At 64.6% G+C, this 170462-nt stretch carries 186 protein-coding genes and 1 pseudogene (1 of these 187 running past the window's edge); 111 read left to right on the forward strand and 76 right to left on the reverse strand.

The window, feature by feature from the left end; genetic code table 11:
* The 5 genes in view from flgE to AC1RQP_RS29335 are tightly spaced (at most 19 nt apart) and all read left to right on the forward strand, a layout consistent with a single transcriptional unit that may run on beyond the window.
* Positions 1-477, forward strand: the 3' portion of a protein-coding gene (gene flgE, locus AC1RQP_RS29315) for a flagellar hook protein FlgE (RefSeq protein WP_239625846.1). The gene continues 789 nt to the left of window position 1, outside the view; the window shows 477 of its 1266 coding nt (coding positions 790-1266); its start codon lies beyond the left edge, outside the window; its stop codon occupies positions 475-477.
* Between the two features lie 3 nt (positions 478-480).
* On the forward strand, positions 481-741 hold the full coding sequence (locus AC1RQP_RS29320) for a hypothetical protein (protein WP_239625844.1): 261 nt from the start codon (positions 481-483) through the stop codon (positions 739-741).
* Between the two features lie 9 nt (positions 742-750).
* Positions 751-1227, forward strand: coding sequence for a flagellar protein FlgN (locus AC1RQP_RS29325; RefSeq protein ID WP_239625842.1), 477 nt, complete (start codon positions 751-753; stop codon positions 1225-1227).
* Between the two features lie 19 nt (positions 1228-1246).
* Positions 1247-3022, forward strand: coding sequence for a flagellar hook-associated protein FlgK (gene flgK / locus AC1RQP_RS29330; protein WP_492940132.1), 1776 nt, complete (start codon positions 1247-1249; stop codon positions 3020-3022).
* 13 nt (positions 3023-3035) lie between these two features.
* A complete protein-coding gene (locus tag AC1RQP_RS29335) occupies positions 3036-3947 on the forward strand; it encodes a flagellin (protein ID WP_492940134.1) in 912 nt (303 codons plus the stop codon).
* A gap of 151 nt (positions 3948-4098) precedes the next feature.
* On the opposite strand, the gene AC1RQP_RS29340 is transcribed toward AC1RQP_RS29335, so the two are convergent.
* A complete protein-coding gene (locus AC1RQP_RS29340; protein WP_239625836.1) occupies positions 4099-5037 on the reverse strand; it encodes a LysR family transcriptional regulator in 939 nt (312 codons plus the stop codon).
* A gap of 210 nt (positions 5038-5247) precedes the next feature.
* Here AC1RQP_RS29340 and AC1RQP_RS29345 point away from each other — a divergent pair, with 210 nt between their 5' ends.
* The 7 genes from AC1RQP_RS29345 (at position 5248) to AC1RQP_RS29375 (ending at position 12024) form a co-directional block, all read left to right on the forward strand.
* Positions 5248-6327, forward strand: a complete 1080-nt coding sequence (locus tag AC1RQP_RS29345) for an ABC transporter ATP-binding protein (RefSeq protein ID WP_492940136.1) — start codon at positions 5248-5250, stop codon at positions 6325-6327.
* A 34-nt stretch (positions 6328-6361) separates the two neighbouring features.
* Positions 6362-7078: an HAD family hydrolase gene (locus AC1RQP_RS29350; RefSeq protein ID WP_239625833.1), complete on the forward strand. Its 717-nt coding sequence runs from the start codon at positions 6362-6364 to the stop codon at positions 7076-7078.
* A gap of 16 nt (positions 7079-7094) precedes the next feature.
* Positions 7095-8402: an NAD(P)/FAD-dependent oxidoreductase gene (locus AC1RQP_RS29355; protein WP_492940138.1), complete on the forward strand. Its 1308-nt coding sequence runs from the start codon at positions 7095-7097 to the stop codon at positions 8400-8402.
* Positions 8403-8430: 28 nt separating this feature from the next.
* Positions 8431-9480 (forward strand): ABC transporter substrate-binding protein, encoded by a 1050-nt coding sequence (locus AC1RQP_RS29360; protein WP_492940140.1) that lies wholly within the window; start codon positions 8431-8433, stop codon positions 9478-9480.
* 156 nt (positions 9481-9636) lie between these two features.
* Complete coding sequence (locus AC1RQP_RS29365; RefSeq protein WP_492940387.1) at positions 9637-10449, forward strand: ABC transporter permease; 813 nt, start codon at positions 9637-9639, stop codon at positions 10447-10449.
* Positions 10446-11231, forward strand: coding sequence for an ABC transporter permease (locus AC1RQP_RS29370; RefSeq protein WP_492940142.1), 786 nt, complete (start codon positions 10446-10448; stop codon positions 11229-11231). Before AC1RQP_RS29365 ends, AC1RQP_RS29370 begins: the two co-directional genes overlap by 4 nt.
* Positions 11232-11652: 421 nt before the next feature.
* Positions 11653-12024 (forward strand): hypothetical protein, encoded by a 372-nt coding sequence (locus AC1RQP_RS29375; RefSeq protein ID WP_492940144.1) that lies wholly within the window; start codon positions 11653-11655, stop codon positions 12022-12024.
* A gap of 235 nt (positions 12025-12259) precedes the next feature.
* On the opposite strand, the gene AC1RQP_RS29380 is transcribed toward AC1RQP_RS29375, so the two are convergent.
* Together AC1RQP_RS29380 and AC1RQP_RS29385 are read right to left on the reverse strand one after the other, a co-directional pair.
* Entirely contained in the window at positions 12260-12622 is a 363-nt protein-coding gene (locus AC1RQP_RS29380) for a (2Fe-2S)-binding protein (protein ID WP_492940146.1), read from the reverse strand.
* Positions 12520-13356, reverse strand: a complete 837-nt coding sequence (locus tag AC1RQP_RS29385; RefSeq protein WP_492940148.1) for a xanthine dehydrogenase — start codon at positions 13354-13356, stop codon at positions 12520-12522. The genes AC1RQP_RS29380 and AC1RQP_RS29385 overlap by 103 nt, the downstream gene beginning before the upstream one ends.
* A 317-nt stretch (positions 13357-13673) precedes the next feature.
* Here AC1RQP_RS29385 and AC1RQP_RS29390 point away from each other — a divergent pair, with 317 nt between their 5' ends.
* Positions 13674-14513, forward strand: coding sequence for an SDR family NAD(P)-dependent oxidoreductase (locus AC1RQP_RS29390; protein ID WP_492940149.1), 840 nt, complete (start codon positions 13674-13676; stop codon positions 14511-14513).
* Here AC1RQP_RS29390 and AC1RQP_RS29395 read toward each other — a convergent pair whose 3' ends face one another.
* A complete protein-coding gene (locus tag AC1RQP_RS29395; RefSeq protein ID WP_156505563.1) occupies positions 14514-14675 on the reverse strand; it encodes a hypothetical protein in 162 nt (53 codons plus the stop codon). It abuts the gene before it with no gap.
* Between the two features lie 93 nt (positions 14676-14768).
* Between AC1RQP_RS29395 and nifA the strand changes: the two genes are divergently transcribed.
* From nifA to AC1RQP_RS29430, 7 genes are all read left to right on the forward strand, one after another.
* Positions 14769-16508 (forward strand): nif-specific transcriptional activator NifA, encoded by a 1740-nt coding sequence (gene nifA, locus AC1RQP_RS29400; RefSeq protein ID WP_492940152.1) that lies wholly within the window; start codon positions 14769-14771, stop codon positions 16506-16508.
* 99 nt (positions 16509-16607) lie between these two features.
* On the forward strand, positions 16608-16850 hold the full coding sequence (locus tag AC1RQP_RS29405; RefSeq protein WP_492940389.1) for a 4Fe-4S dicluster domain-containing protein: 243 nt from the start codon (positions 16608-16610) through the stop codon (positions 16848-16850).
* 63 nt (positions 16851-16913) lie between these two features.
* The gene (gene sufB, locus AC1RQP_RS29410; RefSeq protein ID WP_492940153.1) at positions 16914-18410 is read left to right on the forward strand and encodes a Fe-S cluster assembly protein SufB; all 1497 of its coding nucleotides are present in this window, start codon (positions 16914-16916) and stop codon (positions 18408-18410) included.
* 34 nt (positions 18411-18444) lie between these two features.
* Positions 18445-19203: a Fe-S cluster assembly ATPase SufC gene (sufC, locus tag AC1RQP_RS29415; RefSeq protein ID WP_492940155.1), complete on the forward strand. Its 759-nt coding sequence runs from the start codon at positions 18445-18447 to the stop codon at positions 19201-19203.
* Positions 19204-19207: 4 nt separating this feature from the next.
* A complete protein-coding gene (sufD, locus tag AC1RQP_RS29420; protein ID WP_492940157.1) occupies positions 19208-20527 on the forward strand; it encodes a Fe-S cluster assembly protein SufD in 1320 nt (439 codons plus the stop codon).
* Between the two features lie 4 nt (positions 20528-20531).
* Positions 20532-21773 (forward strand): cysteine desulfurase, encoded by a 1242-nt coding sequence (locus tag AC1RQP_RS29425; RefSeq protein WP_492940159.1) that lies wholly within the window; start codon positions 20532-20534, stop codon positions 21771-21773.
* Entirely contained in the window at positions 21770-22123 is a 354-nt protein-coding gene (locus AC1RQP_RS29430) for a nitrogen fixation protein NifZ (protein WP_492940161.1), read from the forward strand. Before AC1RQP_RS29425 ends, AC1RQP_RS29430 begins: the two co-directional genes overlap by 4 nt.
* Before the next feature lie 13 nt (positions 22124-22136).
* Here AC1RQP_RS29430 and AC1RQP_RS29435 read toward each other — a convergent pair whose 3' ends face one another.
* Positions 22137-22589 (reverse strand): SufE family protein, encoded by a 453-nt coding sequence (locus AC1RQP_RS29435; RefSeq protein WP_239625807.1) that lies wholly within the window; start codon positions 22587-22589, stop codon positions 22137-22139.
* Between the two features lie 354 nt (positions 22590-22943).
* Here AC1RQP_RS29435 and nifD point away from each other — a divergent pair, with 354 nt between their 5' ends.
* The 9 genes from nifD to hspQ all read left to right on the forward strand — a co-directional run bounded on the left by nifD (position 22944) and on the right by hspQ (position 31016).
* Positions 22944-24446, forward strand: a complete 1503-nt coding sequence (gene nifD, locus AC1RQP_RS29440; protein ID WP_492940163.1) for a nitrogenase molybdenum-iron protein alpha chain — start codon at positions 22944-22946, stop codon at positions 24444-24446.
* 82 nt (positions 24447-24528) lie between these two features.
* On the forward strand, positions 24529-26088 hold the full coding sequence (gene nifK, locus AC1RQP_RS29445; protein WP_492940165.1) for a nitrogenase molybdenum-iron protein subunit beta: 1560 nt from the start codon (positions 24529-24531) through the stop codon (positions 26086-26088).
* Positions 26089-26204: 116 nt separating this feature from the next.
* A complete protein-coding gene (gene nifE, locus AC1RQP_RS29450) occupies positions 26205-27872 on the forward strand; it encodes a nitrogenase iron-molybdenum cofactor biosynthesis protein NifE (protein WP_492940167.1) in 1668 nt (555 codons plus the stop codon).
* A 10-nt stretch (positions 27873-27882) separates the two neighbouring features.
* Entirely contained in the window at positions 27883-29265 is a 1383-nt protein-coding gene (gene nifN, locus AC1RQP_RS29455) for a nitrogenase iron-molybdenum cofactor biosynthesis protein NifN (RefSeq protein WP_492940169.1), read from the forward strand.
* Positions 29266-29287: 22 nt separating this feature from the next.
* Entirely contained in the window at positions 29288-29683 is a 396-nt protein-coding gene (nifX, locus tag AC1RQP_RS29460) for a nitrogen fixation protein NifX (protein WP_239625797.1), read from the forward strand.
* 11 nt (positions 29684-29694) lie between these two features.
* Positions 29695-30165: a NifX-associated nitrogen fixation protein gene (locus AC1RQP_RS29465; RefSeq protein ID WP_492940171.1), complete on the forward strand. Its 471-nt coding sequence runs from the start codon at positions 29695-29697 to the stop codon at positions 30163-30165.
* Between the two features lie 9 nt (positions 30166-30174).
* A complete protein-coding gene (locus AC1RQP_RS29470) occupies positions 30175-30375 on the forward strand; it encodes a CCE_0567 family metalloprotein (protein WP_454644997.1) in 201 nt (66 codons plus the stop codon).
* A 15-nt stretch (positions 30376-30390) separates the two neighbouring features.
* Positions 30391-30678, forward strand: coding sequence for a ferredoxin III, nif-specific (gene fdxB / locus AC1RQP_RS29475; RefSeq protein ID WP_188096640.1), 288 nt, complete (start codon positions 30391-30393; stop codon positions 30676-30678).
* Between the two features lie 20 nt (positions 30679-30698).
* A complete protein-coding gene (gene hspQ, locus AC1RQP_RS29480) occupies positions 30699-31016 on the forward strand; it encodes a heat shock protein HspQ (protein WP_492940174.1) in 318 nt (105 codons plus the stop codon).
* A 25-nt stretch (positions 31017-31041) separates the two neighbouring features.
* Here the strand turns inward: hspQ and AC1RQP_RS29485 are convergent, their stop codons facing one another.
* Both AC1RQP_RS29485 and AC1RQP_RS29490 read right to left on the reverse strand, forming a co-directional pair.
* Positions 31042-31356, reverse strand: a complete 315-nt coding sequence (locus tag AC1RQP_RS29485; protein WP_492940176.1) for a hypothetical protein — start codon at positions 31354-31356, stop codon at positions 31042-31044.
* Complete coding sequence (locus AC1RQP_RS29490) at positions 31356-31802, reverse strand: hypothetical protein (protein WP_492940178.1); 447 nt, start codon at positions 31800-31802, stop codon at positions 31356-31358. Before AC1RQP_RS29490 ends, AC1RQP_RS29485 begins: the two co-directional genes overlap by 1 nt.
* 235 nt (positions 31803-32037) lie before the next feature.
* Between AC1RQP_RS29490 and AC1RQP_RS29495 the strand changes: the two genes are divergently transcribed.
* Complete coding sequence (locus AC1RQP_RS29495) at positions 32038-32442, forward strand: Rieske (2Fe-2S) protein (protein ID WP_492940180.1); 405 nt, start codon at positions 32038-32040, stop codon at positions 32440-32442.
* A 10-nt stretch (positions 32443-32452) separates the two neighbouring features.
* On the opposite strand, the gene AC1RQP_RS29500 is transcribed toward AC1RQP_RS29495, so the two are convergent.
* Positions 32453-33043, reverse strand: coding sequence for a hypothetical protein (locus AC1RQP_RS29500; RefSeq protein ID WP_492940182.1), 591 nt, complete (start codon positions 33041-33043; stop codon positions 32453-32455).
* Positions 33044-33379: 336 nt separating this feature from the next.
* Here AC1RQP_RS29500 and AC1RQP_RS29505 point away from each other — a divergent pair, with 336 nt between their 5' ends.
* The 20 genes from AC1RQP_RS29505 (at position 33380) to AC1RQP_RS29600 (ending at position 44135) form a co-directional block, all read left to right on the forward strand.
* Entirely contained in the window at positions 33380-33700 is a 321-nt protein-coding gene (locus AC1RQP_RS29505) for an iron-sulfur cluster assembly accessory protein (protein WP_194392707.1), read from the forward strand.
* Positions 33701-33739: 39 nt separating this feature from the next.
* Positions 33740-34033 carry a NifU family protein gene (locus tag AC1RQP_RS29510; RefSeq protein WP_239625779.1) on the forward strand — a complete coding sequence of 98 codons (294 nt, stop codon included), beginning with the start codon at positions 33740-33742 and terminating at the stop codon, positions 34031-34033.
* Between the two features lie 13 nt (positions 34034-34046).
* Positions 34047-35243: a cysteine desulfurase NifS gene (nifS, locus tag AC1RQP_RS29515; RefSeq protein WP_492940185.1), complete on the forward strand. Its 1197-nt coding sequence runs from the start codon at positions 34047-34049 to the stop codon at positions 35241-35243.
* Positions 35240-35461 carry a putative nitrogen fixation protein NifT gene (nifT, locus tag AC1RQP_RS29520; protein ID WP_061026926.1) on the forward strand — a complete coding sequence of 74 codons (222 nt, stop codon included), beginning with the start codon at positions 35240-35242 and terminating at the stop codon, positions 35459-35461. The genes nifS and nifT overlap by 4 nt, the downstream gene beginning before the upstream one ends.
* On the forward strand, positions 35461-36327 hold the full coding sequence (locus AC1RQP_RS29525; protein ID WP_492940187.1) for an SIR2 family NAD-dependent protein deacylase: 867 nt from the start codon (positions 35461-35463) through the stop codon (positions 36325-36327). The genes nifT and AC1RQP_RS29525 overlap by 1 nt, the downstream gene beginning before the upstream one ends.
* A 289-nt stretch (positions 36328-36616) precedes the next feature.
* The gene (nifB, locus tag AC1RQP_RS29530; RefSeq protein WP_239625774.1) at positions 36617-38179 is read left to right on the forward strand and encodes a nitrogenase cofactor biosynthesis protein NifB; all 1563 of its coding nucleotides are present in this window, start codon (positions 36617-36619) and stop codon (positions 38177-38179) included.
* 10 nt (positions 38180-38189) lie between these two features.
* Positions 38190-38414 carry a 4Fe-4S binding protein gene (locus AC1RQP_RS29535; RefSeq protein WP_092184534.1) on the forward strand — a complete coding sequence of 75 codons (225 nt, stop codon included), beginning with the start codon at positions 38190-38192 and terminating at the stop codon, positions 38412-38414.
* A 14-nt stretch (positions 38415-38428) separates the two neighbouring features.
* Positions 38429-38737, forward strand: coding sequence for a HesB/IscA family protein (locus AC1RQP_RS29540; protein ID WP_061026928.1), 309 nt, complete (start codon positions 38429-38431; stop codon positions 38735-38737).
* Positions 38738-38747: 10 nt separating this feature from the next.
* Positions 38748-39281 carry a hypothetical protein gene (locus tag AC1RQP_RS29545; RefSeq protein WP_492940190.1) on the forward strand — a complete coding sequence of 178 codons (534 nt, stop codon included), beginning with the start codon at positions 38748-38750 and terminating at the stop codon, positions 39279-39281.
* On the forward strand, positions 39274-40047 hold the full coding sequence (locus AC1RQP_RS29550) for a 4Fe4S-binding leucine-rich repeat protein (protein ID WP_492940192.1): 774 nt from the start codon (positions 39274-39276) through the stop codon (positions 40045-40047). Before AC1RQP_RS29545 ends, AC1RQP_RS29550 begins: the two co-directional genes overlap by 8 nt.
* Entirely contained in the window at positions 40044-40361 is a 318-nt protein-coding gene (locus AC1RQP_RS29555) for a nitrogen fixation protein NifZ (RefSeq protein ID WP_131870840.1), read from the forward strand. The genes AC1RQP_RS29550 and AC1RQP_RS29555 overlap by 4 nt, the downstream gene beginning before the upstream one ends.
* Positions 40361-40600, forward strand: a complete 240-nt coding sequence (locus AC1RQP_RS29560; protein ID WP_061026964.1) for a nitrogen fixation protein NifZ — start codon at positions 40361-40363, stop codon at positions 40598-40600. The genes AC1RQP_RS29555 and AC1RQP_RS29560 overlap by 1 nt, the downstream gene beginning before the upstream one ends.
* 10 nt (positions 40601-40610) lie before the next feature.
* Positions 40611-40970 carry a DUF3024 domain-containing protein gene (locus tag AC1RQP_RS29565; RefSeq protein ID WP_492940194.1) on the forward strand — a complete coding sequence of 120 codons (360 nt, stop codon included), beginning with the start codon at positions 40611-40613 and terminating at the stop codon, positions 40968-40970.
* 14 nt (positions 40971-40984) lie between these two features.
* Positions 40985-41254: a DUF6129 family protein gene (locus AC1RQP_RS29570; RefSeq protein ID WP_131870842.1), complete on the forward strand. Its 270-nt coding sequence runs from the start codon at positions 40985-40987 to the stop codon at positions 41252-41254.
* Complete coding sequence (locus AC1RQP_RS29575) at positions 41251-42459, forward strand: DegT/DnrJ/EryC1/StrS family aminotransferase (protein WP_492940196.1); 1209 nt, start codon at positions 41251-41253, stop codon at positions 42457-42459. Before AC1RQP_RS29570 ends, AC1RQP_RS29575 begins: the two co-directional genes overlap by 4 nt.
* A gap of 33 nt (positions 42460-42492) precedes the next feature.
* Positions 42493-42801: a 2Fe-2S iron-sulfur cluster-binding protein gene (locus AC1RQP_RS29580; protein ID WP_492940198.1), complete on the forward strand. Its 309-nt coding sequence runs from the start codon at positions 42493-42495 to the stop codon at positions 42799-42801.
* A 16-nt stretch (positions 42802-42817) separates the two neighbouring features.
* Positions 42818-43039: a hypothetical protein gene (locus AC1RQP_RS29585; protein WP_061026935.1), complete on the forward strand. Its 222-nt coding sequence runs from the start codon at positions 42818-42820 to the stop codon at positions 43037-43039.
* An 18-nt stretch (positions 43040-43057) separates the two neighbouring features.
* Entirely contained in the window at positions 43058-43507 is a 450-nt protein-coding gene (locus tag AC1RQP_RS29590) for a Rieske (2Fe-2S) protein (protein WP_492940200.1), read from the forward strand.
* An 11-nt stretch (positions 43508-43518) separates the two neighbouring features.
* Complete coding sequence (locus AC1RQP_RS29595) at positions 43519-43686, forward strand: hypothetical protein (protein WP_197433667.1); 168 nt, start codon at positions 43519-43521, stop codon at positions 43684-43686.
* 20 nt (positions 43687-43706) lie between these two features.
* Positions 43707-44135: a group II truncated hemoglobin gene (locus AC1RQP_RS29600; RefSeq protein ID WP_492940202.1), complete on the forward strand. Its 429-nt coding sequence runs from the start codon at positions 43707-43709 to the stop codon at positions 44133-44135.
* Between the two features lie 12 nt (positions 44136-44147).
* On the opposite strand, the gene AC1RQP_RS29605 is transcribed toward AC1RQP_RS29600, so the two are convergent.
* The 4 genes from AC1RQP_RS29605 to AC1RQP_RS29620 are packed head-to-tail and all read right to left on the reverse strand — an operon-like array spanning position 44148 to position 46024.
* Positions 44148-44393: a hypothetical protein gene (locus tag AC1RQP_RS29605; protein WP_061026966.1), complete on the reverse strand. Its 246-nt coding sequence runs from the start codon at positions 44391-44393 to the stop codon at positions 44148-44150.
* Positions 44394-44407: 14 nt separating this feature from the next.
* On the reverse strand, positions 44408-45175 hold the full coding sequence (locus AC1RQP_RS29610; protein WP_492940204.1) for a dienelactone hydrolase family protein: 768 nt from the start codon (positions 45173-45175) through the stop codon (positions 44408-44410).
* Between the two features lie 32 nt (positions 45176-45207).
* Positions 45208-45537, reverse strand: a complete 330-nt coding sequence (locus AC1RQP_RS29615) for an iron-sulfur cluster assembly protein (protein WP_492940206.1) — start codon at positions 45535-45537, stop codon at positions 45208-45210.
* 7 nt (positions 45538-45544) lie between these two features.
* The gene (locus AC1RQP_RS29620) at positions 45545-46024 is read right to left on the reverse strand and encodes a hypothetical protein (protein ID WP_131871022.1); all 480 of its coding nucleotides are present in this window, start codon (positions 46022-46024) and stop codon (positions 45545-45547) included.
* A gap of 356 nt (positions 46025-46380) precedes the next feature.
* Here AC1RQP_RS29620 and AC1RQP_RS29625 point away from each other — a divergent pair, with 356 nt between their 5' ends.
* The 3 genes from AC1RQP_RS29625 to AC1RQP_RS29635 are packed head-to-tail and all read left to right on the forward strand — an operon-like array spanning position 46381 to position 47318.
* The gene (locus AC1RQP_RS29625; RefSeq protein ID WP_061026939.1) at positions 46381-46614 is read left to right on the forward strand and encodes a BolA family protein; all 234 of its coding nucleotides are present in this window, start codon (positions 46381-46383) and stop codon (positions 46612-46614) included.
* Positions 46615-46632: 18 nt separating this feature from the next.
* Positions 46633-46968: a Grx4 family monothiol glutaredoxin gene (gene grxD, locus AC1RQP_RS29630; RefSeq protein ID WP_492940208.1), complete on the forward strand. Its 336-nt coding sequence runs from the start codon at positions 46633-46635 to the stop codon at positions 46966-46968.
* Positions 46965-47318: a (2Fe-2S) ferredoxin domain-containing protein gene (locus AC1RQP_RS29635; protein WP_492940210.1), complete on the forward strand. Its 354-nt coding sequence runs from the start codon at positions 46965-46967 to the stop codon at positions 47316-47318. The genes grxD and AC1RQP_RS29635 overlap by 4 nt, the downstream gene beginning before the upstream one ends.
* A gap of 3 nt (positions 47319-47321) precedes the next feature.
* On the opposite strand, the gene AC1RQP_RS29640 is transcribed toward AC1RQP_RS29635, so the two are convergent.
* Together AC1RQP_RS29640 and AC1RQP_RS29645 are read right to left on the reverse strand one after the other, a co-directional pair.
* On the reverse strand, positions 47322-47732 hold the full coding sequence (locus AC1RQP_RS29640) for an ArsC/Spx/MgsR family protein (RefSeq protein WP_239625752.1): 411 nt from the start codon (positions 47730-47732) through the stop codon (positions 47322-47324).
* 10 nt (positions 47733-47742) lie between these two features.
* Positions 47743-48177: a response regulator gene (locus tag AC1RQP_RS29645; protein ID WP_492940213.1), complete on the reverse strand. Its 435-nt coding sequence runs from the start codon at positions 48175-48177 to the stop codon at positions 47743-47745.
* A gap of 392 nt (positions 48178-48569) precedes the next feature.
* Between AC1RQP_RS29645 and nifH the strand changes: the two genes are divergently transcribed.
* From nifH to AC1RQP_RS29700, 11 genes are all read left to right on the forward strand, one after another.
* Positions 48570-49460, forward strand: a complete 891-nt coding sequence (gene nifH / locus AC1RQP_RS29650; protein WP_092186110.1) for a nitrogenase iron protein — start codon at positions 48570-48572, stop codon at positions 49458-49460.
* Between the two features lie 65 nt (positions 49461-49525).
* Positions 49526-50239 (forward strand): nitrogen fixation protein NifQ, encoded by a 714-nt coding sequence (locus AC1RQP_RS29655; protein ID WP_492940215.1) that lies wholly within the window; start codon positions 49526-49528, stop codon positions 50237-50239.
* Between the two features lie 7 nt (positions 50240-50246).
* Positions 50247-50732 (forward strand): Fur family transcriptional regulator Irr, encoded by a 486-nt coding sequence (gene irr / locus AC1RQP_RS29660; RefSeq protein WP_492940217.1) that lies wholly within the window; start codon positions 50247-50249, stop codon positions 50730-50732.
* 141 nt (positions 50733-50873) lie between these two features.
* Complete coding sequence (gene nifV, locus AC1RQP_RS29665) at positions 50874-52055, forward strand: homocitrate synthase (RefSeq protein WP_492940219.1); 1182 nt, start codon at positions 50874-50876, stop codon at positions 52053-52055.
* A 7-nt stretch (positions 52056-52062) separates the two neighbouring features.
* Entirely contained in the window at positions 52063-52830 is a 768-nt protein-coding gene (cysE, locus tag AC1RQP_RS29670; RefSeq protein WP_492940221.1) for a serine O-acetyltransferase, read from the forward strand.
* The gene (gene nifW, locus AC1RQP_RS29675; RefSeq protein ID WP_492940223.1) at positions 52823-53152 is read left to right on the forward strand and encodes a nitrogenase stabilizing/protective protein NifW; all 330 of its coding nucleotides are present in this window, start codon (positions 52823-52825) and stop codon (positions 53150-53152) included. The genes cysE and nifW overlap by 8 nt, the downstream gene beginning before the upstream one ends.
* 196 nt (positions 53153-53348) lie before the next feature.
* Entirely contained in the window at positions 53349-54191 is an 843-nt protein-coding gene (locus AC1RQP_RS29680) for an electron transfer flavoprotein subunit beta/FixA family protein (RefSeq protein ID WP_492940225.1), read from the forward strand.
* 19 nt (positions 54192-54210) lie between these two features.
* The gene (locus tag AC1RQP_RS29685; RefSeq protein ID WP_492940227.1) at positions 54211-55317 is read left to right on the forward strand and encodes an electron transfer flavoprotein subunit alpha/FixB family protein; all 1107 of its coding nucleotides are present in this window, start codon (positions 54211-54213) and stop codon (positions 55315-55317) included.
* A 14-nt stretch (positions 55318-55331) separates the two neighbouring features.
* Positions 55332-56639 (forward strand): FAD-dependent oxidoreductase, encoded by a 1308-nt coding sequence (locus AC1RQP_RS29690; RefSeq protein ID WP_492940229.1) that lies wholly within the window; start codon positions 55332-55334, stop codon positions 56637-56639.
* Between the two features lie 38 nt (positions 56640-56677).
* Complete coding sequence (locus AC1RQP_RS29695; RefSeq protein WP_492940231.1) at positions 56678-56974, forward strand: ferredoxin family protein; 297 nt, start codon at positions 56678-56680, stop codon at positions 56972-56974.
* 3 nt (positions 56975-56977) lie between these two features.
* Positions 56978-57184, forward strand: coding sequence for a TOBE domain-containing protein (locus AC1RQP_RS29700; RefSeq protein ID WP_492940233.1), 207 nt, complete (start codon positions 56978-56980; stop codon positions 57182-57184).
* On the opposite strand, the gene AC1RQP_RS29705 is transcribed toward AC1RQP_RS29700, so the two are convergent.
* From AC1RQP_RS29705 to modA, 4 genes and pseudogenes are all read right to left on the reverse strand, one after another.
* Positions 57158-57775 (reverse strand): DUF2478 domain-containing protein, encoded by a 618-nt coding sequence (locus AC1RQP_RS29705; RefSeq protein WP_492940392.1) that lies wholly within the window; start codon positions 57773-57775, stop codon positions 57158-57160. The genes AC1RQP_RS29700 and AC1RQP_RS29705 overlap by 27 nt on opposite strands.
* A 51-nt stretch (positions 57776-57826) precedes the next feature.
* Positions 57827-58525 (reverse strand): annotated as a pseudogene (gene modC / locus AC1RQP_RS29710) (molybdenum ABC transporter ATP-binding protein); the annotation flags it as partial.
* Positions 58522-59208 (reverse strand): molybdate ABC transporter permease subunit, encoded by a 687-nt coding sequence (gene modB / locus AC1RQP_RS29715; RefSeq protein WP_492940235.1) that lies wholly within the window; start codon positions 59206-59208, stop codon positions 58522-58524. The pseudogene modC and the gene modB, both read right to left, overlap by 4 nt.
* A 5-nt stretch (positions 59209-59213) precedes the next feature.
* Positions 59214-59966 carry a molybdate ABC transporter substrate-binding protein gene (modA, locus tag AC1RQP_RS29720; protein ID WP_492940237.1) on the reverse strand — a complete coding sequence of 251 codons (753 nt, stop codon included), beginning with the start codon at positions 59964-59966 and terminating at the stop codon, positions 59214-59216.
* 234 nt (positions 59967-60200) lie between these two features.
* Here modA and modD point away from each other — a divergent pair, with 234 nt between their 5' ends.
* Entirely contained in the window at positions 60201-61118 is a 918-nt protein-coding gene (gene modD, locus AC1RQP_RS29725) for a ModD protein (RefSeq protein WP_492940239.1), read from the forward strand.
* A gap of 30 nt (positions 61119-61148) precedes the next feature.
* Here modD and AC1RQP_RS29730 read toward each other — a convergent pair whose 3' ends face one another.
* Positions 61149-62060, reverse strand: coding sequence for a DMT family transporter (locus AC1RQP_RS29730; RefSeq protein WP_492940241.1), 912 nt, complete (start codon positions 62058-62060; stop codon positions 61149-61151).
* Positions 62061-62559: 499 nt separating this feature from the next.
* Between AC1RQP_RS29730 and AC1RQP_RS29735 the strand changes: the two genes are divergently transcribed.
* On the forward strand, positions 62560-63417 hold the full coding sequence (locus AC1RQP_RS29735; RefSeq protein WP_492940243.1) for an SDR family oxidoreductase: 858 nt from the start codon (positions 62560-62562) through the stop codon (positions 63415-63417).
* 88 nt (positions 63418-63505) lie between these two features.
* On the opposite strand, the gene AC1RQP_RS29740 is transcribed toward AC1RQP_RS29735, so the two are convergent.
* Positions 63506-64021: a YciE/YciF ferroxidase family protein gene (locus AC1RQP_RS29740; RefSeq protein ID WP_492940245.1), complete on the reverse strand. Its 516-nt coding sequence runs from the start codon at positions 64019-64021 to the stop codon at positions 63506-63508.
* Between the two features lie 86 nt (positions 64022-64107).
* On the opposite strand from AC1RQP_RS29740, the gene AC1RQP_RS29745 reads away from it, so the two are divergent.
* The 3 genes from AC1RQP_RS29745 to AC1RQP_RS29755 all read left to right on the forward strand — a co-directional run bounded on the left by AC1RQP_RS29745 (position 64108) and on the right by AC1RQP_RS29755 (position 67254).
* Positions 64108-64302 (forward strand): hypothetical protein, encoded by a 195-nt coding sequence (locus AC1RQP_RS29745; RefSeq protein ID WP_061883519.1) that lies wholly within the window; start codon positions 64108-64110, stop codon positions 64300-64302.
* 48 nt (positions 64303-64350) lie between these two features.
* Complete coding sequence (locus AC1RQP_RS29750) at positions 64351-64620, forward strand: hypothetical protein (RefSeq protein WP_239625723.1); 270 nt, start codon at positions 64351-64353, stop codon at positions 64618-64620.
* A 312-nt stretch (positions 64621-64932) separates the two neighbouring features.
* Entirely contained in the window at positions 64933-67254 is a 2322-nt protein-coding gene (locus AC1RQP_RS29755) for a molybdopterin guanine dinucleotide-containing S/N-oxide reductase (protein ID WP_492940247.1), read from the forward strand.
* A gap of 291 nt (positions 67255-67545) precedes the next feature.
* Here AC1RQP_RS29755 and AC1RQP_RS29760 read toward each other — a convergent pair whose 3' ends face one another.
* The 4 genes from AC1RQP_RS29760 to AC1RQP_RS29775 all read right to left on the reverse strand — a co-directional run bounded on the left by AC1RQP_RS29760 (position 67546) and on the right by AC1RQP_RS29775 (position 73620).
* On the reverse strand, positions 67546-68523 hold the full coding sequence (locus tag AC1RQP_RS29760) for a helix-turn-helix domain-containing protein (RefSeq protein ID WP_492940249.1): 978 nt from the start codon (positions 68521-68523) through the stop codon (positions 67546-67548).
* 339 nt (positions 68524-68862) lie between these two features.
* Positions 68863-69819, reverse strand: coding sequence for an alpha/beta fold hydrolase (locus AC1RQP_RS29765; RefSeq protein ID WP_492940251.1), 957 nt, complete (start codon positions 69817-69819; stop codon positions 68863-68865).
* A 131-nt stretch (positions 69820-69950) separates the two neighbouring features.
* The gene (locus tag AC1RQP_RS29770; RefSeq protein ID WP_492940253.1) at positions 69951-70658 is read right to left on the reverse strand and encodes a hypothetical protein; all 708 of its coding nucleotides are present in this window, start codon (positions 70656-70658) and stop codon (positions 69951-69953) included.
* 118 nt (positions 70659-70776) lie between these two features.
* Positions 70777-73620, reverse strand: a complete 2844-nt coding sequence (locus tag AC1RQP_RS29775) for an ATP-binding protein (protein WP_492940255.1) — start codon at positions 73618-73620, stop codon at positions 70777-70779.
* 326 nt (positions 73621-73946) lie between these two features.
* Between AC1RQP_RS29775 and AC1RQP_RS29780 the strand changes: the two genes are divergently transcribed.
* The 4 genes from AC1RQP_RS29780 to msrA all read left to right on the forward strand — a co-directional run bounded on the left by AC1RQP_RS29780 (position 73947) and on the right by msrA (position 76667).
* The gene (locus AC1RQP_RS29780) at positions 73947-74615 is read left to right on the forward strand and encodes a sensor histidine kinase (RefSeq protein ID WP_492940257.1); all 669 of its coding nucleotides are present in this window, start codon (positions 73947-73949) and stop codon (positions 74613-74615) included.
* A gap of 45 nt (positions 74616-74660) precedes the next feature.
* Positions 74661-75350: a VOC family protein gene (locus tag AC1RQP_RS29785; RefSeq protein ID WP_239625710.1), complete on the forward strand. Its 690-nt coding sequence runs from the start codon at positions 74661-74663 to the stop codon at positions 75348-75350.
* 216 nt (positions 75351-75566) lie between these two features.
* Positions 75567-75989 (forward strand): OsmC family protein, encoded by a 423-nt coding sequence (locus AC1RQP_RS29790; protein WP_492940259.1) that lies wholly within the window; start codon positions 75567-75569, stop codon positions 75987-75989.
* A 162-nt stretch (positions 75990-76151) separates the two neighbouring features.
* Positions 76152-76667 (forward strand): peptide-methionine (S)-S-oxide reductase MsrA, encoded by a 516-nt coding sequence (msrA, locus tag AC1RQP_RS29795; RefSeq protein WP_492940261.1) that lies wholly within the window; start codon positions 76152-76154, stop codon positions 76665-76667.
* Between the two features lie 118 nt (positions 76668-76785).
* Here msrA and AC1RQP_RS29800 read toward each other — a convergent pair whose 3' ends face one another.
* From AC1RQP_RS29800 to AC1RQP_RS29835, 8 genes are all read right to left on the reverse strand, one after another.
* Positions 76786-79629, reverse strand: a complete 2844-nt coding sequence (locus AC1RQP_RS29800; RefSeq protein WP_492940263.1) for an ATP-binding protein — start codon at positions 79627-79629, stop codon at positions 76786-76788.
* Positions 79630-79891: 262 nt separating this feature from the next.
* Positions 79892-81052, reverse strand: a complete 1161-nt coding sequence (locus AC1RQP_RS29805) for an MFS transporter (protein WP_492940265.1) — start codon at positions 81050-81052, stop codon at positions 79892-79894.
* A 1129-nt stretch (positions 81053-82181) separates the two neighbouring features.
* Complete coding sequence (locus AC1RQP_RS29810) at positions 82182-83414, reverse strand: Zn-dependent hydrolase (RefSeq protein WP_492940267.1); 1233 nt, start codon at positions 83412-83414, stop codon at positions 82182-82184.
* Positions 83407-84192 (reverse strand): ABC transporter ATP-binding protein, encoded by a 786-nt coding sequence (locus tag AC1RQP_RS29815; RefSeq protein ID WP_239625698.1) that lies wholly within the window; start codon positions 84190-84192, stop codon positions 83407-83409. Before AC1RQP_RS29815 ends, AC1RQP_RS29810 begins: the two co-directional genes overlap by 8 nt.
* Positions 84189-84962 (reverse strand): ABC transporter permease, encoded by a 774-nt coding sequence (locus tag AC1RQP_RS29820; RefSeq protein ID WP_492940269.1) that lies wholly within the window; start codon positions 84960-84962, stop codon positions 84189-84191. Before AC1RQP_RS29820 ends, AC1RQP_RS29815 begins: the two co-directional genes overlap by 4 nt.
* 71 nt (positions 84963-85033) lie before the next feature.
* Positions 85034-85978 (reverse strand): ABC transporter substrate-binding protein, encoded by a 945-nt coding sequence (locus AC1RQP_RS29825; protein ID WP_492940271.1) that lies wholly within the window; start codon positions 85976-85978, stop codon positions 85034-85036.
* A 105-nt stretch (positions 85979-86083) separates the two neighbouring features.
* On the reverse strand, positions 86084-86812 hold the full coding sequence (gene hutC, locus AC1RQP_RS29830) for a histidine utilization transcriptional repressor HutC (RefSeq protein ID WP_239625693.1): 729 nt from the start codon (positions 86810-86812) through the stop codon (positions 86084-86086).
* Positions 86809-88167: a formimidoylglutamate deiminase gene (locus tag AC1RQP_RS29835; protein ID WP_492940273.1), complete on the reverse strand. Its 1359-nt coding sequence runs from the start codon at positions 88165-88167 to the stop codon at positions 86809-86811. Before AC1RQP_RS29835 ends, hutC begins: the two co-directional genes overlap by 4 nt.
* 82 nt (positions 88168-88249) lie before the next feature.
* Here AC1RQP_RS29835 and hutI point away from each other — a divergent pair, with 82 nt between their 5' ends.
* From hutI to hutU, 3 genes are read left to right on the forward strand one after another with little or no spacing between them, the layout of a single operon-like run.
* Positions 88250-89464 (forward strand): imidazolonepropionase, encoded by a 1215-nt coding sequence (gene hutI, locus AC1RQP_RS29840; protein WP_492940275.1) that lies wholly within the window; start codon positions 88250-88252, stop codon positions 89462-89464.
* Complete coding sequence (gene hutH / locus AC1RQP_RS29845) at positions 89461-91020, forward strand: histidine ammonia-lyase (protein WP_492940277.1); 1560 nt, start codon at positions 89461-89463, stop codon at positions 91018-91020. The genes hutI and hutH overlap by 4 nt, the downstream gene beginning before the upstream one ends.
* Before the next feature lie 10 nt (positions 91021-91030).
* The gene (gene hutU, locus AC1RQP_RS29850) at positions 91031-92698 is read left to right on the forward strand and encodes a urocanate hydratase (protein WP_492940279.1); all 1668 of its coding nucleotides are present in this window, start codon (positions 91031-91033) and stop codon (positions 92696-92698) included.
* Positions 92699-92737: 39 nt separating this feature from the next.
* On the opposite strand, the gene AC1RQP_RS29855 is transcribed toward hutU, so the two are convergent.
* The gene (locus AC1RQP_RS29855) at positions 92738-93370 is read right to left on the reverse strand and encodes a TetR/AcrR family transcriptional regulator (protein WP_492940281.1); all 633 of its coding nucleotides are present in this window, start codon (positions 93368-93370) and stop codon (positions 92738-92740) included.
* Positions 93371-93621: 251 nt separating this feature from the next.
* Here AC1RQP_RS29855 and AC1RQP_RS29860 point away from each other — a divergent pair, with 251 nt between their 5' ends.
* Genes AC1RQP_RS29860 through AC1RQP_RS29895 form a run of 8 tightly spaced genes read left to right on the forward strand, consistent with a single transcriptional unit; the run spans position 93622 to position 101982 of the window.
* The gene (locus tag AC1RQP_RS29860) at positions 93622-94482 is read left to right on the forward strand and encodes an FAD binding domain-containing protein (protein ID WP_492940283.1); all 861 of its coding nucleotides are present in this window, start codon (positions 93622-93624) and stop codon (positions 94480-94482) included.
* A complete protein-coding gene (locus tag AC1RQP_RS29865) occupies positions 94479-95000 on the forward strand; it encodes a (2Fe-2S)-binding protein (protein WP_492940285.1) in 522 nt (173 codons plus the stop codon). Before AC1RQP_RS29860 ends, AC1RQP_RS29865 begins: the two co-directional genes overlap by 4 nt.
* Positions 94997-97372 carry a xanthine dehydrogenase family protein molybdopterin-binding subunit gene (locus AC1RQP_RS29870; protein ID WP_492940287.1) on the forward strand — a complete coding sequence of 792 codons (2376 nt, stop codon included), beginning with the start codon at positions 94997-94999 and terminating at the stop codon, positions 97370-97372. The genes AC1RQP_RS29865 and AC1RQP_RS29870 overlap by 4 nt, the downstream gene beginning before the upstream one ends.
* A gap of 23 nt (positions 97373-97395) precedes the next feature.
* Positions 97396-98637, forward strand: a complete 1242-nt coding sequence (locus AC1RQP_RS29875) for an ABC transporter substrate-binding protein (RefSeq protein WP_239625676.1) — start codon at positions 97396-97398, stop codon at positions 98635-98637.
* Between the two features lie 10 nt (positions 98638-98647).
* Positions 98648-99523: a branched-chain amino acid ABC transporter permease gene (locus tag AC1RQP_RS29880; protein ID WP_239625674.1), complete on the forward strand. Its 876-nt coding sequence runs from the start codon at positions 98648-98650 to the stop codon at positions 99521-99523.
* Entirely contained in the window at positions 99520-100518 is a 999-nt protein-coding gene (locus tag AC1RQP_RS29885; protein ID WP_492940290.1) for a branched-chain amino acid ABC transporter permease, read from the forward strand. The genes AC1RQP_RS29880 and AC1RQP_RS29885 overlap by 4 nt, the downstream gene beginning before the upstream one ends.
* Positions 100515-101270, forward strand: coding sequence for an ABC transporter ATP-binding protein (locus AC1RQP_RS29890; protein ID WP_131870898.1), 756 nt, complete (start codon positions 100515-100517; stop codon positions 101268-101270). Before AC1RQP_RS29885 ends, AC1RQP_RS29890 begins: the two co-directional genes overlap by 4 nt.
* Positions 101263-101982, forward strand: coding sequence for an ABC transporter ATP-binding protein (locus AC1RQP_RS29895; protein ID WP_239625673.1), 720 nt, complete (start codon positions 101263-101265; stop codon positions 101980-101982). The genes AC1RQP_RS29890 and AC1RQP_RS29895 overlap by 8 nt, the downstream gene beginning before the upstream one ends.
* Positions 101983-101984: 2 nt before the next feature.
* On the opposite strand, the gene AC1RQP_RS29900 is transcribed toward AC1RQP_RS29895, so the two are convergent.
* The 4 genes from AC1RQP_RS29900 to AC1RQP_RS29915 all read right to left on the reverse strand — a co-directional run bounded on the left by AC1RQP_RS29900 (position 101985) and on the right by AC1RQP_RS29915 (position 106378).
* Positions 101985-103994, reverse strand: a complete 2010-nt coding sequence (locus AC1RQP_RS29900; protein WP_492940292.1) for a putative bifunctional diguanylate cyclase/phosphodiesterase — start codon at positions 103992-103994, stop codon at positions 101985-101987.
* A gap of 359 nt (positions 103995-104353) precedes the next feature.
* On the reverse strand, positions 104354-104632 hold the full coding sequence (locus tag AC1RQP_RS29905) for a TonB-dependent receptor plug domain-containing protein (RefSeq protein ID WP_492940294.1): 279 nt from the start codon (positions 104630-104632) through the stop codon (positions 104354-104356).
* Positions 104633-104694: 62 nt separating this feature from the next.
* Positions 104695-105825, reverse strand: a complete 1131-nt coding sequence (locus AC1RQP_RS29910) for a hypothetical protein (protein WP_492940296.1) — start codon at positions 105823-105825, stop codon at positions 104695-104697.
* A gap of 265 nt (positions 105826-106090) precedes the next feature.
* Complete coding sequence (locus AC1RQP_RS29915; protein ID WP_492940298.1) at positions 106091-106378, reverse strand: hypothetical protein; 288 nt, start codon at positions 106376-106378, stop codon at positions 106091-106093.
* A gap of 167 nt (positions 106379-106545) precedes the next feature.
* Between AC1RQP_RS29915 and AC1RQP_RS29920 the strand changes: the two genes are divergently transcribed.
* Positions 106546-107355, forward strand: a complete 810-nt coding sequence (locus tag AC1RQP_RS29920) for an ABC transporter substrate-binding protein (protein ID WP_492940300.1) — start codon at positions 106546-106548, stop codon at positions 107353-107355.
* Here AC1RQP_RS29920 and AC1RQP_RS29925 read toward each other — a convergent pair.
* On the reverse strand, positions 107329-108027 hold the full coding sequence (locus tag AC1RQP_RS29925) for an ABC transporter permease (RefSeq protein ID WP_492940302.1): 699 nt from the start codon (positions 108025-108027) through the stop codon (positions 107329-107331). The two genes, AC1RQP_RS29920 and AC1RQP_RS29925, sit on opposite strands and share 27 nt — an antisense overlap.
* A 455-nt stretch (positions 108028-108482) precedes the next feature.
* On the opposite strand from AC1RQP_RS29925, the gene AC1RQP_RS29930 reads away from it, so the two are divergent.
* The 4 genes from AC1RQP_RS29930 to AC1RQP_RS29945 all read left to right on the forward strand — a co-directional run bounded on the left by AC1RQP_RS29930 (position 108483) and on the right by AC1RQP_RS29945 (position 112681).
* Positions 108483-109334 carry a 3-hydroxybutyryl-CoA dehydrogenase gene (locus tag AC1RQP_RS29930; protein WP_239625661.1) on the forward strand — a complete coding sequence of 284 codons (852 nt, stop codon included), beginning with the start codon at positions 108483-108485 and terminating at the stop codon, positions 109332-109334.
* A 136-nt stretch (positions 109335-109470) separates the two neighbouring features.
* Complete coding sequence (locus tag AC1RQP_RS29935; RefSeq protein WP_492940304.1) at positions 109471-109935, forward strand: group III truncated hemoglobin; 465 nt, start codon at positions 109471-109473, stop codon at positions 109933-109935.
* Between the two features lie 238 nt (positions 109936-110173).
* Positions 110174-110827 carry a QcrA and Rieske domain-containing protein gene (locus tag AC1RQP_RS29940; RefSeq protein WP_239625657.1) on the forward strand — a complete coding sequence of 218 codons (654 nt, stop codon included), beginning with the start codon at positions 110174-110176 and terminating at the stop codon, positions 110825-110827.
* Between the two features lie 129 nt (positions 110828-110956).
* Complete coding sequence (locus AC1RQP_RS29945; RefSeq protein WP_239625655.1) at positions 110957-112681, forward strand: methanol/ethanol family PQQ-dependent dehydrogenase; 1725 nt, start codon at positions 110957-110959, stop codon at positions 112679-112681.
* Between the two features lie 163 nt (positions 112682-112844).
* On the opposite strand, the gene AC1RQP_RS29950 is transcribed toward AC1RQP_RS29945, so the two are convergent.
* The 7 genes from AC1RQP_RS29950 to xoxF5 all read right to left on the reverse strand — a co-directional run bounded on the left by AC1RQP_RS29950 (position 112845) and on the right by xoxF5 (position 120738).
* On the reverse strand, positions 112845-113105 hold the full coding sequence (locus AC1RQP_RS29950) for a hypothetical protein (RefSeq protein ID WP_492940307.1): 261 nt from the start codon (positions 113103-113105) through the stop codon (positions 112845-112847).
* 54 nt (positions 113106-113159) lie between these two features.
* The gene (locus AC1RQP_RS29955) at positions 113160-115472 is read right to left on the reverse strand and encodes a xanthine dehydrogenase family protein molybdopterin-binding subunit (RefSeq protein WP_492940309.1); all 2313 of its coding nucleotides are present in this window, start codon (positions 115470-115472) and stop codon (positions 113160-113162) included.
* A 1-nt stretch (position 115473) separates the two neighbouring features.
* Complete coding sequence (locus AC1RQP_RS29960; protein WP_492940394.1) at positions 115474-115926, reverse strand: (2Fe-2S)-binding protein; 453 nt, start codon at positions 115924-115926, stop codon at positions 115474-115476.
* Between the two features lie 625 nt (positions 115927-116551).
* On the reverse strand, positions 116552-117115 hold the full coding sequence (gfa, locus tag AC1RQP_RS29965) for an S-(hydroxymethyl)glutathione synthase (RefSeq protein WP_239625650.1): 564 nt from the start codon (positions 117113-117115) through the stop codon (positions 116552-116554).
* Between the two features lie 32 nt (positions 117116-117147).
* Complete coding sequence (locus AC1RQP_RS29970) at positions 117148-118257, reverse strand: S-(hydroxymethyl)glutathione dehydrogenase/class III alcohol dehydrogenase (RefSeq protein ID WP_239625648.1); 1110 nt, start codon at positions 118255-118257, stop codon at positions 117148-117150.
* A gap of 61 nt (positions 118258-118318) precedes the next feature.
* The gene (locus AC1RQP_RS29975) at positions 118319-118810 is read right to left on the reverse strand and encodes a c-type cytochrome, methanol metabolism-related (protein WP_492940396.1); all 492 of its coding nucleotides are present in this window, start codon (positions 118808-118810) and stop codon (positions 118319-118321) included.
* 122 nt (positions 118811-118932) lie between these two features.
* Complete coding sequence (xoxF5, locus tag AC1RQP_RS29980; RefSeq protein ID WP_239629342.1) at positions 118933-120738, reverse strand: lanthanide-dependent methanol dehydrogenase XoxF5; 1806 nt, start codon at positions 120736-120738, stop codon at positions 118933-118935.
* Positions 120739-121251: 513 nt separating this feature from the next.
* Here xoxF5 and AC1RQP_RS29985 point away from each other — a divergent pair.
* The gene (locus tag AC1RQP_RS29985; protein WP_239625646.1) at positions 121252-122220 is read left to right on the forward strand and encodes a helix-turn-helix domain-containing protein; all 969 of its coding nucleotides are present in this window, start codon (positions 121252-121254) and stop codon (positions 122218-122220) included.
* Positions 122221-122327: 107 nt separating this feature from the next.
* On the opposite strand, the gene AC1RQP_RS29990 is transcribed toward AC1RQP_RS29985, so the two are convergent.
* The 4 genes from AC1RQP_RS29990 to AC1RQP_RS30005 form a co-directional block, all read right to left on the reverse strand.
* Positions 122328-123317, reverse strand: a complete 990-nt coding sequence (locus AC1RQP_RS29990) for a Bug family tripartite tricarboxylate transporter substrate binding protein (RefSeq protein ID WP_492940312.1) — start codon at positions 123315-123317, stop codon at positions 122328-122330.
* 171 nt (positions 123318-123488) lie between these two features.
* Positions 123489-124424: a substrate-binding periplasmic protein gene (locus AC1RQP_RS29995; RefSeq protein ID WP_492940314.1), complete on the reverse strand. Its 936-nt coding sequence runs from the start codon at positions 124422-124424 to the stop codon at positions 123489-123491.
* On the reverse strand, positions 124421-124777 hold the full coding sequence (locus AC1RQP_RS30000; RefSeq protein ID WP_239625641.1) for a c-type cytochrome: 357 nt from the start codon (positions 124775-124777) through the stop codon (positions 124421-124423). The genes AC1RQP_RS29995 and AC1RQP_RS30000 overlap by 4 nt, the downstream gene beginning before the upstream one ends.
* Positions 124778-124788: 11 nt before the next feature.
* On the reverse strand, positions 124789-126453 hold the full coding sequence (locus AC1RQP_RS30005; protein WP_239625639.1) for a methanol/ethanol family PQQ-dependent dehydrogenase: 1665 nt from the start codon (positions 126451-126453) through the stop codon (positions 124789-124791).
* Between the two features lie 348 nt (positions 126454-126801).
* Between AC1RQP_RS30005 and lanM (AC1RQP_RS30010) the strand changes: the two genes are divergently transcribed.
* The 5 genes from lanM (AC1RQP_RS30010) to AC1RQP_RS30030 all read left to right on the forward strand — a co-directional run bounded on the left by lanM (AC1RQP_RS30010) (position 126802) and on the right by AC1RQP_RS30030 (position 129457).
* Positions 126802-127200, forward strand: a complete 399-nt coding sequence (lanM, locus tag AC1RQP_RS30010; protein ID WP_492940317.1) for a lanmodulin LanM — start codon at positions 126802-126804, stop codon at positions 127198-127200.
* 139 nt (positions 127201-127339) lie between these two features.
* Positions 127340-127675, forward strand: a complete 336-nt coding sequence (locus AC1RQP_RS30015; protein ID WP_492940319.1) for a hypothetical protein — start codon at positions 127340-127342, stop codon at positions 127673-127675.
* A gap of 219 nt (positions 127676-127894) precedes the next feature.
* On the forward strand, positions 127895-127975 hold the full coding sequence (gene pqqA, locus AC1RQP_RS30020; RefSeq protein WP_008562446.1) for a pyrroloquinoline quinone precursor peptide PqqA: 81 nt from the start codon (positions 127895-127897) through the stop codon (positions 127973-127975).
* 221 nt (positions 127976-128196) lie between these two features.
* Entirely contained in the window at positions 128197-129066 is an 870-nt protein-coding gene (locus tag AC1RQP_RS30025) for a DUF6662 family protein (RefSeq protein WP_239625633.1), read from the forward strand.
* Positions 129067-129247: 181 nt separating this feature from the next.
* On the forward strand, positions 129248-129457 hold the full coding sequence (locus AC1RQP_RS30030; protein ID WP_239625632.1) for a hypothetical protein: 210 nt from the start codon (positions 129248-129250) through the stop codon (positions 129455-129457).
* Between the two features lie 11 nt (positions 129458-129468).
* On the opposite strand, the gene AC1RQP_RS30035 is transcribed toward AC1RQP_RS30030, so the two are convergent.
* The 5 genes from AC1RQP_RS30035 to AC1RQP_RS30055 are packed head-to-tail and all read right to left on the reverse strand — an operon-like array spanning position 129469 to position 133102.
* On the reverse strand, positions 129469-129816 hold the full coding sequence (locus AC1RQP_RS30035) for a hypothetical protein (protein WP_492940322.1): 348 nt from the start codon (positions 129814-129816) through the stop codon (positions 129469-129471).
* A 26-nt stretch (positions 129817-129842) separates the two neighbouring features.
* Complete coding sequence (locus AC1RQP_RS30040; RefSeq protein WP_492940324.1) at positions 129843-130637, reverse strand: pentapeptide repeat-containing protein; 795 nt, start codon at positions 130635-130637, stop codon at positions 129843-129845.
* Between the two features lie 48 nt (positions 130638-130685).
* On the reverse strand, positions 130686-131426 hold the full coding sequence (locus tag AC1RQP_RS30045; RefSeq protein WP_239625628.1) for an ABC transporter ATP-binding protein: 741 nt from the start codon (positions 131424-131426) through the stop codon (positions 130686-130688).
* Positions 131416-132153 carry an ABC transporter permease gene (locus AC1RQP_RS30050; protein WP_492940326.1) on the reverse strand — a complete coding sequence of 246 codons (738 nt, stop codon included), beginning with the start codon at positions 132151-132153 and terminating at the stop codon, positions 131416-131418. Before AC1RQP_RS30050 ends, AC1RQP_RS30045 begins: the two co-directional genes overlap by 11 nt.
* 1 nt (position 132154) lies before the next feature.
* On the reverse strand, positions 132155-133102 hold the full coding sequence (locus AC1RQP_RS30055; RefSeq protein ID WP_492940328.1) for an ABC transporter substrate-binding protein: 948 nt from the start codon (positions 133100-133102) through the stop codon (positions 132155-132157).
* Positions 133103-133240: 138 nt separating this feature from the next.
* On the opposite strand from AC1RQP_RS30055, the gene AC1RQP_RS30060 reads away from it, so the two are divergent.
* Positions 133241-133600 carry a hypothetical protein gene (locus tag AC1RQP_RS30060; RefSeq protein WP_492940330.1) on the forward strand — a complete coding sequence of 120 codons (360 nt, stop codon included), beginning with the start codon at positions 133241-133243 and terminating at the stop codon, positions 133598-133600.
* Positions 133601-133717: 117 nt separating this feature from the next.
* Here the strand turns inward: AC1RQP_RS30060 and AC1RQP_RS30065 are convergent, their stop codons facing one another.
* Positions 133718-134536 carry a quinoprotein dehydrogenase-associated SoxYZ-like carrier gene (locus tag AC1RQP_RS30065; protein ID WP_239625622.1) on the reverse strand — a complete coding sequence of 273 codons (819 nt, stop codon included), beginning with the start codon at positions 134534-134536 and terminating at the stop codon, positions 133718-133720.
* 53 nt (positions 134537-134589) lie between these two features.
* A complete protein-coding gene (locus tag AC1RQP_RS30070) occupies positions 134590-135513 on the reverse strand; it encodes a quinoprotein relay system zinc metallohydrolase 2 (RefSeq protein WP_492940332.1) in 924 nt (307 codons plus the stop codon).
* Between the two features lie 124 nt (positions 135514-135637).
* On the opposite strand from AC1RQP_RS30070, the gene AC1RQP_RS30075 reads away from it, so the two are divergent.
* Both AC1RQP_RS30075 and AC1RQP_RS30080 read left to right on the forward strand, forming a co-directional pair.
* Entirely contained in the window at positions 135638-136522 is an 885-nt protein-coding gene (locus AC1RQP_RS30075; RefSeq protein WP_239625618.1) for a substrate-binding domain-containing protein, read from the forward strand.
* Complete coding sequence (locus AC1RQP_RS30080; RefSeq protein ID WP_492940334.1) at positions 136519-137079, forward strand: PQQ-dependent catabolism-associated CXXCW motif protein; 561 nt, start codon at positions 136519-136521, stop codon at positions 137077-137079. The genes AC1RQP_RS30075 and AC1RQP_RS30080 overlap by 4 nt, the downstream gene beginning before the upstream one ends.
* A 56-nt stretch (positions 137080-137135) precedes the next feature.
* On the opposite strand, the gene AC1RQP_RS30085 is transcribed toward AC1RQP_RS30080, so the two are convergent.
* From AC1RQP_RS30085 to AC1RQP_RS30110, 6 genes are all read right to left on the reverse strand, one after another.
* Positions 137136-137438, reverse strand: coding sequence for a copper-binding protein (locus AC1RQP_RS30085; RefSeq protein WP_061883464.1), 303 nt, complete (start codon positions 137436-137438; stop codon positions 137136-137138).
* 125 nt (positions 137439-137563) lie between these two features.
* On the reverse strand, positions 137564-138172 hold the full coding sequence (locus AC1RQP_RS30090; RefSeq protein WP_239625614.1) for a hypothetical protein: 609 nt from the start codon (positions 138170-138172) through the stop codon (positions 137564-137566).
* A complete protein-coding gene (locus AC1RQP_RS30095) occupies positions 138169-139017 on the reverse strand; it encodes an ABC transporter permease (protein WP_239625612.1) in 849 nt (282 codons plus the stop codon). The genes AC1RQP_RS30090 and AC1RQP_RS30095 overlap by 4 nt, the downstream gene beginning before the upstream one ends.
* On the reverse strand, positions 139014-139823 hold the full coding sequence (locus tag AC1RQP_RS30100; RefSeq protein ID WP_492940337.1) for an ABC transporter ATP-binding protein: 810 nt from the start codon (positions 139821-139823) through the stop codon (positions 139014-139016). The genes AC1RQP_RS30095 and AC1RQP_RS30100 overlap by 4 nt, the downstream gene beginning before the upstream one ends.
* Positions 139820-140758, reverse strand: coding sequence for a YVTN family beta-propeller repeat protein (locus tag AC1RQP_RS30105; RefSeq protein WP_492940339.1), 939 nt, complete (start codon positions 140756-140758; stop codon positions 139820-139822). Before AC1RQP_RS30105 ends, AC1RQP_RS30100 begins: the two co-directional genes overlap by 4 nt.
* Positions 140759-140976: 218 nt before the next feature.
* Entirely contained in the window at positions 140977-142158 is a 1182-nt protein-coding gene (locus tag AC1RQP_RS30110) for an ABC transporter substrate-binding protein (protein ID WP_492940341.1), read from the reverse strand.
* A 60-nt stretch (positions 142159-142218) separates the two neighbouring features.
* On the opposite strand from AC1RQP_RS30110, the gene AC1RQP_RS30115 reads away from it, so the two are divergent.
* Positions 142219-142791 carry a DUF3280 domain-containing protein gene (locus AC1RQP_RS30115; protein WP_492940343.1) on the forward strand — a complete coding sequence of 191 codons (573 nt, stop codon included), beginning with the start codon at positions 142219-142221 and terminating at the stop codon, positions 142789-142791.
* Positions 142792-142938: 147 nt separating this feature from the next.
* On the opposite strand, the gene fghA is transcribed toward AC1RQP_RS30115, so the two are convergent.
* Both fghA and AC1RQP_RS30125 read right to left on the reverse strand, forming a co-directional pair.
* Positions 142939-143784: an S-formylglutathione hydrolase gene (gene fghA, locus AC1RQP_RS30120; RefSeq protein WP_492940345.1), complete on the reverse strand. Its 846-nt coding sequence runs from the start codon at positions 143782-143784 to the stop codon at positions 142939-142941.
* A gap of 69 nt (positions 143785-143853) precedes the next feature.
* Entirely contained in the window at positions 143854-144474 is a 621-nt protein-coding gene (locus AC1RQP_RS30125; RefSeq protein WP_239625600.1) for a response regulator, read from the reverse strand.
* A 207-nt stretch (positions 144475-144681) separates the two neighbouring features.
* Here AC1RQP_RS30125 and AC1RQP_RS30130 point away from each other — a divergent pair, with 207 nt between their 5' ends.
* Together AC1RQP_RS30130 and lanM (AC1RQP_RS30135) are read left to right on the forward strand one after the other, a co-directional pair.
* The gene (locus AC1RQP_RS30130) at positions 144682-146040 is read left to right on the forward strand and encodes a histidine kinase (RefSeq protein ID WP_492940347.1); all 1359 of its coding nucleotides are present in this window, start codon (positions 144682-144684) and stop codon (positions 146038-146040) included.
* 38 nt (positions 146041-146078) lie between these two features.
* Complete coding sequence (lanM, locus tag AC1RQP_RS30135; RefSeq protein WP_492940349.1) at positions 146079-146477, forward strand: lanmodulin LanM; 399 nt, start codon at positions 146079-146081, stop codon at positions 146475-146477.
* Between the two features lie 16 nt (positions 146478-146493).
* Here lanM (AC1RQP_RS30135) and AC1RQP_RS30140 read toward each other — a convergent pair whose 3' ends face one another.
* Both AC1RQP_RS30140 and AC1RQP_RS30145 read right to left on the reverse strand, forming a co-directional pair.
* Positions 146494-147132: a response regulator transcription factor gene (locus tag AC1RQP_RS30140; RefSeq protein WP_492940351.1), complete on the reverse strand. Its 639-nt coding sequence runs from the start codon at positions 147130-147132 to the stop codon at positions 146494-146496.
* A gap of 100 nt (positions 147133-147232) precedes the next feature.
* Complete coding sequence (locus AC1RQP_RS30145) at positions 147233-149398, reverse strand: PQQ-dependent dehydrogenase, methanol/ethanol family (protein WP_492940353.1); 2166 nt, start codon at positions 149396-149398, stop codon at positions 147233-147235.
* A gap of 355 nt (positions 149399-149753) precedes the next feature.
* Here AC1RQP_RS30145 and AC1RQP_RS30150 point away from each other — a divergent pair, with 355 nt between their 5' ends.
* Complete coding sequence (locus AC1RQP_RS30150; RefSeq protein WP_492940355.1) at positions 149754-152189, forward strand: TonB-dependent receptor; 2436 nt, start codon at positions 149754-149756, stop codon at positions 152187-152189.
* Between the two features lie 66 nt (positions 152190-152255).
* Here the strand turns inward: AC1RQP_RS30150 and AC1RQP_RS30155 are convergent, their stop codons facing one another.
* The 4 genes from AC1RQP_RS30155 to AC1RQP_RS30170 all read right to left on the reverse strand — a co-directional run bounded on the left by AC1RQP_RS30155 (position 152256) and on the right by AC1RQP_RS30170 (position 155912).
* Positions 152256-153173: an MBL fold metallo-hydrolase gene (locus AC1RQP_RS30155; protein WP_492940357.1), complete on the reverse strand. Its 918-nt coding sequence runs from the start codon at positions 153171-153173 to the stop codon at positions 152256-152258.
* A gap of 85 nt (positions 153174-153258) precedes the next feature.
* Positions 153259-154464, reverse strand: a complete 1206-nt coding sequence (locus AC1RQP_RS30160; protein WP_492940359.1) for an NAD(P)/FAD-dependent oxidoreductase — start codon at positions 154462-154464, stop codon at positions 153259-153261.
* Between the two features lie 121 nt (positions 154465-154585).
* Positions 154586-154855, reverse strand: coding sequence for a hypothetical protein (locus AC1RQP_RS30165; RefSeq protein WP_492940361.1), 270 nt, complete (start codon positions 154853-154855; stop codon positions 154586-154588).
* A gap of 97 nt (positions 154856-154952) precedes the next feature.
* Complete coding sequence (locus AC1RQP_RS30170; protein ID WP_492940363.1) at positions 154953-155912, reverse strand: helix-turn-helix domain-containing protein; 960 nt, start codon at positions 155910-155912, stop codon at positions 154953-154955.
* Between the two features lie 297 nt (positions 155913-156209).
* Here AC1RQP_RS30170 and AC1RQP_RS30175 point away from each other — a divergent pair, with 297 nt between their 5' ends.
* The 6 genes from AC1RQP_RS30175 (at position 156210) to AC1RQP_RS30200 (ending at position 162438) form a co-directional block, all read left to right on the forward strand.
* On the forward strand, positions 156210-156377 hold the full coding sequence (locus AC1RQP_RS30175; protein WP_162832023.1) for a hypothetical protein: 168 nt from the start codon (positions 156210-156212) through the stop codon (positions 156375-156377).
* Positions 156378-156439: 62 nt separating this feature from the next.
* Positions 156440-156847, forward strand: a complete 408-nt coding sequence (locus AC1RQP_RS30180) for a hypothetical protein (RefSeq protein ID WP_492940365.1) — start codon at positions 156440-156442, stop codon at positions 156845-156847.
* Positions 156848-157118: 271 nt separating this feature from the next.
* Positions 157119-158690: a hypothetical protein gene (locus AC1RQP_RS30185; protein ID WP_492940367.1), complete on the forward strand. Its 1572-nt coding sequence runs from the start codon at positions 157119-157121 to the stop codon at positions 158688-158690.
* A 171-nt stretch (positions 158691-158861) separates the two neighbouring features.
* Complete coding sequence (locus AC1RQP_RS30190; protein WP_492940369.1) at positions 158862-160325, forward strand: GH1 family beta-glucosidase; 1464 nt, start codon at positions 158862-158864, stop codon at positions 160323-160325.
* Positions 160326-160559: 234 nt separating this feature from the next.
* The gene (locus AC1RQP_RS30195; RefSeq protein WP_492940371.1) at positions 160560-161792 is read left to right on the forward strand and encodes an acetyl-CoA C-acetyltransferase; all 1233 of its coding nucleotides are present in this window, start codon (positions 160560-160562) and stop codon (positions 161790-161792) included.
* A 343-nt stretch (positions 161793-162135) separates the two neighbouring features.
* Positions 162136-162438, forward strand: a complete 303-nt coding sequence (locus tag AC1RQP_RS30200; protein ID WP_035705209.1) for an HU family DNA-binding protein — start codon at positions 162136-162138, stop codon at positions 162436-162438.
* A 70-nt stretch (positions 162439-162508) separates the two neighbouring features.
* On the opposite strand, the gene AC1RQP_RS30205 is transcribed toward AC1RQP_RS30200, so the two are convergent.
* The 5 genes from AC1RQP_RS30205 to AC1RQP_RS30225 form a co-directional block, all read right to left on the reverse strand.
* Positions 162509-162664 carry a hypothetical protein gene (locus tag AC1RQP_RS30205; RefSeq protein ID WP_162832024.1) on the reverse strand — a complete coding sequence of 52 codons (156 nt, stop codon included), beginning with the start codon at positions 162662-162664 and terminating at the stop codon, positions 162509-162511.
* 5 nt (positions 162665-162669) lie between these two features.
* Complete coding sequence (gene lon, locus AC1RQP_RS30210) at positions 162670-165051, reverse strand: endopeptidase La (RefSeq protein WP_492940373.1); 2382 nt, start codon at positions 165049-165051, stop codon at positions 162670-162672.
* Between the two features lie 8 nt (positions 165052-165059).
* On the reverse strand, positions 165060-165443 hold the full coding sequence (locus AC1RQP_RS30215; protein ID WP_492940375.1) for an Hsp20/alpha crystallin family protein: 384 nt from the start codon (positions 165441-165443) through the stop codon (positions 165060-165062).
* A 164-nt stretch (positions 165444-165607) separates the two neighbouring features.
* Complete coding sequence (locus tag AC1RQP_RS30220; protein WP_492940377.1) at positions 165608-166174, reverse strand: YciE/YciF ferroxidase family protein; 567 nt, start codon at positions 166172-166174, stop codon at positions 165608-165610.
* Positions 166175-166284: 110 nt separating this feature from the next.
* Entirely contained in the window at positions 166285-166491 is a 207-nt protein-coding gene (locus tag AC1RQP_RS30225; RefSeq protein ID WP_131870947.1) for a hypothetical protein, read from the reverse strand.
* A 281-nt stretch (positions 166492-166772) separates the two neighbouring features.
* On the opposite strand from AC1RQP_RS30225, the gene AC1RQP_RS30230 reads away from it, so the two are divergent.
* Positions 166773-167426 (forward strand): L-fuculose-phosphate aldolase, encoded by a 654-nt coding sequence (locus AC1RQP_RS30230; RefSeq protein WP_492940379.1) that lies wholly within the window; start codon positions 166773-166775, stop codon positions 167424-167426.
* A gap of 12 nt (positions 167427-167438) precedes the next feature.
* Positions 167439-169226 (forward strand): chloride channel protein, encoded by a 1788-nt coding sequence (locus AC1RQP_RS30235; RefSeq protein WP_239625571.1) that lies wholly within the window; start codon positions 167439-167441, stop codon positions 169224-169226.
* A gap of 7 nt (positions 169227-169233) precedes the next feature.
* Here the strand turns inward: AC1RQP_RS30235 and AC1RQP_RS30240 are convergent, their stop codons facing one another.
* Positions 169234-169485 carry a DUF2798 domain-containing protein gene (locus AC1RQP_RS30240; RefSeq protein ID WP_008565736.1) on the reverse strand — a complete coding sequence of 84 codons (252 nt, stop codon included), beginning with the start codon at positions 169483-169485 and terminating at the stop codon, positions 169234-169236.
* 289 nt (positions 169486-169774) lie between these two features.
* Here AC1RQP_RS30240 and AC1RQP_RS30245 point away from each other — a divergent pair, with 289 nt between their 5' ends.
* Positions 169775-170191: a hypothetical protein gene (locus tag AC1RQP_RS30245; protein ID WP_239625569.1), complete on the forward strand. Its 417-nt coding sequence runs from the start codon at positions 169775-169777 to the stop codon at positions 170189-170191.
* Positions 170192-170462 lie beyond the last annotated feature (271 nt).

Genomic DNA, 170462 nt, shown 5'->3' on the forward strand with positions numbered 1-170462 from the left:
AGCACCATCACCATGAATCTCGGAACCGCCGGCAAGACCGACGGCCTCACGCAATATGCCTCGGGTGAAACCACGCCGTCAGTCAACGTCACCAGCATCGATTCGGATGGCCTGTCCTACGGCAAGCTGTCGAGCATCTCGATCGGTGACGACGGCATCGTCAACGCGACCTATTCCAACGGCCAGACCATCGCGATCTACAAGATCGCGGTGGCGACCTTCGCCGATCCCAACGGGCTCGCCGCCTCCAGCAACGGCATCTATTCAGCGACGGTGACGTCGGGCAACGCCGCGCTGCAGGGTTCCGGGGAGAACGGCGCGGGCACGATCTACGGCAGCGAGCTGGAGTCCTCGACCACCGACACCTCCAGCCAGTTCTCGAGCATGATCTCGGCGCAACAGGCGTACTCCGCCGCGTCCCAGGTCGTCTCCACCGTCAACAAGATGTACGACACCCTGATCTCGGCGATGAGGTGAGCGATGCCAGGCGAAAAGGCAAACGCCGTCGGCGAGGCTCTGCTGCTCCGGCTACGGCGGCTCCTGGCGCGGACCGCGACGGTCAAGAGCAGCGACCGCAGGCAATTGCTCGCGCTGCTCGACGATCTGGAGACGACGCGGCGCGGTCTCCTGCGGCAGGCCGCGGAGATCGAGAGCGAAATGAGGCAGGCAACCGTCAGGACGACCGCGATCGGCGCGTATTTGCGCAGCTCGCAGGCCGACCGCGGCAAACGGCACAACTAGAAGAAGGCGATGACCATGAGTGTAGCCCAAGCCAACAGGCAAGCCACCAGCACGAACGCCGCGAGCGGCGATAGCAGCATCAAGTCGCTGATCGCGCTGATCGACACGCTGACCGCGCTGGTTGCCGAGGAGAACGCCGAGCTCGCCAAAGGCCTGCCGGCCTCCCGCCTGAAGCAGGTCGACGAGAAGAACAAGCTCGCGGAGATTTTCGAGCGGACCGTCGCCGAGTGCGCGGCGGGAACGACGAGCCTGACCGTCACGGATCGCATCCTGCGCGAGCAGCTTCTGGACAAGATCCTGAAGCTGCGTGCGGCGATGGACGAGAATCTGGTGCGCCTGCGCGCGGCGATCGAGGCCAGCAACCGCCGGATCGAGGCCGTCATGCAGGCGATCCGCGAGCAGATCGCGGCGGTGTCGCCCTATGGCGCATCCGGTCGCGTTGCCGCCGCCCGCACGGTCTCCAGCGGCACCAGCCGCAGCGTCTGACGGAACGAGGGAAGCCGCCGTGTCGCTCGACATCGCACGATCGATCGCCTTCAGCGGATTGTCCGCGACGTCCGTGCAGATCAGCGTGACGTCGTCGAATATTTCGAACGCCGATACGACCGGCTATACCAAGAAGTCCGCGACCCAGTCGAGCAGCGTCACCAACGGCGTCGGTACCGGCGTCACGGTGACGGGTATCACCTCGACGGTGGACAAGCTGCTGTTGAAGTCGCTGGTTAGCGCGGATTCCGATCTCGGCGCGGCCGACACCACCAGTACCTATCTGACGTCGCTCCAGAAGCTCTACGGCTCGATCAGCAGCAGCGGCGATTCGTCGTCGGGGACCTCACTCGCCAACAGCATCGCCTCGCTGGAGTCGGCGCTGTCGTCGCTGGCGAGCACGCCGAGCAGCGCCTCGCTGCAATCCAACGTCGTCAGTGCGCTGGATGACGTTGCCAGCCAGCTGCGTGAGACCTCGAGCGGGATCCAGAAGCTCCGGTCGGATGCCGACCAGGACATCTCCTCGTCGATCGACGACGTCAACGCGGACCTGGAGCAGATCGCGGACCTCAATGCTCAGATCAAGCAGACGGCGGCGACCGGCCAGTCGACCTCTGATCTCGAGGACCAGCGCAATACCGCGCTCCAGGACCTCGCCTCGAAGATGAACATCAGCTATTTCACGGCGTCGAACGGCGATCTCCAGATCTACACCACGTCAGGCCAGGCGCTGGTGGACTCTTCCGCGCATACGATCAGCTATACGGCGGCCGCCAATGTGACGGCGTCGACGACCTACACCGCCGGCTCCTCGTCGAGCGGCTTCAGCGCGATCACCGTGAACGGAGTGGACATCACCTCCCAGATCACCGGTGGGGACATCGGCGCACTCATCACGCTCCGTGACGACACTTTGCCGGACGCGCAGTCCCAGCTCGACCAGCTGGCGCAGCAGCTTGCGTCCGTGATGAACAGCGTCTCGAACAGCGCCTCTTCGGTGCCGGCGCCGACCAGCCTGACGGGGACGACGGCCGTCACGAGCAGTTCTGCCCTGTCCGCCTCTGGCTCGGTGCGTATCGCGGCCACCGACCAGAGCGGCAACCTGGTCTCCTACGCCGATCTCGACCTGTCGTCCTACGCCACGGTCGGCGATCTCGTCACCGCCATCAACGGCATTTCCGGCTTGTCCGCCTCGGTCGATTCGGACGGCCATCTCTCGATCACGGCGACCGGCTCCGGCAACGGCGTCGCCATCAACGAGATGACGAGCTCGGTCGGAAGCTCCAGCGAGGGATTCTCCGAATATTTCGGCCTCAATGATCTCGTGACCGGAACGAGTGCCTCGGACATCGCGGTCAACAGCAAGATCCTGTCCGGGACGAACGAACTGCAGCTCGCGACGCTGGATTCGTCTTCGAGCCTGACGGTCGGCAGCTCGGTGCTGTCGTCGGGCTCGGCCACCGTGGTCAATGCCTTGTACGATGCGCTGACGGACTCGCGGACTTTCGCGTCGACCGGCGGGCTTGCCGCCACCACAGGTTCGCTGGCCGACTACGCCTCGGCCATCGTGTCCGACGTCTCCAGCAAGGCCTCGCAGGCGTCCACCGACTACACGGCCAAGGAAACCGCTCAGTCGACCTACGCGAACTCGCTGGCGTCGCAGTCCGGCGTCAACCTCGACGAAGAGTCAGCCAATCTGAGCACGCTTCAGAACAAATATTCGGCGGCGTCAGCCCTGATCCAGGCCATCAACTCCATGTACTCGGCGTTGCTCACCGCCGTGCAGTCGACGTAACGGGGGCGCGCTGATGGTCGCGATGCGGGTTGCCACCTTCGCCCAGTCGAACCGGATGATCGCCGACGCGATGCGCGTGGAATCGGTCATGGCCAACATGCAGATCCAGGAATCCTCTGGCGTCGTCTCGACCGATTTCGGCGGCTACGGCTCGGATGCGCAGCACGTCGTCAACCTCCAGGTTTCGGTGACGCGCGCGCAATCCTATATCGATGCCGCCACGCTCGCCGACAGCAAGGTCCAGGTGATGTATTCGGCGGTCGGCTCGGTGACGGACATCCTCACCCAGCTCCGGTCCCAGCTCACCGCCGCCTCGACGGGAAGTTCGACCGAGGTGAATTCGGTGATCAGCTCCGCTCAGCAGATGCTGGAGCAGATGGGCTCGCTGATGAACACGCAATATGACGGCCAGTACGTCTTCGCTGGCGGCAAGACGGACACCGCACCGGTCGATCTCACGAGCTTTTCGTCCGGCACTGGTTCGACCACGACTGCGGACACCAGCTATTACAATGGCGACAACGAAATCGCTTCGGTGCGGGTCGCCGCCGATGAAACCGTGTCTTACGGCGTCACCGCGGACAATTCGGCGTTCGAGGAAGTGATGCGCGTGTTGAAGTTCGTCGCCAACAGCACCACGCTGTCGTCTTCGGACATCACCAGCGCGCTCGACCTCGCCAGCACGGCGCTCGACGACACCGCCGCCGTGCAGGCAAAGCTGTCGAGCTCGTCGTCCTCGATCGGGACCGCGAGCGCTCGCCAGGCCGAGTACAAGAGCTATGCGGAGACCTTGTCGAATGACCTGACCAGCGTCGACGTCGCCGCCATCACGGCGCAGCTTTCGACTTACCAGACGCAACTCACGGCGTCCTATTCGGCTCTCGGGAAGATCTTGAGCCTGAATCTTGCGAGCTATCTGAAGTGAAGCAAGGCTTTGCGGGCGCCCCGATCATTTGCCGTGCTCCACCCGCACCTCTCGGAGCGTCAGGTCAATGCCGGACTCCGTTCGGCTCGGTCTGCGATGCGAGGATCAAAACCAGAGCCAGCCGAGCGGCAGTACGATCCGCGCGATCGCATCAGTAGCACGCAGCCATCGCGCCGAGCTTCGGATAAAGCCGATCGATCGCGGCGATCTCGCTTTTCATCTGCGCGGTGATCCAGTCGCGGATCTCGGCGGCGATCGGGCGCATCGGCCGGTTGCGCGGCGGCAGGAATTCGCAGATGCGGCGCGTGGTGGTGAGCGTGTCGGAGGCCGGCACCAGCGCGCCGGTGAGCAGCCAATGCGAGGTGACCGTCAGCCAGCCGAGCGCAATGCCCTGGCCGAGCAGCGCAGCCTGCACCACGACGGCATAGTCGGTGAAGCTCAGCGCTTTGGCCGCGCCGCGGCGCCCGGTGAGCAGCGAGGCGTAATCCGCGGCCCAGTCGCCCGGCGTCTCGGCGAGACGAATGATGGTGTTGCCCTCCGTTGGATCGGTCTCGCCGAGATAGCCCGGGCTGCACATGGGCAGCATGACTTCCTTCATCACCAAGGTGCCGCCGGATGACGGCTCGTCGCGATCGCGGAAGCGCATGCCGAGATCGACGTTCTCCACCGGTCCGCGTAGCGCACCGGAGATGAGCTGAAAGCGCAGATCGGCTTGCGGGAACTGCTTCTGCAGCTTGTCGATGCGCGGCATCAGCCAGTGTGTGGTGAAGGCGGACGAGACCGACAGCGTCACCGTCTCGGTGCCCTTGCGGCGCCGCTCGATCTCGACGAGCCCGCTCTCGATGCTGCGAAAGCCCTCGAGCACGCGGCGATAGAGCAGCTCGCCGTCCTCGGTGAGCACCGCGCGTCCCGCTGTGCGGTCGAACAGGCGCACGCCGAGATGCTCCTCGAGCTGACCGAGCATGCGGCTCACCGCCGGTTGCGTGACGTTCAATTCGGCGGCCGCCGCGGTGAAGCTGCCATTGCGCGCCGCTGCGTCGAAGACGAACAGGGCGTTACTGGACGGCAGCATCCGGCGCAACTCAGGCATAACGTCATGTTATGAGGCCCGTAATAATTTGGCAATTGCCGGGTTTTGCCAAGTCTGTTGTCATTGGCATCACAGCCTAAAGACAGGGCTCGCGAGAGAAGGTTAGGTGCACTGCACGCTTCAGCCGCGAGTGCTCAGAATCCCTGTCTATAAAGCAGGCTTATGGCGCGCAGTGAGGCACGCCGTTGCAGGGATGGGTGAGGTCGGTCGTTGGACAAGCGAGCGGAAAGCGTCGAGATCAGGTCCGCGAGCAAGGCGTATGGCGCCGTTCGCGCTCTGGACGACGTGTCCCTCGATGTCGGCGCCGGTGAGTTCGTCTCGCTGCTCGGTCCCTCAGGTTCCGGCAAGACCACGCTGCTCGGCATTCTCGGCGGCTTCATCCTGCCATCGTCGGGCTCGATCCATTTCGGCGGCCGCGACGTCACCTACATGCCGCCGCACAAGCGCGACATCGGGGTCGTGTTCCAGAACTACGCGCTGTTCCCGCATATGAGCGTCGGCGAGAACGTCGCCTTTCCGTTGCGCGCGCGGCGGCTGCCCAAGGCGACCTGGCCGGAGAAGGTGCGTGCGTCGCTCGCGATGGTGGGGCTCGCCGGGTATGAGGAGCGCGGCATCGCGCAGCTCTCGGGCGGCCAGCGCCAGCGCGTGGCCCTGGCGCGCGCGATGATCTTCGAGCCGCGCCTGATCCTGATGGACGAGCCGCTGTCGGCGCTCGACAAGCAGCTGCGCGAATCCATGCAGATCGAGCTGCGGGCGCTGCACAAGCGCATCGGTGCCACCATCATCTATGTCACGCATGACCAGCGCGAGGCGCTGACCATGAGCGACCGCGTCGCCGTGATGAAGGACGGCCGGCTGATCCAGATCGACACGCCCGAGCGGCTGCACGACCATCCCGCCGATTCCTTCGTGGCCAGCTTCATCGGCGAGGCGACCATGCTCCCGGTCCGTCGCGTCGACACCTCCAGTGTCGCACTCGGCAATGTGCTGCTGCGCAGTGCGCGCGCGCTTCCCGATGGCGACGCCCTGATGCTGGCGGTGCACAGCGAGAAGCTGCTGATCGACGACGGCGCGCAGGATCCCGCCTGCAACCGGCTGACCGGGACGGTCACCGACATCGTCTATCAGGGCGAGAGCCTGCGCATCTTCCTGGCGCTGGAAGGCGGTATCGAGCTCAGCCTGCGCCAGCCGGCCTATCACCAGGCCTACGGCCGGATTCCGCCGCTCGGCGGCGGCCTCACCGTCACCCTCCACCCCGAAGACACCATCGTCGTGCCCCGGGTGGACTGAACCCACGCCCGTTCAACCGAGAGAAGAAACGACCATGTCCACCCCAGCCGCATTCAGCCATTTCAAGGTCCTCACCTTCGACGTCGTCGGCACCTTGATCGATTTCGAGAGTGGCGTCCTCGCCGCGGTGCGCCGGATTTCGGGCAAGACCCCGGCCGAACTCAGCGACGACCGGATATTCGAGCCGTACAAGCGCGGCCGCGACAAGCATTATGGGCGCTCGAGCGAGGCGATGTTCCACGTCTATCGCCATCTCGCCCAGGAGCTTGGTCTGCCGGCCGATGATGCCGCCTGCGATGCGTTCCAGCTCTCGGTGCTGCGCTGGGGCCCCTTCGCCGATTCCGTCGAGGCCCTGAAGCGCCTGCGCACCAGATTCCGCCTGGTCGCGATGACCAACGCCGACCGCGTCGCGCTGTCCGCCTACGCCCATGCACTCGGCGATCCCTTCGACGACACCGTATGCGCCGACGATACCGGCGTTGCCAAGCCGAACCCCGAGTTCTTCGCCTACAACAAGGGGCGGCAGTCCGCCTTCGGCTACAAGCAGTCCGACATATTGCACGTCGCGCAGAGCCAGTATCACGACATCGGAATCGCCCGGAAGCTCGGCTACAAGGTGTGCTGGATCGAGCGCCGCCAGGGCATCGCCGGTTTCGGCGGCACGCCGGCCGTGGAGACGTTGACCCGGCCGGACTTCCATTTCCCGACCTTGAAGGCGCTGGCCGATGCGGCCATCGGGCCGGCGGCGTAAGGACGTGAGCGCGGGCATGACAGGGGAGTGGAGCGCGCTGCCATCGGCCAACTCGCTGTGGGCCGCCACGGCGGAGCCGGCGCGCGACTTTCCGGTGCTCGCGGGCGAGCATCAGGCGGACGTGGTGATCATCGGCGCGGGCTATACCGGCCTGTCCGCTGCGCACCACATCGCCCAAAGCGGCCTGTCACCGGTCGTGCTGGAAGCCAACCGTCCCGGCTGGGGCGCGAGCGGGCGCAATGGTGGGGTGATCACCGCGAAATTCCGGCTGTCGTTCCGGCAGATCGACGCCGTGCATGGCCGCGACATGGCGCGGCGCATGTACGAGATCGCGCATGAATCGACCGACATCGTCGAGGAACTGGTCTCCGAATTCGGCATCACCAGCGCGAACCTGACGCGCACCGGCCAGGTCAAGGCCGCGCACAACGAGACGACGCTGCGGGCCGCGATCGACGAGGCCAACTGGATGACGCGCGAGATGGGCTCGGCCGAGGTCCGCATCCTCGACAGGGGCGGCGTGCGCGAGGAGACCGGCTCCGACGTCTTCGTCGGCGGCGTGCTCAACCCAGGCTCGGGCGGCATTCATCCGCTGAACTATCTGCGCGGCCTCGCCGACGGCCTGGCGCGCAGCGGCGTTCCGATCTTTCAGGAATCGCCCGTGATGAAGCTCCGGCGGGACACCGACGGCATCGTCGCCGAAACGCCGCGAGGCGCCGTGCGGGCCAGGCAGGCGATCATCGCCACCAACAGCTATTCCGACCTCACCGGTGCGACGGCGCATCTGCAGCGCACGCTGATCCCGTTCCGCAGCGCCATCATCGCAACCGACAAGCTGCCGCGTAACCTCGCCGGAAAGTTGATGCCGACGGGCCGCACCTACACCGAAACCAAGCGCATGATGCGCTGGTTCCGCATGGTCGACAACCGCGTGATCTTCGGCGGCCGCGGCGCTTTCGGCAAGCAGGACTCGCAAGCCGCATTCGACGCGCTGCGCAAGGCCATGGTCGGCATCTTCCCCGATCTCGCCGACGTTCCGCTCGCCTACACATGGTCCGGACTCGTCGGCATGACGCTGGATTCGGTGCCGCATATCGGCCGGCTCGACGACCGCACGCTGTTCTCGGTCGGCTACAACGGCGCCGGCGTCGCGATGTCGAGCCTGATGGGCCGCTATCTCGCCGCCCTCGTGCGCGGCGAGACGCCCGAGCTGGCGCTGCTCGACGCGCGGCGCATGAAAGCGATCCCGTTCTATCCGCTGCGCGAGCCGGCCGTCCGCATGGTCGCCGGCTGGTATCAGTTTCTCGACGCGATCGGTCAGTGACATTGTTTTGGCGATGGAGGAGGCGAGGATGACGACGACACGGACTTTTGGACTGGGCTGTGCCTTAGCGGGCGCAATTGCCCTCGGCGGCACGGCGGCGGCTGCCGCCGAGCAGATCACCTTCGTCTCGCAGGGCGGCGCCTATCAGCAGGCGCAGACGGTGGCGATCCTCGATCCCTCCGCCAAGAAGCTCGGCATCACCATCAACCAGGATTCCATTCCCGATGCCTGGCCTGCGATCAAGACCCAGGTCGGTAGCGGCAAGCCGATCTGGGACGTGGTCGACACGCCAACCGGCTATTGCCTGCGCGGTGGCGAGCAGGGGCTGATCGAGAAGCTCGACTTCTCCAGGATCCCGAACGCGGCGGCGATGCCGGAGGCCTATCGTAGCCCCTATTCGATCTCCTACGAATTCTATTCGAGCGTGCTGGCCTACAGCCAGAAGGCCTTCCCGAAGGACGCGCCGAACAGCTGGGCCGATTTCTGGGACGTCAAGAAATTCCCCGGCCGCCGGGCACTGCGCAACCACCCGATCGCCACGCTCGAGGCGGCGCTGATGGCCGACGGCGTCGCGCCGGACAAGCTCTATCCGCTCGACGTCGACCGTGCCTTCAAGAAGCTCGAGGAGATCAAGCCGCACATCACGGTGTGGTGGACCTCGGGCGCGCAGTCGGCGCAGCTGCTCAACGACGGCGAGGTCGATATCGAGATGGCTTGGAACGGCCGCGTCAGCGCGCTCGCCAAGGAAGGCGCCAAGGTCGCCTTCACCTACAATCAGGGCATTTTGCAGAGCACCTCGCTCTGCATCCTCAAGGGCGCACCGAACCTCGACACGGCTGTGAAATTCCTCAACGAGGCCGTCGATCCCGTGCACCAGGCCAATCTTCCGCTCCACATCGACTACGGCCCGGGCAATCCCAAGGCGTTCGAAACCGGCGTGATCAAGCCGGAGCGCGCCGCACAATTGCCGAGCGAGCCGGCGAATGCAGCCAAGCAGGCGCTGATGTCCTACGCCTGGTGGTCCTCGCCGGCCGGCGAAGCGGCCGAGAAGCGCTGGGCGTCGTTCCTGCAGAAGTAGGACGAGCGGAGAGATGAGCCGGAGGAGCATCGGCATCGATTCTCCTCTCCCTCTCCCGCCTGTGGGAGAGGTGCAGCAACCGAGAGCAGCGAGGCAGCGTTGAAGAGATCAGTGTCCGATCCATCGGAGCAGCATCGGCGCCGCGAGAACGGGCTGATGTTGGCGCTGGTGTCGCCGGCGCTGCTCGTGATCCTGCTCCTGATCGTGCTGCCGGTCGGCTGGCTGGCCTGGCAATCGGTCTATCAGGACGGCTTAACGCTGGAACATTACCGCCGCGTCTTCACCGAGGCCATCTACTGGCGCAGCTTCGCGCTGACCTTCGAGATCAGCCTCGCGGTGACCGTCATCGCGCTGCTGCTCGGCTATCCCGTGGCGTATCTCGCCAACTCCGTGCCGAAGGGATGGAGCATCCTGATCCTGTCGCTGGTCGTGCTGCCGTTCTGGACCAGCGTGCTGGTCCGCGCCTATGCCTGGCTGGCACTGCTGCAGCGGTCCGGCGTGATCAACCAGTTTCTGCGCTATCTCGACGTCATCAGCGAACCGCTCGCGCTGGTCCACAACACGTTCGGCACGGTCGTCGCAACCGTGCACATTCTGCTGCCGTTCATGGTGCTGCCGCTCTACGCCACCATGCAGAAGATCCCCGGCGATCTGATGCAGGCCGGCGCCAGCCTCGGTGCCAGCCCGTCGCTGACCTTCGTGCGGGTCTTCCTGCCGCTGTCGCTGCCAGGTGTGCTTGCGGGCTGCACCATGGTGTTCGTGCTCTGCCTCGGCTTCTACATCACGCCGGAGTTGCTCGGCGGCGGCCGAACGGTGATGGTGTCGATGCTGGTCAGCCGAAATGTCGAGCTCTACAACCAGTTCGGCGCCGCAAGCGCCGTGGCCGTGGTGCTGCTTCTGAGCGTGCTCTTGATCTTCGTGGTCGTCAGCCGCTTCGTCGCGCTCGATCGCATCCTGGGGCAGAAATGACGCGCCTCTCGCCCGTACGGATCGCGCTTTATGTGGTCAGCGCCCTGGTGCTGGTCTATCTGATCCTGCCGGTCCTGATCATCGCGCCGATCTCGTTCTCCAGCGCGCGGTTCCTGACCTTCCCGCCACCCTCGTTCTCGCTGCGCTGGTATCAGCAATATTTCGCCAATCCGGCCTGGATGCAGGCGACGCGGGTGACGCTCACGCTCGCACTTCTGACGGTGCTGATTGCAACGCCGCTCGGCGTCGCCGCCGCCTATGCCATCAGCCAGTCGAAGCTGCGCATCATGCGCATCATCCATCTGGCGCTGCTGCTGCCGCTGGTGGTGCCGATCATCATCATCGCGGTTGGAATCTTCTTCGTATACGCCAGGGTCGGCCTCGTGGCGACCATGCCGGGCCTGGTGCTGGCGAACGTGATGCTGGGCCTGCCCTACGTCGTCATCTCGGTCCTGGCTGGCCTGCAGAGCTTCGATCCGGCGCAGGAGATGGTGGCGCGCAGCCTCGGTATGAACCGGCTGCGCAGCTTCTTCGCGGTGACCTTGCCGCAGATCAAGTCCAGCGTGATCACCGGTGGCATCTTCGCCTTCATTTCGGCGATGGACGAGACCATCGTCGCCTTGTTCATCTCGGGTGGCCAGTACCAGCCGCTGACCAAGCGCATGTTCACCGCGCTGCGCGACGAGATCGACCCGACCATTGCAGCGATCTCGACGCTGATGACGGTGGCGTCCTTCATGCTGGTGCTGCTGGCGAGCGCGCGGCAGCGGGGGAATTCCTAAGGCGCCCGGCGTTCGAGGGCGCAGCGATTGATCGCGGCGATGGAAACAACATCCTGCTACTGAACGAGAATCGCCCCACCCAATTGATGGAGCGCGCGGCGCCGCAATCTCTGGGCACACGCTTGCGTTGATCTGGATCAACGCAAGCTCCCGACCGGCGTGGCTTCCTTGCGAACGGACGTACCGAACGTGCCGGAGAACCTTGCATGTACCAGATTGCGTCGCGCGTCTCTGCTCTTGCTGCCACCGGCTTCGCGACACAGGTCACGGCGACCGCCCAAACCGCACCGCCGCGGCACTTTCCGCTGCAAGAGACTGTCGTGCTGCGACAGGACCTATTCGATCGTGCCGATCCGAGCAGTATGTTCGACTGGCCGAGCCCGCCCGCGCAGCCAGGGCGGCATTGGGAGCGGAGACAGACATGAATTCGACCATATTTTCGCTTGCGCTGCTGGCGAGCTCGTCCTTGGTAGAGGTTTCGGATAAAGTTCCGGAGCTGAAAGTCGAGGCTCTGTGCAAGGCGACGTCCGAGACGGACAAGGCGATGGGATTGGCACTGCCGCAGAGCTTTTCCGACTGCATGCGCGACGAGACCACGGCGCAGCAGCAGCTCGGCGAGGTCTGGGCAGCGACGAAGCTCACCGTCCGCGACGTATGCGAGGGCGAAGCGACAAGCGGCGGGAGCCAAAGCTACGTCGATCTACTCACCTGCATCCAGATGACGGGCGTTGCACCTGCGACAACGACGACGCCCGCGCTCCGAGGCGCGAGCAAGAACCGAAGCAGGCAATAGGAAGCCATGCCTCGCGCGCGTGGCCGGATTGGTTCTGTCCAGCCAATCGGCTCTGGATCGATGCTTTCCACCTTGGTGCCGTTCACCAGACGGCTTGGTGATTCAGTTCGACAACGGGACGAGCTGGCAGTGCGACATTCCGCCGGCCCCGCCGCCTCCACGCCGGCGGTGAGGGGATAGATTCATCCGCATCGCATCGCGCCTTGGCGGTCAGGCGCCTCTTGCGCGCACCTGATCATGGGGCCGGGTGGCTGCTCAGCGAACGCAGCCGGACTTCCGCAAGACCAGGAGCGGAATCGCCCGTCAGTGCGTTCCCGTGTACGCAGCGCGGCGGCTGTTCCTCAAGGATCCGGCGCACGGATTGGGAGCATCGTCCGCACCTGACGGTGCACCCCAGGCAGTCATAGACCTGCGCAGCCGAAAAGAGTTCGTCGTCGGTCGAGCCGACCGCACCCCTGATGTCGTGATCGCTGATGATGTTGCAGGAGCAGACGATCATGCCGGATTCCGTTGCGTGATGCGATGCGCGGTGTGGAGCTTGACGGCGGCGGTTGTTGCATTGGCGATGGCGCGCCCGCGCTGATCCGTTCCGGTCCATTGGGCGTGCCGTCCGCGCGGATCGATCTCCAGCAGCTTGACGCCGGCCGGAACTTCGCCGCCGTCGCGGGCGATGCCGCGCAGGATTCCGTCGCGCGGCGCGAGCACGGGAATGCCGGAGAGATGGCCGAGCACGAGATCCCGGTAGACGCGGGTGCCGATCTCGACCGGCGTGTGCCAGCGTCCCGCGAACGGCGAATAGACGAAGCGTTCCGCGCCGACATCACCCAGTGAACTCGCAACGCCATCGGCAGCGTCGGTCCAGCGAGCGTCGGTGACAGGCCCGATCTTGCCGGGCCGGGTCTCCACCGCGACGTCGCAATTGGAGTTCGATGAGAAGCCGGGACCTAGCCCGATGGCGAGCCGGGCGAGCCGCCTGAGGTCGGGCGTGATCCGGCGCTTCTGCAGACGCGCATCGATCAGAAGGTCAATGTGGCGGACCGGAAGCAGATCGAGCAGGCCGAGCCATGTGACCAGGATTTGTGCCGGCCGACGGAGCGCCTGATGGACCTGCACGCCGTCGTCGACGCGCTCGGCGATAATGTCCTCGAGCTGCACGGTGTCCGTGAAGAGCGCGTCATGAAAGGCCATCTTGCGCCGGATCACCGGCGGATCCGGATCGTGTGACATCACGACGCAATATCCGGCGCGCACGAGTTGGATGCCGATCGCGGATGCGATCTCATTGGTGCCGAGGATGACGGCAAAGAGTCGATGGTGGTTCGGCTGGGGCATTTGAAACCACGTTTGCGGAGTAAGCGCAGCAAGATGTGATCAGGTTTGGAACAAGGAGAGCAAGAGCCGGGCCATTTGGAATGATTGAAAAACAGCTCTCAACCGCTGGCCAGCACTCGGGAAGGAGGTTCGCGCCGTGACGGCGCCACTTGGTTCGAAAGCGCACGCGTGCATGTCGCAAATCCGGCAGCGTGTCGCGAAGCCGACATTCGGCCGCGAAAATCGCAACGATCCAGCGGCGGAGCGTGGCCCAAATCCTGCAAAGTTGCTTCCGTTGTCATTGTCTGGCGTCCGTCCGGACGCCGTGAGGAGTTGACATGACGCTCGGTCTTTTGGATCGCGATGGTGCCCCTTCGGGTACATCGGCACCCGATGTCGCACTGTGTCCGTTTCACGGCGACAAGTCGCGGGCGCAACATGGCGAGCGCAAAACACTGGTTCTGACCGGCGCGTCCCGCGGCATCGGCCATGCGACGGGAAAGCTGTTTTCGGAGGCCGGCTGGCGGATCATCACCTGCTCCCGGCAACCGTTCGACGGTGAACGGTGCCCCTGGGATTCAGGGGCGGACAACCATGTGCAGGTGGAACTGAGCGACCATCGCGCGCTGCCGCGGGCGGTCGCCGGGATCAAGGAGCGGCTCAACGGAGGGCCGCTGCATGCACTGATCAACAATGCCGGTATTTCGCCCAAGGCGGATGATGGCACCCGGCTGAACTCGTTGACGACGCCGGTCGAGACCTGGATGAGCGTGTTCCACGTCAATCTGCTCGCGCCGGTCCTGTTCGCGCAGGGCCTCGTTGACGAGCTGAAGCTGGCTGCCGGCGCGATCGTCAATGTCACCTCGATCGTCGGCTCCCGGGTGCATCCGTTTGCCGGCACCGCCTATGCGACGTCGAAGGCTGCGCTTGCGTGCCTGACCCGCGAGATGGCGCACGACTATGCGCCGTTCGGAATTCGCGTGAACGCGATCGCTCCCGGCGAAATCAAGACCGATATCCTGTCGCCGGAGACCGAGGCCCAACTTGCGCCGATCATTCCGATGCATCGCGTCGGCACGCCGGACGAGGTCGCGAAGGTGATCTTCTTTCTCTGCTCGGAGGCGGCAAGCTACGTCACAGGTGCGGAAGTACCGATCAACGGAGGGCAGCACGTGTAATCAGGCGGCAGCGGCCCGCCACGGAAAAAGTTTCGCGGATTTGCGCTGGATCAATGCGGAGATCTCGATCTTGAGCGTGTCGCGCATCGCGATAGTAAATTCCGTGAAACGGATGACAAAGCGTGCAAGTGCGACGGAATCTTTTTGCAGCAATGCCGACAAGTTGAGCGCGACTCTCGACACGACATGAATGAGAATAAGACAAATTCCAGAGAACGCGGCCGGGAGGATCTAACAGGCAACGGAGATTCCGTCATGCTGAATGCTGCACCCTCGCTTGAACGACACCGGGCCGATCAGACGGCACCGATCGTACCGATCAGTGAGATCGCGCTGACCGGCATCTTCGAGATCTCAAAGATACTGACGGCACCGACGCGGCTGGAGACGACGCTTGCGAACGTCGTCAATCTCCTGCAATCCTTCCTCCAGATGCGCCATGGAGTGGTCGCGCTGCTCGCGGACGACGGCATTCCCGATCTCACGGTCGGGGCCGGATGGAGCGAAGGCAGTGACGAACGCTATCGCGGGCGGTTGCCGCAGAAGGCCGTTGATCAGATCGTAGCGACCGCGATGCCGCTGGTCGCAGAAAACATTGCCACCCATCCCGCCTTCAGCCCGGCGGACGTGAAGACCCTCGGCGCCTCGGAGACGATCCGCGTATCGTTCATCGGCGTCCCGATCCGCAGCGATGCCAAGGTCGTGGGCACCCTGACGGTCGACAGGGTCTGGGACGAGCGATCGATGTACCGGCTCGATTCCGACGTGCGTCTGCTGACGATGGTCGCCAATCTCGTCGGCCAGACCGTGAAGCTGCATCGGATCGTCGCGCAGGATCGCGAACGGCTGATGCATGAGAGCTACCGCCTCCAGAAGGAACTATCCGAGCTCAAGCCGGCGCGCGATCGCCGCAAGGTTCACGTCGAAGGTATCATCGGCGACAGTCCGGCGCTGCGCGGGCTGCTGGAGAAGATCGCGGTCGTGGCCAAATCGAACTCGACCGTCCTGCTGCGGGGTGAGTCCGGCACCGGCAAGGAGCTGATCGCGAAGGCCATTCACGAGCTCTCGCCGCGGGCCAAGCGTCCGTTCATCAAGATCAACTGCGCGGCGCTGCCGGAATCGGTGCTGGAGTCCGAGCTGTTCGGCCATGAGAAAGGCGCCTTCACCGGCGCGCTCAATTCACGGAAGGGCAGGTTCGAGCTGGCCGACAAGGGCACCCTGTTCCTTGACGAGATCGGCGAGATATCCGCCTCGTTCCAGGCCAAGCTCCTGCGCGTGCTCCAGGAGCAGGAGTTCGAGCGCGTCGGCGGCAACCAGACGCTCAAGGTCGATGTTCGCGTCATCGCAGCGACCAACCGCAACCTGGAAGAAGCCGTCGCGCGCAACGAATTTCGCGCCGACCTCTATTACCGCATCAGCGTGGTCCCGATGATGCTGCCGCCCCTGCGCGAGCGACGCAGCGATATTCCGTTGCTGGCCAACGAATTCCTGAAGAACTTCAACACCGAGAATGGCCGCGCGCTGTCCTTCGATCGGCATGCGATCGAGGTTCTGATGAGCTGCGGCTTTCCGGGCAACGTGCGAGAGCTGGAGAATTGCGTGCAGCGTACGGCGACGCTGGCTCCAGGCCCGGAGATCGTCAGGAACGATTTCGCGTGCTGTCACAGCCAGTGCCTGTCGGCGATGTTGTGGAACGGTGCATCCGAGGGCGTGCCGCAGCGCTCGTTGCCCATCGTGCCGCTCTCGGTCCTTCCGGCCTCCGCTGCGCGCGAGAGGGGCGCCGGCACCCCTCCGTCGGCCGTTGAGCCGCTTGCGCCGGCGGCGGGCGCTTCAAGCCTGTCGCCGACCGGGAGTGTGGCGGAGCGTGAGAGCGTCATCGCGGCCATGGAGAAGTCGGGTTGGGTCCAGGCCAAGGCCGCGCGCCTGCTCGGCCTGACGCCGCGGCAGATCGGCTACGCGCTGAAGAAGCACGGCATCGAGGTCAAGCGGCTCTGACGGCGACTGTCGCAGATGCGACATGCTGTCGGGGCCACGACAACCGGCTTCGCGCAAGATTACGCTTGAATTTCAGACCCTTCAGGGTTGGCACGGCGCTTGAAAGAAGGTGTCCGACGGCATCGTCTGCTCAAGGAGTCGGAACACATGTCTTACAAGATTGTCGCCTCGCAATGCACGGTTTGCGGCGCATGTGAGTTCGAATGCCCGAACGCGGCGATCAGCCTCAAGCGCGACATGTATGTCATCGATCCCAAGAAGTGCACGGAGTGCGAAGGGAGTTTCGATACGCCGCAATGCGCGGCCGTCTGTCCGGTGCCCGACACCTGTATTCCGGCCTGAGGCACCTCCATGACGCGGTCGAGGCTGGCGGACTGGAAATCTCATTTGCGGACGGAGCGGTAGATGGCGGCGGTTCAGGAAACCATCGAACAGGTTCGCGGCATCGACGTCGACCAGTATCGTTATGGGTTTGAGACCCTGATCGAGTCCGACAAGGCCCCCAAGGGTCTGTCGGAAGAAACCGTCAAGTTCATCTCCGAGAAGAAGAACGAGCCCGCCTGGATGCTCCAGTGGCGGCTGGAAGCCTATCGGCGCTGGCTGACCATGCAGGAGCCGACCTGGGCCCGCGTCGACTATCCCAAGATCGACTTCCAGGACCTCTATTATTACGCGGCGCCGAAGCCGAAGAAGACGGTCTCCTCGCTCGACGAGATCGATCCGGAGATCCTCAAGACCTACGAGAAGCTCGGCATCCCCTTGCGGGAAGTCGCCATGCTCGAGGGCGTCGAGCCCAAGCCCGGCGAAGAGGATCCGGCCCGCCGCAAGATCGCGGTCGACGCGGTGTTCGATTCGGTCTCGGTCGCGACCACGTTCAAGGCCGAGCTGAAGAAGGCCGGCGTGATCTTCATGCCGATCTCGGAGGCGATCCGCGAGCACCCTGAACTGGTGCAGAAATATCTGGGATCGGTGGTTCCGACCTCGGACAATTTCTACGCGACGCTGAACTCGGCGGTGTTCTCCGACGGCTCGTTCGTCTACGTGCCGCCGGGCGTGCGCTGCCCGATGGAGCTGTCGACCTATTTCCGCATCAACGAGCGCAACACCGGCCAGTTCGAGCGCACGCTGATCATCGCCGACAAGGGCGCCTACGTCTCCTATCTCGAAGGCTGCACCGCGCCGCAGCGCGACGAGAACCAGCTGCACGCGGCGGTGGTCGAGCTGGTCGCCCATGACGATGCCGAGATCAAATATTCGACGGTGCAGAACTGGTATCCGGGCAATTCGGAAGGCAAGGGCGGCATCTACAATTTCGTCACCAAGCGTGGCGACTGCCGCGGCAACAATTCCAAGATCTCCTGGACCCAGGTCGAGACCGGGTCTGCGATCACCTGGAAATATCCGAGCTGCATCCTGCGCGGCGACAATTCGCGCGGCGAGTTCTACTCGATCGCGATCTCGAACGGCTATCAGCAGGTCGATAGCGGCACCAAGATGATCCATCTCGGCAAGAACACGACGAGCCGGATCATCTCCAAGGGCATCGCCGCCGGCAAGTCGCAGAACACCTATCGCGGCCTCGTCACGGCGCACCGCAAGGCGACCGGCGCGCGCAACTTCACGGCCTGCGATTCGCTGCTGATCGGCGACAAATGCGGCGCGCACACCGTGCCGTACATCGAAGCCAAGAACTCGTCGGCGACGTTCGAGCACGAGGCGACGACGTCCAAGATCTCCGAGGACGTGCTGTTCTACTGCATCCAGCGCGGGCTCAGCCAGGAGGAGGCGGTCGGCCTCGTCGTCAACGGCTTCGTCAAGGACGTGCTGCAGCAACTGCCGATGGAGTTCGCGGTGGAAGCGCAGAAGCTGATCTCGATCTCGCTCGAAGGGAGCGTCGGATGACTGTCTTTGGACCTACCAGGCAAGGAGAAGTGTGATGACGGCGCTCCTCGATATCCGCGGGCTCAAGGCCGAGATCGACGGCCGCCAGATTCTCAACGGGCTCGACCTCGCCGTGAACAAGGGCGAGATCCACGCCATCATGGGCCCCAATGGGGCGGGCAAGTCGACGCTGTCCTATGTGCTGTCGGGCAAGCCGGGCTACGAGATCACCGGCGGCGAGGTGTTCTTCAACGACGAGGATCTCCTTGCCATGGACCCGGACGAGCGGGCTGCAAAAGGGCTGTTCCTGGCCTTCCAATACCCGCTCGAAATTCCCGGTGTCGCAACACTGACGTTCCTGCGGACGGCGCTCAATGCCCAGCGCAAGAAGCGTGGCGAAGAGGAATTGTCTTCGCCCGATGTGCTGAAGCGGGTGCGCGAGCTCGCCAAGCAGCTCAGCATCGACCCTGATATGCTGAAGCGGCCGCTCAATGTCGGCTTCTCCGGCGGCGAGAAGAAGCGCAACGAGACGCTTCAGATGGCGCTGCTGGAGCCCAAACTGTGCGTGCTGGACGAGACCGATTCCGGCCTCGACATCGACGCGCTACGCATCGTCGCCGACGGTGTCAATCGCCTGCGTGCGGCCGATCGCGGCATGATCGTGATCACGCACTATCAGCGGCTGCTCGACTACATCGTGCCCGACGTCGTGCATGTGCTGGCTGCGGGCCGCATCGTCAAGACCGGCGGCAAGGATCTCGCGCTCGAACTGGAGGCGACGGGCTACGCGCAGTATCAGAGCGAGGCGGCGTGATCCCATGAATGCCGAGGTCCGTTCCGTCAAGACCGCTGCCGAGATTGGATTCGCCGATCTGTTTGCGGCCGTGCGCGAGAGTCTGCCCGGCGGGGACAAGATCGGGGCGGTCCGGCGCGATGCCTTCGACCGCTTCGCGGCGCAAGGCTTGCCGCATTCCCGCACCGAGGCCTGGAGGTATACCGACCTGCGGCGCCTGCTGCGTGATGCCAAGCCACTGGCTCCGCGCTCCGATGCGGCAGCCAGGAGTGTCGCTCGCGAGGCGGGTGCGGTTTTCGCGGGCCTCGGCCTCCGGCGGCTGCTGATCGTCGACGGCGCCTTCGCGCCCGAACTCTCCGATCTCGCCGGGCTCGAACCCGGCGTCGTCGTTCGCGCGACGGTCGAGGCGCTGGGAGCGGATGAAATGGTTCTGCCGCTCGAGATGGCCGGAAGCGATCCGGTCGCCGCGCTCAACACCGCACTCGCCGCCGACGGTGTCGTGATCACGGTCGCTCCGGGTGTCGTCGTGGAGCGGCCGATCCATCTCGTCTTCGTGACCACGGGCGGTGCGCCCGCCGCGACGTTCACGCGGTCGCGGCTGGAGCTCGGCAGCGGTGCGGTCCTCACGCTCGTCGAGACCCATGAGGGTCCGGACCAGTCAGACTACCAGGTCAATGTCGCCTTGCAGGTGGATGTCGGAGACAGGGCCCGTCTGGACCACGTCAAGATCACCGGCGAAGGTGAAGCTGCGCTGCATATTTCAACGCTCGAGGCCTCGACCGGGGCGGGCGCGAGCTATCGCGATTTCGGCTTCACCATCGGTGGTGCCGTGGTGCGCAATCAGCTCTTTGTGAAGCTGGCGGGCGAGGGTGCCATCGCCGATGTGCATCAGGGAAGCCTTCTGGCCGGCCGCCAACATGCAGACACCACGCTCGTCGTCGACCATGTCGCCGCTGGCTCGCAGAGCCGGGAGGTCTTCAAGGCGGTCGTGGACGATGAGGCTCGGGCCGTGTTCCAGGGCAGGATCACGGTGCAGCCCGGCGCGCAGCAGACCGATGCCAGGATGATGGCGAGGGCGCTCCTCCTGTCCGACGAGGCCGTCGCCAATTGCAAGCCGGAGCTCGAGATTTTCGCCGACGACGTTCAGTGCGGACACGGCACCACCACCGGCGCGCTGGACGATCAGTTGAAGTTCTATCTGATGGCGCGCGGCATTCCAGAAAAGGAAGCCGAGGCGCTGCTGATCCAGGCCTTCGTCGGCGAGGTGATCGACGTCGTCGCGCGCGACGATCTGCGTGAGGCATTGACGCAGGTGATGCTCAACTGGCTCAAGGAACGGGATTAGTTCCATGCATCCGGCGGTCGCCAACGGAAGTTACGACGTCAACCGCGTCCGCCAGGACTTTCCAATCCTGTCGACGCAGGTGCATGGCAAGAGGCTGGTCTATCTGGACAATGCCGCCTCGGCCCAGAAGCCGAATGCCGTGCTTGACCGGCTGACGCAGGCCTACACCAGCGAATACGCCAACGTGCACCGTGGCCTGCATTACCTCGCCAATGCCGCCACCGAAGCTTATGAAGGCGCGCGCGATAGGATTGCCCGTTTTCTCAATGCAGAGCGGCGCGAGGAGATCATCTTCACCCGCGGGGCCACGGAGGCGATCAACCTGGTGGCCCAGACGTTCGGTCGCGAAAGGATCGGCGAAGGCGACGAGATCGTACTCTCGATCATGGAGCACCACGCCAACATCGTGCCGTGGCACTTCCTCAGGGAACGGCAGGGTGCCGTGATCAGATGGGCGCCGGTCGACGACGAGGGCAATTTCCTGATCGACGAGTTCGAGAAGCTCTTGAACGCGAAGACCAAGCTGGTTGCAATCACCCAGATGTCGAACGTGCTGGGCAGTGTCGTTCCGGTCAAGGAGGTCGTGCGGCTGGCGCATGCCCGCGGGATTCCCGTCCTGGTCGACGGTTCGCAAGGCGCGGTCCACATGGATGTCGATGTGCGCGACATCGGCTGCGACTTCTACGTCATCACCGGGCACAAGCTGTACGGGCCGACCGGCATCGGCGCGCTCTACGGCAAGTACGAGCATCTGGCGGCCATGCCACCCTTCAACGGCGGCGGCGAGATGATCCGCGAAGTCTCGTGCGATGCCGTCACCTATGGCGAGCCGCCGCATCGCTTCGAGGCCGGCACGCCGCCGATCGTGCAGGCCATCGGCCTCGGCGCCGCCATCGACTATGTCGAATCGATCGGCAAGGAGCGGATCCGCAGGCACGAGAGGAGCCTGCTGGCCTATGCCGAGGAACGTCTGCGTGGGATCAATTCGCTGCGCATCATCGGAACCGCCGCCGACAAGGGCGCGATCGTGTCGTTCGAGATGAAGAGCGCCCACGCTCACGACCTTGCGACCGTGATCGATCGCTCCGGTGTGGCGGTTCGCGCCGGAACCCATTGCGCGATGCCGCTGCTCGACCGCTTCGGCGTGACCGCCACCTGCCGCGCTTCGTTCGCGCTCTACAACACGTTGGAGGAGGTCGATGCGCTGGCCGCGGCCCTGACCAGGGCCCAGGAGCTGCTCTCATGAGCGAACGGATCGCCACCAGGCCACGTCCCGTCAAGCCGCGGCCAGTTGCCCGCATCGTCTGCGACGCCCATCGTCGCCGAACGGTGCGGAACATGGAGCGGCGCTTCACCGGCGAGTACTCGGTCGGTGAACCGATCCGCGCCGCGGCGCTGATCCGGAACGACGGCATGTATCCGCACAAGGATGTCGGCGAGCCGCTCGTGCACCCCGGCGATGCCGGCATTGTGCGCGAGAGCTGGCGCTTTCTCGGCGAGGTCTACTACACGGTCGAATTCACGGCCCGGTCGGTGTTCGTCATCATGGCGGACCACGAGATGATGCGGATGGGAACCGCGTTCGACGTCGCCTGACGTTCTCCAGGCGTCATACGGCTTCCGCGAGTGCGGCCGTCGCATCTGCACGCGTCCGCGCTACCATCGACCGGAACCCGTTCGAGCGCTGTGGAGTCAGGTGCTCGCCGAGCCCGAGCCGCTCGAACAAGGCGAGGGGATTCTCGCCTGAGATCTCCGCGGCCGGTCGTCCCGACAGAAGCGCGATCAGGATCGCGACCAGGCCGCGGACGATGTGAGCGTCGCTGTCGCCGGCAAAGGTGAGGAACGGCCGCCCGTCGCGGTGCTCGATCGTGGTCGCAAGCCAGACCTGGCTGACGCAGCCCTGCACCTTGTTGGCGTCGGTCCGCTGCTCCTCCGGAAAGGGCGTCAGCATGCGGCCCAGTTCGATGACGTAGCGGTAGCGGTCGTCCCACTCTTCAAGGAGCGAGAAGTTCTCGATGATGTCGCCGATCGGCGTTGGCCGAGAGTTCGTTTCAAGCTGCATGATCGCCTCGATGCATTGGTGAGACGCATCAAGCAAGCCCCATACCGCAGCGCGGATCGACGATTCCCTGCAGGAAAATGCATCGACGAATGCCATCTGGCGACGACACGCATTGTTTTGTTTCGAACAGCCCTTCGCGCACGCACATGTCGACATGATGCGATGTCGGGTTTGCAACAAACGCGAGCGTCGAAGCTATCTGTCTCCAATCGCTTCACTTTTTGTCTTCGGCATGCGCTGGCACACTCGTTGCAAAAGTCCTTGTGCAAGGCGACCTCGCGGAAGAGATCGCGAGAGCGGCGCGCCGGTTGAGGCGTCCGATCGTTCACACAGGGATAACCGAGGGATATTCGCATGAGCCTAGCAACCACAGAGAGCGTCGCCGAGATCAAGGCCCGCAACAAGCAACTGATCGACGAAGTCTTGAAGGTCTATCCGGAGAAGACTGCAAAGCGCCGCGCCAAGCACCTCAATGTGCACGAAGCCGGCAAGTCCGATTGCGGCGTCAAGTCGAACCTGAAGTCCATCCCCGGCGTGATGACCATTCGCGGCTGCGCTTATGCCGGCTCCAAGGGCGTTGTGTGGGGTCCGATCAAGGACATGATCCACATCAGCCACGGCCCGGTCGGCTGCGGGCAGTATTCCTGGGCGGCGCGGCGCAACTATTACATCGGAACGACCGGCATCGACACTTTCGTCACCATGCAGTTCACCTCCGATTTCCAGGAGAAGGACATCGTGTTCGGTGGCGACAAGAAGCTCGCCAAGATCATCGACGAGATCCAGGAGCTGTTTCCGCTCAACCACGGCATCACCATCCAGTCGGAATGCCCGATCGGCCTGATCGGCGACGATATCGAGGCCGTCTCGAAGGTGAAGTCCAAGGAGTATGACGGCAAGACCATCGTGCCGGTGCGCTGCGAAGGCTTCCGCGGCGTCTCGCAATCGCTCGGCCACCACATCGCCAACGACGCGGTGCGGGACTGGATCTTCGACAAGATCTCCCCGGACGCGAAGCCGGCCTTCGAGCCGACGCCCTATGACGTTGCGATCATCGGCGACTACAACATCGGCGGCGACGCCTGGTCCTCGCGCATCCTGCTCGAGGAGATGGGCCTGCGCGTGATCGCGCAATGGTCCGGCGACGGCAGCCTCGCCGAGCTGGAGGCGACGCCCAAGGCGAAGCTCAACGTCCTGCACTGCTACCGCTCGATGAACTACATCTCCCGCCACATGGAGGAGAAGTTCGGCATCCCCTGGTGCGAGTACAACTTCTTCGGTCCCTCCAAGATCGCGGAGTCGCTGCGCAAGATCGCAAGCTTCTTCGACGACAAGATCAAGGAGGGCGCCGAGCGCGTCATCGCAAAGTACCAGCCGCTGATGGACGCGGTGATCGCCAAGTATCGCCCGCGCCTCGAAGGCAAGACGGTGATGCTGTTCGTCGGAGGCCTGCGTCCCCGCCACGTGATCGGTGCCTATGAGGACCTCGGCATGGAGGTGGTCGGCACCGGTTACGAGTTCGGTCACAATGACGACTACCAGCGCACGGCCCAGCACTACGTCAAGGACGGCACGCTGATCTACGACGACGTCACCGGCTACGAGTTCGAGCGCTTCGTCGAGAAGATCCAGCCGGATCTGGTCGGCTCGGGCATCAAGGAGAAGTACGTCTTCCAGAAGATGGGCGTGCCGTTCCGGCAGATGCACTCCTGGGACTATTCCGGTCCCTATCACGGCTATGACGGCTTCGCGATCTTCGCGCGCGACATGGACATGGCCATCAACTCTCCGATCTGGAAGAAGACCAAGGCACCCTGGAAGGATGCCCCGCGGCCGAGCCTGATGGCGGCGGAATGACAGAGGCTGAGGTCCGGCTCTTCTTCATTCGGGGAAGAGCCGGAGACAGGCGATCGAACACGAATCCAACAAGGGTGCCACGATGACACAGAATGCCGAACACGTGCTCGATCACTTCGAGCTGTTCCGGGGACCGGAATACCAGCAGATGCTGGCCAACAAGAAAGCCCTGTTCGAGAATCCGCACGATCCCGCGGAGGTCGAGCGAATCCGGGAGTGGGCCAAGACGCCAGAATACCGCGAGAAGAACTTCGCCCGTGAAGCGCTGACCGTGAACCCGGCCAAGGCCTGCCAGCCGCTGGGTGCCGTGTTCGTCGCCGTCGGGTTCGAAGGCACGCTGCCCTTCGTGCACGGCTCGCAGGGCTGCGTCGCCTATTACCGCAGCCATCTGTCGCGGCACTTCAAGGAACCGAGCTCCTGCGTTTCCTCGTCGATGACGGAGGATGCGGCTGTGTTCGGCGGCCTGAACAACATGATCGACGGGCTCGCCAACACGTACAACATGTACAAGCCGAAGATGATCGCCGTCTCAACCACCTGCATGGCGGAGGTGATCGGCGACGACCTCAATGCCTTCATCAAGACGGCGAAGGAAAAGGGCTCCGTTCCCAACGAGTACGACGTTCCCTTCGCTCATACGCCTGCCTTCGTCGGCAGCCATGTGACCGGCTACGACAACGCCCTCAAGGGCATCCTGGAGCACTTCTGGGACGGCAAGGCCGGCACCGCGCCGAAGCTGGAGCGCAAGGAGAATGGCAAGATCAACTTCATCGGCGGTTTCGACGGCTACACCGTCGGCAACATCCGCGAGATCAAGCGCATCTTCGAACTGATGGGGATCGAATACACGATACTCGCTGATAACAGCGACGTGTTCGACACGCCGACCGACGGCGAGTTCCGCATGTATGACGGCGGTACCACGCTGGAGGACGCCGCGAACGCCATCCACGCCAAGGCGACTATCTCCATGCAGCAATACTGCACCGAGAAGACGCTCCCCTTCATCGAGGGACATGGCCACGAAGTCGCGGCCTTCAACCATCCCGTCGGCGTCAGTGCCACCGACGACTTCCTGATGACGCTGTCGCGCATCACCGGCAAGCCGATTGCGAAGGCGCTGGAACAGGAGCGCGGCCGTCTCGTCGATGCCATGGCCGATTCGAGCGCTCATATCCACGGCAAGAAGTTCGCGATCTACGGCGATCCGGACCTCTGCTACGGGCTGGCGGCCTTCCTGCTCGAGCTCGGCGCCGAGCCCACCCACGTGCTCTCGACCAACGGCAACAAGGCTTGGGCGGAAAAGATGCAGGCGCTGTTCGCCAGCTCGCCGTTCGGCAAGAACTGCCATGCCTATCCGGGCAAGGATCTCTGGCATATGCGCTCGCTGCTGTTCACCGAGCCGGTCGATTTCCTGATCGGCAACACTTACGGCAAGTATCTGGAGCGCGACACCGGCACGCCGCTGATCCGCATCGGCTTCCCGGTGTTCGATCGTCACCATCACCATCGCTATCCGGTGTGGGGCTATCAGGGCGGCATGAACGTGCTGGTGAAGATCCTCGACAAGATCTTCGACGAGATCGACAAGAACACCAACGTTCCCGCCAAGACCGACTACAGCTTCGACATCATCCGCTGACGTCTATGAGATCTGCCGCCGCCCGACGGGACGGCGGCAGACCACCAGTCTAGCCAGAGCGATCGAGACTGCGGGGCGTGACGCTCGCGCAGCGGGTCAGGGAATAGGAGAGACGCATGAGCTCGCTGTCGGCCACCATCCAGGACGTCTTCAACGAGCCGGGCTGCGGCAAGAACGCCAACAAGACGGAGGCCGAGCGCAAGAAGGGCTGCACCAAGCAATTGCAGCCGGGAGGGGCCGCCGGCGGCTGCGCCTTCGATGGCGCCAAGATTGCGCTGCAGCCGTTCACTGACGTTGCCCATCTCGTCCACGGCCCCATCGCCTGCGAGGGCAATTCCTGGGACAATCGCGGCAGCGCCTCGTCTGGCTCCGATCTCTGGCGGCGCAGCTTTACCACCGACATCAACGAGACCGACATCGTGTTCGGCGGCGAGAAGCGGCTCTACAAGGCGATCAGGGAGATCATCGAGAAATACGACCCGCCGGCGATCTTCGTCTACCAGACCTGCGTGCCGGCCATGATCGGCGACGACATCAACGCGGTCTGCAAGGCTGCGGCCACGAAGTTCGGCAAGCCGGTCATCCCCGTCAATTCGCCCGGCTTCGTCGGCCCGAAGAACCTCGGCAACAAGCTGGCCGGCGAGGCGCTGCTCGAGCACGTGATCGGTACCGCTGAGCCCGACTATACCACGCCCTACGACATCAACATGATCGGCGAGTACAACCTGTCTGGCGAATTCTGGCAGGTCAAGCCGCTGCTGGACGAACTCGGCATTCGGATCCTCTCCTGCATCTCCGGTGACGGGAAATACCGCGAGCTGGCTTACTCGCATCGGGCCAGGGCCGCGATGATGGTGTGCTCCAAGGCGATGATCAACGTCGCCCGCAAGATGGAGGAACGCTACGGCATCCCCTACTTCGAGGGCTCCTTCTACGGCATCCAGGACTCCAGCGATTCGCTGCGCGAGATCGCCCGCCTGCTGATCGAGCGCGGCGCGCCGGCAGAGCTGATGGAGCGCACCGAAGCGGTGATCGCGCGGGAGGAAGCCAAGGCCTGGGCCGCGATCGAGCGCTTCAAGCCGCGCTTCAAGGACAAGAAGGTGCTGCTGATCACCGGCGGCGTGAAGTCCTGGTCCGTGGTCGCCGCGCTCCAGGAGGCGGGTCTCGAGATCGTCGGCACCTCCGTGAAGAAGTCCACCAAGGAGGACAAGGAGCGGATCAAGGAGCTGATGGGGCAGGACGCCCACATGATCGAGGACATGACGCCGCGCGAGATGTACAAGATGCTGAAGGACGCGCGCGCCGACATCATGCTCTCCGGCGGCAAGTCGCAGTTCGTTGCGCTGAAAGCGGCGATGCCCTGGCTCGACATCAATCAGGAGCGCTGCCACGCCTATATGGGCTACATCGGCATGGTCAAGCTGATGGAGGAGATCGAGAAGGCGCTCTACAACCCGATGTGGGCCCAGCTCCGCCGTCGCGCGCCGTGGGACGATGCGGGCGTGAACTGGCAGGCCAAGGCGATCGCGCAGATGGATGCGCAGGCCGCCGAGATCGCCGCCGATCCGGCGCTTGCGGAGGCGACCCGCCGCGCCAGGAAGATCTGCCACTGCAAGACCGTCGACCTCGGCAGTATCGAGGATGCCATCGCTGCGCACGGCCTTTCCACCGTCGACGCGGTCAAGGAGCACACCAACGCCTCGGGCGGTTGCGGCGCCTGCAAGGGACGGATCGAGGACATCCTCGCCGCTCGGCCGACGCCGATCCTCCAGGCGGCGGAGTAGGGCGCAGCCGATGGCCATCGTCACCACCTCGAAGAAAGCCTGCTCGGTCAATCCGCTCAAGATGAGCCAGCCGATCGGCGGCTCGTTCGCCTTCATGGGGCTGCGCGGAGCGATGCCCCTGCTGCACGGCTCGCAGGGCTGCACCTCGTTCGGACTGACCCTGTTCGTGCGGCATTTCAAGGAAGCCGTGCCGATGCAGACCACCGCGATGAGCGAGGTCGCGACCGTGCTCGGCGGCTATGAGAACGTCGAGCAGGCGATCCTCAACATCTACAATCGCACCAAGCCGGAGATCATCGGCATCAATTCGACCGGCGTCACCGAGACCAAGGGCGACGACGTCGAGGGCTTCATCCGCCTGATCCGGCAAAAGCACCCGCAGCTCGAAAAGTTCCCGCTGGTCTATGTCTCGACGCCCGATTTCAAGGACGCTTTCCAGGACGGCTGGGAGAAGACCGTCGCGCGCATGGTCGAAGTGCTCGTCGACCCCGCTGAGGCGGGTGCCGTGCGCGATCCGGCGCGCGTGAACGTCCTGCCGGGCTGTCACCTCACGCCGGGAGATCTCGACGAGCTGCGCACGATCATCGAGGATTTCGGACTCAAGCCGTCCTTCCTGCCGGACCTTGCCGGCTCGCTCGACGGGCACATCCCGGACGAGTTCACGCCGACCACGATCGGCGGCATCGGGGTCGACGAGATCGCGACCATGGGGCAGGCGGCCTGGACCATCGCGATCGGCGCGCAGATGCAGCGTGCGGCGGAAGCGATGCAGCAGAGGGCGGGCGTGCCGTTCCGCCTGTTCGAGCGGCTCTGCGGCCTCGCCCCGAACGACGAATTCATCGCATTCCTCAGCGAGATCAGCGGCCGGCCGGTGCCGGCGAAGTACCGCCGGCAGCGCGGCCAGCTCGCGGACGCAATGCTGGATACGCATTTTCACATCGGCGGTCGCAAGCTCGCGATCGGCGCCGAGCCCGATCTGCTGTTCGATCTCTCCAGCATGCTGCACGAGATGGGTGCGGAGGTCGCGGTCGCCGTGACCACGACGGCATCGCCCGTGCTGGAACGCGTCAAGACGCAGGAGGTCCTGATCGGCGATCTCGAAGACCTGGAAGAGCTTGCCAAGACGCGCGACTGCGATCTGCTCATTACCCATTCCCACGGCCGCCAGGCGGCCTCGCGCCTGAGGATCCCGTTCTACCGCGCGGGCTTTCCGATGTTCGACCGTCTCGGTGCAGGGCACCAGCTGTCGGTCGGCTATCGCGGCACACGCGATCTCATCTTCGATCTTGCCAATCTCGTCATCGCCGATCGCGAGGCGAACCACCAGCCGACGCCTGATACCTGGCGGACCACGGACAGCGGCCTCGAGGTCGTCCCGCCGCAACTGCACTGACGTAACAAGAGGGACCAGATCGATGAAAGTCGCCTTTGCCACCCAGGACCTGAAGCGCGTCGACGCGCATTTCGGCTGGGCCAAGAATATCGCCATCTACGACGTCAATCCGGACGGCCATCATTTTGTCGAGGCCATCCAGTTCGACGGCGACCTCAAGGAGGACGGTAACGAGGACAAGCTGGCGCCGAAGATCGAGGCGATCAAGGATTGTACGATCCTCTACGTCGCGGCGATCGGCGGCTCGGGCGCGGCGCGGGTCGTCGCCAACAACATCCACCCCATGAAGGTGACGCAGCCCGAGGCGATCGACGATCTCTGCGTCAAACTCGAGGGCGTGTTGAAGGGCTCGCCGCCGCCGTGGCTGCGCAAGGTGCTCGCCAAGGGACAGGAACGCAGCTTTGATTTCGAGGACTGAAGGGAACCGCCATGACTGAAGCGGCTGAACTGATCCAACCCGACAATGCGGCCGAGGCGCCGTTCGTCAAGGAGCTCGTCAAGATCTGGCGGGCCCAGGACACCCATGGCGCCTGGGAAGGGAAGAAGGATCTCGACCTGCTCGAGCCCTACATCCTCGATAAGGAGAAGCGCCGTGCGCTGCCGATCGTCGGCGATCCCGACCCGGACACGATCTGGCGCATGGAGCTGTTCTTCAACGCTGTCGCGCTGTCGATCGAGAAAGCGACCGGCGTGATGATCTCGCCGATGCTGAAGATGCACCATGAGGGCTTCGGCCGCATGGTCCTGATCGGCGGCCGGCTCATCGTCGTCAACAAGCAGCTGCGCGACGTGCATCGGTTCGGTTTCGACAATCTGTCCAAGCTTGCGGCCGAAGGTGACAAGCATGTCGCAGGCGCGGTCGAGATGATCCGCAAATTTCCCGATGTGGCAAACTACTGAGGCTTGAGCATGAGCGATCTCGAAACCCTGAAGGCCGAAATCAAGAAGCTCTCGGCCAAGGCGACGCAGGCCAAGATGGACCTCCACGATCTCTCGGAGGAGCTTCCGATCAACTGGACCTCGATCCTGAGCGTGGCCCAGAAGGCCCACGACGCTTTCGCCGAGCTCGAGCGCAAGCGCGAGGACCTCAAGGCGCTGGAAAAGGCCTGAGGCGGGATTCCGACCATGTCCTACGCAACCCGCGACGGCCGCGACTGGAAGCCGGACTATCTGGTGTCGATCGATGCCCAGAAGTGCATCGGCTGTGGGCGCTGCTACAAGGTCTGCGGCCGCGAGGTCATGACGCTGAAAGGCATCAACGAGGACGGCGAGATGATCGACCTCGATGACGACGACGACGAGGTCGAGAAGAAGGTGATGGTGATGAACGACGACGGCGCCTGCATCGGCTGCGGCGCCTGCGCGCGAGTCTGTCCGACCAACTGCCAGACCCACGCCCCCGCGGCGGCTTGAACGCCGTGCCGGACCCAGCGATGAGCAAGACGAGGTTCGCCAGGTACAATATCGGCCAGGTGATCCGTCATCGTCTCTACGCAATGCGGGGCGTCATCTTCGATGTCGACACATCGCTCGCCGGCACGGATGGCGAACCGGAGCCCGACGGGGCGACGACGGGTCTGGTCTACCGGCTGTTCGCCGAGGACGGTGAAATCCCCTACGTGGCCTGTATCGCGGAACGCGACCTCGAGCCCGATGATTCCGGCGAGCCGGTCAGCCATCCCGGGATCGGGGCCATGTTCGAGGTCGGCGAAGCCGGCGGCTATCGCCGGCGCCGGCACGCGTTGAACTGACGCGCGAGCGACGCCGCGATCCGCCTTACTCTATCCCCTGTTCGCGCGACTTCATCATCGCGGCGATGCGGAAACGCTCGTAGATGGCGACGGGATTGGCAAGCATGTCGGCTTCCGCCTGCCTGAACGCGGCGAGCACGATCTCGGCTTCCTCGCGCGTCAGGGGCACGCGGCCAGCCATGTGGGTCGCCTCCGGCGCGGCGGCACGGATCGCGCGGCGATAGGGGTGATCCTTCACCTCGATCAGCTCGTTCGCTTCGAGCTTGCCGCCGAGCGTGATCGCGAGTCCGACGACCTCGAGCTTGCGGCCGTCCTGCGTGATCTTGACCAGGATCGCCATCACGGCACCAGCGGCATGGCAAAGCCGGGGCGGGGATGGGCGTCATAATAGTCCGGGCGTTCCGGCCAGCCGCCTTCGGCGATGAACTTGAACGCGATGATCTTCACGGGCGCACCTTGCGAGCAGGAGACCTCGACGAACTTGATCTCGCGCGGGCCGGGGCCGGCGGAAAAGTCCGCCACGACGGTCCCGTCGGCCTTGCATGCTCGCGCAAAGCCCGGTGTGCCGACGCTGTTTGCCGGCACCGGATTGGCCGCGAGGTTCACGCCGGCGTCGCCGCTGAAAGCCGGGGTCGCGAACTTGAACGTGGCGAGGACGGCGCTGCGATCCACCGGCCGATCGGCGGTGATCGGGCGCGCGACCGAATAGACGGTCAGCGTGCCGCCATCGAGCAACGCCTTGATCTCGTCTTTCGAGCAGGCGGCGAATTCAGACGCGACGTTCATGTCATTCTCCATGCCAAGGGGGCCTGACTGAACAGCATCAATTTCCATGCCACCTCGCGTGGGCGTCCCGAGAGCGACGACGTCGCCAAAACCGGGAGAATCGGCTTGGAACTGGGCTCGCATGAGGAATCAGGGAGCGACAACGCTGTCGCGTGTCGGATTCCTGACCTGACGTCCCCCTAGCCTAGCGCGATTCTTGCACCAGTCGAACGATCCGACCGCGAACGAGGACAGCATGGACCAAAATACCGCCTATGCGATCTGCGCCTTCAACGACATCCCGAGCCAGCGGGCGATCGGCTTTCATCTCGTGATCGTTGGCGAAGACGGGACGCCGCGGCCCTGGCCGATCGTGATCGTGCGCTGGGGCAAGCAGGTGTTCGGCTATCTCAACCGCTGCCCGCACAATGGGGTGAACCTGGACTGGGAGCGCCACCAATTCCTGGACGGGAAAGGCACCAGGCTGATGTGCGGCAAGCACGGTGCGACCTTCGAACTCGGAACCGGCACTTGCGTGGACGGGCCCTGCAAGGGCGAGAGCCTGACGCCGATCGCGCTCGCCGTGCTCGATGGTGATATCTGCGTGACCGGTGTGACGCTGGTGGAGGACGACGAGACGGCCTGCGAGGAAGAGGTCTGACGACGATGGGTCAGACCGGGCGGTTCTCGTTGCGGTTCTTCACCGGCTCCATCTTCGCAACGCCGTCCTCGAAGGAGATCTCGGTATAGGAGCCGTCGAGCTTCCTCGCGGCATCGAGCAGATAGTCGAGCTTGCCCGCGGTATCGAGCTTCTTGATGTCGTTCTTGTCCACGCCGGCGAGGTCCATCATCTCCTTCCACACCGTCGATTCGTCGCACGGCAGGATGCGGAATTCGATGTCCCCGATCCTGGTACGGTACTTGGCCAGCAGGTCGATGTTGTTGCAGAACATGAAGTAGCTGCCTTTCGGGCTCAACGCGCCGTCCAGCACCTTGGCGACGTCGGCGAGATAGGCGTAGGAATGCAGGTAACCGGCGAGCACCGGAATGGTCTCTTCGCCCTCCTGCGCCACGGTCAGCACCTGCTCGATCGAATAATCCGGCGGACGCTTCTCGTCGGCGACCTGGGCCTGGAATTTCAGCGCGATGTCGCCGCGAAAGCCGAAGCGGCCGGGCTTGGTCGTGTCGCCCTTCAGCACCGCGTTCAGGAGCCGGCCTTCCTTGTCCAGGCGGCCAAGGGCGGTGTTGTCGATCGACGTCATGAATGTCTCCTTGTCTGATCTGCCGCGCGGCCGTCTGGCCGGCGCGAAGGTCTCGATTGCCCTTATGCAAGGAGTTTGCCGCCTGCCTGCGTATCCGCCGAAAGTTCGAATGCGGCGGGAATCCGGACGGCTCGGCGCGCGGCTGCACATCGCCCGGTATGGCGTTGCCGTTCCACGTGTCCAAGCGCCGCGAACGCCCCCTGTCGCAAACCCGACAAGCGTCGCAAAGGCAACAGCCGGGTGGCGGAACGAAAATGCAGCAATTTCAGACCTATGCGCTCTGGCACGAGACTTGCGATCCCTCATCGCAACAGACCCAGATAGCGAGGGCGAGCGATGATCAACCTGACGGACAGCGCGGTGAATGCGGTGAAGACCGCGATCTCCTCGGCGGCGCAGCCGGCGAGTGGCTTGCGCATCATGGTCGAAACCGGCGGCTGCGCCGGCTTCAAATACATGATGGGCCTCGCTGAAGAAGCCAAGCCCGACGACACCGTGATCGAGCGCGGCGGCGTGAAGGTGTTCGTGGACAACCAGAGCCACGAGCATCTCAACGGCACCACGATCGACTTCGTCGTGGCGCTGGAGGGCTCCGGCTTCACCTTCGACAATCCAAACGCCAAGTCGAGCTGCTCTTGCGGCAAGTCGTTCAGCTGAGCGGCGCTCGTCGCCGATCCGCAAGAAGGAGAATGTGAAATGCTCGTCGAATCCGAACACCACAAGCAGTTGCCGGCCGCCGAACCCAATGAACGCGAACGCATCGTCCGCGCCGTGCTCGACGAGATACGGCCCAATCTGAAGCGCGACGGCGGCGATTGCGAGCTGCTCGAGATCGATGGCAACAAGATCATGGTCAGGCTCACCGGAGCCTGCGTGTTCTGCAAGCTGGCGAGCGCGACACTCGAGGGTATTCAGGCCCGGCTGATCGAACGGCTCGGCGAGTTCGTTCGCCTGATTCCTGTCGCCGGAGCGGCCAAAGCGCGCCATTGAGGAGAGGGGTTCCGTGCGGCCGATCTACCTCGACAACAACGCGACGACCCGCACGGATTCCTCAGTCGTCGCGGCGATGATGCCGTTCTTCTCCGACCAGTTCGGCAACGCGTCTTCAATGCACGCCTTCGGTAGCGACGTTGCCGGGGCGGTGAAGGAGGCGCGGCGCAACGTGCAGGCGCTGATCGGCGCCGCCTTCGACCACGAGATCGTCTTCACCTCGGGTGGCACCGAGTCGGACAATGCGGCGATCCTGTCGGCGCTCGCCACGCAGGAAGGACGGGACGAGATCGTCACCACCGCCGTGGAACATCCCGCCGTGCTGTCGCTGGTCGAAGAGCTGGGCAGCCGCGGCATCAAGAGCCATCTCATCCCCGTGGATACACGTGGCCGCCTGGACATCGAGGCCTTTCGGCGCGCGCTGGGACCACGCACCGCGATCGCGTCCGTGATGTGGGCCAACAACGAGACCGGCACGGTCTTCCCGGTCGAGTTCCTCGCCAAGATGGCTCGTTCGGCCGGTGCGCTGTTTCATACCGATGCGGTGCAAGCGGTCGGACGACTTCCGATCGATCTCACGACCAGCGAGATCGACATGCTCTCGCTCTCCGGCCACAAGCTGCACGGTCCCAAGGGCATCGGCGCGCTCTATGTGCGCAAGGGAACGAAATTCAAACCGCTGCTTCTGGGTGGTCCTCAGGAACGCCGCCGCCGCGCCGGCACCGAAAACACTCCGGGGATCGTCGGTCTCGGCAAGGCAGCCGAGCTTGCAGCGGTGACATTCGAGCAGGAGTGGGCGCAGATCGCCGCGTTGCGCGACCGGATGGAGCAGGGCATCCTGCGGCTCGACCATTGCATGGTGCTGGGCGACATCAAGAGCCGGCTGCCGAATACCTCGAACATCGCCTTCGAGCATGTCGAGGGCGAAGCCATCATCCATCATCTGAACCGTGCCGGCATTGCCGCCTCGCTGGGATCGGCCTGCGCCTCCGGATCTATGGAGCCCTCGCATGTGCTGCGTGCGATGAACGTGCCGGCCGCGTCGTTGCGCGGCGCGATCCGCTTTTCCTTGTCGCGCGAAACCACCGGCGACGAGATCGACCGCGTCCTGCACGCATTGCCGGACATCCTATCGAAACTGAGAGCATTGTCTCCGTCCTGGCAAGGGCGCGCGAGCGACACCTCTCGTCCTGCGGAGATGAGCCTATGAAAGTCATGATTCGCCGTTCGCCGGAGACCGGCCTGTCGATCTACGTGCCGAAGAAGGATCTCGAGGAGCCGATCGTGGAAGCCGAGCACGAGACGCTGTGGGGCGGCTGGATCCGGATCGCGAACGGTTGGGTGCTCGATCTGCCGCAGATGGCTGCCGATACCAACCTGCCGATCACGATCAACGCCAAGAAGCGTGGCGGTGAGGGAGACGAGTGATGAACGCGCCGGTCCCCCAGATCGAGTTCGCCAATCCGGCCGATGCCGAGGCGATTTTCCGCGAGGTTGTCGGGCGGCTTCGCAGTGGCAGCGTCATTCCCTATCTTGGAACTGGCGTGACCGAGCTGTCCGCGCCAAGCGTGCCGATGAACCCGGAAGGTCTCGCGGCATTTCTCGGTAGCAAGGTTGCGCTGCCGCGGCGGGCCAGGGGCAACGCCTGGGCCGCGGCGCAGCACATCGAGAGCACGCGGCATCGCGCCACCGTGACGGCCCTGATGTCGGAGGCCTTTGCGACGCCGGTCGCGCCGACATCGTTGCATCGGTATCTCGCCACGCTGCCGCTCCCCCTGATCGTCGATAGCTGGTACGATGGCGCGATGCGCACGGCGCTGGCCGGTCGGGACGACTGGGGCGAGATCCAGGGCATCACCCGCGCCGGCATCGGCGAGGATCGCTGGTATCGGTTTTACGATGCCACCGGCCAGGAGGTCGACCGCGCCCGGGCCAGGGACTGGACCACGATCCTCTACAAGCCCCACGGCAGCGTCGCGCCGGCGAAGAACTTTCTGATCTCCGACGCCGACTATGTCGAGGTCTTGACCGAGATCGACATCCAAACCCCGATTCCGGACGAGGTGAAGGGGCGGCGCACGGGCCGGAGCTTCCTATTCCTCGGCTGTCGCTTCAACGATCAGCTCCTGCGTACCTATGCGCGACAGGTGTCGAAGCGCTCCGCGGACACGCACTATGCAGTGGTCGAGCCGGACGCGCTGTCGAAGAACGAGCTGCGCTTCCTGGTGAGCCAGGGTCTGACCCCGCTCGCCATCCCGCTTCCGCGCGCCATAGAGATCGTGCTGGCAGGCTGACCCTCCATCGAGTTGCTGATCTGGTGATCTCCGCGCGAGAAGTCTTCGCGCGGAGATCGCGCGTCCATCGACGCGTCTCGTCGACCATGTCGCGTCTGTCACCTTTCCAACATGCGTTGGCAACCCGACATTCTTTCGCACGAGCTCTAACTCCTTGAAGCAAGCCAAGAAAGTCGTCGGCGCGACGGTGGCATGCGGGTTGCTAATACCTTTCTAGAACCACTCTTAGGACGTTTCTCGAAATCCGGGTCCCGCAAAATCCGTTCGGCCTGCAAGGAGAACTGAGCACATGGACGTTTCAGCGCAACACGACGCGAGCAGCAATGGCAACGGTGCCGATGTCGGTGAGATCATGCAGGCCATCGCCGAGCACAAGGGCTGCGGCACCAGCGGCGGTAGCGGCAAGGCGAGCTGCGGATCGCAGGCCGGGCAGGGCGATCTGCCGACCGAGATCTGGGAGAAGGTAAAGAACCATCCATGCTACAGCGAAGAGGCGCATCATCACTACGCGCGAATGCATGTCGCGGTCGCGCCAGCCTGCAACATCCAGTGCAACTACTGCAATCGCAAGTACGATTGCGCCAATGAATCGCGCCCCGGCGTCGTCAGCGAGAAGCTGACGCCCGAGCAGGCCGCCAAGAAGGTGCTGGCCGTCGCCTCCACCATTCCGCAGATGACCGTGCTCGGCATTGCCGGCCCGGGCGATCCCCTCGCCAATCCGGAAAAGACTTTCAAGACCTTCGAGCTGATCTACAACACGGCGCCGGACATCAAGCTCTGCCTGTCGACCAACGGCCTGATGCTGCCCGATCATGTCGACACCATCGCGAAATACAATGTCGACCACGTCACCATCACCATCAACATGGTCGATCCCGAGATCGGCGCGAAGATCTATCCCTGGATCTTCTACAAGCACAAGCGCTACACCGGCTATGAAGCCGCCAAGATCTTGACAGACCGGCAGCTCCAGGGCCTCGAGATGCTCACCGAGCGCGGCATCCTCTGCAAGGTCAACTCGGTGATGATCCCCGGCATCAACGACCAGCACCTGGTCGAGGTCAACAAGGCCGTGAAGTCACGCGGCGCCTTCCTGCACAACATCATGCCGCTGATCTCCGCGCCGGAGCACGGCACCGTATTCGGCCTGAACGGCCAGCGCGGCCCGAGCGCGCAGGAGTTGAAGGCGCTGCAGGATTCCTGCGAGGGCGAGATGAACATGATGCGGCATTGCCGCCAGTGTCGGGCCGACGCCGTCGGTCTGCTCGGCGAGGACCGCAGCGCCGAGTTCACCACCGAGAAGATCATGGCGATGGAGGTCAAATACGACGCCGAGACCCGCAAGGCGTATCAGGAGAAGGTCGAGGAGGAGCGTGTCGCCAAGGTCGCGGCCAAGCAGGAGGAGCTTGCAGAGCTCGCCGGTGCATCCAGCGACATCAAGGTGCTGGCTGCGGTCGCGACCAAGGGCTCCGGCTTGATCAACGAGCATTTCGGCCACGCCAAGGAGTTCCAGGTCTACGAACTCTCGACGGCGGGCGCGAAATTCGTCGGCCATCGCCGCGTCGACCTCTACTGCCAGGGCGGCTATGGCGAGGAGGACAGCCTCGAGACCATCATCCGCGCCATCAACGATTGCCACGCGGTGTTCGTGGCCAAGATCGGCGGCTGCCCGAAAGGCGACCTGATCAAGGCCGGCATCGAGCCGGTCGATCAGTACGCCCACGAATATATCGAGAAGTCCGCGATCGCCTGGTTCAAGGCCTATCTCGACAAGGTCAACAGCGGCGAGATCGAGCACGTGGAGCGCGGCGATGCCGCCATCCGCCAGGGCGCGCTGATCTCGGCGGCTTGAGGAGGAATCGATGCCGTTCAAGATCATCGCCTCGCAGTGCACGAGCTGCTCGGCCTGCGAGCCGGAATGCCCGAATGTCGCGATCCGCGAAAAGGGCGGGACGTTCGTGATCGACCCGAAGAAGTGTACGGAGTGCCTGGGTCATTTCGACGAACCCCAATGTGTGGCGGTCTGCCCGGTCGACAACACCTGCGTCGTCGATACGTCGCTGCCGCGCTACCAGGCGCCTGCTTGAGGGAGGAGAAGGAGATGAATTTCACGATCACACCGGCGGCGCAGAAATTCATGCGCATGATGCTCCGCGTCGACGGCGGCGCGGGCAGCGGCTTCCGTCTTGCGGTCAGCCCCGGCGGCTGCTCCGGCCTTGCCGCCGACATCAGCGTGCGTACTGAACCGCAGGCCGGCGACGCAGTGGTCGAGCGTGACGGCGTCAAGCTGTTCCTCCCCGCCGAAAGCCGCCTGCTGCTCGACGGCGTCACCATCGATTTCGCGGATACGGCGACGCAGACCGGGCTCGTGTTCCACGATCCGAAGCAGGTTTCCTGCGGACATCACTGAACAGGCGACAATGATGCCCGACACGTTTGTCAGCCCGCAGGTCGAGATCAACGAGGCGCTCGTTACCGGCGCCTTGCTCGGGCGTGGGCTGCCGAGCGAGGCGGAACATCATTTGTGGGAAGCTGGCCTTTCCTATCACCTGGACGACATCGCGGAACGTCATCTGCGTGAAGCCGAGGCGCTCGCGCCCGACCATGCCGCTGTGCTGATCGGCCTCTATCGATTCTATTTCTACAAGGGCCGTCTCGCCGAGGCGCTCGCTGTCGCCCGTCGCTGCCTGCTCAAGGCGGCGCAGGAGAACAATCTTCCCGCCGATTGGCGCTCCGTGCGGGCTGGCGATGCCGAGTTCGGCCGCTACGAGAACATTCTGCCGCGCTTCTTTCTGTTCTCGCTGAAGGGCTACGCCTATCTGCAGATGCGCCTCGGCGAGACCGACGAGGGACGGCTCGCGGTCCAGAAGCTGCTGGAGCTCGATCCCACCGACAAGATCGGCGCCAGGGTGCTGCTGGGCGTGCTCGAGCGGATGGGGCACGACGATGAGTGACGACATCGACGAGGCCCTCGACTGGCAGGGCCAGCAGATCGATTGCACGGCCTGCGCCCATCTGGCGCTCAACCATGCCGGCGGCTGTCGGATCAAGCATGCCTGTGTCAACGATCGCTACGCGCGCCGCATCGATCGCTTCTTCAACTGGAATACGGGCCTCGCCGACGCCTATCTCGGCCATCCGCATTTCGAGGTTCGCGCGATCGCCGCAAAGTCTGCGAATCTGTTCCTGCTTCCGCCGTTGCTCGGCGACGTCGACGAGACGGTACGCTGGAACGCCGTTCGCCGCCTGCCCAGGCGCTATGCGCTGCAATTGCGCAAGGACCCGCACCGCGAGGTCCGGATGCGGGTCGCAACGCTGATCGACGGCGATGATCTGCTGCCGATGGCCTCCGACGATGACTATTACGTCCGTCTCGTCGTTGCGCGCAGGCTCGCGCCGCTGCTGCTCGGCCGGATGATCGGCGACGAGGAGGCGGAGGTTCGCCGCGTCGTGGCCCGGCGCATTCCGGACGAATGGCTGCTCGGCATGATCAACGACCGCGACGCCGCCGTGCGGCTCGACGTCGCGCAGCGCCTGTCGCCGGAGCCGCTGGCACTGATGCGCCGCGATCCGGATTGGCGCATCCGCTACGAGGTTGCGAGCCGTGCTGCGGCCGGCGAGATCATGGGGCTCGTCGAGGACCAGGACGGCCTGGTGCGCGAAATCGCGCGGTCGCGGGTCGCGGTACGGCTGGAACGAGGAACGGGAGCCTCCCTATGAGCAATATCGTCCGCGACAGCGACGTGGTCGAGCTGACGGCGCCTCCTTTCTTCAGCTTCGGCGAGAAGGTGCGCGCCAAGCGCACCATCCGCAACGACGGCACCTATGCCGGCAAGGAGATCGGCGACATCCTCGCGAAGAAGGGCGAGATCGGCTACGTGGTCTCGATCGGCACCTTCCTTCAGCAGTTCTACATCTATGGCGTCGAATTCCTCGAAAGCGGCAACCGCGTCGGGATGAAGCGCAAGGAGCTCGACCCCGTCACCCCGCGCGACGCGGTCGAGGACATTCCACTGCCGGAGACCGTGTCATGATGATCGAACCCAGATTGCCGAAGTATCAATGGGGCCAGCGCGTGAAGGCGGCGGTGGACCTGCACAATGACGGCTCGTTTCCGGATGCGCCGGCCGAAGGTCTCCTCGTCCGCGTCGGCGGTACCGGGGAAATCGTCCAGGTCGGCAGGCATACCGATGCCAACCTGCCGATCTACCTCGTCGAGTTCGGCGAGCGGCTGGTGGTCGGCTGCCTCGAGGAAGAAATCAGTCCGCTCTAGGGATGTCACGATGAACGCCGCGGTGCTCAGACAGCCGGACATGCACTTGCCCCCGCATCCCAACGAGCTCGATCGCAGGCGGATCGAGCGTGCACTCGGATCGCGCAAGCGCTATCGCTATGTCTCGCCGGTGGTGAAGGGCGTGACCGGCGGGTATCTCGTGGAGAGTCCGTGCTGCTCGCGGAACATCGATGCCGCGGGCGGGGTCATCGACGTCGCGCTCCTGCATTACGATGCGGCGGGCGCGAGCTGGAAGCTGTTCCGGAAGGATCACGAGACCGGATCCTGGAAGCTGCACGGCGTGCATCAGCGGCTCTTGTCGGCGACGGAGGTCCTGAATGCCGATCCCGAGCGCGTGTTCTGGCAATAGCGGGAGTTGGAAAGATGTCGCTGGCAGCAATCGAACTGGCTGAAATCGAGCAGGTGCTGGCATCCTCGGATGCGGCGCCACAGGCTTATGTCGAGTTGCGGCAAAGATTCCCCCATCTTGCCTGTATCCGTTGCGACGCCTCCGACGTGACGGAGACGCCATACCGCAGCTTTGGGGCGTTCGACCTGCATCTGCTCGACAGCGCCGATCATTGCGCCGCGATCACCGACGATCCGGCACGCGCGACCGGCATCGTGCTGGCGAAGCGGGCAGTCGTGTCATGACGGAGCCTGCTCTCGCCTATGACGGCGTTGCGGAGACGGACGAGCTCGCGGTCGAAGCTGGCCATGACTTCATTCCGCTCTCCGACCCCGACGTTACGCTGGCGGAGATCGCGGCGGTGGACGCCGTCCTGCGCTCGCCGCGGCTGTCCAGCGGTCCGCTCGCGGAAGAGTTCGAGGCCGCATTTGCGAGCTATGTCGGTCGTGCCTATGCGATCGCGGTGCCGAGCGGCACCATTGGCCTCATGCTTGCGCTGAAGGCTTACGGCATCGGCGCAGGCGATGAGGTCATCGCCTCGTCCTATTCCTTCCGCGAGACCGCGCATGCGATCAGCCTCGCCGGCGCACGGCCCGTGTTCGCCGACATCGACTATTGGTCGGGGACGCTGGCGCCGCAGAAGGTGGAAGAGCGCATCGCGCCCGCGACAAGGGCCATTCTCGCAGCCAACACCAACGGCCATCCGGCGCCGTGGTCGGAGCTCCGCGACATTGCGGGCCGGCGCGGCATTCTCCTGCTGGAGGATTCCACCGAGGCGATCGGCTCGCGCTACAACGGCAGGTTGGTCGGCAGCTTCGGCGACGTCGCCGTGTTCGATTTCGCACAGCCCTCGCTGCTGACCTGCGGCGAGGGCGGCATGATCGTCACCGACGACATCGATCTTGCCGTGACGTTGCGACGTCACCGCTCACATCGGCTGAACGAGCGATCCTCCGTTGTCGTGAGCTCGACGGCGGCCCATCAGGCCGGGATCAGCGATCTCGCGGCAGCGCTTGGGCTGGCCCAGCTCAGGCGCATCGACGAGATCATCGAGCGTCGCCGGCTGGTCGAGCAGCTCTATGCGACGCATGTCCAATCATTCGAAGGCATCAAGCCGCCCTATGTCGGTCCCGATGTGACCGAGGTGAACTGGTTCCTCTATCTCGTGCATCTCGGCACCCGTTTCACCCGCTCCAGCCGGGATGCCATTGCCGAGGATCTCCGGGTCGAGCAGGTCGAGGCTGCCGCCTACAGCCATCCGCTGCATTTGCAGCGGCACTATTTCGATCTCGGCTACCGGCGCGGCGACCTGCTGGTGACCGAGAAGATCGCGGATCGCGCTCTCGCGCTGCCGTTCCATACCCATCTGACGGATAGCCAGATCGAATTCATCGTCGAGACCATGAAGGACGCCTCGATCAATGTGGGCGCAGGCGCGGCGATCTACTGAAGAGCCGATCACCAACGAAAGAGGATGACGACCATGACCACACTGACCGTTCTACCCGCAGGCAAGACCATCGAGGTTTCCGAGGGAACGACTCTTCTGGCTGCGCTGCTCGGCGCCGAAATCGCGATCCCTCACAAATGCGAGGGGCAGGCGAAATGTGGTTCCTGCCACATCGTCGTGCAGGAGGGGCGCAAGGGGCTGTCGAAGATCGCGCGGCTCGAAAACGAGAAGCTCGACGCCATTGTCGGCGTCGGGTCGAAGTCGCGCCTCGCCTGTCAGGCCACCGTGCTCGGCACGGAGGACGTCAAGATCGAGCTGCTCGGCTTCTCGTCGGGCATCTGAGCGCGGGAGCAGGATGATGGATACGCAGAAGCTCATTCTTCACACGCGCTTTGCGCCGAACGGCACCGTGGTCGAGATCAGCGAGCGGCCCGAGGGCCTCACGCCGCAGGCCTGGTTCAACTTTCTCAGCGACAAGGCCGGCGACGTCTATCAGACGCTTGCCGGCGGCCGGGGTGTGTTCCGGCTGACACGGGAAGAGCTGACGGCGCTGAGGCAGGCGGCCACGCCGGCGGCCTGACCAGCTGGAGGAGTGACGATGGGAGCGAGAGAGATCGACGTCTTCGTCATCTGCGCCAGCGACGAGATCGAACGCGGCGGCGCGAGGGCGTTCAGCCTGTCGCGTTTCGACGCGTCCGGCGAAAGCCGACCGTTCCCGATCGTCGTGATCCGGACCCACGGCAACGACTATGTCGGGTACGTCAATGCCTGTCCGCATGACGGTGTCTGGCTCAACATCGGCAGTGGCGACTTCTTCACGCAGGACCGCGCGTTCCTGAAATGCGGTCGCCACGGCGCCACGTTCGAGATCGACAGTGGGCTCTGCATCGACGGCCCCTGCAACGGCAAGAGCCTCCAGCCCATCGCGCTTGCCGTGGTCGACGGCGAGGTCTGCTTGTGCGGCGAGCGGCTGGTCGAGGACGACCGTCCGTTCGGCGCCTTCGACGACCATGACGAGACCATGGACATCATGATCCATCCGGATTAGGAGGGCAGGGCGTGACCGTCGCGCAATTGCTCGATCGCCTCAAGGATCTCCCGGGGGACGCCGTGGTGCTGATGGACAGCGGCGACGGACTGTCGCGCGTCTCCACGCTGGAATTTGTCGCCGATCAAGGCCCCGGCGCGCCGGCGGAGGTTATCCTGTCGCCGAGCATGGACGAGTAGGTACAACAGAAGGCATCGGCATGAGCGATACGGTGGTCACGGTTTCAATGTTCGAACGGATCGGCGGCCCGGTCGTCATCGACCGCCTGGTGGAAAGCTTCTATCGCCGGATGGACGAGGCTCCCGAAGCCGCCGGCATCCGCGCCATGCATGCGGACGACCTGACGTCGACCAAGCAGGTGCTGAAGCGATACCTCACCGAATGGACCGGCGGGCCAAAGCTCTATTCGCCGGAGAAGGGCCACCCGCGGCTGCGTCAGCGTCACATGGGTTTCCCGATCGGTAGCGCCGAGCGCGACGCCTGGCTGCTGTGCATGCGCGGCGCGCTGGGGGAGACGGTCGCCGACGAAGCGGCGCGGGCAGAGCTCGATGCCGCGCTCACCAAGCTCGCCGACTGGATGCGCAACCAGGCCGGCAATCCGCATGATGCGCGCGGCGGGCACGGCTGAGGGGACGCAGCGTCAGTCCGACAGCGGCAGTCCAAAGAACTCCTCCTCGGCGCCGCCCCACGCCTTGTGCAGGGCAAGGCCGCTCTGCCACTTGCCGATCTCGATATCATTTGCCAGGCGGTGTGTGATCTTGCCCTCCGGTTTCTCGGCCAGCAGGAAGGTCTTGCCGTTGCGGATGAAACGATTGAGGTCCTTGGTATCGGTCGGCCGCACGACGCAGCGCGGCGCATCGTCAATGAGAATCGTCGTCGGCATCATCGCGCTGGACTCCTTCAATCCATCGGCGGTCCGAGATCGTCGTTTTCCTTCTTCTTTTTCTTCTTCTCGGTCTTGGCCTGGGCGTAGGCGCCGGCATTCTTCAACAGGATCGGCTTCTGTCCCTCGACATATTGCGAGATCCAGAACATGGTCCGTTCCAGCGCCTTCGCCGCCGCGTCCTCGCGAAAACTGCCGCGCTCCTCGCAGCCGAAGCCCTGGGCTGCCTCCGGATAGGTGAAGGTGCTGACGTCGGGGCGCCAGGCGCGGAATTGGGTGATGGCCTCCAGCGGCAGCTCAGGATCGCTTTCGCAGAAGTGCAGGAGGGTCGGCACCCTGCGCTTTTCGCGATGGTCGGCGACCGTGTTGCTGCCATCATAGCCGATCACGCAGGCGATACCGTTGACCTTGTTCGCCGCGGAATAGGCGAGGTCGCCGCCCCAGCAATAGCCAACGAGCGCAACCTTGCCGGTGTCCTTCACAGCGTCGACCGTCGCCTGGATATCCGAGATCGCCTGCTCCTTGGCGATCTGCGCGCTGATCGCGGCTCCCTCGGCCTTGCCGTCCTGGTCGTGACCGAGGCTGACGCCCGGCTTCACCCGGTCGAACAGGGACGGCGCGATCGCTACGTAGCCCTTGGCGGCGAATGCATCGGCAATCTTCTGGATCTCGGGCGTGACACCGAAGACGTCCTGAAGGACGACCACGGCGCCCTTGGGCGCTTCGGCGGGATCGGCACGGTAGGCGGAGAAGCTCGCTCCGTCGCTGGCGGTCAGTTCGATCATTGTATCCTCCTGATGGGTCTCTGGTTGTTCCGCTAGAGCAGGCCGAGCTCGAGCTTGACGTCGTCGGTCATCCGCGATGAGTCCCAGGGTGGGTCGAACACCAGCTGCACCGCGACTTTCTCGACGCCGCCGACCTCGATGACGGCCTTCTCCACCCACGACAGCATTTCGCCCGCGACCGGACAGCCCGGCGCGGTCAGCGTCATGTCGATCTCGACCACGCCGTCGTGCTTCGGCTCGATCCGGTAGATCAGGCCGAGGTCATAGATGTTCACGGGGATTTCGGGATCGTGAACCGTCCGCAGCGCGGCGACGATGCCCGCGATCAGCGTCTCGTTGTCGGCAAGCTCTGTGGTCGTCATCGCCACCTCACTGGAGTCCCTCGGCGAGTGCCGCAACGACCGACCAGCCGACCGTTCCCGTCGGGTCGAGCCGGCGCAGCGCAGCCAGCAGTTCGTGGGCCTGCTGTCGTTCGTCCTTGCGAAGATGGATGAAGGCGAGCGCCTTCAACGTGTAGAGCGCGAAGCGGCCGGCGCCGTCCGGCAGCTCGGCCTGCGGCTGCCAGCGACGCCAATCGGGACTCCAGCCGGCTTGGTGAGCGGCCTCCCGCAGCCCGCGCTCGGCGATGCTCTGGGCCTCGTCGAGCCGCCCACGATAGGTGTGGGTTTTGTAGAGGCAAAAATAGACTGCGAGCTCGGTCGGGGCCGCATCCAGGGCCTTGCGGAAGATCCGGTCGGCCTCGACAGGGTCGTGCCGGTAGCTCACCACGCCCTGCTGGAGAAGCGAGTCGATCTCGGGCGCGAGCTCGCCGAAATTGATGCCGTCGGAGTCGACGAGCACGTTCGCCATCATTGGGATTGGCCGCCGATCGCCCAATCTGCTGGAGCCCAATCTGCTGGAGTCTGTGCGAGACAATTCGAGTTCCTCTTCTGGCGTATCGGAATACGGATGCAACCTTGCAAAGCAAAAGCCGGGCCGAATGAGAAACGCCGCGAAAGCGCGTCCGTTTGGAGGCGCTGCGAGCCATCGTCGCAGCGTCCGGAGCGAGGCCGTCGGCGTTCGTCACGTCATCGACATGCACGCAGGCGGCGTTGTCGCAAGTCGGACATCGCGGCGGCGCCGGGCATGCAAGTCCCTCTGAACACACATGTTCCGAAACTGGTTTGGCGCTTGCATGGACCAGACCCGGAGCAGGAGTGTGCAACATGGCGATGGCAGGACCGGAGATCGAGCAATTGATCAGGGAGGCGTTTCCGGACGCTCATGTGATCGTGACCGATCTCGCCGGCGACGGCGATCACTACGGCGCGCGCGTCGTCTCGCAGGCGTTTGCCGGCAAGAGTCGGATCCAGCAGCACCAGATGGTCTACGCCGCCTTGAAGGGACAGATGGGCGAGGCGCTGCATGCGCTCGCGCTCGAAACGGCGGTGCCGACGTGAATATGGAAGGATAGAAGCATGAGCGAACCGACCGAACAACGCATCCAGGACATCATTGCGGGCAGCGACGTCGTGCTGTTCATGAAGGGTGTTCCAGCTGCGCCGCAATGCGGCTTCTCAGGTGCCGTCGTGCAGATCCTGAACGGCCTCGGCGTGCCCTTCACCGGCGTCAACGTGCTCGCCGATCCCGACATCCGCGAGGGCATCAAATCGTTCTCGAACTGGCCGACCATTCCCCAGCTCTACGTCAAGGGCGAGTTTCTCGGCGGCTGCGACATCGTGCGCGAGATGTTCAAGCTGGGTGAGCTGGCCGCAGTGCTGAACGACAAGGGCGTTGCGGTGGCGGCGTCATGAGCGACGGAATGACCGAGGAGTTCGAGCTGCCGCAGCTCTATCGTCATCACGTCTTCGCCTGCCACACCCAGCGGCCTCCCGGCCATCCGCGCGGAAGCTGCGGAGCGTCCGGCGGCGGGCCGCTGTGGGAGCGGCTCGGCAAGGCCATTGAAGCGAAGGGGTTGACTGACGTCGGCTTCACCGCATCGGGCTGTCTCGGCTTCTGCGCCGCCGGTCCACTGATGGTCGTGTACCCCGGCGGCGTCTGGTATCGGCCGACAACGCCGGAGGACATCGACGAGATTGTCGAGCAGCACCTCGCGCAGGGCCGGCGCGTCGATCGCCTGGTGATGGTGCTGGCGCGGAGCTGAGCCTCACGGCTCCGCGCAATGCGGCATTGCCTCCGGCCGTGTGCAGCCCTCGAGGCCGCTTCGCTCGCCGCCGAGCAGGGATGGGACCGGTTCGCGATCGAAGCCGGCGCATCTGGCGCCGCCAACGTCGATCAGCGGACGCCGGATCAGCAGGGGATCGTCCAGCATCAAGGCGATTGCATCTGCTGCGTCGATCTCTGCCGGCTTCAATTCACCGGATTTGATCCGCGGCGCCGCCGGGTTGAACCAGGACGTGACGGGCGTCGCACCGAAGAAGGCGAGCAGACGCTCTGCCGTCCACGGCTCGGTGAGCAGGCTCTTCGCGATCACCTGATGACCCGCCGCCTCCAGCGCGCGGATCTGCCGAGCGTTGGTCCCGCAACCGGGCTTCTGATAGAACAGGATGGTCGCCACGCGGACGTTCCTATTTCATCATGCTGAGCTGGACCAGGGGCGCAGCACCGCCACGCCCGAGGATGGTGTCTACCTTCTTGCGGACGCCTTCCAAGGTCAGCGGTTTCACCACGGCGCCATGGGCACCGGCCTTCATCGCCTCGACCGCGGTGGTCTCGTCGGATTTGTCGGTGACGATGAGAATGCGCACGCCCGGGAACTTCGCGCCGAGCTCGCCGATCAGAGCAGGGCCGCGAGCCTTCAGGAAGGAGACGCCGAGCAGCACGACGTCGGGCTTCAGCCAGTCCACGCCCTTCTCATAGGCCTCCTCCGGAGTGGCGAGCTCATGCGTCTCGATCTCGTCGTGCAGCATGAACTGGAGCGCCGCGCGGGTGATCTCGTCCTCGTCGACCACGAACACGCGCCGCTGGTCGACTGCCTTGGCCGTCTCGACACCGATCTGCATCCGTCATTCTCCTCGAATTGTTTCGCCTCGTGGATTAGCAATTTCCGTTCCGCGTGCAGGCCGCGGAAATCGCGGTGCGTTTGCACCGCAATCGCCGCGAGTCTTGTCCGGTTTCTGACAGAGGCCCTACCTCTGTAGGGTTCGACACAGCTTCTGTCGGCTGCCTGGGTCGAAATATTTCGCGAGCGCGATCAGCGTCTTAGTGAGCGCGCCGCGAATGGCACGCCAGTTGCTATTTGGATGCAGCAACAACGAGTGAGGGCTGAGAACACGCCGACGCCGCTGGCGAGCGATGTTCTCCTTCCCGAACCCCGCGGGCCCACGCTTCTGAGAGAGAAGCAATCTCGCGCGAGTAGCGCGGAGTCATTGGCAATCGGTTGATGGAGAGCAACATGTCTTCACTGAGACAAATCGCGTTTTACGGCAAGGGTGGTATCGGCAAATCGACGACGTCGCAGAACACGCTCGCGGCGCTTGCCGAGATGGGTCACAGGATCCTGATCGTCGGCTGCGATCCCAAGGCGGACTCGACCCGCCTGATCCTGCACGCCAAGGCGCAGGACACCATTCTGAGCCTCGCGGCCAACGCCGGCAGTGTCGAGGACCTCGAGATCGAGGACGTCATGAAGGTCGGCTACAGGGACATTCGCTGCGTCGAGTCCGGCGGGCCGGAGCCGGGCGTCGGCTGCGCCGGCCGCGGCGTCATCACCTCGATCAACTTCCTGGAAGAGAACGGCGCCTATGAGGACATCGACTACGTGTCCTACGACGTGCTCGGCGACGTCGTCTGCGGCGGCTTCGCGATGCCGATCCGCGAGAACAAGGCGCAGGAGATCTACATCGTGATGTCCGGCGAGATGATGGCGATGTACGCCGCCAACAACATCTCCAAGGGCATTCTGAAATACGCCAATTCCGGCGGCGTTCGTCTCGGCGGCCTGGTCTGCAATGAACGGCAGACCGACAAGGAGCTGGAGCTGGCGGAAGCCATGGCCAAGAAGCTCGGCACCCAGCTGATCTACTTCGTGCCGCGCGACAACATCGTCCAGCACGCGGAACTGCGCCGCATGACGGTGCTGGAATATGCGCCGGAATCTCAGCAGGCCGAGCACTATCGCAAGCTTGCGCACAAGATCCACAACAACGCGGGCAAGGGTATCATCCCGACCCCGATCACGATGGACGAGCTCGAGGACATGCTGATGGAGCACGGCATCATGAAGCCGGTCGACGAGACCGTCGTCGGCAAGACCGCTGCCGAGCTCGCGGCAATGTCGGCCTGACCATCGTGCCGGCCTTCCTGAACGGGGAGGCCGGCACGTTTCGGCATCACCGGCGGAGCCCCTCCATGATTGAAGCGCAAGTGATGATCGCAACGACATCGCCGGCGGGCCCCATCGCCGATGGCACGCATGCCGGAATAGAAGTCTATCGCGTCTTGACCGGCAGCGATCCGGCCGAAGCCGACATTGGTGACGACGACGATTTCGATCGACACGTGCTCGCTTCGGTGCTGGCGGCAGCTGTCATGGACGGCGGTCCGATCGCGGAGCGGGTCGGCCTGCCCGAACGGGACCTCGATGCGCTCCTGGCGCAATGTTTCCCATCCGTGCCGGCCCGGGCGTTTGCCTGGACAGGCGAGGGTGACGCGAGCGTCGACGACGAGACGGCCATGGTGCGCGATCTCCTGCTCACTCAGCGTTCGACCGACGGCGATGTCGGTCGCTGGCTCGCGGCGATGGTGGCGCGGCGTGCGATGGAGCCGAACCACCTCTGGGAAGATCTCGGGCTGCGCGAACGCCCCGAGCTGTCGCGCCTCCTGACGCGTCATTTCGCACCGCTGGCGACCCGCAACACCAGGAATATGCGCTGGAAGCGCTTCTTCTATCGCATGCTCTGCGAGGACGACGGCTTCGTGATGTGCACGACGCCGGTCTGCACGCAGTGCAACGATTTCGACCTCTGTTTTGGCGAGGAGAACGGCGAGAGCCGCATGGCCGAGCGCCGGCGGGACTATTTGCGGGGCGACAGCGATCGGGTCGATGCCGCCCGAACGGCGTGAGGTGATCATGGACGCGTATTCCGAAGGGTCTTTTATCGACGTGGCGGACGAAGGGCCATCTGCGTGCCACGTGCTCCGGGACGGTGGATGCTCCACGTTCCAGCGGTTGCGCGACGCTGGCCTGCGGCCGACACGCCAGCGCCTGTTATTGGCAGATTTGTTGTTCGGCCAGGGACACCGTCATGTCACAGCGGAAATGCTCTTTGCCGAGTCGGCGGAGACCAATATCCAGCTGTCGCTGGCGACCGTCTACAACACGCTGAACCAGTTCACCCAGGCCGGGCTGTTGCGCCGGATCGGGCCGGATGGCTCGCGGTCGTTCTTCGACACCAACACGTCGGTGCATCCGCATTTCTACCTTCACGGCGAGGATGTCCTGATCGACGTGCCGGAGACGCTCGTCCTTGCGCAGATGCCCGAGCCCTTGCCGGGCCACGAGATCTCGCGGCTCGACATCATCATCCACGTCCGCCGCAAGTCCGCCGACACCTGACAGGCCTGTCTGAGCCTGTCGCATTTGCGACAAAGCGGGCGGTGCCGAGAAGTCAAGTAATCTCAATTGCTTGGCGATTATTCCGACAATGGCACGCAGGTTGCTGAACTCCTGATCGGAATGAATGACTGGAGTGCGCGGATGGTGTTTTCCAACACGACGAAACGACTGGATGGCGGTCAGCTCCCACTCGTCGTCCTCAACGACACCACGCTGCGGGACGGCGAACAGGCGCCGGGCGTCGCGTTCACCACTGCGGAAAAAGTCTCGATTGCGCGCGCACTGGCCTCGGCCGGCGTCACCGAGATCGAAGCCGGCACGCCCGCCATGGGCCATGACGAGGTGAGCGCGATCCGGGCGATCGTCGAGGCCGACCTGCCTGCGACCGCGATCGGCTGGTGCCGGATGCGGACGTCTGACGTCGATGCCGCGATCGAGGCCGGCGTCTCCATGGTGAATGTGTCGATCCCTGCCTCCGACGTGCAGATCGCCGCCAAGCTCGGCGGCGGACGGCCGGCGGCGCTGGAGCAGGTGAGGCGGGTGGTCGGCTATGCCCGCGACAGGGACCTCGACGTCGCGGTCGGCGGCGAGGATTCCTCGCGTGCCGATGTCGATTTCCTGGTCGAGCTGATCGCCACCGCAAAGGCCGCGGGCGCGCGGCGCTTCCGCATAGCGGATACCTTGAGCGTGCTCGATCCTGACGCGGCCTTTGCGTTGCTGGCAGCGCTTCGGTCGACCACCGATCTCGAGCTCGAATTCCACGGTCACGACGACCTGGGCCTGGCGACCGCCAACACGCTTGCCGCAATCAAGGCCGGCGCGACCCATGCCTCCGTCACGGTAATCGGTCTCGGCGAACGGGCGGGCAACGCGCCGCTGGAGGAGGTCGCCGTCGCGCTCAGGCAGCTCTATGGCCGCGAGACCGGCGTGGTGCTGTCCGAGCTGGAGCATGTTGCAGCCGTAGTCGCGGCCGCGGCCGCGCGCGCCATCCCTCTGAACAAGGCGATCGTCGGCGAGCACGTCTTCACCCACGAGTCCGGCATTCACGTCGACGGCCTGTTGAAGGATCAGCGTACCTATCAGGCGCTGGATCCACGGCTGCTCGGCCGCTCCAACCGCATCGTGATCGGCAAGCATTCAGGGCTCGCGGCGATCACCGCGCTGCTGGCCGAACTCCAGCTGTCCGTCAGCCCGGAGGAAGCAAAGTCCGTTCTCGCCCGCGTCCGCCAGCATGCCGTCGAGCACAAGGGCGCCGTTGCGCGCGAGACGGTGATGGCGATCTGGCGCGAGGTGCGCGAGCGCTCGCTCCTGAATTGCGCGTGAGGGTGCCATGGCCTGTGCCGTCGATATTCCGCTCGCCGAACCGTCCGCTCCCGGACCGGTCAAGCTCTCCCTGCTGAAGTTGATCCGCGAGGACGTCGGCTGCGTGCGCCAGCGCGATCCCGCCGCGCGCAGCCAGATCGAGACGCTCCTGACCTACCCCGGCGTCCATGCCGTCATCTGGTATCGGATCGCGAACCGGCTGTGGACCGGCGGCTGGCGCTTTCCGGCGCGGCTGTTGTCCTGGTTCGGGCGCTTCGCCAGCAATGTCGACATCCATCCTGGCGCGCGCATCGGCCGGCGTTTCTTCATCGATCACGGCGCCTGCGTCGTCATCGGCGAGACCGCCGAGATCGGCGACGACGTCACGCTCTATCATGGCGTCACCCTCGGCGGCACGTCGTGGTTTCCCGGCAAGCGCCATCCGACGCTGGAAGATCGGGTCGTGGTCGGAGCCGGCGCCAAGATCCTCGGGCCGATCACGGTCGGCGCCGGCTCGCGCGTCGGAGCCAATTCGGTGGTGATCGACAGCACGCCACCCGACGTCACCGTGGTCGGCATTCCCGCGCGCGTCGTGCGTCCGCAACTTGGTCATCGCCGCGTCGTCGGGCGGATCGATCTCGACCATCATTTGATGCCGGATCCCGTCGGCGACGCCATCGCCGTGTTGCTCGACCGCGTCGAGTTCCTGGAGGCGCGGCTGGGCCACATGCAGAGGCGCGCCCGGGATGCCGGCGCACCCGCGCCACAGAGCCTGATGGAGACCGACAATGGCTGATGGAATCCTCGCGCGACTCAACGAGGCCTCGGCGGCCGAGGAGTTCTTCACGCTGCTTGGCGTCGACTACGATCCGAAAGTCGTCAACGTGGCGCGGCTGCACATCCTCAGGCGCATGGGCCAGTATCTTGCCGGGGAGGATTTTTCCGGCGTGGCGGACGAGACCGTGGCGGAACGGTGCAAGATGGTGCTGGAGCGGGCCTATGCGGACTTCGTCGCATCCTCGCCGATCGACCAGCGCGTGTTCAAGGTCCTGAAGGATGCCGTCGCGCCGCAACCGAAGCAGGCGCCGACATTGGTGCAGATCGGCTCGCTGAAGTGAGCCCGTGCTCTGTCGCATTTGCGACGCGTGTCGCAGCAGCGTTGTCGGCCCTACAGCCCGAAGCGGATGCAACCGATACCGTCACTCTTCTAAGTCGCTGTGTCCGCATCTGAATTTCGTCGTTCGCGCAGTTGGTACGACACTTGCTGTTCCTGCTCTGAACGAGGTTGTCCGAAGACGAGTCCTGGAGAAGCGCATGCACATCGTCGTCTGCATCAAGCAGGTCCCCGACTCCGCACAGATTCGCGTGCATCCCGTGACCAACACCATCATGCGTCAGGGCGTGCCGACCATCATCAACCCCTACGACCTCTTCGCGCTGGAAGCGGCACTCGAGCTGCGCGATCAGTTCGGCGGCGAGGTCACGGTGCTGACCATGGGTCCGCCGTCGGCCGAGGATTCCCTGCGCAAGGCGCTGACCTTCGGCGCCGATCGCGCGGTGCTGCTGACCGACCGCTTCTTTGCCGGTGCAGATACACTGGCCACCACCTATGCGCTCGCAACCGCGATCCGCAAGATCTCGACCGAGTTCGGCGCGCCCGATCTCGTCTTCACCGGCAAGCAGACCATCGACGGCGATACCGCGCAGGTCGGCCCCGGCATCGCCAAGCGGCTTGGCCTGTTGCAGCTCACCTATGTCGCGAGGATCAGCGCGCTGGACCTGCAGGCCCGCACCATCGACGCGGAACGGCGCTCCGAGGGCGGCGTGCAGCTCCTGCGCACCAGGCTGCCGTGCCTCGTCACCATGCTGGAGGCGACCAATCAGATCCGGCGCGGTGCGATGGCCGACGCCTTGCGTGCGGCGCGCGCGCCGATCGTGAAATGGAGCGCGCAGGAGGCCGGTGTCGAGGACATCTCGAAATGCGGACTGCGCGGCTCGCCCACCATCGTCAAGCGGGTGTTTGCGCCCGCGGCGCGCAGCGAGAAGGCGGCGCTGATCGAGGCCGGCGAGCAGCAGGCGGAGGCGCTGATCGACGCCATCTTCAAGCGCCAGCCGACGCTGGAGACCGAGCTCGCCGCGCTGGCGCGCGGCTATTGAGGCGAGGGGAACGAGCAACATGAGCACCGCACCGAAAGCCGCCGCACCCGCTGCGGGCCGCGCCGCGACCAAGAAGGAGCTGCCCGAGCACTTCAAGGCCTACAAGCACGTTTGGGTCTTCATCGAGCAGGAGCGTGGCCAGGTTCACCCCGTCTCCTGGGAATTGATGGGCGCCGGTCGCAAGCTCGCCGACAAGCTCAAGGTCGATCTCGCCGCGGTCGTGATCGGACCCGAAGGCGAGGCGACGCAGAGCGCCGCCGCGGAGTCGTTTTGCTACGGCGCCGATCTCGTCTACATGGTCGCCGACGATCTGCTCGCCGACTATCGCAACGAGTCCTACACCAAGGCGCTGACCGACGTCGTCAATACCTACAAGCCCGAGATCCTGCTGCTTGGCGCCACCACGCTCGGCCGCGACCTCGCAGGTTCGGTGGCGACGACGCTGCTTACAGGGCTGACGGCAGACTGCACCGAGCTCGACGTCGATGCCGACGGCTCGCTCGCCGCGACGCGGCCGACCTTCGGCGGCTCGCTGCTCTGCACGATCTACACGCTGAATTACCGGCCGCAGATGGCGACGGTACGTCCGCGCGTGATGCCGATGCCGGATCGCGTCGTGCGTCCCCTCGGCCGCATCGTCAGCCACCCGCTCGGCCTCGTCGAGGACGACATCGTGACGAAGGTGCTGTCGTTCCTGCCCGATCGCGATTCCGCGAAATCCAATCTCGCCTATGCCGACGTCGTCGTCGCCGGCGGCCTTGGGCTGGGGTCACCGGAGAATTTTCAGCTGGTGCGCCAGCTCGCTACGGTGCTGGGCGCCGAATATGGCTGCTCTCGGCCGCTGGTGCAGAAAGGCTGGGTCACATCCGACCGGCAGATCGGCCAGACCGGCAAGACGATCCGGCCGAAGCTCTATATCGCCGCCGGCATTTCCGGCGCGATCCAGCACCGCGTCGGCGTCGAAGGCGCCGACCTGATCGTCGCCATCAACACCGACAGGAACGCGCCGATCTTCGATTTCGCGCATATGGGCATCGTCACCGACGCCATCAGGTTGCTTCCGGCCTTGACCGCCGCGTTCCGGGCCCGGCTGTCGCCGCATTCACGCGACCGGATCGCCAGCTGAGACAGGAGCACGCCATGATCGAGGAGAAGTTCGATGCGATCGTCGTCGGGGCCGGCATGGCCGGCAATGCCGCGGCACTCACGCTCGCCCAGCGCGGCCTGAAGGTGCTTCAGCTCGAGCGCGGCGAGTACTCCGGCTCGAAGAACGTGCAGGGCGCGATCCTCTATGCCGACATGCTGGAGAAGCTGATCCCCGACTTCCGCGAGGACGCGCCGCTGGAGCGGCACCTTGTCGAGCAGCGCTTCTGGATGATGGACGACCGCTCGCACACCGGCCTGCACTACCGCTCCGATGATTTCAACGAGGAGAAGCCGAACCGCTACACCATCATCCGCGCGCAGTTCGACAAATGGTTCTCGCAGAAGGTCCGCGAGGCCGGCGCCATCGTGCTGTGCGAGACGACGGTGACTGAGCTCGCGCAGGACGCCTATGGCAAGGTGATCGGCGTTCGCACCGACCGCGCCGATGGCGAGATCCATGCCGATGTCGTCGTGCTGGCCGAAGGCGTCAATGGCCTGCTCGGCACCCGCGCCGGCCTGCGCGAACGGCCCAAGCCCGACAAGGTCGCGCTCGCCGTCAAGGAGATGCATTTCCTGCCGCGCGAGACCATCGAGGCCCGCTTCAATCTCAGGGGCGACGAAGGCATGGTGATCGAGGCCGCCGGCACCATCTCCCGCGGCATGACCGGCATGGGCTTCATCTACGCCAACAAGGAGTGCATCTCGCTCGGCATCGGCTGCCTCGTCGCCGATTTCCAGCGCACCGGCGAGACGCCGTACGGGCTGCTCGACCGTTTCAAGCGGCATCCCTCGGTCGCCCCGCTGATCGAAGGCTCCGAGGTGAAGGAATATGCCGCGCACCTCATTCCCGAAGGCGGCTTCAATGCGATCCCGCAGCTCTATGGCGAGGGCTGGGTCGTCGTCGGCGACGCTGCCCAGCTCAACAATGCCATTCATCGCGAAGGATCGAACCTCGCAATGACCTCGGGCCGGATCGCGGCTGAGGCGATCTTCCAGGTCAAGTCGCGCAAGGATCCGATGACGGCGGCGAACCTGTCGCTCTACAAGACGATGCTGGATCAGTCCTTCGTCATCAAGGACCTGAAGAAGTACAAGGACATGCCTGCGCTGATGCACACCCAGTCGCAGAATTTCTTCCTGACCTATCCGGAGCTCGTCTCCAAGGCGATGCAGAACTTCCTGCGCGTCGACGGTACGCCGAAGGTCGAGAAGGAAAAGACGACGTTCAAATCGTTCATCAAGGCGCGGTCGTGGAGCGGGCTGTTTGGCGATGCCTTCCGCCTCGCGCGCGCCTGGCGGTGACCTCAAGGAAGCGCAAAACTGGCGATGGAGATTAGGCCATGTCGATCGAAGCATCCGTGCGTGTCGAGGACAAGCTGTTCTACAACCGTTATCTGGTCGATGCCGGCCGGGCCCACATCAAGGTGCGCCCGCACACCACGCCGTCGCCGGAACTCCTGACGATGCTGAAGGCCTGCCCGGCGCGCTGCTACGAGCTCAATGACAAGGGCCAGGTCGAGATCACAGTCGACGGCTGCATCGAATGCGGGACATGCCGTGTGATCTGTGAGGGGAGCGGCGACATCGAGTGGAGCTATCCGCGCGGTGGTTACGGCGTTCTGTTCAAGTTCGGCTGACCCATGAAGCTCAGTGCACGCAACATTCTTCCCGGAAAGATCATCGCCGTCACCAAGGGCACGACGACGGCCCATGTGAAGATCGAGCTCGCGCCGGACCTCGTGGTGTTTTCCGCAATCACCAACGAGGCCGTGGACGATCTCGCGCTGATGGTCGGGGATACCGTCTCCGCCGTGATCAAGTCATCCGACGTGATGATCGGCAAGTAGCGCCGCAGGCGCATCGGCGGGCCGGCGCGCTGCGCAGGCCCGCTTTATTCGTGACGACAGATCCTGCCACCAGCCCTCGATCGCTCCTCGCTCGCACAACAGGCTGGTGCCGATCCCGCCGGTAAAGTCATTCCAGGCGTCCAGGCATTTTTCCGGCACCGCCGTGAGCACGGGGATGCCGGCGCCGATGGCGCAGGCCAGCTCGTCGCGCAGGCCGTCGCCGGCAGCTTCCTGCTTGGAGAATTTGTTGATCACGACGAGATCGACATTGGCCGCGATCGCGCGGGTGACGGCGACCGCCGCTTCGGCAAGGCCCGCAGCGTCGAGCTTGCACGCCATGGCGCCCGAGCCGAGCGGCTGGCAGATCGAGATCTCCGCGCCGGTCATGAGGTCGATCGCCTGCATGCCGATCTGGCAGTCCGCGCCATCCTTGACGTTGCGCTGGACCACGCCGCCGATCCGCTCGCCTGACCGGACGAGATCCTGAGCAAAGTCGGCGAGCAGGCCGTCGACGTCGTCCTGCGGACGGTACATGATCGCGGCGACGCGGTTCGGGTCGATGTCGTGAAAGTCGATCGGCATGGAAGTCATCCTCGTCGGGTTTCCTACGCTCTTCCGTCGTCGCGAGCAATCTCCAAGCCGATCGCGGCTCCCGGCCAGCGGTATCGGGCGGAGGCTGTGCAGCGGGCCGGAGCCGACGACACGGCCTTGCTCCATCAGCACCAGGTGATCGGCAAAGCGCTCGATCTCCGCCATGTCGTGGCTGATATAGAGGACCGGCAGCGACAGTGTCTCGTGCAGCCGCTCGAGGAACGGGAAGATCTCGTCCTTGGTGGTGCGGTCGAGCGCGGACAGCGGCTCGTCCATCAGAAGGAGTTTTGGCTGTGACAGCAGGGCACGGCCGATCGCGACGCGCTGCCGCTCGCCGCCGGAGAGGCGGTAGGGCGAGCGGTCGAGCAGTGCGGCAAGGCCGAGCAGCTCCACGACCTCGCTGAATGCGATCTGCGCGCGCGCCGCCTTCGGAGCGCCGAACAGCAGATTGCGTCGCACCGAAAGATGCGGAAACAGGCTGGCTTCCTGGAAGACGTAGCCGATCGGTCGCAGGTGCACGGGCCGAAACGACGAGCCGTCCTGCCAGACTTCACCATCCACCGCGCAGAAGCCGTCGGCCATGCGCTGCAGGCCGGCGATACAGCGCGCGACACTGGTCTTGCCGCAACCCGACGGACCGCAGATCGCAGTGACGCCGGTGGCGGGCAGGCTGAGTTCGGCGTCGAGCGTGAAACTGCCGAGCCTGCCGCGGAAGGCCGCGTTGATGCGAGCGGGTTCGGCCGTTCTCACGCCGCAGCCCTCGCGGCGCGCTTGTCGACGAGCGTCATGGTGAGGATCACGGCGAAGGCGAAGGCCACCATGCCGCCGGCGAGCATGCTCGCCTCGCGCCAACGCGAGGTCTCGACATAGTCGAAGAGCGCGACCGACAACACCTTGGTGCGGCCGGGAATGTTGCCGCCGATCATCAGCACGAGGCCGAACTCGCCGACGGTGTGCGCGAAGCCGAGCACCGCACCGGTCAGGAAACCAGGCCGCGCCAGCGGCACCGCGACGGTCCAGAAGGTCCGAAGGGGCGAAGCGCGCAAGGTGGCGGCAACTTCGAGCGGACGCTCGCCCATCGCGGCGAAGGCGTTCCGGATCGGCTGCACCACGAACGGCATCGAATACACCACCGAGCCGATGACAAGGCCTTCGAAAGTGAAGGCAAGCGTGCGCGCGCCCCAGAGGCGCGCGAGCCACCCACCCGGCCCGTCCGGGCCGAGCAGCACTAGCAGATAGAAGCCGAGCACGGTCGGCGGCAGCACCAGCGGCAGCGCAACCACGCTCGCGATGATTTCGGTCCACCAGCCTCTGGCGCGCGCCAGCCACCAGGCGAGCGGCGTGGCCAGCACCAGCAGGATCGCGGTCGAGATCGCGGCCAGTTCGACCGTCAGCACAACCGACTGGCGAATCTCCGCCGACCAGATCTCCATGCGCGTCAGCTCTGCCCGTCCAGCACGTAGCCGTATCGCTCGATGACGGCGCGCGCCTCGGATCCCCTGAGGAAGCTGATGAACGCGCCGGCGGCCTCGTTGCCGGCGCCCGCCTTCAGCAGGACCGCGTCCTGGCGGATCGGATTATAGAGCGCCTGCGGCACCACCCAGCGCGAACCGGCCTCGCTGCCGGTCAGTTGCGACAGCGCCACGAAGCCGACCTCGGCATTCCCCGTCTCGACGAACTGATAGGCCTGGGTGATGGTCGCGCCCTCCACCAGCTTCGGCTTCAGGGCGTCGTATAGGTTCAGCGACTTCATGGTCTCCACGGCAGCAAGACCGTAGGGCGCGGCGGCCGGATTGCAGATCGAGAGCTTTGCAAAGGAGGCGGCCTTCAGCGTCTCCTCGCCCGTCACGACGCCCGGCGACTTGCTCCACAGCACGAGCTTTCCGATCGCGTAGGTGAAGCTGCTGCCCGCGACAGCGAGACCTTCCTCGACGAGCTGCTTCGGCCGTGAATCGTCGGCTGACAGGAACACCTGGAACGGCGCCCCTTGCGTGATCTGGGTGTAAAATTGCCCGCTCGCGCCGAAGCTGAGCACCGCCTCGTGCCCGGTCTTCTGCTTGAAGAGGGCGGCGATCTCCTTGGCAGCATCGGTGAAGTTGGCGGCCACGGCGACGTTGGTCTGCGCGGCCTGCGCCGATGCGCATGCGAGCAGCAATCCCGCGACGATGGTGATCGAGCGAAGCAGCTTCATGATGAACTCCAGCGGCCGGCAATTGCTTCAGCGCAGCCCGATTGCTGCAAGGCGCCGGCCGGAAGCATCCCAGCAATCGGCGTGCCGGATATGCGGTCGCAGTCTGGTGTGCGCCTTGCAGGAATGGCGTCAAAAGAGGGGGCTTCCCGCCTCTTGCGACGGCGGGACCGATGATCCGTGTCGGATTCCCGACAAGGCCGTCGGCAAGCCGACACCAATGAAGGGAAGCACGACATGGCAACCGCTGCATCGCGCGCCGAACTCGAACGCCTGCTGGAGGACGATGTCCCCTATGGCGATCTCACCACCGAGGCGCTCGGGATCGGCGGGGCCATCGGCGTGATGCAGTTCGCCGCGCGCGCGCAGATGGTGCTGGCGCTCGCCGAGGATGCCGCCGCAATCATCGCGCTCGCCGGCTGCGAGGTGGAGCTGTTCGCCGCATCCGGCGCGGCGCTGGAGCAGGGCGCCCCGATCCTTCAGGCGCGCGGTCCGGCCGCGGGCCTGCTGCGGAGCTGGAAGGTGGCGCAAACCCTGATCGAGATCTGGTCGGGCGTGGCCAGCGAGACCCGCGCCATCGTCGATGCGGCGAGGGCGGTCGCACCTCGTATCCCGGTCGCCTGCACGCGCAAGAACGTGCCGGGCACCAAGCGCTTTGCGGTCGCGGCCATCAAGGCGGGCGGCGCCGTGATGCACCGGCTCGGCCTGTCCGAGACGGTGCTGGTGTTTCCAGAACACCGCGTCTTTCTCGGCGACCTGCCGCTGTTTCAAGCCGTCGAGCGATTGCGCCGGGCGGCGCCGGAGAAGAAGCTCGTGATCGAGGTGAAGACCGCCGATGCCGCACTAGCCGCGGCGGTCGCCGGTTTCGACGTGATTCAAGCCGAGAAGTTCTCGCCAGCCGAGATAGCTGCATTGGTCAAGCGCATGGCATCTATGGCCTATACACGAAATCGTCCGCTCGTCGCCGCCGCCGGTGGCGTCAATGCGGCAAATGCCGCGGCCTATGCGGAAGCTGGCGCCGATGTCCTGGTCACGTCCTCGCCCTATCTGGCGAAGTCGAGAGACGTGCAGGTGGAGATTGCGTCAGCCGACGACGGCACACGCAGTGCGCGGCTTAGTCTCAGGAGGGATGCAGCCGTTCCGGCATCGACATAGCAGGAGCCGCCTCTCTCCACGTCGCCACCGCTATTTGGACAGGCTCCTGGTTTCGGGTTGGCCTCCTCCGAGGAGCAGAACGAGCCCGGCAGTGACAATCGCGATGCCGATCCACTCGATGGTTGTTGGAATCTCCGAAAGTATCGGAATCGCCAACAGCGTCGCACTTGCCGGTACCGCCGCAGCCAGACCGGCCGAGGGCGTCGGCCCGAGAATCCTCGCGGAAATGGAGAACAGGATGACCGCCAGGAAACCGGGGCCCAAGCCCTGGAAGGCAGCCTGAAGCAGTACCGTCGACCACGGCGCATCGTGGATGGTGGAGGGAAGAAAGAGAAACCAGACTGGCAGGAAAAGCAGCGCGTTCGGCACACTGACCAGGACCAGCGCCTGACGCGCCTCGACCTGCCAGTGCTTCACGCCCATAAAGTAGATCGAGAGCACAGCTGACGCCGCGAGGAAGAACGCAATGGCCGATGCCACGCTATTGCCGCCGGCGCGCATGCCCGGAACGCCAATGAGCACGGCGCCGACGAGCAGGACGAGAACTGCAATGAGTTGCCGCCAGGACGGCAGGCGCCGTGCGAAAAACAAACCCAGCAGAATGGTGAAGATCGGTAACGAGCCGTTGGCGAATGCTCCCCCGTATGCTGCCGACGAACCCTTCAACCCGAAGTACATCAAGATATTGTACAGCGCGCCGGGGCCAAAAATCGACATCGACAGGATTGCGTGCAGCGGCAGGTGGCGCGGCCACCAGGCCTTGGCGAACGGAAGAACCAGGGCACCGGCGACCATGAACCGAAGCGCCGTCAAATCGAAGGGTGTCAGGCCGGATTGCATGCCGGCCCTCGAGAAGACGAGAAAGCCAGACCAGATGCAGAATACACCGGCTGCGCTCAGGAGTCCGAGAATCCGCTCGTTCGATTGGGCTGCTGGAGTCAAGCCGGTGTCCGATTGCTTGAGATACCTTAACTTAAAGCACCTGTGAGTTTCAAAATGCTCTCCGCAACATGGTCATTAAAAGATGACGCTATGGCGATCGGCCCTCGGGAGACTTTCTAAAGCATGATCCGGAAGAGTGCGCAGCGGTTCTCCGAAAAGATCATGTTTGAACAACAACCTAAAGCGCCATGATGATTCATCCTGATCTCACCGCGCTTCGCGACGTCTTGGATGGTCGCGACGACGTCGATGGCGGCAACCGCCGCCTCGCTGCGGCCTATCCGGCTGTGCCTTTCTCGAACGGGTTCCTGTGGGCGGAGCCCGGCCACATGTATCGTCGTGCCCGATCGGCGGATGCGCAAATAGGAACCTCGGCAGCGCCGTAACGGCGCGCGAATCCAGGCGGCGGCGCTAGCCTCGCGGCGATGGCGTGGCTCTGACAATACCAGGAACACTTCCGGCGCCGCCCCGTTAGCGCAGCAAACGCCGGGAGTTGTCCATGACCGACTATCCAAAGCCGCCTTATCCCTCGCAGCAGCAGCCGATGCCCGGTTCGACGCGGGCGATGCAGCCGCGACCGGATCATGGCGAGGAGACTTACAAGGGCTCCGGACGCCTGGCCGGAAAGAAGGCCATCATCACGGGCGGTGACAGCGGCATCGGCCGCGCGGTCGCACTCGCCTACGCACGTGAAGGCGCGGATATCGTCGTCTCCTATTTGAACGAGGACGAGGATGCGGCCGAGGTCAAGGCGCTGGTGGAACGGGAGGGACGCAAGGTCGTCCTGATCCCCGGCGATATCAGAAATCCCGATCACTGCCGCGCCATCGTGCGTCGCACCGTCGAAGAGCTCGGCGGAATCGACATCCTCATCAACAACGCGGCGCATCAGGCCACGTTCAAGGACATCGGGGATATCAGCGACGAAGAGTGGCAGCGGACGTTCGAGACCAACATCCACGCCATGTTCTATCTGACCAAGGCTGCGGTCCCCCACATGCGGCCGGGAGCCGCGATCATCAACACGGCCTCGGTGAACTCCGACATGCCGAACCCGAGCCTGCTGGCTTACGCCACGACCAAGGGGGCCATCCAGAATTTCACGGGTGGGCTCGCGCAGATGCTGGCCGAGAAAGGCATTCGGGTCAACGCCGTCGCCCCGGGGCCGATCTGGACGCCGCTGATCCCATCGACCATGCCGGAGGACTCCGTCAAGAACTTTGGCAAGCAGGTGCCGATGCAGCGCGCCGGCCAGCCGGCCGAGCTCGCAACGGCCTATGTCATGCTGGCCGATCCGCTCTCGAGCTATACCTCGGGGGCGACGCTGGCCGTCACCGGCGGGAAGCCGTTCATCTGATCGAATATGCCCGCGGGCGCCGAGGGGGTCGCAAGGACCGAGGCGGCGCCGCGAGCGGGGCCGCCTCGTCCCGGTCAGCCGACATCAATCACGCGGCGCTGGAGGCCTTGGCGTTGACGCCTTTGCGCAGCGCCACCGTGTTCAGCTTGGTGTTGGCGGCCTTCTCTTCGTTCAAATTGGTCGTGAGGAAGCGCACGATGTCGTCGTGGCCGAGCTCTTCGGCCCACGCGATCAGCGTGCCGTAGCGGCACATTTCGTAGTGCTCCACGGCCTGTGCGTTCGCGACGATCGCGGCGTCGAGCACGGACTTGTCCTCGATCTCCCCGGCGGTCTCGTCGGCTTCCTTGATGAGGCCGTCGATGGCCGGACAATGAGTGCCGCTCGGCTCCTTGCCGAGTTTCGCGAACACCTTGTCGAGGCGTTCGACCTGCTTGTTGGTCTCTTCCAGGTGGGCTTTCAGCCCGGCGGCGAGGTCCCTGTTGGTCGCCTTGTCGATCATCTTCGGCAGCGCCTTCAGGATCTGCTGTTCCGCGTAATAGATGTCCTGCAGCCCGTGCAGCAGCAGGTCTTCCATCGATTTGATGTCCTTGGTGAAGAATCCCATAAAGACGTCTCCTTTTCACAATGATGGCAGTGGAACGCCGTGCGGCCGTGGCTGTTCCATTCCCGTGGGTAGACCGGGAGAGCCGAATGAACGACGGACAGGATCATCTTGCAGGCCTGCTCGGACGCGCGGCGATGGACGTGTGGGGCGACATGCCTCGCGACATCCAGGAAGCGCTGTTCGAGACCGCCATGAAGGGACGCCCGACGGAGCGTGAGGAGCTCGCGCGGTTGCTACACGAGCGGCACCCGCGCACGCTTCATCCAGCCCGGCCAGGCTGAAGCGGCGGGTCGGGTCGGGAACGATCGCGCCAGCTCCTGATTGGTGAAATGGGTGGCGCGCAGCCGAACGGCTTGATGCAAGCCGCGGGAGGCGCATCGCTCAAACACCTGGACCAGATTTGCGAGCCGATCGACGTGACTGAGATGAATATCGGAAAATGGTACGACCCGATTTCGGAGCGGTGGATCGCGCCGCGCGAAACACGCACCATCGCAGCGAATGATCGGTCGAGCACGAAGCAGGCGCCGGAGGCTCACAAGCGGGAAGAGGCGCAGCGGATCTGGAATCTGCTGGTCGATTGCTGCGCGCGCGGATGATGCCTGCCTCGCCAGCATGACGGATTCGCTCCCTGCGGGCTCCGGTGCCCGGCGGATGCCGCGGCAGACGAATCGCCCCCGCAACGAATTCTCCCTGCCGACGCGGCGACACGAATCGGCAGTTCGTGCAAATCCCTGGGCCCTCGACCGGTGCGGGTCACTGCTGACATCGCAGGCGCCTTGGCGACGCCCTCGGCTGGCATTGCGCGGGGCAGGCCAGCGTTTCCGTCAACGCTGAACTCGACGACGTCCAGAGCGGATCGGTATATTACCACCCCGATTGCAGGCCCGTACCGGAACAAGGATCAGACGATGGACGATACGATTGGCTTTCCCGACCCCGGTCTCGACCTGTCGGACGGCTTCAAGCCGCATACCTCGCATTGGGGCGTCTTCTCCGCGCGTCAGGGCGCGGCCGGGCTGGAGGTCAGGGCCTATGCGGGCGATCCCGATCCGAACGGCATCATCGACAATTTTCCCGGCGCGCTCCGCCACCAGGCGCGCATTGCCCAGCCAGCGATCCGCCGCGGCTGGCTGGAGCGCGGGCCGGGCCCTGACGATCGCCGCGGCCGCGACGAGTTCGTCTCCGTCAGCTGGGAGAAGGCGCTTGATCTCCTGGGGGACGAACTCGCACGCATCCGCGACACGCGCGGGCCGGGCGCCGTGTTCGGCGGCTCCTATGGCTGGTCGAGCGCCGGCCGCTTCCATCACGCCCAGAGCCAGGTGCATCGCTTCCTCAACATCGCGATGGGCGGCTATGTGCGCTCGGTCAACTCCTATTCATCGGGTGCGTCCTCGGTGCTGCTGCCGCAGATCCTGGCCGGCTACGAGGACATCACCAAGCGCAACGTCACCTGGGAGCAGATCGCGGATCACACCGAGGTCGTGCTGGCATTCGGCGGCATGGCGTTGAAGAACTCCATGGTGGCCGGCGGCTCGATCAGCAAGCATGTCGAGCGCGGCGCGATGGCGGCTGCGCGGCGGCGCGGCTGCGAGTTCATCCTGGTCAGCCCGCTCCGCGATGATCTGCCGGTCGAGGCCGGCGCCGAATGGATCACCTGCGTGCCCGGCACCGACACTGCGCTGATGCTCGGCATCGTCCACACGCTCGTGAGCGAAAGCCTGCACGACCAGGCCTTCCTCGATCGCTACACCGAGGGCTGGCCGGTCTTCCTGCGCTATCTCACCGGCGAGAGCGATGGGCAAGCAAAGCATGCCGAATGGGCCGCCGCCATCTGCGGTGTCGAGGCGGATACGATCCGCAAGCTGGCGCGGCGTCTTGCCCGCAAGCGCGCGCTCATCACCGTCTCCCATTCGCTGCAGCGCGCCGAGCATGGCGAGCAGCCGGTGTGGATGGGCATGGTGCTGGCGGCGGCGCTCGGGCAGATCGGCCTTCCCGGCGGCGGCTACGCCTATTCGCTGGGTGCGATCGGCTATTACGGCCGCCGCGTCAACGACGTGCCGGGGCCGACGCTGGGCCAGGGCCGTAACGGTGTTGCCGATTTCATCCCGGTGGCGCGCATCGCCGACATGCTGCTCAATCCCGGCAGCACGTATCGCTACAACGGCGAGACGCGCACCTATCCGGACATTCGTCTGGTTTACTGGGCGGGCGGCAATCCCTTCCATCACCACCAGGACATCAACCGCTTGCGCAAGGCGTTCGCGCAAGTGGACACATTCGTCGTGCACGAGCTCGCATGGACCGCCACAGCCCGTCACGCCGACATCGTGCTGCCCTCGACGATGACGCTGGAGCGCGAGGACATCGGCTATTCCAGCAACGATCCCCTGATGGTCGCGATGCACCGGATCGCCGAGCCGTTCGGGCTCGCGCGCGACGACTACGAGATTTTTGCCGATCTCGCCGACCGTCTCGGAGCGCGCGAACCCTTCACCGAAGGACGCACGTCGCGGCAGTGGCTAAGACATCTCTACGAGCCGACTCGCGCATCGCTGGCCAAGCGCGGCCTCGAAGCTCCTGATTTCGACGAGTTCTGGGCGCGCGGCAGCCTGGTCGTGCCCCAGCAGCCCGATGACGGTGGCCGGCTGCGCCGCTTCCGCGACGATCCGGTCAATCACGCCCTGCCGACGCCGAGCGGGCGGATCGAGATCTTCTCGGCCAAGATCGCAGGTCATGGCGATGCGGATTGTCCCGGCCATCCGGTCTGGCTCGACAAGACCGATACGCCCAAGCCCGGGGCGCCGTGCTTCCTCGTCGCCAACCAGCCGGCGACGCGCCTGCACAGCCAGCTCGATTTCGGCGGACATTCGCTTGCCGCAAAGCATCGCGGCCGCGAGGTCGCGCGCATGAACCCGGTTGATGCGGACGCGCGTGGCATCAAGGACGGCGACATCATTCGCCTGTTCAACGAGCGCGGCGCATGCCTTGCTGCCGTCCACGTCACCGACGGCATCGCGCCCGGCGTGGTCCAGCTTCCGACCGGCGCCTGGTACGATCCGATGGATCCCGAAGACGAGGCGCCGCTCTGCGTCCACGGCAATCCGAACGTGCTCACCCGCGACATCGGCACCTCCGCCCTGGCGCAAGGTTGCACCGGCCAGTTGACGACCGTCGAGGTGGAGAAATTCACCGGCAATCTGCCGCCGATCCGAGCGTTCGATCCGGTGTAGCGGTGGCTCAAGGCTGGATTCCCCCGTTTTCGCGGGGATGACGATGCGGGGCAGACTGCGCGCTCGATCCTCGATTGCGTGCCCTGGACGTCGCGCAGCGTCTCTTCAACTCTGCGCTGCAAAGCATCTCACTGCGCGCAACCGTATAGACTTGTGGGTTCGCGCCGCGAGCTCTCGTGTTGCAGCTTGTCCGGGAGACCAGGACCTGCAGCGGTGAGATCAACGCGGGAGCATCAAACGACAAAAAGGGGCATACGCCTGAATCCCTGCGGTCTGCCGTCTGCCGATCAGCTATGCAGCGGCGCTGGCGATCCAATCCCGGTCCGGAGACGCGTGCCGCCTCGGCCGCGCTTCGACCTCGAGCTGTCCGTCCACGTTGGCAAGGCGCCAGCGCGCCGGAGATTGACCGCTGATGCGCTTGAAGACGGTCGAAAAATGCGCCTGCGTGCTGAAGCCCACGGAAAGGGCGATCTCCGCCAATGGCCGCTCGGTGGTCGCGAGCAGCGTCTTGGCATGCTCGACCCGCTGCGTCAGCAGATATTCGCGGGGACGATAACCGGTCGCGGCACGGAATTGCGCCGCAAAGTGCATCCTTGATAGGCCGGCGACATTGGCGAGCTCGGACAGGCTGATGCAGCGGTCGAAATGATCGGCGACGTGCTGCTCGACCCGCCGCAACCGCCATTTCGGCAAGGCATTGACCTTGACGCGCGGCAGCTCCATCCGGGTGAGATGCATCGCCAGGGTCTGGCCGATGCAGTGCGTAAATTGCCGATCCGCGGCATCGCCATGTTCGACCAGCGCCCTGGCGAGCTCGGCAGCAAGCGGATCGCGCAACAGCACGAGGTCGTTCAGCCCGTCCGCGTATGCTGGAAGATGGTCCGTGGAGATGTGGACGTGCAGGAAGGCGCACGGCGACTGGAATTGTGCGCCGAGCGGCTTCGACGGGGCGGCGACGTAGAGCGACCCCGCCGGCATGGCGCCTTCGAAGACGATCCGGCCGCCGCGTGTCAGCTTCGCACGCGTGGCCTTCAGGGCAATGCCGACGAAGTAGCGATCGTCCGGCGTCGTCGCTTCGTGCGACGAGGTGCTCCGCGGGTCATCCCATCGCGAGATCGTAATGTCCTCGATCATGCCCCCCGGAGTGCGATCGATCTGACGCCACTGGCTCTCCCGGGCGATCGCCTGTGTGGGGCGAAGACTCTCATGATCCCGCGGGGCGGCCGGACAATCAGTCCAGTCATGCGCCACGTGCAAGTTGCTCGACATCGTTCGTCCTCTCCTGGTTTTGCCGTTGCTTGCAACGGCCGGCAGGCGCGCAAACCAATGCTTTCCATGCTGAGAGGATAAACGTGAGCTGGCCAGGACGCCCGTTAGGGGTGATTAGGAACTGTTAGATTCTGTGGGTGTGCATCAGGTGTGACAGCTCGTCGCAGAGGGTCTGGTTAGGACCAATTTGTCACGCATTTGCGCAGACCGGAGGGCCTGATGAGAGCGACGAGAGCATCGCGTGGACCGACGCGCCGGTGTGAGACCGGTGCAATGTCGTCACTGGACCCCGAAGCCTCTCCGTCGAGGAGATCAGCTTGCGGGTCCACAATCCCAGGCCTAGCCCTTGTCCTTGTCCAGGCGCGCAAGGAAGTCGCGAGCGAGCGCGGCGATTTCGTCGGTGGCTTCATCCAGCGCGAAGTGGCCTGCCTCCAGGATGTGAACCTCGGCATCCGGCACATCGTCGCGATAGGCTGTGGCGCCGGCGACGGTGAAAGACGGATCATACTTGCCCCAGACCACCAGCGTCGGCGGCCGCATCTTGCGCAACCAGTCCTGCCATTTGGGATAGGAGGCGACATTGGTCCGGTAATCCAGGAACAGCGTGGCCTGGATCTCGGCCTGGCCGGGACGCGTCAGGAACGCGTATTCGTCGCCCCAGGTGTCGGGGTCGTAGCGTTCGGGGTGCGGGCTTGAGCCGAGATGTCGCTGACGCGTCGCCGCCAGCGAGGTGAAATTGGCCTTGAGCGCCTCGAGCTCGTGTGCCGGGTCGGCCCAGTACCTGCGACGCGCTTCCCAGAGCGGGCTCAAGCCCTGCTCGTGCGACACCGCATTCTGGATGATGATTCCGCGGACACGTTCGGAATGCGCCAGCGCCATGCGGAAGCCGACAGGACTGCCGTAGTCCTGCATGAACAGAACATATTTGCCGAGACCGAGCTTCGTCGTGAGCTCTCCGATCACGCCGGCGATGTTGTCGAACGTATAGGTGAAAGCGGACGGCGGCGGCGCGCTGCTGTTGCCGAAGCCGGGATAATCAGGTGCGATCACGTGATATCTGTCGGCGAGCAGCGGCAGCAGAGGTTCCCACATCCGCGACGAGGAAGGGAAGCCGTGCAGGAGCAGCACGGTCGGTGCGTCGGCGGGGCCGGCCTCGCGGTAGAAGATCTCGAGGCCCTGGATATTGACGGTGTGATAGCTGATCGAACGCCGGCTCGATCGCAGGTCTTGTGCCGAGGCGTGCGCAGTCGCGCAGGTCAGGGCGGCCGAGAGTGCAAGGGTAGCGGGAACCTTCATGTCATTGCTCCGATGGCACACGCCGTTGGTTGCTCGCGCGTACAATCTGCACCCGAGGCCGTCTGTTGGCTCGTTATGTATTGTTAGGCGTTGAGAGGCAGAGTGGTCGCCGCTCCCGCAGGTGCTCGTCTTTACTCGAAGACGGCGTCGAAGATCTCGACGTCCATCAGCACGGGCCTGGCGATGACCGTTCCGTCAGGCTGCAGCGTCTGCACGCGTCGAAGTGTCGGCACGACGATGCCGCAGAAGCTGTCATGAGCCCAGGAGAAATGTGCAACCTTGTTTCCGAAGAGATCGTGGTCCGTCCGCCGTTGCAGGGCGCTCTCGTCGAAATAGAAGATCTGTTCAGGCGCGAGCGTGATGAGGTGCGGGGGAAATTGTGCCCGGAGCCGCCGCCACGTCTCGGCGCCCTCGCACCAGGGCGGCAGCTCCTCCACGATGACATCGGGATGGGCGAGCAGGAACGGGCTGGTCAGATAGTTCCAGATCGCGACGCCGCAGAAGAAGACCAGATGCATTTCGTCCGCAAGCGCAGGCGAGCCGGCCTCGGTCAACGCGACGCTCGGGTTGTGCCAGGTCCGCAGAACTTCACCATCCAGGCTCTCGATCGTGATCGCGTCGGGTTGAAAGGAGCCGGAGTGTTCGCCTCCGGTGATGCCGGTGAACCGGAGCGATTGCGCGCGGGTCGAGCCTTCCGCGGTCACGTCCTTGAATTCCTGGGCATGCCCGGCGCTGGAGAACAGCGATCCGCCGACGGAAAGGTGGAGCGTAAACCGGTTCAAGCTGTTCCAGTGGGTCAAGCCGCCGCTGGCATCCATTACGTCGTCAAGAAGCGCCATGTCCCGCCATATCCACCATGAAGTGTCGCCACCATGGCGGGGCGCAGGCGGCTTGGCGTGTTAGAAGTTGTTAGGAGTTGCGAGCAGGCAGTTTGGCGGTATGCCGTTGAAGATGCTGTCAATTCAGCGTGCCTAGCAACTCTCTTGCGGCGACCAGATCGCGGGTCTGGAGCCCCTCTTGGTAGCGTCCGACGAGCGGGGCGAGCAAGTCGCGTGCCTCGCCTGTCTTTCCGGCCTGGCGCCAGATGCGGCCGAGGCTGATCGCGCCGCGGAGCTCCCAGCCGACTGCGCATTGGCGCTGCGACAGATCGAGCGATTTGCGCAAGCAGATCTCGGCCTCCACCGCGCTGCCCGACCGGGCGAGGATGTCGCCCTTGACCCTGAGCATCTCCGGCATGTCGAAGGACTCCCCATGATCGGGAATCTGGGCGATCGCCTCGTTGATCGTCCGCAAGGCTTCGTCGGGCTGATTCTGGGACGCGAGACCCTCCGCGAGCGCCGTCGCAAACACGGTCGTCATGATCCGGTGCCGGGCCGCGTGCAACGTGGCCTGACCGCGGCGAAGGTGCTCGATGCCCGCGGCAACGTCGCCGCGACGCAGCAGCAGCTCGCCCCTCTGGCCGATGCCGACCGCGTGATAAGGCCCGAGGAAGTGCCGCGCCGAATGGTCGATCAGCCGCTCGATCAGGATTTCGGCGTTGTCCCAGTCGCCGACCCAGAGGAACACGTAAATCGTCCAGATCAGGGAGATGCCGAGGGTCAGCGGCTGTTCGAGCAGCTCGGCCTCGCGAACCGTGTATCTGGCGGCCTCGATCGCACGCTCGGGCCGGCCGGTGAGCCAGAGTCCGCGCGCCAGCGCCACCAGCGCGACGATGCGGTCGTCATAGCCGAGATGGCCGATGTTCAGCCGTTGCGAGCCGGGATTGTGCACCATCGCGCTCTCGCAGAACCGAACCGCCTTGTCCTGGCTGCCGATCAGATGATGCGCCACGCCCAGCATCCATTCGACGTTCAGCGTGGCGGTGGGATCGTTCAGCTTTCGCGCGACGCTCTCGCCCTGTTCGCCGATTCCGAGCGCGCCGTGAAAATCTCCGACCCTGGTCAGGTAGATGTGCAATCCGCGCAGCAGCCAGAGCTGCCAGTGCAGGTCCTCGAGTTCCCGGGCAAGCTGGAGACTGCGCGTGAATGCCGACCGGACCCCTTCGGTATTGCCCTGCGTGAACATCACGGAGACGCCGAGCGCGGCCTGCAAGGTCATCTCCTTCCGGCTGTCCGCGGCGCGCGCATCCGGCGACGCCAGCGCCTGCCGGGTCCAGCGGTAGCATTCCGTCAGCAAGGTCAGTTCGAGGAAGAACTGCGCGGCCGAGGCCGCCAGATCCACGCCGATCGTCCGATCGCCGCTCTCCGAAAAGCTGAAGGACAGCGCGGCCCTCACATTCGGCAAATGGTCGGCATAGGGAAGGAAGCCGCCCGCGCTCTGCATGCTCGTGGATTTGAGGGAAATGTCGTGCAGCAAGTCGCGGATATATTCGGCGTGGGCGCGCGCGACGCGGTCCGCTTCCCCGTTCTCGACGAGCTTGTCCGCGACGAAGGCGCGGGTGGTGTCGAGCAGGCGATAGCGCAGCCGCCGCTCCGCGGGCGAGGTCGCGATCAGGGATTTGGACAGCAGGTTCGAAATCGCCTCGACGGCTTCGGGCTCGCTGATCCCCTGGCAGGACGCGACGGCAAGCGCGGCCTCCGGCGTGAACGGCCCGACGAACACCGACAAGCCGCGCAGCGTCGCGCTTTCGGCCGCCGGCAGCAGGTCGTAGCTCCAGGCCAGCGCCGCGCTCAAGGTTTGATGCCGCGGAATTGCGGTACGCCGTCCGCGCCACAGCAGCGAGAAGCGGCTGTCCAGCAGCGAGGCGGTCCCGGCAATGCCGTAGGCGTTCACACGTCCGGCCGCGAGCTCGATCGCGAGCGCAATGCCGTCCAATCGCCGGCAGATCTCGGCGACCAGCGGCGCATCCTCATCGCGGAGTTCGAATTCGCTCAAGCTCTCGGCAATGCGTTCCACGAAGAGCTGACTTGCGGGATAGGCAAGGATGTCGGCGATGCCGAGGCCGTCGCGTTCCGGCGGGCAGTCCAGCGGAAACAACCGATGGATGCGTTCCCCGTCGGCGCGAAAGGATTCCCGACTGGTGGCCAGGATATGCAGCTGCGGCGCCTCGCGGATGAGGCGCTCGGCCAAAGGGGCGAGTTCGTCGAGGATGTGCTCGCAACTGTCGAACACCAGCAGGATCCGCCGGTTGCGCAGGACCGCCAGCAGGCCCGGTATCGGGTCCTCGGAACTGACGGTCAGGCCCAGCGCGGCCGCGATGGTTCCGGGGACGAGCCGGGTATCGGTCAGCGCGCCGAAGTCGACGAAGCACGCCTGGCCGTCGAAGGCCGCGAGCTCGCCCTGCGCGACGGCGAGTGCGACCGACGTCTTGCCGATCCCGCCCGGGCCGACGATCGTGACGAAGCGATGCTGGGCAAGCTCGGCGGAGATTCTCTCGACCGCATCGTCCCGGCCGATCATCTTCGCGAGCGGCGAGGGCAGCGAGGAGGGCGAAGCGGCGGGCGGGCTCGTCCGGCCCTCCGATGCTGCGGGCCGGAGCAGCGGAGCCGTGAAACAATAGCCGCGTCCCGGGACGTTGACGACGTAGCGGGAGGCCTCGCCTGCATCGCCCAAAGCCTTGCGCAGCGTCGTGATGTGGAAGCGCAGGCTGCCTTCGTCCACGTTCACGTCGGCCCAGATGCGCTTGATCAGCTCTCGCTTGTCAATGACCTCTCCGGCGCGCTCGGCGAGAAAAATGAGGATGTCGAGCGCACGGCCGCCGAGGGGAAGCGGGGCGCCGTCCTTTTCCAGCAGCCGCGATTTCACGAACAGGCGGAATGGCCCGAAGGCTATGACCGAATCCTGCTCGCTAGTGTCCGGCACGGGCCAACAATTCCAGTCAATGAGCTGACGTGTGCAATTTGATTACCAGATAGAGACGTCCAGTAAACCGGCCGAAAGTGGCGAAATCGCGTGGCCTACCGCCGATCGCACTGGGACGTGTGTTGCAAATTTTGCTTAAACGCGAGCGGCTTACGACGCGGCTGCGACAATTCGTCAGCGCGCCTGACCTTCGAGGCGCGTGTGTCCGCCGCGAGATTGCGGGCCCCGCCGATCATAACAGAATCTTGCAACGTCTAACGGGCAAAACGCGCGCGACGCATCCACTATAGCCTTCGAGTGAGATCCGTTTCAACGGGGAGGCTATGATGTCCGGTATCGGCGCTGGGACGAACGACCACGTGGTTCGACCTCAATTCGTCGCCAGTCTCGATGATCAGTCGCGTGACTGGGAGCTCGTGCTGCGGGAGTCCCACCATCGCATGAAGAACACGCTGACGCTGCTCGGTGCGTCAGTCCGCCGCGACTTCACGCGCGCGAGCAAGAGGGATGTGTCGCTGGCGGTGGACCGCCTCGAGCGGCGCATCGTCGCCTTCGGCCGGCTCTATCAGCTCCTGTCCGACAACGACGATCCATCGGCCATTGCCGTGGAGCCGTTCTTCGAAAAGCTGTGCGGAGCCCTCTCCGAAGCGGTGCTGGAGCCGGCAGGCATCCGCTGCGAAGCCGCGATCGAGAGCGGCAGACTGCCGGCTGCTCAATGTCATCGGCTCGCGCTGATGCTCACCGAACTGGTCACGAACGCGGCAAAGCACGCTTTCCCGGACCGAAGCGGTGCGTTGATCCGGATCGAATTGGCGAGCGGCGACGGCGCCTGGCTCTGCACGGTGGCCGACAACGGCATCGGTGCGACCGGTCCGCTTCAGGGCACCGGCAGCCGGATCCTCGAAGGGCTCGCGCGCAGCATCCACGCGCGGTTGCATGGCGAGGCGGGGCAGGGCGGCACGCGGGTGACGATCATGATGCCGACTGTCGCATGAAGCCCTTCCATGCATGCAACCGCGTCTCACATCAGGGAGTTCGACATGACCACCATCGAAATCGATCGCGACACCGGAACCGGGCCCTCGACATCGCGCAGCGTTGACCTGAAGCTCGAGGTCGTCGTGATCCCCGTGTCCGACGTCGACCGTGCCAAGGCGTTCTACGCCCGCCTCGGCTGGCGACTGGACGCCGATTTTTCGTCAGGCGAGGACTGGCGCGTGATCCAGTTCACGCCGCCGGGCTCGGCCTGCTCGGTGATCTTCGGCAGGAACGTGACGGCCGCAGCGCCCGGTTCGGCGCGAGGCCTGTACCTGATCGTCTCCGATCTGGAGGCCGCCCGGCAGGACCTGCTCGACCGCGGCGTCGAGGTCAGCGAGCCATTCCACGGTGCCGGCGACGTTCATGCCGGGCCCGACGAGCCGTATCTCTTCGGCAGCGTACGGGTCGGCGGTGCCGACCCGAAGCGCGGCAGCTACAGTTCGTTCGCATCGTTCAGCGACCCCGACGGCAATGGCTGGCTGTTTCAGGAGGTCACGACGCGACTGCCCGGGCGCATCGCGGGCAGCGCCACGACATTCGCATCGACGGCCGATCTGGCGGCGGCGCTACGCCGTGCGGCGATCGCGCATGGCGAGCACGAGAGGCGGACCGGCGGACACGACGAGAACTGGGCGGACTGGTACGCCGACTATGTCGTCCGCGAGCAGGCCGGCCAGCCGCTGCCGTCGTGAATTGCAAATCGGACCTGCCCGCGCCAAAGTCTGAACGGAACGGACCGACGTGTCGTTCTCGAACCCGATCGACTGCACCGATCGAACGAGGAGATCTTGGAGACCAAGGAACCGCTTCGGCGCTCGATCGGTTGGAATGGCGGACGGGCGGTCACGCCGATGTCGCCTTTCGCCGCTACCGAGCGCCGATGCTGAAATCAAACAAGGAGAACTGAAATGATCCGCAAGGCAACGGCAGTCTGGAAGGGCACCGGTCGCGATGGGGCCGGTCATCTCTCGAGCGAATCCGGCGTGCTCGCGCAGACGCCCTATTCGTTCAAGACCCGCTTCGAGAACGAGAAGGGGACCAATCCCGAGGAGTTGATCGCGGCGGCCCATGCAGGCTGTTTTACGATGGCCCTGGCCTTTGGCCTTCAGATGGCAGGTTTCACGCCGGACGAACTGTCGACGGAAGCCGCGGTGACACTCGAGCCCGAAGGCAAGGGCTTCAAGATCAGTAAGTCCGCGCTGACCTTGCGTGCAAAAGTGCCGAACCTCGACGAGGCCGGCTTTGCGAAGTTCGCCGGCGAGGCCGAGAAGAACTGCCCGGTGTCGAAGGTGCTCAACGCCACGATCACGCTCGACGCCAAGCTGGGCTAGAGGCAAGCGTTTGCTTTGGGTCCATCCGGCTCCAGGAGCCGGGTGGACACCGCGTGCAATGCATGGCTTTTGCCCGGCGGCCGAAAGCATATATATCGGGCGAAAGCATATATATGATGTGCAGATGCAGAGCGGACAGAGCGATCAATTGGGAGCGGACAGATGACGACAGAACGCGCAGTTTTGGCCGGGGGCTGCTTTTGGGGCATGCAGGATCTCATCCGCAAGCAGCCGGGCGTGATCTCCACCCGCGTCGGCTACACGGGTGGGCACGTGAAGAACGCCACCTACCGCAATCACGAAGGTCATGCCGAAGCGATCGAGATCATCTTCGATCCCGCCAGGACCAGCTTCCGCACGATGCTGGAGTTCTTTTTTCAGATCCACGATCCCACCACGCTCAATCGCCAAGGCAATGATCTGGGCACCAGCTATCGCTCCGCGATCTTCTACACGAGCGACGCGCAGAAGCGCATCGCCGAAGACACCATTGCCGACGTCGAGGCGTCCGGTCTATGGCCCGGCAAGGTGGTGACCGAGGTCGCGCCCGCTCGCGAGTTCTGGGAGGCCGAGTCGGAGCATCAGGATTATCTCGAACGTTATCCTGACGGCTACACCTGCCACTTCATCCGGCCCGATTGGAAGCTGCCGCGGCGTGCGGCTGCGGTGGGAGGTTAAAGCATGATCCGGAAAAGTGCGCAGCGGTTTTCCGAAAAGATCATGCTCAAACAATAACCTGAAGCGCGATGACGATTCGTCCTCATCTCGTCGCGCTTTAGCGCGCATCAGTGCGCGGTCAGTTCCGGAGTTGCGCCATCAGTTCGCGTGCGGTGCGCATGTCGGCGATCTCGGCGCCCTCCGTGAACGATCCGGAGACATTCTTCAGAACGGCCAGCGCTTCCGCACTCCGGCCGGCCTCCATCCTGAGCCGCGCGAGGCTGATCGCGCAGCGCAGCTCCCAGAAGCGCGCGCCCTGCTGGAGGGCAATCCCCATGGCCTCGCGAAAGCGTGCCTCGGCGTCCGCTGAATGCCGCGCGCTCCTGAGCATCAACTCTCCCTTGATGCGCATCAACTCAGGCAGATACCAGAGCTCCTGCCGGTCGTTGCAACGGGTCAGGACGTCCTCGATGACGTCGAGGCCGCGATCGACCTGGTCGGCTTCGCCAAAGCACGCCGCAAGCTCGCCAAGCAGGGGAAGAAAGCGCGGCAGGAAACGTGCATCGCCGGCGCGGTTGAGTTCTTCGCGCAGCAGCGGCAGGCCGATCGCGACGTCGCCGCGCCTGGCGACGACTGCCGCATTGAAGGCTCTTGCCCACAGGCCCCACAGCCGGATCGCGTGCCGATCGGTGTGATCGAGCAGCTCGTTGCCGTGGCGTTCCGCGGCGTCGAGATCGCCGGCCCAGAAGGCGATCGGGCAGGCGGCCTGGCCCAGCACGCTGCAGAAGGTCAGGGCGTGGCCATTGGCTCGGCCTTCCTCGATGTTTCTTGCCGCCAGCGCCTGCGCCTGGTCGGCGAGACCCTGCAGCCACAGGATGCGGGCCCGGAAATACTGCGTCGAGATCCTGAGATCGAGCGGGAAGATCTTGGGCTTCTCCGCCAGAAAGTGCAGCGATGCATTGACCCGGTCGATACGCTGCCGCGCCTCGTTCTGGTCGCCGAGATAGTGCAGCGCGACAGCCATTAGCCGGTCGCCCAGCATGACGTCGGTCTTGTCGGGAGAGTTCGCTGCCGCGCTCGCAAAACGATCGGCGAACGCACGGGCCTTGCCGAACTGTCCGTTGTTGAACTGGTCGATGCACAGGCCCCAGAGCGCGCGCAGCCGGAAATCCTTGTCGTCGAGCCTGTCCGCCAGCTCGAGAGTCGTCTCCAGGATCGGGCGCGCCTCGCGTGCGCGACCCTCGCCATACATCAGCGACCAGCCGAGTGCCGACAGCAGCTGCATGCGGATGCGGTCGTTGTCCCTGCCGTCTCCGAGCGCCGCCAGTGCCGTTCTGCTGCGCTCTCGGCACTCGGCGAACAGCGAAAGCCGCACCCAGAGGGTGATCGCGGCCGCCGTCAGCGCGATGCCGAGCCTTGCGTCGCCATCAGGTGAGAAAGCCCAATCCAGCGCGGCGCGCACATTGTCCAGCTCCCCCGCATAGATGCTCAGCCATTCGGGCAGCGATGTCGATGTATCGGCCTCCGCGTGCTCGAAGAAATCGCGAAAATGCTCGGCGTGGCGCCGCGCGAACGTCCGCGCTTCTCCGAGCTCGTTCAGCTTCCCGAGCGCGTAGGTGCGCGTGGTGTCGAGCAGGCGATAGCGCAGCGTCCGCGAACCGAATGGCGAGATCAGCGATTTGGTGACCAGGCTGTCGATCGCCTCCAACGTCTCCGAGGTGCTGAGGCCGTCGCCGGATGCGACCGCGGCGGCCGCCTCCGGCGCGAATGGCCCGGCGAATACCGACAGTCGCCGCAGGGTGGCGCTTTCCGCCGGAGGCAGGAGGTCGTAGCTCCAGTCGAGGGCAGCGGCGAGCGTCTGGTGCCGCGGCACGGCCGTGCGCCGCCCCCGCCATTGCAGCGAAAAGCGGCTGTCGAGCAGGGAGGCCGTTCCGGCGATGCCGTACGCGTTGACACGGCCCGCCGCGAGCTCGATCGCCAGCGCAATGCCGTCGAGGCGCCGGCAGATGCTCGCCACCAGCGGCGCTTCTTCAGCGCTGAGCTGGAACGGACCCGAGCTCTGCGCGATGCGCTCGACGAAGAGCTGAGCCGCGGGATAGGCGAGGATCTCGGCGACCTCGAGACCCCCACGCTCCGGCGGACAATCCAGCGGGAACAGACGAAAGATCCGCTCGCCTTCGCTCCGGAACGACTCGCGGCTGGTTGCGAGAACGCGAAGCTGCGGCGCTTCGCGAACGATACGCTCCGCGAGAGGAGCCAGCGTATCCAGCACATGCTCGCAACTGTCGAAGATCAGCAGGGCTGGGCCGGTCTTCAGGAATGTCAGGAGGGCCGGTGTCGGGTCCTCCGAGCTCACGGTCAGTCCGAGGATCGAGGCGACGGTGGTCGTGACATGGCTGGCGTCCCGCAGCGGACCGAAGTCGACGAAGAAGACGCGTCCGCCGAAATCTGCCGAGCGGCGATGCCCGACCGTGACGGCGACGGCGGTCTTGCCGATGCCGCCCGGGCCGACCACCGTCATGAAGCGATGCAGGGTCAATCCGTTCGAGATCTTCTCGATGACCTCTTCTCGCCCGATCATCTTTGCAAGCTGAGCAGGCAGGGAGCGAGGAGGGGAGATCTCGGCTGCGACTGAGGAGACCGGCGGAGCTGCTTGAACGAACGGTGCGACAAAGCAATAGCCGCGGCCGGGCACGTTGAGGACATAGCGCGTCGACTTGCCGGTATCGCCGAGCGCCTTGCGCAGTGCTGCGACATGGAAGCGCAGGCTGCCCTCGTCGACATTCACGTCGGCCCAGATGCGCTTGACCAACTCCCTCTTGTCGATGACTTCACCGGGGCGCTCGGCAAGCAAGATCAGAATATCGAGCGCGCGGCCGCCGATGTGAAGCGGCGCCCCCTCCTTCTCCAGGAGCCGCGACTTTGGAAACAGCCGAAATGGCCCAAAAGAAATGTGCGAGTCGTGATTACTATGAGCCTGCACGTGCCATTGCCCCCTCCACGGGAGTCAAAAGGTATTCGGCTGTGATCTAGCAGAACGACGCGTCCAGTAAACTGGCCGAAAGCCGCATGGCAGACAGACCGGCGCAGATGGCTTGGGCTTTCTTCGGTCTGCCAAAATAGTGCCTGCGAAATAAGGGCTTAGGCTGGCATGCCAAGATGATGGCGTGGACCGCGCGTGCATGGGACCATTGCGGACGGTGGCAATCCCGCCTCTCCCATTGATAAATTCGACGCAAGGCCGCTCACGCATCGACGCGCGACATCTTGCGCTGCTCCGCCGTGACGATCCGCGCCGACAGCGTGACGAGGCCCATCAATCCGGCCAGCAACCAGAACGCCATAGGCAATCCGCCAAGACGTGCGACGAAGCCGACGCCGGCGGGGCCGATCAGGACCCCTGCGTATCCCGCAGTCGTGATCGCCGCGACCGCAAGCCCGGTAGGCATCACCGTTTGCCGCGCGGCCCGCCGGAACAGCACCGGCACGAGGTTTGACGCACCGAGCCCGATCAGCAGGAATCCGCCGAGGGCGACCGCCGCGACAGGCGCTGTCAGCAGGACCACAAAGCCCGCGATCGCGATGAGGCTGCCCCAGAGCAAGGTCGTGCGGTCCCTGATGCGCGCAACGACCGCGTCGCCGCCGAGCCGGCCTAGCGTCATGGCGATCGAGAACACGATGTAGCCGGCTCCGCCCTGCGCCTCGGTGACGAGCCCCGCGCCGATGACGAGGAGCGCGCCCCAATCGAGCATTGCACCTTCGACGAGGAAGGTGATGGCGCCGAGCAGCGCAAGCAGCAGCACCGATCCGTGTGGCAGCACGAACAGCGGGCCCTCCTGCACCTGCACTGAGCGAAGCAGGCGCGGCCAGGTCACAAACATCGCGAGCAGCATCAGGACGGAGCAGATCAATGTGCAGGCCAGCGCACCGAGTTGCAACGAGAGCAGCACTGTCATCAGCGCGGATCCGGCGAAGCCGCCGATGCTGAACAAGGCGTGGAAGCCGGACATCAGCGGGCGTCCCGCGGCGCGCTCCACCTCCACGGCGTGGATGTTCATGGCGACATCGATCGAGCCGAGCGCGGCGCCGAACGCAAAGAGCGCCAGCGCCAGAGACATGGACGAGCTTGCGATCGCGAGCAGCGGCAGGACCAGCGCGAGCATGAACCCGCTTGCGACGATGATCGGTCTGCTGCCGTAGCGCGCGCTGAGAACGCCGGTCAGCAGCATCGCGACGACCGAGCCGATGCCGAGGCTGAGCAGGAGCAGCCCGAGGACCCCGTCGTCGACGCCGAGCCGCGCCTTCGCGAACGGCACCAGCGGCGCCCAGCACGCGATGCCGAAGCCTGCGACGAAGAAGGCAAGTCTGGTCGCAAGGCGGGTCGCCGGCCGGTCGGCTGAAGACATGAGAACTCCCGGGGAAGCAGAGGTGGGACGGAGCACAAACCCGAGAAATGCCGCGGCTTTATGGCCGAACCGACGCCGTGGTGGGCATGCTCTTGTAGCCCGGGTGAGCGAAGCGATACCCGGGAATTCACGCGTAAAGATCCCGGATGTCGCTTCGCTCATCCGGGCTACGCACCTTGCTGTGCCGCCCCTTGTCAATCCACCATCGTGAAAATATTCCACTTTACCGAAATTCGGATTTGTCGTATGTGTCGCCCATCCCGGCTCATTCTTGAGGGGCGATCGTGTGGTCGTCATTGTCGCGAGCCGGGCTTGCGGTGGACGCGGCAGCGTCGTGCACGAGAGGTGAAGGGCCGGGCGGATTGCTCTCCGTGAGCCCGAAGCTGCGTGTGGACGAGCGGCGCTGCTAGGCTTCGTCGTGCCAGCATTTCGGCGGCAAAGTGCACAACGCCGTCGAACCCTGTGGCGCCAACGAACCGCGCGTACGGCAAAACCGTGTGGTCCTGGCCGTCGTTGCTACGGTCAAGCTCTTGCGGAGGCGGCAGTCGCGTCAACCGGCGCGGCGCCGGTGGATTTCGCGAGAGTGAGGGAGGCCAGAACGAACTCGGCTCCCGGGAGAGCGCGGCATAAGCCGTCCGACCATCGCGCAGGGAAGGCCGTGTGTTGGGCTTCACCTGTATGCTGCTGTGCGGTTCTCTGCGTGTGCTCTATGCGCAGCAGACCGCGGGTGCGAGCCGGCACCCGGCCTTCCCTGCGCCCTCTTGGCTCAAGAGGGTGGAACGACGAAGCAAAGCTCGGGCGAATTCAGCCGCGAGAACGCGACGGCGTGTCTGCAGCCACATCCACCGTCATTGCGAGGAGCGTAGCGACGAAGCAATCCAGAATCCCTCCGCGGAAAGACTCTGGATTGCTTCGCTTCGCTCGCAATGACGAAGAGGAGGAGAGAGCCTGCGCGAGACTCCACTCTCGTGCCCCGGACGCAGCGCAGCGTCCCTTCGACGGTGCGCTGCAGAGCCGGGGCCCATATCGTTGTTGTCGCCGCGTGGCTCTGGGTCCCGGCTCTGCGCCGCAACGCTGTCGCGTTGCAGCTTGTCCGGGACACAAGCGCTTGCGCGGGTCTCGACCGCCATCAACTCTGGAGGATCCGCCGGCAAGCGTCGACGAAGACCTGTGCGCCGGTGACGATATCGGCGTCGGCGGTGTTCTCGGTCCAGTGATGGCTGATGCCGCCGATCGAAGGCACGAACAGCATGCCCGCGGGCATGACGGTCGCGAGCATCTGCGCGTCATGCCCGGCGCCGCTGGGCATGCGGAGGGACCGGCCGCCGGCCAGGGCCTTGCTCGCGGCCTCGATTGCGTCCTGGAAGCCGGAATTCATCATGGCGGGCGCACCAGTGCGCAATTTCTCGACGGTGACGGTGCACGGACCGTTCGCACTGGCCTCCTCCGCCATGATCCGCAGCAATTGCTCCAGCCGCGCGATCACGGCCGGATCATCGTCGCGGATCTGGAACAGCATCTCTGCGCCACCCGGAATGATGCTCGGCGCGCCCGGATCGAGCGTGATGCGCCCGGTGGTCCAGACCGTGCGCGGGCCGCAGGCAGACGGAAAGCGTTCGTCGATCGCGACGCAGAATTTTGCCAGCGCGAGGCCGGCATCCTTCCGCACCGCCATCCGCGTGGTGCCGGCGTGGTTCTGCTCGCCAGAAAAATTGATCTGATACTGCCAGATGCCGACGATGGAGGTCACGACGCCGATCGCAAGGCGGCCGCTTTCGAGCGTGTCGCCCTGCTCGATATGCGCCTCCAGATAGCCAACGTGCCGCCCCGGCTCGACGGTGATGCGCGGGCGTCCGGCGAGACCCATGTCGGCAAGCGCATCGCGCATGGTGCGGCCGCTGGTACGGTCGCGCGCGGCGTCGATGTCGGCCTCTGTCACCTGTCCGACATAGGAGCGCGAGCCGAGGAAATGGCCGAAATGTCCCTCCTCGTCGCACCAGGCGGCGACTTCGACCGCGCCTTTGAACGAGGGATCGGTATTGAGCACGCGCGCGGCTTCGAGCGCGTAGACAACGCCGAGCGGACCATCGAGCCAGCCGGCATAGTTCTGGCTCTCCAGATGCGAGCCCGCCAGCAGCTTCGGCCCGGGCTTCGCGCTGGTGCCGAACACGTTGCCGATACCGTCAATCGTCGCAGAGAGGTTGGCCTCGGGCAGCTTCTGAACGAGCCACTCCAGCGAAAGCTTGTGCGGCTCGGAGAAGGTCGGCTTGTGCACGCCGGTCTTGTAGGCGCCCATGGCGCGCAGCGCATGGAGGTCGGCAAGAACGCGATTTCCGTCGGCGCGGGGCTGGGTGTCAGGCATGTTCGGCAACCTTCAGCGCCTCGGTGCGGATCTCCTCGACCAGCCGCTCCTTGAGCTGGACGAATTCCGGCGTGGTCTTGATCTTGTAGGAGCGCGGATGAGGCAGGTCCACATTGATCTCGGCCTTGATGCGGCCGGGACGCGCGCTCATGACGATGACGCGGCTGCCGAGGAAGATCGCTTCCTCGATGTCGTGGGTCACGAACAGCACCGTCTTCTGGTCGCGCTCCCAGATCCCCAGCAGCATTTCCTGCATCAGGGCGCGGGTCTGGTTGTCCAGTGCGCCGAAGGGCTCGTCGAGCAAGAGGATCTTCGGATCATTGGCGAGCGCCCGTGCGATCGCCGTGCGCTGCTGCATGCCGCCGGAGAGCTGCTTTGGCCAATGGTTCTCGAAGCCCGACAATCCGACCTGACGGATGAAGGCATCGGCGATCTTGTTCCGCTCGTCCTGCGCCACGCCGCGCTCGCGCAGGCCAAAGGCAATGTTCTCGCGCACCGTGAGCCACGGGAACAGCGTGTAGGACTGGAACACCATGCCGCGATCGGCGCCCGGGCCGGTCACCTCGCGTCCGTCGAGCGTGACGCGTCCGCTGGTCGGGCGATCGAGGCCGGCGACGATGCGCAGCAGCGTGGACTTGCCGCAGCCGGAGGGACCGAGGATGGTGACGAAGTCGTTGTTGCCGATGACGAGGTCGGTCGGTTCCAGCGCCCTGGTCGGTGCGTTGCCGTGGCGCGCGGGGAAGGTGCGCGAGACCTGCTCGATCTTGAGAATCGTCATGCGAGCTTCCAGGGAAACAGCCAGGCGTTGAACGCCTTGAACAGGAAGTCCGAGATCAGGCCGATCAATCCGATCACGATGATGCCGAAGATGATCTGGCCGGTGTTGAGCAGCGCCTGGCTGTCGGTGATCATGTGACCGATGCCGGAGGACGATCCGATCAGCTCGGCGACGATGACGTAGGTCCAGGCCCAGCCAAGCACCAGCCGCAGGATCTCGGCGATCTCGGGTGCCGAGGAAGGCAGCAGAACTCGGCGGATGATGCCGCGGTCGCCGGCGCCCAGCGTATAGGCGGCTTCGACCAGATCGCGCCGCGTGGCGCCGACGGTCACCGCGACCATCAGGATGACCTGGAATACCGAGCCGATGAAGATCACGAGCAGCTTCTGCAGTTCGCCGATGCCCGCCCACAGGATCAGGAGCGGAATGAAGGCGGAGGCAGGAAGATAGCGTGCGAAGGAGACGAACGGCTCGAGGAACGCCTCGACCGGCTTGTAGGCTCCCATCAGCACGCCGAGCGGCACCGCGATGATTGCCGCGAGGGCGAAGCCGCCGACGACGCGCCAGATCGTCATGCCGATGTCGAACAGGAAGCCATGCTTGGTAAGCAGCTCAACGCCCTCCTGCACCATGGTCAGCGGATTGGCGAGGAACGTCTTCGACACATGGCCGCCGAACGTCGCCCAGGACCAGAGGGCGACGAACAGCACGAAGAATGCAAGGCCATACGCCGCGCGCTGCCTCGATGTAACAGGGTCCAGGGGACGCATCAAACTGTCTATCCGAGAAGTCGATCATGTGCCGGTTCCGCCTCGTGGCGGAACCGGCGGCTTGCAGAAGCTTACTTGATGAAGCTCGCGTCGTAGAGGTCCTCGACCTTCGGCGCGACCTTGATGATGCCGATCTCGAGCAGGAGGTCGGCGGCCTCCTTGTTGAAGGTCAGGAAGTCGCCGGCGAAGAATTTCTGGTTCGCAGCCTTGTCCTGCCAGCGCAGATATTTCGCCGAGTTGCCGAACTGCTCGGCGGTCTGCTTCACGTCCGCGCCCATGATCTCGTAGGACTTGGCCTGGTCCTTGGCGATCATCTCGAGGGCCTCGAAATAGCTGTCGGCGAGCGCCTTGGCGGCCTTGGGATTCTCCGTCAGGAACTTCGGCGTGCAGCCGAAAGTGTCCATGACCATCGGGTAGTCGAGCGTGGTGGCGATGATCTTGCCCTTGTCGGGCGCGGCCCGTACGGTCGACAGGTACGGCTCATAGGTCATCGCGGCATCGTTCTGGCCGGAGACGAAAGCCTGCGCGGCCGCGGCCGGCTCGAGGTTCACGACGGTGACATCCTTCACCGAAAGCCCGTTCTTCTTGAGCATCCAGGCCAGCGCGAAATAGGGCGAGGTACCGGGCGCGGAGGCGGCGACGGTCTTGCCCTTCAGGTCCTTGATCGCGGCGACGTCGTTGCGCACGGCCATGCCGTCGGCACCATAGCTCTTGTCGAGCTGGAAGATCTGCTTGGTCGCAACACCATTGGCGTTCCAGGAGATCCAGGTCTCGACCGTGGTCGCCGCGCACTGGATGTCGCCGGAGGCGATCGCGAGATGACGGTCCTTCTGCGGGATCTTCTTGATGGTGACGTCGAGGCCGTTCTTCTTGAAGATGCCCGCCTCCCTCGCCAGTGTCAGCGGTGCGAAGCCGGTCCATCCGGAGATGCCGACGCCGACCTTGACGTCGTCGGCGAGAGCGGGAGTGGCGGCCGCGAGAGCAATGATTGTCGCAAATACCTTTGAATTACGCATGATTGTCGTCCTCTTGCCGATCGATGGATTGACGTCCTGTTGATCACTGTCGGCCCATCTGGACCGTTGCCCGAAGCGTTGCACGATTTGTGCCGACATATCCTCTCAGCCTCCCTTGAATCGGGCGACAAGGCGGTGAGAGTCACCGGGATAGAGCAGGCGCACCGCGGTGATGGTGCGCGCGCTGCGCCAGGTGTAGCGGTCGATCACGAGGCAGGGCGCGCCGACGGCGATGTCGAGCGCCTCCGCGGTGCGATCGTCCGCAACGATGGCGCTGATCGTGTGCTCGGCTTCGGTCCATGGGACATGGTGAAGCAGCCACGAGCCGGGAGGCTCGCGCGAGAAGTCCGCGGTCGCGGCATCCGGCACGGACGACAGGTCGATCAGCCTGTCCTCGGCGGCGAAGGGCACGTTGTCGGCGCTGTGGCGGCAGGTGATCGCGACCACCTTGCCCGCCTTTTTGACGCCGAGGCGATCGCGGTCGGCAGCGGTCGCCGCGCGCAGCTTGCGGCCGATCAGCTCGTAGCCGTAAGCGCGGCCGAGGGCGGTGATCTCGGCGCGAATGTCGGCGATCTTGAGCACCGCCGACTGATGCTGCGGCCGGCGCACGAACGAGCCGGCACGGCGCCGCCGCTCGATCAGATCGGCTTGCGCCAGCTCCGACAGCGCCTTGTTCACGGTCATGCGCGAGCAGCCGTAGCGAGCGACCAGTTCATGCTCGAACGGAATGCGATGACCGGGCGGCCACTCGCCGGTCAGGATGCGCTTCTCGATGTCGGCACGGATGCGCTTGTAGAGCGTCGGCTTGTCGGCTGTGTCAGTGGCAAGGCTCATGCGACGAGCCTCCGCACCGACGCATTGAAGCGCTCGCGCGCTGACTGACGCAGCCTGTGCCGGCCGCCTTCGACCACCTTGGCGCCGCCGGCCCAAACGCAATCGATCGCACCGCTGCCGGCCGCAAAGATCCAGCCGTCGATAGCCGCATCGCCCTGACGTCCGGCCAGCGATGGATGCGCAGTGTCGAGGGTGACGATGTCAGCGCGCGCACCGGGCGTGAGGCCGACTGTCGCCTGCGCCAGCGCCCGGGCTCCGCCCGCGAGCGCATGATCGAACAGCGTGCGTCCCGTCGAACGGCCAGCGCCACTGGAGAGCACGTTGCGCTGGCGATGCTTCAGGCGCTGGCCGTACTCGAGCTGACGGAGCTCGTCCGCGACGCCGATCAGCACGTTGGAATCGGTGCCCACGCCGAACGCACCGCCGGCGGCAAGAAATTCGCGCGCGGGGAAGATGCCATCGCCGAGGCTCGCTTCGGTGACGGGACAGAGGCCGGCGACCGCACCCGTCCTTGCAATTGCGCTGACCTCTTCGTCTGTCGTGTGCGTTGCGTGAATGAGGCACCAGCGTCGATCGACTGGCGCGTGCTCCAGCAGCCATTGCACCGGGCGCTGTCCCGACCAGGCGAGGCAGTCCTCGACTTCCTTCACCTGCTCGGCCGCGTGAATGTGCACCGGCCCGCCGTCGGCCAGCGGAACGATCGCCGTGAGCTCGTTCGGCGTCACCGCGCGCAGGCTGTGCGGGGCGATGCCGATGTTGGCGCCAGGCAATGCGCTGATCGCCTTGTGCGAAGCAGCCATCAATGCGGCGAACTGATCGACCGAGCAGATGAAGCGACGCTGGCCGGCATGCGGCGCTGTTCCTCCAAACGAGCCATGCGCATAGAAACTCGGCAGCAGCGTGAGGGCGATGCCTGATGCTTCGGCAGCCAGCGCAATGCGCGAGGCCATTTCGGCAGGATCCGCATAGCGCGAGCCGTCGCGATCATGATGCAGGTAATGAAATTCGCCAACGCGGGTGAAGCCCTGCTCGAGCATTTCGACATAGAGCAGCGTCGCAACGGCCGCGACGTCGTCCGGCGTCATGGCCAGCGCAAAGCGATACATCGTCTCGCGCCAGGTCCAGAAGGTGTCGGTGCTGTCTCCGCGTAGCTCCGCAAGTCCCGCCATGCCGCGCTGGAACGCGTGGCTGTGCAGGCTCGCCAAGCCCGGCAGCGCGATTGCGTGGCGTTCATCGCCGGAAACGGGCGCGACATTCGGCGTCACCTCGGCGATCGCGCCGGCGGTGATCACCACCTGCACGTCATTGGCCCAGCCCGAGGGCAGGAGCGCGGAGGCGAAATGCAGTCGTGTCATGTTTCCATGCCGGCTGGACAGAACTCTCGCACGATTATATGTCTAGACATATAAGTCAAGCATCCCACGAAGGGGCCGTTGCATGGCAGAGCGCTTCGACCGGATCTGGCACAATGCCCGGCTCGCCACGCTACGGGCCGACCGCCCCGACCTCGGCGAGATCGAGCACGGCGTGATCGCCGCGCGCGGCGGCCGTATCGTCTATGCCGGCGCGCAGGCCGATTTTCCGGCGGACGCCGATGCCGCCGAACGGGTCGACTGCGAAGGGCGCTGGATCACGCCCGGCCTCGTCGACTGCCACACCCATCTCATCTATGGCGGCAATCGCGCGCACGAATTCGAGTTGCGCCTGAAGGGCGCAAGCTATGAAGAGATTGCGCGCGCCGGCGGCGGCATCGTGTCGACGGTGGCCGCGACGCGCAAGGCGAGCGAGGCCGATCTCGTCGCAAGTGCGCTGCCGCGGCTCGATGCGTTGATCGGCGAGGGCGCAACCACGATCGAGATCAAGTCGGGCTACGGCCTCGACACTGCGACCGAGATGCGGCAGCTCGCAGCCGCACGCAGCCTCGGACGCCGGCGACCGGTTGCGGTCCGCACATCCTTTCTCGGCGCACATGCGCTGCCGGTGGAAGCTGATGGCGACAAGGACCGTTACATCGATCTCGTCTGTCAGGAGATGTTGCCGGCGGTTGCAAAGGCGGGCCTCGCCGATGCGGTCGACGCCTTCATGGAAGGCATTGCGTTCTCGGCTGCGCAAACCGCACGGGTGTTCGAGACGGCGAGGGAGCTCGGCCTGCCGGTCAAGTTGCATGCCGATCAGCTCTCGAACCTCGGCGGTGCTGCGCTTGCCGCGAAATTTTCGGCGCTGTCAGCCGATCATTTGGAGCACGCCGACGAGGCCGGCGCCGCCGCAATGGCGAAGGCCGGGACGGTAGCGGTGCTGCTGCCCGGCGCCTTCTACTTCATTCGCGAGACTCAAAAGCCGCCGGTCGAGGCGTTCCGCACGCATGGGGTTGCCATGGCGCTCGCAACCGACTGCAATCCCGGCAGCTCGCCACTGACCTCGCTTCTGCTCACGATGAATATGGGCGCGACACTGTTCCGGATGAATGTGGCCGAATGCATCGCGGGCGTCACCCGTGAGGGTGCTCGTGCGCTCGGCATCCTCAGCGAAGCCGGCACGCTGGAGATCGGCAAATGGTGCGATCTCGCGATCTGGGACATCGAGCGGCCCGCTGAGCTGGTCTACCGCATCGGCTTCAATCCGCTGCACCGCCGGGTGTGGAGGGGACAATGACGAACGAGGGCGCAGCGATCGTCGTCAAGCCGGGAACGGTCAGTCTCGATGACCTCGCGTGCGTGCTCGATGGTGCGCCCGTCGTGCTCGATCCCTCGTTCTGGCCGCGCATCGAAGCGGCGGCGGAGATCGTCGCAAGAGCTGCGCGCGCGGATGTCCCCGTCTACGGCATCAACACCGGCTTCGGGAAGCTGGCGTCGAAGCGCATTCCGCCTGATCAGACCGCGCTGCTCCAGCGCAACCTGATCGTTTCACATTGCTGCGGCGTCGGCGCGGCGACGCCAGAGCCGATCGTCCGCCTGATGATGGCGCTGAAGATCATCTCGCTCGGCCGTGGCGCCTCCGGCGTGCGTCGCGAGTTGATCGAGCAGCTGCAGGACATGCTGGCGCGGAGTGTCACTCCGCTGGTGCCACAGCAGGGCTCCGTGGGCGCCTCCGGCGATCTCGCGCCGCTTGCGCATATGACCGCGGTGATGATCGGCGAAGGGCAGGCGATCGTTGACGGGAAAACCGTGTCCGGCGCTGAAGCGCTGGCAGCGGCCGGCCTCGCGCCGCTGACGCTCGGTCCCAAGGAGGGGTTAGCGCTGATCAATGGCACGCAATTTTCGACCGCCTACGCCATATCGGGCGTGCTGCGTGCATTCCGCCTGGCGCGGGCCGCCCTCGTCACCGGCGCATTGTCGGTGGACGCGGCGATGGCCTCGACCGCGCCGTTCCGGCCCGAGATCCAGGCGTTGCGCGGCCATGCCGGGCAGATCGCCGCGGCGGCGACGCTGACGGCGCTGCTCGATGGCAGCGACATCCGCCTCTCGCATCTCGAAGGCGACGAGCGTGTGCAGGATCCCTATTGCCTGCGCTGCCAGCCACAGGTCGCGGGCGCCGCGCTCGACCTGATCACGCAGGCCGCGCGCACGCTGATCGTCGAGGCCAATGCCGTCACCGACAATCCGCTGGTGCTGGTCGATACCGGGGAGATCGTCTCCGGCGGCAATTTCCATGCCGAGCCGGTCGCCTTTGCTGCCGACGCTATCGCGCTGTCTCTGTCGGAGATCGGCGCGATCAGCGAGCGGCGCATTGCGACATTGGTCGATCCCGCGCTGAATTTCGGCCTGCCGCCGTTCCTCACCCCCGATCCCGGCATCAATTCCGGCTTCATGATCGCCGAGGTCACGGCCGCCGCGCTCTATGCCGAGAACAAGCAGCGCGCGCTCGCCTGCTCGATCGATTCGACGCCGACAAGTGCAAATCAGGAAGATCATGTCTCGATGGCAGCGCACGCCGCGCGGCGGCTGTCCGACATGGCCGACAATCTCGCCGCCATTCTCGGCATCGAGCTCCTCGTCGCCGCGCAAGGCATCACGCTGCGCGCGCCGCATGCGACCAGCAGGCCGCTTGCTGCCGTCATGGCCGCATTGCGCGAGCAGGTGCCGGCGCTCGCTGCCGACCGCTATATGGCTGGCGATCTCGCCAAGGCGGCTGCGTTGATCGAGGCCGACATGCTGACGGGCGTCGCGACGGCCGCGCTTTCATCCGATCCATTTCCGAGACTTAGCTGAAGAGGTCCGCATGAACCGCCGACTGGACAACGACCGCACCATCCGCGCGCCCCGCGGTAGCGACATCAGCGCCAGGAGCTGGTTGACGGAAGCGCCCTTGCGCATGCTGATGAACAATCTCGATCCTGATGTCGCGGAACGCCCGAGCGAGCTCGTCGTCTATGGCGGCATCGGCCGCGCCGCGCGTGACTGGGAGAGCTTCGACCGGATCGTTGCGGCCTTGCGCAAACTCGAAGCCGACCAGACGTTGCTGGTTCAGTCCGGCAAGCCGGTCGGCGTGTTCCGGACCCACGCCGACGCCCCACGGGTGCTGATCGCGAACTCCAACATCGTGCCGCATTGGGCAACGCTCGACCATTTCAACGAGCTCGATCGCAAGGGCCTGATGATGTACGGCCAGATGACGGCGGGCTCCTGGATCTATATCGGCAGCCAGGGCATCGTGCAGGGCACCTACGAGACCTTTGTCGAGGTCGGTCGGCGCCATTATGGCGGCAGCCTGGCCGGCAAATGGATCCTCACCGCCGGCCTTGGCGGCATGGGCGGCGCGCAGCCGCTGGCCGCGACCATGGCCGGCGCTTCGATGCTCGCGATCGAATGCCAGCCCAGCCGCATCGAGATGCGCCTGCGCACCGGCTATCTCGATCGCCAAGCCGCAACGCTCGACGAGGCGCTCGCGATCTTGGCAGAGGCCGCGAAGACGAAGAAGGCGGTCTCGGTCGGCCTGCTCGGCAATGCCGCTGAAATCTTCCCGGAGCTGGTTCGCCGTGGTGTCAAGCCTGACGTCGTCACCGACCAGACCAGCGCGCACGATCCGATCAACGGATACTTGCCGAAAGGCTGGACGCTGGCCGATTGGGAGGCGAAACGCGCTTCCGATCCAAAGGCAGTCGAGCGCGCGTCGAAGACCTCGATGGTCGACCATGTCCAGGCCATGCTGGATTTCCACGCGCAGGGCATTCCGACGCTCGACTACGGCAACAACATCCGCCAGATGGCGCAGGACATGGGCCTGAAGAATGCCTTCGATTTCCCCGGCTTCGTCCCTGCCTATATCCGCCCCTTGTTCTGCCGCGGCATCGGACCGTTCCGCTGGGCTGCGCTCTCGGGCGATCCCGAGGACATCTTCAGGACGGATGCCAAGGTGAAAGAGCTGATGCCCGACGACAGGCATCTGCACAATTGGCTCGACATGGCCAAGGAACGCATCAAGTTCCAGGGCCTGCCGGCGCGGATCTGCTGGGTCGGACTCGGTGATCGCCATCGCCTCGGCCTCGCCTTCAACGAGATGGTGGCGCGGGGCGAACTGAAAGCCCCCATCGTGATCGGCCGCGATCATCTCGACAGCGGTTCGGTCGCCAGCCCCAACCGCGAGACCGAGGCGATGAAGGATGGCTCGGACGCCGTGTCCGACTGGCCCTTGCTCAATGCGCTGCTCAATTGCGCCAGCGGCGCGACCTGGGTGTCGCTGCATCATGGCGGCGGCGTCGGCATCGGCTATTCCCAGCACGCCGGCATGGTGATCGTCGCCGACGGCACGCCGGAAGCTGCCAGGCGCATCGAGCGCGTGCTCTGGAACGACCCGGCCAGCGGCGTCATGCGCCACGCCGACGCGGGCTACGAGATCGCGATCGACTGCGCCCGTGACAAGGGGCTCGATCTGCCGAGCTTGGTATAATAGCTGCAATTCTAGCTCTCCCCTCTGGCAGGGGTGAAGTCAAACGCGCCGGGGCGTATTGCTTACCAGTCTTGGCATCGTCGTCTTCGCGCCGTCCATGAAAGTCTGGACGGCGTCGCGGACGATGGCGCCGAGATCGGCCGGGATCGGCGTCGCGTAAATGAACTTGCGGATCGCGAGATAGAAGATGCGGCCGTGCAGGCCCCAGAACAGCTCGGTCTCGCGTTCACTCAATGGGTGAGCTCTTGCGTCGGGCAACATCAGCTCATGACGCAGCTCGGCGGCCGCCGGCTCGATGATCTCGCGGCGGACGATGTCGAGATAGCGGCTGGTGATGTCGAACGACTTCATGCCGGAGAACACGAAGATCCTCACCCAATTGTACTCGAACACGCGTTCGACATAGTCGAGATAGAAGCGGGTGAGCCGCGCCTCCAGCGGCAAGGCCCGGTCGCGGATCATCGGTCCCCAATCGGGTGACCAGCGGCTGAGATAGACTTCCTGGTAGACCCGCTCGATCAGCGCCTCCTTGCTGGGGAAGTGGCGGTAGATCGCCGAATGCGTGATGCCCATGCGCTTGGCGAGCTCGCGGGTCTGGCCCTCGAAGCCGCGCTCCGCAAAGAACCGGATCGCCTCGTCCACGATCGCGCGCTCCCGATCCGCCGCGCGCATGTTGCGGCGCTTTGGCGCGGACTTGCCTGTCTCGGTCCGCTTTCGGACCAGTCGCTTCGCCGTTTTCTGCGCTTTCCGGGCCATTTCGTCGCTGAATCGTGCGTCTCGGTGCCTTCATAGCCCAAGGCGCATTTGTGACCAAATGGTCATTTCCTGTTGACCGCCTCCCGGCGGCGTGTCAGGATTTTGAGACCAGATGGTTACAAATCTGGCATCCCGGCTGATGAGCCGATGGATTTCGGGGAAACGCAGTGAAGGCGAGGGCTTTCAGCTATTTTCGTGCTGCGACGATCGACCAGGCGCTGGACGCTCATGCGCGCGCCGGGGACGATGCGCGTTTCATCGCCGGCGGCCAGAGCCTCGTGCCGGCGCTGTCGTTGCGGCTCCAGGCGCCGCGGCTGCTGATCGACATTACGCACATTGCCGAGCTGCGCGGCATCGGGCGCGAGGGCGCCTATTTGCGCATCGGCGCACTGACGCGCCACTGCGAGATGCTGACCGAGCCGCTGATCGCGGAGTTTGCGCCGCTGCTGCATGCCGCGGCACCCTTCGTCGCCCATCCCGCGATCCGCAACCGAGGCACGTTCGGCGGCAGCGTCGCACTGGCCGACCCGGCTTCCGAATTTCCCGCGATGACCTTGGCGCTGGATGCCGAGATCGAGATCGCCGGTGCCTCGGGCCGGCGGCGCGTGAAGGCCGATGAGTTCTTCATCGACCTGTTCGAGACGGCATTGCAGCCCGGCGAACTGATCACGGCCATCTACGTTCCGCTGTTCAAGGCCGATCAGCGCTATGCGTTCGACGAACTGGCGCGGCGGCGCGGGGATTATGCGCTGGTCGGTTGCGGCATGCTCGCGACTTTCACGAGTGACCGGATCGACGACATCCGCATCTCATTCTTCTCCGTCGGCAATAGGCCGACGCGGGCGAAGGCCGCTGAGGCGGCTTTGATCGGCTTCGGCCTCGATGCGAAACATATCGTTGCCGCGCAGGCGGCGCTCGAGGGTGATCTCGCGCCGCCCGAGAACGACGAGGTGCCGCCTGCGATGCGCCTGCACCTCGCCCGCGTGTTGCTTGGCCGCCTGCTTGGACGTCTCGGTGAGGGCGCATGAGAGGCTTCGACGAAACCCTGCTGGACGAGGCCGACGAGACTGTGCGGGTCCGCTTCGTCGTCAACGGCCGCAAGGTCGCCTGCGAGGTTGCTCCGCGCGAGACGCTGGTTGATTGCCTGCGCGACAAGCTCGAGCTGACGGGCACGCATGCCGGTTGCGAGATGGGCGCCTGCGGCGCCTGCCTGGTCCAGATCGACGGTCGCGCCGTGCACTCCTGCCTGATGTTCGCGGTGCAGGCCGACGGTGCCAGGATCGATACGATCGAGGGGCTCACCGAGAGCGGGGCGATCGCCGACCTCCAGGCCGAATTCCATCGCCGCAACGCGCTGCAATGCGGCTTCTGCACGCCGGGCATGCTGGTCAACGCCTACGAGCTGCTCTTGCAGGTGGCACAACCGAGCCGCGAGCAGATCCGCGACGCGCTGTCGGGCAATTATTGCCGCTGCACCGGCTATGAAGCCATCGTCGACGCCATCGACGCCGTCGCCAAAGCACGCAGCGCCGGAGGCGCGAGATGACTGCGCCGCTGACCTCGCTCGACCGCCCGAACTCCTACATCGGCCGCTCCGTGCCGCGGCCGAATGCCAAGCGCCTGCTCGCCGGGCGCGGGCGCTATGTCAGCGACCTCCGTCTGCCGCGCATGCTCTATGCTGCGTTCCTGCGCAGTCCGCATGCCCACGCCAAGATCGTCTCGATCAGGACCGGCGAGGCGCGCGCGCTGGAAGGCGTGCATCTCGTCGCGACGGGGACGGACCTCGCAAAGATCTGCACGCCCTGGACCGGCACGCTCGATCATTTCAAGGGCATGACCTCCGCGCCGCAATTGCCGCTGCCGCTGGATCGCGTGGTCTGGGCCGGACAGGCAGTGGTCGCCGTCGTCGCTGAGAACCGTGCGACCGCCGAGGATGCGCTGGAGCTGATCGAGGTCGACTACGAGGACCTTCCTATCGTCGTCGAGATCGACGGCGCGCGTGAGGCCGGCAGCCCGCTGGTGAATCCCGGCAGCGTGAGCAATGTGTGCTTCCGCAGCCAGCTCGACAGTGGGGCCGTTGATGACGCCTTCGCGCATGCAGCCCATGTGGTGGAGGAGGAATTTTCCTTCGGCCGCCATACCGCGGTGACGCTGGAGCCTCGCGCCATCGTTGCCGACTACGATCCCGCCGCCGGGATGCTCACCGTGCATCATGGCACCCAGACTCCCTACCAGTTCCAGGACCTCTATTCGCGCCACTATGGCATCCCGGAAGCCCGTGTTCGCGTGATCGCGACCGACATCGGCGGCTCATTCGGCATGAAGTTGCATGTCTATCACGAGGACATGGCGGTGGTCGGCCTCTCGATCCTGCTCGGCCGTCCCGTGAAGTACGTCGCCGACCGCATTGAATCGTTCGTCTCCGACATCCACGCCCGCGACCACCGCGTGCGGGCCCGCATGGCGCTGGACGCCAAGGGCGAGATTCTCGCAATGGACGTGCTGGATCTGACCGCGATCGGCGCATTCTCGACCTATCCACGCACCAGCGTGGTCGAGGGCAACCAGGTGATCCGCCTGATCGGCGCGCCCTACCGCTTCAGGAACTACCGCGCCACGCTGGAGGTGATCTTCCAGAACAAGGTGCAGACCAGCCAATATCGTGCCGTCGGCCATCCCATCGCCTGCGCCGTCACCGAGCGGATGGTCGACATGGCGGCGGCGAAGCTCGGCCTCGATCCTTTCGCCATCCGCGCGCAGAACGTGATCGCCGATGACGCCTATCCGCAGACCTCGCCGACCGGCTACCGCTTCGAGGCGCTGTCGCATCAGGCGTGCCTCGAGCGCCTGCACGAGATGATGGGCTATGACGGCTTGCGTGCCGAGCAGGCGGAGTTGCGCAAGCGCGGCATCTACCGCGGCATCGGCATTGCCACCTTTGTCGAGATCACCAACCCGAGCCCGGCATTCTATGGCGTCGGCGGCGCACGCATCTCCTCGCAGGACGGGGCGATCGTCAGCCTGACGCCGTCGGGCGAGGTGCGCTGCCTGATCTCGGTCACCGAGCAGGGGCAGGGCACCGAGGCGATCATCAGCCAGATCGTGGCCGATCAGCTCGGCCTTGCGCAGGAGCACGTCAAGGTCATCACCGGCGATACCGAGGTGACGCCGCATGGCGGCGCCACCTGGGCCTGCCGCGGCGCCGGCATCGGCGGCGAGACCGCGCTCCAGGCCGCGCGCGCGCTCAAGCGCAACATTCTGGAGATCGCCGCGCTCATCCTTCAGGAGCAGCCGTCGGCCCTCGACATCGTCGATGGCGACGTCGTGGACGCAGGCACGCGGAACCAGCGCATGCCGATCTCGGAGATCGCGCGCATTGCCTATTTCCGCTCCGATACCCTGCCGCCGGGCACGCAGGCGCAGCTCACCGTCAGCCATCATTTCGCCCCGCAAGGCTATCCCTTCGCCTTCACCAACGGCATTCAGGGCTGCTCGCTGGAGGTCGATGTCGACACCGGTTTCATCAAGCTCCTGAAGCATTTCATCGTCGAGGATTGCGGCCGGGTCATCAACCCGATGCTGGTGGACGAGCAGCTTCGCGGCGGCATCGTGCAGGGACTGGGCGCGGCGCTGTTCGAGGAGTGCCGCTACAGCGAGACCGGACAGCTCGTGAACGGCTCGCTCGCCGACTACCTCGTCCCGATGCCGATGGAGATGCCTGACATCGTCATCGCCCATGTCGAGACGCCGACCGCCGACACCGAGCTCGGTGCGAAGGGGGTTGGGGAGGCCGGCACCGCAGCGGCGTCCGCCTGCGTGCTCAACGCGGTCAATGATGCACTCGCGCCGTTCGGCGCCGCCGTCAATTCGATTCCGATCACGCCTGCAAGAGTCCTGAAAGCCCTGAAGCGTTTCTAGAAAAAAGACAGTTGGAGGAAATCATGCCCAAATCCGGTTCGACCCCGAAGATAACCCGCCGCACCGCGCTCGCCGGCCTCTCGGCCAGCGCGGCCCTGCTCGCCATGCCGCGGCTCGGCCGCGCCGCCGACGAGACGATCCGCATCGGCTTCCCGACACCGCTGACCGGGCCGTTCGCCGCTGAAGCGCGCGATCAGGTCAAATGCGCCGAGCTCGCGGTGAAGCTCGTCAATGACAAGGGTGGCATTGCCGGCCGCAAGGTCGAGCTGCTGGTCCGCGACGACAAGCTCAACGCCGGCGAGGCCGCGACCCGCACGCTCGAGCTGATCGAGAAGGACAAAGTCCATGCCGTGGTCGGCGCGCTCTCCAGCGCGGTGCAGCTGGCGGTCAACGAGGTCACCCGCGCTCGCGGCGTGATCTACGTCTCGATCAGCCAGTCCGACACCATCAATGAGGCCAAGGATTTCAGCAAATACACCTTCCACGAGGCGCTGAACCCGCACATGACGACGGCCGCCGTGGCACGGCAGACCCTGAAGAAGGGCATGAAGGTCGCCCATCTCGTCGCCGACTATGCCTATGGTCACGAGATGCTGCGCGGCTTCAAGCGCGCGCAGGCCGCGATCGGTGCGGACAGTGTCGGCGAGATCCTGCATCCGTTCGGCGCCGCCGACTATTCCACCTTCATGCCGCGCCTGATGTCGATGCGACCCGACGTGCTCTGCATCTCGAATTTCGGTCGCGACCAGGCCAATGCGATCAAGCAGGCCGTGGACTTCGGCGTCAAGCAGCAGATGAAGATCGTCGTCCCGGTCATCCTGCACAATCAGCGCCTCGCCGTCGGCCCCGACGTGTTCGAGGGCGTGGTCGGCGGCGCCAATTACTATTGGGGGCTGGAGACGCAGAGCAAGTCGGCCGCCAGCTTCAACACGGCGTTCAAGGCCGCCAATGGCGGCGCGATTCCGACCGACTATGGCGCCTACGGGTATTCCGGCGTCGGGTCGTTGCTGGCCGCCATGCAGACCGCCGGCGGCACCGATACGGACAAGGTCGTCGATGCCCTGGAGAAGCTGCAATACGATCTGACCAAGGGCCCGCAGCACTACCGCAAATGCGACCATCAGTCGGTTCAGTCGGTGCTGGTGCTGGAGTCCAAGAAGAAGTCGGCCATGGCCAACGAGAACGATCTGTTCGCGATCCTGGCCAACGACGCGGGGGCCGACGACATGCTGCGCAGCTGCAGCGAGCTCGGCCACGCGACCTAAAGCCCTTACGATGGACCTGTCGCTGATCATCATGCAGCTTCTCTCCGGGATCGCCCTTGGGGCGGTCCTGGTGATCACTGCGCTTGGGCTGACGATCGTGTTCGGCATGCTCGGGGTGGTGAATTTCGCCCACGGTGCGCTGTTCATGATCGGAGCCTATGCGGGGCTTTATCTGGCATCACTCACCGGAAGTTTCTGGTGGGGGCTGCTGCTCGCACCCATCTTGATCGGCGTCTTCGGCATGCTGATCGAGTTCGTTCTGATCCGGAGACTGTATGGACGCTCGATCGACGATCCGCTGCTGCTGACCTTCGGCCTCAGCTACATCCTGGTCGAGGGGGTGCGCATCGTGTTCGGCAGCGACGGCATTCCTTTTCCGACGCCGCCGCAGCTGGTCGGCGTGCTCGATCTCGGCATCGGCTTCTTCCCGCGCTACCGCCTGTTCGTCATCGTGCTGGTGGCGATGGTGCTGCTGGTGCTCTGGCTGACGCTGGAGAAGACCCGCGTCGGCCTGATCGTGCGCGCCGGCGCGCGCGATCCGACCATCATGCAGGTGCTCGGTGTCGATATTGGGCGGGTCTGGCTCGCGATCTTCGGGCTCGGCGTCGGGCTTGCCGCGCTCGGCGGCGTGCTCGCCGGCCCCATGCGCAGCGTCAATCCGGAGATGGGCTCGCTGGTTCTGGCGGAAGCCTTCGTGGTGACCGTGATCGGCGGGCTCGGCTCAATCGTTGGCGCAGTCGTTGCTGGTCTCATGGTCGGCGTATCCATCAGCATGGTGGCGCTGTTCGCGCCGGAGATGGCGACTATCGTCATGTTCGCACTGATGGCGGTGGTGTTGCTGATCCGCCCGCAAGGCCTGTTCGGTGTGAGAGGGAGGACGGCGTGACGCTACCTTCGAGCGGCGAAGCGGTCGCCAAACCTGCCTCCAGCGGGCTCGGCTGGCTCCTCGACCAGCGTGTGCTCCTCTCGATTGCCGTGCTTGCCTTGCTGCCCTGGTTGCTGCCGTCGAAGGCGCTGGCCGTCAACGTCCTGATCTACGGCGTCGTGGTGATGGGGTACAATCTGCTGTTCGGCTACACCGGGCTGCTGTCGTTCGGCCAGGCTGCGTTCTTCGGTGCAGGCGCCTACTTCACCGGCATCGCGATCGGACGCTACGGCATACCCTGGTTCGCCGCCGTACCGATCGCCGTACTCCTCAGCACCTGCCTGGCCGCCGCAATCGGCATCGTCTCGACGCGCACCCGCGGCATCTACTTCTCCATGGTGACGCTCGCCTTGGCGCAACTCGTCTACTACGTCGCGCTCCAGGCGGCCTCCCTCACCGGCGGCGAGAACGGGCTGCGCGGCTTCACGGTCGACCGGATCAGTCTGTTCGGCCTTCAGGTCAATTTCCTCGATCCCGTCAACAAGTACTACGTGCTGATGGCCTTCGCGGCGTTGGCGATGTGGTTCCAGTCGCGCATCCTGAACTCACCGTTCGGGGCCGTCATCGAGGCGATCCGCGAGAACGAACAGCGGGCACGGGCCTGCGGCTATGACGTCGAACGCAGCAAGCTGGTCGTGTTCATGCTGTCGGGCGCGATCTCATCGCTCGGCGGCTGCATGCTGGCACTGCATCTGTCCATCGTGCCGCTGGATATCCTGCACTACCAAACCTCGGGCATGATCGTGATGATGGTGTTGCTCGGCGGCGCCCGCAGCTTCTTCGGGCCCTTCGTTGGTGCTGCCAGCTTCCTGATCCTGGAGGACGTCATCTCGCTCTGGACGCCGCATTGGCAGATCTTCGTCGGTGCGATCTTCGTGCTGTTCGTGCTGTTCCTGCCCAAGGGCATCTGGGGTACGCTGCTCGATGCGCTCGGCGTTGGAAAGGCGCGGCGATGAGCGGCGAGCTGCTTCGCGCCGAAGGCATCGGCAAACGCTTTGGCGGCTTCGTCGCGCTCGAAGACATCACCGTTTCTTTCGCGGCCGGCCAGCTCACCTCGATCATCGGGCCGAACGGCGCCGGCAAGAGCACCTTCTTCAACATCCTCTCGGGTGCGCTGACGCCGACCTCGGGCAAGCTGCACTTCAGGGGACGTGAGCTGAACGGGCTGCCGCAGCACCGCTTCGTGCATCAGGGCATCTCGCGCTCCTACCAGATTACGAACATCTTTCCCGATCTGTCCGTGCACGAGAATGTGCGCGTGGCTGCCCAGGCGCTGATCGTGAGCTACGACATCTGGCGCAACCGCGCCCGGCTCGCTGAACTGGGTGCGCGCGCAGACGCCGCGCTCGACGCAGTCGGGCTGCTGGCCAGGCGGAACGAATTGGCGAAATTCCTGTCGCATGGCCAGCAGCGCGCACTGGAGATCGCGATCGCACTGGTTTCCGAGCCGGAATTGCTGCTACTGGACGAACCGACTGCCGGCATGGGGCCGGAAGAGACAAAGGATATGGTCGCTCTGCTCGAGCGCCTCGCCGAGAAGCGCACCGTGCTCCTGGTGGAGCACAAGATGAAGATGGTGCTGGGGCTCAGTAAGCGCGTGGTCGTGCTGCATCACGGCCGCCTGCTGGCGGACGGCGCGCCCGACGAGATCAGGAGCAATCCGGAGGTCCGCCGGGTCTATCTCGGACAGAGTGAAGGCTATGGCTGAGACCGCGCTGCTCGAAATCAACGATCTCCATGCCTGGTATGGCGCAAGCCATATCCTCCACGGCATCTCCCTGCACGTGAACCGGGGTGAGGTCGTCGCCCTCGTCGGCCGCAACGGTGCCGGCAAGACGACGACCTTGCGGGCGATGATGGGCCTGATGCCGAAGGCGGCGGGCCGCGTGCGCTTCGCAGGCAGGGAGCTGTTGCCGCTCCGCGCGCATCAGCGCTTCCATCTCGGCCTCGCTTACGTGCCCGAGGAGCGCCGCATCGTCCCCGGCCTGTCCGTGCGCGAGAATTTGCGGCTCGGTCTGGTCGCGGCCGGCGGCGATATCGAGGAGCGCACGGCGATCGACGAGATCGCCGAAACCTTCCCGCGCCTGAAGGAACGTCTCGATCAGGAGGGCGTGACGCTCTCGGGCGGAGAACAGCAGATGCTGGCGATTGCGCGCGCGCTGATCGCAAAGCCCAAAATGATCCTGCTCGACGAGCCCTCGGAGGGCATCATGCCGGTCCTCGTCGAGGAGATGGGCGTGCTGTTCCGCCGCCTGCGCGACGAGGGCAAGACGCTGCTGCTGGTGGAGCAGAACGTCGAATGGGCGCTGCGGCTGGCTGACCGCGCCGTCATTATTGATCAAGGCGAGGTCGTGCATCAAAGCAGCGCGGCGGCGCTGCTCGCGGACAAGGATATCCAGGAGCGCTATTGCGCGGTGTGACTTTAGGCCACGACCTTCGCCCCGGTGCCTTCGAGGCGCTGGCCTTCCTTCGCCAGATAGTCGCCGATCGCATCGGCCGGCATGGGCTTTGCGAAATAGTAACCCTGGATGTAGTCACAGCCGAGCCGGCGCAGGCTGTCGAGCTGGGCGCGGGTCTCGACGCCCTCGACGACGCAGGCGATCTCCATGTCGTCGCACAGGCCCGTGAGCGACTTGATGATCTTGTGGCTGACGGGATTTTCGTTGATGTCGGCGACGAAGCTGCGGTCGACCTTGATCTTGTCGAGCGGTAGCCGGTGGACGTGGCTCAGTGACGAATAGCCGGTGCCGAAATCGTCAAGCGAAATCCCGCAGCCCATCGCCTTCAGCGTCGCGATCGACTGCTGCGCGCGCACGAAGTCGAAGGTCACGGCGGTCTCGGTGATCTCGAAATCGATCCGATGCGGCGGCAACCCACTCTTCTCGATGATGGAGATCAGCGGCAAAATGCCCTCCGCCGCGCAGACATCGTGGGCGGAGAGGTTGAACGACAGGCGGACGTGATCGGGCCATGTCCTGGCGATGGCGAGCGCGCGCACCAGCAGCGCCTGCGTCAGCGGCCGGATCAGACCGATACGCTCGGCGGCCGGGATGAAATCGGCTGGGGAAACCATGCCGAGGCGAGTGCTGTGCCAGCGCGCGAGGACCTCGAACCCGGCGGTGTACTCGCTCATGGCGTCGACAATCGGCTGGAACACCAGATCCATCTCGGTACTGAAATCGGCCGTGCGCAACAGGTTCTCGATGACTCCGCGGCTGCGGATCTCGGCCTCGAGCTCGCTCGAGAAGATCACGGTGCGGCCACGCAGATTGCGCTTGGCGTGATAGAGCGAGTAGTCGGCGCACTCGTATAGCGCTTCCGACGTGGTCGCTGAGTCCGGAAACGATGCGAATCCGATCGAGCACGACAGCCCGGTGTGGGCGGTATCGAGCTGGTAAGGCAGCTTGACCTGGCCGCCGATGCGTTCGCCCAGCCGCATCAGATCCGCGTCGTCGGGGTCGCCGCACACGACGAGGCCGAACTCGTCGCCGCCGAGCCGGGCGAACTCCACGCGCTGCGGGCCAAAGCCCTCGCAGACCTCGCGGATGCGCCGGCCCGCCTCGATCAGGACGCGGTCGCCGACCGAGTGGCCGTAATTGTCGTTGATCGGCTTGAAGCCGTCGAGATCGATGATGCCGACCGCGACGCGAACGTTCCTGCGCTCGGCATCTGCGAAGGCACTCGACAATTCGGCGAAGAAGCGGCGGCGGTTCGGCAGCTCGGTGAGGGTATCGAGATTGGCAAGTCGAAAGTTCTCGTCCGAGAGCGCCTGCGTCGCCGCCTGTTGCGCCAGCAGCGATTTGCGGCTGGCGACGAGATCGGCGAAGTCGCGGTAGTAGATGAACAGCACCGTCACCATCGCGCCGGAAACCAGGAGGTTGTTGACGGCGATCGCCTTCAGCGTCGGCTCGCCTGTGGCGAAGAAGAACAGCACATAGGGCACGTCGACGATCAGCGTCACGATCAGCGCTGCTGGACGCAGATGCATCAGCGAGAAGATGCAGCCGATCACGGTGACCGCCATGTAGAAGGCGACCTGGCTCTTGGCGAAGGGATCGCCGTAGGGATAGAGCGCGAAGGACCAGGCGGTGAATCCGGCACCGATCGGCAGGGTCAGCCAGTTGGTGGTGCGCAGATTGCGCAGGATGTCGGCGTCACTGCGCACGATGTGACGCTGGCGCAGCCACCAGAAGGTCCGTAAGCCCGCGAGCACGGTCAGCACGCTCGGCACGATCATCGTCAGCCAGTCCGGCGCCACGTTCACATAGGTGTAGGCGACCGCGATCGTGTTGCTGATCAGGATGAAGTAGAGCAGCGGGATCTGCTTGGAGAACGCGTCGAACTGCGCACGCGTCAGGTCCGGGTTATCGGCCGGTACGCGAAACAGCCGCGTTGCGGCGGCAAGATGAGACTTCAAATCGGCAACAGGCATTGAAATACGAGCCCCGCATCCCCTCAAAACGCGGGCGATCTTGCATGGCGCGGGTAAAGGGCGCGTTAGATCGGGGCGCGCGGAAGGCGGCACGGGTCGCGCGCTACCTCGAGGTCTTGTCGGCCCTGTCGATTGGTGAAGTCCCGTTAAGGATAATCCGCCGCTGGATGCGTGCGTCTCGGGCGCCGCAATCACTGCAGCGACGGTCTGCTAACCATGGTGGCATCTGGTGTGCTCGCGCCACCTCTCCCCGTCGGGCAGCGGCTTGTCACGCTCCCCGGGCCACGAGCAGCGCGGTCTGCTTCCCAGTTTTCTTGTGGTTCGGATCGGGTGATTGCCGTGGCTCGACCGGTCACGCTTCAGCGCCCGATCGTCACCCCGGCGGCGGAGCGCATTGCGCCTCTCAGGCTGGTCGCGTTCATGTCGTCGAGGACCTGCCGCGTCAGCACGGTGGTCTGGCCGGGCGTGTCGAGGATCGTCTCTCCGCGCGAGGAAGAGAGTCGATCGGACTTGTAGGGTGCTGCTGGATCGGTGGCGGGAGCGGCCGTGGCTGCAGGACGCGGCCGTTTGCCCGCGGCGAGCGCGGGCTGTGAGATCGAGAAGGCGATCACGACCAGAAGCAGCGACCTTGCGCGCATGTGCGATCTCCCATGTCGGGATTTCAGGCTAGCACATCGGGAGCGTGGTCGCAGAAGAAGGATCAGGCGAGAGCGGCCTGGCGCTCCCGCGCCGGTTCGCGGACCCGCTCGATATTCCGTGGCTCGGCGAGCCGGGTGAAGCTGCGATGGTTCGCCTGCGCGGGCGCCTCGACAATGACGCCCTCACAGATGATCTGTCCGCCGAGCATCTTGAATTCCAGCTTGTCGTAGCGCGGCATTGTCTCGCCGGGTGCCGGCGGCAGCAGCCCGACGCTTCCCTGGATGTTCAGCGCGGCCTCGCCGGTGCCGTGAAGCCGCGGATTCCACATACGGATTCCGGTCTCTGCCCAGCGTTGCCGGATCAGCGCGGCGCGGTCGGCGGGTTCCGCGGCTCTCGCGCGAGCTTTCGGTGCGCTGCGGATCTCCGGAGCGGGAGATTCGAGCGGCGGAGCCGGTTCGATCTCGATGGCGACGCTGGCTGACTCGCTGGCCGCCGTCGCAACGGCTGAGACGAGCGGGACATCGTTTGCAGGGGCCGGCGCGACCTCGACGGCGAGCTCCGGGTCGCTGTCGGCTCCGGCTTCAGGAACGTCGGGCGCGACGCTATTGGCATCGCCGAGGAGGACCGGGATTGCTTCGACGGCGACCGTTTCGACCTCGGCGGAAACGTCGGGCGAGGGGGCAGTCTCGAACACGGCATCAGGGACGTCAGTCGAAGCGGTCGCGACGTCTGGTGATGAAATCACAACCTCTTCTGCGACGACGGAAACGATTTCGGCGGGAGATGCATCGCCAATGATGGCGAGATCAGCGTCCGCAACTGGCTCGTTCTCCGCGTCGGTCGGTGAAACCAGCACCTCCTCGGCGACTGGCGGCGTCTCGGGCGCCTCGATTTCCGTCACTCTCTCCGGAGATGAGTCGTCGCTGGTCCAGATATCGTCGGACGGATTCTCCTCGACGACAGACACAGCCGCATCGTTCTCCGCGACCGGAGCCTGGGTGGCGGGGTCAGCGTCGTCGCGCACCGGGGCGGTGCTGATCTCGGCGATTGGAGCTTGAGCAGTGGCCGCGACGTCTTCGATGATGGCGGGCGAAGCGTCCGTGGCGATCGGCGCGACGTCAATGCTGCCGCCGTGCGGCAAGGGCCGAAGTCGGGTAAACGCCCAGTTCACCGCGGGGATGCGGCGCAGCAACGATATCAGTCTCGAAAGCACTGGGAGTTGTCCAAGAGGTACTCGGCGTGAGGCAATCGCTGATTCGCCAGCAATGAGAAAACCTGCCCCGGCCGTCACACTCGTGTCAATGTAGGGTGGACCAATTGCAGAACATCCACGCATCCACTGCGCGGGGTGAATTTCCCCCGCACTTTGCGAATGCGGTTCGCGATTCCTCCAATCGACGCGCCGCTTGGAGTGGAAGAGGGACAGCCGTCCCCTTTCCGGATATTCGATCCTTAGTTCACTTGCCGGAGCCGGAGCCGGCGGAGCCTGCGCTGCCCCCGGCCTGGCTGCCCATATTGTTGGTGTTGCTACCGCCGGCAGATGGCGACTGCGCGCCCTTGCTGTCGCTGGCCTCGTTCTGCATGTTCGATGTACGTCCCGTCGTCATTCCCTTGGTCGCCGGGCCTCGCGACGAGGGGCCGACGTCGCCCTGACCGGACGCGCCGGGGACGGGTTGTGTCTGCGCGAAGGCGCCACCTGTCGCGAGTGCCATGATGCATGCGGATGCCAGGATGATCTTCTTCATCGGATTCTCCTTGACTATACATCCCCGGACAACCTGCCTGCGTCGACGACGTTCCTGCCGACGCGTGTAGCCCCTCGCGTCAATTTTCGTTGCGGCCCTCCCAAGGGGTTCCCGTCGTCGTCGCCAGCGGCTATTCAGAACCGTCATTGTCTGGTCGGAGACGACGCATGAGGAAGCTTGCCACGATCGGAGCGGCCCTGCTCTGGTCCACCATCGCACTCGCACAGGATCGCACCATCACGGTGGCCTCGACCACTTCGACGGAGCAGTCGGGGCTGTTCGGTCATCTGCTGCCGCTGTTCTCGAAGGCGGAAGGCATCAGCGTGAAGGTCGTAGCCGTCGGCACAGGTCAGGCGCTGGATATCGGCCGGCGCGGGGATGCCGACGTGGTGTTCGTCCATGACAGGCCCGCCGAGGACAAGTTCATGTCCGAAGGGCAGGGCGTAAAACGGTTCGACGTCATGTACAACGACTTCGTCATCATCGGGCCCAGAAGCGATCCGGCGCGGATATCAGGCAGCAAGGATGTGGTCGAGGCGCTGCGCAAGATCGCGACGGCCAAGGCGACTTTCATCTCGCGCGGCGACAAGTCCGGCACGCATGCGGCCGAGTTGAGGCTATGGAAAGAGGCGGGCGTTGACCTCGGCGCCGGCAAGGACAATTGGTACCGGGAAATCGGTCAGGGCATGGGCCCGGCGCTGAACATGGCCTCGTCGTCGAACGGCTATCTCCTGTCGGACCGCGGCACCTGGCTATCGTTCAAGAACCGTGGCGAGCTCGCCATCCTGACCGAGGGTGACAAGCGGCTGTTCAACCAGTACGGCGTCATGCTGGTGAATCCTGAAAAGCATCCGAGCGTGAAGGCGAAGGACGGGCAGGCCTTCATCGACTGGCTGGTTTCGCCGAAGGGGCAGGAAGCGATTGCCGGGTACAAGGTCGGCGGCGAGCAGCTATTTTTCCCCAACGCGTCCCACTAGCACGAAGGCGACGGTCGACACCGCCACGCTGAGTGCCAGCAGGATCAGTCCGAGTCCGAGCGCCAGCGGCAGGTCGCCTTTGCTGGTTTCCAGTGCGATCGCCGTCGTCATCGTGCGGGTGAAGCCGCGGATGTTGCCGCCGACAATGATGATGGCGCCGACTTCCGCAATGGCGCGCCCGAACGCCGCGAGAAAGGCCGTCAGCAGCGAGGTTCGCCCGAGCGCGAACAGCAGGCCGATGCTGCGCAGTGTCGATAGCCCGTCGATCCGCGCCAGATCGCCATACTCCGCCCAGAGCAAGCTCGCCGGCCGGTGCACCAGCGCCACCACGATCGGCGTCGCCAGCAGCGTCTGCGCGATCACCATCGCCGCCGGGGTGAACAGCAAGCCCGCCGCCCCGAGCGGACCGGACCGCGACAGCAGGAGATAGAGGGCGAGCCCGACCACGACCGGCGGCAGGCCGAGCAGCGCATTGGTCACGACGATGATAACCTGACGTCCCCGGAAACGGGTGATCGCAAGCAGGGCTCCCAACGGTGCGCCGATCAGGAGCGCGACGATGCTGGCAGTCAGGCTGACCCGCACCGACAATGCGACGATGCCCAGCAGCTCGGCGTCGGCTTCGCCGATCAGCGTGAAGGCGGCTCCGACGGATCGTGCGAAATCGTTCATCCGGCCTGACGCTGTTGCGCCGGCTCGATGCCGGTGATCCTGGTCACGTCCATCGCGAAATCCTTCGTCCTCGGCAGCCTGCCCCTGACAGCTTCGGCCCGCCTTGGCGGCAGGCCGGGTCCTCCACGAGCATCCTCGGATGGCAACTGCGCCGGTTGTGGCCGCTACGGTCCGCACAATCAAGAGGTTGCAATTCAGGGGGCACAGGATGCGCGCTTGTCCCCTCTGAATCGGCCGCCCGATGCCCGGCCGCAGGGCACAATATCCGGCAGATTCCGGTAGGAAGAGCCCAAATCCTGGCGCGGCGCGGCGGTGGACGGCTTTATTCCGCCGGTGGATGCACTAGGAAGGACAGGATCAGGTCGCACCCGCCAGGTGGTGGTGCTAGACCCTGATGCAGGACAATGGGGCCGGGCCGATCCTGGCGCGCCCGCAAAGATGAAGGATGTGACGCAATGATCCAAACCGTTGGCATCATCGGGGCTGGGACCATGGGGAACGGCATCGCGCAGGTCTGCGCCGCGGCCGGACTCTCGGTCGTGATGGTCGATATTTCCGATGCGGCGGTGAACCGCGGCCTCTCGACCGTGGGCGGCAGTCTCGAGCGCCTGGTCAAGAAGGACAAGATGTCGGCGGCCGACCGCGAGGCGACACTCAAGCGCATCACGGGCACCACCGACCGGTCGAAGCTGTCGGATTGCGATCTGGTCATCGAGGCCGCGACCGAAAACGAGGAGCTCAAAGTCAAGATCCTGAAGGACCTCTGCGCCAAGCTGTCGCCGCGCACGCTGGTCGCGACCAACACGTCGTCGATCTCGATCACCAAGCTCGCTGCGGCGACCGATCGTCCCGACCGGTTCATCGGCATGCACTTCTTCAACCCGGTGCCGGTGATGGCGCTGCTGGAACTCATCCGCGGCTTGCAGACCTCGGACGACACCCATGCCAAGGCGCTCGATTTCGCCAAGCGCGTCGGCAAGGTGGCGATCACGGCGAAGAACAGCCCGGGCTTCGCCGTCAACCGCATCCTGTGCCCGATGATCAACGAGGCGATCTTCGCGCTCCAGGAGGGGATCGCAACCGCGGAAGAGATCGACGCCGGCATGAAGCTCGGCTGCAACCATCCGATCGGGCCGCTGGCGCTCGCCGATCTCGTCGGGCTCGACACCATGCTTTCGGTGATGGAGGTCTTTTACAATGGCTTCAACGATCCTAAATACCGGCCAGCGCCGCTGCTGAAGGAAATGGTCGATGCCGGCCATCTCGGCCGCAAGACCGGGCAGGGCTTCTACACCTATAGCGCCTGATGAAGGCATCGGCGGCGGGCACTCAACGTCCGCCGCCGGATCCCGCAATTTGCGCTGCGACAAAGACGCCGTGCGCAATTGACCCGACAATGTCGAACGGGCGGCCTGCGGGAACAATGGAACGGACACAGAGGATATGTCGGATCGACTGAAGGCCGAGCGCGAAGCTGCGGCTGCACGGCGGAGCCTGTTGACGCAGGATGCGATCGAACGCACCGGGATCACCGAAGAGATGATCGGGGAGCTCGTCACCCGCTTCTACGGACGCGTGCGCGAGGACGCACTGCTTGGTCCGGTCTTCGCCATCGTGCGGAATTGGGACGAGCACCTCGCCAAGCTCCGGGACTTCTGGTCCTCGGTGGTGTTGATGAGCGGCCGCTATCATGGCTCGCCGATGCGGGCGCATCTGCCGCTGAACCTGGTGGGAGATCATTTCGACCGCTGGCTCGATCTGTTCGAACAGACCGCGCGCGAGGTCTGCCCGCCGGCGGCGGCTGCGTTGTTCATCGACAAGGCGCGTCGCATCGCCGACCGTTTCGAGATGGCTTCGGCAACTGTCGCAGGTCGCATCGCATCGCCGCGTCACGTGCTGAGGTCCTGAATACAAGATGCCTGCCTGAGAAACGCGCATCTCTCGATGTCGCGCTGCACCAATTCCAACATCATCGGTCTGATCTGCAAAATCATCATGCGGTTCGCGTGATGCGATGTAGAATTTAAAAAAACGCGCTTGAACGCGTTCAGTATCATTCAATCATCGCGAGCAAAGCCATATTGATGCACTGCGGCGCCAATTCTTTGCCTTGTTTTCGGCAGAGTTCCAGCGCCTGCTACCGGGCATGTCGAGCGCACCGTTCAACGTCAATTCATCACCATCCGAGAGCGTAGCGGAAGCTGAAGCCGACGCGGGCACCGAGCAAACGCGACGGACGCTGCTGCTCGGCGCGCTTGCGACCACCGCGTGCCTCGGCTGCTCTCCGCCGGCGCGTGCAGGCGAGGATCCGCCCGGCGCCGACGAGCGGCCGCAGAAGGGCGATCTGCTCGTCTTCTCCGAAGGCGAGCAGGAGGGGAAGATCATCACCACGGACGATCTGAAGGCCGGCGGGCCACCGCTCCATGCCTGGCCGAAGGATCCCAACACATCGGTGGTGCGCAGCGCCTCGCGGCTCAACGAGATCCTGATTATCAAGCTCGATCCCGCCGAGCTCGACGAAAAGACCCGCGCGCGTGCTGTCGACGGCATCGTCGCCTATTCGGCGATCTGCTCGCATGCGGGCTGTCCTGTCACCGCGTGGGTGAAGAGCGATGTCGGCGACAAGGAGGTGTTCAAGTGCATGTGCCACAACTCCGAATTCGATCCGCGCGCCGGCGCACAAGTCGTGTTCGGACCGGCGCCGCGACGGCTCGCCACGCTGCCGCTGGCGCTGGCTGACGGTTCGCTCAGCGTCGCCGGCAATTTCATGGGAAAGGTAGGTGGCGCGCAGCCAGGATGATGGACGGTTGCGGGCCATGCCCGCGCCACGAGAGGCCGCTTCCGCCGATGGGCGGACGACGGGACGAACGACAAGAATTCACAACAAGAATTCAAACGGATGAAAAGGGGAACGTCCATGAAAACTTCCATGGCAAGGAAGCAATGGTTACTGTCCGGCTTCGTCGCCTTCACCTGCCTCGCCTCGACCGCCGCCGTATCCGGCCCGATCGAGAATTACTCTCCGGTCACCGCGCAGCGGCTGGAGAATCCGGAGCCAAACAATTGGATGCTCTATCGGCGCACCTATGACGGGCAGGGCTACAGTCCGCTCGACCAGATCAACACCTCGAACGTGAAGAGCCTCACGCCGGTCTGGACCTTTGCCACCGGCGTGGTCGAAGGCCACCAGGCGCCGCCGATCGTCAACAATGGCGCGATGTTCGTGACGACTCCAATGGGGCAGGTGATCGCGCTGAACGCGAAGACCGGCGACGAATACTGGCGCTACAAGCGGCAGCTCCCTGACGATCTGTTCCAGCTGCATCCGACCAACCGGGGCGTCGGCCTGTGGGAGGACAAGCTCTACCTCGCCACCACGGACGACCACGTGGTCGCGCTCGACGCCAAGACTGGCAAGGTGGTGTGGGATACCAAGGTCCAGGACTACAAGAAGGGCCAGTACCTGACGCTGATGCCGTTGATCGTGGACGGAAAGGTCATCGTCGGCGGGTCCGGCGGCGAGTTCGGCGTACGCGGCTATATCGTGGCTTATGATGCCAAGGACGGCAAGGAGTTGTGGCGGACCTACACCATCCCCGGCGAAGGCGAGCCCGGTCACGACACCTGGCAGGGCGACGACTGGAAGAACGGCGGTGGGTCGGCCTGGATGACCGGAAACTACGACAAGGAGACCAAGACGATCTATTGGGGCGTCGGCAACGCGGCGCCATGGCCCGGCGAGACCCATCCTGGCGACAACCTCTACACTGCATCGGTGCTCGCGCTCGATCCCGACACCGGCAAGATCAAGGCCTATCACCAGTATCACCAGAACGATTCCTGGGATTGGGATGAGGTCGAGGCCCCGATGCTGATCGATCTGCAACGCAACGGTCGCACCATCAAGAGCCTGGTCCATCCGGGACGCGATGCGATCTTCTGGGTGCTCGAGCGGACGCCGACCAAGATCAACTATGTCGCCGGTTGGCCGTTCGTCTATACGGACGTCTGGAAGGGCATCGACGAGACCGGCAAGCCGATCGTGGATCCCGCGCATAAGCCGGTGATCGGCAAGCGCGTCGAGTTCTGCCCGTCGCTGTGGGGCGGCAAGGATTGGCCGTCGGCCGCCTATAGCCAGAGGACCGGCCTCGTCTACGTGCCTGCCAACGAGAATTTCTGCGGCGGATTCACCGGCGAGAAGGTCCCGCTCAAGCCGGGCGAGCTATGGCTCGGCACCAAGCCGGAAGACATCGGCCTGAAGACGAGGCCGGGCGCGGATCATTTCGGCGAGCTCCAGGCCTGGGATCCCGCCACGGGCAAGAAGGTCTGGCAGCACAACTTCCCGAAGTCGCAGCTGTTCGGCTCCGTCACGGCGACGGCGGGCGATCTCGTCTTCGTCGGCGGGACCAACGACCGTAACTTCCGGGCCTTCCACGCCAAGACCGGCGAACTTCTGTGGGAACAGAAGACCAATTCCGGCATCGTCGGCATGCCGGTGTCCTATGAGATCGACGGCACGCAGTACATCGCGATCCAGTCGGGCTGGGGCGTGGACGCACAGCGCATCCAGGATGCGCTCGTGACCAACAATATCGGCATCGAAGCCAATGTGCCCCAAGGCGGGGTCATCTGGGTCTTCGCGCTGAAGAAATAGCTCCGCGGGCGGATCGAAAGTAGCGGAGCAGCAAGGGGGGTGGTGAATGCGGCGGACGGCAACGTCCGCCGCATTCTCGCATGTTTGGCGAGATTGCGTGCGGGCCGAAACTGTCCCCTTCTCCGCTCGCGGGAGTTGGTGGCGATGCGCAGCCGTCGAGCCGCTACTTGCCGAGGCGCTCGACCTTGTCCTTTTCCTTCTGGTTCATCTCACGGATCTTCGGATCCGCGTTGTGCTGTCCCGTCGTCTGCGTGGTCGAAGCGGGCGGGGCATTGGCGTTGGGGACCGAAGTCTGGTCCGGCGTGCTGGGGCGCGTCGCCGTTGTCGGCGGAGTCGTGCTGCCCTGCGCGAACGCACCGGTGGTGGTCAAAAGAAAGGCGCCCGACAGCAACGAGACTGCGAGCGCCCTTGAGATGTTGGTCATCGATCTGCTCCTGTCAGATCGATGCAAACGGCGCGAGGCCGCTTGTGTTCCGTCTCACGCCTCCAATTGCTTGCCGATCGGAAGCGAGCGGATGCGTTTTCCCGTCGCCGCGAAGATCGCGTTGATCAGGGCCGGCGCGAACGGGGGAACACCGGGCTCGCCGACGCCGCTCGGCGGCGTGCCGGGCCCCGGCGGCACGATGTAGACGTTGGTCAGCACAGGAGATTCGTCGATCCTGACGACCTGGAAGTCGTCAAAATTCTTCTGCTGCACCTTACCGTCCTTGAAGGTGATCTCGCCGTATTTGGCGAGGCTCAGGCCCATGATCGCCGCGCCCTCGATCTGCGAGGCGATGCGCTCGGGGTTGACGTAGGTGCCGCAATCGATCGCGGTGTCGACCCGCGGCACCGTCAGCTTACCCTTGTCGTCGATGGCGACCTCGACGATCGTCGCGATGTAGCTGACGAAGCTGCGGTGCACGGCGATGCCGAGACCGTGGCCCTTCGGCACCTTGCGCCCCCACTCGCCCTTCTCGGCGACCAGCTCGACCACCTTGCGCAGGCGCGCGGTGTCGATCGGGTAGCTGTCATAGGGCTCGCCATAGTTCCAGAGGTCCTTCACGTTCGGCTTGACGATGCGAGGCGAGCCGATCAGCTCGAGCAGCATGTCTTTCTGGTCGCGGCCGGTTGCCTGCGCAATCTCGCCGACCATCGATTGCACCGCGAAGGCCCGCGGGATGTTCGAGACCGAGCGGAACCAGCCGATGCGGGTGTGCGCGGCTGCTTCCGGATTCTCGCAGGAGATGTTGGCGATCTCGAAGGGCATGTCGACGAGGCCCATGCCGATCTCGAACGGGGCCTGATGCACCGTGCCGGCGGCAAAGGTCGAGGCAATGCTGGGAGCCACGCTGCGGTGGCGCCAGGCGATCACCTTGCCGCTCTTGTCGAGACCGGCCTCGATCCGCTCGACCGAGACGGTGTGCACGAAGCCGTTGTGGAGGTCGTCTTCGCGTGTCCACTGCACCTTCACCGGCGCACCGAGCTCTTTGGACAGCAGGGCGGCCTCGAGCGCAAAGTCGCATTTCGACTTGCGACCGAAACCACCGCCGAGCAGCGTCACGTTGACGGTGACGTTGCCTTCGGGGATCTCCAGCGTCTTGGCGACGTCCTCGCGGGTGCCGCCGGGACTCTGCACCGGCGCCCAGATCTCCGCCTTGTCGCCCTTGACGTTGGCAACCGCGACCGGCGGCTCCATGGCGACATGGGCGAGATGCGGGATGTAGTATTCGCCGACGATCACCTTGTCGGCCCCCTTAAGGGCGGCGTCCGCATCGCCCTCCTTGCGCAGGACGAGGCCGGGCTTGCGCGAGGCCTCCTCGAGCTCCTTGCGATAGGCGACGGAGTCGTATTTGCCGTTCGGACCATCGTCCCACACCAGCTTCAACGCGTCGCGGCCCTTGATCGCCGCGCCGGTGTTGCGCGCGATCACGGCGACGCCGCCGAGCGGCTGGAACTTCGAGGGCCACGGCCAGCCGCGCACCTGCATCACCTTCTCGACGCCGGGAATCTTGAGAGCCGCATCCGGATCGAACGAGACCAGCTTGCCGCCCGTGACCGGCGGGCGCGCGATCACGGCATACTTCATGCCGGGCAAGCGGACGTCCGCGCCGTAAAGCGCCTTGCCGGTGGTGATGTCGTGAAGATCGACAATGCCGACCTGACCCTTGCCGAGATAGCGGAAGTCCTTGGGATCCTTCAGCTTGAGACCTTCGATGCTCGGCACCGATTCCTTGGCTGCGTCCGCGGCGAGCTCGCCGAAACCCAGCTTGCGGCCGCTGGCGCTGTGGACGACCTCGTGGTTGATCGCCTTGACCTCGGTCGCGGGCACGCCCCAGCGCTTCGCCGCCGCCTGCTCCAGCATGGTGCGGGCGGAAGCGCCGATCTGGCGCATCGGTATCAGATAGTGCCGCGTGCTGCGTGAGCCGTCGGTATCCTGGTTGCCGAACTTGACCTCGTCGCCATGGGCCTGCTGCACCTTGACCCTGGACCAGTCGGCTTCCATCTCCTCGGCCACGATCAGCGGCAGGCTGGTGCGCACGCCGGTGCCCATTTCCGAGCGGTGCCCGATGATGGTGACGATGCCATCCGGGGCGACCGAAACGAACACGCGCGGATCGACCACGACACCGTGCGGCATCTGGCCGGCGCCGGTCTCATAGGCCAACGCCTGGCGCGACATCACGGGGGCGGCGAGGACGAAGCCGCCGGTGACGCCGAGCCCCTTCAGGATGCTGCGGCGCGAGACCTTCTCGACCCTGATATGCTTCTCGAAGCCGCGAAGCTTGCGGGGATTGTCGATGAAGTTCATGTCACACTCCCGTCGATGCGAGATGGACGGCGTTCTCGATGCGCTGGTAGCAGCCGCAGCGACAGATGTTGCCCGACATCGCCTCGCGGATCTGGTCATGCGAGGGTTTCGGGTTGTCCATCAGGAGGGCTGCAGCCTGCATGATCTGGCCGGCCTGGCAGAAGCCGCATTGGGGCACGTTGACCTGACGCCAGGCCTTCTGCACCGGGTGATCGCCGTTGGGATGCAATCCCTCGATCGTGGTGACCTCGCGTCCGGCGACGTCGTTCACCGACGTGATGCAGGCCCGCACGGCCTCCTTGTCGACGATGACGGTGCAGGCGCCGCACAGGGCTTGCCCGCAGCCGTACTTGGTGCCGGTCAGTCCGGCCTCGTCACGCAGGAACCAGAGTAGCGGAAGGTCCGGGTCGCCGTCCCAGCTCCGTTCCTGGCCGTTGATCTTCACCTTGATCATGATCATCCCTCGCTCTTCATAAGCATGCCAAATGCAAAGTCCGCCGACGCCGGTGGCGACGGTTCACGCGTCGTCTCGCCGCATTCCGCCGTCGTCCCGCGCGGGCAAATCCCGGAGGGGGCAGGAACGCCAATGGCGATGTCTGGATGTGCTCGATACCTCCCGTATTGTTCTTGATTGATTGTATTCGCGCGGCATCGTGACGGCGCGATCGTAACAGAGATCGCTCCGGCTCGGCGTTCACAGCCGAGTGTTCTCACCGGGAAAAGATTGCATCGATGGTTTGTCAAAAGCAGGGCGCGGTCATCGCGCTGCGCGCCTCTGCAACGGGCCCAAGCAAAAAAGCTTCGTCCGCCAGGAACTGCGCGGACGAAGCAGGATGCCTCAGTCGAGGGAGGGAGAAACGCAGGCTTCGCGAGCTTCAACCAGGAAGCGAGCGGCCCTGCGCCGTCATTCAGAGACCAGGACTGAGGAACTGATGGCCCTCACATATGTCTGGTGCAGAAGCGACAGCATCACCGCGCTGGTCCCGGGACGGCGACCGGTCCGGCTCGCTGGCAACGGCAGGCGCCAGCGAGCGGATGGGGACCGGCGAAGGTTCGGCGGGCCCGATCAGGCGGCCTTCTCAGGCGGCCTTGGCTTTCGCCACATGGGTCGCGATCGCGTCCATCAGTGCCGGCGACAGGCAGTCATAAGGCTCGAGCCCGATCTCCTTTAGCCGCGACCGGATGCCTGCCATTTGCTCGGGCTTCACGCCCGATTCGATCACCGAGGAGACGAAGGCGGCGAATTGCGGCGCCTGCGAGCCCTGCTCCTGGAATAATTCGGGATGGATGAAGTCGAGGCCGTAGAACGGGTGGTTCTTGTTCTCGATGCGGCCGTACATGTGCGTGCCGCAGGCCTTGCAGGCGTAGCGCTGGATCACCGCCGAGGGGTCGACGATCTGGAGCTTGTCGCCGTTCTCGAGCACGGTGACGTTCTGGCGCGGCACCACGGCGACGACGGAGAAGTTCGCGCCCTGCGGCTTCCAGCACTTGGTGCAGCCGCAGGCATGGTTGTGGGCGACGTCGCCCTTGATGCCGACCTTGACCGGATGGTCCGTGCATTTGCAGACCAGCGTGCCGCCGGCGAAGTTGCCGCTGCCTTGCTTGATGCCGTTGTCGATCGAGGGATGGAGTGCAACAGTCATGGGTCGATCCTCCTTGGTGTGATGTCTGCGAGCTAGAACACGACGACTGAACGGATGGATTTGCCCTCGTGCATGAGATCGAAGCCTTTGTTGATCTCTTCGAGCTTGAGCACGTGGGTGATCATCGGATCGATCTGGATCTTTCCGTTCATGTACCAGTCGACGATCTTCGGCACGTCGGTGCGGCCGCGCGCGCCGCCGAACGCGGTGCCGCGCCAGTTGCGTCCGGTGACGAGTTGGAACGGGCGGGTGGCGATCTCCTTGCCGGATTCGGCAACGCCGATGATGATCGAGGTGCCCCAGCCGCGATGGCAGGCTTCCAGCGCCTGGCGCATCACCGTGGTGTTGCCGGTGCAGTCGAACGTGTAGTCGGCGCCGCCATCGGTGAGGCCGACGAGGTGCTGGACGATGTCGCCGGTGACCTTCTTGGGGTTGACGAATTCGGTCATGCCGAACCTGCGGCCCCACTCCTCCTTGGCGTCGTTGATGTCGACGCCGATGATCTTGTCGGCGCCGGCCATCTTGGCGCCCTGGATCACGTTGAGGCCGATGCCGCCGAGGCCGAACACGACCACGTTGGAGCCCGGCGTGACCTTCGCGGTGTTGACGACGGCGCCGACGCCGGTGGTGACGCCGCAGCCGATGTAGCAGCTCTTGTCGAAGGGGGCGTCCTCGCGGATCTTGGCGACCGCGATCTCGGGCAGCACGGTGAAGTTCGAGAAGGTCGAGCAGCCCATGTAGTGGTAGACCGGCTTGCCCTTGTAGGAAAAGCGGCTGGTGCCGTCGGGCATCACACCCTTGCCTTGCGTCGCGCGGATCGCGGTGCAGAGATTGGTCTTCTGGCTGAGGCAGCTTTTGCACTGCCGGCATTCCGGCGTGTAGAGCGGAATGACGTGGTCGCCCGGCTTCACCGAGGTCACCCCAGGGCCGATCTCGCGGATGATGCCCGCGCCCTCATGCCCCAGGATCGACGGGAAAATGCCCTCGCTGTCGAAGCCGTCGAGCGTGTAGGCGTCGGTATGGCAGATGCCCGTGGCCTTGATCTCGACCAGGACCTCGCCGGCCTTTGGGCCTTCCAGATCGACTTCGACGATTTCGAGCGGCTTCTTGGCCTCGAAGGCGACGGCGGCACGTGTTTTCATAGTAAGACTCCTCAGATTCTCGTCGGGCGCCAAGAGGTGGTCTCGGCAGTCCTCGAAACGTTCATTTCTTGCCCATGCAGGCGTCTTCCGCCTGGGTGTAAGCCTCTGTTTTCTCCTCCTTCTTGGAGGGACGCTGCCGGCCCCATGCGTCGGTGGAGCGGGCGCGCAGATAGACGTACAGATCGTCCATGTAGCAGGCGACGTTCGGATTGTCGCCGAAAGCCGGCATGACGTTTTCCTGCGCGGTCGAGATGTTCTTGCGGCCGGAGGCGACCACGCCGAGGAAGTCGCCGTAGCTCATGGACTTGACCGAATCCTTGAGCGCCGGCGCGTAGGTGGAGCCCATGCCGTCGGGGCCATGACAGACGTGGCAGTCGGAATGATAGCGGCGGTATCCGGAATAGGTGAACCAGTCCACGGTGCCGTCGGCCGAAATCTTGTAGGTCGGAACCCCTTCCTTATCGAGCCACTTTCCGTCGTCTTCCTTTTTCACTGCGGTGGGGTCGCCCGGACCGTCCGCGACCGCAATTCCTCCGGACGCAACCAAGATCATCGCAGCAATGACAGAGCAGATTTTACGCAAGAGATTTTTCCTCGAGGAGCCCGGTGGGACCCGGTGGGAGACGAGCCGGCGCGTGGAGTTGATCCACGCGCCGGAGCGATGCAGAGCGAGGCCTAGTTCGGCAGCGAGAACACGGTCAGCGTACCGCCGAGTGCCGTGTAGTTGCTGAGGGCCGCGTAGCCGCCGACTGCGCCGAGACCTGCGGTCGGATCGGTCAGACCTGCCGCCAGGCCGATGCCGGCCCAGCCACCGACGCCGGAGAGCACGGCAACGTACTGCTTGCCGTTGTTCTCATAGGTGGTGACGTTGCCGATGATGCCCGAGGGAGTCTTGAACTTGTAGAGCTCCTTGCCGGACTTGGCGTCGACCGCCTTCAGGTAGCCTTCGAGCGTGCCGTAGAACACCACGCCGCCTGCCGTTGCGAGCGCACCCGACCAGACCGAGAACTGCTCCTTGTTCGACCAGACGATCTTGCCGGTCTTGTTGTCCCAGGCGATGAAGTTGCCCATGTGGCTTTCACCCGGGGGCGGGTACATCGAGAGCGTCGCGCCCACATAGGGCTGGCCCGCGGTGTAGCTCACCTTGAACGGCTCGTAGTCCATGCAGACGTGGTTGGTCGGGACGTAGAACAGCTGCGTGTCCGGCGAGTAGGCTGCTGGCTGCTCGTCCTTGGTGCCGAGCGCGGCCGGGCAGATGCCCTTCGTGTTCTTGTCCTCGCCGCCGTGCTCGGTCGAGTATTGCGCGACGACCTTCGGACGGCCGTAGGTCGGCGAGTTCTTGTCCATGTCGACGCCGCTGGTCCAGTTCACCTTCGGGTCGTACTTCTCGGCTACCAGCAGTTCGCCGCTCTCGCGGTCCAAGGTGTAGGCGAGGCCGTTGCGGTCGAAGTGCGTCAGCAGCTTGCGGGGCTGACCGTTGATCTGCTGATCGGTGAGGATCATTTCGTTGACGCCGTCATAGTCCCACTCGTCATGGGGCGTCATCTGGTAGACCCACTTCGCCATGCCGGTGTCGGCATCGCGCGCGAAGATCGTCATCGACCACTTGTTGTCGCCGGGACGCTGCTTCGGGTTCCAGGTCGAGGGATTGCCCGACCCGTAGTAGACGAGGTTCAGAGCGGGATCGTAGGAGATCCAGCCCCAGGTGCAGCCGCCGCCGATCTTCCACTGGTCGCCCTGCCAGGTCTTCAGCGAGGAATCCGCGCCGACCGGCTTGCCGAGCGACATTGTCTTGGCGGGATCGAGCTTGATCTGATCATCCGGACCCTCGGAATAGGCGCGCCAGGCCTGCTTGCCGGACTTGAGGTCGTATGCGGTGAGGTGGCACTGCACGCCGAACTCGCCGCCGGAGATGCCGACCATGACCTTGTCCTTGACGACCAGGGCCGCCGAAGTGCCGGTCTCCCCCTTCGCCGGATTGCCGTTGGTTGCCGACCACGCGACCTGACCGGTCTTGGCGTCGAGCGCGACGAGATTAGTGTCGGCCTGATGCAGGATGATCTTGCCGTCCCCGTAGGACAGGCCGCGATTGACCGTGTCGCAGCACATCACTGGGATGACGTTCGGATCCTGCTTCGGTTCGTACCTCCAGACGATCTTGTTCTCGTTGGAAAGGTCAATGGCGTAGACCTTGTTCGGGAACGGCGTGTGGACGTACATCATGTTGCCGATGATCAGCGGGCCGCCTTCATGGCCGCGCAGCACGCCGGTCGAGAAGGTCCAGGCGACCTGGAGCTTGCCGACGTTCTGAGCGTTGATCTGGTTCAGTTTGGAATAGCGGGTGTTGGCATAGTCACCCGCCGGCATCACCCAGTCCTTCGGGTTCTGCGACATCTTGATCAGCTCGTCGTTGGCTGACGCGCTGCCGACGGCGAGAGCCGCCGCGGAGCCGAGATAGGTCGCCAGTAGCACCTTGCGCATAGTCATTCCTCCGTTGGTCTCGTTTATTGTTTCCGAAGCATTGCTCGACCGCCGGGCTTCTCGTCCGGCGTTTGCTCGTGCAGGGCGGTCACGATTGGGACCAGAAACGATGCTGTGCTGTTTCCTCCTCCTGATGAGAGCCACGGGTCCACGTGCAGGAGCGGCCCGTTTTTATTGTTCCTGCCGCAATCCCTAACGACTTCGCCATCGGGAAACTTGCCCGAGAGGGAAGCCAGTTTGCTCGACAGCGCACGGGGGCAAAGATTTTGATTTTGCAGTAGCGAATTCAGTCGTTTCCGCGTCGCGACGGGCCGCGCTCAACGCTCAGGTTCCCCTTGACGGCGCTGCAACTAAGGCGGAGGATTAAGTTTCAAGAGTGGCAATGGAACGGTGGCGCTTGTTCCACAAGATCGCTCAAATTCGAGGTAAACGTCACGCAATCACGGCTGAGGGCTCCGGCAGCGCTGGTCGCGATTCGCGTCGAATCTCCGGATCAAACCAGTGGCTGGATTAATGTCCGACACAATTCACACGCTCTCGACGACCGGAATGACGCCGAAGCGGCAGATCCAGAGCTGGATCGACGGGTTGACGAGCCTGTGCGGGCATTTCGACGTCGATCCGCTGGAGGCGTCCTCGCTGGAAGGTCGCATCGACTACACCAGCGTCTCGCGTCTGAAGCTCTGCCAGATCGAGGTGAGCCAGCATCGCATCGCGCACACGCTTGCGCGCGCCAAGGCCAATGAACACCCGTACATCAAGATCCACTTCCAGACCTACGGGGTGTCTTATTTCGAGCAGGAAGGCCGTCACATCGAAATCAACCCCGGCGACATCATCGCCTACGATGTCTCCTGCCCGCATTCGATCATCAGCCCAGCCTTCACGCGTCATGACGTGGTGATCGTGCCGAAGGCCCTGCTTCGCGACCGCGGCTTCCCATCGCAGCGGATGCCCGCCTGCAAGCTGTCCTCAAAAACAGGCACGGGGCGGATCGCCCATGATTTCGTCCACGCAACCTTTGACGAGGCGGCAAAGCTGTCGGCCAACAGCGCGGTCGGCGTCGCTGATTCCCTGATCGACCTGCTGTTGCTGCCGCTGCGCGAGGCCGACACGATGTTCGATCGTGTCGGGCCCGAAGCGATGTATGTGCGCGCGCAGTTCTTCATCCGCGAGCACTTGCGCGATCCGGATCTGTGCATCGACCAGATCTCGGCCGAGCTCGGCTGCTCCAAGCGCTACCTGCACATGCTGTTCTCGGAGCGCGGCACCACGGTCAGCGACTACATCTGGCAGGCGCGGTTGCAGAACTGCCGCCAGGAGCTCGAGGCCCACGCCGGCAAGACCATCACCGACGTCGCGTTCTCGTGGGGCTTCTCCAGCTCATCGCATTTCAGCCGCGTGTTCCGGAAATATTTCGGCGTGGTGCCGTCCTCGATCCACAAGGCGCAGCAGGGCGCGGCGGCCTCGGGCGAGCACTAGGCGTTGCCGAGCGAATGCAAAGCATGATCGGGAAAAGTGCGCAGCGGTTTTCCGGAAAGATCATGCCCAAACTGCAACCCGAAGCGCGACGACGATCGTCCTGAGGTTCAGGCCGGCTCGAGGCCGAGCGACCGTGCGCTCTCGATCCAGATCGGCAGCTCGCGCTGGTACAGCGCGTTGGTTTCCTTGAAGCCGATTGCAGGTTCGAGCACGAAAGTCGCGAGAACCTCCTTCACCTTCGAATCGCCGTTGGCGGCGACACAGAGCTCGGCGAGGCGATCGACCACCGGCTGCGGCGTCGCCTTCGGCACGGCCCAGCCGGTGAACCCGCTCACGGTGAAGAATTTTGACGTCGCGCCCTGTTCGGGCAACGTCTTCACGTTCGGGATCGCGTCGACCTTCTTCGAATGCACGGCGAAGACGGTGCCGCGGTCGCTTTGCAGGACCGACTGCGCGGCCGTGTAGCTGCCCATGGCGGCATCGAGCGTGCCTTCGAGCATGCCCGTCCACATCGGCGCTTCGCCGCGATAATGGACCGGCTCGATATTGAGGCCGTACTGCTTGTTGAGCTCGTTGATCGTCATGTGGGGGGCTGAGCCCGCGCTGTAGGTGCCGAAGTTCACCTTGCCGCTCTTGCGCGCGAAGGCGACGAAATCCTCCAGCGTCTTGACGCCGGTTTTCGGGTTCGCCACCAGCAGCAGGCCGGCGCCGGGAATGACGCTGACGAGCGCCAGATCCTTGTCCATGTCGTAGCCGGGATTTTTCATCACCACCCGGTTCATGATGTAGGTGGTCGAGATCGAGCACAGGATGGTGTGCCCGTCGGGCTCGGCGCGGGCGACCTCGGCCGTGCCGATCGCGCCGGAGGCGCCGGGCTTGTTCTCGACGACGACGGTCTTGCCAACCTGCTTGGAGATGAATTCGCCATAGGCGCGGGCGAGCAGGTCGGTCTGTCCGCCGGCGGGATAGCTGCAAATCATGCGAATCTGCCGCGCCGGCCACGTGCCTTGCGCCGAGGCGCCGCGTATGACTAATGGCATCGCCAGTGCAGTGGTACCGGCGGCGATGAAGTGGCGGCGATCGAGTTTGGCGGACATGATTCTCTCCCAGATTTTTGCGGAACCTACTGCATCAAGCTGGCGCCGGGCATGGCGGGCAGGCGAGACAGATTGGCGCATGATGCGTGCGCAGCGCGCAGGGAGTACGTGCCCGGGCGCAGGCTCTGCGGAGCGTCACTGCGTGCCGTCCGGACATCAGCGCGCTTGCAATCACCGCTGAATGATTTGCGTCCAGACGTCGCCCAGAATCGCTGGCTCCCGCGGCGGCAGATAGGTGAGGCCGGCCTGCTTGCCGAATTCGGCGATCTTGCCTTCGGCGGCAAGCTGGCCGAGCGCCTTGTTGACGGCCTCGATCAGCGCGCCATCGCTGGCGAGCCCGACATAGCCGCGATTGGCCCCGATCGGGTAGTAGTAGCCGGACGCCGTGATCGCCGTGTCGGGATGCGCGGCGCGATGGGCGTCGAAGCGGGCAAGATCGATCAGAGTCGCGTCATGGTCGCCGCGCTGGAGCGCGCCGAGGAGGTCGTCGCGACCGGGGACGAGATGGGTGATGCTGTCGATCAGTCGGCCCTTGTCGAAGGTCATCAGGATGGCGTCGCCGAGCGACCCGCTTTCGATGACGAGACGAAGGCCGGCGAGGTCGCCGATGTCGGCGATCTTGCGGCCGCGGACCTTCGGCCCGAGCACCACCGTCATCGGCGAATAGACGTAAGGCCGGCTCGGCGCGAGCACGCCCAGCGGGACGCGGCGCCGCCGATCGTCGCGTGTGGCCCCGGCGAAATCCGGCAAGCGCGCTGTCTTCATCCCGGGCACGACGAGCGAATCCTGCGTCAGCGCGTAGCTGCCGACGAGGGAGCACCGCCCATCCGAGAGCAGCGCATTGGCCTCGAGCTGCGGGCTGGAATCCTCATCCAGCCTGCTCTCGAACCATTGGATCACGAGCGGCCGTCGCAGGCGTTCGGCCACGGCCTGCGCCAGCAGCACGTCGAAGCCGGCATCCGGCTTGCCCTTTCGATGCATCGACAGCGGCGGCCGGTCTTCATCGAGACATATCTTGAGCGGATCCTCGGCGGCGGCCGCGCTCGCACCGAGAGGCGCTGCCAAGAGGATCGCCGCGACGCTCCAGATGGAGAGGCATCGTCTCATGGCTTTCTCCGGCTGGAGACGAACGCCCAGAGATTCCCGATCTCGTCGTCGGAGAGGATGTCGCCCCAGGGCGGCATCTTGTTGTTCTTGCCGTTCTTCACCGTGGTGACGAAGCGCACCTTGTCGTCGGGAATGGCGCGCAGGTCCGGCGTGATGGTACCAGAGTTCATCAGATTGGGGCCGTGGCAGTGCGAGCATTTCGAGGCATAGGTCGACTTGCCATGGTCGATCTGAGCCTGCAATGGATTGCCGTTCGCGTCGTCAGCGGCACGAACGGTCGCCGCAAGCGCGACCGTCAGCACCGCGACGGTGGCGAGGTTCGCCACCGTCTTGTGAGAGAACAGTTTCAGCATTGCACCCGTGGTTACTGCTTGACTGCAAAGACCCAGAGCGAACCGCCGGGCGGCACCTGAGCCAACCGCTCGTCGCCGGAGAACAGCGAGTAGACGCCGCCATAGCCGCTCGTCACGGCGACATACTGCACGCCATCCTGCTGCCAGGTCACGGGCTGTCCCTCGATGCCGGAGCCGGTCTGGAACTGCCAGAGCTTCTTGCCGGTGTCGGCGTCGAAGGCCTCGAACTCGCCGGTCAGTGCGCCTGAGAACACGACGCCTCCGGCCGTCGACAGCACGCCCGAGAAGCGCGGAATGTCGCTCGGCGCTTCCCACTTCGATTTGCCGGTCATCGGATCGATGGCCTTGAGATGACCGCGCGGCCCGTCCCCGTACTCCCAGAGGTCGGTCAGATCCATGCCGAGATACCATTCACCCTGCTTGTAGGTGACGGGCTCGGTCTTGTACCTGCCGCCGAAGGCGAGCGTATTGGCATAGGCAAGGCCGGTCTGCGGATTGAACGACATCGGCTCCCAGTTCTTGCCGCCGAGGATGGACGGATAGACGGTGACCTTCTTGCCCTCGCGGGCGTCCTTGGAAATGTCGGTCTCGATCGGACGTCCGGTCTTCATGTCGATCCCGGTCGCCCAGTTGACCTTCACGTACGGGTTGGCCGCGAGCAGCTTCCCGTTGGTGCGGTCGAGCACGTAGAAGAAGCCGTTGCGGTTGGCATTCATCAGCGTCTTGGTCGGCTTGCCCTCGACGTTCACATCGGCGAGCACCATCTCGGCCACGGCGTCGTAATCGAATGGATTGTTCGGCGAGAACTGGTAGTGCCACTTGATCTTGCCGGTCTTCGGATCGAGCGCCAGCACCGAGCAGGTGTAGAGATTGTCGCCGGGCCGGACCGCAGAATTGAACGGGCCGGGATTGCCGATGCCCCAATAGATCGTGTTCAGTTCCGGATCGTAAGAGCCCGTGATCCAGGTCGAGCCGCCGCCGAGCTTCCAGGTGTCGCCCTTCCAGGTGTCGCCACCGGGCTCATCCGGCGAGGGGATCGAATGGGTACGCCAGAGATGCTTGCCCGTCGCAGGATCCCAGCCGTCGATGAAGCCGCGGGTGCCGAACTCGGCGCCGGAGATGCCGGTGATGACGACGCCGTCGGCAACCAGCGGGGCCACCGTCATCGAATAGCCTTCCTTGATGTCGGCCGCCTTCTGCCGCCACAGCTCCTTGCCGTTCTTCGCGTCGATTGCAATCACGTTGGCATCGAGGGTCGTACGGAACAGCTTACCTTCATGGATCGCGACGCCACGGTTGATGATGCCGCAGCAGACGATTCTCGGCGTCTCGGCGGGATACTCGATCTTGCTCTTCCAGATCTGCTTGCCGGTCTTGGCATCGACTGCCATGGTGGCATTGTGCGAGGTCACGTAGATGACGCCCTGATAGACGATGGGCTGGGATTCCTCGCTACGATCGTCATTGAAGCTGTAATTCCAGATCGGGACGAGGTTCTTGACCGTATCCTTGTTGATCTGGTTCAGCGTCGAGAACCGCTGGAGATTGTAGCCCATTCCATAATTGAGAACGTTCGACGTGTCGGTCGCACCCTTGACCAGCTGCTCGGTGGTTTGTGCATTTGCACAGCTTGACGCAAGCATGACGAGGCCTGCGGCCATCGCAAAGCGTTTCATCCGTTCCTCCCAATATGCGCGCCTTTTGACGCTGCGATTGCAACACTCCGCCTGAAAGCAAAACACGTCAATACGAAAGTCGTAAGTGCCGTGCCGATATCGTCGGACGCGGGGTGTCGGTCACCTTACGGAAACCTTACGAAAGCAACTTCCACTTGTGCGGAGACGCTGAGAAAATTCCGCGCTACGAAGCGGTCCCGGGGTGCAGGCGCGCCGGCCGCGCGGCCGGGTCCTCCCGGGTTGTGGCGCGCGCAAGTTGCAAGTCCGGACTTGAACCAAGGACTGCTTGCGGATTTAAGTCGTTTCTGTCCCCGTCGATTTGGGGGGCTCATCGTCAGGGAGGTCTAGATGATTTCGCGTCGTTCAATTGCCCTTGCCCTTGCGCTTACGATTGCATTGTCAGCCGGTCCGGCGTGGTCGGCCTCTGGCAACGCGGTCAAGTTGTTCGACACCGACAATGACGGCACGCTCGATCTTGCCGAGGTGAAGAAGGTGGCCGCCGCAATGTTCGCAAAGCTTGATCCCGATCGTGACGGCACGCTTGATGCGCGCGAATTGCGCGGACGGCTATCGGCGAAAGAGCTCGCCGCCGCCGATCCTGACCGTGACGGGACGCTTACGCTGGACGAATATCTGTCCGTGGTCGAACAACGCTTCAACGCGGCGAATCCCGACAAGGACGGAACGCTGGATGCGAAGGAGCTGAACTCGCGCGCCGGCCGCAGCCTGCTGCGATTGTTACGGTGAGCGGGGCAATCAGAACTGACGTGACGAGGGCCGTGTTTGCGATCATTCCGGCCTGACGCCCGGGAACATCGGGCTGCCCGGCCTGTTTTCTCCGCAACGTCCTGCCTGGCGCCGGGGCTGCGCGGCAGGCGAAGAGGAGATGCAGATGAACACAAAACGTTCCGTTCTTGCTGCCTGCGCCATCCTGACATTGAGCGCCGGCGTTGCCGTCGCCGGCCCGTGCAACACCGGTAGCGCCAGCACCGACAAGGATGCCGGCTCTGGTCCGGTCACCGTGGGCTCCGCTCAATCGCACTCGCCCAGTTCAACGAGTGATACCAGCCAGCATCCGCCGACCAGCACGATGAATCGTGCAAGCGGTGAAACGCCGGCTTCGTCCGAGGATGCGCAGCGGCAAATGCAGAGTGAGCCGACCGCCGCCCAGCGCGCCGAAGGCGCCAAGCCGAATACCGAAATGGCCGACAAGGGCTGCTGACGGCGCCGCTGTCGATCAGACGCGCGGTGCGTTGCACAAGTTGTTGTCTCGCTGGTCGTGCTTGACCAAGAGAGAACTGGTTTTGCCCGAGAGAGAAATGCAGTGGCGAAGAATCGACACAGACGCGCTCGGCAGTCCAATCGAGGCTTGAACTGCACCTGACGCAGCCCTACGTTTTGCGCCGCGCGATGTCGCGCTCAATACCTTGGGAGACCCCGAATGGCTTGGAAAGCTCCGAAGATCGTGGAAGTGCCGGTCGGCATGGAAATCAACATGTACGCCTGCGCTTCGCGCAAGTAAGACTGACGACCTGCCGCGGCCTCGATGGCGAGCGCCGTCGAAGCCGCGGCAGTGTCGGATTTCGGCCTGGTCTCATCGTGCTTTGCGATGGACGCCAAGCGGCACGTGCGCAGGCTTCGACCTCTCCACCAAAATCTCGACCTTGCTCTGCCGCAGTGTGCTACGCTGATGCTCGGTGAGCGTTGCTGCTGCATCATAGCGGCGCGCCTTCGGGGCACGGGATGGGCGGCAGAGCCTGTAAGTTCTGGCTGGTGATCGGGTGCGCGATCGTGCTGGCGCCGGCACGCAGCAGCGCTGAGGAAGGCTTTGATACCGAGCACATTTTCGGCTTCATGATCGGCACCGATGTCGGCAATGTCGGCGAGCGCGAATTCCAGACCCAAACGACAGGGCGCTTCGGCAAAGGCGGGGCGGCGTATCGCGCGCTCGAGCACGAGGTCGAGATCGAGGTGGTGCCACTGCCGAACTTTCGTATCGAGGTCGGCGGCACCGCCAGCTTGCACGACATCACCGGCGTCCCTGATATCGACGACCGCCGCCAGTTCAACTTCCAGGGCGCCTCGCTCGACCTGCGTTATCGCCTGCTCGATCGCGACCGCGCACCGTTCGGCTTCACCATCGCTGCCGAGCTGCACGGCGACCGCATTGACGAGACCAGCGGCGCGAAAGGGCGAATGTACGGCACCGAGTTCACGCTGGCCTTCGATCGCGAACTGATCCCGAACTTCGCCATCGGCGCCCTCAACCTGATCTATCAACCGGAGTGGGCGCGCCTCGAGGTTGGAGGAATATCCGAGAAGAGCTCAACGATCGGCGCTGCGTTTGCCGGCCTGGTGCGCGTGCGGCCGAATGTGCTGCTCGGTGGCGAGTTGCGCTATTTCCGGCAATATGAGGGGATCGGCCTCGGAGAATTTGCAGGCCAGGCCCTGTTCGTCGGCCCCACCGCATATTTCCAGCTATCCGAGCGCTCGCGGCTGACCTTGAGCTGGAGCATGCAGGCCTGGGGACGTCCGGCCGGATCGGGCGGCAATCTGGACCTCGTCAATTTCGAGCGGCACCAGGCCCGGATGGTGTTCGGGATCAACTTCTAGCTGCGAGATCGTCGTGGCGGGGACAAGCACGGGCATGACGTCTGGAGAATTCGGCGTTTTGCGTCGCAAAAGGGATGAGGCGGTTCCCATCGCCGTTCCTCACCTCCGCTTGAAACTTTCCCCCTCCTTGCAACGTAATCTTTCGTGCTAATCTCCAGCGCCCCTTGCGAGAGGATCCGGCATGAACCCGATTGACCTGGTGGTGACTGTGTGTGCGGTACTCTCGCCTGCGACCTGCGAGGAACAGCATCTGATGTTCAACTATTCCGGGTCGCCCCGCCAATGCGTGATGGCCGCGCCGCCCTATATCGCGCAATGGGTCAGCGAGCATCCGAAGTGGCAGGCGGTGCGTTGGCGCTGCGAATATCCACACCCGAACGACAGGGCATAGGGCGCCCCGCGTTACTTCGTGCAGTCCTTCAGATCCCTGTCGGCGATCGAGAACACGGCGTCCGCCTTGATCTCGATGTCGCGGACGATGCACTGCCGCGCGTCGGGATAGCTGACCTTGGCGTCATAGCGGCCGGGCTCGACACCGGTGATGCGCAGCCGCTCGTCGTGGTCGACCTCCTTGTCCTTGTCGTTCAAGCACTGGTTCGGACCCCAGTCGGTCTTGCCGGCCGGCGCGAGCTGGAAGCCGGAGATCGTCTCCGTCGTCAGGTTCCAGAGCCTTACGCCCTTGCCCTTGGTCTGCGCGGCGGCGTCGCCGGCAAGCGTCGACAACGCGATCAATGCCAGAACCCAACGCATCAAGCAGTCCTCCCACAGGCGCGCCGTCATTCCCTGATCAGGCGTTCGCGGTTCTTTGCCTTGTCGAAATTTTTGGCGCGGTCAAGGCCGATCGGCGCGATCAGCTTCGCCGAGGCGAGATCGGCGCCGTCGAAATCGGCGTCGATGACGATGGCGCCGGTCAGATCGGCTCCGCCGAGTTGGGCGTTTTTCAGCGATGCACCGCTCAGGTCGGCGCCCCTGAGGACCGCGAATTCAAGGTCGACGCGCGACAAATCGGCGTTGCGCGCGTTCAGCCGTTCCAGATTGGCGGATCTCAGCACCGCGCGCATCAGCCCCATCGACTGGTTGCGCATGTCGGCACCGAGATGCGCATCCGCGATCGACGTGCCGACCATGCTCGCGCCGGTGAGATCTGCCGTGATGCGCGCACCAGTCAGATCGGCGCCGTCGAGGCGAGCACGTGCCATCTGTGACGCGAACAAATTGGCGCCCTTCAGACTCGCGCCCGTGAGATCTGCGTCCAGCAGCCACGCCTGATCGAGGATCGCGCCATCAAGCCGGGCACCGGCGAGTTTCGTCTTGTTGAGCCGTGCCGCACGGAGAATTGCGTTGGCGAGGTCGAGACCACTGAGATCGAGCCCCGATAACCGCTTGCCGGTCAAATCGGCGGGGGCGCCGGCGCTCGCTTTGGCCAGCGCGGCCTCGACCTCCTGCCGGCTCATTTCGGCGGAGACCATGGCGGGTGACGTCAGATCGAGATCGCGCATCATGTCCTGCGCGCGCGTCGTTGTCGCGAGCAGAGCAAGGCCAAGTGCCGTCAGGGCGATCCTTCGCTTCATCAGCAGACTCCGCTGCGATCCAATTTAGCACGGGCCTCGCGCGGTTGCCTATGAGACATCCCGCCCGGCGTGAACGCCGCCTTGTTCCGGCTGGATGCGCCGTGCAAGCTCGGTCCTGATCGCCGCAATCTCGGCTTCGCTGCGCGCGGCGCGCGGGATGGCGATCGGAAGCTCCTGTACGATCCGTGCGGGACGCGGCGACAAGAAGAACAGCCGGTCGCCGAGCCGGATCGCATCGTCGAGACTGTGGGTGACAAGCAGCGTCATCATCGGACGGCTCGCGACCAGCGTTGCGATCTCGTCGCGCAGACGGCCGGCGAGCGCGTCGTCGAGCGAGGCGAGGGGCTCGTCGAGCACCAGGAGATCGGGCTCGACCGCGAAGGCACGGGCGAGTGCGACGCGGCGGGCAAGGCCGAGCGACAACTCGCCGGGAAAGTGGCTGCGATGCGCTTCCAGCTCCAGGATCCGGAACAGCTCCGACAGCTTCGCGTCGGAAACCTCCGGGGCCGCAAGCCGTACATTCTGCTCGACCGAGCGCCACGGCAGCAGGCGCGGCTCCTGGAACACCATGCCGATCCGCGCCTCCGGCGGTCGCGCGACGCGGCCTGCAAAGTCGTGGTCCAATCCGAGGATGATGCGCAGCATCGTGCTCTTGCCGCAGCCGGACGGCCCGATCAGCACACCGACCTCGCCGGATTGAAGCGCGAACTGGACCGGCGCCAGCACCTCGTGCGTTCCGCCCGCGGCACTCCTGAAGGTCTTTCCCGTGATCTCGACCTCAAGCCGCACGGGGCCGCCACCGGTTTGCGCGGGCTTCGAACGGCTGCACCAGCAAGGTTTCGATGACGAGCACGACGGCGGCGAAGGTCAGGGAATAGGCCAGCAGCCGCGGCGTGTCGAACAGCTGGAAAGCGACGCCGATCTCGAAGCCGACGCCGTTCGGACGACCCAGGAGCTCGGCGACCAGCACGATTTTCCACACCAGGGACAGCCCGGAGCGCGCGGAGGCCGCGATATAGGGCGCAAGCTGCGGCAGCACGACGTGGCGGAAGGCGCGCCAGCGCGGCATCGCGAACACGCTCGCCATCTCGTCGAGCGAGCGGTCGAGCGCGCGCGCGCCCTCGCGCAAGGTGACGATGGCGGTCGGCAGCTTGTTGATGGCGATTGCCGCGATCGCGGCGGCCTCGGTGAGCCCGGCCCAGATATAGGCCAGTACGATCACGACCAGCGCCGGCAAATTGAGCAGCAGGATCAGCCAGGGATCGCCGAGCCGGTCGGCGAGCTTCACCCGGCCCATCAGGTAACCGATCGCGCTGCCGAGCGACATCGCCAGCACGAAGGCGAGCGTGACGCGTGCCAGCGTGACGCCGAGATGCAGGAACAGCGCGCCGGATGAGGCTTCCGCGATCATGACCTGGAGCACGGCCGACGGTGAGGGCAACTTCGCGCCACCGACGAACAGCGCGGCGGTCCACCAGATTGCGAGGAAAAGGGCGAACGAGAGAAGACGCAGCACCTCAGTCTCCGGGGACTGCGTGATAGAACGTACCGGGGTCGAGCTCGGCCGCAGGGCCAACGAGTTCGCGGCCGCCGATCTCGGCCAGCACGCGGTAGAGCACGCGTGCGTCCTTCTCCTCGTCGTCGATGCTCCGACGCGGGATGCCGTCGCGGTAGCGGTCGCGGTAGGTCTTGAGGACGGCCGGATCGGTGGTGCCGGTGAGCGGCGCGACCTTGTCCCAGGCCGCATCCGAGGTCGCCAGCAGCTCTTTGGCCTTGCGGGTCATCGCGATGAAGCGCGCCACGGCGTCGCGATGGCTCGCGGCCCAGCTCTCGTCGAAGACATAGCCGACGGCGGAGACAGCACCCTTGGCGCCGAGCTTCGGCAGGATGTCCTCGATACCCGCGAGGCGACGAAAACCTTTGGCTTCGAGCTGGGCGCAGAAATTCCAGAAATTGAGGCTCGCATCCATCTCGCCGTCGAGCGACTTCGCGGCGATCAAGGGCGGGGCGCCATAGACGATGGTTGCCTCCGACCTCAGGTCGATGCCGTCCTGTTTCATGCGCGCCTGGAGCAGCAACCAGCTCTTGTCGATCGCCCCGCCGGCGACCGCGAGCTTGCGGCCCTTGAGGTCTGCGAGCGTCTTGATTGGAGAAGCCGCCGGAACCATCACGGCGCCCAACGCGCTCGAATAGGGATAGAAAGTGAGCTTGGCGCCCAGCGCACGCTCGCGCGACACCCACAGCCAGTCCGACAGGATGATGTCGGCGCTGCCGGCGCGCATCGCGATCTTGCCGGCCTCGGTGCTCGCGAGCTCGGTGACCTCCAGCGACAGGCCGGCCTCCTTGTCGAGGCCGCTCGCTCGGATTGCGGCCAGCTCCCAGGAGAATGTTCCGGTCTTCTGCACCGCAAGGCGGATCGCATCCGCGGCGCGGCTGGGCGCGGCGAGCGCCGGCGCCAGCGTCATTACGAGCGCCAATGTTCGACCAAATGCCCTTATCACACCGAGTGCTCTCATCACCTTGTGAGCCGTTTCCTCTGACGGAGTGCTTTTCAGGACAATACGCATAGCATAGCCTTGGTCGCAACCAGCGGGAGGATGCGCATGAATCTGGCGGGACAGCTACGACCGATTGTCGCCGCATTGGTGATGCTGGCTGCGAGCGCGTGCGTGGCACGGGCCGAGGAGGTCAATGACTATCCCACCTCGGCGCGCGCGGAGTATGTCTATGGCTGCATGAAGGCCACCGGCGAGACGCGGGCTGCGATCGAGCAATGTTCCTGCTCGATCGACGTGGTGGCTTCGATCGTGCCCTACGAGCGCTATGTTACCGCCGAGACCGCGCTCAGCATGTCGCAAGTGCGCGGCAATCTCGGCGTCCAGTTCCGGACCTCGGAGCAGGCGAACTCGGCGGTGAACGATTTGAGGCGCGCGCAGGCGGAAGCCGAGGTGAGGTGTTTCTAGTTTGCTGCCGTCATTCCGGGGCGCGCGAAGCGCGAACCCGGAATCTCGAGATTCTCAGGTGCGCAATTGCGCACCAGAGTTCGGTCCTGCGGACCGCCCCGGAATGACGGCTCGCTATCACGTCCCCGGCTTCTCCACATCCCACTCGTTGCGGAACACGTGCCCGTCCGTGTCCTTTGCTTCCGCGCGGAAACGCTTGGCGCCGTTGGAGACATACGTGAAGCGCAGATTGGGATCCTCCGAGATCGATATGCCGCCTTCCATCGACAGCACGGGGCTGTCGTCCTGCGTCAGCTTCAACTGGTTGATGAAGAACGCGGGAATGTAGAGCTGCGTGACCTGGTCCATCTGGAGCCCGGAATTGTTGGGATGGCCGATCATGACCTGCGCCTCGCGCACGCGGCTCGCCGGCGCATCCTCGCGCGCGAACTGGCGATAGCGCATCTGGCCGAGCCGGTTCCTGGCTTCCTCGACGTTCTTGCCCGCCGGTGCCGAGCAGCCGCCGGACGCTTTCACGTAGGTCTTGGACACATAGAGCTGACCGTCGCTGAGCTCGGCGACCGCGTGGACATCGGTGTAGTTGTTGACGCGCACGCGTGTCGAGATCTCCGTGACATTGGCGTCGGGCCCGAGTTCGAACTTCGCCGCCATCGGCGCCGGATTGCGGTCGATCACCAGCGTGATCGAACGGATGCGCCGCGCATCGCCGGGCGACAGCTTGCTGCGCAAGGTCACCGGCACGATGGCCGCGTCCTCGGCGCGATACGGCATCTCGATGCCGATGACGGCGCTGCCGTCATTCATCGGACGGTTGCTGAAGATGTCCTGCACCAGGCCGGGCCAGGGATCATAAGCCTCTTCCGCCTGTGCCGGCATCGCGAAAGCGAGGCCGAGCAGGAGGGCGGTGAGGGTCAGGCGGCGTGTGCATCCCGTCATGGTCGTCATCCCGCGCGGCCGAAACAGTCGTCAGGTGCAGCCTAGCGCGCCCGCTACTCCCATTCAATTTCAGAGAATGCTGCAGTTGCGTTGCGGGCGTTGTAATCGTCGAACAGCTGCCAATGCGGTCGTTCCGACGCGGCCGCCTTGTCCGCGGCGGCTCGGATCGGCTCGCCGTGCCTGTTCAGCGTGCGGACGTCGGACAGCAGCGTGGACAGGTAGCGCCGTTCATCGATCAGCGCCGCGGGCCAGTCGCTCACGGGGCCGTGACCGGGAACGACGCGGAGCGCCGGGATGGCCTCAAGCCGCTTCAATGTCTCGAGCCAGCCGCGGATGCTGCCGTCCATGACCGGAATGTGGCGGAGAAAGACCAGGTCGCCAGCAAACAGGGTCCTGGTCGTCTCGTCGTACACGATCAAGTCGCTGTCGCTGTGTCCGGCCGGCCAGGCGCGCAAGCTCAGGCGGCGCGAACCGAGATCGAGCGTCATCGTGTCGGTCACGAGCAGGGTCGGGGCAATGATCTTGACGGGATCGATCAGCTCGCTCCCCATGATGCGACGGAAATTGTCGAGATAGAACGGCCCACGCGTCGCAAGCGCCTGCGGCAGCTTGCTGTGCCCGACGAAGCTCGCCCCCTCCGCAACGAAGGCGGCATTGCCGAAGACATGGTCGGGATGGCCGTGGGTGTTGATGACATAGCGGATCGGTTTGGGCGTGCGGGCCCGCACGGCGGCCAGCAGCGCCTCGCCTTCGCGAAGGCTGCCGCCGGTGTCGATCACGGCCACGGCCTCATCGCCGACGATGAAGCCGACATTGGCGATGTCGCCTTCGTTCTCGCGGGTCATCAGCGCGACGGTCCCGGAGTGTATGAAGATTCCCGGTGCGACTTCGCTCACAGGCAATTCGGCGGCCCAGGCGCATGCTAGCGTGGCCCGGAACAGGGACAAGGCTGCGATCATCAGAGCGACGCGAGACACTTTTCTGCCTCAGTTCAAAGGGTTCTCATTGCACTGCAACAAAGCAAAGCCAGCACAAAGTTGGCACACGTGGCGCATCATGCGTTGCATGGATAACATCCAATCAAAACGAGGAGGAAGCGCGATGACGGAGGCCGGACGACATCGTCGCTGGTTGTTTTCGCTGTGGGTCGTGGTCGCATCCTGTGCGTTCGGCGATGTCGCCGTCGCGCAGACCAGCGAGACCGGCGATCTCTCATTCGAGTTGGTCGATCCCAAGGTGTTGCGCGTCTGCGCCGATCCGCGCAATCTGCCGTTCTCCAACGAGAAGGGCGAGGGGTTTGAGAACAAGCTCGCCGAATTTCTTGCGGACAAGCTCCAGAAGAAGCTCGACTACGTCTTCTTTCCGCAGGCCACCGGTTTCGTGCGGATGACGCTGGGTGCGCATCGCTGCGACGTCATCATGGGCTTCCCGCAAGGCGACGACCTCGTGCAGGGTACCAATCCCTACTACCGCACGAGCTATGCACTGGTCTCGAAGGCCGGCAGCGGGCTCGAGGACGTCGACACGCTCGAGGACCCAAAGTTGAAGGGCAAGCATGTCGGCATCGTCGCCGGCACACCGCCGGCGACCAACATGGCGCTGGCCGGCCTGATGGGCGATGCAAAGCCCTATCCGCTGATGATCGACACGCGCTTCGACAATTCGGCACAGGCGATGATCAATGACCTCGCCGCCGGAAAGATCGACGCCGGCGTGTTGTGGGGACCGATGGCCGGCTACCATGCGAAGAAGGCCGGCTCTTCGCTTCATGTCACGCCGCTGGTGAAGGAGACCAGCGGGCCGAAGCTGGTCTATCGCATCGGCATGGGCGTGCGCCCTGCCGACCAGAACTGGAAGCGGCAGCTCAACAAGCTGATCCAGGACAACCAGGGCGAGATCAACAAGATCCTGCTCGATTTCGGCGTACCGCTACTGGACGAGAGCGACCGGCCGCTCGGCGCGGAGGCGGCCAAGAAAACGCCATGAGACGGCCGCTTGCCGCTGTGGTCGTCGTTGCTCTGCTCATGGCACCGGCGTTGGCGCAGCAGCAGGAGCCGTTCGAGCCCGAAGGCTATCGCACCGACAATTATCGCGCGCCGGTGCCGGCGACGCTTGCCGGCGCGCGCGTGCTGACGACCGAGGAGGCGGAGGCGATATGGCGCGCGAACAGCGGCGCGTTCGTCGACGTGATGCCGCGCCCGCCGAAACCGAAGAACCTTCCCGAGGGCACGGTGTGGCGCGATGCGCCGCGCCGGAACATTCCGGGCAGCATCTGGCTGCCTGACACCGGCTACGGCACGCTGCCGCCCGCCATGGATGATTATCTCCAGCGCGGCCTCGCGCGCGCCTCGCGCGGCAACAAGGCCGCATTGCTCGTGATCTATTGCCTCGCCGATTGCTGGATGTCCTGGAACGCCGCCAAGCGTGCGCTGGCCTACGGCTATTCCAACGTCGCCTGGTACCCCGACGGCACCGACGGCTGGGAGCGCGCGAAGCTTCCGACCGATGACGCGCAGCCGGAGCCGCGGCCCGAGCAATATTGATCAGCGAAGATGCGCTTCCTCTCTCCGCAAGCGGAGAGAGGGCAAGCGCAGTTCTGCTATTTTTGCTTCTGCAGCTTCGTCAGCGTTCCCGTGCCGTTCGTCTCGGTGGCCGTATAGTTCACCCTGTCGCCGGCATGAACGGCATCCAGCATCGCGGCATCCTTGGTTTTGTACTCCTGGAGTGCGCCGGCGCTGCCAGCGCTGGCGCCGACCGTCCCTTTCTGCGTCTGCTGGATCGAAATCGTGCCGTTGAGACGGTCGATCCGCGTGATCGTTCCGGTCATGTCTTCGGCAAATGCGCTGGATGCGAGCAAGCTAAGGGCCGCAGCGCCCGCGAAGATGAATCTTGTTGTTCCCATCGAGGCCTCCCGACGTATGGGGTTCACTTCGACAAGGCATCCTAGATCGATTTGGTTCCGGCAGATAGCTCGGCAAAAGGTTAACGATTGCGGAACTTTCGCGAGAGCCGTCAGCGAGGCTGCCGCTATTCCATTTCCTGCTGGATCACGCGGCCGAGCGCGAACAGGCGCTGGTCGATCGTGGTTGGAACCTCGCAGACGAAGCGCACCACCTTGGTGCGGTCCTCGAAGATACGGGTCTTCCAGATCAGCTCGTTGCTGAGCGCCTCGACCTTGGTCTCGTCGCGGGGTGTCGCGCCTTGCAGGGTGTGGAGTTGGAGCGTTTCCTCGCGAATCTTGTCGGCCGCCTCGCGCTGCTTCCGGCTGACGCGTTCGAGCCCGTTCATGACCTGCGAGCGCTGAGCATTGAGCGTGTCGAACAGGCCGGCAAATAGCAGCTTCGCATTCGCCGCCTTGTCGGAACCGGAGGCGGCCAGAAACTCCTTCACCGATTTCTCGGCCTCGTCCAGCGGCGTCTTGCGCGCCGCCAATTTTGCGACCAGCGCGCTGACCTTGGCGTCGTCCTTCCATTTGTTCTGGACATCGTCGAGCGGCGGACCGGCCCACACGGCGGCCAGGGAGATCTCCGGCACCTTGGCCTGGGTACAGGGCCAGTCCGGATAGCGCGGATCGGCCGCGCGCGCGGTCGTGCCGGACAGCGCGACTACCAGGGCAGCCAGGAGCCAAACCTTCATCCTTCGCCTCCCGCAGGCCCGCGTCGCGCCAGCCCGCGCGAGGGATCATAGGCCAAAATCGCTCCGACCATGAAGACGATTGTGCAGCTTGCCACCACCGCCAGCGAGATCCAGTTGATCTGCCCGTATAGCGCGAAGCGGATCAACTCGACCGCATGGGTGAACGGATTGGCCTCGCAGAGATAGTACAGATAAGGGCTGCCCTCCTGCACCCGCCAGAGCGGGTAGAGCGCGGAGGAGGCGAAGAACATCGGGAAGATCACGAAGTTCATCACCCCGGCGAAGTTCTCCAGCTGCTTGATGCCCGAGGAGATCAGCATGCCGAGCGAGCCCAGCATCAGCCCGGACAGGATCAGCGCCGGCAGCACGGTGAGGTAACCCCAAGGCGGCGGGGTGATGTCCCAGAGCCAGGCGATCAGCAGAAATGCGTAGACCTGGAGCAGCGACACCGCGGTGCCCGCGAGCAGCTTGCAGAACAACAGGAATCCGCGCGGCAGCGGGCTCACCAGGAGCGTGCGCATGTTGCCCATCTCGCGGTCATAGACCATCGAGAGCGAGGATTGCATGCCGTTGAAGAGCTGGATCATCGCCATCAGCCCAGGCGCGATATAGACCTCGTAGAGGATGTAGGTCTCGTAGGGCGGGATGATGGAGATGCCGAGCACCTGGCGGAAGCCGGCGGCAAAGATGAACAGCCACACCAGTGGGCGCACCAGCGCCGAGACGAACCGCTCGCGCTGATGCAGGAAGCGCAGCCCCTCGCGCCAGACGATGCCGGTGAGGCAGGTCAGGTATTCCTGGACCGAGAAGCCGCGCGGGGTGTCGCGCGTGGTGATGCTGCTCATGCGCCGCCTCCCGGCATCACTTGCGCGCCGGTCAGGCGCATGAAGGCGGTGTTGACGTCCTGCGCGCCGGCCTCCGCGATGACGCGGCTCATCGGCCCCTTCGCCAGCACCTTGCCCTGGTGCAGCACCACGAGATCGTCGCCGGCATTGATCTCGTCGAACAGGTGCGTGGCCCAGAGCACCCCGATGCCCTGATCGGTCACGAGCTGGCGGACATGGCTGATGATGTCGGCGCGCGCCTTGACGTCCAGGCCGACCGTAGGCTCGTCCAGCAACAGCAGCCGCGGCCGGTGCAGCAGCGCCCGCGCAATCTCCAGCCGCCGCATCTGGCCACCCGAGAGATCGCGGACCTTGCTGCCGGCGCGCTCTTCGAGCCCAATGCGGCCGAGCAGTTCGGCGCTGCGCGCGGCTGCCTCGCGGCGGCTGATGCCGTGCAGCGCGGCGTGATAGAGCAGGTTCTGCGTCAGCGACAAATCGAGATCGAGCGTACGCGGCTGGAACACGACGCCGAGCAGCCGCAGCGCCTCGCCGGGGCTCTTGCTGATGTCATGACCGAAGATGGCGACACGGCCGGACTGGATGCCGAACAGGCGCGTGACGAGCGAGAACAGCGTGCTCTTGCCCGCGCCGTTCAGCCCAAGCAGCGCAGTGAAGCTCGCGGGCTGGACATTGAAGGAGACGTCCATCAGCGCGCGGCGCGGCCCATAGGCGTGGCCGACGCCGTCGATCGCCAGCGCCGGCACGGCGGCGGGATCGGGCCCTGGTGCGGCGTCGTGTGGTTCGGCGATCGGGGCAGGGCTGGTCATGGCGCGATCGTGACGCCCCAGGGCAGTTCGCCCACCTGAATGGTCTTGATCACTTTCTGTGCGGCCACGTCGATGACCGAGACGTCGTTCGACACGCCATTGGTGGTGAGCAGGTATTTTTCGTCCGGCGTGAACGCCACGTGCCAGACGCGCTGCCCGACCAGCAGGTATTTCGTCACCTTGCGCGAGGCGACATCGACCACGGCGATGCGATTGGCGGGGCCGAGCGCGATGAAGGCGGTCCTGTCGTCCTTGGTCATGCCGATGCCGACGGGCTGGATCGCTTCTTTCCGCAGGCCCGGGATCTCGAAGGTGACCTTGCCGATCACCTCGTGCTTCCTGGGATCGATGATCGACACGGTCCCGCCGATCTCCGAGGATACCCACACTTCCGAACTGTCATGCTTGAACTCGGCGAAGCGTGGGCGGGCGTCGACCAGCACGTTGGCGACGATCTGGCGCGAGGCGGTGTCGATGAAGTGCGCCATGTTGGTCGTCTCGGACGTGTTGATCAGCGTCTTGCCGTCGGGGCTGATGGTCATGCCCTCGGGCTCGACGCCGACCTGGATATCGCCGAGGCGTGCGCGCTTCTCGAGATCGATCACGGTCACCGTGTTGTCGTTCTCATTGGCGACATAGAGGATCTTGCCGGCGGCATCCTGCGCGAACAGCTCGGGATCGGGCCCGGAGGGCAAGCTGTCCACCACGCTTTGCGTCTTGGCGTCGATCACCTGGATGGTGTCGTCGTCGCCGACCGCGACCAGCACGAACTTGCCGTCGCGCGTGAAATCGATGCCGCGCGGGCGCTGGCCGACCTTGATTGTCTTGGTTACCGTCCAGCTGTCGGTGTCGATCACCGACACCGTGTTGCTCTTTTCGTTCGAGACGTAGGCGATGAACGCGTGTGCGGGCGCTGCGGCGGTCGCCAGAACCATCAGCAACGCTGCTCTTAGCAGGTGCGATCTCCGTCCGCGGGCGGTCCTCACCTCCCCCGCTTGCGGGGGAGGTCGTATCGCATCGACAGATGCGATACGGGAGAGGGCTCTCTCCTCTTGGGGGTTCTCGCGAGCGGAGAGACCCTCTCCCCAACCCTCTCCCGCTCGCGGGAGAGGAGGCGCACCATCTCTGCGGAGGCTCCGTCGCATCACTTCGCTCACTTCAGCTTGCATTTGCTCTCCGGACGATCGTAGCCGAGCGTGTCGAGCTCGGAGACCTGGTGCAGGAATCCCTCCTGCGGCGACACCGACACCACCATGCGGCCGTCGACCAGCAGGATCGGCTGGCGCAGCTGCAAGTTCCAGTCGCGCAAGGTGAGCCGCGTGCCCTTGAACGCGGCGACCGAGAAGTCCGGGCCCTTGATGAAGTCGGTCACCTTCTTGACGTCGCCGGAATTGGTGCGCGAGGTGGCTTCGCCGATCATGCGCACCGCGGTCCAGGCCTGCATGTCGAGCGCGGTCATGCGCCGCGAATTCAGCTTGAAGAAGCGGTTCTGCATCTGGATCGCGCCCCACTGGTCCTGCGCGGCGTCCCAGCTGCGCGGCACCAGTCCGGCCGAGCCCGCGACGGGCCGCGCATCCCAGGTGCGATAGGGCAAATAGGCGCCGAACACCTCGCTCTCGTCGGCGGCGACCAGCACGTCATAGGCCGGCGCCTGCTGAGTGAAGACAGGCATCTGGCGCTGTATCAGTGTCACGCCGCTATCGGTACGGCGTGCGCCGCCTTTGTCTTCGAAGGTGCGCTCCTGCACGATCTTGGCGCCGAACCGCGTGGCGGTGCGCCGGAGCGCATCGGCGAACAGCTTGTCCTCGTCATGGGAGCCGACCACGAGCAGCCAGCGCTTCCACTGCTTCCACACCAGGTATTGCCCGAGCGCGTCGGCAAGCATTGCCCGGGTCGGGGCGGTATGGATGACGTTGGCGCGGCAATCGGACTCGCGCAGCCGCTCGTCGATGGCTCCGACGTTGAACAGCAGCGTGCCGCGGTCGCGTAAGGCGTCCGAGACCTTTAGCAGCGCATCGGCCGGCAGGTCGGCGACGATGAAGCCGTTCTTTTCGGCGAGCGCGGACGCCGCCTGCACAACGTCCTCGCCTTCCTTGATGCGGCGCTCCTCCAGCGTAAAGCGCTGGTTGAGGAATTTCCCGGTGGTGTTGTTGTCTTCGATGGCGAGGCGGGCGCCGGCAACGCCGTCATTCTCGGCGGGCTGCTCGACCAGGGACAGCGTCGATCTGGTGCCGGCGATGCCGAGATAGCCGACGCCGATCGTGACGGGGTCGGCCGCGAGCGCGCTCGTTGCGGCAAGACTCCAGCCGATCAGGCCGGCCAACCATCGGATCATGTTTCCTCCAGGTGTTCTCCCCGGCTTGACCGCCGGTGGAGAATTGTTTCTGCTTCAAGCATGACCGATTTGGCCCGCCTTGCAACCCCGCATTTCGTCCTCGCGCGCGCGAGACCGGGAATCACGATTATGCGAGCACTGATCTGTTTCTCGGCTTTGCTGTTGACGGGCTCGGTCGCGCTCGCAGATCCGCCGAAACTCGTGGTGTTCGATTTCGAGCTGATCGACACCAGCCTGCCCGGCGAGTTCTACGGCTCGAAGCCCGAGCAGGCGCGGCTCGAGCGCATCAGCGAGCAGCTCCGCAAGGAGCTGGCGGATTCAGGCAAGTTCCAGATGCTCGACATCGCGCCGGTTCGGGATGCCGCCCGTCACGCGAATCTGCAGGCCTGCGGCGGCTGCGACCTCAAGCTTGCCGGACAGCTCGGCGCCGACCTGGAGATCACTGGCCTGGTGCAGAAGGTCTCGAACCTGATCATCAATCTCAACATCTATTTGCGCGACGTGAAGACCGGCGACATGATCACCGTCGCCAGCGCCGACATGCGCGGCAACACCGACGAATCCTGGTCACGCACGTTGAGCTATCTGGTCCGCAACCGCCTGCTGGCGCCGAATTACGGGAGGCCGGAGTAGAGTCTCGGCGGGCGCCGCTGTGCACCCACTTCGCTCGCGGGAGGTGGCTCGCCGCGCTGCGGCGAGGCGAGCGAGGGGCCTCCATGCGCGCGCCACGTTCTCCCACAAGAAGGGAAGGAAGCAGCGTGCGCGTGTGGCACGCAGAGATCACGCCGTCAATCTCGCCGCATGCCAGTGCAGATGATCGCTCATGAACGTCGAGATGAAGTAATAGCTGTGGTCGTAGCCCACCTGCCGGCGCAGCGTCAGCGGGATATTGGTCTTAGTGCAGGCCTCCTGCAGCAGCTCCGGCTTGAGCTGCTCCTTCAAGAAATTGTCGGCATCGCCATAGTCGACCAGGAAGCCCGAGAATTTCGCACCGTCCTCGATCAGCGCCACCGTGTCGTGGTTGCGCCAGGTATCCCTGTTCGGCCCGAGATAGCCGGTCAGGGCCTTGATGCCCCAGGGCACCTGCGAAGGCGCCACGATTGGCGCGAAAGCGCTTGCCGCGCGAAACCGGTGCGGGTTGCGCAGCGCAACCGTCAGCGCACCGTGGCCGCCCATCGAGTGACCCATCACCGATTGCCGCTTGACGTCGACCGGAAAGTGTTCCGCGATCAGCTTGGGCAACTCGTCGGTGACATAGCTCCACATCCGATAGTTGCGCGCGAACGGCTCTTGCGTCGCATCGACATAGAAGCCGGCCCCCAAGCCGAAATCATAGGCGTTGTTGGCATCGCCAGGCACGTCCGGCCCGCGCGGTGAGGTGTCCGGCGCGACGAAGATCAGGCCGAGCTCGGCGCAGGCTTTGCGGAATTCGCCCTTCTCCGTGACATTGGCATGCGTGCAGGTGAGCCCGGAGAGGTACCAGACCACGGGTAGTCTGGCATCGCTCGCGTGCGGCGGAACGTAGACCGAGAACACCATGTCGGTTCCGGTCGCCTGGCTTGCATGGCGGTAGACGCCCTGCACACCGCCATAGGATTTATTCGTCGAGACGGTCTGGATCGTCATGCCTGAAACTCCGTGGCATCTCACCACATCAACATTGCAACGCTTGTGTGACCGAAATTTGTGGCGTCGTCAGGCGACGCCGCTGTCGATCGCCAGCCGCACCAGCTCGACGGAGGTTTTCACCCCGAGCTTCTGGCGCATGATGGACGAGGTATTGGCAACCGTCTTGTAGGACGATTGCACCAGCCAGGCGATCTCGGACAGGCTCTTGCCGGCGCTGAGCAGCCGCAGGATCTCCATCTCGCGCGCATTCAGCTTCGACAGCGGGCTTTGCGCCAGCGTCGGCCCCGCAAAGGCGATGCTGCGCGCGATCGCGGTCGGAAGGTACGTGCCGCCGCCGCCGACGGCGCGGATCGCCTCGACGAGATCGTCGGGATCGCCGGTCTTGGAGACATAGCCTTTGGCGCCGCACTCGATCGCCCGCGCGGCGAACGCAGGATCGTCATTCATGCTGAACATGATGATGCGGGCGTCGGGCGCGCGCTCGAGGATGCGGCGCGCGAGCTCGAATCCGGAGACGGTCGGCAGGTTGATGTCGATGATGCAGAGCTCGGGGCGTTCGACGATGAAGACGCACTCGCCGTCTTCGGCGTCGGCGGCCTCCAAAATCTCGATCTCGCCCTCGTCCGCCAGCACGGCACGGCAGCCGGAGGCGACAATGGGATGATCGTCGACGATCAGAATGCGCATAGGCGTTCCCCGCGACAGCGCGTTTCCCGTGTTGGAATTTGCCTGTTTTGCGCCGCACGCTGCCGACATGAGGAGCTGCGCGTCTCATGTGGCCTCATGCAACCCGGCTGGGATTGCTGTACGCTTCCGATTAGATATCCGGCGCTTCGCCTCTGTCAACGTCATCGGACAGGCGCGGGCATCCTTCGCGAGGCACAGGCGATACCAATGTGGCGAAATTTATCCTTGCGCGGGCGCATCAACCTCTTGCTGGCGCTGCTGCTGGCGCTGGGGCTCGCCGTCAATATCGGCCGGCAGGTCGCGGAAGCCGGGCCGCGCGTGCAAGCCGAGGACCAGAGCGTGATCCGCCTTGCCCGAGAGTTCATCGAGATGATCGTGGCGGATCTCAACGAGGCCCCCGATCCGGATGCCAGGCTCAACCAGATCGCGCGCGATCTCAGCCGCCTGCGCCACGTCAGCATCACGCTTCGGGACGCCGGCGGCCATCCGCTGACGCCCCCCCGGGCCGATGCCGACGCCGACACGCGCGCGCCGCCGGCCTGGTTCGTCGCCCTGGTTCATCCCGAGCAGACCGCGGTCAGCGTGCCGGTCTCGATCCAGGGCAAGCCCGGCTCGCTATTGATCACCTCGCATCCCGACGACGAGATCGCCGAGATCTGGGACGGCATCGTGACCCAGCTCGAGGTCGGCTCGGTGATCGCGCTCGCGCTGTTCTTCCTGATGATGAACGTGGTCGGCCGGGCACTGGCACCGCTCCAGTCTCTGGCGGAGGCAATGGGGAAGCTCGAAGGCGGACATTACGATGCCCGTGTCGCGCCGGGCGGCTCGCCGGAACTCGCCGCGATCTGCACCAAGCTCAACCACCTTGCTGCGACGCTTGGTGAGGCGGTCGAGGACAAGCGGCGTCTTGCCGAGCGTGCGGTGTCCCTTCAGGATGTCGAGCGCAAGGAGATCGCGCGCGAGCTCCATGACGAGTTCGGGCCTTACCTGTTCTCGCTGCGCGCGCATGCGAGCGCGCTGGCGAAGCTGGCGGACGGACGCGACCCGAGTGCGGATGCCGTGCGAAAACATGGCAGCGCCATGCTGGAGCAGATCAATGCACTCCAGCAATTCAACCGCCGCGTGCTGGAGCGCCTTCGGCCCGTGGGCCTTGCCGAGCTCGGCTTGCGCAAGGCGCTCGAATCCCTGTCGCGGCTATGGCGGCAGTCGCATCCCGACGTCGCGATCGAGACCGTGATCTCACCGGCGCTCGGTCCGACCGGCGAGACGGCCGATCTCACCATCTATCGTATCGTGCAGGAGGCGCTCACCAATGTATTCCGCCACGCCGGCGCGACCGCGGTCAATGTCGTCATCGAGCCGGTGGAGCAGATGACTCACGACGGCCGCGGCTGCGCCCGGGTGCGGGTCAGCGACAACGGGCGCGGCATGGAGCCGGGGCAGAAGCTCGGCTTCGGCCTCGTCGGCATGCGCGAGCGGATCCTGGCGCTGGGTGGCACGCTCAACGTCGTCTCCGGCGATGCCGGCCTGACCGTGGAGGCCTTGATTCCAACCGCCTCGTCCTGATCTGAATGTGACGTCGACTAGCTCCGGGAGAGCTCGAAATGCCGAAATTTGGCCAGTGGGTGGTCTCGATTCTGGCTGCCGTGATGGTGTCGGGATCTGCGCTGGCGGCTTCTCGCGGTGATCCGGTCAAGAAATTCGATATCGACAGCGACGGGACGCTGGACCATATCGAGGTCAGGAAGGCGGCGACGGCGTTTTTCGCCAGGCTCGACCCGGATCACGACGGCACGCTGGACGTGCGGGAGTTGCGGGGCAGATTATCCGCCAAAGAGATCGCGGCCGCAGATCCCGACCACGATGGAACGCTCTCGGTGAATGAATATCTCGCCGTCGTCTCGCGGCGCTTCGACGCAGCCGATCCGGATCACGATGGAACGCTGGATGGGAGAGAATCGATGACGCCTGCCGGACGCGCGCTGCTTCAGCTCCTGCAATAAACCGGCGGCTCGCGCGTCAGTTCGAGCTATCTGCGCCGCCCGCAAGCTCGCGCGCCCGGCGGAGCAGGTCGCTCGTGCGACGGATACCGAGCTTGGTCCTCGCCTGCTTGATCAGCCGGGCGACGGCCCGGGGCGTGATGACCAGCTCTTCGGCGATCGCAGAATATGAATTTCCCTGGCCAAGCAGGCTGAGCGCCTCTCGTTCTCTGCGCGTGAGTATGGCGACCCTGCCGGAGTCGACGTGATCGGGCAGGGGCACGCCGCGCAAATTGATCCGCTCGTCGACATAGCGATGGCCGAGCCGGACCTGACGCACCGCCTTTGGCAGTTCGTCCGGCGGAGAGTCCTTCAGCAAATATCCGATGGCTCCCGCCTTGATCGCGGACGCGACGATATTCGCGTCCGCATGCATGCTGAAAACCAGGATGCGGGCGAGCGGCGCATCCGAGGAGATGCGGTGCAGCAAGTCGACGCCGCCGAGTGCTTCTCCCGGAAAGGTCAAATCGAGGATGACGACCCCGGGCCGGTGCTCCAGAAATGCTGCATAGCCGCTCGGCACATCGCGCGCAGCGACCACGTCCTCGACGTCCCCCAGCACGATGCGACAGGCTTCGGCAATGATGGGATGGTCGTCGACGACGAGTATGGGACTCAAGGGGTCTCTCTGAAAGGCATGATGTTTCAAAGGATTGAGGCGTGTCGCGAGCATCGGGTGAGCCGGCTGCGGCAATGCCTGCCGCAGCCGTATCGCCGCGTCACTTCTTCGGCCGTATTGCGTCGGCGGTGCCCTGGATGAAGGCCTGAATCTTCACGACATCGGCTTCCGTCAGCTTGCCCGTGAAGTCCGGCATGCCCTTGTCGCGGAACGGTCCCTTGAACACGATGTTCTTGAGGTTGGCGATCTCCTCCGCCGGCACGTAGCCGAGGTTGCGGACGTTGCCGCCCCTGTCGACGCCGGGCACGCCATGGCAGGTGGCGCAGGCGGCGACATAGAGCGCCGTGCCTTCGGGCACGTCCTTCGGATCATACTTCACGCCCTGGAGAAGGCCTTCGGTCTGGTACTTCACGAATTCCGGCAGCGGCGCCTTGCCGTTGAGCGCGAACGTGTAGACCGTCCCGGGACTTTGCCGCTCGGTCGCCCGCTGCGCCATGCCATAGACTCCGCCCCAGCCGACGGCGATCGAGACATACTGCACGCCGTCGAGCATGTAGGTCGAGGCTGCAGCGACCACGCCGGTGCCGGTCGGCGTTTCCCACAGCGTCTTGCCCGTCGTGGCGTCATAGGCGACGAAACGACCATCCGCGGTGCCCTGGAACACCAGGTTTCCGGCCGTGGTCAGCGTGCCGCCGTTCCATGGCGAGGGGTATTCGACGCGCCAGGCTTCCTTCTGCTTGACCGGATCCCATGCGATCAGGCGTCCGAACGGAAGACTCTTGGGCGGCTCTCCGTTGAGCACGAAGCCGACGTTCCAGCCGGTGGCGCCGCCGAATTTGCCCGGCGTTGCGGCATTCTGCTTGAACTTCTTTTCCGGAATGAGGTTCAGCGGCACGTTCTGGGCCGGCAGATAGACCAGTCCGGTTTGCGGGTTGAACGACATCGGATGCCAATTGTGGGCGCCGTAGGGTCCCGGGATCGAGTCGTAGGCCGCGTCGCCGCGCGCGGCCGGCACCTCGATCGGGCGGCCGTTGGCGTCGTAGCCGGTGGCCCAGTTCACATCGACGAAATTCTTCGCCGAGATGAATTTGCCGTTGGTGCGGTCGATCACGAAGAAGAAGCCGTTCTTGGGCGCGTGCAGGATGACCTTGCGCGGCGCGCCGTCGATGCTGATGTCGGCGAGAATCATCGGCTGGGTCGAGGTGTAGTCCCAGTGATCGCCGGGCGTCTCCTGATAGTGCCAGGCGTATTTGCCGGTATCGGCGTTCAGCGCCACGATCGAGGCGAGATAGAGATTGTCGCCACCGGCGGGGCTGCGCACGTTCCGGTTCCAGGGCGAGCCGTTGCCGGTGCCGATGTAGACGAGGTTGAGATCGGGGTCGAAGGTGATGGTGTCCCATGGCGTGCCGCCGCCGCCGTTGAGCCAATATTGGCCGGCGGGATCCCAGGTCTTGGCCGCCTTCTCCATCGACTCGTCCTCGAACGGCTTCGACGGATCGCCGGGGACGGTGAACCAGCGCCAGAGCTGGTTTCCGCTCTCGGCATCGTAGGCGGTGACGTAGCCGCGCGCGCCATATTCGGCGCCGCCTTGTCCGATCACGACCTTGCCGTTGAAGACGCGCGGCGCGCCGGTGATGGTGTAGGAATGCTCGTGGTCGATCAGCGTGTCCTTTTCCCAGACCTTCTTGCCGGTTGCCGCGTCGAGCGCGATCAGGCGGCCATCATAGGCGGCCACGAACACCTTGCCCTTGTAGAGGGCAACGCCGCGGTTGACGACGTCGCAGCAGCCCTTGTAGCCGAGCTCGCGGTTGACTTCCGGATCGAAGGTCCAGATGCGCTTGCCGGTTCGCGCATCGATAGCATGCACGACGCTCCACGAGGCGGTCTGGTACATGATGCCGTCGACGACGACCGGCGTCGCCTCGACGCCGCGCGAGGATTCGAGATTGTAGGACCAGACCAGGCCGAGGCCTTTGACGTTGTCGCTCGTGATCTGATTGAGCTTCGAAAAGCGGGTCTCGGCGTAGTCGAGACCGATCGTCGGCCAGTTGTTGGACGTTGCGGTATTGGCCTCGATGTAGGCGCCGTCGACCTGCGAGGTGATGGCCTTGATGCTCTCCGGCGTCGGGGTCTTCGCGGAATCCTGCGCAGACGCGGCGGTGATGGATGCGGCGAGGCCCAAGCCTGCGAGAAGACCTACGACAAGATTGCTGCGGACTGGCCGAGCCGATGAATATCGAGCGGAAAAGCGGTCCCCCCACGTCATCATTTTCCTCCTGTATTCTTGATTGCCGTAAAGGCACCCCGCCCGCGAGGGCGGGGTGAGTCTACGGATGAATGACTCGCGATCGGATCGCGATGTCGAGCCAAGGATTGCACGAAGGTCTTTCGCGAGGTTCGGCAAAAAGTCTCGCGGCGGCCGGGAATAGTTCCCGGTCGCGCCCGATGAGGCGCGCGCAGCCGTTGGACGGACCGGGAATAATTCCCGATTTGGTCGGGAATTCGTGCGCCGGACCGGGCGGACCTTTTACGGCTGGTGCTCTTCGGCTGTTGGCCTGTATCGTTCGCCTAACCGGCGGGGAACCGAGAGAGCCGGACGATACGGGTGGAGGCGGGCAGGAATGGGCGTTCGTGGTCTGGTCATCATTTCAGTTTCCACGGGAATGGTCTTTGCGACTGATGCTGTTGCCGCTCAGGACGAGGAGACCAACGTCCAGAACCTGCCGCCGGTCGAGGTGGCGGCGCCGCCGCCTTCGGCGGCGAGGCGCGTCGCACCGGCGCGACCGGTCGCGCGCGTGGGGACGCCGGGCTCCGCCGCCCCGAGGACACGGCTTTATGTCTATCCGACCTCGCCGGGCACCGGCCGGGGTCTCGATGTCGACAAGGTCCCGTCGGCGATCAATGCCGTCGATGCCAGTCAGATCAAGCGCACCAATTCGCCGAATATCGCCGATGCCCTGCAGCAGTACGTGCCCGGCGTCAGCATCAACGAAGTGACCGGTAATCCTTTTCAGCCCGATATTCAGTTTCGCGGTTACGTTGCTTCACCTCTGGCCGGGACGCCGCAAGGGCTCGCCGTCTATCAGAATGGCGTGCGCATCAACGAGGCCTTCTCCGATATCGTCAATTGGGATCTGATTCCGACGGCTGCGATCCGGTCAGCGGTCGTGGTGACCAACAACCCGGCGTACGGCCTGAATGCCCTCGGCGGCGCCATCGATCTGCAGATGAAGAACGGTTTCAACTATCAGGGTGCCGAAATCGACATCATGGGCGGCTCGTTCGGTCGCATTCAGGGTTCTGCGCAATGGGGCAAGCAGGTCGATGGAAACTGGTCTGTCTATGGTGCACTCGAAGGCATTCACGACAACGGCTTCCGCAATTTCTCGTCATCGGACGTCCGGCGCTTCTATGGCGACGTCGGCTATCGCTTTGAAGGGAACGAATTTCACCTCAATGGTGGCGTCGCCAACAATTCGCTGGCTGGTCCCAGTACTGTTCCGGCCGAATTGCTCCAGCAATATTGGGGGGCCACCTACACGACGCCACAGACCATCTCCAACAAGGTCGCTTACCTCAACTTGACCGGCAAGGTGGAGGCGACGCCGACCTGGACCTTTGAGGGCACGGCACGCTTGCGGCGCTTCAAACAAAGTACGGTCGACGGTAACCCGACCGATACCCTGCCTTGCGACGATCCAACCCTGTTGTGCTTTGACGATGATGACGTCCCAGCATTCGGCCTGAATGGCGTGCAGCTCGCCAACACCTTTGGGCCTGGTGCCATTCTCAGCCAGATCGATCGCACCAGCACAAGGTCAACCTCGTTTGGCGTGTCCGGACAGGCGACCAACACAGATCAGGTGTTCGGTCATGACAACCGTTTCGTCATTGGCGCAAGCTACGACCTCAGCAACACGCAATTCAACGGCAGCACGGAACTGGGAACAATAGGCACGAACTACGTCGTCACGGGCAGCGGGATATTCCTGGGCCAGTCAGGCGAGCCGACATCAATCGGCCCGGTATCGCTGCGCACCGTCAACCAGTATCAGGGACTTTATGCGCTGGACACGTTCAACGTGACGGATCGCTTTGCGGTTTCCGGAGGTGGGCGGTTCAATGCGGCCCATATCTCGCTGATGGACCAGCTCGGCACCGCGCTCAACGGCGAGCACGATTTTTATCGCTTCAATCCCATCATCGGGGGTACCTTCAAGATTACGCCCGAAATAACAGCCTATGCCGGCTACTCCGAAGCCAACAGAGTGCCGACACCGCTCGAGCTCGGCTGCGCTGATCCGGCGCGGCCGTGTATCATCGGACAATTCCTGGTCGCCGACCCTCCACTAAAGCAAGTGGTATCCAAGACGGTGGAAGCGGGCTTCCGCGGTACGAAGGAGCTGATGATCGGTTCGCTCGGATGGAAGATCGGCGCCTTCCGGGCCACCAACTACGATGACATCGTCGCGACCCCGATCCCGGGCTTGACCGGTTTCGGCTTCTTCCAGAACGTTGGTCGCACGCGCAGGCAGGGGCTCGAAGCCGAGGTGAGTCTGAAGTCGAACGTGCTGCAGTTCCAGGCGAGCTATGCATTCCTCGATGCGCGCTTCCTCGATGCGCTAACGCTGGGCTCGGATAGCCCGTTCGCAGACGCCGACGGCAATATCCAGGTCTTGCCGGGCAATCAGATTCCGCGCCTGCCGCGCCATCTCATCAAGGCCAGCGTCGAATACGCAGTTACCGATGTCTGGAAAGTCGGTGGCGACGCGCTCTTTGTCTCAAGCCAGTTTTTCGTTGGCGACGAATCCAACCAGTTTCCGCAGTTGCCGTCCTACGCGGTTTTCAATCTGCACACGTCCTATCAGGTCACGAAGAACGTTCAGCTCTATGGTCGCGTCAACAATATCTTCGACCACCGCTACTCGACACTCGGCACCTTCTTCGATCGCGACGCCCTGCCCAACTTCACCAATGGCGCGGAATTCACCGACCCGCGCTCGCTGAGCCCGGCGAGGCCGCGCGCGTTCTATGCGGGCATGCGCGTGACGTTCTGAGTTACAGCCAGCGCTGATGCTTCCTTCTCCTAAAAGGAGGAGAAGGAAGCATGGGGCGCACGAGGCTCAATAGTCCCAGGACACGGGCACCCAGCGGAAAGCGTCGCCGGCAACAGCGACATGACCAACGGACGGGAACGGCATATGCGTGGCCACCAGCAGTTCGCGGTTCGCCGCAAGCTCCCGCAAAAGGTTCACTCTGACGCGGGCGGCTTCCTCGGGATCGTGTTCGAAGCCGTTGTGCCAGTCAGGATGTTCGAATCCGACGGTGAACACGAGGTCGCCGGCGAATGTCAGTCGCTCGCCGCCGGAGGTCAGGCGGACCACGCTGTGCCCGGGGGTGTGACCGCCGGTGCGGCAGACCACCACCCCCGGCGCGACCTCGAACTCGGCGTCAAACGTCCGGAGCTGGTTGTGGTATTCGTGCGCGAACCGCTTGGCCGTCTGTCGAAGTGCGTCCGGGAAGCCCGGCGGCATGGAGACGCGGGAGAAATCGGGCGACTCCCAGAACTTGACTTCGGCGGCTGCCACATGGATTCGCAGGTCCGGACGCAGCCGGTCTTTCACGCCCTCGACGAGCAACCCGCCGACATGGTCCATGTGCATGTGGGTCAGAACCACGTCGGTCACGGATGCCAGATCGATGCCGGCGGCCTCCAGTCGCCTGACCAGCTGCCCGGCTCGCGGGAGGTGCAGGTCCGGGTCCAATCCGAGCCCGGCGTCGATCAGAATGGTCTGCTCTCCGCTGCGCACCACGACCACGTTCAACGCCCAGTCGAACGCGTCCGGTGGCAGGAACATGTCGTCCAGCCAGGCCGCGCGGACCGCAGGGTCGGCATTGTACGCCAACATCTCGGCCGGCAGCGGCAGCACGCCGTCGCTCACCACCAGCACGTCGATCTCGCCGACCTTCAACGCATAGCGCGACGGGACGAGCTCCTCGTGCTTCGATGTCGCGGGGTAGGAGGTGTTGTGCAGGTTCATGTTGATCTCCTGTTGCAATGCTTCTGGCTGGTCTTGGCCGATCCGGTCGCGCAGCCAGGGAACGCGGCCGTCATCGCGTCGTGCGTTAGAGGCTGGTCACGCGTTCCGGATCGGCCGATGCGAGCGCAGCGGCGCGTTCGGCCTTCGGCGGGTAGATCCAGACCGTGTTGATCTCCTGTTTCGTCCTCTTGGCGACGTCACCGACCATCTCGACCTTGCGATCCCAGCCGCGCGTGAACAGTGCGCCGGCTTCGCCGAGATCGAGACAGGTGACGTAGGCCTTCTGGTGGTAGGGCCTGGTCGGAACGCCGAGCAGCTCGGCGGCGGCATTGTTGCCCGCAAAGGCGCCCATGCGCGTGGCGTGCTGGCAGGACATCAGTGCGTAATTGCCCTCGTCGTCGCAGGCGGCACGGGCCGCATCGCCGGTCGCGAAGACGCCCTCGACGCCTTGCACCCGCAAGCAGCGATCGACCAGCAGCCGGCCGAAATTGTCGCGCTCGGCGGGGATTTGCGCCGTCAGAGGGGCGGCACGGATACCCGCCGCCCAGATCACGGTTTCGGTTTCGATGTGTTCGCCGCTGGACAGGGTGACGCCGGACGCGTCGAGCGAGGCGACGCCGGCACCGAGGCGGGTCTCCACGCCGAGCTTGTGGAGGGCGCTCTCGATGACCGGCCGCGGACCTGCGCCCATGTCGGGTGCGATCGCGCTGTTGCGCTCGACGATGATGACGCGAGTCCTGGCATTCGGGCCGAGGATCGCGCGGAGCCGCGCCGGCATTTCGGTGGCCGCCTCGATGCCGGTGAAGCCGCCGCCGGCGACGACGACCGTGTCACGTCCGTTCACGGCCGGTCGCCTGGCAAGGCCATGCAGGTGCCGGTCGAGCGCGATCGCATCGTCGAGCGAGTCGACGCTGAACCCGTGCTCGGCAAGTCCCGGGATGTTCGGGCGGAACAGCCGGCTGCCGGTGGCGACCACGAGGCGATCGTAGGAGAGCGTCTTCTTGGTGCCCTCCGCCGTGGCGATCCTCACCATGCGGGATTGGGTTTCAACCGTCTCGACGCTGCCCCGAACATAGGCGACGTCGATCGCCTCGAGCACATCGAGGAGCGGTGCCGTCAAGGTCTCCGGATTCTTCTCGTAGAGCCGCGGGCGGACGACCAGCGTCGGCTCGGGTGCGACCAGCGCGATCTCGAGTTCGTCGGGCGAGACGCCCTGGATCTCGCGCAGGCGGGCTGCGGAAAGGGCGGCATACATGCCGGCGAAGCCGGCGCCGATGATGACTAGTCGCATTGACGGTCTCCTTTGGTTGATCTTTCTGGGCACAGGCGCGTTGCCGCTGCCGCGGCGGGTTTGCGGCAAGTCCTGTCGCGGTCAGCGACGACGCGAATGATTGAAGCGAGCTTGCTGGCGCTTATTGGAGCGGGCAGCCGGTCGGCCAGCCTTGACGAATGACGATCGACGGCGCGGACTTGCGGCTCCAGTCCTGATAGGGAAGGCGGGAGCTGTCGCCCGTCATCACTGAAATCACCGGGTGGGCGCGTTGTGCGGATTGCGGCGGGATGTCGTCACCTGTTGCTGAAGTGAAGCGAACAGTCAGCGTAAGTCCGTACACGACCGCGGTGGCGAGACCCTTGCGTGATGAGGTGATGGCCAACCGGTGGACAAAGTCTTTCCCGATCATCATTTGCCTCCGTCATGGGATTGGACATGGTGATGGTCTAACCGATCAGGCGCGGCGCTGCCCCAGCGCGATTGCTGTCGCTATCGAGCGATTGCTGCTAACGCATGCGCCTGCGCCATTCGCTCGGCGTTTCGCCGGTGAGCTTCCTGAAGGCCGCGGCGAACGCCGTCTGCGAGGAATAGCCAAGCGCCGCAGCGATCGAGACGACGGGGTCGTCGCTCTCCCGCAGCATGCTCATGGCCTGCTCGAGCCGGTGTTGGCGCAGCCAGGCATGCGGCGAGAGCCCGGTGCTCTCCTTGAAGGCGCGGCAGAAGTGAAAGCGCGAGAGGTCGGCATCGGACGCCAGCGCATCGAGGGAGACGTCCGCATCGCTGTCCGAGCGCAACCGTTCGATCGCGCGGAGCAGGACCTTCGGCGACAGCCCGCCCATGGTCGGTTGGAACGTGGCCGGTGAACCCGTGTGCGCCGCCAGGACGCGCGTGGCAAGAAGATCCGTCACCTGGTGCCGGAACAGCGTGTCGAGGACCCCATTGCCTTCGAGCGCATCCGCTGCGCTCAAAAGCAGTCGGGACGTAATGGGGTCAGGGTGCGCGGTCCGCTCCAGCAGGTCGTTCGCTCCTGTGATCCTGGCTTCGCCGGCAACGCGCTTCAGTGTCGCATTCGGAAGATAGAGCTGAACGACATCGACGGGCTTCGGAATGTCCCATCGGGAGCTCGATCCTTCCGGAATGATGATTACGACTCCGGGACGAAACGTGCCGATCGAAACCGATTTTCCCGACCGGCGCTCCATGCGCTGCATCACGCCGTTATAGGCCATGATCACGTGGTGGCTCATGGGTTCGACGACGTCATGCAATGGATCGTGATTCCAGTGCGCGATCCCGGCGCCGGAGGAGTCCAGCGCCATGCGGGTCGGTTCGGTCCTGAGCACCCGCGCCATCTCCGCCTCGGCGGCGCGCCGCTCGGCCGTGACGATGTCGACGGGGTGTGCGCTGGGGAGGGGCGGCTGGCCCTTGGACGAGGGATTGCGCATAGGTGCGGTGCTCCCGGTCATTGCGTGGCTCCTTCTGATCGCTTGCTGCCTCAGATCAGGTGCCCGTGCTTTTACGGGTCGGCGCGAGTTCTATGCGGCGCAGAGGCTCCGGGTCTTGCCTGGAACGGTTCTGTTTTGCCCGATCCTGCTCCGGGCAATCGTGCGGGTTTCACGAACGCACGATGAGCGACTTGAGCTGCCGCCCGGCGCCGCAGGCTTGCGTCGCCTTTAACCGATCAGAAACCATGGAAAATGATCTGAAAATTTTAATGAAACTGCTCGGTCTTCTGCGCGTCGGTTTGTCGGAGGGCCCGTCTGATGACAGAACGCCAGTTGAGAGAGCAGGAATTCCTGATCGCGCGTTATCGGCATTTGGAGCGCGAAGTCACCGACCCGCTTGCCGCGCATCTGCTTCACAGCATCATCGAGGAGCTCGAGGCCGAGCTGCGCAAGGAAAGACCGGATTGGCACGGGCACGGTCATTAACGATTTCTTGGCATTAAATCGTGCCAATGGTCCGCGTGGGAATACCAGGGGAGACTGCTCCCATGCTGAAGGACGGCACCTACGCGGCGTGGTACAGGACGCCCCTCGACCAGGGTACCGGGATCGTCCATGTCGCAGACGGCCAGATTTGGGGCCGTGACAGCCTGATGACGTATCACGGCTCCTGCTCGGTCGATGGCGAGCGCTTCACCGCGACCGTATCGACCAAGCGTCATACCGATGGGCGTTCGACGGTCTTTGGCGTTGAGGATGAGCTCACGCTGGACATCGAGGGACGCTGCCCCGGCAAGATCGCGACTTACACCGCGACGGCACAACAGGTGCCGGGAATGATCCTTCATGGCACGCTCATCCTGACGGAACAGCAGCCGCCTGTACGCGAACGAGCCGAGCAACTGCCGGCGTTCAATCCCGACAAGCTGCGAAAATTGCCGAAGCGCTCGCGCTGATCGCGGCCACGGCGCCAGTCGCCTGATCGTCTTGAACTGACATCCTGCCGGCGACGAACCCGGCGAGCGACCGAGGACTTCTGCTCCGCGGCAGCCTCACAACGTGGTCGATCCTGACCCCCAAGTTGAACTTACCAACAGGCCAATGCTCTTCTTCGGGTAGAAGGTGCTCGGTAACTCAACCGATTAACGCATTATTAGAAGGCTCTATCGAAAATGGCTCGAGAAGAAAATAACAACCCTGCCGGGTTGCAATACCCGGAGCATTTGCGTGAATGTACCTGCTCTCCTGGCCGCAGAAAATCTCATCGCTCGTGGCGCTCGCTCCGATCGATCGGTCGCGACCGTCGTGTTCGCCCTGCTCGCCGTCGCCTCGCTTCTTCCCACGCTGCTTGCTCCCGTTCCGGCGATGGGGGACTACGTCAACCATCTCGCCCGAATGTATATTCTGAGCCAAATGGGCAGCGCCAATGCCAATCCATACTACCAGGCGGCCTGGGCTTTCTATCCTAACCTGGCGATGGACCTGGTGGTCCCGCAGATGGCGCGGCTGTTCGGCGCCGAGAATGCCGCCCGGCTGTTTCTTCTTTTCAGCCAGATCTTGGTCGTCGGCGGCGCGCTCGCGCTCGAATGGGCTGTGAAGCGGCGTGTTCACCTCGCCGGTTTCGCGGCGCTCATGTTCCTCTACTGCCTTCCGTTCTCCTGGGGGTTCATCAATTTCGAAGGCGCCCTCGGCATCGGTCTCTGCAGTATCGCCGCCTATCTGGTCGTTGCCGAGCAGTCAGCGCCTGTCCGTTTCGTTGTCAACGCAGCTTCCGTCATGGTGCTGTTTGCGGCGCATTTCTTTCCCTTGGGAGTCTATGGCGCGACGCTTGGGCTCTATGAGTTGTGGCGCGCCTTCGACCGGAAGTGTCCTGCGCGCGATGTCGCACTGCGGTTCGTCACGCTCGTGATACCGGTCGTAGCCCTGTTGGTCATCATGCGGCTGACCGCCGGCTCTGTCGGAAGCGAGGGTACCTTTTGGTATTTTAACTACAAGCTGCTCTGGCCGTTCTTCATCATGAACGGCTACAGCATGGCTGTCTCGGGAGCGAGTGCGATCCTGCTCATGGCAGCGTTATATGTCGCTGCCAGGTGCAGCATGCTCAAGCTGAAGCCTGCCGGGATCTGGATCGCAACCGGCTTCGCGCTCCTCTATCTTGCTATGCCGCCGACGCTGTTTGGTACGGCGTTTGCGGATATCCGGGTTCTTCCTGCAGCCGCCTTGATCCTTCCGGCCTTCTGCTCGCTGTCGTTGCCCAGTCGGCGATGGACGATGGCTGCGCTCGCCGTGGTCGGGGGCATAACGCTCGCCAATCTGGGCGTCGTGCTCGAGGTCTGGCTGTCCTACCGTTCAGAGTATTCAGCCGTCATCGAGTCTTTTCAACATATCGATCGCGGTTCGAAGATACTGATTGCGACCACCGGAGAGAGCGAGGATCCACCATTCAAGGACCTCACCCAATATCCGATGTATTATGCGCCGACGCTCGCGGTGCATTACGCGAATGCTTTTGTGTCGAACGTATTCACCGAGACCGGCAAGCAGCCGATTCAGGCGCGCGCCGAGGTCCGGCGTCTCGTCATCTCGAATGGGGGGCTTGTGCCGATACGCCGCCTGAGCGCAATTGCCACGGGAGAGACGGCGGCTTCCGATGACACCGGCGTCGTCCGCACCTGGTATCGAGATTTCGACTATCTTTATCTGGTGGGCCCCGCCATCGCGAACCCGCTGCCAGAGCTGCTGAAGGAGTTGGACAGGTCCGGGCGCTTCGTTCTCTATAAGATCCGCCGTACACCTTAAAGGAGGGCCGAGGGCGCTTCTCCCAGCTTTGCGATCGATCCAACCAGGCAAAGGGGAGGGCAATCTGCCAGGTCAGCAATTCTGCACCCTCATCCCGCGTTCGCCCGCTTCTCAAACCGCCCTGGACACGCCATTGTGCGCCCGCAACAGTTCGGAAGCGGAGAGGCATCAATGTCGAACATGGTCTCGCGTCGCCGGTTCGCGAAAATCGCGGGGCTGTCCGCAGCCGGGATGACTGGCGCGCTCGACGCCGCCGAAGCCAAGCCTGCACGGCCGCCGCGCGGTGGAAGCAGCTTTCCGTCGGGCTTCGTCTGGGGCACGGCGACCTCGTCCTACCAGGTGGAAGGCGCGGTCGACGAGGACGGGCGAGGGCCGTCGATCTGGGACAAGTTCGTGCGCATTCCCGGCAAGATCGAGGACGGCACCACGGGCGACCGCGCCAATGAGCACTATCACCGCTACAAGGAGGACATCGCGCTCATCAAGGAGCTCGGCTGCAGGGCCTATCGCTTCTCGGTGGCCTGGCCGCGGCTGTTCCCGGACGGCGACGGCAAGCCCAACCCGAAGGGGCTCGACTTCTACAATCGTCTCGTCGACGAGCTCCTGAAGAACGGCATCGAGCCGTGGCTGACGCTCTATCATTGGGACCTGCCCCAATCGCTCCAGGACCGGTTCGGCGGCTGGCGTTCGACGGATACCTGCAAGATCTTTGGTGATTACGCGGCCTATGTCGCCGAGCGACTGACCGACCGGGTCAGGAACGTGTTCACGCTGAACGAGAGCGGCCGCTTCGTCTATTTCGGTTACGGCATCGGGATCGACGCGCCGGGCCTGACGCTGCCGCAGGCCGATGTCAACCAGATCAGGCACAACAGCGCGCTGGCGCACGGGCTCGCGGTGCAGGCGGTGCGCGCCCATGGCCGCCGCGGCACCAGGGTGGGGCCGGCCGAGAACGTCGATGCCTGCGCCCCCGCGATCGACACGCCGGAGAACGTTCGCGCCGCCGAGATCGCGCTGCGCGAGATGAATGCCGGCTATCTCAACGTCATCATGACGGGACGCTATACCGACGCCTTCCTGAAATTCGCCGGGCCCAACGCGCCGAAATTCACCGATGCGGAGCTCAAGATCATATCCTCGCCGGTCGACTTCCTCGGCCTCAACATCTACGCGCCACAGAATTACGTCGTGGCCTCCGACCAGGGCGCGGGCTTCATGCCGCTGCCGATCCCGAAATCGTTTCCGCACATGAATTCGGATTGGCTGCGCGTCGGGCCCGAGACAATCTACTGGGTGCCGAAGCTGGCGGCAAAGATCTGGAAGACGGATGCGATCTATATCAGCGAGAACGGCGCATCCGGCGACGACGCGGTGACGCCCGACGGCAAGATCTACGACACCGACCGCATCATGTACTTGCGCAACTATCTCGCCCAGCTCCAGCGCGCCACCAGCGAGGGCGTGCCGGTGCGCGGTTATTTCCTCTGGAGCCTGATGGACAATTTCGAGTGGGTGTATGGCCTCAACAAGCGTTTCGGGCTCTACCACGTCAATTTCGACACCCAGGTTCGCACGCCCAAACTCAGCGCCAGCTTCTATCGCAACGTGATCGCGAAGAACGCGGCGGGGGTGTGATTGCTTCCTCGCCCAGAGGTCGTCATGCCCGGGCTTGTCCCGGGCATCCACGTTCTTCGTTCATTGGCTAAGACGTGGATGGCCGGGACATGGCCCGGCCATGACGTCGCCGAAGCTTCGTGGGCCAACCGCGCAACGGAAAATCCGCGCGAGTGACATCTGCAACGCGGATTGACTCTCCTCTCCCCGTTATTCAGAACTGTCCTCAACACTCATAACAAGAGGACAGCGCCCATGACCGACGCACTCATCATCGATGCCTGCAGGACCCCACGAGGCATCGGCAAGGCCGGCAAGGGAGCGCTCTCCGGCATTCATCCGCAGCAACTGGGCGCAACCGTGCTGCGCGCGCTTGCCGATCGCACCGGCATCGATACGGCCGACGTCGACGACATCGTCTGGGGCTGCAGCGCGCAGGTCGCAACCCAAAGCGGCGATCTCGGCCGCATGTCCGCGCTCGATGCCGGCTACGACGTGCGCGCCAGCGCGGTGACGCTCGACCGCTTCTGCGGCTCCGGCATCACCAGCGTCAACATGGCCGCAAGCTCGATCATGGCCGGCGCCGAAGACCTCGTCATCGCCGGCGGCTGCGAGATGATGTCGATGGACGGACGCCGCGGCGGCGGTCCGATGATGATGGACGGCGGCAATCTCCGTCTGCGCGCGCGGCATCCGCAGTCGCATCAGGGCGTCTGCGCCGATGCGATCGCGACCATGGAAGGCATCACGCGAAGGGATGTCGACGCGCTCGGGCTGGAGAGCCAGAAGCGCGCCGCGCATGCGATCGCGAACGGCCACTTCAAGAAGAGCCTCGTGCCGGTTCACCGCGAGGACGGCAGCCTCGCGCTCGACCACGAGGAGTATCCGCGGCCGCAGACCACGATGGAAGGCCTGAGCAGCCTGAAGCCAGCATTCCCCGCGATCGCGGACTACGCGCTCGATGACAAGGGCACGACCTATCGCGGCCTGATCCTGCAAAAATATCCCGATCTGAACATCGACTTCGTGCATCACGCCGGCAATTCCTCCGGCGTCGTCGACGGCGCCGCTGCGATCCTTCTGGCTTCGCCCGCCTACGCCAAGGCGCATGGCCTCAAGCCGCGCGCCCGCGTGGTCGCGATGGCCAACATGGGGGACTCGCCGACCCTGATGCTGAACGCGCCGGTGCCGGCGACGAAGAAAGTGCTGGCCAAGGCCGGCCTTGCCATCGACGACATCGACCTGTTCGAGATCAACGAGGCTTTTGCGGTGGTGGCGGAGAAATATATCCGCGACCTCAAGCTCGACCGCGCCAAGGTCAACGTCAATGGCGGCTCGATTGCGCTCGGCCATCCCATCGGCGCCACCGGCTCGATCCTGATCGGCACCGTGCTCGACGAGCTCGAGCGGCGCGACCTCAAGCGTGGTCTCGTCACCATGTGCGCCGCCGGCGGCATGGCGCCCGCCATCATCATCGAGCGCGTCTAGCCGATCGCCCCTTACTTTGCCCCTGTTTTTGCGGGGCGTAAGACCGGCGACATGTGATCCGACCCTTATTTTTCAGGGTGAAACACGACCGGCCTTTCACAAAGAGGCCGGTCTTCGCTTGTCGAAAGCGGCGAATCAGTTCTAGCAAGATGTCGTGCGGGCCTTTGAAACAAGGCAAAATCCGCTGCTCAAGGCTCCTTCCGCACTGGAAGTGGCTAAAATGCAGGGTTTTTTGCCACAGAGGGCCAAAAAAGCCCGTAAAATCGCGACAAAACTGTGCAGAAGGCTATAGGCCTTCGCCGGTTGGTCTAATATGCAGCCGTCACGAATCAGAGGAGACACGATGGCAACCCAAATGTCCAAATCGCAGTTGATCGAAAAGATTGCGACCGCCACAGAGCTTTCCAAGCGCGACGTCAAGAACGTCATGGAGACGCTGACCGACGTCGGCCACAAGGAGCTCAAGAAGAACGGCCTGTTCCTGGTGCCGGGCTTCGCCAAGTTCGTGGTCATCAAGAAGCCCGCGACCAAGGCGCGCAAGGGCACCAACCCGTTCACGGGTGAAGAGATGATGTTCAAGGCCAAGCCGGCCCGGAAGATCGTCCGCGCCCGCCCGGTCAAGGCCGCCAAGGACGCCGTGTCCTAGGAACGCAAAGACCCCCTTGAAGGAGGGGGCCTTTTGTTTGGGGCAGCCGCGAGGGCTTGAGACGGAGGGCTCAACCCTTGCGGCGCTTCACCCGGACCGGGACCGGCTGAAGCCGCGGCTCAGGCGCCGCAAGCGCATCGCGAACCCGGTCGATCGCGCGATCGAGTAGCTGGCGCAGCCGCTGCGTCTTCCGCGATCTCTTCGCTTTTTCCAGCAGTTTCTTCATCGCATTCACTCCGCAGCTTCGACCTTGACCTCGGTCGGCTCGAGCGCCGCGGCGATGGCCTCGTCGACGCGCTCCAGCCAGATGAATTCAAGGTTGTCCCGCGCGCTCTTCGGGATGTCGTCATAGTCCCGCTTGTTGCGCGCCGGCAGCATCACCCGCTTCAATCCGGCGGCAGCCGCAGCCACCACCTTCTCCTTGATGCCGCCGACCGGCAGCACCAGGCCGCGCAGCGAGATCTCGCCGGTCATGGCGGTGTCGCTGCGCACGGTGCGGTTGGTGAGCAGGGACGTCAGCGCCGTGAACATCGCGACGCCCGCGCTGGGCCCGTCCTTCGGGGTTGCTCCCGCGGGCACGTGAACGTGGATGTCGCTCTTCTCGAACGCTTGCGGATCGATGCCGAGCTGCGAGGCACGGCTCTTCACCAGCGTCATCGCAGCCTGCACGCTCTCGCGCATGACGTCGCCGAGCTGACCGGTCAGGATCATGCCGCCCTTGCCGGGCACCTTTGATGCCTCGATGAACAGGATGTCGCCGCCGACCGGCGTCCAGGCAAGGCCGGTGGCCACGCCCGGAATGCTGGTGCGCTGGGCGATCTCGCCTTCGAAGCGCGGCTGGCCGAGCACGGTGGCGATGTCCTTCGGCGCGATCACGATCTTCGTGGCCGTGCCTTCGGCGACCTGCACCGCGGCATGGCGGAACAGCTTGCCGATCTCGCGCTCGAGGTTGCGCACGCCGGCCTCGCGGGTATAGCCCTTGACCACCAGCTTCAGCGCCTCCGGCTCGATCTCGGCCTGCTCGGCCGAGAGGCCATTGGCCTCGAGCTGCCGCCGCACCAGATAGCGCTGCGCGATCTCGAGCTTCTCGTCCTCGGTGTAGCCGGCGAGGCTGATCAGCTCCATGCGGTCCAGCAGCGGACCCGGGATCTGGTCCAGCATGTTGGCGGTCGCGATGAACACCACGCGCGACAGGTCGAAGGGCACGCCCAGGTAATTGTCCCGGAACGTCCCGTTCTGCTCGGGGTCGAGCACCTCCAGCATGGCGGCGGAAGGGTCGCCCTGCACGCCACGGCCCATCTTGTCGATCTCGTCCAGCATCATGACGCAGTTCCGGCTGCCTGCCTTCTTGATGGCCTGGATAATGTTGCCGGGCAACGCGCCGATATAGGTGCGCCGGTGACCCCGGATCTCCGCCTCGTCGTGTACGCCGCCCAGGCTGACGCGCACGAAGGGACGATTCATCGCCCGGGCGATGGACTGGCCGAGCGAAGTCTTGCCAACGCCGGGCGGACCGACGAAGCACAGGATCGGGGCCTTACCCTGCGGGGCGAGCTTGCGCACCGCCAGATATTCGATGATCCGGCTCTTGATCTTCTCCAGGCCGAAATGGTCGGCGTCCAGGATGCGGCGCGCCTCCTTGATGTCGATCGGCTTCTCCTCGGGCAGCGCCCAGGGCAGCTCGATCAGCCAGTCGAGATAGGTGCGGACCATGCCGGCTTCGCCGGCGGCTTCCGGCATGCGCTCGTAGCGGCGCAGCTCCTTCTTGGCGTGCGCCTCCGCCTCTGGGGGCATGTTGGCCTTGGCGATCGCCGCCGTCAGCTCGGTGACCTCCGCCGCCTTGCCGTCGCCTTCGCCGAGCTGGCGCTGGATGGTCGCCATCTGCTCGCGCAGGATCGCCTCGCGCTGCCGCTCGTCGAAGGAGGCCTTGGTCTGCTGGCCGATCTCCTTGCTGATGCGCAGAACCTCCAGCCGCTCGGCCAGGTGCTTCGACACCTTCTCCACGCGGAGAGCGAGGTCGATGGTCTCCAGCACCTCCTGCTTGTCCTGTGGCTTGATGTCCATGAACGAGGTCGCCAGATCCGCCAGCGCGCCGGGCGCGCTGGTGCCCTGGAACATCGCCGCCAGCTCGGGCGGCGCCTGTGGCAACAGCTCGATCGCCTCGATCGCCTGGCGCTGCAGGTTCAAAGCCCGCGCCTCGATCTCCGGCGAGGTCGTGGTCGGCTCGGGGATCTGCTGGATGCGCGCAGCCGGGAACGGCGTCCCCGGCAGGAAGTCGAGGATGCGCGCGCGCTGCACGCCCTGGCAGACGATGTGGTGGGTGCCGTCGGGCGCGGTGATGTAGCGCACGATGTTGGCGATGGTGGCGACCCTGTAGAGGTCGTCCGGCCCGGGCTCCTCGGTCTCGGGGCTGCGCTGCAGGACGATGCCGATCGGGCGCTGCTCGCGCAGCGCCTGCTGCGCGGCGGCGATGGACTTCGCCCTGCCGATCGTGATGGGCGCGATGGCGCCGGGAAACAGCACCATCTCGCGCACGGGGATGATGATCAGCGCGTCCTCGGGGATCTTCACGTCGTTATTGGTCTGTTCGTTGTTCATCTGTTCGTTGGCCATGATCGACCTCAGGATTTGGCGAGGCGCAGCGCGACGCAGCCGTCCATCACGAAGCGGCTGATGGCATAGCGGCCGAGGGGCAATGCAATGCGGCGCTCAAAACGCCCCTGCGGCAGCTCGAGCCGATGGATGCGGGCGTTGCGAAGCTCCGGCGGAAGGGTGCGCTGACCGGAGATGATGAGAGCGCCGTCATGGATGACCGTCTCGACATTGTCCGGATTGACGCCGGGAAGCGCCACCAGGATCAGGAGCTCGCGCTCGGTTTCGAGCACGTCGATCGGCGGCTCCCAGCAGGCTTCCTGGCGGCCGAACTGCTGGCGCAGCCGGTCGGCGCGGGTCAGCGAGTCCAGGGCTTCGGACAGCATCCAGTCGAGGGGATTTTTGGGTTGCATGATGCGGGCTCGGGGGTGGGAAAGCCTGCATATGGGGCTGGTTCCCGGGAAATCCAGTGCAGTGGCGCCGGTGTGCCATGCGCCGTCGTGCCATCGAACAAGAACGCGCCGAACGAGAAAACGCCGCGGCACGGGCCGCGGCGTTTCGTCATGGCTGGCGCGGGTCAGGCCGCGGCGCGGTACTCTTCTTCCGCTTCCAGGTTGATCACGGAGGTGGCGAGCTCCGTCAGGATGTGATCGGTCGCCTCTTCCTCGTCCAGCGTCTCCTGGAGCAGCCTTGCCGCGTCCTGCATGCCGAGCTCCTCGGCCCAGGTGCGGAGCGTGCCGTAGCGGGAGATCTCGTAATGCTCGACAGCCTGGGCGGCCGCGAGCAGTCCCGCATCGAGCGCCGGCGCGCCCTTGAACTCCTTCATGATCTCGGCGCCCTCGTCGGTAATGCCGTTGATGGCCTCGCAGGGCTTGCCGCGTGCGGGCTTGCCCAGCATCTTGAAGATCTGGTCCAGCCGCTTGACCTGGCCCTGGGTCTCGCGCAGGTGCTTGTTGAAGGCGGCGGTCAGCTCTTTCGACTGCGCTGCCTTCGCCATCTTGGGCAAGGTCTTGATGATCTTGTTCTCGGCGAAATAGATGTCCTTCAGCGTCTCCAGAAACAGGTCGCTGAGCATCTTCGGGGCCTGACGCGGTCGCCGCGCCGCTGTCTTCCTGGTCGCGCGCTTCTTTGCTCGTTTAGCCATACGTCCTCCTCTTGAGGTGACACGGGAAGGCGTCGCCTTCCTCGATCCTCGGGCGATCAAAACCCTCGGAGAACGAAAGTTCCAAACTGCAACCCGCGTTCGCGGATCGCTCAGGTCGGGCGCTTGTACGGGTCTTCCTGGCGCTGCCGCTCTTCCGTCGCGCGATCGAGGCGTGCCCGCTCGCTGCGGCGCAGGTGGCCGGCCTTCATCACCCCGTAAACGAGGGCCCCGCCGAGCACGAACGCGCCGATGAACCAGAGCCAAAGCATCTGAGCCGAGGCGTGGCCCAAGAGCATGCCAACTCCGCTGTCACTCATGATGGTCTCCACCGATCTCCGTTGCGGTCATGCTGAGCTAAGTCGGCTGTCGAAACCTCGTTCCATGCGCCTGCGGCGTCGGACCAGATCTGCAAGCGGTGGCCGGACCGGCGCACCCTCGGGCTCGCTGCCCCGGAGCGGTGAAGTCACCGGCTTCGGCAGAAGTCCGCTGCCATTTCGTCACGTCGCCGAGACGGAGAGGATCCGGGACTCTTTCGCTTGCGCTGCCATATTGCTTTGACGTACTTCCGGTCTAACAAGCCCTTCGTCAGGAAATCGCAATGTCGATGAGAGCGGACGAACTCGCCAAGAGACAGGCCATTATCGACGCCTGCCGGCGCATGAACGCGCTCGGCATCAACCAGGGCACCTCGGGCAATATCAGTGTCCGGCATGTGGACGGGCTCCTGGTCACGCCGACCAGCGTGCCCTATGACGCCATGTCGCCGGACCAGATCGTCTTCATGGCCATGGACGGCACACACGCGCCCGAGCAGAAACCGTCCAGCGAGTGGCGCTTCCATCGCGACATCCTGAAGTCGCGGCCCGACGTCAATGCCGTGGTGCACGCCCATCCGACCTATTGCACCATCCTGGCGATCATGGGCATGGAGATCCCGCCCGTGCACTACATGATCGCGGCGGCCGGCGGCGACACCATCCGCTGCGCGCCCTATGCGACGTTCGGAACGGCGGAGCTGTCCGAACATGCGGTGCGGGCGCTGGAGGGCCGGCTTGCCTGCCTGCTCGACCACCACGGCATGATCGCGATCGGCAAGACGCTGGACAAGGCGATGTGGCTCGCCGTCGAGGTCGAGACGCTGGCGCGGCAATATCACGGCTGCCTCCAGATCGGACGGCCGCCGCTGCTCTCCGGCGACGAGATCGAGCGGGTCCGCCAGCGCATGGCCGGCTACGGACTGGCGGAAGGGTAGGGCGGGCAGAAGGTGTTCGTGCGGATCAGGCATCTCGTCGATCGCAAGGGGACGAACCGCACCATGGTTCGGCTGCGCGCCCTGCTGCGCAGCAACGAGTTCTACCTGATCCCGCTTGCGCTCGTGATCGGCACGCTCGCGGGCTCGGTCGTGACGTTGATGGCCCAGATTGCCCAGCTCGCGCATGTGGTAATCTACGGCATTCCCATTGATGTTCACCTGTCGGCTCACGAGCGCGTCAGCCCGTGGGCGGCGCTGATCGCACCTGCGCTCGGAGGGCTCTCGCTCGGCATCATGGAATGGTCGCGGCGGCGCATGAAGATCTCGAACGCGGTGGACCCGATCGAGGCCAATGCGCTACGTGGCGGCAATCTGTCGATGCGCGACAGCGTGGTGGTGTCGAGCCAGACGCTGATCTCCAACGGCTGCGGCGCCTCGGTCGGCCTCGAGGCCGGCTATACCCAGATCGGTTCGGGAATCGCTTCGCTGCTCGGCAAGTTCTTCAATCTTCGCCGCAACGATCTGCGTCTGATGGTCGGTTGCGGCGCGGCGGCCGCGATCGCGGCGGCGTTCGGCGCGCCGATCACCGGCGCCTTCTACGCCTGCGAGCTGATCGTCGGCGTCTATTCGGTCGGCAGCGCCGCGCCGATCCTGGCGGCCTCGCTGGCGGGCGCCCTGACCGCGCAATGGCTGGGCGGTGCACCCTATTCGCTGGAGATCCCCAAGGTCAGCGCCGTCGGCGTCGAGCAGTACCTGGCACTGATCGGGCTCGCCCTCATCACCAGCGGCGTCGGCATCGCCGTGATGCGCTCCTCGCCGATGTTCGAGCGCCTGTTCGCCTGGATGCCGGTCTGGCTGCGTCCGGTGATCGGCGGCCTCATCGTCGGCGGTTTCGCGATCATCACGCCGCAGGTGCTGGCAGCCGGCCACGGTGCCATGGTGCTCGATCTCTTTCACGAGATGACGATCGGCCTGATCGCGCTGGTCATCGCCTTGAAGGTGACGGCCTGCCTGATCTCGCTCGCCTCGGGTTTCCGCGGCGGCCTGTTCTTCGCCTCGTTGTTCGTCGGCAGCCTGATCGGAAAGTTCTTTGCCGCGGTGCTGCTCCTGATCAGCCCGAACTTCGCGATCGATCCGCTGGTGGCGATGCTGACGGGCATGGCGACGCTCGGTGTCGCCATCGTCGGCGGCCCCCTGACGATGTCGTTCCTCGTGCTCGAGATGACCCGCAATGTCGACGTCACCGCCGTAGTGCTCGCCGGCTGCATCGTCACCTCGATCTGCGTCCGCTTCATGTTCGGGCACTCCTTCTCGACCTGGCGGCTGCATCTGCGCGGCGAGACCATCCGCAGCGCCAACGACGTCGGCTGGCTGCGCAACCTCACGGTCGAACGGCTGATGCGCTCCGACGTCGGCAAGGTGCCGTCGACCACGACGATCGCCGCGGTCCGCCGCGAGTTCGCGCTGGGCTCGCGGCCCGGAATCGTGATCGTCAACAATGCGGACGAATATGTCGGGCTGGTCATGCTGCCCGATCTGTTCTCCAATGATCTCGACAGCATCGCCGACGACATCCAGGTGATCGAGCTCGCCCGCCTGATCGACATCGTGCTGATCCCGGAAATGAACGTGAAATCGGCGATGGCGGTGTTCGACGAGGCCGAGGCCGAGATGCTGGCGGTGGTCGATTCCACCGACAGCCGCAAGGTGGTCGGCTTCCTCACTGAGAGCTTCGCCCGCCGCCGCTATGTCGAGGAGATCGACAAGGCGACGAGGGGCGTGCTTGGGGCGCTCTCGTAAGGGTCGGCTATCGGCCGGGTGGCGCTGCGACGAGGCAGGCCACGATCCGGCGGACCAGTGGCAGGACCATGAGCAGCGTCGGAAACGCGACGAGCCAGGACAGCGCCCAGGCGCCTGGCCAGGTCGCCAGGAACGCCGGTGTTGCGCCGAGGCTTCGTAGCGTCGATATGACCGATACCACCGCGGTCATGAGGATGGACAGCACGAATGGCATGACGATCGGCGCATAGCGCGCCGGCAGTTTGCGAACCGCAATCATCTGACTTCTTTCGAGGAAAAGGACGCGTCGATCACGTTGAACCCTTGAATGGCATCGATCCCGACGGCGTCGGTTGATGCGTTGGTTCACGTGAAACGCTTACGGCGACCGAGAAACGGCGCGGCTGTTCATTAACCGCTCAGGTTGGATGGTTCAAGCTGGACCTGATCGTTCGGTTTACAATCGTTCAAAGCGTGGCAGATCGCCGCGATCATGAAACTATTTCAATGGTTTGCGCGTTGTAGGAGGTTTGCTTATGTCTTTTTGGCGAGAACAGAGGAAGGTCGAAATGAGTATTGGACCGATGATTTGCGCAGCCGGCCGCAACACGGTCGTGGCTGCGTTCGCAAGCCTCGCCCTGATTGCGGCCTCCGCATCACCGTCCACGGCCGCCTCGGCCGGGACACCGGCCGCCAAGGCGGCCGTCGCCGGCCAGGCCGCGTCCGACGTCACCGATTTCAGCGCGGCCCGGCGTCGCCATTACCACCGAGGCGGGTCGAACGCCGCAGGTCTCGCCTTCATGGGCATGGCGGCAGGTCTGATCGGAGGCGCGATCGCCGAGAGCCGCCGCCGCGAGTACTACGAGAACCGCTATTATTATGGCCCGCGTCCTTACTATGGCGGCCCGGGCTATTACGGCGGTCCGGGTTACTACGGCGGCGGTCCCAATTATTACGGTCCGGGCTATGGTTACGCGCCGTATTGAGCGGGCCAGCTAACGGATTGAGTTGCCCAGAAGAGGGCGGCGCTTCGTGCCGCCCTCTTTGATGTATCGGTACGTTGTAGCCCGGGTGAGCGCAGCGATACCCGGGAAGTCACGCGCAGAGAGATCCCAGATGTCGCTTCGCTCGTCCGGGCAACGGGACCGGGCTGTGTCGCCGTCTGTCAATCCGGCGCCGTGAAAATATTCCACTTTACCGAAATTCGGATTTATCGTATGTGTCGCCCATCCCGGCTCATCCTTGAGGGGCGATCAT

The organism is Bradyrhizobium sp. GW821-FHT13H06 (assembly GCF_058803975.1).

Coding starts and splice junctions, on each gene's coding strand:
- AC1RQP_RS29320 (WP_239625844.1), top strand. CDS start 481: ATGCCAGGCGAAAAGGCAAACGCCGTCGGCGAGGCTCTGCTGCTCCGG.
- AC1RQP_RS29325 (WP_239625842.1), top strand. CDS start 751: ATGACCATGAGTGTAGCCCAAGCCAACAGGCAAGCCACCAGCACGAAC.
- AC1RQP_RS29335 (WP_492940134.1), top strand. CDS start 3,036: ATGGTCGCGATGCGGGTTGCCACCTTCGCCCAGTCGAACCGGATGATC.
- AC1RQP_RS29340 (WP_239625836.1), bottom strand. CDS start 5,037: ATGCCTGAGTTGCGCCGGATGCTGCCGTCCAGTAACGCCCTGTTCGTC.
- AC1RQP_RS29350 (WP_239625833.1), top strand. CDS start 6,362: ATGTCCACCCCAGCCGCATTCAGCCATTTCAAGGTCCTCACCTTCGAC.
- AC1RQP_RS29355 (WP_492940138.1), top strand. CDS start 7,095: ATGACAGGGGAGTGGAGCGCGCTGCCATCGGCCAACTCGCTGTGGGCC.
- AC1RQP_RS29360 (WP_492940140.1), top strand. CDS start 8,431: ATGACGACGACACGGACTTTTGGACTGGGCTGTGCCTTAGCGGGCGCA.
- AC1RQP_RS29365 (WP_492940387.1), top strand. CDS start 9,637: ATGTTGGCGCTGGTGTCGCCGGCGCTGCTCGTGATCCTGCTCCTGATC.
- AC1RQP_RS29370 (WP_492940142.1), top strand. CDS start 10,446: ATGACGCGCCTCTCGCCCGTACGGATCGCGCTTTATGTGGTCAGCGCC.
- AC1RQP_RS29375 (WP_492940144.1), top strand. CDS start 11,653: ATGAATTCGACCATATTTTCGCTTGCGCTGCTGGCGAGCTCGTCCTTG.
- AC1RQP_RS29380 (WP_492940146.1), bottom strand. CDS start 12,622: ATGGACCGGAACGGATCAGCGCGGGCGCGCCATCGCCAATGCAACAAC.
- AC1RQP_RS29385 (WP_492940148.1), bottom strand. CDS start 13,356: ATGCCCCAGCCGAACCACCATCGACTCTTTGCCGTCATCCTCGGCACC.
- AC1RQP_RS29390 (WP_492940149.1), top strand. CDS start 13,674: ATGACGCTCGGTCTTTTGGATCGCGATGGTGCCCCTTCGGGTACATCG.
- nifA (WP_492940152.1), top strand. CDS start 14,769: ATGCTGAATGCTGCACCCTCGCTTGAACGACACCGGGCCGATCAGACG.
- sufB (WP_492940153.1), top strand. CDS start 16,914: ATGGCGGCGGTTCAGGAAACCATCGAACAGGTTCGCGGCATCGACGTC.
- sufC (WP_492940155.1), top strand. CDS start 18,445: ATGACGGCGCTCCTCGATATCCGCGGGCTCAAGGCCGAGATCGACGGC.
- sufD (WP_492940157.1), top strand. CDS start 19,208: ATGAATGCCGAGGTCCGTTCCGTCAAGACCGCTGCCGAGATTGGATTC.
- AC1RQP_RS29425 (WP_492940159.1), top strand. CDS start 20,532: ATGCATCCGGCGGTCGCCAACGGAAGTTACGACGTCAACCGCGTCCGC.
- AC1RQP_RS29430 (WP_492940161.1), top strand. CDS start 21,770: ATGAGCGAACGGATCGCCACCAGGCCACGTCCCGTCAAGCCGCGGCCA.
- AC1RQP_RS29435 (WP_239625807.1), bottom strand. CDS start 22,589: ATGCAGCTTGAAACGAACTCTCGGCCAACGCCGATCGGCGACATCATC.
- nifD (WP_492940163.1), top strand. CDS start 22,944: ATGAGCCTAGCAACCACAGAGAGCGTCGCCGAGATCAAGGCCCGCAAC.
- nifK (WP_492940165.1), top strand. CDS start 24,529: ATGACACAGAATGCCGAACACGTGCTCGATCACTTCGAGCTGTTCCGG.
- nifE (WP_492940167.1), top strand. CDS start 26,205: ATGAGCTCGCTGTCGGCCACCATCCAGGACGTCTTCAACGAGCCGGGC.
- nifN (WP_492940169.1), top strand. CDS start 27,883: ATGGCCATCGTCACCACCTCGAAGAAAGCCTGCTCGGTCAATCCGCTC.
- nifX (WP_239625797.1), top strand. CDS start 29,288: ATGAAAGTCGCCTTTGCCACCCAGGACCTGAAGCGCGTCGACGCGCAT.
- AC1RQP_RS29465 (WP_492940171.1), top strand. CDS start 29,695: ATGACTGAAGCGGCTGAACTGATCCAACCCGACAATGCGGCCGAGGCG.
- AC1RQP_RS29470 (WP_454644997.1), top strand. CDS start 30,175: ATGAGCGATCTCGAAACCCTGAAGGCCGAAATCAAGAAGCTCTCGGCC.
- fdxB (WP_188096640.1), top strand. CDS start 30,391: ATGTCCTACGCAACCCGCGACGGCCGCGACTGGAAGCCGGACTATCTG.
- hspQ (WP_492940174.1), top strand. CDS start 30,699: ATGAGCAAGACGAGGTTCGCCAGGTACAATATCGGCCAGGTGATCCGT.
- AC1RQP_RS29485 (WP_492940176.1), bottom strand. CDS start 31,356: ATGGCGATCCTGGTCAAGATCACGCAGGACGGCCGCAAGCTCGAGGTC.
- AC1RQP_RS29490 (WP_492940178.1), bottom strand. CDS start 31,802: ATGAACGTCGCGTCTGAATTCGCCGCCTGCTCGAAAGACGAGATCAAG.
- AC1RQP_RS29495 (WP_492940180.1), top strand. CDS start 32,038: ATGGACCAAAATACCGCCTATGCGATCTGCGCCTTCAACGACATCCCG.
- AC1RQP_RS29500 (WP_492940182.1), bottom strand. CDS start 33,043: ATGACGTCGATCGACAACACCGCCCTTGGCCGCCTGGACAAGGAAGGC.
- AC1RQP_RS29505 (WP_194392707.1), top strand. CDS start 33,380: ATGATCAACCTGACGGACAGCGCGGTGAATGCGGTGAAGACCGCGATC.
- AC1RQP_RS29510 (WP_239625779.1), top strand. CDS start 33,740: ATGCTCGTCGAATCCGAACACCACAAGCAGTTGCCGGCCGCCGAACCC.
- nifT (WP_061026926.1), top strand. CDS start 35,240: ATGAAAGTCATGATTCGCCGTTCGCCGGAGACCGGCCTGTCGATCTAC.
- AC1RQP_RS29525 (WP_492940187.1), top strand. CDS start 35,461: ATGAACGCGCCGGTCCCCCAGATCGAGTTCGCCAATCCGGCCGATGCC.
- nifB (WP_239625774.1), top strand. CDS start 36,617: ATGGACGTTTCAGCGCAACACGACGCGAGCAGCAATGGCAACGGTGCC.
- AC1RQP_RS29535 (WP_092184534.1), top strand. CDS start 38,190: ATGCCGTTCAAGATCATCGCCTCGCAGTGCACGAGCTGCTCGGCCTGC.
- AC1RQP_RS29540 (WP_061026928.1), top strand. CDS start 38,429: ATGAATTTCACGATCACACCGGCGGCGCAGAAATTCATGCGCATGATG.
- AC1RQP_RS29545 (WP_492940190.1), top strand. CDS start 38,748: ATGATGCCCGACACGTTTGTCAGCCCGCAGGTCGAGATCAACGAGGCG.
- AC1RQP_RS29550 (WP_492940192.1), top strand. CDS start 39,274: ATGAGTGACGACATCGACGAGGCCCTCGACTGGCAGGGCCAGCAGATC.
- AC1RQP_RS29555 (WP_131870840.1), top strand. CDS start 40,044: ATGAGCAATATCGTCCGCGACAGCGACGTGGTCGAGCTGACGGCGCCT.
- AC1RQP_RS29560 (WP_061026964.1), top strand. CDS start 40,361: ATGATCGAACCCAGATTGCCGAAGTATCAATGGGGCCAGCGCGTGAAG.
- AC1RQP_RS29565 (WP_492940194.1), top strand. CDS start 40,611: ATGAACGCCGCGGTGCTCAGACAGCCGGACATGCACTTGCCCCCGCAT.
- AC1RQP_RS29570 (WP_131870842.1), top strand. CDS start 40,985: ATGTCGCTGGCAGCAATCGAACTGGCTGAAATCGAGCAGGTGCTGGCA.
- AC1RQP_RS29575 (WP_492940196.1), top strand. CDS start 41,251: ATGACGGAGCCTGCTCTCGCCTATGACGGCGTTGCGGAGACGGACGAG.
- AC1RQP_RS29580 (WP_492940198.1), top strand. CDS start 42,493: ATGACCACACTGACCGTTCTACCCGCAGGCAAGACCATCGAGGTTTCC.
- AC1RQP_RS29585 (WP_061026935.1), top strand. CDS start 42,818: ATGGATACGCAGAAGCTCATTCTTCACACGCGCTTTGCGCCGAACGGC.
- AC1RQP_RS29590 (WP_492940200.1), top strand. CDS start 43,058: ATGGGAGCGAGAGAGATCGACGTCTTCGTCATCTGCGCCAGCGACGAG.
- AC1RQP_RS29600 (WP_492940202.1), top strand. CDS start 43,707: ATGAGCGATACGGTGGTCACGGTTTCAATGTTCGAACGGATCGGCGGC.
- AC1RQP_RS29605 (WP_061026966.1), bottom strand. CDS start 44,393: ATGATGCCGACGACGATTCTCATTGACGATGCGCCGCGCTGCGTCGTG.
- AC1RQP_RS29610 (WP_492940204.1), bottom strand. CDS start 45,175: ATGATCGAACTGACCGCCAGCGACGGAGCGAGCTTCTCCGCCTACCGT.
- AC1RQP_RS29615 (WP_492940206.1), bottom strand. CDS start 45,537: ATGACGACCACAGAGCTTGCCGACAACGAGACGCTGATCGCGGGCATC.
- AC1RQP_RS29620 (WP_131871022.1), bottom strand. CDS start 46,024: ATGGCGAACGTGCTCGTCGACTCCGACGGCATCAATTTCGGCGAGCTC.
- AC1RQP_RS29625 (WP_061026939.1), top strand. CDS start 46,381: ATGGCGATGGCAGGACCGGAGATCGAGCAATTGATCAGGGAGGCGTTT.
- grxD (WP_492940208.1), top strand. CDS start 46,633: ATGAGCGAACCGACCGAACAACGCATCCAGGACATCATTGCGGGCAGC.
- AC1RQP_RS29635 (WP_492940210.1), top strand. CDS start 46,965: ATGAGCGACGGAATGACCGAGGAGTTCGAGCTGCCGCAGCTCTATCGT.
- AC1RQP_RS29645 (WP_492940213.1), bottom strand. CDS start 48,177: ATGCAGATCGGTGTCGAGACGGCCAAGGCAGTCGACCAGCGGCGCGTG.
- nifH (WP_092186110.1), top strand. CDS start 48,570: ATGTCTTCACTGAGACAAATCGCGTTTTACGGCAAGGGTGGTATCGGC.
- AC1RQP_RS29655 (WP_492940215.1), top strand. CDS start 49,526: ATGATTGAAGCGCAAGTGATGATCGCAACGACATCGCCGGCGGGCCCC.
- irr (WP_492940217.1), top strand. CDS start 50,247: ATGGACGCGTATTCCGAAGGGTCTTTTATCGACGTGGCGGACGAAGGG.
- nifV (WP_492940219.1), top strand. CDS start 50,874: ATGGTGTTTTCCAACACGACGAAACGACTGGATGGCGGTCAGCTCCCA.
- cysE (WP_492940221.1), top strand. CDS start 52,063: ATGGCCTGTGCCGTCGATATTCCGCTCGCCGAACCGTCCGCTCCCGGA.
- nifW (WP_492940223.1), top strand. CDS start 52,823: ATGGCTGATGGAATCCTCGCGCGACTCAACGAGGCCTCGGCGGCCGAG.
- AC1RQP_RS29680 (WP_492940225.1), top strand. CDS start 53,349: ATGCACATCGTCGTCTGCATCAAGCAGGTCCCCGACTCCGCACAGATT.
- AC1RQP_RS29685 (WP_492940227.1), top strand. CDS start 54,211: ATGAGCACCGCACCGAAAGCCGCCGCACCCGCTGCGGGCCGCGCCGCG.
- AC1RQP_RS29690 (WP_492940229.1), top strand. CDS start 55,332: ATGATCGAGGAGAAGTTCGATGCGATCGTCGTCGGGGCCGGCATGGCC.
- AC1RQP_RS29695 (WP_492940231.1), top strand. CDS start 56,678: ATGTCGATCGAAGCATCCGTGCGTGTCGAGGACAAGCTGTTCTACAAC.
- AC1RQP_RS29700 (WP_492940233.1), top strand. CDS start 56,978: ATGAAGCTCAGTGCACGCAACATTCTTCCCGGAAAGATCATCGCCGTC.
- AC1RQP_RS29705 (WP_492940392.1), bottom strand. CDS start 57,775: ATGACTTCCATGCCGATCGACTTTCACGACATCGACCCGAACCGCGTC.
- modB (WP_492940235.1), bottom strand. CDS start 59,208: ATGGAGATCTGGTCGGCGGAGATTCGCCAGTCGGTTGTGCTGACGGTC.
- modA (WP_492940237.1), bottom strand. CDS start 59,966: ATGAAGCTGCTTCGCTCGATCACCATCGTCGCGGGATTGCTGCTCGCA.
- modD (WP_492940239.1), top strand. CDS start 60,201: ATGGCAACCGCTGCATCGCGCGCCGAACTCGAACGCCTGCTGGAGGAC.
- AC1RQP_RS29735 (WP_492940243.1), top strand. CDS start 62,560: ATGACCGACTATCCAAAGCCGCCTTATCCCTCGCAGCAGCAGCCGATG.
- AC1RQP_RS29740 (WP_492940245.1), bottom strand. CDS start 64,021: ATGGGATTCTTCACCAAGGACATCAAATCGATGGAAGACCTGCTGCTG.
- AC1RQP_RS29745 (WP_061883519.1), top strand. CDS start 64,108: ATGAACGACGGACAGGATCATCTTGCAGGCCTGCTCGGACGCGCGGCG.
- AC1RQP_RS29750 (WP_239625723.1), top strand. CDS start 64,351: ATGGGTGGCGCGCAGCCGAACGGCTTGATGCAAGCCGCGGGAGGCGCA.
- AC1RQP_RS29755 (WP_492940247.1), top strand. CDS start 64,933: ATGGACGATACGATTGGCTTTCCCGACCCCGGTCTCGACCTGTCGGAC.
- AC1RQP_RS29760 (WP_492940249.1), bottom strand. CDS start 68,523: ATGTCGAGCAACTTGCACGTGGCGCATGACTGGACTGATTGTCCGGCC.
- AC1RQP_RS29765 (WP_492940251.1), bottom strand. CDS start 69,819: ATGAAGGTTCCCGCTACCCTTGCACTCTCGGCCGCCCTGACCTGCGCG.
- AC1RQP_RS29770 (WP_492940253.1), bottom strand. CDS start 70,658: ATGGCGCTTCTTGACGACGTAATGGATGCCAGCGGCGGCTTGACCCAC.
- AC1RQP_RS29780 (WP_492940257.1), top strand. CDS start 73,947: ATGTCCGGTATCGGCGCTGGGACGAACGACCACGTGGTTCGACCTCAA.
- AC1RQP_RS29785 (WP_239625710.1), top strand. CDS start 74,661: ATGACCACCATCGAAATCGATCGCGACACCGGAACCGGGCCCTCGACA.
- AC1RQP_RS29790 (WP_492940259.1), top strand. CDS start 75,567: ATGATCCGCAAGGCAACGGCAGTCTGGAAGGGCACCGGTCGCGATGGG.
- msrA (WP_492940261.1), top strand. CDS start 76,152: ATGACGACAGAACGCGCAGTTTTGGCCGGGGGCTGCTTTTGGGGCATG.
- AC1RQP_RS29805 (WP_492940265.1), bottom strand. CDS start 81,052: ATGTCTTCAGCCGACCGGCCGGCGACCCGCCTTGCGACCAGACTTGCC.
- AC1RQP_RS29810 (WP_492940267.1), bottom strand. CDS start 83,414: ATGCCTGACACCCAGCCCCGCGCCGACGGAAATCGCGTTCTTGCCGAC.
- AC1RQP_RS29815 (WP_239625698.1), bottom strand. CDS start 84,192: ATGACGATTCTCAAGATCGAGCAGGTCTCGCGCACCTTCCCCGCGCGC.
- AC1RQP_RS29820 (WP_492940269.1), bottom strand. CDS start 84,962: ATGCGTCCCCTGGACCCTGTTACATCGAGGCAGCGCGCGGCGTATGGC.
- AC1RQP_RS29825 (WP_492940271.1), bottom strand. CDS start 85,978: ATGCGTAATTCAAAGGTATTTGCGACAATCATTGCTCTCGCGGCCGCC.
- hutC (WP_239625693.1), bottom strand. CDS start 86,812: ATGAGCCTTGCCACTGACACAGCCGACAAGCCGACGCTCTACAAGCGC.
- AC1RQP_RS29835 (WP_492940273.1), bottom strand. CDS start 88,167: ATGACACGACTGCATTTCGCCTCCGCGCTCCTGCCCTCGGGCTGGGCC.
- hutI (WP_492940275.1), top strand. CDS start 88,250: ATGGCAGAGCGCTTCGACCGGATCTGGCACAATGCCCGGCTCGCCACG.
- hutH (WP_492940277.1), top strand. CDS start 89,461: ATGACGAACGAGGGCGCAGCGATCGTCGTCAAGCCGGGAACGGTCAGT.
- hutU (WP_492940279.1), top strand. CDS start 91,031: ATGAACCGCCGACTGGACAACGACCGCACCATCCGCGCGCCCCGCGGT.
- AC1RQP_RS29855 (WP_492940281.1), bottom strand. CDS start 93,370: ATGCGCGCGGCGGATCGGGAGCGCGCGATCGTGGACGAGGCGATCCGG.
- AC1RQP_RS29865 (WP_492940285.1), top strand. CDS start 94,479: ATGAGAGGCTTCGACGAAACCCTGCTGGACGAGGCCGACGAGACTGTG.
- AC1RQP_RS29870 (WP_492940287.1), top strand. CDS start 94,997: ATGACTGCGCCGCTGACCTCGCTCGACCGCCCGAACTCCTACATCGGC.
- AC1RQP_RS29875 (WP_239625676.1), top strand. CDS start 97,396: ATGCCCAAATCCGGTTCGACCCCGAAGATAACCCGCCGCACCGCGCTC.
- AC1RQP_RS29880 (WP_239625674.1), top strand. CDS start 98,648: ATGGACCTGTCGCTGATCATCATGCAGCTTCTCTCCGGGATCGCCCTT.
- AC1RQP_RS29890 (WP_131870898.1), top strand. CDS start 100,515: ATGAGCGGCGAGCTGCTTCGCGCCGAAGGCATCGGCAAACGCTTTGGC.
- AC1RQP_RS29895 (WP_239625673.1), top strand. CDS start 101,263: ATGGCTGAGACCGCGCTGCTCGAAATCAACGATCTCCATGCCTGGTAT.
- AC1RQP_RS29900 (WP_492940292.1), bottom strand. CDS start 103,994: ATGCCTGTTGCCGATTTGAAGTCTCATCTTGCCGCCGCAACGCGGCTG.
- AC1RQP_RS29905 (WP_492940294.1), bottom strand. CDS start 104,632: ATGCGCGCAAGGTCGCTGCTTCTGGTCGTGATCGCCTTCTCGATCTCA.
- AC1RQP_RS29915 (WP_492940298.1), bottom strand. CDS start 106,378: ATGAAGAAGATCATCCTGGCATCCGCATGCATCATGGCACTCGCGACA.
- AC1RQP_RS29920 (WP_492940300.1), top strand. CDS start 106,546: ATGAGGAAGCTTGCCACGATCGGAGCGGCCCTGCTCTGGTCCACCATC.
- AC1RQP_RS29925 (WP_492940302.1), bottom strand. CDS start 108,027: ATGAACGATTTCGCACGATCCGTCGGAGCCGCCTTCACGCTGATCGGC.
- AC1RQP_RS29930 (WP_239625661.1), top strand. CDS start 108,483: ATGATCCAAACCGTTGGCATCATCGGGGCTGGGACCATGGGGAACGGC.
- AC1RQP_RS29935 (WP_492940304.1), top strand. CDS start 109,471: ATGTCGGATCGACTGAAGGCCGAGCGCGAAGCTGCGGCTGCACGGCGG.
- AC1RQP_RS29940 (WP_239625657.1), top strand. CDS start 110,174: ATGTCGAGCGCACCGTTCAACGTCAATTCATCACCATCCGAGAGCGTA.
- AC1RQP_RS29945 (WP_239625655.1), top strand. CDS start 110,957: ATGGCAAGGAAGCAATGGTTACTGTCCGGCTTCGTCGCCTTCACCTGC.
- AC1RQP_RS29950 (WP_492940307.1), bottom strand. CDS start 113,105: ATGACCAACATCTCAAGGGCGCTCGCAGTCTCGTTGCTGTCGGGCGCC.
- AC1RQP_RS29955 (WP_492940309.1), bottom strand. CDS start 115,472: ATGAACTTCATCGACAATCCCCGCAAGCTTCGCGGCTTCGAGAAGCAT.
- AC1RQP_RS29960 (WP_492940394.1), bottom strand. CDS start 115,926: ATGATCAAGGTGAAGATCAACGGCCAGGAACGGAGCTGGGACGGCGAC.
- gfa (WP_239625650.1), bottom strand. CDS start 117,115: ATGACTGTTGCACTCCATCCCTCGATCGACAACGGCATCAAGCAAGGC.
- AC1RQP_RS29970 (WP_239625648.1), bottom strand. CDS start 118,257: ATGAAAACACGTGCCGCCGTCGCCTTCGAGGCCAAGAAGCCGCTCGAA.
- AC1RQP_RS29975 (WP_492940396.1), bottom strand. CDS start 118,810: ATGATCTTGGTTGCGTCCGGAGGAATTGCGGTCGCGGACGGTCCGGGC.
- xoxF5 (WP_239629342.1), bottom strand. CDS start 120,738: ATGCGCAAGGTGCTACTGGCGACCTATCTCGGCTCCGCGGCGGCTCTC.
- AC1RQP_RS29985 (WP_239625646.1), top strand. CDS start 121,252: ATGTCCGACACAATTCACACGCTCTCGACGACCGGAATGACGCCGAAG.
- AC1RQP_RS29990 (WP_492940312.1), bottom strand. CDS start 123,317: ATGTCCGCCAAACTCGATCGCCGCCACTTCATCGCCGCCGGTACCACT.
- AC1RQP_RS29995 (WP_492940314.1), bottom strand. CDS start 124,424: ATGAGACGATGCCTCTCCATCTGGAGCGTCGCGGCGATCCTCTTGGCA.
- AC1RQP_RS30000 (WP_239625641.1), bottom strand. CDS start 124,777: ATGCTGAAACTGTTCTCTCACAAGACGGTGGCGAACCTCGCCACCGTC.
- AC1RQP_RS30005 (WP_239625639.1), bottom strand. CDS start 126,453: ATGAAACGCTTTGCGATGGCCGCAGGCCTCGTCATGCTTGCGTCAAGC.
- lanM (WP_492940317.1), top strand. CDS start 126,802: ATGATTTCGCGTCGTTCAATTGCCCTTGCCCTTGCGCTTACGATTGCA.
- AC1RQP_RS30015 (WP_492940319.1), top strand. CDS start 127,340: ATGCAGATGAACACAAAACGTTCCGTTCTTGCTGCCTGCGCCATCCTG.
- pqqA (WP_008562446.1), top strand. CDS start 127,895: ATGGCTTGGAAAGCTCCGAAGATCGTGGAAGTGCCGGTCGGCATGGAA.
- AC1RQP_RS30025 (WP_239625633.1), top strand. CDS start 128,197: ATGGGCGGCAGAGCCTGTAAGTTCTGGCTGGTGATCGGGTGCGCGATC.
- AC1RQP_RS30030 (WP_239625632.1), top strand. CDS start 129,248: ATGAACCCGATTGACCTGGTGGTGACTGTGTGTGCGGTACTCTCGCCT.
- AC1RQP_RS30035 (WP_492940322.1), bottom strand. CDS start 129,816: ATGCGTTGGGTTCTGGCATTGATCGCGTTGTCGACGCTTGCCGGCGAC.
- AC1RQP_RS30040 (WP_492940324.1), bottom strand. CDS start 130,637: ATGAAGCGAAGGATCGCCCTGACGGCACTTGGCCTTGCTCTGCTCGCG.
- AC1RQP_RS30055 (WP_492940328.1), bottom strand. CDS start 133,102: ATGACGCTGGCGCCGGCGCTCGCCGCGCCCAGCCGCGCCGCGGATGCG.
- AC1RQP_RS30060 (WP_492940330.1), top strand. CDS start 133,241: ATGAATCTGGCGGGACAGCTACGACCGATTGTCGCCGCATTGGTGATG.
- AC1RQP_RS30065 (WP_239625622.1), bottom strand. CDS start 134,536: ATGACGGGATGCACACGCCGCCTGACCCTCACCGCCCTCCTGCTCGGC.
- AC1RQP_RS30075 (WP_239625618.1), top strand. CDS start 135,638: ATGACGGAGGCCGGACGACATCGTCGCTGGTTGTTTTCGCTGTGGGTC.
- AC1RQP_RS30080 (WP_492940334.1), top strand. CDS start 136,519: ATGAGACGGCCGCTTGCCGCTGTGGTCGTCGTTGCTCTGCTCATGGCA.
- AC1RQP_RS30085 (WP_061883464.1), bottom strand. CDS start 137,438: ATGGGAACAACAAGATTCATCTTCGCGGGCGCTGCGGCCCTTAGCTTG.
- AC1RQP_RS30090 (WP_239625614.1), bottom strand. CDS start 138,172: ATGAAGGTTTGGCTCCTGGCTGCCCTGGTAGTCGCGCTGTCCGGCACG.
- AC1RQP_RS30095 (WP_239625612.1), bottom strand. CDS start 139,017: ATGAGCAGCATCACCACGCGCGACACCCCGCGCGGCTTCTCGGTCCAG.
- AC1RQP_RS30100 (WP_492940337.1), bottom strand. CDS start 139,823: ATGACCAGCCCTGCCCCGATCGCCGAACCACACGACGCCGCACCAGGG.
- AC1RQP_RS30105 (WP_492940339.1), bottom strand. CDS start 140,758: ATGGTTCTGGCGACCGCCGCAGCGCCCGCACACGCGTTCATCGCCTAC.
- AC1RQP_RS30110 (WP_492940341.1), bottom strand. CDS start 142,158: ATGATCCGATGGTTGGCCGGCCTGATCGGCTGGAGTCTTGCCGCAACG.
- AC1RQP_RS30115 (WP_492940343.1), top strand. CDS start 142,219: ATGACCGATTTGGCCCGCCTTGCAACCCCGCATTTCGTCCTCGCGCGC.
- fghA (WP_492940345.1), bottom strand. CDS start 143,784: ATGACGATCCAGACCGTCTCGACGAATAAATCCTATGGCGGTGTGCAG.
- AC1RQP_RS30125 (WP_239625600.1), bottom strand. CDS start 144,474: ATGCGCATTCTGATCGTCGACGATCATCCCATTGTCGCCTCCGGCTGC.
- AC1RQP_RS30130 (WP_492940347.1), top strand. CDS start 144,682: ATGTGGCGAAATTTATCCTTGCGCGGGCGCATCAACCTCTTGCTGGCG.
- lanM (WP_492940349.1), top strand. CDS start 146,079: ATGCCGAAATTTGGCCAGTGGGTGGTCTCGATTCTGGCTGCCGTGATG.
- AC1RQP_RS30145 (WP_492940353.1), bottom strand. CDS start 149,398: ATGACGTGGGGGGACCGCTTTTCCGCTCGATATTCATCGGCTCGGCCA.
- AC1RQP_RS30150 (WP_492940355.1), top strand. CDS start 149,754: ATGGGCGTTCGTGGTCTGGTCATCATTTCAGTTTCCACGGGAATGGTC.
- AC1RQP_RS30155 (WP_492940357.1), bottom strand. CDS start 153,173: ATGAACCTGCACAACACCTCCTACCCCGCGACATCGAAGCACGAGGAG.
- AC1RQP_RS30160 (WP_492940359.1), bottom strand. CDS start 154,464: ATGCGACTAGTCATCATCGGCGCCGGCTTCGCCGGCATGTATGCCGCC.
- AC1RQP_RS30165 (WP_492940361.1), bottom strand. CDS start 154,855: ATGATCGGGAAAGACTTTGTCCACCGGTTGGCCATCACCTCATCACGC.
- AC1RQP_RS30170 (WP_492940363.1), bottom strand. CDS start 155,912: ATGACCGGGAGCACCGCACCTATGCGCAATCCCTCGTCCAAGGGCCAG.
- AC1RQP_RS30175 (WP_162832023.1), top strand. CDS start 156,210: ATGACAGAACGCCAGTTGAGAGAGCAGGAATTCCTGATCGCGCGTTAT.
- AC1RQP_RS30180 (WP_492940365.1), top strand. CDS start 156,440: ATGCTGAAGGACGGCACCTACGCGGCGTGGTACAGGACGCCCCTCGAC.
- AC1RQP_RS30190 (WP_492940369.1), top strand. CDS start 158,862: ATGTCGAACATGGTCTCGCGTCGCCGGTTCGCGAAAATCGCGGGGCTG.
- AC1RQP_RS30195 (WP_492940371.1), top strand. CDS start 160,560: ATGACCGACGCACTCATCATCGATGCCTGCAGGACCCCACGAGGCATC.
- AC1RQP_RS30200 (WP_035705209.1), top strand. CDS start 162,136: ATGGCAACCCAAATGTCCAAATCGCAGTTGATCGAAAAGATTGCGACC.
- AC1RQP_RS30205 (WP_162832024.1), bottom strand. CDS start 162,664: ATGAAGAAACTGCTGGAAAAAGCGAAGAGATCGCGGAAGACGCAGCGG.
- lon (WP_492940373.1), bottom strand. CDS start 165,051: ATGGCCAACGAACAGATGAACAACGAACAGACCAATAACGACGTGAAG.
- AC1RQP_RS30215 (WP_492940375.1), bottom strand. CDS start 165,443: ATGCAACCCAAAAATCCCCTCGACTGGATGCTGTCCGAAGCCCTGGAC.
- AC1RQP_RS30220 (WP_492940377.1), bottom strand. CDS start 166,174: ATGGCTAAACGAGCAAAGAAGCGCGCGACCAGGAAGACAGCGGCGCGG.
- AC1RQP_RS30225 (WP_131870947.1), bottom strand. CDS start 166,491: ATGAGTGACAGCGGAGTTGGCATGCTCTTGGGCCACGCCTCGGCTCAG.
- AC1RQP_RS30230 (WP_492940379.1), top strand. CDS start 166,773: ATGTCGATGAGAGCGGACGAACTCGCCAAGAGACAGGCCATTATCGAC.
- AC1RQP_RS30240 (WP_008565736.1), bottom strand. CDS start 169,485: ATGATTGCGGTTCGCAAACTGCCGGCGCGCTATGCGCCGATCGTCATG.
- AC1RQP_RS30245 (WP_239625569.1), top strand. CDS start 169,775: ATGAGTATTGGACCGATGATTTGCGCAGCCGGCCGCAACACGGTCGTG.